The following is a 229487-nucleotide window of genomic DNA, read 5'->3' as shown; positions in this document are numbered from 1 at the left end:
ACCGGCTCTCCCGCCTCCACCGGAAGACCGAGGACCTGGCGGGCGCCCGGCTGCCCCAGGTCCTCGCCCGGATCGAGCGGGGAGAGCGGGTCGAACCCGCCGAACTCCTTCCGAGTGCCGAGCAGCCCACCGACGACCTCGGACGGCTCGAAGCGGCGATCGACCGCCTCGCACGCGTCGCCGTGGAGACCGTCGCCCACCAGTCCCTCGGACGCGAGGGAACGGAAAAGGTATTCGCCCAGCTCATCCGACGCACGCAGATCCTGATCCACCGCCTCATCTCGCTGCTGGACGACCTCGAGCGCAAGCACGAGGACTCGGACCTGCTGAAGGACATCTTCAAGGTCGACCACCTCGCCACCCGTGTGCGGCGGCACTCGGAAAACCTCGTGATCCTCGGCGGATCCCCGCCCACGCGCCGTATGACCGCCCCCGTCTCCATCACCGATGTGATGCGCAGCGCCGTGGCGGAGACGGAGCAGTACACCCGGGTCAGGGTCAAGAACCTGCCTCCCGGCCGGCAGGTGTCCATCGCCGGGCGGGCCGTCGCCGACGTCACCCACCTCCTCGCGGAACTCATCGAGAACGGCACGAGCTTCTCCCCGCCGGACACCCAGGTGTTCGTCAGCGCGACGAAGGTCGCCCGGGGCCTGGCCCTCCATGTCGAGGACCACGGCCTCGGGATGCCGGAGGAGCACCGCGCCCGCGCCAACCACCTTCTCGCGCACCCGCCCAAGCTCGACATGACGACGCTGGGCGAGGACCCCCGCCTCGGACACTTCGTCGTGGCCCGGCTCGCCGAGCGCCACAAGATCAAGGTGGAGCTGCGCGAGTCCGTCTACGGCGGCACCCTCGCCATCGTGCTCGTGCCGACGCCCCTGCTCGAGGAGCACGACTCCCCGCTTCTGGAGCAGCTCAAGACAGCGGCCTCGGCGGTCGAGCCGGCGCAGCGGGCGGAGCCCGCCCGCCCGGCCGCGGCCGACGCGCCGGGCGGCGACACGGTCGTGCTCAACGCGGTCGCGGGCGGCACGCCGGGCCCCGGTGCCGGCGCCGCGTACCAGCCGCCGCGCATCGATCAGCACGGGTATCCCGAGTACGGAGGTGCAGGTCTGTTGCCGCCCACATCGGCTCACTCGCCGGCGCAGTCCCCGATGGCCGCGGAGTGGACGCCTCCCCAGGAGCATCCCGATCCCGAGACACGGCATCAGGAGCCCGCCGGGTACGACCGCGCGCAGGAACCGTCCGGGCCCCTGACGACTCCTCGGATCCTTCCCCAGCGGACCAAAGGAGCCAGCCTCGCACAGCAGTTGCGCAAGGAAGCGGCGCAGGCCGAGGCGCAGGAGCGGGACGACGAGGAGGAGACCGGCGGTCTCTCGCCAGGTGACTCGGCCCGCGCCATGATGGCCATCCAGCAGGGGATGAAGCGGGCGCGGATCGCCGATTCGGACAAGTCGGCTGGTGCGGATGGTCAGGCGGAGTCGCCGGGCCATGGCGCCAACTAACTGTGAGGGAACATTCAGCAATGACTGAGCAGGTACAAGCCGCTCCCCAGCTGGACTGGCTACTGGACAGCCTCGTGGACCAGATTCCGGAGATCCGCTGCGCCATCGTGCTGTCCGGGGACGGCCTCCTTATCGGCAAGTCCAAGGACCTCGGCAGGGACGACGCGGAGCACCTGTCCGCCGTCGGATCGGGCATGCACAGTCTCGCCCGCGGTGCCGCCCGTCACTTCCACGGCGGCGAGGTCCAGCAGACGGTCATCCAGATGGACAAGGCGTTCCTCTTCGTCACCGCCGCGGGCCGCGGAGCACGGCTGGCGGCCATCGCCTCCGAGGAAGTGGACGTCGGCATGATGGCGTTCGAGATGGGCACGCTCGTCAAGAAGGTCGGCAAGTACCTCAGTGCCGCGCCCCGCGTGCAGAGCTCCTTCCACGGTCATATTCAGGATGCCTGACGCGCGGTGGTCCGAAGAAGGGCAGGCCGGACGTCACGTCCGGCCGTACGCCATCACCGGCGGACGCACCCGCCACAGTCAGCACAGCTTCGCGCTGATCACGCTCGTCGTCACGCGGTCCCTGGACGACTCAGGTCATGAGCCGCTGGAGCCGGAGGCGGCCGAGATCCTGTCACTCTGCCGGGATCGCGCCGTGGCCGTCGCCGAGATCGCTGCCCATCTCGACCTGCCGGTGAGCGTGGTGAAGGTCCTGTGCGGTGACCTGCTCAACGACTCGCTGATCCTGGTCCAGGCCCCGCCGTCGGAGACGGACAAACCGAGCGTGGAACTCATCGAAAGGGTGATGGATGCTATCCGCCAGCTCTGAGCCGATCATGCCGACGGCACTGAAGATCCTGATCGCGGGCGGCTTCGGCGTGGGCAAGACCACCATGGTGGGCTCCGTGAGCGAGGTTCCCCCGCTGGAGACCGAGGAACGCATCACCGAGGTCAGTCGGGGCATCGACGATCTCGCAGGCGTGGAAGGCAAGTACGCGACCACGGTGGCCATGGACTTCGGGCGGATCACCGTCTCCCCGGAGCTGGTGCTCTACCTGTTCGGCACTCCCGGCCAGGACCGCTTCTGGTTCATGTGGGACGACCTGGCACTCGGCGCGCTGGGTGCCGTGGTACTCGCCGACACCCGGCGGCTCGACGCCTCCTTCGCCTCGGTCGACTTCTTCGAGGAGCGCAACATCCCCTTCGCGGTCGGAGTCAACTGCTTCGACGGCAGGCGGGACTGCACGAGCCGGCAGGTGCGCGAGGCGCTCGCCCTCGAACCGACCACACCGGTCATCCTGTGCGACGTCCGCGACCGCGAGTCCAGCAAGTCGGTGCTCCTCGCCCTGCTGGAAGCGGCGAAGGCCCAGGCGTCGGCACGTCTGGTGCCGATGGCCGGCCGCTGAGGTCCGGGGGCCGGCTGTGCGGCCGGCCCCCACCGGCTCAGCCCTCCCCAGCCGCCGCGGTAGTCGGCTCGTCGTCGAACTCCCAGGAGTGGCGCTTGAACTCGCGGAGGAAGTCGGGGTGGTCCTCCCAGTTCCTGGCGATGCGCTGCAGCACCTCCCAGTGGTGGGCGAGGGCCTGGTCGGCGATGTGCCGGATCTCCGCGTCCGCCGTCCGGCGCTGCTCGATGATCCCCTCCACCGCCGAGGCGGCGAGCACGGTGGCGCGCAGGGCACGCAGCGCGCGGGAGGTGTCGTCCATCCCGAAGCCGTGCGTGCTGCCCGTCGCGGCGTCGAAGAGCGGGGTGAGCCGCGCCTCGACGAAGGCCGTGATCCGCTGGAAGTGCTGATGGTCCATCAAGGCTCCGTCTCCTGCCGCGCCGGTCACCGGGCCCGGCGTCAAGGGTGAATGCGTGGTGCTGGGCGAGCCGTCCCGCGGGCCGGCCCTGGCGCAGGATAGCCGCAGTCGTCCCTCCTGCTTCGCCCACCGAAATGGGGGTACTCAGGCTGCCTCCGGACGCCCGCCGCAGAAGAATCGGCAGGGTTGGGCACCGGGCGGCCGGTACCCGCCCGGGGCGGCGGTGAAGGTTCCGGCGTCCGGTCACCACAACCGTGGAGGACACATTGAACCGGAACACGTCCGGCACCGCCGACGAGATCCCGGGCAGGCCCGCCCCGCAGCCCCCGACGTTCGAGGAACCGACGGAGCCCCGCGACCCGCTCCCGCCCAAACCGGACCAGAGCGGCCCCGCGACGGTCGGCCCCACCGGGCAGGCGACCGGAGCGGATCCCGCGGCCCTCGCGCAGGGCGGCGCGTTTGTGACCACGGCCCAGGGCACGCGGCTGTACGACACCGACCACTCCCTCAAGGCGGGGAGCCGAGGGCCGGTACTCCTCCAGGACCACCACCTGCGCGAGAAGATCACCCACTTCGACCACGAGCGCATCCCCGAGCGGGTCGTACACGCGCGCGGTGCCGCCGCCCACGGCGTCTTCAAGGGCTACGGCACCGCCGTCCGGGTCACCAAGGCGGCCTTCCTCGGCAAGGACGTCGAGACGCCCGTCTTCGTCCGCTTCTCGACCGTGCTCGGCTCGCGCGGCTCGGCCGACACCGTGCGGGACACCCGTGGTTTCGCGACCAAGTTCTACACGACCGAGGGCACCTTCGACCTGGTCGGGAACAACATCCCGGTGTTCTTCATCCAGGACGCGATCAAGTTCCCCGACATCATCCACGCCGGCAAGCCGCACCCGGACCGGGAGATCCCGCAGGCGCAGAGCGCCCACGACACGTTCTGGGACTTCGTCACCCTGCACACCGAAGCCACCCACCACACGCTGTGGAACATGTCCGACCGCGGCATCCCCCGTTCCTTCCGCATGATGGAGGGCTTCGGCGTGCACACCTTCCGGCTGGTCGACGCCGAGGGCGCGACGACACTGGTCAAGTTCCACTGGAAGCCGAAGCTGGGCGTGCACTCCATGGTCTGGGAGGAAGCACAGATCACCGGCGGCATGGACCCCGACTTCCACCGCCGAGACCTGGCCGACGCCATCGAGGCGGGCGCCTACCCGCAGTGGGAACTCGGCATCCAGACCTTCCCCGACAACGCCGAGCAGACCTTCGAGGGCATCGACCTCCTCGACCCCACGAACATCGTCCCCGAGGAACTGGCGCCGGTGCAGCCGATCGGCCTGCTCACCTTGAACGCCAACCCGTCCAACTTCTTCGCCGAGACCGAACAGGTGGCGTTCCACCCGGGCCACCTCGTCCCCGGTATCGACATCACCGACGACCCGCTGCTGTCCGGCAGGCTCTTCTCCTACCTCGACACCCAGATCAGCCGCCTCGGCGGGCCCAACTTCGCCCAGATTCCGGTCAACCGGACCCACGCGCCCGTCAACGACATGCTGCGCGACGGCATGCACCAGACGGCCGTGCACCGGGGGGTCGCTCCCTACCGGCCCAATTCCCTCGACGGGGGCTGCCCCTTCCAGGCCGGCGCGGACACCGCCGCCTACATCGAGGTGCCGCGCGACGTGCCGGCGGCGCAGAAGGTCCGCGATGCGCCCGCTTCGTTCGACGACCACTTCAGCCAGCCCCGGCGTTTCTGGCTGAGCATGTCCCCGCCGGAGCGCCAGCACATCATCGCCGCCTACTCGTTCGAACTCGGCAAGTGCTACGAGCAGGCCATCAAGGAGCGGGGCCTTCAGGTCCTCGCCAATATCGACCCGGAGCTGTGCGAGGGCGTCGCCGCCGCTCTCGGGCTGCCCGCGCCCAAGGCGACCGAGCCCCTGGCATCCGTCGAACCGAGCCCGGCCCTGTCGCAGATCGGCCGGAGCTGGCCGGTGGACGGCCGCGTCATCGGCATCGTCGCGGACGCGGGCTGCGACCTCGACGGTGTCCGGACGGTGCGCCGGTCCGTGCTCGACGCCGGCATGGTCCCGCTGGTCATCGCGCCCAGCGGCGGCGAACTGGGCACGGACGGCGACCCGGTCGCGGTCCAGCGCACCTTCGCGACGGCCCGGTCGATCGAGTTCGACGCGCTCGTCCTCGCCGGCGCCCCCGTCCCGGCCGACGACGCCTTCGGCGCCCGGGACGCCAAGGCGGGCGACGCCGTCGCCCGGCAGAACGCCTCATCCGACCCGCGCGTCCTGCTGATGGTCTCGGAGGCCTACCGGCACGGCAAGGCAATCGGTGGCTGGGCCGGAGCCGACAGGGTCCTGCAGGCAGCCGGCGTTCCCGCTGATGCGCCCGGCGTGGTGAGCGGGGACGGCGGCGACACCACGCTCGGGCAGATCACCGAGCTCCTCGGCCGCCACCGGGTCTGGGAACGCTTCGACACCGCCTGACACGGTCCGCTCGTCCCGTCGGCCTGGCCCCGGAAAGGGGAGCGGCCGACGGCGTCCTCCCGGCCGGACCACTGCTTCCGTCGGCCGCGACCCCTGACGGTGTCCTCGGGGCGGTGGGCCGTGCGCCGCAGCGGATCAGACCAGGAGCGCGGCGGCCTGCCGGCGCGCCTCCCGCAGCCAGGACGTGCGGGAGGCGGCGGTCGAATCGGTCACCGTGCGGAAGACGACCCGGCGCACGTCCTCGACACCCACGTACGGCAGGACGCACGCCGACCAGATCCGGTCCAGCGGGTCCCCGAACTCGCCCTCCTCGCGGTCCGCGGGAGTGTCCGAGGTGTTCAGTACGAGGGCACGGCCGGCCGTCAGCAGCCCGGCGGGCTCGCCCTCGGCCGACGCGAGCTTGTACGCGACGCCCGGCGCGAGGACGCGCTGCACCCAGCCCGTGAGAACGGCCGGCGGCATGCCCCACCAGTTCGGGTGCACGAAGACCAGGGCATCGAGCCTGGCCACCTCCGCCCGGTGCAGGGCCACCTGCGCATCGACGGGCGCGGCGGCCGGTCCCACCGTCCGAGTCTCGTCCGCGCCGAGCACGGGCGGGAACCCCTCGGCGCACAGGTCGTGCGCGAGCACCTCGCACCCGCGGCCGCGCAGCTCCTCCACCACGGCGTCGAACACGGCGCGGTTGAAACTGCCGGGCCGCGGGTGAGCGAGATACACCCCTGCGCGCATGGTTCCCCCATCACAGACTTCGTCGTTGTCGTCACGGCCGGTCGGGCGCGGACGTCCGGAGCGAGCGACGTCGTGCTCCCCGCGCACGGACGGGCCTGCCCGGTGCCGACGATACGTCAACTGCCTGACACCACGTGTTCGGCTGCGCAGATATCCGCTGGACGCCGTTGTCCCTCCGCCGGAATGCGGGACCTCAGGACGGACGGGCCATCACATACACGCGGTCGGTCGCCGCTTCCTCGGGGTAGTGGCTCCGCTCCAGCGTCGCCCGGACGGCGAAACCGGCACCTCGCAGTGCTTCCGCGACCGTCTCGGTCGTGAAGAAGTGGAAATCCACGTCCACGTCGTGCCCCCACCATTCGGCGAGGTGGCGGACCTCGGTACCGCGATGGAAGGCGACGAGGAGGAGACCGGAGGGCTTCAGTACGCGGCGCATCTCCTCGAAGGCGGGGCGCAGTTCGCCGGGCTGGAGGTGGATGACGGAGTACAGCGCGACGACCGCGCCGAACTCTCCGTCCGCCGCGGGAAGGCGCAGGATGTCGCCCTCCCGGAACTCCGTCCCCGGGTGTTCGCGGCGGGCGATCGTGACCATCGCGGGGGAGAGGTCGATCCCCACCGGCCGGACGCCGTGGTCCGCGAGCCATGCCGCCACATGTCCGGGCCCGCAGCCCAGATCCGCGACCGGCGCACCGGGGCCGGCCTCCTCGGCGAGCGCTGCCAGGAGCGCCCTGTCCAACGGTTTGCGGTCGAGCTCGTCCGCGATCCGCGCAAGGTACTCATCGGCCACCGTGTCGTAACTCAGGCGCACCCGCTCGTGATTGCTCTCGCCGACCATGTGCTAAGGATCGCACGGCACCGTCCGGAGCCATGGGGCCGCGTCCGAGTACCACAGGCACGACGCCGGTAGCGGGAGAACGAGGCCACGACGACCGGATCGCATGCCAGGGGAGCGGATTTCGGCCAACGATCCGCCGCACACGCATCCGCAGACAACCGCCTGCCCCTCACACCCCTCTCACCGCACAGACACACCTTCGCGACCTCGTCACCACGCCCGGACCGGTATGCGGCCCCGGCCGCCCGACCGGTCCGCGCGAGGGATCGTCCACCGTCCCTCACCCACGTCAGAGAACGAGAACGAGGAATGATGACCCGAACCCCCCATGCCCGCCTCAGGCGTCCGGTGATCGCCGGTGCCGCGGCGATCGCCGTCGTCGCCGGCGTCGTCGCCGCCGCGCCCGACGGGAAGCGGGCGCAGCCCGCACCGAAGCTCAGCCTCATCGCCGCGTCGACGTCCGTGACCCTCGACTCGTGGAAGGAGGAACCGGGCGTCTACCTCGACCTCGGCACCTACGTCACCGCCGAGAACGGCCCCCTCGAACTCAAGGTGACCCGCAAGTCCTACAAGGACCCCGTCGTCGCCACGCAGATCATCCGCGACGGCAGGACGACCCGGACCAAGACGCTTCCCGCGGGACTGGTGAAGGACTTCTCGGGACTGCCGGGATTCGCTGAGATCACCGTCACCGACACGGCGGGCCGGACGGTGCTGAAGAAGGCGGAGGCCTTCTGCCCGAACAACGCCTCCGGCCGGGTACGCCCCGACGCGCCGTCCACGTCGCACTATCCCGAGGGCTGCCCGGTCAACCCGTTCACGCTCGGCTCGGTGTGGGGGGTCGAGAACGGCTGGGCCTCCAACACGTACTCCGGCTACTACTCCGACAAGGCCGACCTGCCCGCCGGCCAGTACACCGCCAAGGTGTCCATCGCGAAGCGCTACCGCGACCACTTCGGCATCGCGGACAAGCCCCAGACGATCAAGGTCACGGTGCGCGAACGCAGTTGGGACGAGGGCGGCGGTGCGGCGGGCGCCGCGGAGCACCGGTCGCACGGCGCCGGGCACGCGCATCACCAGGGACAGCGCACCGCCCCGCCGGCGGCCGCGACGAGCGGCGCCGGCCCCTCGTACAACGTGGGTCACGGCCCCTACCCGCCGGCCCCTCCGGCGCTTCCCTGGGCGCTGAAGAAGGCCGGGCTCGCCGCCGCGAGGGTGGGCGACGGCGCGGGCCGGACCGACGGTTCACGCCGCGCCCCGGCGGCGAAGGCCGCCGCGAAGCGGCCCACGGGACGCGCCACCGTCCCCGACGTGCCCAAGCCCGACCTGCGGTCGCTGCCCGCCTACGGCATCACCATCAGCGACGGGGGAGACGACGTTCCCAGCAAGGACTACCTCGCCTTCAGCGCCAACGTCTGGAACGCCGGCCCCGCCCAGCTCGTCGTGGACGGCTTCCGCGCCCCCGGCAAGAAGCTGATGGACGCCTACCAGTACTTCTACGACGCCAAGGGGAAGCAGGTCGGTTACACCCCGACCGGCACCATGGAGTGGGACCCGCGCCCCGGACACGAGCACTGGCACTTCACCGACTTCGCCAGCTACCGGCTCCTCAAGGCGGACAAGAAGGAGGCGGTGCGCAGCGGCAAGGAGGCGTTCTGCCTGGCCAACACGGACGCCGTGGACTACACGGTGAAGAACGCCAACTGGCACCCACAGAACACCGACCTGTCCACCGCCTGCGGGCAGGAGAACTCCATCTCCGTCCGCGAGGTCCTCGACGTCGGCTCCGGTGACACCTACACCCAGGATCTGCCCGGTCAGTCCTTCGACATCACCGGCCTCCCGAACGGCACGTACTACATCCAGGTGCTGGCCAATCCGGAGAAGCGGCTGAAGGAGACCGACCTGCGCAACAACAGCGCGCTCCGCAAGGTCGTGCTGGGCGGTGTGCCGGGGGCCCGTACGGTCAAGGTGCCGCCGCACGACCTCGTCGACGGCAACTGACCGTTCCTCACCTCAGCCTGCCCCGGCCGCCACCCGGCGGCCGGGGCTCTCGTCGCGCAGCGGCACTCGGTGGGCCCGTCCGTGACCGGACGGGCCCACCGGCCTCACTGCTCCTGGAGCACGGAGAGGACGTTCCCGGCGGGGTCCTTGAACCAGGCGATGGTCGGGCCGCCGCCCGCCCGCACGATGCCCTTCTCGTCCGCATCGAAGGCGGGATACCTCTCGAAGGTCACCCCGCGACGTCCCAGCTCGTCGACAGCGGCGTCGATGTCGTCGACCTCGAAGTTGAGGACCGTGAAGTCGGCCGGCTTGTGGTCGTCCTTGGGGTAGACGAGCACCCGCGCCCCGCTGCCGAGGGTGAGGAACAGCATCCTCATGTCCCCGGCACCGGATTCCTCGACCTGCAGGCCGAGTGTGTCGCCGTAGAACTGCCTTGCACTGCTGAGGTCGTTCGCCGAGAAACTGCTGAACGCCTTGCTTTTCCCGAACATCGCCGCGTTACCTTCCGCCGTGACTGGTACCTGTCCCGGGCCAGGTCACACCACGCACGCCGCCCACCGCCCGGTACGCCACGCGCGAGCGTCCGGATGGTCGCCACGGATCACTCTCCCGTGCAACCGGCCGCCGGGCGGTGCCGACGGGTCGCATGGCGCGACCACCGCACCCGAATGGACGCATGTCCTGCGGGTCGGCGACGTGACGAGGCACGAGGTGGACCTGTCCGAGGACAACGTCTTCTTCGGCGTCCGCGCGGTGAATCGCACCGGGCAGCGCAGCCCGGTGGCCTTCCCCGCCCCGCAGCGGTAGGAGCCGGGGACCGGAGGGGCCGTACACTCGGCGGATGGCGAAGTACTTCGATGTGCACCCCGAGAATCCGCAGCGACGTGTCATCAGCGGTGTGGCCGACAGCATCCGTTCCGGCGCGCTCGTCGCGTATCCGACGGACTCCTGCTACGCCCTCGGGTGCCAGCTGGGCAGCCGCGACGGCATCAACAGGATCCGGTCGATCCGGAACCTCGACGACCGTCACCACTTCACCCTCGTCTGCGAGAACTTCGCGCAGCTGGGCCAGTTCGTGCAGATCGACAACGACGTGTTCCGTGCGATCAAGGCGGCGACGCCCGGCAGCTACACCTTCATCCTGCCCGCGACGAAGGAGGTGCCCCGCCAGCTGCTGCACCCGAAGAAGAAGACGGTCGGAGTCCGCATCCCCGACCACGCCGTGACCCAGGCCCTTCTCGCCGAACTCGGCGAACCGCTGCTGTCCAGCACCCTGCTCCTGCCCGACGAGGAGGAGCCGCTGACGCAGGGCTGGGAGATCAAGGAACGGCTCGACCACGTCGTGGACGCCGTGGTCGACTCGGGCGACTGCGGCACCGAGCCGACCACGGTCATCGACTTCTCCGGCGGCGAGGCGGAGATCGTCCGCAGGGGAGCGGGCGACACCGCGCGGTTCGAGTAGCCGGACGGCGCCGGCCGCTCGGTCAGGCGCCGACGTAGGCCGCGAGGTGCTCGCCGGTGAGGGTGGAGCGGGCGGCGACGAGGTCGGCGGGGGTGCCCTCGAAGACGATCCGGCCGCCGTCGTGGCCGGCGCCGGGACCGAGGTCGATGATCCAGTCGGCGTGTGCCATGACCGCCTGGTGGTGCTCGATGACGACGACCGACTTGCCGGAGTCGACGAGCCGGTCGAGCAGGCCGAGCAACTGCTGGACGTCGGCGAGGTGGAGGCCGGTGGTCGGCTCGTCGAGGACGTACACGCCGCCCTTCTCAGCCATGTGCGTCGCCAGCTTGAGCCGCTGCCGCTCGCCGCCTGACAGCGTGGTGAGCGGCTGGCCGAGTGTGAGATAGCCGAGCCCGACGTCCGCCAGCCGCGTCAGGATCTTGTGGGCGGCCGGCGTACGCGCCTCGCCGGCGCCGAAGAACTCCTCGGCCTCGGTCACCGGCATCGCCAGCACCTCGCTGATGTCGCGGCCGCCGAGGTGGTACTCCAGCACCGACGCGTCGAACCGCCTCCCCTCGCACTCCTCACAGGTGGTGGCGACGCCGGCCATCATCGCCAGGTCGGTGTAGACGACGCCGGCGCCGTTGCAGGTGGGGCAGGCGCCCTCGGAGTTGGCGCTGAACAGTGCCGGCTTCACGCCGTTGGCCTTCGCGAACGCCTTGCGGATCGGGTCGAGCAGTCCGGTGTACGTCGCCGGGTTGCTCCGCCGCGAGCCGCGGATCGGGGCCTGGTCGACCGCCACCACGCCCTCGTCGGCGGGGATCGAGCCGTGCACGAGCGAGCTCTTGCCGGAGCCGGCGACGCCGGTGATGACGGTGAGCACGCCGAGCGGGATGTCGACGTCGACGTGTCGCAGGTTGTTCGCCGTCGCACCGCGGATCTCCAGCGTGCCGCTCGGCTTGCGCACCGACTCCTTCACCGCGGCCCGGTCGTCGAGGTGGCGGCCGGTGACGGTGTCGCTCGCCCGCAGCCCGTCGAGGGTGCCCTCGAAGCAGACGGTGCCGCCCGCCGTGCCGGCGCCGGGGCCGAGGTCGACGACATGGTCGGCGATGGCGATCGTCTCGGGCTTGTGCTCCACCACGAGCACGGTGTTGCCCTTGTCCCGCAGCCGCAGAAGCAGGTTGTTCATCCGCTGGATGTCATGGGGGTGCAGGCCGATGGTCGGCTCGTCGAAGACGTAGGTGACGTCGGTGAGCGAGGAGCCGAGGTGGCGGATCATCTTGGTGCGCTGCGCCTCGCCACCGGAGAGCGTGCCCGAGGCCCGGTCGAGCGAGAGGTAGCCCAGGCCGATCTCCACGAACGAGTCGAGCGTGTGCTGCAGCTTGGTGAGCAGCGGGGCCACCGACGGCTCCTTGAGTCCGCGGACCCATTCGGCCAGGTCGCGGATCTCCATCGCGCAGGCGTCGGCGATGTTGACCGTGCCGATCCGCGACGACCGGGCCAGCTCACTGAGACGGGTGCCGTCGCACTCGGGACACTCGGTGAAGGTGACCGCCCGGTCCACGAACGCCCGGATGTGCGGCTGCATCGACTCGCGGTCCTTGGCGAGGAAGGTCTTCTGGATCTTCGGGATCAACCCCTCGTAGGTGAGGTTGACGCCGTTGATCTTCACCTTGGTCGGCTCGCGATAGAGGAAGTCGTGACGCTCCTTCTTCGTGTACTCGCGGATCGGCTTTTCCTTGTCGAACAAGCCCGACTCGGTGATGACCCGCACCACCCAGCCGTCGCCGGTGTAGGTGGGAATGGTGAACGGGTCCTCGGAGAGCGACTTGGAGTCGTCGAACAGCTGGGTGAGGTCGATGTCGGAGACCGTGCCCCGGCCTTCGCAGTGTGTGCACATGCCGCCGGTGCGGCTGAAGGTCACCTTCTCCGTCTTGGTCTTGTCGGCACCTCGGTCGACCGTGAGCCCACCGCTCGCCGAGACCGAGGCGACATTGAACGAGTACGCGCCGGGCGGGCCGATGTGCGGCTTCCCGAGCCGGCTGAAGAGGATGCGCAGCATCGCGTTGGCGTCGGTCGCGGTGCCGACCGTGGAGCGGGGGTCGGAGCCCATCCGCTGCTGGTCGACGGTGATCGCGGTGGTCAGCCCGTCCAGTACGTCGACCTCCGGCCGCGCCAGCGTCGGCATGAAGCCCTGGACAAAGGCGCTGTACGTCTCGTTGATCATCCGCTGCGACTCCGCGGCGATCGTGTCGAACACGAGCGAGCTCTTGCCCGAGCCGGAGACGCCGGTGAACACCGTCAGACGGCGCTTCGGGATCTCGATGCTGACGTCCTTGAGGTTGTTCTCGCGCGCGCCGTGCACGCGGATCAGGTCGTGGCTGTCGGCAACGTGCAGTGCAGGCGACTGCGTGTCCCTCGCGGCCATGCTCATCGTCTCTCCATCTGTGAAACGGGGCCGCCTTGGCGGTCTCCCTCGTTCGCCCGGCCCGATCCGATCGGCTTCGAGCGTAGCGTCTGGTTCTCTTTCGTCGGGGCGGTCGCGCCGACGGTCCGCTGCCCCCGGTCCACGGCGTCGGCCGGCGTCTCGCCGGGCGCGAGAGCCGCGCCTCGCTGTGGCGCGAGGGCATGCGGAATCAGCTGTGCGGCATGGCCGGCGCACGCGGGCCGAAGCCGGTGTGCGCGACGAACCGGTCGGAGTGGCCGTCAGCAGCGCCTGGCCGCCCTTGTCTCAGGACAGCGGCACCGGGTACGGCGCACCGTCCGCCGCGGCACTGGCCACCCGGACTGTCCGAGGGCCATGGCGGAATCGGTGACTCGGACGGGTCAGCGCAGCTCCTGGATGCGGACCAGGTTTCCCGCGGGGTCGCGGAAGGCGCAGTCGCGGATGCCGTACGGCTGCTCGGTCGGCTCCTGGACGACCTCGGCGTCGGCGGCCTGCACCTTCTCGAAGGTGCCGTCGAGGTCGCGGGTGGCCAGCAGGATCCAGCCGTAGGTGCCCTTGGCCATCATCTCGGTGATGGTGCGGCGCTCGTCCTCGGTGATGCCGGGGTCGGCGGCCGGCGGCGCCAGGAGGATCGACGTGCCCGGCTGGCCGACGGGTCCGACCATGATCCAGCGCATTTTGCCCTGCCCGACGTCGCTGCGGACCTCGAAACCGAGGACGTCGCGGTAGAAGGCCAGGGACGCGTCCGGGTCGTCGTGCGGGAGGAAGCTCGCGTGAATCGTGATGTCCATGACGGTCACGCTAGCCGGGGCCGGGGGACCGCGCTTCTCGATTCCTGATCGGTCTGGTGACCTGTTTCGCCACGCACGACGGCATCCCCGCGGTCGCCTGCGCCGCACGCTCCCTGTAGGCGCTGGGCGGCATGCCGACCAGCTCGGTGAAGCGGGTGCTGAAGGTGCCCAGCGACGAGCAACCGACCGCGAAACAGACCTCGGTGACGCTGAGATCGCCACGACGCAGCAGCGCCATCGCGCGCTCGATGCGCCGTGTCATCAGGTAGCTGTACGGCGACTCCCCGTAGGCGAGCCGGAACTGGCGGCTGAGGTGCCCGGCCGACATGTTCGCGCCGCGGGCGAGCGCCTCGACGTCCAGCGGCTGTGCGTACTCCCGGTCGATCCGGTCGCGGACACGGCGCAGCCGCGCGAGGTCGCGCAGGTGCTGCGCTGCGGCGGGTGTGCTGGTCACGTGCGAAATCGTGCCACATCGCAAGGTCCGGCGCCCGATGCTTGGGGGGAACACTGCGGGCCTGACCGGGCGTCGTCCCGCCACTCGTCCGCGCACGCGCCCTCGCGTCTTCTGCGGGCCGGGTCCCTCGGGACCTCCGACTCCGTGGTGACGGCCATCGCCGGGTGCCGGCCCGCGTACACCGTCGTCGCGATGATCCCCGTGCGTGTGGCCGGAAAGACCGGCACGCTCCTGGTCTGCCTGTCAGCCTCGCCACCCTGGCGACGACGTCGCTCCAGGCGCCTCGCACCCTGTTCGCCATGGGCCGCTGACCGGCCCCCCGCCGGTCCCCGGACACGCTCAGCGCGGTCCCGCCCCCCGTGACAGGAAGTCCGACAGCGGCAGCGTCGCCGCCCCCACCGTCACGGCGTCCGGGCCCAGCCGGCCCAGCTCGATCTTCGTGCGCGAGGACGCGAAGCGCAGGGCGTACCCGGCCGCGTGGCGCCGCACGTCGGGCAGCAGGTGCGGACCGAGCAGGAGGCCCGCCCAGCCGCCGAGCAGGATGCGTTCGGGGCGGAACAGGTTGATCAGGTCCGCGACGGCGGCGCCCAGGTACTCGGCCGTGTCGTCGAGGAGGGAGAGCGCGACGGGGTCGGGGGCGGAGCCCTCGCCCGGGTACGCCGCGGCCAGCAGCGCGGCCAGCGCCGTCTCGTCGTCCGCGCCGGCCGGCAGGGGGCCGCCCGCCTCGTGCCAGCGTTCCCGCAGGGCCTCTGCCCCGGCGTACGCCTCCAGGCAGCCGGGAGAGCCGCAGCGGCAGCGCCTGCCCCGGACGCGTACCGTCGTGTGGCCCCACTCCAGCGCGCTGGTGCGGGCGTTCTCCCCGGGTGTGGCGGCGTGCACGACGCACGCGCCGACCCCCGAGCCGATGAGTGCGATCGCCGCCGTGGCCGCTCCGCGCCCGCCGCCGAACCACATCTCCGCCTGGCCGAGGGTCTTCGCGCCGTTGTCGATGAAAAGCGGGACGCCGTCGGGGACACCGGAGGCGTCCCGCAGCAGCCGCTCCAACGGCACCGCGCTCCAGCCGATGGTCTGGCCGTGCACGACCGCGCCGTCGGCGCACTGTTCGATGAGGCCGGGCACGCCGATGCCGATGCCGAGCAGGGGGCCGGTGCCGGCACCGGCCTTGTCCAGGACGTCGGCGACGCCGGAACGGACGTGGGCGACGACACGGTCGACGTCGTAGCCGTGCTGGGCCAGCGGCCGTTCCGCACGGGCCAGTTCGGTCAGCGCGAGGTCGAACAGCTCGACGCGCACGCGGGTTTCCCCGATGTCGATGCCGATGAGGAGCCCGCTCGCGGGAGCGACGCGCAGCAGCGTGCGCGGCCGGCCGCCGTCCGAGTCGACGCTGCCGGCCTCCTCCAGCACGCCCTCGGAGACGAGTTCGGAGACGACGTTGCTGATGGAACCCGAACTCAGCCCGGTGACGGGTCCCAGCTCCTGGCGGCTCAACGGGCCCTCGAAATACAACCGTTGCAGAACTCGCGCGCGGTTGGCCCGCCGCAGGTCACGCACTGTCCGTCTGTCGCGCTCCGCCATCGTGCTCCCTTCCCCGCCGCAACATACCCCGGTCCAAGCCCTTGACGCACCCTTCCCTCACCTCTTAAATCACGGCATAAATTAAGTCCTGGAGGTCCGTTCGTTTCCTGAACGCGGCCACCCCCGGGGAGGGGCCACCACTCATGCGCCGTACCAGAGCCGCCGCCATCGCCCTCGTCATCGCCCTCGCCGCCGTCAGCGGCTGCGGCGGCGGCACCACCGCCGATGGCGCGGGCAGCAACGCCTCGCCGAAGACCCTCACCTACTGGGCCTCCAACCAGGGCCCCAGCATCGAGGCCGACAAGAAGATCCTGGGCGCCGAGCTGAAGAAGTTCGAGGCGCGGACCGGCATCGAGGTCGAACTCGAGGTCGTCCCCTGGTCCGACCTGCTCAACCGGATCCTGGCCGCCACCACCTCCGGCCAGGGCCCCGACGTCCTGAACATCGGCAACACCTGGTCGGCATCGCTCCAGGCGACCGACGCACTCCTGCCGTGGGACGAGAAGAACTTCGCGGCGATCGGCGGACGGGACCGCTTCGTCGCCTCGGCGGTGGCCTCCACCGGCGCGGAGGGCAAGGACCCGGCCGCCGTACCGCTGTACTCCCTGGCGTACGCGCTCTACTACAACAAGAAGATGTTCGCCGACGCGGGCATCACCGAACCGCCCGCCACCTGGGACGAACTGGTCGCCGTCGGGAAGCGGATCTCCAAGGACGGCACGTGGGCGCTGGGCGCCGAGGGCGCCAACCCGGCCAACAACATCCACCAGGCGTTCGTCCTCGGCAAGCAGCACGGCGCCGACTTCTTCGACGCGTCGGGCGAGCCGGCGTTCACGTCCGACGGCGCCGTCGCGGCGGTCAAGCAGTACGTCGACTTCATGGCCAAGGACAAGATCATCGCGCCGGGCAACGCCGAGTACGCCCAGAACCAGTCGCTGAACGACTTCGCCAAGGGCAGGACGGCCATGGTGCTGTGGCAGGCCGCCGCCTCCACCTTCGCGGCCCAGGGCATGAAGCCCGAGGACTGGGGCGTCGCCCCCGTACCCGTCCCGGCAGGCAGCCCGGGCGCCGGAAAGAACGTCAACTCCATGGTCGCCGGCATCAACATCGCGATCTTCAAGAACAGCAGGAACATCGACGGCGCGAAGAAATTCGTCGAATTCATGACCAGCGACGAGGAGCAGAAGATCCTCAACGCCACCTACGGCTCCATCCCGCCGGTCAAAGCCGCGCAGGACGACCCCGCGTTCGCCGCGCCCGATCTGAAGGTGCTGCGCGACACGCTCGCCACCAGCGCCGCGCCGCTCCCGCAGGAGTCCCAGTTCGAGACCGCCGTCGGCACCGCGATCAAGGACCTGTGGGCCGACGCCGCCGCCGGCCGCCCGGTGACCACCCAGTCCGTCAAGGCGCGCCTGGAAAAGGCGCAGCAGCTGATGCAGCAGTGAGGCCCTCCCGATGACCGCCACCATGACACCCGGCCGCGTGGACCGGGCGGGCAACGGCAGCCGCGCGCCCGGGGAAGCGGCGCGCCGAAAGCTGCCGCGCCTCCCCGGCCGGCTCCGCCGCGGCGGCCTGCCCTACCTCCTGCTCCTGCCGGCCGTCCTGCTCGAACTGCTCGTCCATCTCGTCCCCATGGCGATCGGGATCGTGATGAGCTTCCGCCGGCTCACCCAGTTCTACATCCGCAACTGGGACGCGGCCCCCTGGGCAGGGCTCGACAACTACCGGCTGGCCGTCGACCTCGACGCACCGATCGGCCGCGCCCTGCTCCACTCGTTCACCGTCACCTGCGCCTTCACGGTGCTCGCCGTCGGCCTGTCCTGGCTGCTGGGCACCGGCGCCGCCGTCCTGATGCAGGACACGTTCCGCGGTCGCGGCCTGCTGCGGGCCGTGTTCCTCACCCCGTACGCCCTGCCGGTGTACGCCGCCGTCATCACGTGGGCGTTCATGTTCCAGCGCGACAACGGCCTGGTCAACCACGTCCTGCACGACCAACTGGGCCTCATGGACGAGCCGTCGTTCTGGCTCATCGGCGACAACAGCTTCCTCGCACTCGTCGTGGTCGCGGTCTGGAAGTCCTGGCCGTTCGCCTTCCTCGTCGTCATGGCAGGACTGCAGAACATCCCGCGCGAACTGTACGAGGCCGCCGCCATCGACGGCGCCGGCATAGGGCAGCAGATCCGCAGGATCACCCTGCCGTCGCTGCGCCCGGTCAACCAGGTGCTCGTGCTGGTGCTGTTCCTGTGGACCTTCAACGACTTCAACACGCCGTTCGTGCTGTTCGGCAAGTCGGCACCGGAGGCCGCGGACCTCGTCTCCGTGCACATCTACCAGTCGTCGTTCGTCACCTGGAACTTCGGCACCGGCTCCGCCATGTCCGTGCTCCTGCTGCTCTTCCTGCTGCTGGTGACGGCCGTGTACCTGCTGCTGACCTCCCGCGGAAGGAAGGACGGACATGCCTAGGACACCCAGGTCGCCCAGCGCGCCGCCGCGGTCCTTCCTCTGGACGCGCCGCGCCGTGCTCACCTTCCTCACGGCGTTCGCCCTGCTGCCGGTCTTCGTGATGGTCACGACCTCGCTGAAGCCACTGCAGGACGTGACGGGCGCCTTCCGGTGGATGCCGTCCGGGCTCACCGTCCGCCCCTACATCGACATCTGGGACACCGTTCCGCTCGGCCGCTACTTCGTCAACTCGCTGATCGTGGCCGGCTCCGCGACCGTCCTGTCCGTGGTCATCGCGGTCTTCGCCGCGTACGCCGTGAGCCGCTACCGCTTCCGCGGCAAACGCGTCTTCACCGTCACCGTGCTGTCCACGCAGATGTTCCCGGGCATCCTCTTCCTCCTGCCGCTGTTCCTGATCTTCGTCAACATCGGCAACACCACCGGCATCGCCTTCTACGGTTCACGCGGCGGCCTGATCCTCACCTACCTGACCTTCTCGCTGCCCTTCTCCATCTGGATGCTGATCGGCTACTTCGACTCCATCCCCCGCGATCTCGACGAGGCCGCGACGGTCGACGGCTGCGGGCCGCTGCGCGCCCTGTTCACCGTCGTCGTCCCGGCCGCCGTACCGGGCATCGTCGCGGTCGCCGTCTACGCCTTCATGACGGCGTGGGGCGAGGTGCTGTTCGCGTCCGTGATGACCAACGACACCACCCGCACCCTCGCCGTCGGCCTCCAGGGCTACGCCACCCAGAACGACGTCTACTGGAACCAGGTCATGGCCGCCTCGCTCGTCGTCAGCGTGCCCGTCGTCGCCGGGTTCCTCCTCCTCCAGCGCTACCTCGTCGCCGGCCTCACCGCGGGCGCCGTCAAATGACCACAGCAGAAGGGCAGTCCGTGAACGACCTCAACGCCTTCCCGGCCGACTTCACCTGGGGGGTGGCCACCGCCGCGTACCAGATCGAGGGCGCCGTCGCCGAGGACGGCCGCTCCCCGTCGATCTGGGACACCTTCTCCCACACCCCCGGCAAGGTCGCGAACGGCGACACCGGCGACGAGGCATGCGACCACTACCACCGCTGGCCCGAGGACATCGCTCTGATGCGGCGGCTCGGCGTCGGCGCGTACCGCTTCTCGATCGCCTGGCCCAGGGTCGTGCCCGGCGGCGCCGGCCCCGTGAACCGGGCCGGACTCGCCTTCTACGACCGGCTGACGGACGGACTGCTGGAGGCGGGCATCACCCCGTTCGCCACGCTGTACCACTGGGACCTGCCGCAGGTGCTCCAGGACCGCGGCGGCTGGACCTCCCGCGAGACGGCCGAGCACTTCGCCGCGTACGCCGGTGCCGTCGCCGAGCGGCTCGGCGACCGGATCAAGGACTGGGCGACCCTCAACGAACCGCTGTGCTCGGCATGGATCGGCCACCTGGAGGGCCGGATGGCCCCCGGCCTGACCGACCTCGCATCGGCCGTGCGGGCCTCCTACCACCTGCACCTCGGCCACGGTCTGGCCGTGCAGGCCGTCCGGGCCGCGTCGGCGGACGCCCGCGTCGGCATCGTCAACAACCTGAGCCCCATCGAGCCCGCGACCGAACGCGCCGAGGACATCGCCGCCGCCCGCCGCGCCGACGGCCACACCAACCGCTGGTGGCTCGACCCCGTGCTCGGCCGGGGCTACCCCGAGGACATGCTCGACCTGTACGGGGTGAAGCTGCCCGAGCGGCCCGGCGACCTGGACACCATCGCCGCGCCGCTGGACTGGCTGGGGCTGAACTACTACTTCCGCCAGATCGTCACGGCCGACCCCCACGGCTCCGTCCCGTACGCGAAGCAGGTCCTCCCGCCCGGCGCACGGCTGACCGCCATGGACTGGGAAGTGCACGCCGACGGCCTGGAGCAGTTGCTGATGCGCCTGACCGACGAGTACGGCGTCGCGCGCATCCACATCACCGAGAACGGCTCCGCCTACCGCGACACGGTCCGCGCGGACGGCGCCGTCGACGACAGGGAGCGCACCCGGTACCTCGAGGAACATCTCGCGGCGTGCGCCCGCGCCCTGCGCAGGGGCGCACCGCTCGCCGGGTACTTCGCCTGGTCGCTCATGGACAACTTCGAGTGGGCGTACGGCTACGACAAGCGGTTCGGCCTCGTCCACGTCGACTACGCGACCCAGAAACGGACCGTCAAGGGCAGCGGCCACCGGTACGCGGACATCATCCGCGCCGCGGCCGGGCACCGGAGCCGCCGGGCGGCCTGACGGCCGGGATCACCGCACGGACCCCGCACAGTCCTCACCCCCCACAGGAGCAGATGTGTTCACAACGAAGAGAACACCCCCCGGCAGTACCCCCTTCCGGCGCCGCCGCCGGATACGGCCGCTCACCGCGGCACTGGCCGCGGCAGCGGCCGTCTGCTCGGCCGCCGTCGCCCTTCCCGCGTCCCAGGCCGCACCGCCGCCGTCCGCGACAGGCCCGGCCGCGGTACCGCCGACCGGCTGGACCACCGTCGTGAACACCGGCAGCGGCAAATGCCTCGACGCGCGCGCCGCCGCGACCGTGAACGGCACCGCGGCGCAGCAGTACGCGTGCAACAACTCCACAGCCCAGCAGTGGAGTTTCACCCCCACCTCCGACGGCTATCTGCGCATCGGCAACCGCAACGACGCCCAGCAGGTCGTCGACGTCAGCGACGTCTCCACGGCGGACAACGCCAAGGTGCACCTGTGGACGTACGGAGGCGGTGCCAACCAGCAGTGGCAGGCCGTGGACGAGGGCGGCGGCGCCTACCGCTTCGTCAACCGGCACAGCGGCAAGTGCCTCGACGTACCGTCGGCTTCGGCCGCCGACAGCGTGCAGCTCGTGCAGTACACCTGCAACGGCACAGCGGCCCAGCGCTTCCAGGTGGCGCCCGTGAGCACGTCGCCCACCGACGTGGACCTCGGACCCAACGTGGTCGTCTTCGACCCCTCGATGCCCTCGTCGACCGTCCAGAGCCGACTGAACTCCATCTTCCAGCAGCAGGAGACCAACCAGTTCGGCTCCCAGCGCTACGCGGTGATGTTCAAGCCCGGCACCTACAACAACGACGTCAACGTCGGCTTCTACACCCAGGTCCTCGGTCTCGGCCAGTCGCCCGACGCGGTGACGATCAACGGCGCCGTGCACGTGGAGGCCGACTGGTTCCCGCCGCAGAACGCCACCCAGAACTTCTGGCGCGGCGCCGAGAACCTGTCGGTGAACCCGAACGGCGGCACGGACCGCTGGGCTGTCTCGCAGGCGTCCGGTTACCGGCGCATGCACGTGCGCGGGAACCTGGAGCTGAGCGACGGCGGCTGGTCCAGCGGCGGCTTCATGGCGGACACGAAGATCGACGGCCAGGTGCGCTCGGGAACGCAGCAGCAGTGGCTGACCCGCAACTCCCAGCTCGGCAGCTGGACCGGCTCGAACTGGAACATGGTCTTCGTCGGCAGCCAGGGCGTCCCGGGCACCACGTTCCCCAACCCGCCGTACACGACGGTGGACCGGACCCCGACGGTCCGTGAGAAGCCGTTCCTGTACGTCGACTCCGCAGGCGCCTACCGGGTGTTCGTCCCGGCCCTGAGGGCGGACTCCTCGGCCACGACGTGGGCGAACGGGAACGCGTCCGGCACCTCTCTGCCCATCGACCAGTTCCATGTCGTGAAGCCGGGAGCGACCGCGGCGCAGATCAACACGGCACTGGCCGGCGGGAAGAACCTGCTGGTCACGCCCGGCGTCTACCACCTCGACCAGACGCTGCGCGTGACACGTCCCGACACCGTCGTACTCGGCCTCGGGCTCGCCACCTTCATCCCCGACAACGGCATCACGGCCATGACGGTCGCCGACGTCGACGGAGTGAAGATCGCGGGCGTCCTCTTCGACGCCGGCACGACCAACTCGCGGACACTGATGGAGGTCGGCCCGGCGGGCTCCTCGGCCTCGCACGCCGCCAACCCGACCTCGCTGCACGACGTGTACTTCCGCGTCGGCGGCGCCGCGGTCGGCAAGGCCACCACGAGCCTCGTCGTCAACAGCGACCACGTCATCGGCGACCACATGTGGATCTGGCGCGGCGACCACGGCACCGGCATCGGCTGGAACACCAACACAGCGGACACGGGACTGATCGTCAACGGCGACAACGTGACCATGTACGGCCTGTTCGTCGAGCACTACCAGAAGCACCAGACGATCTGGAACGGCAACGGCGGACGCACGTACTTCTACCAGAACGAGATGCCCTACGACCCGCCGAACCAGGCGGCCTGGATGAACGGATCGACGCAGGGCTACGCCGCCTACAAGGTCGCCGACTCGGTGACCAGCCACCAGGCGTACGGGCTCGGCAGCTACTGCTTCTTCAACGTCGACCGCAGTGTGACCGCGGAACGCGCCTTCGAGGTCCCGAACAAGCCCGATGTCCGGTTCCGCAACATGGTGACGGTCTCCCTCGGCGGCAACGGCACGATCCGGCACGTGATCAACGACCGCGGCGGGCCGTCCAACTCGTCCACCAATGTGGCCAACCTGGTGAGCTACCCATGACGCAGCGGCGCCCCAGCGTGAGAGGAGACCGGGGATGGGTCACCACAACAAGCACCGGCAGCGCACACCGCGTACGGCTGCCGAGGAGGTCCTGAGGGAGTTCGAGGACGCCGAGACCCGGCTGCGCGACGACGACAGCGGGGACCGCGAGGCGGCGGACGCACTGCGGCCGGCGGAGCGGCCCCAGAAGTCCGTCCAGAGGCCCGGCGAGAGGCGCCGCTGAGCGGCTCGGCGGTTCCGCCCAATGGAACCTTACGTACCATTTGCGCGTATTCCTGGCGGGTCGGAGGGTAGGCGGGGTGACGCACCCGACGCAGCCGACCAGAAGGAGACCTCCGTGCGCGAGGAGAACGGTGCCGGCCGGGACCCCGGATCCGTACACCCCCGGCCCGACTTCCCCCGGCAGGACCAGGAGCATCCGGGGTGGACCGGGCCGATGGACCCGCCGCCCGATCACGGCGAGGAGACCTACCGGGGCAGCGGCCTGCTGCGGGACCTGAAGGCGGTCCTCACCGGAGGGGACTCCGGCATCGGCCGCGCCGTCGCCCTCGCGTTCGCGCGCGAGGGCGCGGACGTGCTGTTCACCCATCTGCCCGAGGAGGAGGGCGAGGCCCGGCAGACGCGGGCCCTGGTCGAGGACGCGGGGCGCAAGGCGGTGCCGGTGGCGTGCGACATCCGCGAGGAGGAGCAGTGTCGCCGGCTGGTCGAGCGGGCCGTGGAGGAGTTCGGCCGCATCGACATCCTGGTGAACAACGCCGCGTACCAGATGTCGCAGCCGGACGGTATCAGTGCCATCACCACGGAGCAGTTCGACCGCGTGATGCGGACCAACCTGTACGGCATGTTCTGGCTGTCGAAGATGGCCCTGCCGCATATGCCGAGGGGCGGCTGCATCATCAACTCCACGTCCGTCCAGGCGTACAAGCCCAGTCCGCACCTGCTGGACTACGCCATGACGAAGGGCGCGATCGTCACGTTCACGCAGGGGCTGGCGCAGATGGTGGCGTCGGACGGCATCCGGGTCAACGCGGTGGCGCCCGGGCCGGTGTGGACGCCGCTGATCCCGGCGACGATGCCGGACACCGTCGAGTTCGGGAAGCAGTCCCCGCTGGGCAGGCCCGCGCAGCCGTCCGAGATGGCGCCCGCCTACGTGTTCCTCGCCTCTCCACAGGCGACGTACATCACGGCGGAGATCGTGAACGCGACAGGCGGCACACCACTGCCGTGACGGCGTTCGTCAGGCGTCCGGTTTTGCCGGAACGGCAACCCGGCTTGCGGCAGCGGCCCACGGGCTCGCATGGTGGCCGTGGAGGTGGTCACGGTGACCGATCGGCTGAGGGACGGCTATGACGTGGTGGTGTCCGGCGGCGGCGCCGCCGGACTGAGCGGAGCACTGATGCTGGCCCGGGCCCGCCGGTCGGTGGCGGTGATCGACGCGGGCGCCCCGCGCAACGCCCCCGCGGAAGGCGTGCACGGGCTGCTGGCGCGGGACGGGATCCCGCCGGCCGAGCTGCTGGAGCGCGGGCGGGCCGAGGTGCGCGCTTATGGCGGTCACGTGGTGTCCGGCGAAGTCGGTGCGGTCGCGCGTGACGACGGGCGGCCCGCCCGGACGGGATTCGAGGTGACGCTGGCCGACGGCCGGTCCGTGCGGGCGCGGCGCCTGCTCGTGGCCAGCGGACTGGTCGACGAGCTGCCGGACGTGCCCGGACTGCGCGACCGGTGGGGCCGGGACGTCGTGCACTGCCCGTACTGCCACGGCTGGGAGATCCGCGACCGGGCCATCGGTGTGCTGGCCACCGGGCCGCTGTCGGTGCACCAGGCGTTGCTGTTCCGGCAATGGAGCGACAATGTCACGTTCTTCTCCCACACCATGCCGCCGCCGGCCGGGGAGGACGCCGAACAGCTGGCCGCCCGTGGCATCCGCGTCGTGGACGGCGAGGTGGCGTCCCTCGAGATCGCCGACGACCGCCTCGTGGGAGTACGGCTCGGCGACGGCACGATGGTCGGCCGCGAGGCGCTCGTGGTCTCGCCACGCATGGTGGCGCGCGCAGGCTTCCTCGCCGCGCTCGGACTGCGGCCCGCGGCGCACCCCTCGGGGGCCGGCGAGCACATCCCCTCCGACGCGGCCGGCCGTACCGACGTGCCCGGCGTGTGGGTCGCGGGCAACGTCACCGATCTCGCCGCCCAGGTCGGCGGCGCCGCGGCGGCGGGCGCTGCCGCGGCGGCCCAGATCAACGCCGATCTCGTCGCCGAGGAGATCCGGCAGGCGGTCGCCGCCCGCCGGGACCCGTTCTCACCCGAATCCGAGGCACGCGTGTGCGAACTGGTGACGGGCACCCGTCGCCACGGCCTGTGAAACACCGAAGGGAACCGTTGTGTCCGAGGAATTCGGCAAGGAGTTCTGGGAAGAGCGCTACCGGGGCCACACCACGGCCCACGGCAGGCGGCCCAACGTGCAGCTGGTGACGGAGGCCGGCGACCTCGCACCCGGTACGGCACTGGACGCGGGCTGCGGGGAGGGAGCCGACGCCGTCTGGCTCGCCTCGCGCGGCTGGCGGGTCACCGCGGTGGACATCGCCGGCACCGCCCTGCGCCGCGCGCGCGAGCACGCCGAAACCCTCGGCCCCGCCGTCGCGAGCCGGATCGAGTGGGTCGAGGCTGATCTGACGAGCTGGACGCCCACCGGGGACCACTTCGATCTGGTCTCCACCCACTACGTGCACCCGGCGGCATCGCGCGACGCGTTGTTCCGCCGACTGGCCGCGGCGGTCGCGCCGGGCGGCACGCTGCTCGTCGTCGGCCACCACCCGTCGGCCCCTCAGCCGCATGTCTCACATGCCGCGGCGCCGGAGGTGCACTTCACCGCCGAGGACGTCGCGGCCGGCCTCGACCCGGACCGGTGGGACATCGCCGTCGCCGATGCCAGGACCCGGTCCGTCACCGCCCACGACGGTCACGAGATCACCCTCCGCGATGCGGTCCTGCGGGCCCGGAGGCGTCTCGACGGCAACTCCTAGGGTCTTTCGTTTGGATCAGGCCGGATCAGTGAGCGGGGTCTGGTGCGTGCGATCGCAAGGCGGAGGAGGGAGACAATGGCGGAGCCATGGCGACCGACGACAACGCGGCGAGCGTGCGTGCCAGGGCCCGCGAGCCCGGCATGATCCAAACGAGAGGCCCTAGGTGCCGTCGGACTCTTCGGCGCCCCTGGCACTCGTGCGGCGCGGGCACCGGCCTCGGCCCCGCGTGTGACGGTCAGGGCGCGATGCCCACGCCCGGGACCCGACTCCACTGCCTTTCCTGGTCCGCCGTCATGGCCGGCCAGGAGAGGCCGCCGGGGCGCGGGTTCACGCGCGAGGCGTACGCGGCCGGGCGGAAGCCGGCTTCGTAGAAGCAACCGGTCCCGTACACGGCGTCGAAGGAAGGGCATGAGGCCGCGAGGGACGACGGCGTGGGCCGCGTGCCGTGTCGCACCCAGATGTCCAGCGCCGCAAGGGAGTTGGCGTACTCGGAAGGGCTCAGCCCGCTGTGCTCGCTCTCACGTGTGAAGGTCTGCACGAGGTGCCGGTCCCGGCCCGCACCGTGCAGGGCGGCGCGATAGGCCGCTTCGTGCTCGACGAAGGCCGTCGGGTCGTCGATCGCGTGCAGCGTCAGGACGGGAATCGAGACCCTGCCGGTGAGGTCGCTGTCGTAGGACAGGTCCCGGAGGGCCGAAGGATCGGCGGCGAAGCGCTGCACGCCGGCGTTGAGGGCGTCGTCGTCGTGGGAACCGGTATAGCGCACACCCTCGTTGGAGAAGGGGTTACGGCCGCCCAGCCGGCCGTGGACGATGTCCCGGAAGGTGAACGTCGCGAACCGCAGGTGCGACTCCAGTGTCCGCTCCGGGATCCGGGTGACAGCGAGGATGTCGTCGAGATTGCGCTGCTGCAGCGCCGTGCGGTCCTGGGGCGCCGAGGCGAGACCGGTGCACTCCTGCAACCGGGCGCGCAGCCCGCTGCTCGTCATCGTCGAGTCCTCGCGCAGCCCGCTCCACAACGGATACTGCGGCTCGGACGGCCGCGGGTGGTTGCCGCAGTAGTACTGGTAGACCACGCGCAGATCCACGCGGTAGTCGTAGCCGCGCGACCCGCCCGCGAGAACGCCGTTGGTCAGCAGCGCGCCGTCGTACGGTCCGCCGTCGGAGGCGAACATCTCCACGGCCTTGGCAGCGACGTTCCCGCCCCAGGACTGTCCGTGGAGATACGTGCGCTTCGGTGTGCGGAATTCCCTGGCGAACAGCCGCCGGAGGTTCTCGGTGTCCGTCGCCGCCATCCGCGTCCCGTAGCCGCCCCGACGGTAGGAGGAACCGGCCCAGGCGTATCCCTGGTCGACCATGACCGACCAGCGGGCGAGATCCTCGACACTGCGCTGCGGATCCGACGCCGCCCCCAGGTCCGGGCCGCCGTGCGCGTGCAGGACCAGGGAGCCGTTCCACTCCTTGGGCAGAGCGATCGCGTAGTACGCGCCGTTGGCGTCCTGGCCGGTGTAGCACGTGGCCTTCGCCGTGAGCTCCGTCGGACAGGCGACAGGGTCGGACCCCCGCGCATCGGCCCCGCCGGCAGGTGCGGCGGCCGTCGCCGCGACGACGACGGCGAAGCCGCCCGCGACCGCGGCGAGCCGGCGCCCGCCGGACGCCGACCGGAATCGTCGCGTCCGTCGCGCTTTCGGTGTCCCGTCCATACCCGTCCTCCTTCAACCCTCCGGACGCGCCCCTCGCGCGGAGGGCTAGAGACTAGGTGCGGGCGAAGTGGCCTTCGAGAGGTGCGGAACTTGCGTTCTTATTGGTCGTGCAGGCCGTCGGAGCGGGCAGCTTCCCCTGCCCGCTCCGGAGTTCACTTGACGTCCGGGCGGTCCGCGTCACTGGGGGCCGGCTCCACGGGAAGCGTCAGTTCCGATCCGGTGTGCAGGGTGATGCGGAGTGGTGTGAGGGCGGTGGCATCGACTGCCGGCTCGCCGGTGCCGGGATGGCGGGCGTAGCGGGGATGGGCGCCGCCGCTGATCTGGAGACGGACCCGGTGACCGGCGGCGAAGCGGTGGGCGGTGGCGCTCATCGGCACGGTGACCTCCGACGGTGTCTCACCGGAGGTCCGCAGCCGCGTCAGCCCGTCGCAGACATTGACGGAACGGCCTCGTGCGTCCACGTCGCACAGGCGGGCGAAGACGTCGGCGCGGCCCGTGTCCGTGGAGATCCGCAGGCGGGCGGAGACCGGGCCGAGGACGTCCATCGGTTCGGTCAGCGGCGGGCCGGTGAACGTCAGCACGTCCTCCCGCGCCTCCAGGACACGGTTGTCGCGGGGCCCGGCGCCGCGCGAGAGCAGAGGCCCGCCCACGGAAGGGGTGGGGTCCGCCGGGTCGTAGCGGAAGGACACCGGAGGCGCGGAGGGTAGTGGTGCCGGCTCGGTGAGCGTCCCGTTCGCGGCGGGGAACCAGGTGGTCGTGACAGGGTTCGCCGGCCAGTCGTCGAGGTCCCGCCATCCGCCGTCGCCGCCGACGTGCACGCGCACGGGGGAGGGGCGCAGGCCGGCGGGTTCGTCGCACAGGTGCGCGCGCAGCCAGGCCAGGCTCTCGGCGAACACGGCGGGCCAGCCCTGCTGGAGCGCGGAGGTGTGCGTCCAGGGGCCGACGAGCAGCGCGCTCTCGCATCCGGCCCGGCGCAGCCGGGCGAACTGCTGGAACGTCTGGTCGACCAGCCCGTCGTACCACCCGGTGGTCAGGCTCGTGGGCACGGTGAGCCGTTCCGCCGCCTCCCCGAGGAACGCGCCGTGCCAGTACGGGTCGTCGGCGTCGGGATGCGTCATCACGTCGTCCAGCCAGGGCACTTCGCCGAGGGCGGACACGTACGCCCGGCGCAGCGGCCGCGCGGTGGTGATCCCCCGCAGACGGCGGTGCAGGCGCAGTGTCGCCTTGAGGAAGGGGGCCGGTCCCCGGTGCTGGTACGTCATGCCGAGGCCGACGGCGAGGGCGTTCTCCAGACGGAGAGCACCGCCCTCGTGGAAGAGGGCATAGGGATCGTGCAGGCCGACCTGTACCGCCATCGCCTTGAGCTCCGGTGGCGGGTCCAGGGCGAGCGCCCACTGCACATAGCCCAGATAGCTGGGGCCGACCGTGCCCAGTGTGCCGGTGAACCAGGGCTGTTCCCGCAGCCAGGACACCGCGGCCCGGCCGTCCGCCGGCTCGTTGCGCCACAGGTCGAACCGGCCCCCTGAGCCGCCGGTGCCGCGGCAGCTCTGCAGGACCACGTGGAAGCCCTGTTCGGCGAAGAGCATGCCGTACATGGGTGACCACGGCAGACCCCTGCCGTACGGAGAGCGCACGAGAAGGGTGGGGAAGTCGCCCTCCGCGCGGGGGAAGTAGTGATCGGTCACCAAGGGGCTGCCGTCCGCGGCCGGGACCACGAGCCCCGGCTCCCACCCGACGTCATGCCGCTTGGTGGGAAGGCCGCGCCATGTCGCCCTCATCATCCGTGACGCGAGCGGCGGCTTCCCGGGCGGTGCGGCCCAGGCGGGCCTTGATGCGGCGTCGTGCGGGTGCGGTGTCATCGTGTCCTCTCCGGATTATTCTCGTACGTTGTACGAGAATAAGGGATGCTTGGATGGTCGTCCCAACGTCCCCGGCGGCAAGGAGGGCAGAAGAACGTGACCCGCGGTGACGGGACCGGCGCCACAGGCGTCGACCCCCAACAGCTCTGGCTGAACCCCGGCCGGTCCGGCCGAGGGCGCAAGCCCGCCTTCAGCCGCGAGGCGATCACCACGGCCGCCGTCGCCCTCGCGGACGCCGAAGGGCTGGAAGCGGTCACCATGCGGCGCGTCGCCTCCCGGGTCGGAGCCGGCGTCATGTCGCTCTACAGCTACGCTCCCGACAAGGAGACACTGCTGGAACTGATGGTCGACCACGTCAGCGGAGAACTCCCGACGGACGACCCCCTCACCGGCGACTGGCGCACCGACCTGAAGGCCATCGGCCACTTCCAGCGCGCCCTGATGCTCCGTCACCCCTGGCTTCCCGCCACGCTGACCACCCGCCCGACCCTCGGCCCGAACACGCTGGCCTTCCTGGAACGCGCACTCGCCGCCCTGCGGCCCACCGGCCTGGACGGCGCCGCGCGACTGGAGGTCTTCAGTCTGCTCACCGGCTTCGTCGCCGGGCACGTCGGCTACGAGCTCTCCCGGTCGGCAGCCGCTCACTCGTCCGACCGGGCCGCGGCCGAAGCCCCCTACCTCGCGGCCGTCGCCGCCGACGGCCACCACCCGGAACTTGCCGAAGCGCTCTCCGCACCCGGACGCCCCCTGGGCCCCGACGCCACGTTCGCCCGGTTCCTGGACCGCATGGTCGACGGACTCGACACCGACTGACCAGGTACGCGACCACCGCTCCACCCTTGCCGACGATCAGCCGGCGCTGGTAGAAAGCGATCACTCAACCCCACCACGGGACAACGGCGTTCGTGGACCGTCCGCCCGCAGACGCCGCGTGCTCCCGCCGCGCTGCCGGCTCGTGCACAGATCGTGAGAACCGATGCCCGTCGACGCAGACGACCGCCCCGCCTTCCTGCTGCTGCACGGCTGGCAGCACCACCGCCCGGAAGGCCACTGGCTGCGCTGGCTGGACGGAAAGCTGAGAGAGGCCGGTCACGACTCCTCCTACCCCCAGTTGCCCGACCCGGACCGGCCGGACCTCCAGACGTGGCTGGACGCCCTGGACGAGCGGCTCACGGCTGTGCGGGGCCGGGAACTCGTCGTCGTATGCCACAGCCTCGGCTGTCTGCTGTGGCTGCACGCGGCCGCGCGCCGGCCCGGCCGGGTCCTGGCCGACCGCGTGCTGCTGGTGGGGCCTCCGGCGCCGGAGACGGCAGCCGGGTATCCGGAGATCGCCGCGTTCGCCCACCCCGGGGCGACGGCGCAGCACATCGCCGCAGCCGCGCCTGCGGGCACCCGGCTGGTCGCATCGGACAATGATCCTTACTGCCCGCAAGGCGCCGCGGCCGCCTTCGCGGCGCCGCTGGACCTGGACAGCGACCTCCTGCCCGGCTGCGCGCATCTGGACCTCGACGCCGGCTACGGGCCCTGGCCCGCCGTACTGGACTGGTGCCTGGACCCGGCCGTACGCATCGTTCCGGCGACGACCTCGTCCGGGGCGGACGAGGTCGTCGCCGACTGAGCGCGTACGCACGCGTCATGAGCTTTGCAGTGCTGTGCTGAAGGCGTCCATACAGGAGGAGCAGTAGCGTTCGACGGCTGCTTCGTGTTCCGGTGCCGCGGCAGTGGACAACTCCAGGGGGACTCCGCACAGGGGGCTGGCAGGCGTTCCCTTGGTGATGACATGCCATATCAGTTCGCCTCGGTCGGCTGTGGCCTCGGCGCGCATCTCGTACATCGGCGTGCCTTTCTGTCGCGGGGCCGGCAAGCGGCCCGTTCCCCATGGGAGCCCGTTTCGGCCGAACGGACCAACGGTGATGGGCCGAACGGTGGAAAAGAAGCGGGAGCGGTTTACCGGGCGGACGAGCGGATGTGCAGGACCGCCCGGTAGGCCGGTCCACGGGGACCCACCTCCACGGTGCCACGCGGCGCCGCACCCCGCTGAGGACGGGACCGCGCGGAGCGCGGGGCCGCGCTCGGCGGCGGCCACGGGCCGGGGCCGTGTCCGGGGGGCGCGCTGGGCCGCCCCTGATCGCGTTGTGGTCACGGACGTGTCCGGGGCAGGCGCTCGTCCGGTGGTGTCGCCGTCACCGCTGGGTCTTCGCGGCACGCGTGGTGGGCCGCGAGCGTGTTGCGGGCCACGGGCCGTGTTGGAGCGCGCGGGGCGGCTGCCATTGTGTCGCCGTCACCGGCCGGGGCTTCCGGGCGCCGCTCGGCAGGCCGCGATTGTGGTCACAGGTCGTGTTCGGGGCGCGCGCTGGGCCGGCCGCGACCGTTTCCGCGGTCGCCGACCGGGCCTTGCGGGGCAGGCGCTGGACGGCCGTGATCGTGTTGAGGTCACGGGCCGTGTGCGGGGCAGGCGCTCGCCCGGGATGGTGTCGCCGTCGCCCCTGGGTCTGGGTAAGGCGCTCGCCCGCGATGGTGTCGCCGTCACCGGGCGGGTTCGTGGCGCGGGCTGGGGCGGCCGGAACGTGCGGCGGGGCTCCCGCTTGGCCGGGCCGCCGTCACCGGCCGGGTCCGGGCAGACGTTGGTTGCGCAGTATGGGGCCGGTCTGCCGGCCGGCACGCATTCGCCGCGGCGTTGCCGGGGCCGGCAGTCGACGGCACGTCCCGCCGGTGTGTGGTGAAGACGGTCGCCGCCCGCACGGCCGGCCTTGCCGCGGGCAGGCGACCGGGACTAAGGTCGGCCGCGTGACTGCCGGGTCGGCCATGGGCCATACACACGTGAGGCGCCCGGCCCCGGCGTGAGCCCGAGGCGGGCCAGAGCCCCGCCTTCTCCCTCCGCGTCCTCGCCTCCGGCGCCCGCGCGTGGCGCCGTGTCCCAGTGCAGTCCACGACCCGGAGACACCTCACCGATGCCACACGATCAGCACGACCGTCACGATTCGCCGGTCACTGCCGTCCAGCTGAACCACACCGCCGTCTACGCCCGCGACCCGCAGCTGTCGGCCCAATTCATCGCCGCCGTCCTGGGCCTGGAGGTCGGTGCCCGATTCGGGCCGTTCCTCCCCGTCGACCTCGGCAACGGCGTGACACTCGACTACTACGGCAAGAGCGACGAGCCGATCCAGTCGCAGCACTACGCGTTCCTCGTCCCCGACGAGCAGTTCGACGGCATGATCGCCCGCCTGGAAACGCTCGGCGTCACCTACTACGCCGACCCCAGCCACACCGAACCCGGCCGGACCAACGACCTCTTCGGCGGTCGCGGCGCCTACTTCGACGACCCGGACGGCCACAACATGGAGATCATGACCACGCCTTACGTGCGGCCCTGACGGGCTGCCGGGGGCGCCGGACGGACACGGGCCGCCCGTCGCCCGGGTTCTGCGGGCGGGACCGGTGGTGGGCCTAGCCTGCCCCCATGGCCCTGGAGGTGTGATGTCCCCCGTCGATCCCGTCCGCGAGCCGGTGGCGGTGACCCGCGCGCAGGTACTGAACCACCGTGCGGCGGTCCACCATCTCGAACACCCGGCCGCCGACCCGCTGCGCGACGGCGTGGTGGTGGCCGGGGTGCAGGACTCCCCGCCCGGCCGCACCGCGGCCGTCGCGCTGCGGGCCCGCGGTGAGCGTGCCGATCCCGGACACCTCGCCCTGGTCCACTCCATGCGCGCCGCCGCACACCTGCACCGGGCCGAGGACCTGGCGCTGCTCGCCGCAGCACTTCGTCCTGACGACGCCCGCGAACTGGCCAGGGACCACCTCGGCCCGTTCGGCGAGGACCTGACGGCCGAACACATCGGCTTCGCCGCCGCGGTCGACCAGGTCGCCGAGGCGATGCGGGCGGTGACCGCGGACCGGCGCGCACGCACCAAGGGCGAACTGAGCACCGCGCTGAACGAGGTGGTCGACGCACAGCTGCGCCCGTGGTGCCAGGGCTGCGGCGTACATCATGTGCAGGACACCCTGTTCCGCTACGCCACCTTGCAGGCGGGCCTGTGCATCGCGGTGCACACGTCGGGGCCGTTCCACTACGTCCGTTGGCCCGCCGGCCGCCGGCGCGGGCCCGGTCCGCAGGAGAGCCGGCGCCTGCTCGTCCGGCGGTTCCTGCGGTGGTGCGGCCCGGCCCGGCCCGTGGACCTGGCAAGGTGGCTGGCTCTCACACCGGCGGCGGCCCGACAGCTGTGGGACCCGCTCGGCGACCGGCTCGACGAGGTCTCCGTCGACGGGCGGCGCGGCTGGATGCACCACGAGGATCTCGACGAACTGCGAACCGCGCCCGCCGCCACAGGAGTACGGCTGCTGCCGCCCCACGACCCGCTGACCGAGCTCGCCGACCGCGAACTTCTTCTGCCCGACCGGGCCCGCCGCGGCGCTGTCTGGCGTGCCACGGCCCGCCCGGGTGTCCTGGTCGTGCGCGGCGAGATCGCCGGCACGTGGCGGCAGCGCGCCGCGGCAGGCCGTGTGACCGTCACGATCGAGCCGTTCGGCACCCTCACCGCCACCGAACGCCGCGCCGCCCGCGATCACGCCGAGGCGCTGAACGAGAGCGCGGGACAACACGTGGAGACCCGGTTCACCCCGTGAACCGGTGGCCGGCTCGCCTGCTCCGCGTCCCGTGCCGCCGCTGCCCCCGAGCTCGGGCCTCCTGCTGTTCCGCTACGACAGGGTATCGGTGACCACGGTCGCCGCTTCCGCGATGAGCTTGTTGTCGAACTCCTCGTCCTTCTCATCGCGGTTCGACATGATCGCCACGACGATGGGGGAGGAGTCGGGGGGCCACACCACGGCGATGTCGTTGCGGGCGCCGTAGCCGCTGCCGCTTCCGGTCTTGTCGCCGACCACCCAGCCCTCGGGCACTCCGGCCCTGATGAGTTCGGTGCCGGTGACGTTGGTCCGCAGCCACGTCGTGAGCTGCGCGCGTTCGGCCTCGCCGAGGACGCCTCCGAGAACGAACGCGCGCAGGTTCCCGGCCATCGCCCGCGGCGTACTCGTGTCCCGCGTCTCGCCGGGGGCCCATCGGCTCAGTTCGGGCTCGCGGCGCTCCATCCGCGTGACGTCGTCCCCGAGTTCCGCGAGTAGTGCGTCGAGGCCCCGGGGCCCGCCCAGTTGGTCGAAGAGCAGGTTGGCCGCCGCGTTGTCGCTGTAGCGGACAGCGGCCTCGCACAGCGCCCGCAGGGTCATTCCGGTCTCGACGTGCTTCTCGGTCACGGGGGAGTGGTGGATCAGGTCGTTCCGTGAGTACGTGATCACGCGGTCCATCCCGCCCGGTGAGTGCTTGCGCAGCACCGCACCGGCGGCCAGTGCCTTGAAGGTGGAGGCGTAGGCGAACCGTTCGCCGTCCCGGTAGGTGACCTCGCGCCCGGTGCCGGTGTCGACGGCATAGACACCCAGCCGCGCGTCGAACCTGCGCTCGAGCTCCTGGAATGTGCCGACGAACGGCTTCGCGGCCGCGCTCGGCCTCGTCGTCCCCGCGGACGGAGACGACCGAGTCGACGCGGCCTGCGATGTGCCGCCTTGGCCGCAGGCGGCGAGCGGCATGAGAGTGAGCAGGGCGAGCGCGCCGACAAGGGTGCGCCGGACACGGTTGTGATGCATGGTCCGAACCTCCGAAGGGGCCCCGTACGCAGGGCGGACGAGGGAGGGAACGACGGTGCGCCCCGTCCCGGTGCGGTCGTTGGTGCCGGGACCACCTTCACCTCCTGGTGGCCATGCGGTCCAATACCGCCCTGCGCTGTTTCATGCCGAACTCGCATAGATGCCGGCTGTGGATCTGGTGGGAGCATGTCGGGCGTTCGTCAGCGTCAGCGAGCGCGGCACCGTCGAACTGCTCCAGGCCCTGTGGACGCCGTCGGCGACCCAGGTCGCCCGCCGGCTGCGGGACCACCTGCGGCAGCTCTAGGCCGGGCGGGCACCGGGGGCACGGTCGCCGCCGGAGCGGCGGCGCACCACGACGTCGAGCGGTGCGCGGAAGGAGAGCAGCCCGAGCATGGTCGGCGGTGAGCCGGGTTCCGCGAGCGTCGCGTCCGGAAGGGCCCGGGCGGCCGCCCGCAGAGCGACCGCGGCTTCGGTGCGTGCCAGCGACGCGCCCAGGCAGCGGTGGCGTCCCGCACCGAACGACAGGTGGTGCCGGATGTTCTCCCGATGCGGGCACAGACGGCCGGGGTCCTCGAACACCTCGGGGTCCGATCCGGTGCCCATCAGCATCAGCAGGAGCTGCGCACCGGCCGGCAGGCGCACACCGGACAGCTCGGTCTCGCGTGCGGTCACCCGGCGCCAGGTGGTGACCGGCGGCTCCCGGCGCAGTATCTCCTCCACCCATGCCTCCGCGAAGCCGTCATCGGCCGCCACCCGTGCCCAGACCTGCGGGTCCTCCACGGCGCGCAGCAGCGCCGTGGAGATCAGTTGCCCGGTGGTGGACTGCCCGGCGATGAACACGAAGAAGCACACAGCCACGGCGGTCGCGGCGTCCAGTGGCGTCCCGTCCGGCCTGCGGTACCGGCGCAGGCCCCCGATGAGCCCGTCCGTCATGGTGGCCGCGGAGACCTGGGCCGTCAGCCATTGGTGGAACGCGCCGACCTGCTCGGCCAGCTGCAACTGCCGTTCGGCCGGAGGGCGACCGTAGAACAGTTCCAGTGAAGCGTCGCTCCACGCCGCGAGTGTGTCAGCGGATATGCCCTCGATGCCCAGGAGCCGCATCATCACCCGGCACGGCAGAAGTCGCGCGTATTCGGCGGCCAGGTCGCAGGAGTCGCCGACGGCGTACCGGGGCCGCAGAGCGTCCAGCATCTCCGAAGCGGTCCGCTCGACCATCGGCACGGCCGCTGCCACCCGCTCGGCGTTGAAGAAGCGCATGACCAGGCGCCGAAGGTCCGCGTGGTCGGCTCCCCGGTTGTTGGCGAGGGCGGGCGGCAGGGAGAAACCGGCCCTGGCGAGCGTGCGCAGTACGGACACGGGCAGGCGTGTCACGGAGTGCTGGGCGTTGTCGGGCAGGTACGTGGCCGGATCCAGCAGCACGCTGCGCACATCGGCGTAGCGGCTGACCAGCCACAGGCCGTTCGCGGGATCGAAGTGCACGGGTGAGGTGCGCCGCAGCGCCGCGAGCGTGGGGTACGGGTCGGCGACGAACAGCGGGTCGAAAAGGCCGGGAAGGCCGGTCGGCAGGGGTGCCGGACGTGTCTCCGTGCTTGCCACGCGCGTGTTCTCCGTCAAGGCGTGCGGACCATCACCCGACGGGGGACAGTTGATCAACGCTGCCCGCTCGGGGCCGAGGCCACACGATAACCGACGGGGTCCGCCGGCCACGGTGCGGGGCCCCGCCCCGGAGCAAGGCCGGCTCAGACGGTCACGCGCGATGCCGTTGCGTGCGGCATCGGCGGCGCGCCGTCTGATGCCCGCGTCTCATGCCAGGACAACCGCCGGAAGGGGTTGTTCGGAACATGCTCTGACCTGCGCTGATAGCATCCGTCGGCAGCAGGCTGCGGCTTTTGTCGGGCGTCCCGGCCGCCTAAGGTCACTGGAGGAAGCTGACGTTCTGGGCGAGGGCGAGGCGGCCGGAGTAGTTGATGGTGTTGGTGGCCGGACGCATGTAGGCGCGCCAGGCGTCGGAGCCGGACTCGCGGCCGCCGCCGGTCTCCTTCTCGCCGCCGAAGGCGCCGCCGATCTCCGCGCCGGACGTGCCGATGTTGACGTTGGCGATGCCGCAGTCGGAGCCTTCCGAGGACAGGAAGAGCTCGGCCTCCTGCTGGTCGCGGGTGAAGATGCTCGAGGACAGGCCCTGCGGGACGTCGTTGTGCAGGGCGATGGCCTCCTCCAACGTGTCGTAGGTCAGCACGTACAGGATCGGGGCGAACGTCTCCTCCCGGACGATGTCGGTCTGCTCGTCGACACGGACGACGGCCGGCTCGGCGTACGCGGCCCGGGGTGCGGCCTCGGCCAGGCGCCGGTTGCCGCCCGCGAGGACCTTCCCGCCCTGCGCCTGCACGCGGGCGAGGGCGTCCTGCATGGCGTCGAGAGCCGTGCCCGTGATGAGCGGACCCACGAGGGTCGACTCGTCGAACGGGTCGCCGATGGGCAGCTTCCGGTACGCCGCGGTCAGCCGTGCGACCAGGGTGTCGGCGATGTCCCGGTGGACGATGAGCCGGCGCAGGGTGGTGCAGCGCTGTCCGGCGGTGCCGGCGGCGGCGAACACGATGCCCTGGACGGCGAGATCGAGGTCGGCGGACGGCGCGACGACGGCGGCGTTGTTGCCCCCGAGCTCCAGCAGGCTCCGTCCGAAGCGGGCCGCGACACGGGGGCCGACCTGGCGTCCCATGCGGGTGGAACCGGTGGCACTGACGAGCGCGACGCGGGGGTCGTCGACGAGCTTCTCGCCGATCCTGCGGTCGCCGAGCAGCAGACGGTGCACGTCGCGGGGGGCGCCGACGTCCTCGGCGGCCTGGGCCAGCAGCCGGTCGCAGGCCAGGGAGATGAGCGGGGTGAGTTCGGACGGCTTCCAGACCACGGTGTCGCCGCAGGCCAGGGCCACAGCGGTGTTCCACGACCACACGGCCGCGGGGAAGTTGAACGCGGAGATGACACCGACGACACCGAGCGGGTGCCACGTCTCGGCGAGGCGGTGGCCGGGCCGCTCGGAGGCGATGGTGCGGCCGTAGAGCTGCCGGGACAGGCCGACCGCGAAGTCGCAGATGTCGATCATTTCCTGGACCTCGCCGAGCGCCTCGGAGCGGATCTTGCCCGCTTCGACGGTGATGAGGTCGGCCAGGTCGCTCTTGTGGTCGCGCAGCAGCTCGCCCAGCCGGCGCACGAGTTCGCCGCGTCGGGGAGCCGGTGTGGTGCGCCAGGTGAGGAAGGCCTCGCGGGTGGCGGCGACGGCTTCTTCGGTGTCGGCAGGGGTGGCGGCCGTCAGACCGAAGAGGTCCTCGCCAGTGATGGGGGTGCGGGCGTGGAAGTCGGTGCCCTCGGGGACGGCGACGCCGATGCGCTCCAGGCTCGTGCGGGCGCGGGTGCGCAGGTCCTCGGTGGTGGGCAGGGTGGTGACGGTCATGATGCTCCTTCGGAGGTGGATGTCAGTCGAGTGCGCCGTCGAGTCCCAGGTCCCGGGCGACCTGGGCGACGGAGCGGTTCTGCTGCTGCTCGTAGAGGGCGAAGGGGTCCAGGACGTCGCGGCCCATGGCGCCGGACAGCCATGCGCTGTCGTAGGCGGTGCCTGCCAGGTCGTTGTTCCTGGAGCCCTCGCCGCTGAGGTTGGACTGGAAGATGCCGGCCGCCGAGCGGGGCAGGAAGTCCTCGTAGACGATGGGCTCGGCGCGTGCCCAGCCCTGCTCCACGAGGTCGGCGACGCGGGTGGGCGGGCGGCTTCCGTCCCGCGGGCGGTCGGGTGCCGCACGGTAGGTGAAGTAGGCCAGGCCCTGGGCGGCCAGCTCGTGTTCGCTGCCGGGCATGTGCTGTTCCCAGACGGTCCGGGCGAGTTCGCCGCGGTCCGTTCCGGGGTGGCCGGCCGCCTGCTGGTCGATCAGTCCGAGCAGCCGGTCGTAGAGCGCCCGGCCGGTGCGGGTGAGGGCGATGCCGCGGGCCTCGACCTCGCCGAAGCGCACCCGCAGGGCGCCGTTGATGACGCTGCCGTCCGGGGTGCGCAGTGCGCGGGGCTCGGCAAGGGCCCGGAAGGACGTCTGGCGCAGCAGGACGTCGGGGCCCTTCCAGCTCGGCGGTCCCTGGATGGTGTCGATCATCTCGATGCCGCGCTCGGTCATGCGCCGGTACAGCTCGTCGATGTCCAGGACGCGCGGGGTGAGGTGGTTGATGTGGGTGCTGCGCACTCCGCCGATGTCCGCGGCGACGGCGGACACCTGCTCCAGGGTCTCGTACCAGGCCTTGTCGATGGGCTCGGTGGACAACTCGAAGGCAGCCACAGCGAGTTCGAGGAACCGCTCGGCATCCGCGTCGGGCAGCTCCTGCTCGGCCTCGGCACGATCGGCCAGGACGAGCAGCTCCGGCGGGAACAGCTCGCGGCCTGCCAGGAACGCCTCCAGGCGGGAGCGCAGATCGGCGTCGAAGAACCGGGGGTCCGCGGGGGTGAGCATGGAGGTGAAGACGCGGAAGGGATTGCGCGCCAGTTCCTCGCCGTCGACGGGACGGAAGGCGGTGGAGATGACGGGGACCGCGCTCGCGGCGGCCTCCCGCAGATCGTAGAAGCCGACCGGGTGCATGCCCAGGGCGCCGAAGACACGGGCGACCTGCCGCAGCTCCTGCGGTGTGCCGACCCGGATGGCACCGTGCCGTTCGGCGGTCACCCGGCCGATGGAGCCCAGGCGTTCGGCGTCGGCACCCCGGGCGCGCAGAACGTCCTCGTTGACCTCGCGGGACACGTCCACGAGCGTGGTGTAGGCGGGGACCTCCCGCCCGTACATGTCCGAGAGCCGCGCGGCGAACGCGGCGCGCAGCTGCCATTGACTGATCATCGACGGTTTCCGCCTTTCGATGGGGAGTTCACACCACGTGGGCTTCGGGACGGATCTCCGCTCCGGTCCGGAAGCGGTCTGCGTGGAGGGGGGAGATGTCGACGCACGGCGTGCGGTCCAGGTACAGGTCGCGCACGATCTCGCCGACGGCGGGCGCCTGGAGGAAGCCGTGGCCGGAGAACCCGGTGGCGTACAGGAAGTTGTCCAGTTCGCCGGAGCGTCCGATCAGCGCGTTGTGGTCGGGCGTGACCTCGTACAGTCCGGCCCAGCCGCCATCCGTCCTCATGTCGGCCAGGGCGGGGGCGTGGCGCCGCGCGGCGGCTCGGAAGAGGTCGAGCCACTCCGCGGTCCAGGTGGTGTCGAAGCCCACCGGCTGGCCCGGGTCGGCCAGGCCGAACAGCAGTCCGTCGTCACTGTTGTGGAAGTACGCCGACGACGAGAAGTCGATGGTGAAGGGGATGCGGGGCGCCGGGGGTGTCAGCGGCTCGGTGAAGGCGAGCTGGCGTCGCACCGGACGTACGGGGAGGTCGATGCCGACCATGTCGCCGATCTGTCCCGACCATGCGCCCGCCGCACACACGACCGTGGAGCAGGAGATCACGCCGTGGTCGGTGTGAACGGCCGTGACACGGTCGCCGGATGTGTCCATACCGGTCACCGCCGTGTTCGTGGCGAACGTGACGCCGGCCCGGGACGCGGAGTCGGCGTACCCCCTCACGACCAGGCCGGGCCGGGCGTGGCCGTCGGTGGGTGAGTAGGCGGCCGCCACCAGGTGCTCGGGACTGATGTACGGACACAGGCGGCGGGCCTCGTGCGGAGTGATCATGCGGCTGGGGACGTCCAGGCTGTTCTGGATCCCGACGGCGATCTCGAAGTCGGTGGCCTGCCGGGCGTCGGTCAGCAGGAAGAGGTACCCGACCGTCTCCAGGCCGATGTCGGCACCGGGACGGTGCGGGAAGTCCCGGAAGGCCCGCAGACTGCGGCTCCCCAGCTCGATGTTGAGCGGGTCGGAGAACTGGGCCCGCACGCCGCCGATCGGCTTGCCCGAACTGCCGCTGCCCAGGTCGCCGCGTTCGACGACGACGATGTCGTCGACCCCGGCCTCGGCCAGGTGGAACGCGATACTCGCACCCATCACGCCACCGCCGATGATCACGACATCGGCGGCGGGCGGAACGGTACGGAAGGTGGATGAGGTGGACAAGAGGCCGATCCCTTCCAGAGGCCGCGCCGGAGACGAATCCTGTTCGGGGCGCGGCTGTCAATGTGCGGGAGAGAACTGCTGATCAGCTGTCTGTGCGCCATCGTGACGTACCCCAACCGTTGACGTCTATGAACAGTTACTGCGGCTGACCTATTAGGATCTCTATATGGACTGGACGAGTTCCCAGTTGCGCTCCCTGGTGGAACTGACCCGGCGCGGAACCATCACCGCGGTGGCCCAGGCTCTGGGATACACGCCCGGCGGCGTGTCCCAGCAGATCGCCGCGCTGGAGAAGGCCACGGGCATGGAGCTGCTGCGCCGGGTGGGGCGGCGGGTGGAGCTGACGGACGCCGGAAGGACGCTGGCCCGCCACGCCGAGCGGATCCTGTCCACGGAGGCCGAGGCGGTCGAGGCCCTGGAGCGCAGCCGCAACGAGATCTCCGGAGTACTCCAGGTCGGGCTGTTCGCGACAGCCGCCGCCGAGATCCTGCCGCTGGCCCTGCGCCGGGTGCGCGAGACGCATCCGGGGTTGGCGGTGCACAGCCGCGACATGGACGTGGACGAGGTGTACAGCGCCGTCGCCTCCGGCGGCGTGGACCTGGCGCTCGGTCTGGACTACCCGGATGTGCCCATCCCGCGCGATCCGGCCCTGCGGGTGACGCAGCTCTACCGGGAGCGCTTCTCCCTCGCGGTGCCCGCCGGGTCGATGGCCGGCCGTGACGAGATCGCCCTCACCGACACGCAGCACCTGGGCTGGATCCTGCCGTCGGCCGACAGCTACTACGGCCGCGCCGTACGCACCGCCTGCCGGCGGGCCGGCATCGAACCGGACGTGCAGCACGAGGTGACCGACACCGCGGCCACCCTGGCACTGGTCGAGGCGGGCATCGGAGTGAGCACCGTGACGGATCTGATGCTCCGGCTGCGCGCCTCACGCTTCGACGTGGTGAGGCTGCGCGAGACGATCGAACGCCACATCGTCGTGGTGTTCCGTTCCGCCGCGGAGCACCGGCCCACCGTGGCGGCGCTGGTCGACGTCCTGCGGGCGGTGGCCGGGACCCGGCGCGGCGAGCCGTAGTCCGCTCAACGCGGCTGCGGAAGGCCGGGGTTGGGACCCGGCCGCCGGAGCGGAAGGCCCCTGTCCCGGGCATGGCTCCCTCGGCCCCTGGCATCCGGCACCAGCTCTGCTTGCCCTCAGGGACGCAAGGTGTCGCGCTGAACTCTCTGTTGCCGGGACCGGGTCGTGCGTGAGGGTTTCAGGCCAGTGGTGACCCACGCCACGACGGTGGCCCGTCGTGCCGCCGTTGCCTGACAGGGAGCGAGCGATGTCCCCCGATCACACCCCCGAATCCCCTCTTTCCGCGTTGCTGGGAAGAGGACCGCGTGGAATCTTCCGGCGAACACTTCCCTCGGAGCAGCCCACCGGCGCCCGCATGGTGCGCACCCTCGGCCTCACCCAGCTGACGATGATCGGCATCGGTGCCATCATCGGGGCCGGCATCTTCTCTCTCGCCGCGGCCGTCGCCCGGGACGTCGCCGGGCCCGCCGTGCTGATCTCGTTCCTCGTCGCCGGGGCCGCCTCGCTCTGTGCGGCCTTCGCCTACGCCGAATTCGCCGGCATGGTCCCCAAGGCCGGCTCGTCCTACACCTACTGCGCCGCGGTCCTCGGGGAGGTCGTCGGCTGGATCGTGGGATGGGACCTGCTGCTGGAGTACACCGCCATCGTCGCCGTCGTCGCGATCGGCATGTCGGGCTATCTCGGGTTCCTGCTGGAGGCCGTCGGCATCCATCTGCCGGTCTGGGCGCTGGGCGCCCCCGGCACAGGGCCCGGTCACCGGATCGACCTGCTCGCCGTCGTGATCTGTCTCGGCGTGGCCTGGCTCCTCACCCGCGGCACCCGCACCTCGGCGCGCGTCGAGACCGTGCTGACCATCATCAAGATCGCCATCGTCCTGCTGGTGATCGTGGTGGGCTTCACCAAGGTCGACACCGGCAACCTCACGCCCTTCGCACCCTTCGGTCTCGGCGGGGCGTTCACCGGGGCGGCCACGGTCTTCTTCGCCGTGTTCGGCTACGACGCCCTGAGCACGGCCGCGGAGGAGTCGGTGGAGGCCCGGCGCAAGCTGCCCAAGGCGATGATGCTGTCGCTGGCGATCTCCATGGGCCTGTACGTCCTGGCCTGCATCGTGCTCACCGGCATGCAGCACTACACGGAACTCAACCCCAGCAGCGGCATCTCCAGCGCCTTCGCGAGCGTCGGACTCGGCGGCCTGGCGAACGTGATCGCGGTCGGCGCGGTCATCGGCATCGTCACCGTGACCTTCTCCTTCATGATGGGCGCCTCCCGCCTGTGGTACGCCCTCAGCCGTGACGGTCTGATGCCCGCCTGGTTCGGCGCCCTCCACCCCAAGCGCAAGGTTCCCCACCGCGCGACCTGGGTCATCGGCGTCGTGTCCGCGGTGCTGGCGGGTGTGCTGCCCATCAACGCCGTGGCCGAACTCACCAACATCGGGGTCCTGCTGGCCTTCGTGATCGTCTCCGCGGCCGTACTGATCCTGCGCTACCGCAAGCCCCACCTCAAGCGCGGCTTCCGCTGCCCGGGCATGCCGTTCGTGCCCGTCCTCGGCATGGTCTTCTCCGTCTGGCTGATGTCGTTCCTGACGTGGGAGACCTGGATCCGGCTGGGCTGCTGGCTGCTCGCGGGCCTGCTCTTCTACGCCTTCTACGGGTACCGCCGCACCCGCAGGGTCATGCCGGGCGGCTCGGTCGACCTCGACGCCCTCGACGAGATGACCGACACCGACGAACCCGAGCAGCGGCCCGAACACGCACAGGTCCCGTAGGCACCGCGCCGCTCACCCCGGTACGGCGGCGGCTCCCACGCCCGCACCAGCGGGGAGACGCCGCCGCGCCGGTCACTCCGGCCCGGCCGGATGCAGAAACGGCTCACCGGCGGGCACCGCCCGCCGCAAGGCGGCGAGCATGGCGGCGAGCAAGGGATTGCTGTTCTCGCTCCGGTGCAGGGCCATCACCTCCCGGTGCGCCGCGCGCTGGGTGAGCCGCGTCGCCTCGATGCCCTCGCTCGGCGCGTGCCCGAGCGCCGGCACCACCGCCACCCCGAGACCCGCCGACACCAACTCCCGCACCACGTCGTAGTTGTTGCTGCGGAAGGCGATCTCGGCGTCGAACCCCGCCGCCGCGCACAGCCGCACGAGGGACAGGGCACCGGCCGTGCCCTCCCGGCTGGTGATCCAGCGGGCCCGGGAGAGGTGGGGGAGCTGTGCGCTCAGCCCGCTGTCGCGGGCGCGGAGCAGGACGAGGTCCTCGCGCAGCAGATGGTGGCGCGTCAGGCCGTCGGGCCACTGGCGGGGGCTCAGCCCGTACTCGTACACCAGGGCCACGTCCAGTTCGCCGGTGCCGAGCGCCGCGACGAGCTCCTCGGGCTCGCCCTCCTCCAGCTGGATCTGCGCCCGGGGACGGGTCTCGGCCGCCGCCGACAGGGCGGAGGGCACCAGCTTCACACCGGCCGTGGGAAAGCTGCCCAGCCGGAGCCGGCCGGTGGCGCCGGTCGCCAGTTCCCGCACCTGCTGGTCCAGGTCGTCCAACGCCGCCAGTACCCGCGCGCCGAGGTCCACCAGTCGGTGGGCGGCGGCCGTGGCGCGGATCCCGTGGGCCTCCCGCTCGAACAGCACGAGCCCGGTCTCCTTCTCCAGAGCCGAGATCTGCTGGGAGATCGCGGACGCGGTGTAACCGAGGTCGCGTGCCGCGACGGCGAACGAGCCGCTGCGGACGACGGCCTTCAGCGTGAGCAGGTGCAGGGGCTTCAGCAACATGACTCCCGAGGTACGCAGGGGAGCCGAGCATAAGCATTTGTTGCCCTTGACCGTCAATTCTTTCGTCCTGCTGGCCCTTGTGAGTCGCCTCGTCCGAGCCACAGGGTGAGGTGGACCAGGTCGGACGAGACCGGTGAGCACGAAGGAGCGAGCACAGTGAGCACCACAGCGCGGGACCTCGGCAGCCCTGATGCGGCGGCCGTGGCCGAAGCCCTCGGCCGAGTCGACTGCGGCGAGGTCGCCGGCGACGCCGGCCGCCGGGCCCAGTACGCGGCAGACGCCTCCAACTACCGCCGGATACCGCTCGCCGTCGTCTTCCCCCGGGAGCGCCGGCACGTGCTCAACGCGCTCTCCGTCTGCCGCCGTCTCGGGGTGCCGGTCACCTCGCGCGGAGCCGGCACCAGCACGTCCGGTCAGGCGGTCGGGTCGGGCGTGGTCCTCGACTTCTCCCGGTACTTCAACCGGCTGCTCGCCCTGGACCCGCAGGCCCGGACGGCGACGGTGCAGCCGGGCATCGTTCTCGACGACCTGCAGGAAGCCGCTGCCGGCCACGGCCTGTTGTTCGGTGCCGATCCGTCCACCCACAGCCGCTGCACGCTCGGCGGCATGATCGGCAACAACGCCTGCGGATCGCACTCCGTGGCCTGGGGGCGTACCGCCGACAACGTCCTGGAACTCGAAGTGGTCACCTACCGGGGCACGGTGGTCCGGCTCGGCGAGATGACCCAGCAGGAGATCGACGAGGCCGTCGCGGCGGGGGACGACCGCGGACGGCTGATCGCGTCCCTGTACCGGCTCGCCCAGGACAACCTCGCACCCCTGCGCACCAAGCTGGGTCAGTTCCCGCGTCAGGTGTCCGGCTACGCGCTGGAACACCTGCTGCCCGAGCACCGCTTCAACCTCGCCCGGGCCCTGGTCGGCAGCGAGGGCACCCTGGCCGTCGTCCTCTCGGCCACCCTTCGCCTCATCACCCCGCCGCCGGCGCGGGCGCTGGTCGTGCTCGGTTTCCAGGACGCCTGCGCCGCGGCCGACGCCGTGCCCGCCCTTCTCGGGCACCGGCTGCTGGCACTGGAGGGACTGGACCACGCGCTGACCGACATCGTGACCCGGCCCGAGACCCGGGACACGATCGACACCCTGCCGACGGCACAGGCATGGCTGTTCACCGAACTCGGCGGAGAATCGGATGAGTTGAAGGAGGCCGCTGCCGAACTCGCGGAGACCGCCCGGCAGTCCGCCGGCTTCACCGGCAGCGAAGTCGTCACCGATCCCGCACGCGCCCGGCGGCTGTGGCGGATCCGCGAGGACGGAGCCGGCCTGGCCACGCGCCTGCCCGACGGCAGCGAAGCATGGCCCGGCTGGGAGGACGCGGCCGTCCCGCCGGACCGGTTGGGCTCCTACCTGCGGCGGTTCGCCCGCCTGCTCCAGCGGTACGACCTGCGGGGCGCGGTGTACGGCCACTTCGGCGAAGGCTGCCTCCACGTCCGGATCGACTTCGACTTCACCACCGAACAGGGCACCGCCGTCTTCCGCGCCTTCGTCACCGACGCCGCGAAGCTGATCGCCGAGCACGGCGGCTCCCTGTCCGGGGAACACGGCGACGGCCAGGCCCGCTCCGAACTCCTGCCGCTCATGTACGGCCCGGACGTCATCGCCCTGTTCGAAGAGTTCAAGAACATCTGGGATCCCGACAACGGCCTCAACCCCGGCATGATCGTGCGCCCGCTGCCCGTCGACGGCAACCTCCGGGTCAGCCCGAACCGCACCCCGCTGCCCCTCGCTCCCGTGTCCAAGGGCTTTCCCTTCCACGCCGACGACGGCGACTTCGCCAAGGCCACCCGCCGCTGCGTCGGCGTCGGCAAATGCCGCACCACGAGCCATCGCGGCGACGTCATGTGCCCCAGCTACCGCGTCACGCGCGACGAGAAGGACTCCACCCGCGGCCGCGCCCGCCTGCTGTACGAGATGACCCAGGGCGAGGTGATCACCGACGGCTGGCGCTCCACCGAAGTCCGCGACGCCCTCGACCTGTGCCTGTCCTGCAAGGGATGCAGCGCCGACTGCCCCGTCGGCGTGGACGTCGCCACCTACAAGTCGGAGTTCCTGTACCACCACTACAAGCGGCGCCTTCGGCCTGTCTCGCACTACACCATGGGCTGGCTGCCCCTGCTGTCACGGCCTGCCGCCCGCGTGCCGCGCCTGGTCAACGCCCTCACGTCCTCCTGGTCGGCCCCGTTCGTCAAACGGCTCGGCGGCATCGCCGCCCAGCGCGATATCCCTCGCTTCGCTGACGAGACGTTCCTGGCCTGGTTCCGCCGCCGCACCCAACGCGGCGACGGCCGACGCGGCCCGGTGATGCTGTGGGCCGACTCCTTCAACAACCACTTCACCCCCGAGGTCCTCAAGGCCGGGGTCACCGTCCTGGAGAACGCCGGCTTCCGCGTACAGGTCCCCGACGGCACCCAGTGCTGCGGACTGACCTGGATCACCACAGGGCAACTCGGCACCGCCCGGCGCGTCCTCCGGCGCACCGTCGCCGCCCTGACACCAGCCGTGGAGGCCGGCATGCCGGTCGTCGGCCTGGAGCCCAGCTGCACGGCGGCCCTCAGGACGGACCTGCCGGAACTCCTCGACGGCAACGGCCACGCTCGCGCCCTCGCCCGAGCCACCGTCACCCTGGCCGAACTTCTCGTCCACCGGGCGCCGGACTGGCAGCCGCCGCGGATCGACGCCCCGTCCCTCAGCCAGACGCACTGCCACCAGCACGCCACGTCCGGCTTCGGCGCCGACAGCGCCCTGCTGCGCCGCATGGGCGTCGACAACACCGCGCTCGCTTCCGGCTGTTGCGGCCTCGCGGGCAACTTCGGATTCGAACGCGGCCACTACGACGTCTCCGTCGCCGCGGGCGAACAGGTCCTGCTGCCCGCAGTGCGGTCGGCCGCGCAGGACACACACATCCTCGCCGACGGCTTCAGCTGCCGCACCCAGATCGCCCAGCAGACCGACCGCACCGGTACCCACCTCGCGCAGCTCATCGCCGGCGCGCTGCCCCCGACCGACACCCCGGCCTGAACACCCCACCTCTACGGACAAGGAACACACCCGTGACCGACGCACTCTCCCTGGTCGACGACTGGGGTCCCGAGAAGATCGTGGTCGTCTCCCACCGGCGCACCGGCATGAAGGGGGTCCTCGTCATCGACAACACCGCCCGTGGCACGGGCAAGGGCGGCACCCGCATGAGCCCCACCGTGACCGTCGGCGAGGTCGCCCGGCTCGCCCGCGTCATGACGTGGAAGTGGGCCGCCGTGGACCTCTTCTACGGCGGGGCCAAGGCCGGCATCGTCGCCGACCCCGCCTCCCGCGACAAGGAGGCGATCCTGCGCGCGTTCGCCCGGGCCCTGTCCAACGAGGTGCCCCGCGAGTACGTGATGGGACTCGACATGGGGCTGACCGAGAACGACGCCGCCGTCATCCAGGACGAACTGGGCGACCGCGGGGCCGCCGTCGGCACCCCCGACCACCTCGGCGGCGTGGCCTACGACAAGCTCGGCGTCACCGGCTACGGGGTCGCCGAGGCGACCGACGCCGCGGCCGAGCGCCAAGGGCTGCCCCTGGCCGGCTCGCGCGTCGCCATCCAGGGCTTCGGTGCCGTCGGCAGCGCCGCCGCCCGCCGTTTCACCGAGCTCGGCGCCACCGTCGTGGCGGTCTCCACGGCCCACGGGGCGCTGTACGACCCCAGCGGACTGGATGTCGAGGACCTCCTGACCGCCCGCGCCGAGCACGGCGACCACTTCGTCACCCGCCACGGCCGGGGCACCGCGCTCGCCTCCGGCGCGGAACTCACCGTGGACTGCGACGTCCTGGTGCCCGCCGCGCTCCAGGACGTGATCGACCACACCACCGCGCACGCGATCAAGGCCAAGCTGGTCGTGGAGGGCGCCAACCTGCCCACCTCCGCGGAGGCCCAGGGCATCCTCGCCGGGCGGGGCATCACGGTGATCCCGGACTTCGTCGCCAACGCCGGGGGCGTCGTCGCCGCCGCGTTCGCCATGGACGCCCGCTATTCCGGTTTCCGGCCGGACCCTGCCGGCATCTTCGAAACGATCTCGGACAGGCTGCGTGCCAACACGGTCTCCGTCCTCGACGAAGCCGAACGGCAGGACGTCACCCCGCACACGGCCGGCCGCGGCCTCGCCGAACGGCGCGTCCGCACCGCGATGCACAGCAAGGGGCGCATCCCGCGCAGCTGATCACCGGTCACCCTGCCGTCCGTGACCTCACCAGGCCGCTCGTCACGTGGACCGTGCGGCGCGAGCGGGCGCCATCGCCCACCTGATGCTCCGTGTGAGGGCGTGCCCGGTGAGGTGGACGGCGGATTCAGCGGCGGGGGACAGGCGCGGCAGACCGAGGGGCCCGCGTGCCCATGGAGGCAGGGAGGCGACCGCGTTGGCGGCCAGCACGGCGTAGGGGCCTCTGGCGACGAGCGGCAGGGGCGGGTGGAGCAGGATGAATCGCGCAGCCTCGCGGGCTGCCGCGGTGCCGTCCAGTTCGGGGCGGTAGGCGTTGATCCGGTCCGCCAGTTCGCGCCGGTCGCGCGGGGGATCGAGTACGCCGAGGGCCGTTGCCACGCGCGCCATGTCGGCGACGTACGCGTCGCAGCCGGCGTCGTCGAGGGGGTGGGCTCCGAAGCGCTGGTGGGCCCGCAGGAAGCTGTCGACCTCGGCCACGTGGACCCAGCCCAGAAGATGCGGGTCGGCCGCGTGATAGGAGCGGCCGTCGGCCGTCGTTCCCCGTGTCCGTGCGTGGACCGCGCGGACACGGTCCACGGCCGCCTGCGCGTCGTCCGCGGTGCCGAAGGTCGTCACGGCGAGGAAGGTGCTCGTGCGCTGCAGGCGTCCCCAGGGGTCCGCCCGGTATCCGGAGTGCGCGGCCACGGCCGCCATCGCGAGGGGGTGCAGGGACTGCAGGAGGAGGGCGCGCAGGCCCCCGATGAACATGGACGCGTCGCCGTGCACGGTACGGATGGGCCGCTCGGGCCCGAACCACCGCGGTCCCGGCGTGTGGTGGATGCGCCGCCTGTTGGCAGGACCGGCCGGGCCCGCGACGCGGCGGAGGATCCCTGCTCCCACTCGCTTCCGCAGGTCCCTGACGACAGGCGCGGACCCGTTCATGGGGCAAGTATCGGCCGCGGCCGCCGGAGTGTCACCACCCGCGCAGACGAGCGAAGACGAACAGTCCCCGGGCGCGTGTGCCGGGGAGGACGCGCGCCTCAGTCGGCACAGGACAGCACGTGCAGGAGGAGGGCCTGTTCGGGATGGAGGACCGGGAGCTGGAGGCCCGCTTCGAGCAGGACCGAGCCCGGGAGCGTGAGGGCGTCGTGCTTGGTCCAGGCGGCGGGGCCGCGCTCGCCGGTGCGGGCGGGGCCGGCCGGATCGACGAGGGTGACGCGGTAGCGGCGCCGCGGATCGAGTCCGGGGAGCCGCACGGGTGCGGGCACGACGGCTGTGCCGGCGGCCAGCTGGGCGTAGCAGTACAGGGCACTGCCGGCGCCGGGTGCGACGACTCCGTGCAGGTAGGCGGCCGGGTCGGGGTGGTCGGCGCGTACGACGGTTCCGGTATGCAGGAGTGCGCGGTGCCGCTTGTAGAAGGCGATGGCGTTCCTCAGCGTTTCCTGTTCCTCGGGGCCCGCCCGGGTGATGTCCCACTCGATGCCGAAGTGGCCGAAGAGGGCTGTGACCACGCGGAACGACAGGTCGTGCACACGGCTGGTGGTGTGGGCACGGGTGGGGCCGATGTGGGTGCCCATGAGCTCGGGAGGCAGGAACGTGCCGGTCCAGCGCTGGATGGCCTGGCGCTCCAGCGCGTCGTTGCAGTCGCTGGTCCACACCCGGTCGGTGTGTTCGAGGACGCCGAGGTCGATGCGTGCGCCGCCGGACGAGCAGCTCTCGATCTCCACGGCGGGGTGCCGTGCCCGCACAGCGGCGAGGAGGCGGTAGAACGCCTCGGTCTGTGCGTGCACGCGGGCACGGCCTGAACGGCCCGCGGCGATCAGGTCGCGGTTGTGGTCCCACTTGACGTACGCGATGTCGTACGCGGTGAGCAGGGCGTCCAGGCGTCCGAGTACGTGGTCGAACGCGTCCGGCTCGGTGAGGTCGAGGACCTGCTGGTGACGCCACGAGGGAGGGAGCCGGCCGTCGGCGGGGGCCAGGACCCAGTCGGGGTGGGCGCGGTACAGATCGGAGTCGGGGTTGATCATCTCGGGTTCGAACCACAGGCCGAAGTCCATGCCGAGGGCCCGGACCCGCTCGATGAGCGGGCCCGGCCCGTCGGGCCAGACGGTGTCGTCGACGTACCAGTCGCCGAGGCCGGCGCTGTCGTCGCGGCGGTGGCGGAACCAGCCGTCGTCGAGGACGAACCGTTCGACTCCGATCCCGGCGGCGGTCTCGGCGAGACCGAGCAGCCGGTCGAGGTCGTGGTCGAAGTACACGGCCTCCCAGGTGTTGAGCACGACCGGGCGGGGCGTGAGCGTGCGCCGGGCGCGCAGGTGACGGTGGAACGCGGACGTGATGCCGTCGATACCCTCGCCCGACCAGGCGGCGTACAGCCACGGCGTGGTGTACTCCTCGCCCGCCTCCAGCACCACCTCACCGGGCAGCAGAAGCTCCCCGCCGCCGAGCACGGGCCTGCCGTCGGGAATCTTCTCGGCGTAGGTGACGTGGTTGCCGCTCCAGGCGACGTGCACGGCCCACACCTGCCCACCGCGGAATCCGAAGCCGGGCGTGCCGGCCAGCAGACCGATGGTGGCGTCATGACCGGTGCGGCCGCGGCGCCCTTCGCGCACCCAGCTCCCGTACCGGAACGCCTGCCGCTGCGGGACGCGTTCGCGGCAGTGGCGGCCGGTGAAGTCGAGGAGCTCGGTGGCGTGCGCGGGCACCGGCAGCGCGGCTTCGAGGGCGTCGACGGTGTACGGGGTGGAGCCGTCGTTGCGGACCCGGTGGCGCAGCCGCAGCAGCCCGGACTCCGTCAGTTCCAGTTCACCGGCAAGGGTGAGCCCGGCGACGGGGTCGGTGGCGGTGTAGCGCAGGGCACCGGGTGCGTGGGTGTCGAGCGTGGTGAGGGCGAGTCCGGGCGAGAAGTCGCCTCCGCCGCGGTGGCCGCGCAGTCCGGGACGGCCCATGTACCCGCCGCCGGCGTCGGGCACCAGCGTCTGCGGGACCGGCACGTCCGGCATGTTGTGCGGCGGCGGCGGCGTGAGCGCGAGCAGCAGCGCGCCCAGTGCCTCCTGATCGAGCGGCCCCAGGGCGGCACCCCAGTAGGCGACCGAAGGCAGCCCCGGCCCGCGCACGTCGACGACGACGCTGGTGCGGCCGTCGCTCAGGTGAAGCACAGCGTCGTGGCTCACGGATGAGAGCTCCCTACGTGACGGCGCCGGTGGTGATCGATGGTGACCGGATGCTTCCGGCCGGCGATGTGTACGGCTACGGCGGCAAGGATGCCCAACGCAGGCACGGCGAAGCCTCCTGCCCGTGAGTACCGCCGGCCGCATCCCCCGTTTTCGGGGTGGCGGCTCCGATTCCGGTGCGTCCGGCTGTGGTCGTGCGCGCGTAGGGGCGGGGCAAGGGGGCACCCGGACGGGGTACCGATCGGACACGCGTGCGGAGAGGCGGGAGGACCGGATGGGGACCTGGCCCATCAGCTGCAAGCGCCGCGCCGGAGAAGGACCCGGACGGCGGACACCAGAGCTGCCGGTGGAGGGAGGCCGGACGACGTGGTCATGAACGAGCGGCAGGGCGAGCAGCGTATCGGCGTCAGGGCGCACAAGGATGTCGTCCTCGCGGTCGAGGGCCTCGCGGCACGGAGACAGCCGCCGCAGTTCGCCTCCGGTGCGGCCGACGCCTACGAATGGGCGACGGGGCACGCGGGACGGTCGCCCGTCACCGGCGCGGATGCCGACGACGTCCCCGGCCTGTGGCTGTTGACCGCCGAAGTGGACGCGACAGTGGTACAGCTGGAGGACCCCACCCTCCAGGCCGGGAAACGCGACTACATCCGCGGGGTTCACGATGCGCTCGCCTGGATCTGCGGATACAGCGACCGGGTGGCGTGACCCGGGCCGTCCATCGGGCGATACAGGCCGCGGCGGCTGTCCGCGGTCGAGCTCAGCGGTCGGAGTAGCTGAAGTCTCCCACCGTCCAGGCGCTCACGTCCTTGATGGCGATGCGGTACATCCCGCCGGTCTCGGGAATCCCCAGACTGCCCTGGAGGATTCTCGCGACATGGAAGTGCAGATGTGACGGGGCCTCACCCCGATTGCGCCGATTACCTCCCGCCCGCGTGAAGACGGGGGCGAATGCTCCCAGTTGATCCGAGTCCTTCAACACCTCGGCCACACGCTCCCGCCAGACGGCCTCCGGAGCCAGCCGTCCGGTGATGACAGCGCCGGGGACCACGACGGTGAGGGACATCTGATTGGTGTGCTCCGACTCGACCATGGCGGCGATGTCGACGAGCAGGTCATCAGGCTTCGACATGAGCGCCGATTCTACGGGGCGGGCGGGGGCGACGTGCCGGCTTTCGAGTGCCGTTCCTCCACGGCGTGGCGGAGACGCGGTCACCAGCTCTCGGCGACGCCGCCGCGGCCGCCTGCCAGGCTGTCCGTGGTCCCGTGGCGCCCGGTGGGGTGACGGCGCGCCGACCGTCACTCCTCGTCCTCGTATCCCTCGTCCTCGTATTCCTCGTCCTCCTCGCCCACGCCTTCCTCCTCTTCCTCGTCCTCCTCTTCCTCGTCGTACGCGTCCTCGGTGTCCTCGTACTCGGCCGCTTCCTCCTCCAGGGCCTCTTCGTGCGTCCGGACCACCTCTCCGTCACGGATCTCGCCGCGCCAGCCCTCGGGCTCCTCGTCCGTGAAGGTGACGTACCGCTGGAAGTTCTTGAAGTCGAGGCGCAGGCGCCTCCCTTGGGCGCGCCAGAGGTTGCCGGTCTTCTCGAAGAACCCGGAGGGGTGGTACTCGACGACGAGGACGATGCGGGTGAGGCTCGGCGCGAGTTCGTGGAACGTCACGCACCCGCGGGTCGTGCCCTTGGCGCCCTCGGATGTCCACATGATCCGCTCGTCCGGCACCTGCTCCTGGACGGTGGCCTTCCAGCCACGGGTCGACGGCCCCACCTTCACCTTCCAGTCGCTCGTCGTCTCGTCGCCCTGGGACACACTGCGCACACCCTTGGTGAAGCTGCTGAACTGCTCGTACTGGGTCCAGTGGTCGTAGGCGGTGCGGACCGGTACGCCGACGTCCAGCGCTTCGACGATGTTCATCACCTTGGTGCTGCCCGCCTTGTGGCTTCCGCCGCCGCCCCCGGTGAGCTCCTGGGCCTTCCCGAGGACGCTGTCCTTGAGGCTCTTGGCCTTCTCGCCGACGACGGCCTTCAGCGGGGAATCCCCCTGGAACACCCGGAGGCCGGCTTTCGGGAGAGGGCCGCCGCTCTCGGCCGCATCCAGAAGCTGGTCCGTCAGGTCCGCCAGTTTGTCGCCCGCCCGGTCCGCCAGGACTTCCACCTGCGCGCTCAGGTGGTCGATCAGCTCGTCACGCAACAGTTCCAGCCCCGAGGCCTCGCCACGGCCGGTGTCGCGATCTTTGGTGGCCATCGCCCTACCTCCGCCGCGTCGCCGTCTTCTTGCCCGCCGCCGTCTTCTTGGCGGGTGTCCTCTTGGCCGTTGTCTTCTTCGCCGCGGTCTTTTTCGCGGGCGCCTTCTTGGCGGCCGTCTTCTTCGAGGCCGTCTTCTTTGCGGGCGCCTTCTTGGCGGCCGTCCTCTGCGGCGCCGTCTTCTTGGCCGCGGCCTTCTTCGCGGGCGGCTTCTTCTGGGCTGCCTTCCTGGCCGGCGCGGCCGCCTTCTTCCTGCCGGCCGGCGCCCTGCGGCTGCGGGCCCGCGCCGGGGGCCGCTCTTCGACGGCGGCGCCCGTAGGGCGACGCCTCCGCGTCCGCGCCTCCGGTTCGCGCTCCTCCTCCTCTTCTTCTTCCTGCTCTTCCTCCTCCTCTTCTTCCTCTTCCGGCTCTTCCTCGGCTTCCGGCTCTTCCTCGGCGCGGCCCTCGTCCTCTTCCTCCTCCTCTGCCTCGTCGCGCTCCTCCTCCCGTTCGACGAGCCGGAGAGTGCGTTCGTGAAGCGAGTCGGCGAGGTCGGCGAGCTTGCGGTCGGCGGACGCCGTCAGGGCCTTGCGGCCGGCGTCGAGGACTTCGCCCCGCACCTGGTCGTTCAACTGCGAGACCTGCGGGATCTCGCCGAGTTGGCGCAGGCCCTGGGTGACGAGCTGCCGAGGGTCGAGCCCGAAGCGGCGGCCGGCGAGATACGTGGCCAGTCCGAAGGCGAGGCGCCCCTTCTTGGCCCGCCCGAGGAGGTATCCGCCCGCGAGGGCGGCCCCCAGGGCCATCTTGCTCGTGTCTTTCATCGGCTGGTCCCTTCGGAGAGACAAGAGACGGCCGGAAGTCCAACAGCCTTTGCCCGGGCCATGATTGACAAGAGGAACCCCGTGCGGGCCTCGCCGGGCGCATTGCGGCACGCCGGACCGAACGCGACCGCCGGATCACCCACTGCTACCGGTTTCCTCTGGGGCAGGAGGCATCCCTATATGATGAAATTGTATGTTTTTGCCAGGTGTATGGCTTCTGCTCCGAGCGTCGGGGAGATCATGGCCGCTGAACAACCTGCCGAACGCCGCTCCGGCGTGGTCCACGCCATGCGAGCCGCAGCCGAACAGCTCCAGGAGTTGCTCGGCCGCACGCCGGAGTCGGTCTCCGCTATCCAGCCCACGGCCGACGGCTGGGAGGCGCACGTCGAGGTCCTGGAGCTGGAGCGGATACCCGAGACCACGAGCGTGATGGCGAGTTACCGCGTCACACTGGACGAGGAGGGCAACCTGGTGGGCTACGAGAAGACCCGGCGCTACACCCGGGGGCACATCGACCGGGACGGCTGAGCGCTCTCATCGGCCCGCGAAGGGCGCTCTCATCGTCCCGCGAAGGGAGGCACCATGACCATGGTGCCGCAAGGCGGCAGCAGTGTTTCCAGAGGCGGCACGGGCAGCCTCTACGACGTTCTCGACCTCATCCTCGATCGCGGCCTAGTGATCGACGTATTCGCCCGTGTCTCTCTGGTCGGCATCGAACTCGTCAAGATCGACGCCCGGGTCGTCGTGGCCAGCGTGGACACCTACCTGCGCTTCGCCGAAGCCTGCAACCGTCTCGATCTGGAGGCGGGCAAGAAGGCACCCGCCCAGCTGACCGACATCGTCGGCGACTCGCTGGAGAGCGGCGCCAAGGGGAAGTCCAGAGGTGCCCTGACCGGTGCGGTCGAAGCGGTCACCGACTCCCTCAAGGGCGCGACCGGGCGTGAGGAGGGCGAGGAGGGGGAGGAAGAGGGCGCAGAGAAGGAGCCCGTCGAGAGGCGGCGGCCCGCCCGGCGCGCCACCGCCCGTCGTACGAGGAGCTCGCCGCGCGAGAAGGAATGAGCCATGCCCGTATACATCTACTCGATCACCGGCAAGCAGCACCCGGTGCGGCTCGACGGTCTCGACGGTGTCGGCGACCCGCCCTCCCGTCTGCGTACCGTGACCGGCGGACCGCTGTGCGCAGTGGTCAGTGACGCACCGGACGACCTGCGGCCCAAACGCCGTGACATTGCCGCCCACCAGCGGGTCCAGGACCGGCTCATGGACGACGGCACGGTGCTGCCGCTGCGGTTCGGCCTGCTGGCCCCGGACGACGAGGCCGTCCGGGCGGCGCTGGAGGAGCGCGCCGAGGAGTACACGGACAGGCTCAAGGCGCTGGAGGGCTGCGGCGAGTACAACCTGAAGGTCTCGCAGGACGAGGAGACACTGCTGCGGCAGATCCTGCACGCCTCGGAGGCGGCGCGGGACCTCAACGACGAGATCCGCAGGGGCACGGCGCCCCCGGACGCGAAGGTGCGCCTCGGCGAGCTGGTCGCCACGGAGGTACAGGCGCGGCAGGAGGCACTGGCCGGGGGCGTGGTGGAGGCGCTCCGCCCGTTCGCCCGGGAACTGCAGACCGCGCAGCCGACCGGCGAGGTCTTCCTCAACATCTCCTTCCTCGTGCCGGGCGACCAGGAAGAGCTCTTCCTCACCACCGAGTTGAGCCTCGCCGCTCAGATGGGCGAGGACGTCCACTTCCGCCTCAACGGCCCCTTGCCGCCCTACAGCTTCGTCTGAAGGAACCGCCATGGGAGTCTTCACCCAGCTCCTCACCCTCCCCCTCGCGCCGGTTCGCGGCGTCGTATGGGTCGTGGAGCGTGTCCTGGAAGTCGCCGAGAACGAGTACTACGACCCCGCACCCGTGCAGCGCGCGCTCGCGGAGCTGGAGCGGCAGCTCCTCGCCGGGGAGATCGACGAGGAAACCTTCGACCGGCGCGAGGACGAACTGCTCGACCGGCTGCAAGAGATCAGGGCCTACCGCGACGGCCTTCAGCCCTGACGGCGCACCACGAGGAACGAGGTCCCCACCGTGACCGACCCCCTGGCCAACCGGCTCGGCTCCTACCCGTCACGAGCCGCACCCCCCTATGGGCAGGGTTCCTCCGCCAATCTCGCCGACATCCTCGAGCGGGTGCTCGACAAGGGCATCGTCATCGCGGGGGACATCCAGATCAATCTCCTCGACATCGAGCTGTTGACCATCAAACTCCGCCTGCTCGTCGCCTCCGTCGACAAGGCGAAGGAAATGGGCATCGACTGGTGGGAGCACGACCCCTCGCTGTCGTCCCGGAGCCGATCCGACACCTCTCTTCCCGCCCGCGGCAGGAGCGAGCGGTCCCTCGCCGAGGAGAACCGGCGCCTGCGGGCGGAGATCGACGCCCTCCGCGAGGACGCGGCGCTTCCCGACGCCGGAAGGGAACCCCGGGAAGGGCACCGCCGGGGGAGCGGCCGCGATGAGTGACCTGGTGCTGTACGCCTACGCCGTGGCCCATGACGCGGAGGGACTGGCGGATTCCGCGGCCACGCTCATCGGTGTCGCCGGCGCTCCCGTCCACCTGATGACCGCCACCCGCGACGGCAGGCTCCTGCTCGTCGTGAGTCCCGTGCGCGCCGACGACTTCCAGGAAGCGGCCCTGAAGCGGCACCTGGAGGATCTGCGATGGCTGGAGGCGGTCGCGCGCGCCCACCACGCCGTCGTCGACGCACTGGCCGCCCGCACCACCGTCCTGCCCCTGCGCCTGGCGACCGTGTACCTGGACGACGACAGCGCGCGCAACGCCCTGGACCGCGGGGCCCCCGCTTTCGGCGAGCGCCTGACACGACTGGCCGGGCATCACGAGTGGGGCGTGAAGATCTACGCCGACCCCTCCGCGGGCTCCTCCGACCCGGCCCCCGCACCCGCGGAGGCGGCGGACCTCAGCCCTGGGCGTGCGTATCTGCGTCGGCGCAAGGCGCAGCAGAGTGTCCGGGACGACGTCTACCGCGCCGCCGGTGTGGCGGCCGAACGTGTCGAAGCGGCAGGGCGCCGGCACGCGGCCGGCCGCGCACGCCACCGGGTCCAGCAGGGTGCGCTGGCCGCCTCTGCCGATGAGAACGTCGTCAACGACGCCTACCTCGTGCACCGGAACCGTACGGAGGCGTTCCGCGCCGAGGTGGCGCTGGCGGCCGACGGGCTCCTGGGGGTCCGTGTCGAAGTCACCGGACCGTGGGCGCCGTACTCGTTCGCCGCGCCCGCCGCCGGCTCCGACGACTCACCGGACGACGCGACCCCATGAGCGCGCCCCACGACGCCCCGGCGGCCGACCCTCTGCACGGCCGGCAGGTCGCACTCATCGACCTGCTCGACCGGCTGCTCAGCGGCGGGGCCGTCATCACCGGTGACGTGGTCCTGTCCATCGCCGATGTCGATCTCGTCCGTGTCTCGCTGCGGGCGCTGATCGTGTCCATCGGCCCGGACAATCCCTCTCCCTGGTCGTCCCCCGCCCTCCCGCGAGACAGCCATGACCGCTGAGGACCGGAGCTCTTCCCGTCACCGCCTCGACGAGGTCGCGGACGCCGCGGCACGCGCCTTCCAGCTGCTGCCGGCCACGCCGCGTGACCTGCCGCCGCCCGGAGAAGGCCCACCGGCGCGGACCCCGTCACGCCGGATCACCGCCGATCCCGACACCGTGGAACGGGACCTGGTCAGACTGGTCCTCACTCTTGTCGAACTGCTGCGTCAGCTCATGGAACGCCAGGCACTGCACCGGGTGGACCAGGGGGACCTCACCGAGGAACAGGAAGAGCGGCTCGGGGCCACGCTCATGATCCTGCACGACCGCATGACCGATCTGTGCGCGCAGTACGGGCTGACCATGGACGATCTCAACCTGGACCTCGGGCCGCTCGGACCCCTGCTCCCGCCCTCCGACTGACGCCCGCCCGATGCCGGTGGCGTGTGCGGTCCGCGTGGCGGGGCGTGTGGGTGGTGGCCTGCATGTAGTCCTCGTAGCGGTCGAGCAGGAGCAGCAGCCCGAGGAGCAGAAGCGGCAGAAGCAGAGCGACGACTATCACAGCGGCCTCCCCGTTGAGGCGAGAAAGCGTCTTATCTCCCCGGTTGCCCTGATCGGGCGGATCGAGCGTCACCGGCTGGTGAGGATCGTGTGGACGATGCGCGCACCGGTGTGAAGGATCGGGTACTGCCGGCGGCGGCCCGAATCGACCTGCGCTTCGGCCCCGCGCCTGCCGGTGGGCGGGTGCGGGGCCGAAGGGGATGCGGTGTGTCGGGTCAGCTGTGGTCGGCTGTCCGGCGGCGCTTCCACCACATCAGTGAGCCGCCCGCCGCGAGGAGGGCCACGGCGCAGCCGGCGATCAGGCCGACCTGGGTGCCGGTGTCGGCGAGGCCGCCGTCGTCCTTGGGCGGGGTGGTGTGGCCGCCCGTCGGTGCCGGGGTGGACGGTGCCGGGCTGGACGGGTCCGTCGGCGAGGGCGTCGGGTCCGGCCTGCCCGTTCCGGTCGGTGTCGGCGTCGGGTCCGGCTTGGGCTCGCCGGACGGCCTCACGTCGGTGTTGCCGCCCAGATACTGCGTCCCGGTGTCGCGGTAGTCACGCGGGGCGATCTTCGAACGGTCGGTGATCTGCGGCAGTTGCGGGTTCTCGGCGTCGAAGCGGGCCTTGGTGATGTTCCGCTTGGGCGACTTGGAGAAGTCCACGCCGCCGACGGTGTAGGTGTAGACCACACCGCCGTACTCGCGCTCGAAGCTGTAGTCGCCGTCCCTGAAGGATTTCACGTACCGCTGGTAGACGTCACGCTTGTCCCACTTCTCACCACGGATCGGCCAGCTTTTCACGTCGTTGCTGCCAATGATCTTGTGATAGTCGCCGGCCTTCTTCGCGTCCTGCTGCTTGACCCACTCCGCCGCCACACGGGAGGTGTAGACGCGGCGCAGGTCGGCGTAGATCGGTTCGTCGCTCTCGTTGATCTTCTTCTCGATCTTGGGGATGACGATCTGCTCCACCAGGCGCTGGTTGTGCCGGATCTGCACCTCGGACAGGTCGCACGTCCCGCCGGGACCGGGAGCGTTGAACTCCTGCGGCACGGAGTTGACCTTCAGCGGCGCGTCCAGGATGTAGACGCCGCCGTCCTGTTCCCGCACCTTCGCCGGCTCAGGGACGATCCAGTTCCGCACGCTGTGCAGGCACGGCGCGCCGTCCACGCGGCTGATGGAGTCCCAGAACCGCGCGGCGTCCTCCTCCTTGGGGTTCAGGAACGCGGCGTAGTCGTGCTTCATCTGGAGGTCGGCCTCCAGCAGGACACGTCCGGCATCGGTCGTGCCGAACTTCTCGTCCATCACCCGGTCCGGCTCGTCGGGGTTGAGGTTCACCCAGAACTTCTCCGGGGTGAGCGCCATCCACGTGAAGAACGAGTCCGAGACGAGCTGGGCCTTCTCCTGGCCGCCGAAGGACGGATTGTTGTCCGGGTCGGGGTTGATCCCGGCCTTGAAGGAGTAGTCCAGACCCTTGCCCTTGACCGGGTTGCCGACGTAACGCAGCTCCAGGGTGGAGAAGTCGACGCCGCCGGGTCCCCGCACGCGCTGGGAGCCGTTCGCGCCGCCGCGCTCGGCCTGGGCGATGCGCCGGGCCTGCTCCTGGTTCTTGGGAGAGCCGTTGACCATGCGGTCCGCGGCGCCGTTGCTGGAGCAGAGGGTGCCCGCACGGACCGCGAGGGTGCGCGTGCCGGCGGTCTGGCAGCCGGCGTTCATGTGGCCGACGGGCTTGTTGTAGCCGGTGTTGTTGTTGTACTTCGGCTGGGGCGTCGCGGCGTGCTTGTAGCGGTTGATCCTGCCCTTGCCGTCGGCGTCGACCTCGGCGAGCTTGCGCTTGGTGTTGTCGTCCGGCTCCTCACCGAAGATGTAGACGACCTTCCAGCCCCGGCGGGCGAGGGCCTTGTCCACATGGATCTCCTTGTAGTCGAACCTCCCTCCCGCCTTGAACTCGTAGATCGTCTTGGTCTTGCGGTTGATCGCGTCGAACCGGCGGTCCTTGTTCGGGAAGTCCTTTCCGAGCTCCTTCTTCAGCTCGTCGTACAGCTTCTTGTCGAGCTTCTTCAGCGAGCCCTGGCACAGCCAGTCCGGGCCGCCGAGCTTGTAGTGCCGGGCGACCTGGCGCTCGAAGCCGGCGCCGCGCCGGCCGTTGCCCTCCAGGCGGATGACCGACTTCAGCCACCCGTCGAAGTCGGCCTTCGGCCAGCGCTTGGAAGCGTCGGTGTTGGCCTGGTTGCGGTTCCAGCGGGCGTAGATCTGCTTGTGCCGGTCATTGGGCCACCGCTTGGGGTCCTTGCCGTAGCTGTCCAGCTCCTCCTGGCTGGCGGGCAGTTTGAGCCCGTCGTAGCCCAGGGAGGGGTTGTCGTAGTCGTAGACGTACCGCTCGGCGTTCGGCGTGGCGTCGCGGTTGTTGCCGCCGGGCAGGCTGGTGTCCGGCGGCGCGGTGTCCGGCGTGCCGTACTTCTGGTCGCAGCGGTTCCGCGGCGCGGCGGTGGCGTCCTGGGGTGCCAGGACGGGCAGTCCGGCGGCGAGGAGTCCGGCGCTGACGGCGACGATCGCCGCACGCAGGCCGAAGCGCTTCCGTAAGTGTGTGAGGTAACTCAAAAGGGGTCCCCTGGGGGCAGGGACGATTGCGGGCAGCGCGCATAGCCCCCGTCATGACGCTGCCATGACACACCCTAGGGCAGGCGCCGGGGTGTGACGCAGGAGGACGAACGAAGTGTGGGCTGCGCAACTGACGTGTGGGGCCGACCGTTTCACGCGCAACCGGGGCCCTAGAGTCGGGGGCATGACCCGAGGTGAGAGTGTGCGCACCGGCGGAGTGCCGGACCTTGTCGTGTGGATCGACCATGTCCCGGACGCGATCGACCGGCTGCGGGAACAGCATCTTCCGGACGATGTGCGGCTGGATTTCGACGTGGCGTCCCTGGCGCACCTGGAGGCGGCCCTGCTGGACCACTACACCGACCAGGAGCCGGTGGAGCCCGGCAGCGGCTTCGTGGGCGACGCCATGGCGTATCTCGGCGAGGTACTGCTCACGGTCGGGGGCGGCGGCTGGGGATGGGACACGGCGCCGGCCGGTGAGGGGGAAGGGCATCCGGTGGTCGTGCCCGATCCGGCGCTCGGACTCCCTCCGCTGGCACCCCTGCTGCTGATCGGTCAGGCGCTGGAGCGCCGGACCGGCCACGAGTTCACCACCGCCGCCGGGCGCCTGGCGGAAGCCGTGACCGCACTGCGCAAGGAGCGGCCCGACTGGGAGCCGGTGAAGGAGCACACACCCGGGGTGGACCCGGAGCCGGAGGTGGCGGGACACCCCTGGCTGGCCGGCTGGCTCGCCGAACGCGAGCGGACGTTCCCCGCCTGGGCCCAGGAGACCGGCCGGCCCGCAGGGACATGGGACTTCTCGGCGTCCTCGCTCGACGCACTGGAGCGCCTGGCCAAGGAACGCGTCTCCTCCGCGGAGCAGTTCGAGACGGCGAAGCCGGGACTGTTCCTTCAGGGCGCCGCCTGGTACGTGGGCGAGGTCGCGCGCCGGGAGCGGGGGGCCGCGTGGGCCTACATGGACCCCGAGGAGCACGACAGCACGTGGGCCGGCAAGCCCTACATGACCCAGCCCGGGGTACGCGACGGCAACATCGCCTCTCCCATGGCGGAGCTGTACGCGGCCGCGGTGATGGCCGAGGAGGGGGAGAGCGGGGTGCTGCGGGAGCGGCTGGGCTGGTACAAGCAGCGTTGACGCACGAGTTGAACGGGTACAGGCAGCGCTGATGCACCGGTTGAACCGGTCCAGGCAGCGCCGGCGCACCCGTTGAACCAGTACAGGCAGCGCCGGCGCACCGGCCACGCCTCTCCGGAACGGCCCGTCCCGTCGCCCGCCGCGCAGCCCGCCGAGACCGGCTGCGAGACTGGTCGGCTGTGAACGGCACCAGAAGGAGGCGCGAGAGCGTGCGAAGGAAACCGGGGATCATGGGCTTGGCGGCGTGGGGCGTGGCGGTGGCCCTGATGGCATCCGCCTGCTCCTCTCCCTTCCAGGACCTCGGCCCGCTTCCCTCGCGTTCCCCCGCCGCTCCTCTGCCCGCTGACACCGTGGTGCGCGAGCTGACCACGGCATTGGCGGCGGAAGGCATCACGGTGCAGCGGACACCGCAGGACCTCGCTCCGCTCGACTGCCACGAGACCCTGACGGGTCAGCACAACGCGGCAGCGGCGTCCGCGGACCTGAAGGCCGGCTTCGCCCGCGCCCGTTCCGACCACGGCTGGCAGCCCGGTCCGGACCTCGGCGCCGGATCACTCGCCCTCCGCAGGGGAAACTGGACGGCGGCGACCACCCTCCCGGCCACAGCCGACACCGGTTCTCCCACGACTCTGGTCGTGATCACCCTGCTGTGCGACGACGCCGGCGGGAAGTCCTCCGCCGGCTCCCCGGCCCCCGGCCCGACCGCGTCCTGAGGCGGCTCCGCGCAGCCGCCGCCCGGTGCCGCGGCTGCGCCGGCCGCTCAGCTCCCGGCCGACGACTGCCCCTCGGCCGCGGCCCGGTACAGCCTGCGCAGCCGCACCACACCGAGGTCGTGCTGGTAGAGGTTCTCCTGCTGGTCGGCGTCCGCCGGCATGGCCTCCAGCATGACGCGGTCCTGCTCCAGGACCTCCCAGTGCCGCTTCTCGATCAGCGTCTTGTAGAGAAAGCGCCACGAGTCGCGCTGCCAGCCCTGCACCGTGCGGTAGCGCCAGAAGAAGACGCCGCTGCGCCGCTCGTCCACCGGGCACACCATGCCGACGATCCCGAACGGGCCGCCCGGGCCCGCGGACGGCGGGTACGGGATGGACAGGTCCACCCAGTCCACTCCGGTGCGGCACAGCTCCACCCAGTCGAAGTTGACGCCACGCTGGTCGGTCTTCTCGAAGAAGTAGCCGCGGTCCGTCTCGCGGATGCGGAACCGGGCCGTGGTGTCGCCGTCGAACATCGTGTGCGACTCGTGGTGCAGGAAGGCGCCGTGCATGGGATCGAGAAGGTTCTCCACCGCGTACCGCCACGGCACGTCCCACTCGGCGTAGCACAGGAAAGCGTCCGTCCGCGGATCGGTGAGCGGGTCCGGGAGGGTCAGCGGCGGCGGCTCGGGGTGTTCCTCGTCGCCGAAGTACGCGAGCACCGCGCCCGCGACCTCGCGCACGGGCAGCGAGGTGACCAGCTTCTTCCCCTCCAGGTTGCACCCGGGCAGGCCCGGCACGGACGACACTGTGCCGTCCGTCTCCACCTCGACGCCGTGGTACCAGCAGGCGACACGGTCGCCGAGGTGCTTGCCCAGGGACAGCGGCGCACCGCGGTGCGGGCAGCGGTCGGCCAGCATCGAGAGGGTGCCGTCGGAGCGGCGGAAGAGGAGCCACTGCTCGCCGAGTGCGGTAACCCTGCGCATCGCGCCGGCGGTGACGAAATGCGAGGGGACGACGGCGTGCCACTGGTTGCGCAGGCCGTTGGCGTAGATGTGGTCCGCGGATGCGGTCGTCGACAGCGTCATGTCAGGCTCCCAGGCGGTGCATCTCGGCGACGAAGGACGTCTCGGTCCACGGCTGCCCGTCGGGTGCGTGGACCTTGCGGGCGTTGAGGCCGCGCACGACGTCGGCCAGTTCATGGCCTTCGTGCGTGTAGACCTCCTCGAGCGTGGCGGCCAGCTTGTACTCGTACGGGCCCGGTTCGTGCGTACGGCTCTGGTGGATCTCCAGGTACGGCCAGGTGTCGGTCACGGTGTCTCCGGTGTGGGAGGGAAGAGGAACAACGGGTGGAGGACGTCAGAGGTCGAGGACGAGACGTCCGGAGGCGCACCGCGAGACACAGATCATCATCGTGGCGCCCGCGGACTGCTCCGCCTCGCTGAGCAGGAAGTCGCGGTGGTCGGGGGTGCCGTCGATGACCCGGGTCTCGCACGACCCGCAGATGCCGTCCCGGCAGGAGCTGTCCACGCTGAGCCCGGCGGCCTCGGCGGCCTCCAGGATCGAGGAGTCCGCGCCGACGGTGAGCGTCACCCCCGACGTACGGCACTCGACCTCGAAGCCCTGGTCGTCCTCCGTGCGCTGCACGGCCGGCGCGGCGAAGCGCTCGAGCCGCAGCGTCCCCTCCGGGCAGCGCTTCTCGACGGCGTTCAGCAGCGGCTCGGGGCCGCACGCGTAGACGAGCGTGCCCTCGGGCAGCCCGGCCAGAGCGGCGTCCAGGTCGATGTGCCCGTGCTCGTCCTGGGGCACGAGTGTGATGTCCCCGCCCAGCGCGGCGAGTTCCCCGGTGAACGCCATCGACGCGCGGGTGCGGCCGCCGTACACCAGCCGCCATGCGACGCCACTGCGGGCCGCCTCCCTCGCCATCGCCAGCAACGGCGTGATGCCGATGCCGCCCGCGACGAACACATAGCCCGTCGCGTCCTCCAGGGCGAAGTGGTTGCGCGGCTCCGAGACGGTGACCTGCTGACCGGGCCGGAGCGCGGTGTGCACATGGCGCGAACCACCGCGTGACGCGGCCTCGTTGAGCACACCGATCCGGTAGCGGTCGACGGACTGCGGGTCACCGCACAGGCTGTACTGCCTGATGTGGCCGCCCACATGGACGTCGACATGGGCTCCGGGCGTCCACGCGGGCAGCGGCTTGCCGTCCGGGTGGACCAGCTCCACGGAGAGGACGCCGTCCGCCTCCCACGTCATGCGGTGGACGACCAGCCGCAGCGAGTTCTCGCTCATGACCTGCTGCCTCCTGACTGTCTTGAGGAAAGGGCCTGTCGGCCGGGAATCCGCACGGGCGGGGTGAACGGGTTCTTCATCGGGCCGAGCGCCGCGAGGTCGACCTCGACGAGCGTCGGCCCGTCGGATGCGACCGCCCGGCCGATGACCGGCCCCGCCTGCTCCGCCGCGCCGATCCGCAGATACGGCAGCCCGCAGGCACCGGCGAGCCGTTCGAAGTCGGGCGTGGTGAGGTCCACGCCGGAGCGCCGCTCGCTGTACCGGTCCTGCATGTTGCGCAGCACGCCGTAGCCGCCGTCGTTGAAGACGATCAGCGTGAGCCGGGGCCGTTCCTGCGCGAGGGTGAGCAGCTCGCCGAGGTGGACGGCGAGTCCGCCGTCACCGGCGATCACGACCGTCGGCGCGCCGGGCCGGGCGAGCGCCGCGCCGATGCCCATGCCGAGCCCCTGCCCGATGCCGCCACCGCGCGGGAAGACGTTGTCCCGGGGGTCGTACAGCTCCAGCAGGCGGTTGCCCCAGCTGCTGGACGGGATCGTGACATCGCGCGCGACGACCGCCTCGCGGGGCAGCGCGGCCCGGATCGCGTCGCAGATCGCGGCCTGCGGGCCGATGCCGTCGCGGAGGTCCGCCCGCACCTCGGTGCGGACGGCGTTGACGCGATTCCCCCAGGCGGGCTCGGCGGGACGGGCGTGCGGCAGCAGGCGGGCCAGCGTGGCGGCGGCGTCGCCGTGCAGGGCGTGGGCGGCGGGGTACACACGGCCGAGCGCCGCCGCGTCGACGTCGATCTGAATGTGCGCAGAGGGAAGCTCCAGCGCGTAGTCGGCGGTCTCGTTGGAGCGGAAGTGCGTGCCGACGGTGAGCAGCAGGTCGGCGTCCGCGAGCAGGGTGCGCACGGCCGGGGCGGTGGCGAAGTTGCCGACGACCTGGCCGTGGTCCTCGGGCACCGAGCCGCGCCCCGCGTTCGACGTGATCAGTCCCGCTCCGGTGGCCTTCAGCAGCCGGGACAGCTCGTCGCGGGCGCCCGTCGCGCCGCCGCCGGCCCAGATCAGGGGGCGCCGGGCGGATGCCATGAGGGCAGCGGCGGCGGCCAGTTCACCGTCCGCCGGCACCGGCACGGTGTTCCCGGCCAGGGTGACGGGTGGGTCGGACTGCGCCGCGTACTGGAGGTCGACCGGCCACTCGACGCTCGCCGGACCACCCGGCGCGGCGAGCGCCGCCCGGGCCGCCTCGCGCAGGATCCGGCCCGCCCGTGCGGTGTCCGGCACGCTCGCCGCGTAGGCCGACACGGCGGTCAGCATGCCGAGCTGGTCCTTGGTCTCGTGGATGAACCCGCGGCCGCTGCCCAGGTACGCGCTCTCCACCTGTCCGGTGACATGCAGCACGGAGCTGCCCGCGCTCAGCGACTCGATCAGCGAGCCGGCCGCGTTGCCCGCGCCCGTGCCGGTCGAGGTCAGTGCGCAGCCGAGGGTGCCGCGGGCCCGCCCGTAGGCGTCGGCGGCGTTCACGGCGGACGCCTCGTGCCGCACGGGCACGAAGCGCAGATCGCGGTCGACGCTCTCGACGAGCGGCAGGTTGTGCACGCTGACGATGCCGAAGACGGTGTCGATGCCGAGCTCGCGCAGGACGGCGACGAGGAGATCGCCTCCGTTGTCGTAACGCATGGGGTCTCCTCAGAGGATGGAGCGGCCGATGCCGCCGCAGACGTCGATGCTCGTGCCGGTGATGTACGAGGCGCGGGGGGAGAGCAGGGCGACGACCGCGTACGCGACCTCCTCGGCCCGGCCGATGCGGCCGAGCGCGACCCCCCGGTCGGCGGCCAGTTCCGCCTGCCAGTCCCCGTACGTCATGCCGGAGTCGGCGGCCGCGTGGCGGCGGGTCCACTGGCCGGTGTCGATGAGGCCGAGGCAGACGGAGTTGACGCGGATGCCGTCGGCCGCGAGTTCCGCCGACAGGGACTTGGAGAGGTTGAGGATGCCGGCGCGGGCGGCGCTGGTGGTGATCAGCCGGGTCTCCGGCTGCTTGGCGAGGACCGCGTTGATGTTGACGACGCTCGCCGCGCCGGACGCGGCGAGGTACGGGCGGGCGGCGTGCAGCGGGTTGAGCACCCCGGCGAACTTCAGCTCCAGCTCGTCGCGCCAGTCGTCGGCCGTCGAGTCGTCGAGTCCCTTCATCCGCGACTGGCCTGCGTTGTTGACGAGGCCGTCGACGCCGCCGAACTCCTCGGCGGCGCGCCGGACGAAGCGGCCCACGGCAGCGGCGTCCCGTACGTCGCACACCCCGGTCAGCAGCCGGTTGCGCCCGGCGCCGAGCCGGGCGGCGGCCTTGTCCAGCCGTTCGGCGTCACGGCCGCACGTGGCGACGCGGGCGCCCTCGTCGAGCAGGGCGCGGACCGTGGCCAGGCCGACGCCCGAGCTGCCGCCGGTGACCACGATCGTGCGGTCGGCGAGGCCCAGATCCATAAGTCGGTACTCCTGCACTTCAGTTCATGGTGAAGCCGCCGTTGACGGCGATCACCTGTCCGGTCAGATAGCGGGACTCCTCGCCGAGCAGGAAGGAGACGATCCCGGTGAGGTCGTCGGGCTGCTGCGGCCGGGAGACGGCCCGGTTCAGGCGGTAGAGGTCGTGCCGCTCGGGCGGCACGGTCTCGGTCGCCTCGCACTCGGTGAGCCCGGGGGCGACCGCGTTCACGGTGATGCCCCTGTCGCCCAGTTCACGGGCCATGGCCCGCGTGAGCGCGATGACGGCGCCCTTGGAGGCGATGTAGTGGGCGAGGCGGGGAGAGCCGTACAGTGCGGCGTCCGAGGCGATGTTGACGATCCGGCCCGGGGTCGCGAAGAGCGGGTACAGGGCCTTCGACACCAGCCAGGTGCCACGGGCGTTGACCGTCATCAGCCGGTCCCACACCTCGATGTCGATGTCCTGGAACTCCTTGCCGCCCACACCGTTGGCCAGCGCCGCATTGTTGACCAGCCCGTACAGCGGGCCCACTTCGCGTACCGCATCGGCCAGTTCGCCGACCGAGACGGGGTCGGCGACGTCGCAGCGCACGAAGCGGGCGTCGACGCCCTCCGCGCACAGCTCGGCGGCGGCGCGCTCGCCCCGCTCCCGTTCCAGCTCGGCGACGACGACCCGGAAGCCGTCGGCGCCGGCCCGGCGGGCCATGGCCAGTCCCAGGCCACGGCCCGCCCCGGTGACGACGACGGTGCGTCCGTCGCCCGCGGGCTCGTCAGCCACGGGTGACACCGTGCATCGGCGAGTACGCGGGGTACGTCGGCACCTGCGGCTTCTGCGTGCCGATGACGACGCAGAACAGGGCGTCGGTGTCGCCCTCGTTCTTCAGCGAGCGCGTCACACCGGCCGGGACGACGATCATGTCGCGGTAGCCGAGCGTGCGGTACTCGACCTCGTCGGGGCCGCGGTGGATCCCGACCCTGACCTCGCCCTCCAGGACGAAGAAGGCTTCCTCGACGTCGTGGTGGGTGTGGGCCGGGCCCTCGGCGCCGGGCGGCAGCAGCATGTTGGAGAAGGTGAAGCCGCCGGACGGGAGGATGCGGCTGTCGTCCTCGTGGTTGCCGGTGGCTCCCGAGCCGACGTAACGGATCTGGCCGCGCCGGTACTGCGGGCCGGCCTTCTCCTGGAAGGAGAGCGTGTCGAAGTCCGCCACACGGGAGTCCTTGGTGGCGATGAGGGAGTCGGTGTACGCGGCGAGGTCGCCGCCGTTGTCGTACGCGGTGGTGGTCAGAGGCATGGTGATTACTCCTGATTACTCGGGGATGCGTGCGGTGATACGGAGGTGGGAGAGCAGCCAGGCGTTGAAGCGGCCCGGCTGTTCCTGGTTGGCCAGGTGACCGGCGTCCTTGACGATCACGTAGGCGGTTCTGGGGACGGCTCCGGCGATGGCCTGACCGGCCCCGGGGCCGGTGACCGTGTCCTGGTCGCCGCAGAGCACGAGCGTGGGCGCGGCGACGGAGGGCAGTTCGGCGCGCAGATCGGCCGAGGCCATGGACTCGGCGGCGTACGCGTAGCCCGGCAGCCGCACCGCGTCCGCCATGGTGTCGACGACCCGCCGCACCAGGTCCTCCGGTGCGCCGGGCGACACCAGCCGCGGGCCGCGTGCCTCGGCGAAGGCGCGGGGGCCGAGCTCGGCGAGTTCGGTGGCCCGCGCCCGCATGGCCGCGGCCCTGGTCTCGTCCGTACCCGAACCGGGGCTGGAGTCGGCGACGATCAGGGAGGCGACGAGGCCGGGGTGGCGGGTGGCCAGCCGCAGCGCGATCACGCCTCCCCAGGAGACGCCGAGGACATGGGCGCTCGTGCCGCGCTCCCGGATGACGGCGGCCGCCGCGTCCGCGTAGTCGTCGAGGGTGAGGGCGGCCGCGGGGTCGGGGGACTTCCCGTAGCCCGGGGCGTCCCAGGCCACGACCCGCAGCCGGGAGGAGAGTGCGGCGAGCTGAGGGGCGAAGGCCGCCGAGGACGAGCCGATGCCGTGCAGGCACAGCAGCAGCGGGCCCCGGTCGCCGGCCTCCTCGACGTGGACGCCGGCGCTCACAGGATCTGTCCCGTCCGTCCGGCGAGCGCCGCGAGGCTGCGCAGCACCGCGTGGGGCACGACCTGGCTGGTCGCCGGGTTGCCGGGGTCGGGCCGGTGCGCGACCTCGAAGCGGTAGCTGCCGTGCGGACCCGACGCCTCGACCACGTGCCGGGTCCGGTGCGCCGACGGGTCGGCGACGACCCGGACGCGCACGGCGTCCAGGTCCCCGACGGCCAGCGCGACCGACGCGGCCACGTTCGTCGACCTGGGGAACCTCACGGGCACCTCCCGTGCCGTGCCCGACATGACCTCGACGGGCCCGGTCGCCGTCCGCATCCGGTGCAGCAACTCCTCGTCCATCCACGGCTGTTCGAGCGTCGCCGGCAACTTGGTGGTGGTCAGGGCGACCTCGTCCAGCGGGCCCATCGAGCGAGCGGCCTGGAGCAGGTCGAGTCCGCCGACCGCGCCGCCGGTGAAGTACACCCGGCCGGGCCCTGCCGCGAGCAGCCGCTTGGCGAGCTCGTCGTCCGTCAGCGCCCCGGTGGAGGCGACGAGCAGGTCGGTGCCGGATGCCAGCACCCGCTCGCCCCACGCGCGGACGACGCCCTGGCCGGCCGCCTCCACGATCAGGTCGCAGAGCTCCAGCGCCTCCTCGAAAGCCACCTGCCGCACGGGTGAGGCCTCGCCCAGCGGACGGTTGTCGACGACGCACACCAGCTCGGCGCCGCCCACCTGCCCGTCGGCGAGCGCGGTGCCGACGACCCGGCCGATCGCTCCCCAGCCGACGATGCCGACCCTGCGTACGGTGCTCATGCGGCGTTCTCCTCGGTGTCCTTGGATGCGGGGGCGTCGACGGGGGCGAGCGGACCGGGGTCCGGTGTGCCCGCCATGCGGCAGCGGATCTCCTGCGACGGCGGGCCGGCCGTCCCCCACAGGTCGGACAGTTCCGGGACCCGCCGCCACACCCGGGCGATCCAGGCGTCCTCGACGATCTGGGCGACCTCGGAGGTGTACTCGCAGACCAGCCCGGACGGATCGGTGAAGTAGGAGAAGGTGTTGTTGCCCGGGCCGTGGCGGCCGGGACCCCACTGGGGGGTGATGCCGTGATGGCGCAGCCGGCCGAGGCCCCGCATGAAGTGGTCGACCGACGGCATCTCGTACGCCACGTGGTTGAGCGAGGTCCACTCGGCCTGGTTGAAGGCGATGCAGTGGTGATCGGCATTGCAGCGCAGGAACGCCATCTGGTGCTCGGACCAGTCGGACACACGCAGTCCCAGCACCTCGCAGTAGAAGGCGACCGCGGCGTCGATGTCGGTGGTGTTGAGCACGGCGTGTGTGACGCCGACGGGTACCGCGTTCTCCCGGCCACGCGGGACGACCGCCTCGACCTGGGCGCTGATCTCGATCAGGCGCCGCTCGGGGTCGGTGAACCGCAGCCCGTAGCCGCCGCCCGCCTGCTCCAGCGGGCCGGGCCCGTGGACGGGGACGATGCCGCGGGCCGCGAGGCGCCGGGCGGCCTCGTCGACCTCGGCGGGGGTGCCGACGGCGAACGCGATCCTGCCGAGTCCGACGCGCTCCCGCTCGGTCAGGTGCAGGACGTGGTGCTCGTCGCCCGTGCCCCGCAGCCACCGGGCGCCGGAGTCGGACTCGACGGTCGTCAGGCCCCAGACCTCCTCGTAGAAGTCGGCGGCCTCGGTGAAGGCGGGGGTGTGCAGCTCGACGTAGCGCAGGGAGCGGAGCCGGGCGATCGGACCGGGCGGTGGGTGATGCATGAGTGACTCCAGGAGGCAGGCGTGCCGGGTCAGTTGGCCCAGGGGAGGGGCGTCTCGGAGGTGCCCCAGTACAGGGACTTCTGGCGCTGGTATGCGCGGATGGCGTCGCGGCCCTTCTCCGTGCCGAGGCCGCTGTCCTTCCAGCCGCTGAACGGGGTGGACGCGCTGAACTGCTTGTACGTGTTGATCCAGACAGTGCCCGCCTCGATCCGGCAGGCGAGCCGCCACGCGGCCCGCGCGTCGCGGGTCCAGATGCCGCAGGCCAGTCCGTACACGGAGTCGTTGGCCTGGCGGACCAGGTCGTCCTCGTCCTCGTAGGGCAGGGCCACGAGGACCGGGCCGAAGATCTCCTCCTGGCAGGTGCGGGAGGTGTTGGGCAGGCCGTCGAGGACGGTCGGCAGATAGTACGCGCCGTCCCGGTAGCGCGCGCCCTCGGGCACGGCCCCGCCGCACAGCACCCGCGCGCCCTCGGAACGGGCGAGGTCGACGTAGGCCGCGACGGCGTCGCGGTGGCGGTGGTGCACGAGCGGGCCGACCTGGGTGGCGGGGTCGGTGCCGGGGCCGACGCGCAGCTTCCGGACCCGCTCGACGAGTTCGCCGACGAAGGAGTCGTAGATCTCGCGGGCGACGAACAGCCGCGAACCGGCGATGCAGGACTGTCCGCTGGACGAGAAGATCCCGAACAGCACTCCCGCCAGGGCCTGTTCGATGTCGGCGTCGGCGCGCACGACGGTCGGCGACTTGCCGCCCAGTTCCAGCGATGCGGGGATGAGCTTGTGTGCCGCGACCGCGGCGATCTGCCGGCCGGTCTCCGTGCCGCCGGTGAATCCGATGCGGGCGACGAGCGGGTGGCGCACGAGGGCGTCGCCGACCACCCGGCCGCTGCCCGGCAGCACCGACAGCAGCGCCGCGGGCAGCCCGAACTCGTCGAGGGCCCGCGTGATCAGCCGGCCCAGTGCGAGGGAGACGAGCGGCGTCCAGGCAGCCGGCTTGAGGAGGACGGCGTTCCCGGCGGCGAGGGCGGGGGCGATCTTCTGCGCGTCGCTGGCCACGGGTGAGTTCCACGGGTTGATCGCGCCGACGACACCGATCGGTTCGTGGACGCTCATCGTGAGGTACGCGCCGCGGGACGGGGTGACGCGGTCCTCGGCGGTCTCCAGGGCCGCCGCCGTGTAGCGGAAGGTGCCTGCCGCGCTGAGCGCGAGGGCCCTGGTCTCGGCGAGGGTCTTGCCGGTGTCGGCTGTCTGCAGCGCGGAGAGCTCGTCGGCGGCCTCTTCGGTCAGCTCGGCGATCCGGTGCAGGAGCCGGGCGCGCTCGTGGGGCAGCAGGTCGTGCCAGGCGGGGTTCGCCATGGCCTCGGCCGCGGCCTCGGCCGCTTCGGCGACCTCGTCGGCGGTTGCGGAGTGGACGGTGGCGAGGACGCGGCCGGTCGCGGGATCGACGGTGTCGACGGGCTCTCCTGCGCCGCGCCGCCACTGGCCCGCGATCAGGATGTCGGTGGGGAAGCGGGGCACGGCTGGACCTCCGGGCGAGGCGGTGGGAAAGGGCGGGGCTCCGGCGCGGACACGTCCCGACAGAGGGGCTGTTGCTTCGGTGTCCGTCGCTTTCGAAGTGCTAGAAATCTAAGGGCTTAACTTTTTTCGGCGCAAGGCCCCGAGGTGAAATCGTTGCCGGACATCCCTTGAGCGTGGCGACTCCAGGGCTCAGGGGGGAGGGCGATCGGACGACTCAAGGATTCCTAAGCTCTTAACCATTGACCGCTTAGATACAGCCACCTACTGTCTCCGCAACTCCTCTGTTGGCGGAAGGACCCCCTCCATGACGACTGTGGCCGGCAAACCAGCCCTTGGCTCCATAGCCGCGAGACTCGAACGGCTGCCGCACTCGCGCTGGCACGTCAAGGTCCGCTTCCTGATCGGCGCCGTCACCTTCTTCGAGGCGTTCGACCAGCTGCTGGCCGCCTCCGCACTGCCCGTCCTGATGAAGGAATGGAACCTGACCACTGGGCAGGCCACCTTCGCCGTCACCGCCGCCTCCATCGGCATGCTGCTCGGCGCCCTGGCCGCAGGCTGGATGGGTGACCGGATCGGCCGGGTCCGCACGGTCGCCCTCGGAGTCGCCGTCACCGGTCTCGCGAGCCTCGCCGTAGCGTTCTCCGGCGGCATCGAGACGTTCTCGCTCTTCCGGTTCGTCCAGGGACTCGGCATCGGCGGTGTCGTCCCGGTCGCCGCGACCTACATCAACGAGATCGCCCGCTCCGACAAGCGCGGTCGCTTCGTCCTGCTCTACGAGATGATCTTCCCGGCCGGTCTGGCGGCGGCCACCCTGGTCGCCGTATGGGTGGTCCCCAACCTCGGCTGGCGCGCCATGTTCGTCATCGGCACCCTTCCGGTGCTGATCGCCGTCGCGCTTCCCCGCCAGGTCGAGGAGTCCCCGCGCTGGCTGCTGGCCCGCGGACGTACGCAGGAGGCCGAAGCGGCCATCGCGCGCATCGAGGACGCGGTCGCCCGCGCCACCGCCGAACCGCTGCCCCGGCCCGCGGCGTCCGTTCCCGAGGACACCTCCGGCGGCCGGCTCCGCGACCTGTTCCGGGGACGGTACCTGCGGCGCACGGCGGTGCTGTCGGGGCTGTGGTTCGTCGCCTACTACGTCAACCACGGCATCTCCACCTGGCTGCCGTCGCTCTACACCAAGCACTTCGGCCTGGATCTGACCACGGCCCTCGTCTACACCCTGCTCAGCAACGTCACCGGCCTGCTGGGCACACTCGTCGTCGCCCTGCTGATCGACCGGATCGGCCGCCGCCCCGCGCTGGTGACCGCACTGGTCGGCACCATGCTGTCGCTGGGTGTGCTCGGGCTGGCCGGCGCGACCTCGGGCGGCCAGGTCGCCGTCTTCGCCTCCTGCACCACCTTCTTCCTGTACGCGGTCAACGCAGGGCTCTACCTCTACTCGCCCGAGCTCTACCCCACGGACAACCGGGCCAGGGGAGCGGCCTTCGGCGGCCTGTGGAACCGGCTCGGCGTCATCGTCGGCCCCGTCGCCGTCGGCGCGGTCATCGGCGCGGGCGGCAGCCTCTCCCTGGTCTTCGCCCAGCTCGCGGCCGTCGCCGCGGTGGGTGCCGTGATCGCCTGGTTCGCGGTCGAGACCAAGGGCAGGACGCTGGAGGAACTCAACTCCTGACGCGTCGGCGGGTTCCGGCGGCGGGGGCGGCCGGGCGTGGTGATCACCGCGCCCGGTGCGACCCGTTCCCGCCGGGTCGCCGGCACCCGGCGTCTCACGTGGTCCCGGCGGCATCCACGGGCCGTCGCCTCAGCGGTAAGATTCTCAGCGCCGTGAGAATTCGGACGGGCGCCGGCGGGGGCCGTACGAGGGGATGAGGATGGCTGCATCGAGGCCGGCGGACCGGGACGCCGTGGCGAAGGTGATCGAGGACTGGGCGCGCGAGCGGCCGGAGCTGGACACCAGCCCACTGGAGGTCCTCGCCCGGCTCCACCGCTCCTTCCTGCGCTACAGCACCAGGCTCACCGCCTCGATCGAGCGCCACGGCCTGTCGGTGGCGGGCTTCGACGTGCTGACCGCCCTGCGGCGGTCGGGCAAGCCGTACCGGCTGACCGCGGGGCAGCTCGCCGACTCCGGCCTGGTGTCGTCGGCGGGTGTGACGCTGCGGATCGACCGCCTGGAGAAGGACGGCCTCATCGTCCGGGAAAGGGACGCGGACGACCGCCGGGTCGTCTACTCGCGCCTCACCGACAAGGGGCTCGCCACGGTGGACACCGTGTTCTCGGAACACCTCGACAACGAGAGCCGGATGCTCGGCGGACTCTCACCGAGCGAACGCCGCCAGCTCGCGCGGCTGCTGCGCAAGCTGGAGAACTCCATTCTCGCGTCCGACGAGGAAGCGCCCGACGCGGCGGTCTGAAGCGGGAGCCACGCACGCTGCTCGGCGACGGCGCCAGGTCTCGGCGGCACGAAGCCGACGCGCTGCTCGGCGCCGGCGCGCCGGCTCGGCGGTGTGATGCGCGGCCGCGGGGCGGGTCCGCCCCAGTGGTGGCCGCGGCGTCGTCTCGGCGGTGTGAAGTCCCGCTGCGGGGTGGTGGTTCCGCGCTGAGAGGTTGTCTCAACTGGTGGGGCATTGGGTGCTCTCGGGGGCGGCACGGAGCCGCCCCGAGCGGGTCAGGATTGCTGCGCCGGAGGCAGGGAGAGGTAGAGGCGAATGCCTTGCGGTCGGTAGCCAACGCGCTCGTAGACGCGGCGGGATCCTTCTCCGGAGTACTCCAGCCAGACTGATCCGGTTCCCTGGGCGAACATGGCTTCGGTCAGCGCGCCAGTTACTGCAGCGGCGATGCCGCGGCCACGGTAGGCGGGGCGGGTGCCCACGCCGAACAACTCGGCGGTGTCCTCGGCCGACGGGGAACAAGACGCCCCGCCGGCCATGCCGCCCTGCGGGTCGCGGACAAAACGCACTGCTCCGCCACTCTGCTGGGTACGCCGCAGTCGGGCCGCGCCCTGTGCTGAGGGGGCAAATACGCCACCGAACGCCTCGGCAAGCGTGGCATCGAGCTCGGCGTACTCTTCGTCGGTGGACGGGCGCTCCACACGCGAGGAGTCGGCGGACTCGGGCAGTATCAGCGTGCCGGGTGTGCAGACAAGATATTCGTGCACCGCCTCGGTACCGAAGCCGGCCGCCCGCAGGACCGGTGTGACGCCGGGGGCAGCCTGCGGTGAGAACTCGAGCCGCGGTCGCAGGCCACGCTCCCGGAAGATTCCGATCAACGCCGCCACGTCCTGCTCGGTCGGCTCGGTGCCGGGTAGCGGGGTCGCGTAGTTGAGGTAAGGGTTGTCGGTGTCCGGGGTGAAGCCTGCGACGAAGCCGCCGGTCTCGACGACTACAGGACGGCGGCGGAGGTTGCTTACGGCAAAGCTCTGGACCTGGATGTCCATGGTGGGTGTTGACCTCACGAGATCTCTAGGAGAGCCCCTGGCGAACTCAGGGAGTTCGGGGCGCGGGAAGAGCGGCGGTGTGTCAGGCACCGCGTCGTGGGGCCGCCGTAGGGAACAGCGTGGCAGTCTGAGGCTGCTGCAGAGCAGGCGCTCAGTGCCGACGGCGGCCGCTGGGGGACGCCGGGAACATTGGCTTCGTTCCTCACTGTGAGCGTGTCTGCACAGTCGCAGAGCGCGGCACACTGTTCCACGACCGACCGAAGCGGGCAAGTCGTTTTCCCTCGGCCGGCCAGGAAGCGCATCGTGTCACCGGGACAGACGCCTGTAGCAGATAAGGGTGGCGGCGATGCCCGCGAAGGCGAGGAAGTGTTCGGCCTTGCGCTCGTAACGGCGGTGCAGCCGACGGCACGCGAACAGCCAGGCGTTCCGGGAAGCTGCCCCACCTGCACAGGCGGTGCCACCGCCCCCGCACCCGCGCCGCGGCCCACCGCACGGACGGAGCCGCCATGCCGCCGCATCCAGGCCGCGGCCCACCGCCTACCGCACCCGCGGTGCCGCCGTGCTCTGGCGCACTACGAGCCGCGTCGGCACGAGTGTCGTGCCGATCTCCGTCTCGTTCTGCCGCACCTGCCGCAGCACTCCCTCCACGCAGCGCCGCCCCACCTCGGCGAAGTCCTGGTGCACGGTGGTCAGGGGCGGCAGGAAGGAGCCCGACTCGGGGATGTCGTCGAAGCCGATGACGGAGACGTCGTCCGGCACTGCGCGGCCGCGCTCGTGGAGGGCGCGCAGCAGGCCGAGAGCCATCTGGTCGTTGGCGGCGAACACCGCCGTGCAGTCGTCCTGTTCGGCGAGGTGCAGCCCGGCGCGGTACCCGGACTCGGCCGACCAGTCGCCCCGTACCGGCTCGGGCGCTTCGCACCCCGCCTCGGCCAGGGCCGCTCGCCAGGCGTCGGCCCTGCGCTGTGCCGCGTAGGACTCCTCGGGCCCCGCCAGGTGCCACACCGTGCGGTGGCCCAGGTCGAGCAAGTGCCGTACGGCGGCCCGCGTTCCGCCGGCCTGGTCGGTGTCGACGACGGTGTAGCGGTCACCGGCGTCCGAGTCGGCCACGACGACCTTCACGTGCGGCGGCAGGGAGAGGCGGGTCGCGTCGAGGAGGTGGACCTCCATGATGACGATGACCGCGTCGACAGCGAGCTCGCCCAGCCGTGAGAAGGCGCCGCGTACTTCGTCGTGGCTGGGGACGGCGACGGGGAGCAGGGTGACCGCGTAGCCCTCCTGTGCCGCCGAGGTGGCGATCGCCTCCAGAGTGCGGACGTTACCCGTGGTGGAGAGGGTGAAGGTGATGACACCGATCGTGCGGAAGTCGCCGCGTTTGAGGGCGCGGGCCGCGCTGTTGGGGCGGTAGCCGAGCTCCCGCATGGCGGCGAGGACCCGCTGCCGCGTCTCGTGGTTGACGCCGGGGAAGCCGTTGGAGACGCGCGAGACGGTCTGCGAGGAGACGCCCGCCACGCGGGCGACGTCCGCCATCGACGCGTTCTGTGTACGGCTCCTGGTGCCGGCCCTGCCGTGCGCCCGGGCGCTGTCCGTTGCTCCCACCGTCTCCCTCACCAGGTGCGCCGTCGGTCTCCCGAGCGGTCTGCCGTGCAGTGTGCCGAGCGACTCTTGACCGCCGTCATCGGGGCAGTGTAGACATGCCGCCACCGAATGTTTACGTAAACATAACACCCCGCGGCCTCTCGCACGCCGCGATGTTTACGCAAACATCAAGAGGTGTCAGCGCGAGGCACGTACGAGCGAGGGACGCGAGATGACGACGCTTCAACCGCCGGCGGCCGCAGGGCCCCGCCCGGCGAGGCCGGCGGTGCGCCGCACCCGCCGCTCCTGGGCCGGATGGGGGTTCATCGGCCCCTTCGTGATCGTCTTCGCCCTGGTGTTCCTCGCACCGCTCGCGTACTCGGTCTGTCTCAGCCTCTTCCGGACCCGGCTCATCGGCGGCACCACCTTCGTGGGCCTCGACAACTACCAACAGGCCCTCCAGGACGGCCGGTTCTGGGACGGCGTCGCCCGCGTCGGACTCTTCCTCGCCGTCCAGGTGCCGATCATGCTGGGCATCGCCCTGCTCGTCGCGCTCGCCCTCGACAGCGGGCGGCTGTACGGCAAGGACTTCTTCCGGATATCCGTCTTCCTGCCGTACGCGGTGCCCGCCGTCGTCGCCTCCCTCATGTGGGGCTTCATGTACGGCACCCGCTTCGGCCTGCTCGGCGACATCAACGACGCGTTCGGCGTGCACCTGCCCGACCCGCTCTCGCCCGATCTGGTCCTGGCGTCGATCGGCAACATCGTCACCTGGGAGTTCGCCGGCTACAACATGCTGATCTTCTACTCCGCGCTGCGCGTCGTCCCGCACTCGCTCTACGAGGCCGCCGAGATCGACGGCGCGGGCCAGTGGCGCGTCATCTCGGCGATCAAGCTCCCGGCCATCCGCGGCGCCCTCGTCATCGCCACGATCTTCTCGATCATCGGCAGCTTCCAGCTCTTCAACGAGCCGAGCATCCTGCAGAACCTGGCGCCCAACGCGATCACCACTGACTACACCCCGAACTACTACACGTACGCCCTGTCCTTCAACGGCCAGCAGCACAACTACTCGGCGACGGTCGCCATCGTCATGGGCGTCATCACCATGATCGTCGCCTATGTCGTCCAGCTGCGCGGCATGCGCAAGGGAGCGTGAACCGATGAGTGGACTGAGCGGAACCGCCACCACCGCCTCCCGGCCCGCGCCGAAGCCGGCCGCCGCCCCCGCCGCCCCGCGCCTGCGCACACCACGCCGCCACACCCCGGGGCGCCCGCGGCGCAGCGTCCTGCTGACCGTCCTCACCGGTGTCGTCCTTCTCTACAGCCTCCTGCCGCTGGTGTGGCTGCTGATCAGCGCCACCAAGACGCAGCGGGGACTGGCGAACTCGTTCGGCCTGTGGTTCGACGCGGACTTCGCCCTGTGGGACAACATCGGCGAGACGTTCACCTACCAGGACGGCGTGTTCGTCCGCTGGCTCCTCAACACCCTGCTGTACGTGGTGGTGGGCGCGGGCGGCGCGACCTTCCTGGCGGTCCTCGGCGGGTACGCGCTCGCCAAGTTCGACTTCCCCGGCAGGCGCGCGGTGTTCGCGGTCGTCATCGGCGCGGTCGCCGTGCCGGGCACGGCTCTCGCGGTCCCGACGTTCCTGATGTTCAGCACGATGGGACTGACCGACACTCCCTGGGCCGTCATCGTGCCGTCGCTGATCTCGCCGTTCGGCCTGTACCTGATGTGGGTGTTCGCCACCGAGGCGATTCCCGCCGAACTGATGGAGGCCGCCCGCATCGACGGCGCGAGCGAGCTGCGCACCTTCTTCCAGGTCGCCCTGCCGCTGCTCGCCCCCGGCACCGTCACGGTCCTGCTCTTCACCACGGTCGCGACGTGGAACAACTACTTCCTGCCGCTGATCATGCTGAAGGACCCCGACTGGTACCCCCTGACCCTCGGCCTCAAGAGCTGGAACGCCCAGGCGGCAACGGCCGGCGGCGAGGCCGTCTTCCACCTGGTCGTCACCGGATCGCTGCTCACCATCGTGCCGCTGATCGCCGCCTTCCTGCTGCTCCAGAAGTACTGGCAGTCCGGGCTCGCCGCCGGAAGCGTCAAGGAGTAGTCGCCGCGGCCGCCCCCGTCCCCCGCCCCCGCTCGCACGTCCCCCAGTGGAACCACGACGAAGTGGAAGCATCGCCATGCCCAAGCACTTCCGCCGCCTGCTGCGCGGCACAGGTCTCGTCTGCGCCCTCGCCCTCGCGGCGACCGCATGCGGCGGCTCCGACAACGGCAACTCCGACCAGAAGCAGGTCTCTTCGGCCGACATCGACGCGGCTCTGAAGAAGGGCGGCACCATCACGGTGTGGGCGTGGGAGCCCACCCTGAAGCAGGTCGCGGCCGACTTCGAGAAGGAGCACCCAGGCGTCCGGGTGAAGCTGGTCAACTCCGGTACGAACAACGACGCCTACACCGCCCTGCAGAACGCCGTCTCGGCGAAGAAGGGCGTCCCCGACGTCGCCCAGATCGAGTACTACGCGCTCAGCCAGTACGCGCTGACCAAGTCCGTCACGGACCTCAAGGCGTACGGCGCCGACAAGCTCGCCGACTCCTACTCGCCCGGCCCGTGGAACTCCGTGAGGTCCGGCGACGGCATCTACGCGCTGCCCATGGACTCCGGCCCGATGGCGCTCTTCTACAACAAGAAGGTCTTCGACACGTACAAGATCGCCGTGCCGACCACCTGGGACGAGTACGTCGAGGCCGCCCGCACGCTGCACAAGGCGAACCCCAAGGCGTACATCACCAGCGACATCGGTGACGCGGGCATGACCACCAGCCTTCTGTGGCAGGCGGGTTCGCGCCCCTACAAGGTCGACGGCACCAACGTCGGCATCGACTTCTCCGACGCCGGCGCGAAGCAGTACACCGACACCTGGCAGAAGCTCATCGACGAGAAGCTCGTCGCACCGGTCAAGGGCTGGACCGACGACTGGTACAAGGGGCTCGGCGACGGCACCATCGCCACCCTGCCCACCGGCGCCTGGATGCCCGCCAACTTCGCCTCCGGCGTGCAGGACGCCTCCGGCGACTGGCGCGTCGCCCCACTGCCCCAGTGGACGAAGGGCGCCACCGCCAGTGCCGAGAACGGCGGCAGCTCGCTCGCGCTGCCCACGCTCGGCAAGAACAAGGAACTCGCCTACGCCTTCGTCGAGTACGCCAACTCCGGCAAGGGAGTGCAGACCCGCGTCAAGGGCGGCGCGTTCCCCGCGACGACCGCGGACCTGAACTCCGAGGCGTTCCAGAACACCGAGTTCCCGTACTTCGGCGGCCAGAAGGCCAACAAGGTGTTCGCCGAATCGGCGAAGAACGTCCCCACCGACTGGACCTACCTGCCGTTCCAGGTGTACGCCAACTCGATCTTCAACGACACCGTCGGCAAGGCCTACGTCTCCGGCACGAAGCTGACGCAGGGCCTGAAGGCGTGGCAGGACGCCTCCGCCACGTACGGCACGGAGCAGGGCTTCACCGTCCAGAAGTAGCAGCCCGTCAGGCCCCCACTCGAACCCGGAAGGACCTGCATGACCCCGCCCTCGTCCCCCCTCCCGTCCCGTTTCCCGTACGCACCGGGCGACGACGGCGCCCGGCGCCTCGCGTACGGCGCCGACTACAACCCCGAGCAGTGGCCGCGCGAGGTGTGGGAGGAGGACGTCCGGCTGATGCGCCGGGCCGGCGTGACCATCGTGTCCCTGGGGATCTTCTCCTGGGCGCGCATCCAGCCGGCCGAGGACACCTGGGACTTCGGCTGGCTGGACGAGGTCATGGACCTGCTGCACGCGGGCGGCATCGGCGTCGACCTGGCCACCGCCACCGCATCCCCGCCGCCCTGGCTCACCACCGCGCACCCGGAGATCCTGCCGGTGACCGCGACCGGCGAGACAGTGTGGCCGGGGGCGCGGCAGCACTGGCGGCCGACCTCGCCCGTCTTCCGCACGCACGCGCTGCGCCTGGTACGGAAGCTGGCGACGCGCTACGTCGGCCACCCGGCCCTCGTGGCCTGGCACGTCAATAACGAGCTGGGCTGCCACAACGTCTACGACTACTCCGACGACGCGGCCCGCGCCTTCCGCACCTGGCTGCGCCACCGCTACACCACCGTCGACGCCCTCAACCACGCCTGGGGCACCGCCTTCTGGTCCCAGCAGTACACCGAATGGGAGCAGGTCCTGCCGCCGCGCCTGGCCGCCTCGCACCCCAACCCCACGCAGCAGCTGGACTTCAAGCGCTTCTCCTCCCACGCCCTCAAGGACCATCTGCGGGCCGAGCGCGACGTGCTGCGCGAGCTCACCCCCGGCGTGCCCGTCACCACGAACTTCATGGTCATGGGCGGCACCAAGGGCATGGACTACGCCGACTGGGCGGACGAGATCGACTTCGTGTCGAACGACCACTACGTCGTGCCCGGGCCGCAGGACCGCGACGAGCTGTCCTTCTCGGCCAACCTGACCAGCGGCGTCGCGGGCCACCGCCCGTGGTTCCTGATGGAGCACTCCACCAGCGCCGTCAACTGGCAGCCCGTCAACCTGCCCAAGAAGCCGGGGGAGCTGGTCCGCGACTCGCTGCTGCACGTCGCGCACGGCGCCGACGCCGTCTGCTTCTTCCAGTGGCGGCAGTCGGCGGCCGGCGCCGAGAAGTACCACTCGGCGATGGTGCCGCACGCGGGAGCCGACAGCGAGGTCTTCCGCTCCGTCACCGAGCTCGGACAGACGCTGCGGGCGCTCGCGCCCGTCGCCGGGGCCGAGCGCGAACCGGCCCGCGTCGCCGTCCTGTTCGACTGGGACTCGTGGTGGACGAGCGAACAGGACTCCCACCCCACCTCGCGGCTCGACTACCACCAGGAAGCCCTCGACTGGTACTCCGCCCTCCTCGCCCTCGGCATCCGGGCCGACGTCGTGCCCGCGCACGGCACCGACCTCACCCCGTACGACGTCGTGATCGCCCCCGTCCTGCACGTGGTGCCCGCGACGCTCGCCAAGGAGCTCACACGCTACGTCGAAGGCGGCGGCCACCTCGTCACCACCTACTTCTCCGGCGTCGTCGACGAGAACGACCACATCTGGCTCGGCGGATACCCCGGAGCCCTGCGCGACCTGCTCGGCATCCGCATCGAGGAGTTCGGGCCGCTGCCCGACGGCGACACCGTCGACCTCGACACCTCCACCACCGGACGTCTGTGGACCGACCGGATCACCGTCACCGGGCCCGGCGTCGAGGTCCTCGCCCGGTACCGCACCGGCACCTACGCGTCCCGCCCGGCCGTCACGCGCCGTACGGCGGGCCACGGCACGGCGGCGTACGTCTCCACGCGACTCGGCGTCGGGGGACTCGCGGATCTGCTGCCCGAGCTGTTGGCCCCGGCCGGGGTGACCAGTGAACTCCCCGAAGCCGCACGGGGGCTGGTGGAGCTGGCTGTCCGCCGCGACGCGGACAACCGCTACCTCTTCCTCGTCAACCGGAGCGACGAGCCGGTGGCGCTGCCCGGTCCGACCGGCGACGTGCTCGTCGGTCCCGACGGTCACGCGGCCGGCGACGGGCTCGTCCTGCCGCCCCGCGGGGTCGCCGTCCTGCGGCAGCCCACCTCCTGATCGGCACCACCGCAGTACCGCAGTACCACCTGTCCGCCCGAACGAAGAAGCAGGGAGCACACGTTGGCACGCCGTACCCGCACAAGACGACTCATCGGTCTCGTCGGCACCGCCGCCCTGGTCTGCGGAGCCGCCCTGGCCACCGCCCCGCCCGTGACGGCGGCGAGCGCCGTCACGGTCACCCCGGATCCCTCGTACCGGCAGGAGAGGTTCGAGGGCTGGGGCACCAGCCTCGTCTGGTTCGCGAACGCCACCGGCGACTACCCGCCGGAGATCCGCGAGAAGCTCGCCGATCTCCTCTTCGGGGACGACGGACTCGCCCTGAACATCGCCCGCTACAACATCGGCGGCGGCAATGCCCCTGACGTGAAGGACTACCTGAGGGCCGGTGGAGCGGTCGAGGGGTGGTGGAAGGCGCCCGAGGGCACCACCCGCGAGGACACCGACTGGTGGAGCGCCGACGATCCGGCGGACTGGAAAGAGGACGCCGACGCCAGTCAGCGCTGGTGGGTGAACCGGATCAAGGCAGACATCGACCACTGGGAGACCTTCAGCAACTCCCCGCCCTGGTTCATGACGGAGAGCGGCTACGTCTCGGGTGGCTTCGACGCGAGCAAGGACCAGCTCAAGACGGAGTCCGTCGACGACTTCGCCGCGTACCTGGCCGGCGCCACGAAGCGCCTGGAGAAGGCCGAGGGCATCCGGGTCGACACCGTCGACCCGTTCAACGAGCCCAACACCAGCTACTGGAGGACCACGCTGGGAGCCGACGGCGAGCCGGTCGGCGGACGCCAGGAAGGCGCGCACATCGGCCCCGAGCTCCAGCAGAAGGTCCTGCGCGCCCTCGCCCCCGCCCTGAAGGAGGCACGGACGGGCGCGAAGATCTCGGCGATGGACGAGACAAACCCGACCACCTTCGCCACGAACTGGAACAGCTACCCGGCCGACGTGAAGCGTCTCGTCGACCAGATGAACGTCCACACCTACGGCACCGGCGGCCGGACGACCGTACGCGACCTCGCCAAGGCGGCCGGCAAACCGCTGTGGATGAGCGAGGTCGAGGGCGACTGGGGCGACGGGCAGTCCTTCACCGACATGCGGCCCGGCCTCGGCCTCGCCCGGCACATCGTCGACGACCTGCGCGAACTCGAACCGCGCGCCTGGGTGTTCTGGCAGCCCGTCGAGGACTACGACAGCATGAAGCCCGGCGGCGAGTCCGCCAAGGGCGGCAACTGGGGAAGCATCCAGGTGCCGTTCAGCTGCACGGCGGGGGACACGCTGGAGACCTGCCCCGTCCGGACGAACACGAAGTTCGACACGGCCCGCAACTTCACCCACTTCATCAAGCCCGGCGACCGGCTCGTCAAGGTCGGCGACACCTCCAGCGCGGCCGCCGTCTCCCGGTCAGGTGACGCCGCCACCGTCGTCCACGTGAACAGCACCGGCGAGGCCCGCACCGTGACGATCGACCTGTCGAAGTTCGGCCAGGTCACCGCGGATGCCACCGTCACCCCGGTGGTGACCAGCGCGGACAGCAAGCTTGAGCGGCACGACGCCGTCCCGGTCACCGGCCGGAAGGCGACCTTCACGGTGCCCGCGCAGTCGGTGACGTCGTTCGTCGTCGACGGTGTCTCCGGCGTCGCCAAGGACGCGGCGCTGCTGCGGAAGGGCCACACCTACGAACTGACCGGCGTCCAGAGCGGCAAGGCGCTCACCGTCGCCGACGACGGCACCCACCTGCTGATCAGGACCGCGGGCAACGGCCCGTCCGGCGCCGCACAGCAGTGGCGGCTGCACCCGATCAGCGGCGACGACACCAGCAGCCGGCAGCGGTACGTCGTCACCGACGCGGCGGGCGCCAAGCGCCTGGCCGTCCGGGACGACGTCCCGGTCCTCGAACCCGACACGGGCCGGCGTGACGCAGCCGCCCGGTGGATCGGGTCGACCACCGGAGACGGCTCCTGGACGCTCGTCAACGCCGCCACCGGAAAGCTTCTCGAAGTCGGCGGACAGGCCACGCACGAGGGGGCCGCCGTCACGGCCTGGCAGCCCAATTCCGGCCCCAACCAGCGCTGGAAGGTGACCGACGTGACCCCGACCGACAGGCGGTGACCGGCGCTCGACACAACGGCGCGCAGTGGTCCTGGGTGTGCCCGTCTGCCCAGGCCACCGCCCGCCGGACAGCGGCCGCGGACGCATCGCCGGCCTGTGCCACGGGGGGACAGGTCAGTGGTGTCCGCGGCCGGTCAGGATGTCCCGCAGCTGGTCGACCATGCTGGCCCCGGGCGCCAGGATCTTGTTCGCCGGCGCGCTGTCGGCACCGGACGGGTGCGGCCTCGTCGGGGCCGCACTCTTCGCGGAGCGGATTTTGCCGCCGAGCTCGTCGAGTGCGTTCGCGGAGCAGGAGTCGGCCAGCAGAGGAAAGAGGCGGTTCTCCTCCTCCTGCACGTGGGAGGTGACCGATGTCCTCAGCCCGGCGAGGAGCGCGTCGAACCGGTCGTCGACGGGCCGGCAGGCCTCCAGCTCTTTGAGCATGTGCTCGATCTCCGCGTGGTCGGCGAGCTCCTGGTCGGCCAGGTCGTCACCGCCGTCGACGTACCGGCGCACCGCCGGGTAGAGGTACTGCTCCTCGGCGACAGAATGCCGCACCAGCTCCAGGGTGAGCTGGTCGGCCAGCTCGCGTCGCTTCGGGTCGGCGGCCGGCAGCCCGTCGATCCTCTCGAACAGCGCATCGACCTCGCGGTGGTCCGTGGTCAGTTCCCCGATGACGTTTCCGCCGTGTCCCATGACGCCCTCCTTCTCCTCGGTGGCGGGCACCGGCCGCACCGGTTCGGGACGAACCGGTGACGTGGACCGCCGTGACACAGCGTCGCGGCGGACGAGCCCACACAACCGTTACCCCGCCGCCCACGGTCGCCGGAGAGCCCAATCGGGTCACATTCCGTACCCGTGCCGGGTGAAGACCTCCCGGATCGCGGCCAGTGCGCCGTCCGCGGCGTCGTCGTACCCGTTGGCCTTCCGGTGCTCGACGAGCGCCTCGCAGGTGAACTCCCGGCCGAACAGGTAGCCGTCGAGGCAGTAGTCGAATCCGGACTCGCCCATGGGGTCCAGACCCTCCTGCTCGCAGTGGTCCAGGAATCCTTGGGCGGCCCGCCACTGGTCGCCGTCGAACCAGAACACGCCGCCGGCGCAGTGGATCGTCGCACCCGTCCCCGGATCCGTGAGGTTCACGGACTCGTAGTTCTCGGGACGGTTGCGCACCAGCCGGACGAGGTCTTCGGGGACCTCGCCGTACAGCGACTCCTGCTGGGCGTAGGTGCCTTCGGCGTACAGGTTCAGATCCGTCTCGTGGTCGAAGGTCAGCAGCAGCGCACGACCGTCCGGCACGAAGTACCACACGGTCGACTGTCCACCGCGATCGTTCCAGGCGAAGCGTTCCGCTCCGTCCACCGCCGTCGGCGTGACGCCGGTGATCTCGCCGATGACGGCCGCGCGTCGGCGGACCTCCGCGACCGCCGTCGCCTTGAGGGCGTCCCAGGTGTGGTCACTCATGGCCACAGGTTACGTCGCGGTGACCGATGCCGATCTCCCGTGGCCGTCCTAGCGTCGACGACATCACCTCGCCGGCACCACGGCGAGGAGAGCGGCGGCGGGAATCCTCCGGCCGTCGTTTCCTCGGCATCGATCGAAAGCGTCTTCCGCATGCGCAAGCTCACCTACTACGCAGCCTCCAGCATCGACGGCTTCATCGCCGGCCCTGACGGGCAGTTCGACTTCTTCGCTTTCGAGGGCGACCTCGCGGCCGCGGTCCTGGCCGAGTACCCCGAGACCATGCCGGCCCAGGCGCGCGAACCGATGGGCATCGCCGACCGGGCCAACAAGAAGTTCGACACGGTCCTGATGGGCCGCGGAACCTACGCGCCCGGACTCGCGATCGGCATCACCAGTCCCTACCCCCACCTCAAGCAGTACGTGTTCTCCCGCACGCTGACCCGGCAGGATCCCGAGGTGGAGATCGTCTCCGGTGATCCCGTCGAGTTCGTCCGTGACCTCAAGCGACAGGACGGGATGGACATCTGGCTGTGCGGCGGAGCCGCTCTGGCCGGCCAACTGACAGGTGAGATCGACGAGCTGGTCATCAAGCGCTACCCGGTGGTCATCGGCTCCGGTGTCCCCCTGTTCCAGACCTCCTTCGACGTGACCGGGTTCGCACTGACCGACTCCCGCGTCTTCACCACCGGTGCGTCGATCACGACGTACGTCAAGCTCTAGGAAAGGCGCCGCACATGATGTTCCGTCCGATGACCGAGGCCGACCTCGACCGCGTGACCGCAGTGACGGTCGACGAACCCATCAGCTGGATCACCACCGACCGGTACCTCGACGAACTGGGCCAGGGAATGTACCGGCCGGAGTGGACCTGGATCGCCGAGGACGACGGCCGGGTCGTGGCCCGGGCCCTGTGGTGGGGACAGCCCCTCAGTGAGCACCCCGTGGCCCTGGACTGCCTGCACGTCGATGCCTCCGTCACCGACCGCGTGGCGGTCGCGGCCGAGCTGCTCACCACCGGTCTGAGAGCGTTCGCCGAGCAGGGCGCCCGCAAACCGCCCCTCTACAACCTGACGCTGCCGTACGGCTGGCGCGAGGACCCGGCCGTCGCGGCCGCCCTGGCCTGGCGGCGCGACGCCGCGCTGGCGGCAGGACTCACCGACGAGGTGGAGCGCCTGCGCCTGGAGTGGACGCCCGAGGCCGGCGTCCCGGCCACCGGCGGCCGGCTCACCTTCGCCCCTGCCTCGGACGAGGAGTTCCTGGAGGTGTTCCGGCGGATAGCCGTGGGCAGCCTCGACGGCGAGACCCGCAGGAACCTGGCCACCAAGGGCGCCGAGGCCACCGCACGGGAGGAGATGGACTTCTATCTCGGCTGCCCGGGCAAGCGCGAGTGGTGGCGCCTGGCCCGCACTCCGGACGGAGAGGCCGCCGGGCTGGCGATCCCGTCGGCGACCCCGTACAACCGCAACGTCGGCTACCTGGGCGTCGTCCCCGAGTTGCGCGGCCGGGGCCTCGTCGACGACATCCTCGCCGAGATCACCCGTGTCCACGCGGAGTCGGGAGCCGAGCTGATCACGGCCACCACCGACACGGGCAACGCACCTATGGCCGCCGCCTTCGCGCGAGCCGGCTACCGGACCGCGCAGATCCGGATGATCTACTCGGCGCCGGAGTCATGAGACCGGCAGCAGTCATGAGGCCAGCAGCGCGGCCAGCTCGCTGCGCGACGTGATGCCCAGTTTGGGGAATGCCCGGTAGAGGTGGTGGCCGACCGTGCGGTGGCTCAGGAACAACTGCGTGGCGATCTCACGGTTGGTCGCGCCCGTTGCGGCCAGCCGTACGACCTCGCGTTCCTGCGGGCTCAACTGGCTGATCCGTCCGTCCGCGAGCCCGGTCGGAGCCGCGGTCCCGCCCGCGGCCCGCAGTTCCGCCCGAGCCCGGGCGGCCCAGGGACGGGCGTCGAGCGTCTCGAAGAGGCGCAGCGCCTCCCGGAGATGGCCGCGGGCGTCGATCTTGCGGCGCAGGCGGCGCAGCCACTCCCCGTACAGCAGCTCGGTGCGGGCGCGCTGGAAGCCGCTGCCGCCCTCGTGGAGGCGCACGGCCGTCGCGAAATGCAGCTCGGCCTCGTCGTCCGGACCGGTCAGGGCCGAACAGCGGTGGGCCAGGGCGGTGAGGGCCGGCTGGTGTGCGGCTTCGGCCCAGTGCGTGAGCAGACGCACCGGTTCCTTCGCCCGCTCCGGACGGCCGGCACGCACCGCCGCCTCGACGAGGTCGGGCAGCACGGAGAGGGCCAGCAGCGGGTGGCTCACCTCCCGCTGCGCCGACTCCAGCAGGTCCAGAGCCGCCTCCGCCCGCCCCAGGCCGAGTTCGAGCAGTCCCAGCGCCCCCAGAGCGTCCGCCGTACCCCGCCCGACATCGCGCGGACGGGTGTAGTCCAGGGCCGCCTCCGCCAGGTCGCGGGTTCGTTCCTCCTCGCCCTGGACGGCAGCGGGCATCGCCAGGACGGCCCGCAGGTGGGCGGCCCGGTGGGCCAGGTCGTAGTACTCGGCGAGCCGCAGTGCCTCGGTGGCGTGGGCGGTCGCGTCATCGTGCCGGCCGAGCGCCAGCTCGGTCTGGGCGAGCAGGTGCAGCGTCGTCGGCAGCCATCCGCCGATCCCCTGTTCGCGGCAGTGGGCGACCGACGCGGCGGTGATCTCGTGGGCCGTGGCGTGGTCGGCGGCCAGGTGACAGTAGATCCCGGTCATCAGCCGCTCCATGAACCCGGTCCCGGGACGGCGGCTGATGCGCACGAGGTCGTGCAGGGCCTCCAGCGCGCCGGACACGTCCCCGGTGAACAGCCGGGCGGGCACGGCGAGTACGGGCAGGTCCGGGGCGCGGGCGCCGACCTCGGCGATCAGTTCGGCTTTCCCCGACGAGAAGGCCGCGTGCATCGCGTCGACCAGGAGGGTGGGAAGTTCGTCGGGGCTGCCGGGGCCGATCAGGTCCGCGCACTCGACCAGGATCCGGGCGGCGGTCTCCGGCCTGCCGTATCCCAGCTCGACGACGGCCCGTACCCGGGCGAAGTCCGCCGCCGAGCCCGGATCCGGGAGAGGCAGCGCCACCTGGTCGGCCAGGGCGCCGCACCGCTCGTCCTGACCGGCCTCACTGGCCTTCTGCGCCGCGCGGACGAGCCGGCGCGCCTTCCTCTGCGGATCGGCCGTGAGCTGGGCCGCACGCTCGTACGCCGCCGACGCGGACGCCATCGCCTGCCTGCTGCCGGCCCACTCGGCGACCCGCTCCAGTTCGTCGGCGACGCCTTCGTCCGGGCCCGTCGACGCGGCGGCCAGATGCCACGCGCGACGATGCGCGTCCCCGGCCTCGTCCAGCGCCTCCGCCAGCGCCTTGTGGGCGGCGATGCGCCGGGCGAGCGGGGCCCCTCGATAGGCGGCGTATCTGACCAGCGGGTGCCGGAAGCGCACCGCCGTCCCCGACAGGAAGAGCAGCCCGGAGCGTTCGGCGGGGTCGAGGTCGTCCATCGCGGCGCCCAACCGGTCGACGGCCCTGAGCAGCAAGGGGAGTTCGCCGGTGTCGTCCGCCGCGGCCACGAGCAGTACCGTGCGAGTGGCGTCGGGCAGACGGTGTATCTGCTCCGAGAAGGCGTCCTGGATTCTGCTCTGCATCGGGGACGTCGCCCCGGGCAGTGCCAGCGGGCTCAACTGCCCGGCACGCTGCGCCGGGGTGAGCGCGGCCGACAGCTCGATGAGGGCCAGTGGGTTGCCCTGGGCCTCCTCGACGACCCGGTCCGCGACATAGGGCGGCAGGTCCCCGACGAGCGCCGCGGCCGAGGCCCGGTCGAGGCCCGCGACGAGCAGCCGGGGCAGTCCGTTCACGACCGCCCCTCGGGCCCCGTCGCGGACAGCGAAGATCATCACGATGCCCTCGGCCCTCAGCCTGCGGGCCGCGAAGGCCAACGCGTCCACCGACGGCTGGTCCAGCCACTGGGCGTCGTCGACCAGGCAGAGGAGCGGGCCGTCGCCGGCGACTTCCGACAGGGTGGTGAGCACGGCGAGGCCGACGGTGAAGCGGTCACGGACCACGTCGTCGGTGAGCCCGAAGGCGGCCCGCATGGCGGTGGCCTGCGGCCCCGGCAGCGCGTCGAGGCTGTCCATCACGGGCAGGAACAGCTGGTGCAGCCCGGCGAAGGCGAGCTCCATCTCCGACTCGATGCCCTCGACGCGCAACACCCGCATGCCGCCCGCCCGCTCCACGGCGTAGTCGAGCAGCGCGGTCTTGCCGATCCCCGCCTCGCCGTGGATCAGCAGGGCACTGCTGGCTTCCCGACGGGCACCGGCGAGCATCTGGTCGATCCGTTCCCGCTCCGCGGTGCGCCCTTGCAGCATGTGCCCCCCTGCTTTCACGTGTCGGTCACCCCTCCGAGGGCAAGCGGGACCGCGCCCGGTGCCTGGGGAGGAGTTCCATGATCTCCTTTTCGGGTCCTGGGCGTGCCACTGGGGTGTCGGCCGACGCCCGGTGCCAGGCCTCGGTGACCGAGGTCTCTCGACGTGCGGCGCGCCCGTCGTCGTTCACGCGCGTCACGTCACGGCGCCGGAGGCGGCGGGACACAACTCAGGTACGGACGCTGCCGCCCATGAACACCCCGGCCGGTCGCGAAGGCCGGCTGCGCGAGGCGTTTTCGCCGTCCGGTCAGTCGGGGCCCACCCAGTCGAAGGTGATGTGCTTGCTGGACTGGCCCTCCCGGCTCCACTGGAATCCGTAGGCGTCGGCCCGGTCAGCCGTCGCTCGGCCCCATGTGGCCACCTGGCCCGGTCCCGTCTCCGAGCCCGGCAGGTTGGTGCTCTGGACGCGGGCGCCGTCCGGGGTCGTCGGGCCGGTGAGAGCCTCGGCGCGTGACTCGATGCGGCCGGGGATGACGGCGCTCCAGGAGGCCAGGTCGGGATCGACCTCGACGGTGATGGGGGCGAATTCCATCCCCCGCATCTCCATGTCGGCGATCTCGATGAATTCCCTGGGCCAACTGCCCGCCTGACCACTGAAGATCATCTGGATGGCTTCGCGCTGAGCGTCGTCGGCCCGTTCGTCGACGAAGAAGGCGGCGTACGTGTCGGAGTGCTCGGCCCAGACGTTGCCGGTGAAGGAGGCGAGCATCATCACGTTCAGGTCGTCCAGGACGACGTCTCCGTAGCTGCCCTCACGGATGTGCCAGGCCAGCACTCCGTCGCATTCGCCGAAGGTCGGCAGCTGCGCGAAGGTGCAGGGGCAGGGAACATTGCATTTACAGGTGTCGAACCAGTCGCCGGCGATGTGCCACCTGGGTACAGCCGGTGCCGTCGGTGCGGTGTCGGTCATGGCCGGACCTCCTCGGGATCCCAGCGCCACTCACTTCCAGCGTGCACCTGCCCCTCCGACCGTGGCCAGTGCCTGCCACACGTGCGGGCGGCGCTGGGGCGTGCTGTCCTGAAGGTGTCTGCTGCCCCGGCCCGACCCGGCCCGCGGAGATGAGGCCCGTGAACCGTTCCCGGATCACCACCGCGACGCACCGCCGGATGACCACTGAGCCCCCGCTGCGGCGGGGAAATCTCCTTCCGGCCAGGGCGCTCGTGACCGCATGGTCTCTGCTGGCGCTGATCGCCCTGCTCGCGTGGGTGCTGACCGCCGGGCAGGCGGGGGACATGGGGATCGAGCCGGGGACGATGGGGATGGGCGTCCCCCTCTTCGTACTGCTGTGGCTGCTGATGAAGATCGCCATGATGCTGCCGTCGGTGGCTCCGGTGGCGATCACCTGGGCCCGGGGGATCAGCCGCGGGTCGACGGGGACGGTCCGAGTGGTGCGGATGACCGAGTTCACCGGCGGCTACCTTCTCGTCTGGACGGCGTTCGGGCTCCTGGCGTACGGCGGCTTCGCCGTCACCGGGGACCTCGTCCAGGAGCACCCCGGTGCGGGGCGCTGGATCGGCTTCGTGGCCTTCCTGCTGGCCGGACTCCAGCAGCTCGGGCCGCTGAAGAACGTCTGCCTGCGCCACTGCCGCAGCCCGATGGGTCAGCTGGTGCACTACGCGGGGTACCGGCGCGGCTGGGCACGGGACCTGCGCGTGGGGGCGCACCACGGGCTGTACTGCGTCGGCTGCTGCTGGGGTCTGATGGTGGTTCTGATCCCGTTGGGCGTGATGAACGTCGCGGCGATGGCCGGGGTGGCGGCGGTGATCTTCGTCGAGAAGCTGTGGCGGCTGGGACCGTTGTTCTCCACCGTGGTCGGGGTCGTCCTGCTGGTGTGCGCCGGGCTGGCGCCGTCCCAGGACTGGCTGACGCCGGGCCTGCAGAGCTCGGACTCGCCGATGCACATGAACTGACCGGGCCCGATCGGCCTACGCGCCCATCGCTCGGGCTACGCGGCCCATCGCTCGGCCTACGCGGGTGCGGCGGACTTCGCGCTACGCCCGGCGGCAGGGCGGCCCAGACCGTCGAACCTGAGGAACGGCGGGTCCGCCGGTCGGGGCGTGGCTCACCAGCCGCCCTCCTGCCCTTGCGGATGACGGCCGCCCGGCAGCGGAGCAGGACCGTCACCCGTGGGTCGGTCAGAGCAGGAGCACCTCGTGTTCAAGCCGCCGCCTCAGGCCGCCGCCTCGCTTCCGAAACTCGGACGAGCCTGATCCTGTGGACGCGGCGGGCCGGCGAGCACGCCTTCGCCGCGGCGCAGGACGGCGTACCCGACGCCGATGCCGATGGCCACGGGCCATTCGATGACGTCCGCGGCTCCCAGGACGCCAAGGCCGACATACAGGGGAAGTCCCCGTTTGGCGGGCAGCACCTGGCGGGCGACGGCCACGGGCAGCAGGGCCGCGTTGAGGGCACCGCTCGCCACGCGGTCGAGCGAGGGAAGCGAGGGAACAGTGAGGGTGATGGAGCGCCGGCCCTGGCCGGTCTGCTGCTGATCGGGTGACGACTCCTGCCCGCCGGGTGCCGTGACTCCGCCGGGTGGGGAGGAGCGTTCGCTGGGGTTCGTCATGGCGGTCACGACTCTCACCTCGCTAGAGCTTTCGGTCCGCCGGAGACATATAGGCATGTATTCCCCGAATGCCGCGCCTCATGGTCTGGATGAGACTGGGATTCGTCGGGTTCACCGAACGGAAGCGCTCCGGTGGAGGGAGGTACGGCCCATGTCGCCCCAGCCGTCCTCACCGATGTGGGGCACCTCCCTCCTGGGGCCGCTCGCGTCCGGAGTGGTGTCGGGGGTGACGGCAGGCCTGCGGGGCGCGGCGGGCCTGGTCGGGCATCTGCTGGCGCCGCCGGGCCGCGAGGTGTCCTGGTGCCCCGGACGCTGCTACATCCAGGTGCACGGGGTGCACGGGGCGGAGGGCGCGAGGATCACACGGCGTGTGGAGCGGTCCCTTGAGGAGCATCCGGCCGTTCTGTGGGCGCGCGTGAACGCTCCGTCGGAGCGCGTGGTGGTGGCCGTCGCGTCGCCCCCTCCGGCCGAGAGCGAACTGGTCGAGCGCGTGGAACGCGCGGAGGGCGACCACGCCGCGGAGGCGGACGCCGAGGTGTTCGACGAATGGCGGCCGGAGCCGCACCATCCGGCCGAGGGCACGCCGTCCGCGTCGGTGTCCGCTCTGGCCGCCGATGCCGTGGGTCTGGGCATCGCGACCGCTCGCCGGCTCGCCCCGTGGTTCTCGCTGCCGCCGGAGGCGGCGGCCGTGGCCGCCGCGGTGCAGCGCCACCCGCGGCTGCGCCATCTGGTGCAGGGGCTGGACGGCGCGGCAGAGCGGGCGGATTCGGTCATCCCGGTGGTCAGCGCCCTCGTACAGGGTGTGGCCACCCGCGGTGGCGGCATCGCGCTCGACGTCCTCGAGCGCCTCGCGGGCTGGCGCGAGGCCGGCGCCGAACGCGCCGCCTGGCTGGAGGCCGAGCCGCGACTCGTACGCAGCCCCGAGGAGGCGTCGGCCGAGGCGGTCGGGCGAGAGCGGGCAGGCCCACTGCCGCAGGACGGGGCGGACCGGTATGCGGAGACGTCCATGGCCGCCGGTGCCCTGGCCGGCCTCGCCGTGCTGCCCTTCGCCGGCCCCCGACGCGCCCTGGCCGTCGCCCTGGCCTCGGTGCCGAAGGCACCGAGCGCCGGCCGGGAGGGCTTCGCCACCACTCTCGGCCGGCATCTGGCGCTGCGCGGCGTCGTCACCATGGACCGCACCGCGCTGCGGCGGCTGGGCCAGGTCAACACCATCGTTCTCGACGAGGACGCCCTGCGCGGCAACCGGTACGAACCGGTCGACCTGGAGCTGCTGGGCGGCGCCGACCCGCGGCAGGTGTCCGAGCGGCTGTTCACGCTCTTCGACCCGGACCGGCCTCTGCACGTGAGCAGAGCGGACGGCTGGGTGCTGGGCCCGCTGCCCGAACTCGACCTGGCCGGCAGCAGCGGGCGGCAGGCCGAGGACCGGTTGCGGCGCCGCGCCAGCGAGAAGGTGCTCGGCCTGGCGAAGGGCAGACACCTGCTCGCGGTCGCCGGCCTGGCCACCCCGTCCGCGCCGGGCGCCGAGGCGGTCGCGGCAGCCGCACGACGCGCCGGTGCCCGCGTGGTGGTGGCCTCCGACCGTGACCGCCCGGGCTTCCCGTTCGCCGACACCGTTGTCCCGTCGGGCAGCCGCTTGCCCGCATCCGTACGCGCCCTGCAGGCCGACGGGGCCGTGGTGCTGCTCATCTCCGGCAACCGGCGGGCGCTGGGCACGGCCGACTGCGCGGTCGGCGTCCACGACGGCGACGAGCACACCCCCTGGGGAGCGCATTTCCTGGTCGGGACGGACCTCGAAGCGGCAGGCATGATCGTGGACGCGGTCGGCACAGCAGCCGTGGTGGACCGTGACAGCCACCATCTGGCCGCCGGCGGCAGCGGCGTCGGCGCGGTCGCCGCGCTGCAGTCCGCGGGCCCACGGGCGGTCGCCCGGGCGATGGCCGTGAGCAACACCGCGGGCAGCGTGGCCTTCTGTCTGGGCGTCTGGCGCGCCCGGCAACTCCTGGCCCGTCCCATGACCCCGCCCGTGGCCACCACCCCCTGGTACCTCATGCCGGCCGACCGCGTACTGGAACGTCTGCGCACCCGCCCCGAGGGACTGTCCGCGGACGAGGCCGGCGCACGCCGCAGCGACTCCCCGACGGGCGAGCCGCCGAAGCTGAGCCTGCCGCACGCCTTCGTCGAAGAGCTGGCCAACCCACTGACCCCCATCCTGGCCGCCGGCGCCGCGCTGGCCACAGCGGTGGGATCCCGCACCGACGCCGCGCTGGTCGCCGCGATCACCGGCACCTCCGCCCTGGTGGGCGGCGTCCAGCGGGTACGGACGGAACGCGCGCTCGCGGAGCTCTTCGCCCGATCCGCCATCGGCGCCCGGGTCCGCCGGGGCGGCCGCGAACGGCTCGTCACCGCAGGAGACCTCGTCCCCGGCGACATCGTCGTGCTGGTGCCCGAGGACGTCGTGCCCGCGGACTGCCGTCTGCTGGAAGCCGAAGGCCTCGAAGTGGACGAGTCCTCGCTCACCGGAGAGTCCCTCGCGGTGGGGAAGGACCCCGCCCCCGTGGTCGCCGCCGACATCACCGGCCGCCGCTCCATGCTGTACGAGGGCACCACGGTGTCGGCGGGCCGGGCGGTCGCCGTCGTGGTCGCCGTCGGCGCCGCGACCGAGGTCGGCCGCAGCCTCGCCACCGCCCGGCAGGCCGCACCGGAAACCGGTGTGGAGGCCCGCCTGACGTCCCTCACACGCGCCAGCCTGCCCACCGCGCTCGGCTCCGCGGCGGCGGTGACCCTGTCCGGCGTTCTGCACGGACGGCCGCTGACCGAGAACCTCGCATCGGCGGTCAACCTCGCCGTCGCCTCCGTTCCCGAAGGTCTGCCCTTCCTCGTCAACGCCGCCCAACTGGCGGCAGCCCGCCGCCTGGCCGACATCGGCGCCCTGGTCCGCAACCCCCGCACCATCGAGGCACTCGGCCGCGCCCAGGTGCTCTGCTTCGACAAGACCGGCACCCTCACCGAGGGAAAGCTGCAACTCGCCGATGTCAGCGACGGCGACCGCGCCCTCCCCGTCGACGAGCTGGACACCCGGCGCAAGGAGGTGCTGGCCGCCGCCCTGCGCGCCACCCCGCCCGCCCGTCAGGCCGAACCCATGGCCCACCAGACCGACCGGGCCGTGACCGCCGGCGCCCATCGGGCACGAGTCCCGGCACACCTCGGCGCGCCCCGCTGGCGGCGCAGCGACACCCTCCCGTTCGAACCGGCCCGCGCCTACCACGCAACCACCGGGCACACGTCCCACGGCATCCTGCTCAGCGTGAAGGGCGCGCCGGAGAACGTCCTGACCCGCTGCGACCGCCGCCGGCAGCCGCACGGCGACGTCGTCCCCCTCGACGACGCGGCCGGCCGGGAGCTGACCGGCGCGGCCGAGAGGCTCGCCGGCGCGGGCCGCCGCGTCCTCGCGGTGGCGGAACGCCGCATGGACGCCGGCGAGGACCTCACCGACGAAACCGTGCGCGACCTCGTCTTCCTCGGTTTCGTCACCCTCGCCGACCCCGTACGCACCAGCGCGGCCCCCGCCACGGCCCGGCTGCACGAGGCAGGCGTCCAGACGGTCATGCTCACCGGCGACCACCCGGCCACCGCCGACGCCATCGCCTCCGCCATCAGCGACGTCACCGAACCCAGGGTCTGCACCGGCCCGGACATCGACGAACTCGACGACGACGCCCTGGACGAACTCCTGCCCCACGTGGACGTCATCGCCCGCTGCAGCCCCCACCACAAGGTCCGTATCGTCCAGGCCTATCAACGCCTCGGCCGGGTCGTCGCCATGACCGGCGACGGAGCCAACGACGCCCCCGCCATCCGGCTCGCCGACATCGGCATCGCACTCGGCCGCCGCGGCACCCCTGCCGCGACCGCCGCCGCCGACCTCGTCGTCAGCGACGACCGCCTGGAGACCATCGTCGCCGCCCTCATGGAGGGCCGCGCCATGTGGGCCTCCGTCCGCGCGGCGCTCGGCATCCTCATCGGAGGAAACCTCGGGGAGGTCACCTTCAGCGTCCTCATCTCCGCGCTGACCGGCACCACCCCGCTCAACGCCCGCCAGATCATGCTGGTCAACCTCCTCACCGATCTCGCGCCCTCCCTCGCCATCGCCGTACGCGAACCCGCCGGCCAAACCGGCGAACGGCTCCTCAAGGAGGGCCCGCACCGCTCCCTCGGCACCGCGCTGACCCACGAGATGCTGCTGCGCGGCGCCATCACCGCCACCGGCGCGGCCCTGGCCTGGGGCGCGGCGCGCCTGACCGGCCGGGCACGGCGAGCCGGCACCGTGGCCCTCGCCGCCGTCGTCGGCACGCAGCTCGCCCAGACCCTCGTCACCGGCGGCACCGACCGCAACGTCCTCGCGGCGGGACTCGGTTCCGCGGCCGTTCTCGTCGCCATCATCCAGACCCCCGGCATCAGCCAGTTCTTCGGCTGCACGCCTCTCGGCCCGGTGGCCTGGGGCATCACCCTCGGCGCGATCACCGCGGCATCCCTCCTGGGCCTCGTCCTGTCCCCGCTCATCGCCTCGATGACCGCGCAGGCCGCGGACGGCCAGGAGAAGGACGGCCAGGAGACGGAGACCGACCGACCGGACTCTCCGGCCCAGGAGGCACCCGGCGGCCCCGCGGCCGGCCGGGAGGGGCGGCTACGTGTCCGGCCCCCGAAGCCGGCGCCACGGCCGGGGGCCTGACGCCGGCGACGGAGCAATTCCGCTACGTCCGAGGCTGCCTCGACGCGTCCTTGAAGCGCCCCAGAGCCTTGGTCAGAGCGCTCCTCGGGGAGCTTTCCGGCTTGGCGGCGGTGTCCGCGGGCGGACGCGGCATGCTGTCCGATCCGGTCGCCTCGGCCAGTGCGGCCTGGGCGAGTTCGGCTGCTTCCCGGTACAGGTCACGGGACGCGGTCATGGCGTCGAGCGCCTCCGCGTACTTGGCGACGAGTTCGCGGGCGTGGGCCAACTCCTCCTCCACGGTGAGCAGATGCCAGCGGCGGCGCAGGTTGTCGAGGGCCTGCTCCGCGTCGGGGGTCAGGGCCGGCGGCAGTTGGGCAAAGGCCGTGACCTTCTCGACGAGTTCCGTCGGCTCCGAACCGTCCAGGAAGACGCTGCGGACGGCGAAGCGTTCCGCGTCGTACTCCGGGCTCGCCGTCGCCGTCGGCAGGACCACCGCCCCGCCCCGCGGCACCCGTACATGCAGGTCCCTCATCGCCCAGTTGACGATCTGGAACTGGTCCGGCGCCGCTCGGTGCTCCACCACCCGATGGCGCAGGCTCGGCGGCAGAAAGGGGGTCAGGGGAAGGCGGCCGCGCGCGTCGGGGGTCATCGCCTCGTGGACGACGACGTGGATGTTCCAGCTGGCGTGGGCACAGTCCTTGAGGAGGCGGCGCATCTCCTTGTCGTCGTTCGGCAGCGGATTGGTGGTACGCAGACGCAGGCCCGGTACGGCGTCGTGGTCCCAGGCGATGCGGTCGTCGTCGGGCCAGAACACGGTGGCGGGGGAGGGCCACCGCTGGTCCCAGGTCCGTTCCGCCTTCGCCGCCAGCGCCCACGCGACTGCCTCGCCGTCCCGCTGCCTCCCGGGGGTGTCGTAGGTCGTCAGCTGGGCTCGCACGGTGACGTCGCCGTCCACGCGCCAGCGGGCCTCGAAGAGGCGGCGTGCGGAGGAGTCGGGCGCGGCGGCACTGTCGTGGGCGTCGAGTTGCCGGGGCAGGCCGCCCGCACCGGCGGTGACGGCGTCGGAGGGAGCGAGGTCGAGAAAGTCGTCGATGACCCCAGCGGCCTTGAGCGCGATGAGGTTGCGCCGGACGTCCTGTTCGGGCGAGGGCCCGAGGTGGCGTCCGTGTCCCAGCCATGTGCTGTCGGGGGCGGCGGTCGAGGAAGTACGGGTCTTTGGCATGGATGCGTTCTGTGGGATCGTCGCGGGCGGGCACCAGTATGGTCCCGGATGCCCGGCGGACGATACGGCGCGGGGGAGGGGCCCTCGATTCACCCGCAAGGTCACCGGGCCGGTGTCCCCGCGCCGCTCCTGACGCTCCCGCACATCACGCGAGACCCCGCCCCCTGCCGGGCGAACCTCAGTGGCTTTCCGCGGCGCTTCGTCCGCGCGCCCCCTCGGCTCGCCCGGATGTTGTCATTCCGGGATACCGCCCATCTCGTCGGTTCCGAAGTCCTCCCGGGTGGGCAGTCCGGTCGGCGGCGGCGGGTTCTGGCCGGGCTGCTGCGCGGTCTGGGTCGGCTGCGCAGTGCGGCCGGGCCGGGGTGCCTCGTCGGCGAGGCGGCGGTGGCCTATCTCGATCTTCCGCCGCTGTTCCTGCTGTGTCCGGGGAATGCGGACGGTGAGGACGCCGTCGGTGAGGTCGGCGTCGATGTTGTCGCTGTCGGCCCCGGCGGGCAGGGTCGTGCGGTAGGAGAACTTTCCGGTGCGGCGGCTCAGTACCTTGCCGCGGGTCTCCTCGCTGAGCTCGCCGGTGATGGACAGCTCGTCGCCCTCGACCTCGATGTCGACGTTCTCGGCCGGAATGCCGGGCAGCTCCGCCCGCACGATGTACGTGTCTTCCGCTTCCTCTTCCTCGGCCGTCGGCATCCAGGCGCCGCCACCGGCGGCGGTGGGTGCTGCGGCCTGTTCCAGGAGCCGTCCCATCCGGCTCCACATGTCCTCGAAGTCACCGAACGGATCTCTCCAGGCCGGCCGGCGCTCCTGAGCGCCGCCTCCTCGTCGTATGGGCAGGGTCATGGCCGCCTCCCACGTGGGATGTGCACTCGTGCGCCGGGCGGGTAACCGGCGGCCGGGCTGCTAAACGGCCCCGACCGTGGCATATGGACACCCTGCGCCGGGGTGATCACGGGGCAGGGGCGGGGCAGCCGTGCGTGCGCCGGTCGTGCCCGGTACCGGCGGCTTGCCTGTCAGTGCGCCATGCGCACCTACTCGGGATCGCCAGTCCCTGCCCGGTACGTCTTGGTCCAGGTGGCTCCGCATCGGCAGCCCTGCTGCTCGACGAGTTCGCCCTCTTCGGAGACGGCGATGCCTCGGTTGAGGCGGACGTGCACGTGTTGGCTCATGGGGACCGCTCTTGTCTGGGTGCCGCGACGCGGCGGCTCGTGGGGGTTCCTCATGGTTGCATACGTCGTCGAACGGCCCGTTCCGTCGGATATCACCCGGCGGGCCCTGCGGTCAGCACGTCCTGCTCGACGTTGAGCTCCACGGATTCCGGATCGACACCTGGAAGATCGAACTCGACCAGGACTGCCCGCGGGAATCGTTTGATATTGAACTTGGGTGGGGGCGCGATGTATGTAGATGTGTGGGCACGTATGCCCTTTGCCGTCCCGGGAGGTGAGGGCAGTGGCGACGCGGGGCCAGGACAGTCATTACGCGGTGCTGGGCGTCTCGCCCTCGGCATCGGCGGCACAGATCACGACCGCCTTCCGGAAGCTGGTCCGGACACTGCACCCCGATGTCCGTCCCGATGGCGACCCGGACCGTCGCGACCGGCTGGATCTCGTACTGGCGGCCTACGACGTGCTGCGTGACCCGCAGCGGCGCGCGGAGTACGACGCCCGGCGCAAGGCGACAGCGGCTCGCCCTCCCCGTACGGAGCCCCGGCGCTTCGAGCGCGAGGAGCCACCTGCATACGGCCGCCCGGCCGTGGTCGTCCTCGGCGCTGGGCTGCGACCTCCGCTGCGGGGCGCCTTTGTGCGGGCGGGACCCGTCCGGGTGCGGCCGTACACCGAGTAGATGACGTTCCGCCAGGGGCGTGCGTTCGGGCGAATGGCACACCGAATACGTGGCGTGCGGTGCGTCCGGTGGTACGCGCATGTGCATGCCCCCCAGCTCGCCGGACCCGCAGAAGCGCGCTTCCGGCGCGCTGTCCACCCCGGACACGCCGCGTGTGCCGGACGCGCTGCGGACGGCCGCCGCGTACGCCTGGCGGATCCTCGTGGTGGCCGCCGCCGTCTACGGCGTCTTCGCGCTGCTGGGGCGGTTCCACGAGATCGCGGTGGCCGTGTTCCTGGGCATGGTCGTCACGGCGGTACTCCGGCCCGTGGCCGATCTGGCCGCGCGCTTCCTGCCGCGTCCGCTCGCCGTCGCCGGCTCGCTGCTGGGCAGCATCGCGCTCGTGCTCGGCGTGTTCGCCCTGGTCGGCGAGGCGGTCGCGGGCGAGCGGACCACGCTGGTACGCGAGTTCCGCACCGGCATCGAGAGGATCGAGAACTGGCTGGAGCGGCCACCGTTCCGCGTCGATCCGGAGGCCCTCACCGACATCCAGTCCCGCGTCGGCCGGCTGCTGTCCAGCCACCGGTCGACCGTGGTCAGCGAGGCCTTGAGCGGCGCCGGGCGGCTGGTCGAGGTGCTGACCGTGCTGGCCCTCGCGCTGTTCTGCTCGGTCTTCTTCATCCACTCCGGCGACCGGCAGTGGGGGTGGTTCTGCGGTCAGCTGCCGCCCGCCGCCCGCGAGCGCGCGACTGTCGCCGGCCGGGCCGCCTGGCGGACGTTCACCGGCTACACCCACGGCATTCTCCTGGTCGCGGCCACCAACGCGATCCTGGTGGGCATCGCCCTCTACGCCCTCGGGGTCCCGCTCGCCCTGCCACTGGCCCTGCTGGAGTTCTTCGCCGCGTTCATCCCCCTCGTCGGTTCGCCCATCGCCCTCGCCGTGGCCGCGGTGGTCGCGCTCGCGGCCGAGGGACCGCTGATCGCGGCCGTGGTCGTGGCCCTGATCGTCGTCATCGGGCAGATCGAGGGGCATCTGCTGCACCCGATCGTGATGAGCTGGGCCGTCCGGCTGCATCCCTTGGTCGTCGCGCTGTCGGTCGTGGGCGGGGCGGTCGCCGCGGGCGTGGTGGGTGCCGTCGCCGCGGTGCCCCTGGTGGCCGTGCTCTGGTCGGTGTGTCAGGCGCTCCGTGCGGCGCGCCCGTCCGGCGGGGACGGCTGACAGGGCTCAGGGCACCGCGGCCCCGGGCGCTTCGGATGCGGCCAGGGAGCGGGCCGACGGCATCCTCGCCAGCGCCACAACACCTGCCACCACCAGCGCCACCCCTGCCGCCTGCGGGAGCAGCCACCAGCCGGTGCGGACGTGCTCCTCGAAGAGGAGGATGCCGAGCGCGAGGCTCACCGCCGCGTCGCCGAGCGTGAGCGCGGGCTGGGAGGCGACCAGCGGGCCTGCCTGCATCGCGTGGCCCAGCAGGAACAGCGCGGTGGCACCGGCCGCCGCGAAGGCGTAGGTCTGCCAGGCCGTGAAAAAGGCGCCGATGCCGTGGTCGTCCAGGATGTGCACCGCCTCCTTCATCAGGGCCGCGGTGACGGCGTAACTGATCGCGGTGGCCGTGCCGAGGAAGGCCGCGCGGGCCCGCCCCTCCGGGCGGCGCAGGGCCGCGGCGGCGAGGACGAGGACGACCGCGGCGCACACGGGGAGTGCGACGATCCAGCGGTCCGCCGGCACATCGGTGCGGTTGCCCGACGGCGACGCGGAGGCGAGAGCGATGCCGAGGCCCACCACGACACCGGCCACCGCCACCCAGCCGACGCGGTGCAGGCTCCGGTGCAGCAGCAGCGCCGCAAGGATCAGGGCGAGCGGCAGTTCGAGGACGAAGAGCGGCTGAACGATGGTCAGCGGCCCCGTCCCCAGGGCCACCGCCTGGCAGACGCCCGCGACAACGACGGCGAGCATGCCGGCCAGCCAGACGGGTTGGTGCAGCAGATCGAGCACGAGCCCGGCGCGGAAGCCCTCCGAGCGCGGGACGACGAGAGCTGCTTTGCGCTGCAGCACGGTGGCGAACGCGTTGCTGAGCGCCGCGCAGAGCGCGAAGAGCACCGGCAGCAGGGTGTCCACGGGGTCGGCCTCCGGCAGTCGGGCGTGAGCTGGTGGGCGAGTCGCGGGTGGGAGTGGTCCGCGGTCGGCGCCACGTCCCGGACCCGGCCCGCCTCCCGCCATGGTGCTCACGAGCACGCCGAGCCCGCGATCCGAGCCGGGCTGCAGCATGATCAGGGACGGGGTACGCGACCGGGGCGGGCTGCGGACCTCATGGCTGGGGACGGCGTGCGCCGGGAGGGGTGGGCGGCGGGTGTTCCCCGGCCTGACGGACCCGTGGCGGCGGCCGGCCCGCCGGGCCGGTGGTGTCCAGCCTCGGGCCACCGCCCGAGGGCGTCGGTCCATTCCCATACCGACCCGCACAGCCGGCGGGCCTGTGCTTGCCACTGCCATGGCAAGCTGCTGCAGCCCCGGTCGGCCCCAGGCCCCATATGCCGCCGGCTACGGCCGAGACCGGCTCAGGTACTCGGCGATGCGGTTCCCCCACGTGAGGATGTCGGTGCGCGTCTCGGACACGTGGAGTTCGGCACGCGGCAGCAGACGCGCCAGCGTTTCAGCGGTCGACAGCGGGTGTCCCGGGTCGCCCGCCCAGCCGAGGACCAAGGTCGGCTGACCCAGCGTGGCGACCGCGGTGGGGGAGGGCAGGTCGGACCGGGCAAGGCCCCGCAGGATGGCGGGAAGCAGCCCCGCAGCAGGCGTCGGCGGGAGCTGCGGAACGTCGGCCACGACGGCCGGACGCGGTTGCTGCGCCCTGGTGGCGAGCCAGGCGTCCAGTCCCTCCCGTTCGACGGTGTCAGCGGACTCCCAGTTGGCCCGCGCATGGGCCTCGCGTGTCGTCCAGGCCGTCGGCGGGATGAGCAGAACCAGCCGTGAGAACCGGTCGGGCGTGAGCGCAGCGGCGTGCAGCACGGTGCCGCAGCCCATCGACGCCCCCATGGCGGCGACAGGCTCCGTGGCGTGCAGGTGATCGAGCAGGGCGAGTAGATCCCAGGCAAGCGACGGATAGGTGTAGTCCGTGTCCACGGGGTCTCCGGTCGACCGGCCGTGCCCCCGGGCGTCATAGCGGACCAGGCGCTGCCCCGCCGCGACGACCGGTGCCCAGGGGAACAGCCCCATCCGGTCCTCGGCGGCCTGACTCACGAACCCGCCGTGCGCGTAGACGGCAAGAGGGCCCTCACCGGCATCGTCGTAGACCAGCTCGGCCCCGCGATGCCTGAAGCGGCCCTCCCTGATCATGCGTCCGCCCACCGCCCTCACGGCCGCGCGACCCGACGCGCACAGGCCATCGCCCGACGAGCGGACAATGGCATCGACGCCGTCGGCCCGACGACGGGTAGGTGTTCGCTCATGGCACCAGCCTGACCGGGCGCACGGGCGCCCGCCACCGAGTGGCCGTCGACGGCGCCTGTGCTCCGGCGCGCTCCGGCCCGTCGTGGTCCACGGACACGAGACACCACACCGTGCGTTGCCGCACCCACGCCGCACCACGGCGGTGACCCCAACTGCCCATGAAGTACGACCCCCGAAGGCTGAACGGCCGGGCGTGACCTCGTCGGCTGCTCCGGGCACGTCGCAGCGGCCCGGGCGACTCGCGGGGTTACCGTCGGCGGCATGGACGGTGACAGCCGAGGGTGGCGCCGGTGTCTGCTCGGCGGGGCGGTGTTCGTCGTATGCATGGCGGGCACGACGCTGCCGACCCCCCTCTACACCCTCTACCAGGAGAAGTTCGGGTTCTCCGAGCTGATCGTGACCGTCGTGTACGCCGTGTACGCCTTCGGGGTCATCGGTGCGCTGCTGCTCGCCGGCAACGCATCCGACGCCGTGGGCAGGCGGCCGGTGCTTCTCTGCGGCCTCGGATGCGCGGCAGCGAGCGCCGTCTGCTTCCTGAGTGCCACCGGGCTGGACTGGCTGTACGCGGGGCGGCTGTTGTCGGGGCTGTCCGCCGGCCTGTTCACCGGGGCCGCCACGGTGTACGTACTGGAGTTGGCGCCGTACGGTGGCGCCTCCCGGGCCACGTTCGTGGCCACCGCCGCCAACATGGGCGGGCTGGGCTGCGGTCCGCTGCTCGCCGGAGTGCTCGGACAGTACGCCGCCTGGCCGCTCCATCTGCCGTTCGCCGTACACCTCGCACTGGTGGCCGGCTCGGCCGTCGTCCTGCTGTGGCTGCCGGAGACCGTGCGCGAACGCCGACGGCTGAACACGGTGCGGCCGCAGCGACCCGGCCTGCCCCCGCAGGTGCGGGCGGTGTTCGGGCCTGCGGCGACCGCCTCGTTCGTGGGGTTCGCGCTGTTCGGGGTGTTCACGTCGGTCAGCCCGGCGTTCCTCGCGCAGTCCCTGGACGTGCACAACCACGCCGTGAGCGGGCTGGTCGTCGCCCTGGCCTTCTTCGCGTCGACCGCAGGACAGCTCGCGGTCGGCCGGGTGGGCGTGGAGCGATCGCTGCCGCTGGGCTGCGCCGGTCTCCTCGCCGGGCTGGCGCTCCTCGCGGGCGCGCTGCACTGGGACCTGCTCCCGCTGGTGGTGCTGAGCGCGCTCGTCGGCGGGGCCGGGCAGGGGCTGGCCTTTCGCGGGGCGCTCTCCGCGGTGGCCGAGGCGTCTCCCGCCGACCGTCGCGCATCGGTGATCTCGACGCTGTTCGTGGTGGCGTACGCGGGCATCTCGGTGCCGGTGATCGGTGTGGGGGTCCTCGTGGGTCCGATCGGCCTCGAAGGTGCGGGGCTGGCGTTCATCGCGTGCATGGCCGTCCTGGTCTCGACCGCAGCCGCCTACCTGCTCCGGCGGCCGGTACGGGCGAGGACGTGAACGCGTGAGGGACCTCGGATCCGTACGTCGCCCCCTCGACGGATCGCCGCGTTCCTCAGGAACGAACCAGTGCGTTGACAGCGCTGCTCGGGGCTCCAGATACTGACTGATGGTTCAGTCAGTATCTGCCGCTTGCCGCACCTGGAGGCACCATGTCCGACCTCCCCACCGAGCTGGTTCCGTTCACCCCCGAGCAGCATGGCATCGTCGAGCTCACCCGTGCCTTCGCCCGCGAGGAGATCCGCCCGCGGGCGCGCTCCGTGGACGAGGCCGACGTCGAGACGCCCTGGGACCTGTGGCGCAAGGCCGCGAAGGTCGGCATCACCGGCTTCATGCTTCCCGAGGAGTACGGAGGCGGCGGCTTCACCGACGTCTTCACCCAGTGCCTGGTGCAGGAGGAGCTGTGCGTCGGCGACCTGGGCATCGGCAATCTGCTCTGCTCGAACGGCTTCTTCGCCGACCCGCTGCTCGCACTCGGCACTGAGGAGCAGAAGCGGACCTGGCTCACCCCGCTGACCGGCCCCGACACCCCGATGACCGCCCTGGCCACCACAGAGCCCGGCGCGGGCTCCGACGCCGCGTCGATCGTGACGACGGCGACCCGCACGGACGGGGGATACCTGCTGAGCGGGCAGAAGGCATGGATCTCCAACGCGGGGGAGGCCGAGCAGTACGTCGTCTTCGCCAAGACGGACCCGGCGCAGCGCTCCCGGGGCGTGACCGCCTTCCTCCTCCGCAAGGACACCCCCGGAGTCACCTTCGGAGAACCGATGCGGAAGATGGGCCAGCGCGCCATTGTCTGTCGCGAGATCTTCTTCGCCGACGCCTTCGTGCCCGAGGAGAACCGGCTCGGCGAGGAGGGACAGGGCTTCCGCGGCCTCATGCGGACCTTCGACATCTCGCGCGCCGTGCTGGGCGCGGCGGCCACCGGCGTGGCGAGGGCCGCGTACGAGTACGCCCGCGACTACGCCCGTACCCGGCAGCAGTTCGGGAAGCCGATCGTCGAGCACCAGGCCGTCGCCTTCCGGCTCGCCGACATGCGCACACGCATCGAGCAGGCGCGGCTGATGACCTGGCGCGCGGCCAAGCGCCTTGACGCGGGCCTCACCGCGACGACCGAGGCCGCCATGGCCAAGCTGACCGCCTCGGAGACGGCCGCGTACTGCACCTGGGCCGCGGTGCAGACACTCGGAGGCTGGGGCTACTCGCGCGAGTACCCCGTGGAGCAGTGGATGCGGGACGCCAGACTGGAGGAGATCGAGGAGGGAACCTCGGACATCATGCGGCTCGTGATCTCGCGGGGCCTGTGATGACCTCGGCCCTCACCGGCGGCCAGGCCCTCGCCCGCGCGCTGGCCGCACACGGCGTCACCCATGCCTTCGGCATCCCCGGCACCCACAACCTGGAGCTCTACCGGCATCTCCGGCCCTACGGCATTCGGCATGTGACGCCACGTCACGAACAGGGTGCCGGATACGCGGCCGACGCGTACGCCCGCGTGAGCGGCCGGCCCGCTGCCGCGATCACCACCACCGGACCCGCACTGCTGAACATCGCGGCAGCGGTGGGCCAGGCCTACTCCGACAGCGTGCCGCTGCTCGTCGTCTCGCCCGGCATGCCGCTGCGGCATCCGCGGCAGTACACCGGGCTCCTGCACGAGATGCGCAGCCAGACCGAGGCGCTGCGCGGCGTCGCGGCCTTCAGCCACCGGGTCGCGTCGGTCGACGAGATCGGCGCGGCGGTGGCACGGGCCTTCACCCTCTTCCGCAGGGAGCGGCCACGGCCGGTTCACATCGAAGTGCCGCTGGACCTCCTGGAGACCGCGGAACCGGTGGCCGCGCCACGCCACGCGCCGCCCGTCGGGCCCCCGGCGCCGGACCAGGCGGCAGTGGGGGCGGCGGCGGACGCGCTGCGCGGGGCGCACAGCCCCGTGCTGGTCCTCGGCGGAGGAGCACGGGCGGCGGCAGCCACCTGCCTGGCGCTCGCCGAGGAGTTGGGGGCGCCGGTGGTCACCACTGCCAACGGCAAAGGCGTCGTGGACGAACGCCACCCGCTGTCGCTGGGCGTGTCGCTGCACAGCCCGGCCGTGCAGAAGTGGCTGGCGGACCGCGACGTGGTCCTCGCCGTCGGCACCGAACTGGCCGAGTCCGATGTCTGGGGCCCGCTGCCGGCCCTGACGGGCACCCTGATCCGCGTCGACGTGGACCCCGCCCAGATGTACGCGGGCATCCCGGCGGACGTGGCCCTGGTGGGCGACGCGCACCCCCTGCTGGACGCGCTGCTCGCCGCGTACCGCGAGGCCCCACAACGCGCCGCACGACAGCGCGCCGATCCCGCCCACGTCGCGGCCCTGCGCGCCGCGCGCGACGACGAGACCCGCACCCGGGACGCGCGCTGGGTCCCCCACCTGACGGCGATGCGCCGCGTCCTCGCCGACGACGCCGTCATCACCTCCGACAGCGCCCAGTGCTGCTACTACGGCGCCCTGCCCCACCTGCCCCTCGGCCCGAAGGGCCGCTACCTGCACCCCACCGGCTTCGGCACCCTCGGCTACGCCCTGCCCGCGGCGATCGGCGCGAAGACCGCGTGCCCCGAGCGGCAGGTCGTCGCGCTGAGCGGCGACGGCGGACTGCAGTTCTCCGTGCAGGAGCTCGCCACCGCCGCCCACCTGGGCGCGCCGCTCCCCGTCGTGGTCTTCGACAACGGCGGATACGGCGAGATCCGCGCAGAGATGGCGGCCCGCGGGGACAGCCCCACGGCCGTCGACCTGCCGCCCGTCGACCTGCCCGCCCTCGCCCGCGCCTACGGCGGGCACGGCGCCGCGGTCCGCTCACCCGGGGAACTCGCCGACGCCCTGGCCTGCGCACTGGACACGCCCGGACCCACCATCGTCACCGTTCCCGAGGAGACCCCCCGATGACGACCACCCCCCTCATCTCCCTCACCTGGACGGACCATGTCACCGGCCGCCAGGGCCATCTGGTGATCGACCGGCTCGTGCGCGGCGTCTCCAGCGGCGGCCTGCGGATGCGCGAGGGCTGCACCCTCGCCGAGGTCGCCGGGCTCGCCCGGGGCATGACGATGAAGGAGGCCCTGCACTACGACCCCGAGATGCGGTACATCCCGCTCGGCGGGGCCAAGGGCGGAATCGACTGCGACCCGCGCGACCCGGAGGCGTACGGGATCCTGGTGCGCTATCTGCGGGCGATGCGCCCGTACATCGAGCGCTTCTGGACCACCGGCGAGGACCTCGGTCTCACCCAGGACGTCGTCGACAGGGCGGCGGCCGACGCCGGTCTCGTCTCCTCGATCCAGGCCGTCTACCCGCTGCTCGACGACGAGACCGCGGCCCGGCGCCGACTTGCGGACGCGTTCGCCGTGGAGGTGGACGGCATCGGGCTCGACGAACTGGCGGGCGGCTGCGGGGTCGCCGAGTCGGTGCTGACGGCGCTGGACCGGGCCGGCGTCCCCCACGAGGGGACCCGCGTCAGCATCCAGGGCTTCGGGACGATGGGCGGGGCAACGGCCCGATTCCTGGCACGAGCCGGGCTGAGCATCGTCGCCGTGGCGGACGTCAAGGGAACGATCGCCAACCCGCAGGGCCTGGACGTGGAGGCGCTGCTCTCCGCGCGCGACCCTTACGGGACCGTCGACCGCGCCGCCCTGCGGGCGGCCGACACCGAACTGCCCGGCGACGCCTGGCTGTCCGCGGACGCCGATGTGCTGGTCCCGGCCGCCGTCTCGTACGCGATCGACACGGCCGGCCAGGCCCGCGTCACGGCCCGCTGGATCGTCGAGGCGGCCAACATGCCGGTGCTTCCGGACGCCGAGGATCTGCTGTCCGCGCGCGGGATCACCGTCCTGCCGGACGTGGTCGTCAACTCCGCCACCAACGCCTGGTGGTGGTGGACGCTCTTCGGCGACATCGGCGCCGACCCGGACCAGGCGTTCGCCCACATCCGGCGCTCCATGCGCGCCCTGGTCGAGCAGGTGCTGACGCGGGCCGAGCGCGACGGGACCACCCCGCGCGTCGCGGCTCACGGGGTCGTGGCGGACCGGCTGCCGCTGATCGCCGAACGCTTCGGCTGGTACGCATGAGCCTGGACGCCCTCTTCGACCCGCGCTCCGTCGCCGTCGTCGGAGCCTCCGCCAATCCCGCCAAATGGGGCTACTGGCTCGCCTCCGGCGCCCTCGCCGGACGTTCCCGGCGCACCGTCCACCTGGTCAACCAGCGCGGCGGCGGCCTCGACGGCGTGCCCTTCCTGCCCGGCCTCGGCTGCCTGCCGACCGTCCCCGAACAGGTCGTCGTGGCGGTGCCGCCGCAGCAGGTACGGCCCGTGGTCGTCGAGGGACTCGGGGCGGGCGCGCGCTGCTTCACCGTGATCACATCCGGCGGGGCCGGCCCCGAGGAGGAACAGGAACTCGCCGCACTCGTCACCGCGCACGGCGGACGGCTGCTCGGCCCCAACTGCATGGGCGTCGTCGACACCACCACCGAACTCAGGCTCAGCTGGGGCGACTTCCCCGCAGGTCCTGTGGGGCTCGTGTCGCAGAGCGGCAACCTCGCACTCGAGATCGGCCGACTCCTGGCACGGGCCGGGCAGGGCTTCTCCCGCTTCGTCTCGCTCGGCAACCAGCGGGACATCGACGCGACGGACGCGCTCGACGCGCTCATCGCGCACGACGCGACACGGGTCGTCGCCGCGTATGTGGAGGACTTCCGGGACGGGCGGCGCCTGGCCCGCACCCTGGCCGCCGCCCACACGGCGGGCAAACCCGTCCTGCTGCTGTCTCTCGGCCGCAGCGAGGCCTCCGGCCGCGCGGCCGCCTCCCACACGGGCGCGCTGGTGAGCGCCCGGGCAGTGGTGGAAGCCGTGTGCCGCGACACGGGAGCGCTGCTGCTGGAGTCGGCGGGCGAACTGGTCGACACGGCGGTGCTCCTGGCCGCGGCGGGCCGCCGCCGGCGCACCCTGACGGAGCCCGTCCGGGACGCGGGGTCCCCTGCCCCAGCCGGCGCAGCCCCCTCGCAGACCCGCACCCCAAGTCCCCTGCGCGTCGCCGTCGTCGGCGACAGCGGAGGCCAGGGCGCGCTGGCCGCCGACGCGCTGACCGCCCGCGGCCTCGACGTCCCCGAACTCGCCGAGGCCACCCGGACAGCCGTCGCCCGCCACCTGACCGGCGTGACCGGCTGCGGCAACCCCGTCGACCTCGCCGGCGCGGGGGAGGCCGACCTCCGCAACTACGCCCGCATCACACGGGCGCTGCTCGACGGAGGGGACACCGATGCCACCCTCCTCACCGGCTACTTCGGCGACTACGCCACCGCCAACCCCGACCAGGCCCGCCAGGAGTGCGACATCGCCCGGGACCTGGGGGAGGCCGCACGGCACTCCGGCCGACTGCTCGTCGTCCACACCATGGCCCGGGACACCCCGGCCCTGACGGTGCTCCGCGAGCACGGCGTACCCGTCTACGAGCGCATCGAGCAGGCCGCGACCGCCCTGGCACAAGCGGCGCGGCAGGACCGGACGACACCCGAGGCACCACCCCGGCTGCCGCCCCCCGCGCCCAGCCCCGTCCCGAACGGGGACTACGAGACCGTCCGCGCACTCCTCCGATCCCACGGACTCGCCTTCCCCGCCGCCCACTTCGTCACCACCGCCGACGAGGCGGCCACCGCGGCCCGCCGCACCGGATACCCGCTCGTCCTCAAGGCGATGGGCCTGGCCCACAAGACCGAGGCGGGCGGGGTGGCCCTGGGCATCGCGGACGAGACCGCGCTGCGCACCGCCTTCGCCCGAATGCGTCGCTCCACCGGTGCCACCCGGTACGCGGTGGAGGAAATGGTCGCCCACCCACACTCCGTCGAGCTCATCGCCGGGGTCCGGCGCGACCCGGCATTCGGCCCCGTCGCCATGGTCGGCCTCGGCGGCGTCACCGCCGAACTGCTCGCCGACACCGCGCTCGCCCTCGCCCCCCTCACCCGGCGGCGCGCCCGCGACCTGCTGCTCTCACTGCGGCACGCACCGCTGCTCACCGGCTGGCGGGGCGCCGCCGCCCTCGATCTGGACGCCGCCGCCGACGCCCTGTGCGCCCTGGCCGAGGCCGCGGCCGAACACCCCGAGCTCACCGAGCTCGAAGTCAATCCGCTGCTCGTCCACCCGGGCGGCGCGGTCGCCCTCGACGCCCATGGAGTGCTCACATGACCAGGCAATCCGGTCGTTTCACGGACCGCACCTACATCGTGACCGGCGGCGGCAGCGGTATCGGCCGCGCGATCGCGCTCGCGCTGAGCGGGGAGGGCGCGCGGGTCGCCGTCGCCGGCCGTACCCCGGAACGGCTGGACGAGACGGTCGCCCTGATCGAGAAGGCAGGAGGCGAGGCCCTCGCGGTGCCGACGGACATACGGGACCCGGAGGCCGTGGACGCACTGGTGACCGCGACGGCGGAGCGCTTCGGCCGGCTGGACGGGCTCGTCAACAACGCGGCCGGCAACTTCGTCGTGCCGGGCATCGACCTGTCCCCGGGCGGCTGGCGCGCGGTCGTCGACATCGTCCTCAACGGCTCGTACTACTGCACCCGGGCCGTCGCCCGCAGGCTGCGTGAGCAGGGCACGGGCGGCTCGGTCCTCTCCGTGATCGCCACCTACGCCTGGCACGGCCACCCGGGGACCGTCCACTCGGCCGCCGCGAAGGCCGGTGTCCTCGCCATGACCCGGACATTGGCGGTGGAACTCGCCCCGCTGGGCATCCGGCTGAACTGCATCGCCCCCGGCCCGACGGAGACGGAGGGCGCCGGCGCGGCCCTGTGGGCCACCCCGCAGGCACGCGAGGACGTCCTCGCCACGGTTCCCGCGGGCCGGTTCGCCGACCCCGCGGAGATCGCGGACGCGTCGCTGTTCCTCCTGAGCGACGGCGCGTCGTACGTGACGGGCGAGTGCCTGACGGTGGACGGCGGGCAGTGGCTCGGCCAGCAGGTGTACGGACGCACGGGCGCGTAGTCGTCCACGCCAAGGGGGCGGCGGCGCCTACGGGCCCGCCGCCCCTTCGCCGTTGGTCGCCGCCGGACAACCGTTTGCCGTGATCCACCGCTCTGCCTGGCGTCACGCCCCATGACCACCGCGACGCTGCACACCGCACGCCTGCTCCTGGAGCCCTACCGCCCCGAGGACGAGGAGCACTTCGTCGCGCTGTTCGCGGACGATCGCGTCGTGCGCTGGCTGGGGAACGGTCCGCAGAGCGAGGACGAGCAACTGGCCCTGTTCGGGCGATCTTCAGCAAGGTCTACGCGCAGCACCTCTTCGACGTCCGGGCGGTGCGCCGGGACGGCCGCTTCGTCGGGCACGCGGAGCTCAAGCGCACGGACGACGTCGACGGCGGCCACGAACTCATCTACGCGCTCACCCCCGACAGCTGGGGCGCCGGCCTCGGCACGGAGATCGCCCGGGCGCTGGCGGACTACGGCTTCGACGACCTCGGTCTGCCGGCCGTGCGCGCGACGGTGGCCGAGGAGAACCAGGCTTTTCTGGTGCTCCTCGGCCGTCTCGGCTTCCGCCATGTGCGGGACATCCACGAGGACGACGGCACGGTCACCCGCGTCCTGACCCTCGGCCGCCCCGTCCGAGCCTCAGCTCTTCGTGCGGCGAGTCTTCGCCCCAAGGGCGTAGAAGACGAGCCCGATCCCCGCGATGACCAGCAGGGGCACGACCTGGCTCAGCGTGTACGCGAGGCGCTGGCCGGCGAAGGCCTCGGGCAGCGAGTCGGCGGCGGAGCCCTCCGTGCCGAACCAGCCAACCCCGAAGCCCGGCCAGATCAGCACGACCACCGTGAAGGCGACCAGGCCGGTCGCGAGGACGGTGACCGTCCAGGCCCCGACGCGTCCCCCCGGCACGACGTACGGGCGCGGGCTGTCGGGGTACTTGCGACGCAGCACCACCAGGCTGGGGAAGGTGATGACGTACGAGATGAAGGTGGTGCAGATCGTCAGGCCGAGCCCCGCTGCGAAGTACTTCTCGCCGTCGCCCTCGGTGAGGTTGAGCGCGACCACGAGCAGTACGGACGCCAGGACCGCGGAGAGCAGGTTCACCCGCACCGGGGTGCCGTGCTTCTCGGAGATCGTGCCGAGCCAGGCCGGCCCCGCGCCGTCGGCGCAGGCGACGGCCTGGGCGCGGTGCGCGCCCATCGCCCATGTGACGCCGGAGGTGAGGAGGCCGATGATGAGGCCCGCGGCCGCTATGCCGCCGAAGACCGCGCCGGCACCGGTGAGAGTGACCGTGCCGTCGGCGGCGATGGAGCCTCCGTAGACGGTGAAGACGGCCTTGCAGGCGTCGATGAAGCCGCCGAGGCTGCCGATCCTGTCGCTGGGCAGAACAAAGAGGATGCCGAGGATCGGGCCGCCGTAGAGCAGCAGCGCGGCGAAGCCGGAGCGGAGAATGGCGAGCGGAATGTCACGGCGCGGGTTGCGCATCTCCTCGGCGGCGGAGCTGGGCAGCTCGAAGCCGACGTAGTTGAAGATCAGGACGGGGACGAGCGCCACGAAGCCGGCGTAGGTCGGGGCGAACTCGCCCGCCGGCAGGGCGTGCACACCGTTCTGGAAGGCGAAGACGACGACCGAGACGAGGAAGAAGCCGAGCAGCACGATACGTGCGAGGGCTCCGGCGATCGGCACCCACTTGCCGACCCGCACGGACTGCACGACGGCGAGCGCGCCACCCCAGATGAACACCAGCCCGGCGGCGTACTTCCACAGACCCGGCAGCGGCGTGAAGAACTCCTCCCAGGTCGTGAGGGCGATGATGCACAGACTGCCGCCCACCCACACCGGGTTGGAGATCCAGTAGAGGATCTGGTTGAGGCCCGCGGTGAGCCGCCCGAAGGCGAGCCGGGTCCAGACGTACGGGCCGCCCTGCACGGGAAAGGCGGAGCCGAGCTCGGCCACGAGCAGCCCGTAGGGGAGGAAGAAGAGCAGGGCGAGAATGGCCATCCAGGTCAGGCCCTGAGGACCCTGCGCCGCGACCGACCCGATCGTGTCGAGTCCGACGAGGGTGCATATGAGGAACAGGAGGACGTCGAAGCGGCGCAGCTCCTTGCGCAGCCGGCTGCGTTGTTCGCCCCAGCCCTCGGAGAGGTCGGGGGTCTCGGGAGCGGGCTCTTCGGCCCTGCTGGAGGCGGTGGGTGCTTGGGTCACTGGGCGGACTCCTACGGCGGCACGGGGGGTCTCGTACAGGCGCGGCACATCTACTGACTGAACAGACAGTCAGTAGCCTGCACTGTGAGCCCGGCCACACGGGGCTGTCAAGAGCTGTGAAGGGACCGCAATCATTGACGTGAGCGTTGCCCCGTCCTCGCGGTGCATGGATCACAGGGCGATGACGTCGACTCAGCGGCCAGGGGGCGCCCGGGCCGTGGCGGAGCGGCCATGCTCGAAGGGGGCGAGGTGTCGTACTGGCGCAGGGCCGTGCCCCGGTCGCCCTCGGCGTCCTGGACGAACGCGTCTTCGCCGTAGGCGACTGCGTCACCCCGCGGACCGCCGAGGAAGCGGTCCTCGAGGCCCTGGCCGTGGCGTCCAAGGTCTGGGCGAACGCGCGGTGAGGTGTGCCGGGTTACTGCCCGCTCGCCGATGGCGATGCGGCGTGCAGCCGGCGCTCACCGTCACGGCCGCAGGAGGTGTTCTCCGGCAAGCTGGACGGCTTCGCGTGTGGTGTACCCGGGGTGGTCCGCGACGATGAAGTGGCGGCCGATCGCGAGCCCGAACGCCAGGATGCTGCGTGCCTCGATCTCGTCGGGGTCGGTGAGGAAGGTGCCGAACATCGTGCGCAGGAAGTCCATGCGTTCGTTGTCGATACGCCGCAGGCGCGCCGCGACGGCCTCGTCGTGCCGGGCCCACGCCCGGACCGCGAGATCGATCCGGTGGAAGTCCTCCGAGAAGGTCAGTTCGCCGACGCGCCGGATCATCTCGGCGGCGTCGCCGCCTTCGGCGCCGACCTGGGCGAGGACCTCTCTGGTGCAGCGGCGTTCCCACTCGTCGAGCATCTCCGCGAGCAGCGCGGGACGGCCGTCGAAGTAGCCGTAGAACCCGCCCTTCGTCACGCCGAGTCGGGCGGCGAGCGTCTCGACGCGGACCGCGTCGGGCCCTCCTTGGGCGAGGGCTTCGAGGCCCGCCTCGATCCAGCGCGCTCGTGGTGTGCGAGCCACGGCAGGCATCCGGCCACCTCCATTGATCACGTCGCGTTTGTACGTTACCGTACACATGAACTGTACGGTGCCGTATAAACGAGAGGCCGAACCGTGCCACGACTCGCCAAGACCGCCTACACCGAGCAGCCGTGGCGCATCCACGAACTCACTAGTGATTTCTCCGTCGAGGACGTGTGGTCGTTCCGCACCCCGGGAGCCGGACCCGACGACTTCCCGGCGATGCTCGCGGCGCTGCGGGCCGCCGGCGGCCCCGCGAAGCAGCCCTTGCCGGTGAGGTTCCTGTTCGCCGTTCGGTGGAAGCTCGGCGCGGTCTTCGGCTGGGACAAGCCGTCAGCGGGCGTCGGCGAGCGGGTGACCTCGCTGCGTGACCGCCTGCCCGGCGACCTCCACGACGCCCCCCGCGGCCCCGACGACGAGGGCATGCCCCTCACAGCGGTCTACGAGCTCGACCGGGAGTCCGCGCGCGAGCTGGCGAACAAGACCGTGCACACCGTGATGCATCTCGGCTGGGTCCAGGGCACCGACGGCGACCACGAGCTGCGGATGGCGGTCCTCGTCAAGCCCAACGGACGGTTCGGGCGGCTCTACATGGCGGCCATCGCGCCTTTCCGGCACCTCGTCGTCTACCCGGCCCTGACCCGGCAATGGGAGCGCGCCTGGCGCGAGCGCCACAACGCGGAGACTGAGTACGAAGAAGGGGGATCGCGATGAACTCCGGTAAGCGGCTGCTCCGCTGGGCGAGCGGGATCATGTTCGTGCTGGGAACAGGGCACCTGCTCCTGCTGGCGCTTGTCGCCTGGCAGGACCTCACCGGCTGGGTGGACCGGGGCATATGGGCGGCCGTCCCACTCGAGCTCACGGACGGGGGAGCCGCTGAGACGGTGGAGTCCCTTCGGAACGAGGTCACCTTCTGGGCGGGTACGGGAAGCTTCGCCGTGCCCCTGATTCTCCTCGGCTGCCTCACCTGGCACCTCGCCGGCCGGGGCGTTGCCGTCCCCTCCTGGATCGGCTGGAGCCTCGTGCTGTGGTGTGCGGTGGGCGGCGTCCTCCTTGTCCCGTCCCCCTTCTTCGCCGGGACCGTCGCCGGGGCACTCGTCATCCGGGCGGCACGCAAGGAAGACCGGGAACCGAGGCCATCTCTCCCGGACCGCTGTCCGGCCACCCGACAGACCGAGAGCTGAGACGGTCCGCTTCGCCCGTGACGCTCAAGGCTGTGCGTGCGGGCGGATGTGCCCTGGCGCACGACGCGGCTTGCCACGAGTGGCCAGTCCACAGATCATCGGCGCATGAGACCCGAAGTCCAGGCCTTCGTGGCCGACGGCCCCCTCCCCGACTGGGATGCGAACGAAGAGGAGATCGACAGGCGCGACCGGCAGCTCGCGTCGATTCCCCGTCCCGTCACACCCGAAGAGGCAAGGGCGCTGGCCACCTGCTTCGGGCCCGACGACTGCTACGGCGTCGCCTGGACGCTGGTACACCTGATCGAGACGGCACCCGGCCCCGTGCCACAGCCAGTGCTGCACGGCCTCGAACCGAGCGACTGGCAACTGACCCTGTCGGCGCGGTGGGCCACGGGAGAAGACGACGACGCGACGGACGGCCGCCGTCCGAAGCGTGCGCACGGCCCCCTGTGAAGTGGACGGGACTGGTGGCACCATAGCCGGACAGACCGGTCTACGGTCGGGTCCACCTCTCCTGGGGCACCTATGAACATCTCGCTCCCGTTCCGACTCTTCGCCGCAGCGACCGTGACCGGCCTGTTGCTCACTGCGTGCAGCGGTTCGGGCGGGTCCCCGACCGCATCGGGATCGCCGCCCGCCGCACCGGGGACGTCCGCGCCCCCGCGCACGACACCCCCGGCACCGTCGGCCGCCACCCCGTCGGCCACGACAGGTCCGACGACGCCCACACAGACCCCCACCGGCACACCGCCGCTCGGCTCCTGGAGCCTCCAGCCGGTGTGGCCGTTCGCCACCCTCGCCCAGGCCCAGGCGTGGGAGCGTGCCTACCGCTCCAGCGGCCACCAGCCCTGGCACCGCGACCCCGATCAGACCGCGCTGGCCTTCACCCGTGGCTACTTGGGGTTCGAGGAGATCGACCGGGTCTCCTCGCGCACGGTCAGCGGCCGGCACGCCCGCATCGGAGTCGCACCGACGGGGCCCGAGACCGGCACCGCAGCGGTGATCCACCTCGTGCGGTTCGGCACCGGCCCCGACGCCCCCTGGGAGGTCGTCGGTACCGACGACACGACGTTCTCCCTGACCACACCCGCCTACGGGTCGCTCGTGCACTCCCCGCTCATGACCGGCGGGCGGATCTCCGGAGTGGACGAGAGCATCCGTGTCCAGGTGCGCCAACCCTCGTCGGAGGCGCCGCTGGGCACTTCCCCGTGCTGCACTCCCGCGGGCGGCAACAACCAGCCCTGGAACGTGAAGGTCTCCTTCTCCGAGGCCCGCGATCCGGTGCTCACGGTTGTCGCCTCCACGGGCGGTCACGTCGCCGACGTCGAACGCTTCACCGTCACGGCGGTACGCACCGGCTGACCGCCTGACGAATCCGCGGCTCTGCCTGCTGATCCGGCGGACACCCAAGGCCACCGGCGGCCGTGCCATGATCTCTCCCGGGTGCGGCAGGCCGACTTGGGAGGAACAGCAGCATGACCGAACAGCGGGTGGCCCTGGTCACCGGGTCGTCCTCGGGCATCGGCGCGGCCGTTGCACGCCGCCTGGCCGCCGACGGCATCAAGGTCGTCGTCAACTCCGCGCACTCCGTCGAGGCGGGCGAGGCCCTCGCCGCCGAACTGCCGGACGCCGTCTACATTCGGTCGAACGTCGCCGAGGACGGCGAGGCAGCCCGTCTCGTCGAGGGCGCCGTCGACGCGTACGGGCGTCTGGACATCCTGGTCAACAGCGCCGGGATCACCAGGTTCATCCCCCACGACGACCTGGACGCGGCCACGCCCGACATCTGGCGCGACATCTTCGACGTCAACGTCCTGGGCGTCTGGCAGACCGTCACCGCGGCCGCACCCCACCTGAAGGCGAGCGGCGGCTGCGTCGTCAACGTCTCGTCCCAGGCGGGTGTCCGGCCGGGCGGCAGCTCGATCCCGTACGCCGTCTCCAAGGCCGCGGTCAACCACATGACCCGGCTCCTCGCCAAGACCCTGGGCCCCGCCGTCCGCGTCAACGCTGTCGCGCCCGGCATGATCGACACGCCCTGGTTCGACGGCCTCGACGGCGCGGACGAGGCCAAGGCCCATGTCGCCGCGGCCGTACCGCTGCGCCGCGTCGGCCGCCCCGAGGACATCGCCCAGGCCGTCTACGACCTGGCCAACGCCTCGTACATCACGGGCGAGGTGCTCCTCGTCGACGGCGGCGGTCACCTGCTCGGCTGACGGAGGAGTGGCCTGCGGCCGGCCGGGTCGGCCGGCCGCAGGCCACTACCGCGAGAGCCCGGCGGTCGCGTGTGTCGCCGCCCCCGACGCGTACGCGTGGCGGTGACCGCCGCTCTCCCGTCGTCTCATGCGGAGCGTCGTGCCAGATCCTCCAGCAAGGACACTGCCTGTTCAGCGTGCTCGTACGGCACGAAGAGGTGGTCGTGGTGGAAGCCGGCGATCACATTGCAGCTCAGGCCGGCCTCGGCAAGTTCCCGGGAGACCGCGGCGGTCAGTCCGACCGCCGCGAGCGCGGAGTGGACGCGCAGGGTGATCCAGCCGGCCACGTAGTCGTACGCCATTCCCGCCGCATCCGCCTCTTCCCGTCGCACCACCAGGGTCAGGCCCTCGGACTCGGCGACGGTGACGACCGGGGTGAGGCCGGACGGCACGCCGCCCTCGGCCGTGGTGAACACATAGCGGCCCGGATTCAGCTCCGGACGCATTCCGCTCAGCAGTTTCCGCAGATCACTCTCACCAGTCACGAGCACCACCCTACGCAACCGAGCCCGCCGGGGTCGTATCCGTCGGCGCTGAGCGCTTCATGTGGCGAACTCCGCCACATGAAGCGCTCGGTCACAGCTGGTGTCCCCTGACAGCGGTGTCCCGCATCAGGACGTTCCGTGGACCACCATGGCCGAACCTCCGCCGCGGCGTTTCGGCTCGGCCACCGCCGTGACCTCTCCGCGCGGCCCGAACTCCAGCGCCGCCACCGCGCCGATCTCGGGCGACGGGGTGAAGGTCTGCGGCGCCTGCACGAACCGGTGGCCGAGGGCTTCGAGCGCCGTGCGCTCCGGCGACGTGAGGAAGGCGGGCTCGGCCTCGGTCGTGGTGCGGTTGCGCTGCGAGATACGCGGCGCGGCGACCGCCTGCGGCAGCGACATCCCCAGGTCGAGGCGGTTGACGAGCGTCTGGAGCACCGTGGTGATGATGGTGGCGCCGCCCGGCGAGCCCACCGCGATCAGCGGCCTGCCGTCGTGCAGCACGATCGTCGGGGACATGCTGCTGCGCGGGCGCTTGCCCGGACCCGGCAGGTTCGGATCGGGCACACCCTCCTGCAACGGCGTGAAGTCGAAGTCCGAGAGCTCGTTGTTGAGCAGGAACCCACGACCCGGAACGGTGATCGCCGAACCGCCGGTCTGCTCGATGGTCAGCGTGTACGAGACGACGTTGCCCCAACGGTCGGAGGCCACGAGATGCGTGGTCGACGGCCCCTCGTACGGCTCCTGACTGCCCGTGCCCCGCGCGCAGCCCTGGCCGGGACCGCGCGGGTCGCCCGGGGCGAGCGGGCTGGTGAGCGCCGCGTCGGGCCGGATGAGGCAGGCCCGCTCCTTGGCGAACTCCTTGGACAGCAGCTCCTTCGTCGGCACGTCCGAGAACGCCGGGTCGCCCACCCAGCGATTGCGGTCCGCGAACGCGATCCGGCCGGCCTCCACGTAGTGATGCAGCGCGTGTGTCGTGTCGGCCGACGACAGGTCGTAGTTGTCCAGGATGTTGAGCGCCTCGCCGACCGTCGTACCACCGGAGGAGGACGGAGCCATGGAGTACACGTCCACACCGCGGTACGTCGTGTGAGTCGGCGCCTGACGGAGCGTCCGGTAGTTCGCGAGATCCGCGGCCTCCATCAGCCCGGGGCGCACCTTCCGCGTGGAGCCCTCGGCCACGGGCGGATTCTGGACGGTGCGCACCACGTCGCGTCCGACGGAGCCGTGGTACATGGCGTCCACGCCCTCGCGGGCGAGCTGCCGGTACGTGTGCGCCAGGCCCGGGTTGCGGAACCGGGAGCCGACGACGGGCAGCTCGCCGTTCGGCAGGAACAGCTCGGCCGTCGAGGTGAAGTCACGGAACCGCGCCTCGTTCAGCTTGGTCTGGGCGCGGAACTCGTCGTTGACGACGAACCCCTCGTCCGCGATCCGCGTCGCCGGACGCAGGGCCTGCGCCAGCGGGACGGTTCCCCACTCGTCCAACGCCTTCTGCCAGGTCGCCGGGGTGCCCGGAACGCCCACGGAAAGCCCGGAGTTGACGGCCTCGTCGAACGGAATCGCCTTGCCCGTCGACGGGTCGGTGAACGAGTCCTGCCGCATACGGGACGGTGCCGTCTCGCGGCCATCGACGGTGTGCACCTTCTTCGTGCGGGCGTCGTAGTACACGAAGTAGCCGCCGCCCCCGATGCCGGCCGAGTACGGTTCGACGACACCGAGCGCGGCGGCCGTGGCGACGGCCGCGTCCACGGCGTTGCCTCCGCGCCGCAGCACGTCGATACCGGCCTGCGAGGCGTACGGGTTCACACTCGCGACGGCACCTCCGCTGCCGGTGGCGACGGCCTCCTTCGCGGGTGGCCTCAGCCCGGACGACGCCTCCGGGGGCGCGGCGGCGACGGCATGCGGGAGCAGCAGGGGGACGGTGACCAGCGCGGCGGACGCGGCGACCAGCACAACACGGCGGGTGGGCATCAAACCTCCGATTCGCCCCTGAGAAGGAGGGATCACCGACGAGGGCGTTCCCAGGGGTGGCCGAAATCCTCATAGCCGCACCGGCCCCCGGCAATGGCTTCCGGCAAGGTTTGCGGAAGATCTGAGGTTTCCTGCGAGTAGGCGGGCCGACCGGTGGACAGGCGGCAGTTGGAGCCTGCGGTCGCTCCGATCGGCAGTCGATGCGGGTGCTTACGCCTTCTCCTCGTACCACTCGATGTCAGAGGGCATGCGATCGAGTAGTGGTTCAAGGCGAGCTCCCACCGCATCGGACCACCGGTCGAGGTCCACGTCGGTGTCGTGGAACCTGAAGCGGTTCGGCAAGCGGGCCCCACGTCTTTCGTTAGCCCGCGGCCGTCTCAGCACTTGCCGCGGCTGGTTGATGCCTCGTCAGATACTCCGTTCAGGCACCGAGACCGGTGTTGCGGGATGGGCGGAAGGGCTTGTCACGTCGTCCTCGTCCGCCCCGACGGCCTGACCGGACAGAACACAAGCCAGGCGAAGGCGAAAGAATGTCCCGGCCGGCCGATGAACGGCCGACCGGGACACTGGGACACCGGGCTCAGGCGAGGTCGAACCGATCGAGGTTCATCACCTTGTTCCACGCTGCCACGAAGTCACGCACGAACTTCTCGCCCGCGTCCGCGGCCCCGTAGACCTCCGAGACGGCTCGGAGCTGGGAGTGCGAACCGAAGACGAGGTCGACGGCGGTGGCCGTCCACTTGACCTCGCCCGTGGCGCGATCCCGGCCTTCGAAGACGTTCTCGGCCGACGTCGACGCCTTCCACTCCGTGCCCATGTCGAGCAGGTTGACGAAGAAGTCGTTGGTCAGCGTCTCCGGCCGGTGGGTGAAGACACCGTGCGGGGATCCCTTGAAGCCCGTGTTCAGGGCCCGCATGCCGCCGATCAGAACCGTCATCTCGGGAGCGGTCAGTGCCAACAGGTTGGCGCGGTCCAGGAGGAGCGTCTCCGGCGACAACTTCTCTCCCGCCCGGAGGTAGTTCCGGAACGCATCCGCCCTCGGTTCGAGCACGCCGAACGACTCCACGTCGGTCTGCTCCTGCGAGGCATCCGTGCGCCCCGGTGCGAACGGGACGGTGATGTCGTGCCCGCCGTTCTTCGCGGCTTGCTCGACGGCCGCGCACCCGCCCAGCACGATCAGGTCGGCGAGGGACACCTTCTTTCCGCCGGCCTGCGAGAGGTTGAAGTCCTCCCGGATCCGGTCGAGCGTCTGCACCACCTCGGCGACCTCGGGCAGGTCGTTGACCTCCCAGTCCTTCTGCGGCGCGAGTCGAATCCGCGCCCCGTTGGCCCCGCCGCGCTTGTCGGTGCCGCGGAAGCTCGCCGCCGACGCCCAAGCGGTGGTGACCAGCTGCGGGACGGACAGCCCCGAGGAGAGGATGCGGGCCTTGAGAGCGGCGATGTCCTCGTCGCCGACCAGTTCGTGGTCGACCTCGGGGACGGGGTCCTGCCAGAGCTGCGGCTCGGGAACCCATGGGCCCAGGTAACGCGAGATGGGTCCCATGTCGCGGTGCAACAGCTTGTACCACGCCTTGGCGAACGCCACCGCGAGCTCGTCCGGGTTCTCGTGGAACCTCTTCGAGATCGGCCCGTAGATCGGATCGAGCTTCAGCGAGAGGTCCGTCGTCAGCATCATGGGAGCGTGCCGCTTCGACGGATCATGGGCATCGGGCACCATGTCCTTGGCCGACGGATCCGTGGGAGTCCACTGCTTCGCGCCGGCGGGGCTCGTCGTCAGCTCCCAGTCGTACTTGTACAGGGTGTCCAGGTACCCGTTGTCCCACGTCGTCGGCTGGGGAGTCCATGCGCCTTCGAGCCCACTGGTGAGAGCGTCGGCGCCCTTGCCGCTGCCGTACGTGTTCCTCCAGCCGAGGCCTTGCTGCTCGATGGGGCTGGCCTCGGGTTCCGGGCCGATGTATCCGGGATCGACCGCACCATGACACTTGCCGAACGTGTGGCCGCCGACGATGAGCGCAACCGTCTCCTCGTCGTTCATCGCCATACGCCCGAATGTCTCGCGGATGTCCCTGGCGGCGGCCATCGGATCCGGGTTGCCGTTGGGCCCCTCCGGATTGACGTAGATGAGTCCCATCTGCACGGCGCCGAATGGACCGGTGAGTTCCCGGTCGCCGCTGTAGCGCTCGTCTCCGAGCCATGTGTCCTCGGGCCCCCAGAAGATTTCCTCGGGTTCCCAGATGTCTTCTCGCCCGAAGCCGAACCCGAACGTCTTGAACCCCATCGATTCCATGGCACAGTTGCCGGCGAAGACCAGAAGATCGGCCCAGGAGATTTTCCGGCCGTATTTCTGCTTGACCGGCCAGAGCAGACGGCGCGCCTTGTCGAGGCTCGCGTTGTCCGGCCAACTGTTGAGGGGGGCGAAACGCTGAGCGCCGCTGCCGCCACCGCCCCGGCCGTCGGCAATGCGGTACGTTCCCGCGGCATGCCAGCTCATGCGAATGAAGAGCGGACCGTAGTGGCCGTAGTCGGCAGGCCACCAGTCCTGCGACGTCGTCATCACCTCGAAGACGTCCTGTTTCAGCGCGTCGAGGTCGAGGGTCGCGAACTCTTCCGCGTAGTCGAAATCCTCACCCATGGGATTGGACACGGGGGAGTGCTGGTGGAGAACCTGAAGGTCCAGCTGATTCGGCCACCAGTCCCGGTTCGTCTTGGGCGGAGTCGGCGTGGGGGTCGGGGAGGAGATTACCGGGTTCTCGCTTTCGCTGCCGGACACGTCCGTCCTTCTTCCTGTCTCGGTTTTCCTTCTGCTGGCTGCTACTGCTCGCTCTTGATGTTGGTTGCCTTGCCGGTGTCGAGCACTGCGACCCGCGCTCGTGGCGCGCCATGGAGCCCGCCGGTCGAAAACGCTTGCCGGACCCGCGGCGATCAACGCGGGGCCGGCGGCCGGCGAGAACCTTTTCTCACGCACGACGCCGATGCTTGCGCCTGTGTCGGCGTCCGTATGGTCGCGCACCGCAGACCGCGCGGCTACGAGAACACGCAGAGCAACCCCGCGTAACAAGCGCTCAAAGGCCGAAGCCGCTGGGGACCCGGCCTACGAGAAGAGTGATCTCTTCCTGATCATCATGACCACCCGCTCACGTGATAATCGGAAACAAACAATTATATGCAAGCCTGGTGCTCGATGGGGTGGCGAAGCCGTGGCCCGGAATTCCTCTTCGCAGCCTTGGCGAAGCGCGCGCGTGCACCACCGAAAGGTCACGTCATCCATTTCCCATGGGAATCATGACCGCCCGGTAAACTCCGGTGTCCCGCCGAGCCTGAATAGGTGAACCGATATGAGTGACCTGCTGGAACGACTGCGAGGGCGTGGCTGGCGGGTGACCTCCCAGCGGCGTGTCGTTGCGGAGGTCCTCGACGGTGATCATGTGCATCTCACGGCCGACGAGGTGCATGCCCGGGCGGCGCAGCGGCTGCCGGAGATCTCCCGGGCGACCGTCTACAACACGCTGGGCGAGCTGGTCTCGCTCGGCGAGGTGATGGAGGTCGCCACCGACGGCCGCGCCAAGCGCTACGACCCCAACGCACACCATCCGCACCAGCATTTGGTGTGCTCCCGGTGCGGGACCATCCGCGACGTCCACCCGACCGGTGATCCCCTCGCCGCCCTCCCGGCGGAGGAGCGGTTCGGTTTCACGGTGTCCGAGGCCGAGGTCACCTACCGCGGGCTGTGCCCGTCCTGCGCCCCCGGGCTGCCACACGTGTGATCTTGACTCATACGAAGGCCCCCGGCCGGACCGGCGGGGGGCCTTCCGCGAAGTGACGAGTGAGTGACCCTGTCAGTTCATGACGGGCGTCCGCCGAACTGCCAGTTGTGGACCTCGATGTCGGCATACGGGCCCGAGGTCAGCACGGCGCGTGCCGCGTCCGGGCCCGGCGCCCGGACCAGCGCCGCCGTCCCCAGCCAGGCGGTGCCGTCGTCGGACAGCAGTGGCCCGTACGCGATCAGTTCGTCCCGGTCGGGTGGCACGGCGAGGTCGGCGCCCTGCCCCGTGCCGAGGCCGATCACCAGGTACCGGCTGCCACCGGTCCGGCCCCCTGGGAAATCCCACATGGTGCGCCCCAGCATGTTGTGCCACCGGCGCAGCAGGACGTCCCGGTAGACGCCGGCCTGGTAGCCGGGCTCGTCAAAGGCGAACGCGCGGGCGGCGGCGGGATCGGGCAGGTCGACCATGTGCACGCTGCCGGTGGGCATCTCACCGTCACTGGTGAGGGTCGGGCCGCGGGCGATCATCTCCTTCCCGTACCGGTCCATGTAGGACCAGTGGTCTTCCAGCAGCTCGTCGCGCAGCGGCAGGGAGCCGGGCCGATCGCGGTGGTAGCAGAAGAATTCCATGGTCACAGTCTCGCCCATCGTGCGCCGAGGCACCTCGTATGTGCGCTCGGCCCGACAACGAGCGGAACTACCCGTGCAGTTGACTTGTCACCGACTGCTCCTGAGGACTTCCCTCTGAGCCTCCGAGCTGGTCGCGGCCCGGAGGGGCGGTCACTCGCTGCCGGGAGTACGCGGATTTTCCATGCGGGCGAGCCAGGTGGTGAGCAGCGTTTCGAGTGACTCGGCCTCGGCGGGCGTCAGTAGATCCAGCAGGTGGCGTTCATTGCGCATGTGGTCGGTGAACGCTCGGTCGATCAGCTCGCGTCCGGGTCTGGTGAGGGCGACGATCCGGCCGCGCTGGTCGTCCTCGGAACGGCGGCGGGTGACGAGTCCGGCTCGCTCCAGGCGGTCGATTCTCTTCGTCATCGCGCCGGTGGTGACCATGGTGTGTGCGGCGAGCTCGCCGGGTGCCCGTTCGTAGGGCTCACCGGCGCGGCGCAGTGCGCACAGGACGTCGAACTCTCCCTCGCTGAGACCGTAGCGGCCGTAAACGAGACACAGTTCCTCGGTGAGCCGGTCGGCCAGGCGGTGCAGTCGGCCGATCACTCCTTGCGGGGTGACGTCGACGTCGGGGCGTTCGCGGCGCCATTCGGCCTGAATGTCGGCTACGCGGTCCAGCGGCTGATGCTGCTCCATGCACACCATGATAGCTTCCCAGGAAGCTATATTGGCTTCCATGGAAGCCAAATTTCGTTGGGTGGCACTGACCGCAGTCGCTCCGGTGGCATGGGGGACCAACTACTTCGTCACCCACGAGTTCCTGCCGGCTGACCGCCCGCTCTACGGGGCCGCCCTGCGGGCCCTGCCCGCCGGCCTGGTCCTGCTGGCCTTGAGCAGGCGGCGGCCGCGCGGGGCGTGGTGGTGGCGGTCCGCGGTGCTCGGGTTGCTCAACATGAGCGTGTTCTTCGTCCTCGTCTATGCCGCCTCCCAACTGCTTCCGACGAGCGTCGCCTCGACCGTCATGGCGGTGTCCCCGCTGACGATGATGCTCATCGCCCGGCCCCTGGTGTCCGAGCGGCTCCGGACCGCCCACCTGGCCGGTGCCGCGGTCGGGCTCGGCGGGGTCTGTCTCATGCTGCTCACGGGGGTGGAAGGGCTGAGCGTGCCGGGCGTCCTCGCCTCGGCCGCCGCCATGCTGGTGTCGTCCTTCGGCCACATCCTGGCCAAACGGTGGAGCGCCGGTACCGACGTGCTCGCCTCGACCGCCTGGCAACTCACCGCGGGAGGCCTGTTCCTGCTCCCCGTCGCCGCAGCCGTGGAGGGCCCGCCGCCCGCGCTCTCCACACCGACGCTCCTCGCGTTCGGCTACGTCGCCCTGGTTGCCACCGCCCTGGCCTTCGCCGCCTGGTTCACCGGGCTGCGGCACCTGCCCGCGGGGACAGTCGGACTGATCGGACTGCTCAACCCCGTGACCGGTGTGCTGCTCGGCACAGCGGTCGCCGGAGAGGTGCTGACTGTCCAGCAACTGTGCGGCCTGATCCTGGTCCTGGCCGGCGTCGTCCTCGGCCGACCCAAGCGCGCGGGCCGACGCGCCGGCAACCAGGCACCTCCCCGTCCGGGCCGAGGCGGTGCGGCCGAGGTGATCCCTGGAGAATCACAGCGCCGATAGGATTCCTTGCTCCGAGCCTGGCCCTGCCGCGACGTGCCCGTGCCCGCCGGATAGCGGGCTGCACTGCAGTCGCGCTCTGCGGTGCCATGCTGCTGTCGCGTCCTGCTGCAGCGGACCCGGTACCGCTGCCCACCGAACGAGCGCTGCCCCGAGCCGACTTCACCGGCGACGGCCAGGGCGACATCTCCTTCCGCAAGTCCAACGGCAGTTTCCATGTCGCCGACCCGGCCGGCACCTTCGGCCCCTATGGCTGTGCAACAACGGCCAACTCGCCGCGCGTCGGCAGGCATCGTCTCCCTGCCGCTGCGGCACCGGCCCGGACATCATGATCCGCAGGCTGGAACACCTGCCGCAGCCTGTACTGACCCCTTGCTGCGGGCACCGGCGCCGACGTCCGGGTATTCCAGCAGGCCGGTAGGCCGCCCCGCATTGTCGGGAGACGGCCTACGACGTGCATGAGTTGCCCGGACGCGGTGGACGGTGAGCCGACACCAGGGGCGGCGGGACTCACACCGCCGGCGCGGCGAGTCGGTCGAGCGCGAGCGTCGCGAGGAGCGACGCACCCTGGGAGAGCACGGACTCGTCGAAGACGGCGAACGGGGAGTGGTTGTTGGGGGCCGTCGTGGGATCCGTGCCGGCGGGGGCGGCGCCCAGGGCGAGGAACGCGCCCGGTACTTCGGCGAGGACACGGGAGAAGTCCTCGGAACCGGAGATCGGCCGTTCCATCCACAAGTACCTTTCCTCGCCGTGCAGTTCGGCCACGACACCGGCCGCGAACTCCGCCTCCGCCGCGTCGTTCACGGTCACCGGATACGTCTCCTGGTAATCGACCTCCGCCTCCAGGCCGTGCGCCCCGGCGATGCCCCGGACCACGTTCACCACACCGTCCCTGACACGGGCGTGTGCGGCGGGGGAGTAGGAGCGCACGGTCGCCTCGAAGCGGACCTCGCCGGGGATGACGTTGTGCTGCGTGCCCGCGTGGAAGGAGCCGACCGTCACGACCACCGGATCGTGGACATCGAACCCGCGCGTCACCAAGGTCTGCAGCGCCAGCACCATCTCGCACGCCGCCGGGATCGGATCCTTCGCCAGGTGCGGCATCGAGCCGTGTCCCCCGGCCCCGCGCACGGTGACGTACACCGTGTCGCTTGCCGCGAGGACCGGACCGCGGCGCGTGGCGAAGACACCGGCCGGCAGCCCGGAGCTCATCACATGCAGCCCGTACGCGGCCACCGGCGCGGTCCCGGAGGCGGTCAGGACGCCCTCGGCGATCATGTGCCCTGCGCCGTCGTGGCCCTCCTCGCCCGGCTGGAACATGAACACGACGTCCCCGGCGAGCCGTTCCCTGTGGGCCGACAACAGGCGGGCGGCGCCCACCAGCATGGTCGTGTGGAGGTCGTGACCGCAGGCGTGCATGCGGTCGGTGTCCGCCGCGAAGCCGAGGCCGGTGCGCTCGGTGACCGGCAGGGCGTCCATGTCGCCCCGCAGCAGCACCGTGGGACCGGGCCGGGTCCCGCGCAGGACACCCGTGACGGAACTCAGCCCGTCCCCGAGCGAGGTCTCCAGCGGCAGCCCCTCGAGCGAACGCAGCACGTGGTCCTGGGTGCGCGGCAGATGCAGCCCCAGTTCCGGTTCACGGTGCAGCGTCCGGCGCAGTTCGACCAGGTCGCCCTGGAGCGCGAGGGCGTCGTCACGAAGGGACATCGGTTGTCTCCTGACGGGAGGTACGGGAGGTACGGGTGGAACGCATGGCGCGGGCGAAGTCGGGGACACGGGTCGCCGTGAAGGTGGCCGCCACCGGGCCGAGCGCGCAGAGCGTCACGTAGAAGGGAACCGCTCCGCCCCAGCCGCGGCCCTGCAGCCACTCGGCGAGCATCGGGAAGGTGCCGCCGAAGACGGCGATCGTCAGCGCCGTGCCGACCCCGAGCCCGACGGCACGCACGGCGGTGGGGAAGAGCAGTCCGAGTACGACGTTGTTGCCCATCAGGACGGGGGCGAGGAGGACCCCGAAGGCGAGGGCGACGAACTCGAACGGCAGCGCACCGCTGCGCAGGCCGAGCATGAGCGGCAGCGTGCAGCCGGCCAGGGCCAGACAAGCGGCCCGCATCGTGCGCAGCCCGCCGAACCGGTCCGCCGCCACCCCCGCCATCAGCATCGCCGCGAACGTGACCACGAAGACGACCGGCATGAAGGCGGAGGCGGCCTCCTTGCCGAGGGCACCCACGCCGTCCGCGTAGACCGGCAGGTACACGAGCCCGCAGTAGAAGGCCACGGTCCCGCCCACGCAGAAGAGGAACAGCGACAGCATCGACCACGGGTGACCGAGCAGCGCCTCGCGCACGGGGGAACCGCTGTCCTGCCGCGCTGTCGTCCGCCGCAGCCGGCGCTCCTCCTCGAAGTCCTCGCTCTCCGGTGCCGAGCGGCGCACCCACAGGGCGGCGAGGCCGAGAACGGCGGCGATCACGAAGCCCCAGCGCCAGCCGCCCTCGTCCAGCCCCTGCCGGCCCAGTACGGCGTGGAGCACGGCCAGAGCGCCGAAGGACAGCAGCGAACCGAGCACGATCCCGCCGTAGGAGACCGCGCTGTAGAGGAAGCGGCTGCGGGGCGGCGCCGTCTCGGTCACGTACGCCGCGACGGTCGGTGTCTCGCCGCCGTACGCCAGTCCCTGCACGAGACGGGCGGCCACGGCCAGCAGGGCGGCACCGACACCGATGACCGCGGCGGACGGGATCAGGGCGAGGCCCAGGCTCGCCAGCGCGATGACGGACATGCTCAGCGTCAGCCCGGCGCGGCGGCCGTGCCGGTCACTGAACCGGCCGATGAGCAGGCCGCCGAGCGGACGGGCGAAGAAGCCGACGGCGAAGCCTCCGTATGCCTGGACGAGCCCGCCGTCCTCGCCGAACAACTCGGCCGCCAGATACGGGGCGAGGATGGCATACATGTTCCAGTCGAACGACTCGACGACGGAACCCACGGTCGCCGCCGTCAGTTCGCGACGTCTGGCGGGGGACGTGCGGACGGCGATCGGCGACGCTGCCGTATCCGTCATACGGACACCTCCTGCTCGGTGAGGCCGGGCGGACGGACAGGCCGCGCCTGCCGCCGCCATGAGGCCGGGGACTGCCTGGAGATGATGGAGGTCTGAGCACGCGGGCCCGTAGAATCGCGGGAAATCGCCATAGGAGTGGGTTGGATGCAGGTTCTTGCCGAATTCGACGAAGCAGAGCTGGAATTGCTCAACGCGCTCCAGATCCACCCCCGCGCCTCCTGGTCCCTGCTGGGCGAGGTCCTCCAGGCCGACCCGGCGACCGTGGCCCGCCGCTGGGCGCGCCTGGAGAACAGCGGCCGCGCATGGATCGCCGTGGTGCCCGGCTTCGTCGAACCGGCCGAGGCGCTGTGCGCCTTCATCGAGGTGGAGTGCGAGGCCGGCGCCGCGCACGGCGTGGCAGAGCGGCTGGTCACGGACCCCCGCGTCGGCTCGGTGGAGCACATGACCGGCAGCTTCGACCTGCTGCTCACGGTGATCGTCCGGGATCTGGCGGCGCTGTCGGCGTACGTCCTGACGGTGCTCGGCCGGATCGACGGCGTACGCAGCACCAGCGCCCACGTCGCCACCGCCCTGCACACCGAGGGAAGCCAGTGGCAGGTGCGCGCCCTCGGCGCCGCCCAGTGCCGGCGGATTGCGACGGCCCTGCCCGGCACGAGCGTTCCCGCCCGGCCCCTGGACGAGAGGGACCGGTCCCTGCTGACGGCGCTCACCGAGGACGGCAGGGCTTCCTACAGCACCCTCTCCGCCCGCACGGGAATGAGCATCAGCACGGTCCGCCGCCGCCTGGACGCGCTGCTCACCCACCGGCGGGCCGTCCTGCGCTGCGAAGTCGCCCGGCCTCTGTCCGGCTGGCCGTTCAGCGTCTCCCTCTGGTGCCGCGTCCCGTACGCCCAGTTGGACACGGTCGCGGCGCAGCTCGCGGCCCTCCCGGAGACGCGCCTGTGCGCCGCGATCACCGGCGGACGCCCCAACCTCCTCGTCACCACCTGGCTCCGTTCCCTGGGCGACATCCAGGCCCTCCAGGCCACGCTGTCCGCCCGGATCGACGGCTTCGAGGTCGAGGGCTGCTCGCTCGCCCTGAGCCAGTCCAAGCGCGTGGGCCATGTCCTCGACGCGCGGGGCGCAGCGGTGGGCCGTGTCCCGGTCACCGCCTGGCCGGCACCGGGCGTCTGAGGGGCCGGGCGCGTCTGCTGCTCGAGAGCCGGCGCATGGCCCGTGAGAACGGCCACTGGGCCCGATCCCTACGGGACCGGGCCCAGTCGGCCGGGACGAGGAAAGACCCCCGGGGCCAGTGGTCTGGCTACCGCTCCTCGTCCTGCGGCTTCTCTCCGGCCGTCAGCAGCCGGGTCGGTCGGAGTCCGGCAGTGGGCGCCGGCGGGTGGGCCTCGGCAGGGCGGTGCTGTCGAGAGCCGGGCCTCCGCCGGTGCGTTCGTCGGGTGAGCGGGTGGGATCAGGCGTAGCCGGTTTCCCACTGCCCGTCAGCGTCGTCGGTGCAGTCGTCCCACCCGTACGTGTTCTGAACGCACAGACGGAAGACGACTTTTCGGCCCTCACCGAAGTTGTGGTCGAACTTCATGGTGTAGCCGATGTCGCTGACACCCCAGTGGGTGCCCTCCTGAAGGGTTCCGTCCTTGCGGATGTACTTGTACTCCAGGTAAGAGCGGCCGCCGTAGGACGACCTCTTTGTCACCTCGAACCGGTCCCCGAGACTGATGAACGAGGCGGAGGCGACGGTCTTGCCGTCGACGTACAGATTGACGTGTGCATCGTGTCCGGCGGCGGCGGCCTGAGCGGGTGCTATGGGAACGCCGAGGATGAGAGCTGTACCGAGCCCCGCGGTTGCGAGGGCATGACGAAGACGCATGTTGTCTCCCTGATGGGGTGTTGGGACACAGAGAGACTGCAAGTCGCCAAGGCGGTCGGCAACGTTCTCCAGCTGTCCCGGACAGTCCCATCCTGTCCCGGCAGCTGACAGCCCTGGTCCGGGGCCGGTGCCCGTCAACTCGGGACGCAGGGAGCCGGTGTGACATCTGATCGACTTCGTGGTGAGCATCGTCGAGGACATGCGCGGGGAAACGCGCCGACGTCATCTCGGGGCTGCGGCGCACCCAGCCGGCCGCGGCAGGCCGGACGTGACAAGACGCGTCTCGAGCATTTATGGGCGCGCCGTGCCGGCTGGCGGAGGGCCGATCGGGACGGCTCCTTCGCGGAGGGCGCCCGGTGGATGATCTCGCGGGCCGCGGCGACCACCGGTCGGGTCGCGTGGTGGGCCCGAAGCGCGTCGGCTGGCTCGCCGTAAGTGGGTTGTTGGTGGGTTCAGCCGAGGTGGCCCATGCGGTGGCTGATTTCTTGGGCGCCTTTGAGGAGTGTGGGGGCGATTTCGTGGAGGCGGTGTTCGGTGAAGCGGTAGGCGGGTCCGGATGCGCTGAGGGCGGCGATGACGTCGCCGTCGCGGTTGTGGATGGGGGCGGCTATGGCGTGGAGTCCGAGTTCGAATTCTTCGAGGGTGATGGCGTAGCCGCGTGTCCGTGCTTGGGTGAGGTTTTTTTCGAGTGCGGTTTTGGTGGTGATGGTGTGGGGGGTGAGTTTTTGCATGGCGGAGGCGGCGAGGGCTGTGGTGCGTTGTTTCGGGGGGAGGTGGGCGAGGAGGATTTTGCCGCTGGAGGTGGCGTGGAGGGGGGTGAGTTGTCCGACCCAGTTGTGTGAGGCGACGGCGCCGGGTCCGCGGACCTGGTAGAGGTTGACGGCGTAGTGTTCTTGGAGGACGGCGATGTTGACGGTTTCGCCGATTTCTTCGGCGAGGCGTTCGCAGACGGGCCGGCCTTGCTGGGTGATGTCGAGGCGGCCGGTGACGGCGCCGGCGAGGCGGACGATGCCGAAGCCGAGCCGGTATCTGCCCCGTTCGCCGGCCTGTTCGACCAGGCCGCGTGTTTCCAGGGCCACGAGGAGGCGGAACGCGGTCGACTTGTGGACGTCGATCTCGGCGGCGACTTCGCTGACGCCGGCTTCGCCGCGCTGGGCGAGGATCTCCATGACGCTGATGGCACGGTCGACGGACTGCACCCCGTTCACCGCGGGACCTGCCGGTTCGCCGGTGTAGTTGCTCATGGCGCAACTATACGCACGGGTAGGTGGGGCTCCGGGGGTGGAAATGGGGGCGGTGGTGAACGGTCGTTTGCAGTGATACCGGCCCGTCCGGGGCGGGCGTACCGGTACATACCGGTGCATCACGGGCCCGCGGGCGGGCGCGGTGTCCTGCCGTATCCCCTCGTGGGGGCGGGTGCGGGCGGATGGGCGCGACCTGCTGGTCACGGAGGGTGAGCGGGGCGGTGGGCGGTGCGGGTGACCGGTGTGTCCCGAGGGGTGCGGTCGCGGCCGGTGAGAAAGGACACGGTGCACGGCCCCGCCGCCGGCACGGCCCGCGTTGCGGGCCGCCTTGTTGCCTGGTCTCGGCCCCGGCCACGGATGGCCGCATCGTCGGCCAGACGCTCTGGGCGGATGCCGGGGGCCGGGCCGCCCTCGGGGGCAGGTGTCGGCACTGCGCCTCTTGGCGGATGTCGTGGTCGTGCCGGTGAGCCGGGTGTTGTCGGCCCGCTCGTGCCGGAGGTGGCCTGGGCCGGCTGGGGGGACCGGGGCTGCACGTGTTGCGCGGGCCGGGGGCTGGGCCCGGGGTGCGAACGCTGAGACCGTCGCTCCTGGCGGATGTCGTGGTCGTGCCGGTGAGTCCGGTGTCGTCGGCGCCTCCGCTGGAGCGTCACCACGTCCGCCAGGCCGGACTCCAACGGGACCGAGTCAGCTGGCGCAGCAGGTGCTGGTGGCACGTGCGCCTGCTCGGCGGTTTCGGTGGCGTGCACACGGCCGCCATCGGCAAGGAGACGCAGCGCCTGCCCACGGCCACCGGCCTGCCAGACCTCCAGAGCCGCCCGCTCCACGGCGTCGCTCTGGCGACGCCTGGTGTGCAGCACCGCCGGACGAGACCTCCCTCCGCGAGGGCGTGCTCTTCGAACGCCGCCTCTTCCACGCCCGGTTCGCCCGCCGTGAACAGTCCAAAGGCATGGGCGCCTTCCTGAAAAGCTCCTCCGTCCTGCAACCTGAGATGGACGACGACGGAGTGGAGCCAGGATCATCCTGGCTCCACTCCATGGTGCGGGCGTGTCACTGGAACTGTGCCAAGAACCGCCAGATCTCTCCTTCGGTCCAGGTGGCGACGCCGCTCTCTCGTTGGGGGAGCCGTCGACCGGACGGGGTATGTGGCCTCCGTCGAACGCGGCCCATTGGACCGGGTACCCAGCACGGCAGCCCGAGTAGGTGGTGGTGATGTGCGCCCGGCTGCCCGGCGCGGGTTCGCGCGGGCTCTGGGGAGTGCAGCCGTTCAGGTGCGGGTCCAGCGTTGGTTGCTGCCGTTCGAGCAGGAGTAGAGCTGGATCAGGGTGCCGTTGGCGGTGCCGCCTGCGACGGCGTCGAGGCAGAGGCCGGACTGGACACCGACGATGGATCCGTCGGAGTTGAGGCGCCATTTCTGGTTGTCGCCGCCCCAGCAGCTGTAGATCTGGACTTTGGCGCCATTGCCGGTGCCGGCGGCGTCCAGGCACTTGTTGCCGTAGACCCTGAGCTCGCCGGCGGCGGTGTGCGTCCACTGCTGGTTGGTGCCGTTGTGGCAGTCCCACAGCTGGAGCTGGGTGCCGTCGGTGGTACTGGTGCCGGGCACGTCCAGGCAGCGGCCCGAACCGACGCCCTTGATCGGTCCGGAATCCGAAGGGGGCGTAGAGGAGCCGCCGTTGAGTGCGTTGAGGACGGCGGTGTAGGCGGGCTTTTTGCTGCCGTCGCCGTTGAACAGCAGCGGCGAGTGCTCCGGTCGCCAGGAGTCGGTGTCGCGCACACCCCAGACGGTGATGCCGAGGCAGCGCGGGACGGCCAAGCAGTCGTTGGTCACATTGGCGTAGGTCGTGGCCGAGGCACCTTGGATGTCGAGTTCGGTGATGGTAACATCGACGCCGAGGGCGGCGAAGCTCTGCAGGGTGGTGCGGAAGTTGCTGTTGTAGGGGCTGTCGCTGTTGAAGTGCGACTGGAAGCCGACGCAGTCGATCGGCACCCCGCGCTGCTTGAAGTCTCGGACCATGGCGTACATGGCCTGAGTCTTGGCCCAGGTCCAGTTCTCGACGTTGTAGTCGTTGTAGCAGAGCTTGGCGGCCGGGTCGGCGGCGCGCGCCGTGCGGAAGGCGACCTCGATCCAGTCGTTGCCGGTGCGCTGCAGGTTGGAGTCGCGTCGGGCTCCCGAGCTGCCGTCGGCGAAGGCCTCGTTGACGACGTCCCACTGGGTGATCTTGCCCTTGTAGTGGGCCATCACGCCGTTGATGTGGTTGGTCATCGCCTGGCGCAGCGCGCTGCCGCTGAGGCTCTGCATCCAGCCGGGCTGTTGGGAGTGCCAGGCCAGGGTGTGGCCGCGCACCTGCTTGCCGTTCTGCACCGCCCAGTTGTAGACGCGGTCACCGGCGGTGAAGTTGAACTGGCCCTGCTGAGGTTCGGTGGCGTCGATCTTCATCTCGTTCTCGGCCGTCACCGAGTTGAACTCGCGGCCCGCGATCGTCGTGTACGCCGAGTCGCCCAGCCTGCCCGAGGCGATGGCGGTGCCGAAGTAACGGCCGCTCTGCGCCGCCGCGCGGCCGAGCGTGCTCTCGGCGGCGTGCGAGGTCGGCGGTGCCACCAGCACGGCGGCCGAACCGAGGACGCCGACGACCAGGGCCGTACACAGGCCGCCGATTTTCCGGCGGAGGGTGGCTGGGGGAATGGCATTTAAGCGCATGGCTGAGCCTCCAGGGCAGAAATCACGGAAGGATGGGAGCGCGGCGGAATGAATCCGACGTGAGCGGCGCCCGCGTCCATTGACAAAGGACGCTCACCAACAGGGCGTAACGATCCAAGGCTGACACCGGCACTGGGACAGACGGGCGACGCCGCCTCGGGACTCAGTGTGGAAACTCGACTGAAACATGTCAAGAGTTTCGAAATGCTTTCGAGGATCCTTCCCTCAAAGATTGCCGAGTAGCGGCTTGCGGCTGCACAAGGGTCTCCGAAAGAATTTCGATGGCGATCGCCCGAGCTGGGCTGTCATTGACGGCTCAGGCGAGATCAGTTGATCAGGTGACGTCCCCTGCACGTCTCGTGTTGGCTCCTGGACATCCATCACATTCACTTTCGGACAAACAGAGAGGAACCCGGGCCGGGCAGGGATGTCAGCGCCAACAGGCGGGCGCTGAATTTGAACGGCGGCTCCTGAGGAGAGATCCCGCCATAAACGAGCATTTCCTTCAGCTTGCATCTCTCGGGACGCCGAATTCCGTCGCCCCGGAGCGGCCACCCCGTTGAAGCTGGGAGCGTGACTTCACGCGCAATCCGTACGGGGACCGACCGCGGGCATCATCGACGCTGGTGTCCAGGCGGTTCCTGCCGGCTTGGGTACGTGATGTCGAACCAGGCGAAGTGGGCTCGGTTGGTGGAGGGGTGGCCGTTGGAGGTCGCGTAGAGGCCGAGCTGGATGCTGGTGAACAGCGGGGTGAGGAAGGTGGCTTCGACGGTGGTCAGGTCCTGCCAGGCGCCGTCGGGTGCCGCGTGGGTGAAGGTGTGGCTGAAGCCGCGGATGCGGACCCCCAGGCGAACGGGGCCTGGGGGGACGGGAATGCCGGCCAGAACCTCGGGGCCGTGGAGGAGGCTGAGTCCTTCCGTGGTGCGGAGGAAGAGGAGGTGGTTGTCGTCGTCGAGGACGACGGCGAGGCCTGCCTGTTCGTCCGGTGCGGCGGGGGTGAAGTGCAGTTCGGTGGAGACGTCGCATTCGGGCTGTTCCTGGGGGCGGGCCAGGAGGGACGGGGCGGTGCGTTCGCCGAGGCGTTCGGGGCGGAGCTGGAGACGGAGCCCGTCGCCGGTGGTCCAGAACCGCGCGGGTGGGGTGCGCAGGGTGTTCCAGTCGGCGGAGAGGGTGGCGAAGCCGTCGTGGAGGGGGCGGCGAAAACCGGTGTGGACGACAGGGGTGAAGACCGGCCAGCCGTCGTCCCAGGTGATCCGGCTGAGGAAGGTCTCGCGGCCGAGGGCGGAGCCCGGGCGGACGCCCAGGAGGACGGCCCGCCAATCGCCGTACGGGGTTTGGACGAGGTCGGCGTGCCCGGTGCAGGTGACCGGGCCCTTGGCAGGTGGTAGCACCGGGTTGCCGGGGGCACCCTTGTAGGGGCCGGTCACGCGGTCGGCGCGGGCGGCCACGACGCTGTGGTCCACATCGGTGCCGCCCTCGGCGGTGAGCAGAAGATAGGTGCCGTCGATCTTGTAGAGGTGCGGGGCTTCCGACCATCGGGCGCCCGGGTGGCTTCCCGACCACAGGACGTGCTCGGGTCCCGTGAGCCGTCGTTCGCGGGGAAGGTACTCGCGCATCCAGATCTCGGTGCGACCGGCGGCCTCGTCCAGCACGCGGGCGGCGGTGAACCAGGCCCGGCCGTCGCTGTCGTCCGGCCCGTCGTCGAAGAACAACGACGGGTCGAAGCCCTCGCCGTCCAGCCAGTACGGTTCCGACCACGGCCCCGCCGGGTCGGTCGCCGTGACGACGAAATGGCCGGGGCCGTCCATCAGCGTGCAGACGAGATGGAAGACCCCGTCATGGTGCCGGATCGTCGGTGCGAACAGGCCCCGAGAGGGCTCGCACCCGTCGAGGTCGAGCTGAGACGCCCGGTCGAGCGCCGAGCCGAGGCGCCGCCAGTTCATGAGGTCGCGGCTGTGGAACACGGGAAGGCCCGGGAACCATTCGAAGCTGGACGTCACCAGGTAGTAGTCCGGTCCCACTCGGCAGACGGACGGGTCGGGCCGGAACCCCGGCAGCACGGGATCACCGAACGACGTGGTCATGGAACGGGGACGATCTCGACCGGCACGGACAGCACCCGGTCGGCCGCCGGGTGGCGTACGGGGCCATGCAGAGTGAAGGAGCCCTGGAGCGGAAGATCGCCGCTGGACCGTCCGACGGCCACGCCGATCTCACCGGGCTCCACTCTTCTGCGCAGGTCGAGCCCGGTGAAAGAGGTCCGGTCGGCATGGACGGAGAAGGTGATCCGGGCGGCCGCGCCCGGTTGCAGCTCGACCCTGCCGAATCCGGCGAGCCACCTCTGCGGCCGGACGACGGACGCCACAGGGTCGGAGAGGTACAGCTGGACGACCTCGGTCCCGGCCACCTCGCCGACGTTGCGTACGGTGACCGAAACGGAGACGGCACCGTCCGTCGTGGCGACGGGATCCACCGAGAGCTCCGAGCAGGTGAAGCTGGTCCAGCTCAGCCCGTGTCCGAAAGGGAACAGCGGGGTCGGGTCCACCGAGCTCCAGTCGGTGTGCCCGCCGAGCCTGGAGTGCAGGTAGGTGCCGGGCTGGCCGCCGACCTGGCGGGGAATGGAGACGGGCAGCCGCCCGGACGGTTCCGCGGCCCCGCTGATGATCCGGGCGAGCGCCGTCCCGCCCTCCTCGCCGGGGAAGAAGGCCTGCACCACGGCCGATGCCCGCTCGGCCAGCGTGCCGAGCGCGTACGGCCGTCCGGAGACGAGGACCAGGATGGTCGGCACCCCGGAGTCCAGAACGGCGGAGGCGAGTGCGACCTGGTCGCCGGGCAGGGCGAGGGTCTCGGCGTCGCAGCCCTCTCCGGAGGTGCCCCGGCCGAACATGCCGGCCCGGTCCCCGAGCACCAGCACGTTCACGTCCGGATCGTCCGTAGTGACCGTGAAGCCGGCAGCGGTGAGCGCCTCTCCGAGCGTCGGGATCTCAAGGCCGAGGTCGCCGGGCAGCGCGACGTGGTTGGGGAAGGAATAGCAGCCGAGGAAGGACTGAGGGTCGTCGGCGTACGGCCCGCTGATCGCGACCCGGCACGGCCGCAGCGGCAGAGTTCCGTCGTTGGCGAGCAGCACGGTGGACCGTTCGGCCAGGAGCCTGGCCAGTGCCCGGTTCTCCGGCGGGTCGAGGTCGACCGGCTCGGGCTTGACGGGTTCCCAGTCGGGGTCGAGCAGGCCGAGCTCGGCCTTCTGCAGCAGGACCCGTTCCGCGGCCCGGTCGATGAGCTCCTCCGGTACGCTTCCTGACCGCACGAGCTCGGTCAGCGGCTCGCCGTAGCAGCGGGCTGTGGGCAGCTCGACGTCGATTCCGGCGGTCAGCGCCAGCGCGCCGGCCGCGCCGCGCGATCCGGCGACGCCGTGCCGGGTCTCCAGGAAAGAGACGGCGTAGTAGTCGGCGACGACCACACCGCTGAAACCGAGCTCACCCCTGAGCAGTTCGGTCAGCAGCCGTTCGTCGGCGGCCACCGGGACGCCGTCCACGTCGGTGTAGCTGTTCATCACCGACCGGGCGCCCCCCTCGCGCAGGGCCCGTACGAAAGGCTCGACCAGCACGTCGGCGAACTCGCGCGGCCCCGAGGCGACGGGGGCCATGTTCCGGCCGCCGCGCGAGGCCGAGTACCCGGCGAAGTGCTTGAGCGTCGCCACGATCCCGGCGCCTTCCAAGCCCTGCACATAGGCGGTGCCGATCGCTCCGACGAGATAGGGATCCTCGCCGATGCACTCCTCGGTCCTGCCCCACCGGTAGTCGCGGACCACGTCGAGCACCGGAGCCAGCCCTTGGTGGACACCGACCCGCCGCATCCCCGCGCCGATGGCGGCGGCCATCCGGCGCACGAGCCCGGGATCGAAGGATGCACCCCAGGCCAGCGGCCCGGGGAAGACCGTGGCCCCGAACGTCATGAACCCGGTCAGGCACTCCTCGTGAGCGACCGCCGGGATCCCGAACCGGCCGGATCCGGTCACCTGCTGCTGGAGCGAGGCGAGCCGCTCCATCCCGGCTTCCGCGGTGATCGGCGCGGTGCCGTACACCCGGGTGAGCTGGCCGAGCCCGTGGGCGACGATGTCGTCGAGGCTGGGCGCGGATTCGCCGGAATCGTCCTCCATCGGCGCGACAGGTGCTCCCGGATTCGAGGGCAACGCCCAGAAGCCGGCGAGTTGCCCCGCCTTCTCCTCCATCGTCATCCGTTTCAGGAGATCGGCGACTCGCACGGACGCGGGCAGGAGGGGGTCACGCCAGAGCTCGGTCAAGGGGTTCTCCTAGGGGGTGTCTCGTCGGTCAGGGCGGATCAGGGAGCGGCGTCTGGTGCCGTGCATCGCAAGGCGGAGGAGGGAGTCGACGCGGAGCGTCGGCGACTGACGACAACGCTGGGGGCACCTCCCGTGCCCGAAGGGCTACGGGGGAGAGGTGCGGGTGCCAGGCGTCGCGAGCCCGGCCTGATCGGCGAGACACCCCCTAGGGACGAGGCGGGGCGGTGGAGAGCCGGACCTTGAGCTCGGTCGAGAGCTCCATCCGGGGGCTGACCAGAGGCTGGTCCTCCAGAAGCTGGAACAGTGTGCGGGCGGCGAGCCGGCCCATCTCCTCCAGTGGCTGGCGCACCGTCGTCAGCGGAGGTGACAGCCAGTCGCACATCGGCAGGTCGTCGAAGCCGACCACGCTGAGGTCCTGCGGGATGCTCAACCCGCCCTGCCGGGCGGCTTCGTAGACTCCCATCGCCTGCTGGTCGCTACCGGCGAAGATGGCGGTCGGCGGCTCGGGGAGGGCGAGCAGTTCCTGGGCGCGCTGGAATCCGCCCTCGTGCTGGAAGTCGCCGAACCGGATCAGGTCGCGGTCCACCTCGACCCCGGCCCGCTCAAGCGCGGCCCGGTACCCGTCGATGCGGGCCTGGCTGCAGAGCATCTCCCTGCGCCCGCCGATCGCGGCGATCCGGCGGTGCCCCAGCTCCAGCAAGTGCTCGGTGGCGGCGAGGCCGCCCGCCCAGTTGGTCGCGCCGATGCTCGGCACACCGTTGCCCGGAAGGTCGATCGGGTCGATGACGACCAGCGCCACCCCGGCCCGTTCGACCTGGGCGCGCTGGGCCTGGGTGACCGAGGCGGTGACGAGGATGACGCCGTCGCTGTGGTGCAGGACCGGCAGTGCGGCCCAGCTCGACGGCGTGGCCTCGCCCGGCGGGACGAGCGACACGACGGTGCCGACGCTCCGCTGGGCGCACTCGGCCTCGACGCCGCGCAGTATCTCCACCGCCCACGCGCTGTCCAGACCGCCGATGATCAAGTCGACCAGCCCCGACCTGCGGGCCCTGCCCTGGCGGCCGGGGGGCAGGTAGTTGTGAGATCGCAGCAGGCTCTCGATCCGTTCGCGTGTCGAGGGTGCGACATCGGAGCGGCCGTTGATCACCTTGGACACGGTGGCCTGGGAGACCCCTGCCTCCGCGGCGATGACGGCCAGGGTCGGACGCTGCTCGCTCAACTTCTCTCCTCTGCGCGGACGCCTTGGGCCGGCGACCAGGTACCGCAAACTTTTCGAAGAGTTTCCGGTCGGTGTGACCTACTTGTCAAGCCCCAAAAGAGCTGCTGAATTTGGATAGTTCGGTGACAGGTCTTGACCGAGAAGCCCCACGTTCCTAGTTTGTGGCAGCGCAGAATTCGAGAGTGTTGCGAAATGTTTTCGAGAACGAACCGACATTCCCCACCCCGGAGGTCCCATGGCCAGCACCCTCCCGAGCCGACGACGCTTCCTGGCGCTCTCGGCCCTGACCGCACTGTCCGTCCCGCTGGCCGCGGCCTGCGGCGGTGACGACTCCGGCGACAGGACGGCAGCCGACGGCAAGGTGACCTTCGCGTGGTGGAACATCGCCACGACGGAACCGGGCAAATCCCTCTTCCCGCAGATCTCCTCGGCGTTCACGGCCGCTCACCCGAACATCACGATCAAGACGACCTCGTTGGAGAACGAGGCGTTCAAGTCCAAGCTGACCGCCACCACTTCTTCCGGCAAGCTCCCCGATGTCTTCCAGACCTGGGGCGGCGGCGTGCTGCAACAGCAGGTCGACGCAGGGCTGGTCGAGGACCTCACCGACGCGTTCGGCTGGTCGTCCGACCTCACCCCGGTGTCGCTTGAGGCCTATCAGTTCGGGGGCCGGACCTACGGGGTGCCCTACGACATCGGCATGGTCGGCTTCTGGTACAACAAGAAGCTCTTCGCCAAGGCCGGGATCACCGCGCCGCCGGCCACCTGGGCCGAGCTCCTCGAAGACGTCCAGAAGCTCAAGGCGGCGGGCGTCACTCCGATCGCCCTCGCGGGCAAGGAGAAATGGCCAGGCCACTACTACTGGGCCTACCTCGCGATGCGCGTCGCGGGCCTCCCCGCCCTGCAACAGGCCGCGACCACCAAGGACTTCACCGGCGCCGGCTTCGTCCAGGCCGGTACCCACCTCAAGGAGCTGGTCGACCTCCAGCCGTTCCAGACGGCCTTCCTCGGCGCCGGCTACTCCACCCCCGGCGGCCAGGCCGCGACCATGGGCAACGGCAAGGCCGCCATGGAGCTGATGGGGCAGTGGGGACCCTCGGTGCAGAAGGACGCGGGCGCCGACCTCGGAGCGGACCTGGGCTTCTTCCCCTTCCCGACGGTCGACGGCGGAGTCGGCCGGGCCACCGAGGTGTTCGGCGGCGGCGGCGGCTTCGCGCTGCGCAAGGGCGCCCCGAAGGAGGCGCTGGACTTCCTGAAGTTCTTCGTTCTGGAGAACCAGTCCAAGCTGCTGGCCTCCAACGGCTACCTCCCGGTGGTCAAGGGCGCGGAGAGCCAGCTCACCGACGCCAACAAGAAGGTGGTGGCCGACAGCCTGGTCAAGGCGACGGGCTTCCAGCTCTTCCTCGACCAGGCCTACCCGCCGGCGGTCGGCCAGGAGGTCAACGACAGCGTCGCCGACCTCATCGCGGGCAAGAAGACGCCCGAGCAGGTCACCGAGTCGATCACCGAGGCTGCGAAGGGTGCCTAGGTCCGTGGCTACCCCGACCAAGGACCCGGCCGAGGATCCGGCCAAAGACCCGGCCAACCCGACCAAAGACCCGACCAAGGGCCCGACCAAGGACCCGGCCGAGGAGCGGACGCAGGACGCCGTGCCCGTGCGCCCGCCCGCCCCGGCCCGGTCGCTCCTGCGCGGGCTGGGAGGCTGGGCGTCGGTCGCCTGGTTCCTCGTCCCCGCTCTGGTCCTCTTCCTCGTCTTCGTCCTCGCCCCGATCGCCGTCGCCGTCCACACCAGCTTCTTCAAGTGGGGCGGGATCGGCTCCATGGACGACTTTGTCGGCTTCGAGAACTACGCCAAGCTGTTCGACGATCAGGTCTTCCTCGGCGATCTGGGGCGCGGACTGTACCTGATCGTCCTGTCGATCACGGTGCAGTTGCCGTTCGCGCTGTTCACCGCGGTCCTGCTCAACCAGAGGCTGCGCGGCCGGGCCGTCTACCGGATGCTGTTCTTCGCGCCGTACATCCTGTCAGAGGTGGTCACGGCGGTCCTCTTCACCATGATCTTCCTCCCCGGCGGCGGCATGGCCGACCATCTCGCCGGCGCCCTCGGCCTGGAGGGGCTGCAGGGCAAGTGGCTCGCCGATCCCTCGACGGCCATGCCGACCCTGTTCGTGGTCATGACCTGGAAGTACTTCGGCTTCCACATGATGCTCTTCCTCGCCGGGCTGCAGAGCATCCCGGGCGAGATCCTCGATGCCGCCTCCATCGACGGCGCCGGCGCCTGGCAGCGCTTCCGGTACGTGACGCTGCCGCTGCTCGGCCCGACCGTCCGGATCAGCGTCTTCCTTTCGATCATCGGGGCCATCCAGCTCTTCGACCTCGTCTGGGTCATGACCGCGGGCGGGCCCAACCACTCCTCCGAGACGATGGCGATCTCGATGTTCCAGTTCGGGTTCAAGCGCTACCAGGTCGGCTACGCCAGTGCGATCAGCGTGGTGTTGTTCCTGATCAGCCTGGTCTTCTCCCTCTTCTACCAGCGTTACGTGCTCCGCCGTGACCTGAGCGGGGCCATCACCACGGGAGGTGGCCGATGAACGCCCGCAGGACGGCACGTGGCCTGTCGCTGCACGCCGTGGTCTGGCTGATCGGCGCGTTCGTCGTCGTGCCGCTGATCTACGCGGTGATCTCCGGGTTCAAGAGCACCGGCGAGCTGACGACCAATCCGTTCGGACTGCCGGAGCACTGGAAGACCGGCAACTACACCGGCATTCTCGGCGACGGAATGTTCTGGCGGCAGATCGCCAACAGCGCGGGTATCGCGATCGGCACGACATGCTGCACGGTGGCGGCCTCCGCAATGGCGGCGTTCGTGCTGGCCCGCTACGCGTTCCGGGGCAGGGAGCTGTTCTACACGCTGTTCACGATCGGGCTGATGTTCCCGTTCGCGGTGGCCGTCCTGCCGCTGTTCCTGCTGCTGCGCAACTTCGACCTGCTCGACAACCCGCTCGGAGTGATCCTCCCGCAGGCCGCCTTCGGGCTCCCTATGACGATCATCATTCTGCGCGGCTTCTTCCGGACCATCCCGGCGGAGGTGGAGGAGGCGGCCATCATGGACGGCTGCGGCAAGTTCCGCTTCTTCTGGAGGGTTCTGCTGCCGATGGCGCGGCCGGCACTCGGCACGGTCTCGGTGCTGGCGATCGTCGCGAGCTGGAACAACTTCTTCCTGCCGCTGCTGGTGTTCAACGACCCGAAATGGCAGACGATCCCCGTCGGCGTCCAGCAGTTCCAGGGCCAGTACTCGACCGACTACGCGCTCGTCCTCGCCTACATCGTGCTCGCGATGGTCCCCGCCCTTGCCTTCTATGCCGTCGCCGAGCGGCAGTTGATCGGCGGCCTCACCGCGGGCGCCACCAAGGGCTGACCGTTCCGCGTGACCTCCACCCCCGAGGAGACGTTGTGAAACGCCTGACCGCACTGACAGTCGCACTGATGTTCGCGTTACCCCCACAGGCCGTGGCCGCGCCCGAGCGCCCCGCCATCGACTTCGGCGCCGAGCTCCAGCCCATCGACGGATTCGGCTTCTCGATGGCCTTCCAGCGGGCCGACCTGTTGCACGGCGCGCGCGGCCTCAGCCCGGCCAAGCAGCGCGAGGTGCTCGACCTGCTGCTCAGCAAGGACAAGGGCGCGGGCCTTTCGATCCTGCGCCTGGGCATCGGATCGTCGACCGACCGGGTCTACGACCATATGCCGACGATCCTGCCGGCCGATCCCGGCGGGCCGGACGCCACGCCGACGTACGTCTGGGACGGCTGGGACGGCGGCCAGGTCTGGCTCGCCAAGGAGGCCAAGGCCTACGGCGTCAAACGGTTCTTCGCCGACGCCTGGAGCGCCCCGGCCTTCATGAAGACCAACGGAAGCGAGAACGACGGCGGCGAGCTCCTGCCCGAATGGCGTCAGGCCTACGCGAACTACCTCGTCCAGTACGCGAAGTTCTACCGGCAGGAAGGCATCAGGATCACCGACCTGGGGTTCACCAACGAACCCGACTGGACGGCGACCTACGCCTCGATGCGGTTCACCCCGCAGCAGGCCGTCGACTTCCTCAAGGTGCTCGGGCCGACCGTTCGCGCGTCCGGATTGAAGACCGGGGTGGTCTGCTGCGACGCCGCGGGCTGGGACCGGCAGGTCGCCTACACCGAGGCCATCGAGGCGGACCCCGCGGCCGACAAGGCCGTACGGACCATCACCGGCCACCGCTACAGCGGTCCGACCGACGTCCCGCAGCCGACCGACAAGCGCGTGTGGATGTCCGAATGGTCGCCGGACGGCACCACCTGGAACGAGAACTGGGACGACGGCAGCGGCTACGACGGTCTCACCGTCGCGGCCGACATCCAGAACACCCTGACCGTCGGCAACGCCAATGCCTATGTCTACTGGACCGGCGCGTCCCTCGGCGCGACCCGAGGGCTCATCCAACTCGCCAACCCCGGTGACGAATACCGGGTGTCCAAGCGGTACTGGGCGCTGGCCGCCTTCAGCCGGTTCATCCGCCCCGGCGCCGTCCGCGTGCCGGCCACGAACGCCGACCCGGCACTGCAGACCACCGCCTTCCGCAACACCGACGGCAGCCGCGTGATCGAAATCCTCAACACCGCGACCACCGAAAAGTCCGCCGAGTTCTCTCTTCGCGGCGGGCAGGACCGGCACCCCGACGGCTACGTCACCGACGAGACCCGCTCGATCACCCCGGCCGACATCGTCTCCACGCACGGCACGACCCTCACGGCGAAGCTCGCCCCGCGCGCGCTCACCACGATCGTCCTCGACTGAACCGCCCACCACCCGAGGAGACCGTCATGCCCCTGCCCCGGATTCTCATCGCATCCCGGATTCTCACCGCCCTGTCCGCCGCCGCCTGCCTCACGGCCGGTCTCGCCGCTGCGCCCGCAGCCGCCGAGCCCCGCCCCAAGACGCTCGGCGAACTGGCCGAGAAGCACCACAAGTACTTCGGCTCCGCCACCGACAACCCCGAGTTCACCGACGCCGCCTATCTGAAGCTCCTCGGCAGCGAATTCGGGCAGACCACCCCCGGCAACGCCATGAAGTGGTACGCCACCGAGCCCGAGCGCGGCGTCTTCGACTTCACCGCCGCCGACGAGGTCGTCGCGTTCGCCAAGGCCCACCACCAGAAGGTCCGCGGCCACACCCTCATCTGGCACAACCAGCTCCCCGCCTGGCTCACCGAGGGCACCTGGACCGCCGACGAGCTGCGCGCCATCCTCAAGAACCACATACAGACGGTGGTCCGGCACTTCAAGGGCCAAGTGATCCACTGGGACGTAGTCAACGAGGCCTTCAACGAGGACGGCACCTACCGCGAGACGCTCTTCTACAAGACGCTCGGCCCCGGCTACATCGCCGACGCCCTGCGCTGGGCCCACGAGGCCGACCGGCACGCCAAGCTGTACCTCAACGACTACAACGTCGACGGGATCGGCCCCAAGAGCGACGCGTACTACACCCTGATCAAGCAGTTGAAGGCCGACGGCGTCCCGGTGGAGGGCTTCGGCATCCAGGGGCATCTGGCGCTCCAGTACGGCTTCCCCGCCGACGTCCAGCAGAACATGCAGCGCTTCGCCGACCTCGGGGTCGAGGTCGCGATCACCGAGCTCGACATCCGGATGATCCTCCCCGCGACCCCTTCGATGCTCGCCACCCAGGCAACCTGGTACGCCGACTACGTCAAGGCCTGCCTGGCGGTCGAGAAATGCGTCGGCATCACCATCTGGGACTACACGGACAAGTACTCGTGGATCCCCTCCGTCTTCCCCGGTGAGGGCGCGGCGCTGCCCTACGACGAGAACCTGCTGCCCAAGCCCGCCTATCACTCGATCAAGGAGGTGCTGGGCGGATGATAAGAACGGCGATCGTCGGAACGGGCGGGATCGCCGGCATCTGCCACGTACCCGCCCTCCGGGCGCAGGCGCACCGGGCCGTGATCGTGGCAGCCGTCGATGTGGACGCCGCGCGCGCCGAGGCGTTCGCGGCCGAACACGGCATTCCCGCGGTCTACACCGACCTGCACACGATGCTCCAGGAGCAGCGTCCGGACCTCGTGCACCTGTGCACGCCGCCGTTCCTGCACGCCGAACAGGCCGTGGCCTGCCTGGAGTCGGAGGCCTGGGTGTGGTGTGAGAAGCCGGTGGTGCTGTCGCTGGCCGAACTTGACCGGATCCGCGCCGCCGAAGGGCCCGCCGTCGCGGGCGCGGTGTTCCAGCACAGGTACGGCACGGGGGCCCGGTACCTGCGCGACCGGATCGCGGCGGGGACGCTGGGCCGTCCGCTGGTCGCGCAGTGCGTCACGGCGTGGTTCCGCGACGACGCCTACTACGACGTGCCCTGGCGCGGCACATGGGAGAGCGAGGGCGGTGGCCCGACGCTGGGCCACGGCATCCACCAGATGGACCTGATGCTCGCGGTGCTCGGCGAATGGGCCGAGGTACGCGCGATGGCCGGCCGCCTGGAGCGCGACGTCCAGACCGAGGACGTGTCCGCGGCCCTGGTCCGGTTCGAGAACGGAGCCATCGCGACGGTCGTCAACAGCGTCCTTTCCCCACGCGAGGAGAGCTACCTGCGGTTCGATCTCACCGACGCCACGGTCGAGCTGCGGCATCTGTACGGCTACTCCAACGCCGACTGGACGTTCACCACCAGGTCGGCCGGCGTGAAGTGGGAGCCGCCAGGCGACCTGCCCAGCTCGCACACTGCCCAGCTCGGGGCCTTCCTGGACGGCTACGAGGCAGGAATCCGGCCCGACCTCGGCAGGTCCACCATGGAACTGGTGACCGCCTTGTACAAGGCCGCGATCACCGGCCTGCCGGTCCGGCGCGGAGAGATCGACGCGGCCGACCCGTTCTACGGCTCGCTCAACGGGGGGCGCCCGGAGGTGTTCCGATGACGTTCGAACTCCTCGAGAACAAGGACTCGCTGATCGTCCGAACGCGCGGCGTCGACCTCTTCCGCTATGTGCACCGGCCGGTCACGGTCCCCTTCGAGGCACCGAAGCCCTACCTGCATCCGGTGCGCACGCTCGCCGGCGACGTGGTCACCGGGTACCGGCCGCACGACCACCGCTGGCACAAGGGCGTCCAGATCACGGCGTCGTGGCTGTCGGGGCAGAACTTCTGGGGCGGCGGCACCTACCTGCGCGGCCAGGGCTACGTGGACCTGCCGAACCTCGGCACGATGCGCAGCCTCACCGTATCCGCCGAAACGGGCCGCGGCCGCGCCGTGATCACCGAGGACCTGGCCTGGCACACGATGGCAGGGGAGCACTGGATCGACGAGCGCCGCACGCTGACCGCCCACGACGTCGAGGCAGACTCCTGGACCCTGGACGTCACCACCGCGCTGACCAACGTCCACGACACCGATCTGATCTTCGGCAGTCCCGGCACTCAGGGCAGGGAACTCGCCGGATACACCGGTCTGTTCTGGCGCGGCCCGCGCGACTTCACCGGCGGCGACGTGATCGGCCCCGCGATGGGCGAGCAGGGCGACTGGCTGGCCTTCATCGGCACGCACGACGAGGTCGACCGCTCCTCCACGCTGCTGTTCCTGGACGATCCGGACGCCCCCTGCCACTGGTTCGTCCGCAGCGAGCCCATCCCCGCCGTCAACCCGTCTCTGGCGTTCGACAAGGAACTGCCGCTGGCCCCGGGCGACACCCTCTCGCGCCGCTACCGGATCGTCGTGGCCGACGGCGCATGGACCCCCGGGCGCCTGTCCCGCCATATCGCGGAACACCCGTGGTGACCCGGCTCCCCGGCGGCGTGGGGATCTCCGGGTTGACCGTGTACGACTGGGAGGCCGCCGACGGCCTGTGCGGCGGCACACCCCACATGCACCTCGTCTGCTCCGAAGCCTACGTCGTCATCGACGGCTCGGGCAGCGTCCAGACCCTCACCACCTGCGGCTTCGCCGACACCCCGCTGCACCCCGGCGACGTCGTCCGGTTCACCCCCGGCACGATCCACCGCCTCGTCAACGACGGCGGCCTGCGCCTCGTGGTGCTCATGCAGAACAGCGGACTCCCCGAGGCCGGCGACGCCGTCTTCACCTTCCCCGCTCCCGTGCTGGCCGATCCCCACGCCTACCAGGCGGCGGCAGCCCTGACCGGCGACCAGGCCGCGGCAGCGCGCCGCCGCCGCGACCTGGCACTCGAGGGTTTCCTGGCCCTGCGCGAAGGCGGGCTGCGGGAGTTCCACATAGCAGCCAGCACCAACTCTTCGGCATGTGCGGCCGCCTTCACTCCTACCCGTCCCTACCCGTCCCCGACCCCGACGCGGCCGCTTCGCGGTTCGTCGAGGTCACCTCACCTCCGACCCCCAAAGGAGCTCTTCTGATGCGGTTTCGCCATCCACCCCTGGTCCTGAGTCTCGTACTCGCGGTCTTATCGTCCTTGCTGCTCGGGGCCACTCTCCTCAGTGCCCCGCCCGCCGCCGCGGCGACCGTCGACCCCAACGCCTCCTATGTGCTGGTCAACCGCAACAGCGGCAAGGCCCTGGACGTCTACAACCTGGCGACCAACGACGGCGCGCGCATCACCCAGTGGACCAGGAACGATCAGAACCAGCAGCTGTGGCAGTTCGTCGACGCCGGCGGCGGTTACTACCGCATCAAGTCCCGCCACTCCGGCAAGGTGCTGGACGTCCAGAACGCGTCCACCGCCAACGGCGGCCCGATCGTCCAGTGGACCGACCTGAACGCCACCAACCAGCAGTGGCGGCTGGCCGACAGCTCGGGTGGCTACGTGAGGCTGATCGCCCGCCACAGCAACAAGGCCCTCGAAGTACAGGGCGGCTCCACCGCCGACAACGCGAACATCGTCCAGTACGACGACTGGGGTGGCAACAACCAGCAGTGGCAACTCGTCCAGGTCGGCGCCGGCAACCCCGGCACGTGCAGTCTTCCGTCGTCCTACCGCTGGACATCGACGGGCGCGCTGGCGCAGCCCAAGTCGGGGTGGGTCTCCCTCAAGGACTTCACCGTCGTCCCCTACAACGGCAGGCAGCTCGTCTACGCGACGACGCACGACACCGGGACGAGTTGGGGTTCGATGAACTTCGGCCTGTTCACCAACTGGTCGGAGATGGCCTCGGCCGGCCAGAACACGATGTCGACATCCACCGTCGCGCCCACGCTCTTCTACTTCGCGCCGAAGAACATCTGGGTGCTCGCCTACCAGTGGGGTAGGACCGCCTTCTCCTACCGGACGTCGAGCGACCCCACCAACCCGAACGGCTGGTCATCGGAGCAGGTGCTCTTCTCCGGAAGCATCGGCGACTCCGGAACAGGACCCATCGACCAGACGCTCATCGCTGACGGGACGAACATGTACCTGTTCTTCGCCGGTGACAACGGCAAGATCTACCGGGCCAGTATGCCGATCGGGAACTTCCCGGGCAGTTTCGGCTCGACCTCGACAGTGATCATGAGCGACACGAGGAACAACCTGTTCGAAGCCCCGCAGGTCTACAAGCTCAAGGGCCAGGACCGCTACCTCATGATCGTCGAGGCGATCGGCTCGCAGGGCCGCTACTTCCGCTCGTTCACGGCCACCAGTCTGAACGGCTCGTGGACGCCCCAGGCCGCGACCGAGAGCAACCCCTTCGCCGGCAAGGCCAACAGCGGCGCCACCTGGACCAACGACATCAGCCACGGCGAACTGATCCGCACCAGCGCCGATCAGACCATGACCGTCGATCCCTGCAATCTGCAGTTGCTCTACCAGGGACGCAGCCCCAACTCCGGTGGCGACTACGGCCTCCTGCCCTACCGGCCGGGTCTGCTGACACTGCAGCGCTGACGGCGCGACACGGGTCCGGCTCCGGTGTGGAGCCGGCGTGGCGGGCTCGGCGGAAGGCCGAGCCCGCCCGGGTCACGCGAAGAAAGCGTTCCGGGGTCACACTGCCGATCACCGCGGACATCACCCCAGGCGGACCCCGGTGCGGCACCCTTTCTGATGCCGTCAGCTCGCCCCGGCAGGCCGTCGCTTCGCACCATCCGACCGGCAACAGGAACCCGCCAGGACGCACGGCCCCGCAGTGAAGCACGATGACAGCCGCCGAATGCGCGGTCTCCCAACCCGGCGTCCCTCGCGCGGCGCCTATCAGGCCGGTTTGTGGCAGCGGGGAGAGCAGTACGTTGCCGAGGCAGGATGCTCAACCCCGGCCGTCCATGACGTTCCGCACTCCGAGCAGATCGACGTGACGTCGGTCCGCGACCACGACCAGCCGTAACCGAAGAACCCCGTCCCTGCCCATACCGCCACCATACGGACAGTCAGCCCTGCTCCGCGTACGGGTCGGTGATCTCTCGCAGCCGCGTGAGGATGTCCCGCAGTTGCTCCATGCGCCGTTTGCCCAGGTGGGCGGTCCATTCGGCTTCGACTTCAGCCACAGCCCGGTTGCCGATGGGAATCAGGGAGCGGCCGTACTCGGTCAGGCGGATCAGGCGGGCGCGGGCGTCAGTGGGGTCGGGGGTGCGTTCCACGTACCCGGCCCCTTCGAGCTGGTCGACAAGGTAGCCGGCGGTCTGCTTGGTCACCTGGGCGGATTCGGCGAGTTCGCTGAGCCGGGAGCCGTCCTCGTCGATCCGCTGCAGGAGTTTCGCCTGGGCCAGGGTGATGTCGTGGTGGCCGGCGGCGGCCACAGCGTCGAAGGCTCGGTTCTCCATGGCTCGGTACGAAATGAAGAGCAAGACTCCGATGTTGAGGTCTGCCACGTGACTCTCACTCCCCTCTCGCTTCCCGTTCTCACGGCTTGACGATAGTCAGAGACTCTGAGTAATTTAGACAGAGAGCCTGACTAATGCCTGTTCGGGCCACCGTACCAAGCCGAGGGGAAACGGCCATGGATGGGGCGGAGATGTGGCAGGTCATCGATGACGAGCGGGCCTCTCTGGCCGACGTGTTCGCTTCACTGACCGACGAACAGTGGGCCCACCCGTCGCTCTGTGCGGGGTGGACGGTCCGCGACGTGGCGGCCCACTTGAGCATCGGGCCACGTACGGGGCTCGGCACGGTCCTCGTCGAAATGGTCCGGGCACGCGGGGGCTTCGACCGCATGGTCGACAACACCGCCCGGCGCAAGGCAGCGCGCCCGAGGACCGAACTCGTCGCGGAACTGCGCGCGGCGTGCGGTTCGCGGCACTTGGCGCCGGGTCAGCAGCTGGCCGACGCGATGATGGATGTGCTGGTGCACGGTCAGGACATCGCCCTGCCGCTCGGCCTCAACCGTCCGATGCCGCTCGAGGCCGCCCGGGCCTCCACCGAGCACACCTGGCGGCGAGGCTTTCCTTTCCATGCCCAGAAGCGGCTGCGTGGGCTGCGGCTGGCCGCCACCGACGTCGACTGGTCGGCCGGGGCGGGCTTGGAGGTCAAGGGGCCGATCGCCGCGCTGCTCCTCCTGGTCTCCGGTCGCCACGCCGCCGCGATGCCTCGGCTCGCCGGGCCGGGGGTGGCCGTGCTCAGCCCCGCCGCTCCGGCCGGACCGGGGGCAGCGGGCGGACAGCCACCGGGCGGGTCGCAGCACTGAGGAACACAACGGGGAACAGGCGGGGGTGAGCATGCCGTGGCGAGGAATCGGTACGTAGGTGAGATCCGCATCAGCAAGCGGACCGTGCAGATCGGATATGAGGTCTATCCGCTGGCGAACATCTCCCGAGTGCGGTCCGTGGAGTTGATCCCGGGCGGCAAGCGGGCCACGTACTACCCACTGCGGGAGATCGCGATTCTGGCGCTGCTGGCTATCCCGGTCGCCGCTGCTTTCAACGCGGTGCTGCCGGAGGCGGCTCTCACGCCGGACGACGAGGAGCGGGTGCGTCAGATCGCCACTGGCGTCGCTGTGGTGGCCGGGGGACGGCTGGCCTATCTGTTCTGCCTGCTGTTTTACCGCATAGTGCTCAGGCCGCGCCGTTACATGCTGGTCATCGAGACGGCGGGCACCCAGTACACGGCGATGTCCGGCACAGCGTACGACGAGATCGAGCGGATCAAGGGCGAGATCGTCGACGCCATCGAGAACCCGCCGCAGCAGGAGCGGATCGTGCAAGTCCGGGGCGACCTGGTGATGGGCGACAAGATCGGCCGGGACAAGTACCAGCAGTCCGGCAGCGGTAACCACATCAACGCCGGGCGATAGGCCCCGGCACGGCAGAAAGGACGGTCCGATGTCGGACCTCGTATCCGGAGACAAGGTCGGCGGCAGCAAGTACGTCCAGAGCGGCGACCGCAACACTTTCACGGTGAACAACTCAGCCGGCGTCGACCGAGCCGAGCTGGACGCCGCGGTCGCCGAGCTGCGTGCGTTCATCGCTCAGCTGAGCCGGGACGGGGCGATCGCCGCCGACGGCAGCGTCACCGACCCCGGCGCCGTGGTTGCCGCTGTTGAATCCCAGCCGGGCCGGCTGCGGGCGCTGAGCAGCGCGATCGCGGGCGGCGCAACAGCTTCCGTCCTGGCGGCGGTCCAGGGCGGCGTGGCCACCCTGATCACCGCTCTCGTCGGGCAGGCATGAGCCGGGCGCAGCACTCGATGTGGTGTGCCCGGCACCGAGATCCTTTCGCTGCTGCCCGTGGTGGTGCCGCCCACCGCCGTGCCCGTGCCCGTGGCCGAACGCCGGCGGACTGGATGACGAGATCGTCGACCGAGCACCGAGCCGGTGCCGGCGAGACCCGCCCCCGAGTCACCCGAGCCGATTCCACGCGGCGAATCATGCGTGCTGCCGCCGTCTTCGGCGCCACGCCGGCGAGTGCCTTCTGTGGGTTGACGGTCCCAGCGCACGCAGAGCCGGTTCCCGACAACGCCTTCTACACGATCAGGCCTGAGCACAGCGACAAGTGTCTCGACGTCGCGTACCTCAGCAAGGCCCACGGCGGGGACGTGGTCCGGGGCGGCTGCTGGAACGGCCCCAACCAGCGATGGTGCTTCGCATCGGCCACGCAATAGCAGGAGCGTGGGGCTGGCCTGGGCGCCCAGCCGTCCAGCCGAGCCCTCATCCGCAGCGCCGAGCGCTGTACGCGGCACGCTGCCCAGGCCGGCAATGTGCGGCTCACCGAGCCTTGTCCGCTGCCGCCTGCAGGTCTGGGGCACAGGCGGAAGCTCGGCCCCTCGAAACGGCCAAGGTCGGCGCCTGCCTTTGTCATGCATGGCGGCAGCGGTGTGACGGCCTGGCGGAGATTGAAGTTCGTTGTGGGCATGGCAGTCGGATGTTGTGTCGCCAGGATCTGTTGGGTGTCTGCTGATCTTGTGCCTGATGACCTGTGGGGAACGTGTGGCCCCGCTGTTGCCTGCCCGTCCGCCTCGGCGGCATCGGTATCCCGGGCGGTTGCCGGCGGATGACCGGGCTGCGTTGCGGGGCATCGTCTACGTGCTGTGCAAGAGCGTGAGCTGGCGGGACGTTCCGGCTGAACAGGTTGGCTGCAGCGGTGCGATGGCCTGGCGGCCTCTGCGGGACTGGACCGAGGCCGGTGTCCGGCCACAGCTGCACGAGGTATTGCTGACCGAGCTGAGGGCCGCGGGTTTGCTGGACATGAACGACGTGGCAGTCGACGGCTCCCATGTCAGGGCCCTCAAGGGGGGCTCACACCGGACCTTCGCCGGTCGACCGCGCGCGTCCGGGCAGCAAGCACCACCTGATCACCGATCGGCACGGCAACCCTTGGCCGTCTCGCTGACCAGCGGAACCGTCACGACGTCACTCAGCTGATGCCGCTGCTGGACGCGATACCAGTGGACCCGGAGCCCTCGCTTCCCCCTTCTGGCCTGGGCTTTTTCGGCAGAGTGCAAAGCTCTCGTCAGCAATGCTCACGTCAGCGATGCTCGTTCTCAAAGCGGCGCACGTGGTGTGCCCCGGACGCACCGTCGTCCGCTACGGGAAGGAATCTCATGTTGGGACCCTTGAAGCTCAAGCTCCTGGGTGCTGCTACGGCAGCCAGCACCCTGGCCATCGGAATCGCGGCCTCACCCGCGCAGGCTGTCGAGACGACCTGGTGCGAGAATCTGACGATCGGCGGCGAGACGGCTGCACGTGGTTGCTTCAAGGACTACGGGGACCACGTATATGCCGGCGACTACCGGGCTGACGGCTGGCGAGCGGTCACCGAGTGGAAGACCAACTACGGTCGCACCGGCGAGTGTCACGACGACAGGGGCGCCACCGACACCCTGGTCGACTGCAACTACGACATGGCCGAGTCCGGGTCCATCACCTTCCGAATCGTGGTGCGTAACGGTGCGGACGGCACCAACCAGTACCAAACCGGTTGGCACAGGTGGGTGCCGATCGGCTAGGACTTTCCGGTGCGGGTGCCGGCTCTCCTGCCAGTTCGGCTTCACGCTTCGTCCGATGATTGTGCTTAATCGCCTGGGCCGAACTGTCGGCCACCTCCTGCAGTTTCGGCACGTTCAGCAGGCGGCGGGCCAGGGCCCACACCCAGCTCCTGCCGCTGCTGGATGCCGTCCCGCAGATTCGGGGACTGCGGGGCCGCCCCCGCCGCAGGCCCTGGCGCCTGTATGCCGACCGGGGCTACGACTTCGACAGGTACCGCCGCCTGCTGTTGAGGCGTGGCATCAAGCCGTTGATAGCACGACGCGGCGTCGCCCACGGTTCCGGACTGGGCAAGGTGCGCTGGGTGGTCGAGCGTGCCTTCGCCTGGCTGCACCAGTTCAAACGGCTCCGCACCCGATACGAACGACGCGCCGATCTCCACCAGGGCCTGCTCGAACTGGCCTGCAGCCTCATATGCCTGCGCCGCCTAGTGCCTCATCCTGAAATGATCAGTTGGCTGTCCGTGCTGATTCCGGCGGCACCGGAACTCACGAATGTCGAGATCAGCACGCGCTCGCTGGTCCCGAACGCACCGACATCTGGCCCCGGAACTCCGGAAATGAGCATGTGTTTCACGTACGGCGGGCATTGAGAACGGCCAGCGCGGCTGCGGCGCAGATGGTCATGGTGGTGCCCATGGCGACTGCGGTGACCTGGCCGGGCAGGCTCATGGCGGAGGCGGCGAGGCCGCCGACGAGGAATTGGAGCAGTCCTTGCAGGGAGGAGGCGGCTCCGGCGGCGGAGCCGTGGCCGCTCAGTGCCAGGGATGTGGCGTTGGCCAGCACGATGCCGAGCATGGACACCACCAGGAAAAGGCAGGTCAGCAGCAGCGGTAGCGGGAGGCCTAGCACGGCGCAGGTCAGGACGCCGGCGGAGCCGAGGGTTGCCACGGTCAGACTGACGCGCAGCAGGGTGTGCTCGTCGGCGGCGCGGCCGACGAGCCAGCCGCTGACCTGCCCGAGCAGCACGATGCCCAGACCGTTGAGGCCGAAGACGAGGCTGAACTGCTGGGCCGTGAGCCCGTAGGCGTCTTGCAGGACGAACGACGATCCGGAGATGTAAGCGAACACGGCGGCGAACATCAGTGCCGCGGCGAGCACGTACCGCAGGTAATGGAGGTCGGTGACCAGTGTCCGGAAGGTCCGCAGCGTCGCGCGCAGGTGGGCCGGCGCCCGCTTGGCGTCCGGCAGCGACTCGGGCAGCGCGAAGACGACCGCAAGCAGCAGGACGGCGCCGACGGCGGCGAGCACCAGGAACACCGCGCGCCAGGTGGTGAGCGCCAGCAGTTGGCCGCCGATGACGGGCGCCACGACCGGGGCGACGCCGTTGACGACCATGAGGGTGGAGAAGAACCGGGTCATGGCGGTGCCAGAGAACAGGTCCCGCACGATGGCCCGCGCCAGGACCGTGCCCGCGGCCGCACCCAGCGACTGCAGTATCCGGCCGGCGATCAGGTAGCCGACGGTGGGCGCCAGCGCGCACCACAGCGACCCCGCCAGGTACAGCGCCATACCGGCAAGCAGCGGGCGGCGCCGGCCCCATGCGTCCGACAGTGGACCGACGATTACTTGGAAGAGGGCCAGGCCGACGACGAACGCCGTGAGGGTCATCTGAACCAGCGGCGCGCTGGTGTGCAGCTGGTGGGCCATGCTCGGCATGGCGGGTAGGTACATGTCGATCGTGAGCGCACCGAAGGCGCTCAGTGAGCCGAGCAGCAGGGCCAGCCGCGCCCGGCGCCCCAGGTTCACCGGCTTCGGGACGTCGGTGCTCTCCGCCGTGGCGACCGTCTGCCGATCTTGCGCATCACCATGAGTTATGGACATATAATTATGGTGACATAACTCGGTAGGGTGGTGCCATGCCCCGCGACACAAAAGACGCCGTCGGCACGGACGCCGGTGGCCCGCTCGCCGACCTCGCCGACCTGATCCTCAACGTCGGCCGGCTGGTGCGTGCCCGGACTCCGGAAGGTCCGCAGGTGGTGACGCTGACCGAAACCGAGCGGCAGGTGATGCGGGTCGTCGACCTGTACCCCGGGGCCGCGCCGAGCGAGATCGCCCGTCGCACCCGGCTGCAGCGCACCAACGTCAGCACGGCGCTGCGCAGCCTCGAGGCCAAGGGGATGGTTTCCCGCGCCGCCACCAACGGCCGCGGCATCGCCGTGCGCCCGACCGAGCGCGCGGCGGCCAACCTCCGGGTGCTGCGCGCGGCCTGGGCACAGGAGCTCGCCGTTATTCTGGGCGACGACCTCGACACGGTCCGGAAATGCACCCACCTGCTCAGCCACCTGGAACAGCGGCTCACCGCCGACGACCAAGGCGGTCCATGACCACACGAGACCCACTGGGTCGTCGAGCGGGCCTGGCTCCACCAGTTCAGACGACTGTGGCTCATTCTGAAACCATCAGTTAGTCGGGTGTCGCCAGGGTTTTCCGGTCTGGTTGGGGGACGATTGCTACGGGGCAGTGGCTGTGGTGGAGCAGGGTGTGTGTGATCAGGCCGGGGTGGGGTCCGGGGTGGCTGTGCCGTCGATGGGTTCCGATGATCAGGAGGTCGGCTGCTGTCGATCGGGTGATCAGCGTGTGGCGTGCTGAGCCTTCGATGAGTGTGTGGTGCACGGTCAGGTCCGGGTACTGGTCCGTGATGCTGTTGAGTGTGTGGTGGAGGAGGGCTGTTGCTTGTTCCTGTGGGGTCTGGGCGGGTTTGCGGGTGAGTAGTGGGTGCGCTGTGGGTCGGTGTGCGGGGGGATGCCAGGCCTGTATGGCCTCCAGCTCGCACCCGCGTGCTGCGGCTTCGCGGAAGGCGAAGCGGACTGCTGCTGGGGCCGTGTCGCTTCCGATGCCCAGGACGATGCGGTTGTTGCGGGTTTCCCTGTTCTGGGGCCGGCCGCGTATGACGGCGACGGGACACGGCGCCCGGGCGGCGAGGGAGAGACTGACCGATCCCAGAAGGAGTTCGCGGATCGGGCCCTTGCCGCGGGCGCCGGTTACCAGGACGGTGGCGTGGTGTGCCTCGCGCAGCAGCGCCGAGACGGGGTCTTCCGGCACGACGCCGGTGCTGATCTCCAGTGGCGCCCGTCGCCGGGCATGCTGGGCTGCGGCCGCCACGACGCCCTCGGCGAGTGCGTGTTCGGTCACCAGGTCCGGGTCGATTCGTGGTGTGTCCGTGAGGGCTGCGCCCTCGTACCGCTCCCACAGTGAGGCGTGGACGATCCGCAGCGGCAGTCCGTGGCGGACCGCCTCGTCCACGGCCCAGTCGACGGCGTGGAGGCTGGGCTCCGAGCCGTCGACCCCCACGACCACAGGCAGAACCATGATTCCCACCGCCTTCGACCCGTTGGGTGCTCCCTCATTCTCCCGCCGGTTCGGCGTGTCGCCGGCATCGGCCGGGGCGGCGTCGCGGGCCGTCTGCGGGCGGTTCGGCGCAATGGCGCGGCCGCGCCGGGCAGCGGGCAGCCGGCGGACGACACGGCCCCGGCGCGGTGGGGGCGTCGCGGTGCAGCGTCGCCCTGCCCTGTCGCCCTGCCACCGGAGGCCGGTTCCGGGATGCGGCCTGCGGTTCCGTCCGGGGGGAAGGCGGTCAGGGCGGCGGTGTCCTGCGGGTCCACGACCCGCAGGGCGTCCCGGGACGTGGCAGGCGCGGTGATGTCGGTCTTCTGCGGGTGCGGCGCTTCGTGGCGCAGCAGGACGGGGCAGCGGGGTGATGTTCCGATGCCCGCCGCTCCGTCCACCGACGGCTGCTCCGTGCCCGCCTCTCCCGCGGCCACGGGCCGGGGGAGGGGCTCCGCCCGGTGACGGGGCTGTCGAAGGACATCGCGGCCGCTGTTGCCGCCGACCGCATCCTGGCGCCGACACCGCGCACCGAATGGAAGAGCACTGCCGCAGCGGCCGGTACGAGCAGCGACCCCGCCGGGGGCGTCGCGGCCCGGCCGGCTGCATTCCGCCCCCACGGTGCAGGGCCTGCGCTTCGCCGCGGTCGTGCCGGGAAGGCGGCCATGACCGACGACCCGGGTCCTGCGGGCAGGCCCGTCCTGGCACCCTGCACCGGCTCATCGCGGCTCATCGCGGCTCACCGTAGGACACTGCCGTCCCGCCTGGCCGCTGCCGGACCCGGCTGGTGTCCGAGAGGGGACTGCGGGCCGTTTTCGGTGCGGTTTGCGTGGGCCGTGTGTGGGGTGGGCGCGCTCCGGGCCGATCAGGGCCTGGTTCCCGACGCTCAAGGGACGAAGGAGCGCAGAATGGGTGCAGGTACGTGTTGCCTGGAGGGCCTGTGCTGTGGAACTCACCGACTGGCTGCTGACCCCGAGCGAACGCGGCAACAGCGCGACCCGTCTGGACAGCCGCCGACCGGACCGAGCGGCGTGGTCGCAGGGAAACCTGGTGCGGCCCCTGATCCACGGTGCGACGTATTTCCGAGAACTCCTCAGCGCGATCCGCGCGCAGCGGGCCGGGGACCTGCTCCTGTTCACCGACTGGCGGGGCGACCCCGACGAGCGCCTCGCCGGTCCCGGCAGCGAGATCGGTACCGTCCTGTGCGAGGCGGCCGAGCGCGGTGTGATCGTCAAAGGGCTGGTCTGGCGCTCCCATCTGGACCGCTTCCAGTTCAGTGAGGCCGAGAACCGCCACCTCGGCGAGGAGATCGAAGCAGCGGGCGGCGAGTGCCTGCTCGACATGCGGGTGCGCCCCGGCGGCTCGCACCACCAGAAGTTCGTCGTGCTCCGGCACGGTGACCGCCCCGAGCTCGACATCGCGTTCGCCGGCTGCACCGATCTGTGCCACAACCGCCACGACGACGCAGCGCACCGTGGCGACCCGCAGTCACAGCCCATCGCCGCCGCGTACGGACAGCACCCACCGTGGCACGACATCCAGCTCGCGATACGAGGACCGGCTGTCGGCGACATCGAGGCCGGGTTCCGCGAACGCTGGGACGACCCGGCGCCGCTCAGCCGCAGCCCGCTCGTGCGCCTGCGAGAGCTCGCACACCACGAGGACACGCGCGCGGACCCGCTGCCGCCCCAGGCGCCCGACCCGAAGCCCTGCGGTACACACACCGTCCAGGTCCTGCGCACCTACCCCAACCGGCTGCTGCGCGGCTACGACTTCGCCCCCGACGGCGAGCGCAGTATCGCGCACGGCTACCGCAAGGCGCTGCGGCGGGCCCGGGCGCTGATCTACCTGGAAGACCAGTACTTGTGGTCTGCGCACGTGATGGAATGCTTCGCCGAGGCGCTGACCGCCAACCCCGGCCTGCGTCTGATCGCGGTCATCCCTTCCGTCCCCGAACAGGACGGCCGCCTCACGCTGCCGATGAACCTGATCGGCCGGATCACGGCCCTGGACAGGCTGCGCCGCGCCGGTGGTGGGCGCGTCGCGGTGTACGGGCTGGAGAACCACGCCGGGACACCGGTGTACGTGCACGCCAAGGCATGCGTGATCGACGACGTGTGGGCCTCGGTCGGATCCGACAACATCAACCTCCGCTCCTGGACCCACGACTCCGAACTCGACTGTGCCGTCCTGGACGAGAGCAGAGACCCGCGCGAGCCGCGCGACCCCGGCGGTCTCGGGGACGGCGCGCGCAGCTACGCCAGGAACCTGCGCCTGGAGCTTTCGCGTGAGCACCTGGACATGGGAGAACCCGAAACCCCGCACGCGCTGGACACCCTCTGCGATCCCGTGAGCGCCTTCGACGCCTTCGCCGCGAGCGCCGCCGCACTGGACTCCTGGCACGAGACCGGTCGCCGCGGCCCCAGGCCACCCGGGCGCCTGCGCACCTGTCGCCCGCCGAGCCTCTCGCCTGCGGCCAGGGCGCTCTGCACGCCTGTGCATCGTCTTCTCGTCGACCCGGATGGCCGGCCCCTCGGGCTGCGGCGCCACAACGCCTACTGACGACCGAACGCAGTGACCCGCGCCGACGGGGTCCGGCCGGCTCGTGGTGGTGCGCCTGCCCGCCCGTCACGGGGTGGGCCTGCACGAGTCCTGTCCGGTCGCATCGGCGGTGGCCATCGGCCGGCATCGAGACCACACCTCCGCGGGAGACGGGGGCACCCATGACCCGCACTTCCAGGACCACCACGGCCCCGTCGTGCTGAGTCGGTGGCGCGGACGCCGACGGCGAGACGCGGCCGCTCAGCAAGGACAAGATCCTCCCGCTGCCCGCTGCCCGCTGCCCGCTGCCCGCTGCCCGCTGCCCGCTGCCGGCCGGCCCCGAAGAGCTCCGACGGCTCCGTCCGGAGCAGCCGCCCGGCTGCTCCGGCCCCCCGGCAGCGGGGGAGTGGCACCCCCGCCGGACCGCCCCCCCGCGGGCCGGATCGGTGACGTGCCGTACTGCGGATTCTCCGTCCACCACCGCATGTCCGCTCACTCGCAGTACTGCCGACTTCGTGGCCTGGGCGGGAAATTGCGGCTGTTGGGCAGCAGACTCATCCACCTGCTGACACGTCGTCGAGCGCTCCCTCGGCCGAGGGAGCCCGGCTGCTCCGGCCTGCCATCCCGTTGATTGATGGAGAATCCCGCTTGTGCCGCGAGAACCCCTTGGGGAACCAACCAGTCGGCAAGGCCTGCTCAGGGGCGAGTTCTTGCAGCTCAGGCTACGTCGAGAAAGGGCGCACGTGCCCGGACCGGCACGACTGGTCTCTTGGTCCGGGCCGTTTCTCAGCTCCCGCTGCCGGACCGCGGGCCCGGCCGGAGCGTGCGGTCACCGCCCGCACGATCACGGCCCGGCGTACTGCTGCACGGCCGTCACCCCGTGGCACGGGACCGGGTCACCGCCGGGTGAACCACCGGCCGTCCGGCTCGACCCTGGCGGCGAACTGCCGTTGCACGAGGGCGTATTGATCCGGCTGTGGGGGGCACCGTATCGAGCCCCGGTCGGCCTTCCGCCGGGCAGGCGGCCTCGGAGGGCGTGGTGCTGATCGTGGACGGCGGCCTGGCGCCCACCGGCGGCCGCAGGGGCGCCGAGCAGGCGACGAACTCCTGCTGCTGCGCCTGCCACCGGGTGGTCACCGGCGCCGGGCCTGTCTGATCGCGGGTCGCCGGCCGCCGGGCCCGTCTGATCGCGGGTCGCCGGCTGCCGGCGATGCCGTGAGCGGCCCGGGGGGCGTGTGCGGGGCAGCGACGGGGGCGGGGCCCGGCCGCGGCACGCCTGCCTGGAGGGGGACGCCCCGTTTCGTCCTGTGGCGGCGCGAGAATCCGGCGCAAATTACCTTTCGATGCGGCGCCTGTCAAGCCCCGAATCTCCGTCGCTTTCTCCGGGGTCTTCCCGCCCGCAGTCTGGATTCAGGCAAAGCGCCGAGGCCACCGGAAACCGGGCGGCACGACACAATTCCCAAAGGATGAGAAATCATGATTGCTAAGAAGCGTATTCCCCACATCGTCGGTCTGACCTGCGTCGCTGCGATATTTGCGGGGACGGCGGGTGTGGCGAGTGCCGAGGCCGCCCCGAAGGCGGCTCAGTCCGTCGTGGAGATGCAGCACGGCAAGGACCACAAGAAGCCGAAGCCGAAGCCGGGCAAGCACAAGAACAAGGAAAGGAACACCCCGAACACGCCGAACACCCCCAACACCCCGAACACCCCGGGTGGTGGCGTCAATACCCCGAACACGCCGAACACCCCCAACACCCCCAACACCCCGGGTGGTGGCGTCAATACCCCGAACACGCCGAACACCCCCAACACCCCCAACACCCCGGGTGGTGGCGGCAACACCCCGAACACGCCGAACACCCCCAACACCCCCAACACCCCGGGCGGTGGCGGCAACACCCCGAACACCCCCAACACGCCGAACACCCCCAACACCCCGGGTGGTGGCGTCAGCACTCCGAACACGCCGAACACCCCCAACACCCCTAACACCCCGGGGTGATCCAACCGGACACGAGACGCCGCCGCGCAGAGAATACTGCGCGGCGGCGCCCTGTGACGTCGGCCCTCAGGCGGCCCGCAGGAGCGACTTCAGCACGCTCAGCGGCGTGTTCGGAGTGTTGGGCGTGTTGGGCGTATTCGGGGTATTGGGGGTGTTCGGTGTGTTGCCGCCACCGCCCGGCGTGTTCGGCGTGTTCGGGGTGTTGGGCGTGTTCGGGGTGTTCGGAGTGTTCGGTGTGAGGACGCCCGTCAGTGCATCCAGCAAGCCGCCCTCGGCGGACTGCTCCTGCTGCGTGCCGCTGCCCGCGTCAGCCGTGGTCACAGGCTGCGCCGGCTGCGCCGGCTGCGCCGGGGTCTGCTGCGGTGTGGCCTGAGGCTGCCCCTGGGCGGCGGCCTGCCCAGCCGGAATGATCACGGTCTGGGGAGTCTGCGGGGTCTGCGGGGTCTGCGGTGTCTGGGGGGTCTGCGGGGTCTGGGGAGTCTGTCCGCCGAACAGGCTGATGCCCGTGAAGTTGAATGTGCGACCGCCGCTGTCCGGTTCGTCGGCGGCGTGGGAGGTTCCCGTGCCGAGAACGGCCAGACTGCCGACCGTCGCAGCGGTGAGCACGATTCGCTGGATCTTGTTCACTGGATCTTGGCCTCCGTGCCTGTGCAGGGCGTGTGTGGGCAATCGCTCAGCGCGACTACAGTGACGGTGGTCAAAAGTACACACAGGCTGACGAATGTCGCGGTAGGCGCTTGGGTCGACGCTTCCGGCCACCCATTCACCGGACGGCAGGCCCGGTGAGGAACGCGGACGCACCCCGGGGAGATCCGAGCGGAGCGCGCGGCGGCGCCGCATCGTCTGAATGAGGCGCCCAGACCCGGCTGGTGCTGATCGTGTAAGAGCGGCGAGCCCGCCGGGCCGCAGCCGACGTGAGCCGGGAATCCCGTTCCTTCAGGAGGGGGAGGTTTCCACGCGAGGTGTTCGTGACGGGGCGGCGGCCGGTTCCACTGCCGGTACCTCCGCCGAAGCCCGCCGCCTTGCCCCTCGTGCTGGCCGGGCCGCCGCGGCGGCCCGGCCGGGACGGGCACATGGTGGACGCCGCCGTCGCCGCGCGCTGCCTGGACACCAGCGAGGCGAAGGCGCTCCGCGGCCGTGGGCCGGCCTACCGCTGCTGCACCGCCCGGTGGGCCCGGCCGGCCCGCCCGGCGGCCACCGGATGCCCTCGGGGACCGGCATCCCCGGGCCGGCCGGCCCGGGCGCACCGGGGCTGATGGCGATGTCTGAATCCGGCTCTGGCCGCGCCCCGGTGAATGCCCGGGTGAGCGTCCTGCATGCTGGATCGTGTCCCTGCGGCGTTTCCTATGGGTGGGCCTCTGCGAAATCGAGGATGTGCTGTTCCCCGGCCTCGACGTCGAGTTGGAGCGGCTGATCGTGGAACCGGAGCTCGTAGTGCTGGAGGCGGCGGCATGCGCTCGGCCGCTGTGTGCTCCTCGATGCCCGACCCGCCCCGTACGCTTCACCTTGCGACGAACGGAGGCGAAGAGCACCGCTGGTCGTTTTCACGATTCGCCGTCACGGTCCCGTCACCCATGCCGGCCGTGCAGGGGCGCTGTGCAGGATGATCCGGTCGAAGAGGCCTGCCGCCGGCGGGGCGACAGAAGGGCGCGGGTTCTGCAGCCGCCGGCCGACTCGCCGAAGAGCGTGACGCTGTCCGGGTCACCTGCGAAGGCGGTGGCGTTGCGCTGCACCGCAGAGCCGCCTGCTGGTCGAGGAAGCCGTTGTTGCCGCGCCCGCCGCGATTTGCCAGGGCCGGATGGCGGGGCAGCTCAGGGCGGTGAGCCGGTAGTTGACCCTCACCACGGTCACATCGCCCCCGGCAGCGAGCCGCTGGGCATTCTGCATGGCGCCCGCGCCGTCCGGGTGGTCGCCGCCGATGCGTCATCACCGGCCAGGGCTCGGTGGAGATGCAGCGCGGGACGGTGACAGCCGGCGGGCGTGAGGTTTGTGAGGGCGGGCGATGCCCGGCATGGCGTGCTGGACGCCGTCGCCCCTGGTGGGGGCCAGGTCGGCGTGCAGCAGATGGTGGTCCGAGTACCGAGTGGGATGCACACGGTGCTCGAGCGGGGCGATGCCTCGCAGAAAGATGTAATCGAACGTGCTGTGCCAGTCGGTGGTCGGTTGGCACGTGCCGGCGGGCACGGGGTGACACTGCGGGTCCGTATCCGTGGCCAGAGCCCACATCGCGGAGAGTTCCGGAGCATACGGCACGGCGTTGAAGTCGCCGAGAACGATGGCGCGTTCGTACCGGGCGACGTCTGCGGCAAGTACGCCGACCTGGTCTGCTCGGACTGCTTCCTGACGTCGTTGGGCGAGGTGTGTGTTGAAAATCCGGACGGGCCGGCCGCCCACCATGGTGGTGACCGCGACGTACCCGCGGTCCTCGGATCCTCCGTCGGGGTATTCCACGTTGACGCGGTCTGTCATCGGTGCCGCCGAGAGGACCGCCTGGCCGAAGGCGCCCGGGCTCCACGGCGCTCCGCCGCAGCGGCCCCAATCCCGCAGAACCATCCCGTATGCGACGTGGTAGACCAGCCCGTACATGCTTTCCAGATGGTCCCGGATCCTCTCGACGTCACGGACGCACGCTTCCTGCAGGCCGACGACCTGGGGCGCGTACGCAGCGATCTCCGCGGCCCGGTCGACGTTGCTTTCATCGCAGGGGTTGCAGATGTTCCAGGTCATGACCCGGTTCGCTGCGGCATCCCTGACGGCTTCGACGGGCAGTGACCTGGCGAAGAGGTCACCGCTTGGTGCACTGGGGCCGACGAGCATCATGCACGCCACGACCATGGCGCCCGCGAGCAACCGCGTGCCTCTCCCGAGCACCATCGCCTCCTCGCAGCGGATGAAGACGGCGTCCGCCGTCTTGCTGCACGAGGTTATGGGACGCCAGTGGCGTGGACAGGTGTGCCGGGACTTTGTCAGCGGCGAGGCGCTGCGGTCAGGCCGGCGTACTGTGCGGCCGTGTCCGGCAGGCGGGGAACACCGGTCTCGAGTGAGGGCCCGAAGACCGTGTCGTTCGGGCGTTCACCACGCCGCCGGCGGGTGCAGATGGCCTCGCAGAAGATCGCTGCCTTCCACAGCGCGAGGGCCTGGTACCAGGGGAGCGGAGCGAGGCCGAGGCCTGTGCGGACCGGTAGCGCTCGGTCGGCTGCTGCCTGGTGAGGCAGCCGGGCTCCCGCGTCACCGGGGTGAGTTCGAGCGGGGTGCTCGTGATGTCCGCCTCGGAGTAGGTGGCGGTGACGTAGCCGAGGTCCGCCGGCGGGTCACCGAGTGTCGCCATCTCCCCGTCGAGGATCGCGAGGATCGGTCCGGCTGGGTGGCGTGGGGAGCCCGCCCATGCGGCCGCGGCCTCGTCAGCGCGGTTCGGGGAAGCCGGCAAGGCTCAGCGGCACGGGGGAGGGTTCGGTGCCGGGCGCGGTGGATTGCAGCAGCAGCCGGAAGTGCTCGCGTCAGCGGGCCGCAGGACCAGGTGCATGCCGGTGGCCTGTCCGGCATCGAGCGCGGCCGCCGGCCGTACGCGGTTTCGTGGTGTCGGGCTGTTGATGGGTGCGGCTCGCCGATGAGGGGTTCCGGGTTTCCTCTTGTGCTCGTGGCCGCCCCCCGCTAACTTGATGAACATGTTCAGTGAACGCGTTCAGTCCCGGGCGGCGAAGCGGGAGGCGACACGGCTCAAGGTGCTGGCATCGGCCGAACGGCTGTTCCGTGAGCGGGGGTTCGGTCCCACCACGATCCGTCAGATCGCCGCCGACGCCGAAGTGAGCACGGGCACTGTCATGTCGGTCGGCGACAAGGACGCTCTGCTCGTCGCCATCTTCGACACCTGGATTGCCGCAGTGCACCACAGCCGGGTCGGCCGGCACGGGCAGAGCGATGCGACGCCGCTGACTCCCGCCGCGGCGGCCGGGCAGGTCATGAGCCTCGTCGAGCCTTTCATCACCTATTTCGCCCTGGATCTCGAATTGTCCCGGGAGTACGCCGCGGTCATCGTCCGCGGTGCTCATGAGTCAGAGGTCTTCCGGGCCCTGGCCGGGGTGTTGATCGCCGAGTTGGAGGCGCTCTTGGCCCGTGCGCCGCTCACCGCCGCCGAGGCGCGCGCCGGCGCGCGCACCCTCTACTTCGCTTACCTGGGCATCCTCATGACCGCCGGTCACGGGGCGCTCGATCAGCAGGCCGCGATCGCCCAGTTCGAGGAAACAGTCCGTTTCGTTGTCCGCCACGAAGGAGCTCAACCGTGATCAGCACCCCCGACCCCTGGTGGCCCACCGCACTGCTTGCCGTGGCGCTGTTCTCCGACGCGGTCGTGTCGGTGCGGCCCCCGGCGTTCATTCAGCAATGCCTGCACGGGGTGGGCTTCCCCCGGGAGTGGTGGTGGACGCTCATCGTGGTCAAGCTTCTGGCTGCGGCAGGGCTTGTCGCCGGACTCAGGTATGCGGGTGTCGGCGTCACGGCCAATGCCGCGGTGATCGCCTACTTCGTCTGCGCCGCCTACGCCCACTACCGGGCGGGGTTCTTGAAGCAGGAGTTCTGGCTGAACTGCCTGGGCATGCTCGCGCTGTCGACAGCCGTCCTGTTGCTGTCGTACACATCCACGCTCTGACGGCACCACCCCTCAAAGCCCGGACTTCCTGGGCACGGTGCCGGTCTGCTCGGGTCGTCCGGGCAAGATCCTCGCGTTGTCACGGCTTTCTCGTTCAAGAGCGCGTTCGCAGGACGTCGAGTGCTGTCAGCGCCAGGTGGAGTTCGGTGCGCTGTTCGCCGGATTCGAGGTCGCGGTCGAGCAGGCGCTCGAGGGTGCGCAGGCGTTGGTAGACGGTTTCCCGGGACAGGCCGCCCCGGCGTGCCGCGGTGGTTTTGTTGCCGGCCGCGTCGAGGTAGTGGCGCAGGGTGGTCAGCAGGTCGGTGCCGTGCCGGGTGTCGTGGTCGATGAGGCGGCCGAGCTGTCGTTCGGTGTAGTCCTGGATCCGGGTGTCTTCACGGAGTTCGTACAGCAGGCGGCGCAGGCCGATGTCGGACAGCTCGTGGAAGGAGCGGCCGGGGGGCAGGGGCTGGCCGGGCGGGGTGGCGTCGGTGACGCGGGATGCCTCGCGGAAGGAACGGGCGGTGCTGCACAGGTCTGTGACCTCGGAGCCCACGCTCACGACTGCCTGCGGGGCCATGTCCCGCGCGGTGCTGCCCAGCTGTTCGGCGACAGGTCGCCAGGGCTGGGACGGGCGCAGGGCGAGCAGGATGCCGAGACGGCCGGGAGCCAGCTCGCCGACGAGCGCCGGGATCCCTGCCGTGCGGACCTCCTGGGACAGGCGGGCCTCGAGCACCGCGTCCTCGTGGGCTGTGCGCAGGTCCACGAGTATCGCGAGGAACCGGCTGTTCTCGGTGGGCAGGCCGAGTGCGGCGAAGCGCGTGTGGGTGTCATCGGGGGAGTGGTGGCGCTGTTCGGCGAGATCGCGCAGAGCGTTGCGGTGTGCGGTGCGTTCCCAGGGCGTGGGGTGGATGAGGCGGGCAACGGTCAGGGCCATCGCCGTTCTCTCCAGGACGGTGATGTGCTCCGGGCCGAAGGCCGATCCGTCGGCCGGGGCCGGGAGCATGGCCACACGCCCCCAGCGTTCACCCTGGTACTCCACGGGGGCCACGAGCAAGTCGTCCGCACCGCGTGCGTCGGTGTGTTCGTCGTCGGGCCTCGCGCGTGAACGCTGCTCCCAGCCGGCGAGCGCTTGTGCCACCGTGCTGCCCGAGGGCTCGCAGATCAGTGCCTGGTGCACCAGGTTCTCCAGGACGACCGTGTGGCCGCTCATCTCCGCCGCCGCGCGCACCACCTCCTCGGGTCCCGCGCCGCGCAGCGTGAGGGCGGTGAACGCCTCGTGGATGCGCTGGGTTCTGCGCATCGCGTCGGCCTGGTTGCCGAGGATGAGCGTGTGGACGACCTGGGTGACCTCCAGGAAGTTGACGTCCTTGGCCAGAGTGATGAGCGGAAGGCCGCGGGCGCGGCAGGCGTGCACGAGTGCGTCGGGCGGGCGGTGATAACGCCGTACGAGTTCGATGACCAGGGCTGCGGCGTCGATGTCGGCGAGTTCGTCGACGTACCGGCGCACGCCTGCCGTGTCGTCCGGCAGGGGCATGCCGGTGGTCAGAACGAGTTCGCCGCCTTTGAGGAAGGAGGCCGGGTCGGTCAGTTCCGTGATGTGGACCCAGCGGACCGGCCGGTCGAGGTGGGTGGTGCCGGTGACGACCTGCGGTTGTCCGGCGGCCAGGACGGGCAGGGCCAGGATGTCGGCGACGGTCGGTTGGCGGCCGGCCGGGACAGTGCCGCGGTGGTCCGTTCCCGGCGGGCGGGCTGTCGGGTGGTTCTCGTTCACGGTGCTTCTCCCTGCGTGCCCGGTCACTGTGACAAGCAGCGCTGACCTGCGCAAGGGGCGGACCGGGGTGGCCGGAGCGGCGTGAGCGGCGCCTTGCGGCACCACGGGTTGACACAACGTCCGAACAGCGTGCCCCGGCTGGACAGATCACGCGTTGTGGCCCTGCGCGGCGCCCGGGATGCTCGGGAGGCCGGAACAGGACACGCAGAGCACACACCATGTACACACCACGTACGGCCGGGAGACGAACATGACTGCACTGTCGCCGCACCTTCGCCAGGCCACGCCCGTCGTGGCGGCCCGGGGCGAGGGTGTCCACCTCTACGGCGAGGACGGCCGCCGCTATCTCGACTTCACCGCCGGTATCGGTGTCACCAGCACCGGGCACTGCCACCCCAGGGTCGTGGCCGCGGCGCAGGAGCAGGTGGGCACGCTGGTCCACGGCCAGTACACGACCGTGATGCACCAGCCGCTGCGGCGACTCGTGGACAAGCTCGGCGAGGTGCTGCCGGCCGGTCTGGACAGCCTGTTCTTCACCAACTCCGGCAGTGAGGCGGTGGAGGCCGCACTGCGGCTGGCCCGCCAGGCCACCGGCCGCCCGAACGTCATCGTCTGCCACGGCGGCTTCCACGGCCGAACCGTGGCCGCCGCCGCGATGACCACCTCCGGCACCCGCTTCCGGTCCGGGTTCTCCCCGCTGATGAGCGGCGTGGTCGTCACCCCGTTCCCGACGGCCTTCCGCTACGGCTGGGACGAGGAGACCGCCACCCGCTTCGCGCTGAGGGAGCTGGACTACACGCTCCAGACGATCTCCTCGCCCGCCGACACGGCCGCGATCATCGTCGAGCCGGTACTCGGCGAGGGCGGCTACGTGCCGGCGAACCGGGCCTTCCTTGAGGGCCTGCGGGAGCGGGCGGACCGGCACGGCTTCCTGCTGATCCTGGACGAGGTGCAGACCGGCGTGGGCCGCACCGGCCGCTTCTGGGGCCACGACCACTTCGGCGTCACCCCGGACATCCTGGTCACCGCCAAGGGCCTGGCCAGCGGCTTCCCGCTGTCCGGCATCGCCGCCTCCGAAGCGCTGATGGCCAAGGCCTGGCCCGGCTCGCAGGGCGGCACCTACGGCGCCAACGCCGTCGCCTGCGCCGCCGCCTGCGCGACCCTCGACGTCGTCCGCGACGAGAAGCTCGTCGAGAACGCCGAGGCGATGGGCAACCGGCTGCGCCAGGGCCTGCAGGCGGTGGCCGACCGGACGCCGGCCATCGGCGATGTGCGGGGCCTGGGACTGATGCTGGCCAACGAGTTCGTCACCGAGGACGGCAGCCCCGACCCGCAGACCGCCGCCCGGGTGCAGCAGGCCGCCGTCGACGAAGGCCTGCTCCTGCTGCTGTGCGGCGCCTGGAACCAGATCGTACGGATGATCCCGGCGCTCGTCATCGACGAGACGGCCGTGGACGAGGGCCTTTCGGCGTGGGCGACCGCGGTCGAGGCCGGGACGGCGGGAGCGGCACGGCGATGACGGACACCACCACGGCCCTGGAGCCGCTGGTCGCGCGGCTCGCCGAGACCGCTCCCGGCCTGCGGGTGGAGACCGGCCCGGGTGCCACGGGCATCTATGCCTACGACGCCTCCAACTACCGGGTACCGCCGAGGGCCGTGGTGTTCCCCCGCAGTGCCGACGACGTGGTCGCGGTGCTGCAGGCCTGCCGACAGGCGGCAGTTCCGGTCACCGCGCGCGGCGCCGGCACCAGCATGGCCGGCAACGCGGTCGGACCGGGCGTCGTCCTGGACTTCTCCCGGTACATGAACCGGATCCTGGACATCGATGTTCAGGCGCGCACCGCGCGTGTCGAGGCCGGAGTCGTCCTCGACGCGCTGCACGGCGCGACCGCCCTGCACGGGCTGACCTTCGGCCCCGACCCGTCCTCGCACAGCCGCTGCACCCTCGGCGGCATGATCGGCAACGACGCGTGCGGCAACCGGTCGGTGCGGCACGGGCGCACCAGCAGCCACATCGAGGCCCTGGAGATCGTGACGGCCGACGGCGTGCGGGCCGTCGCCGACCGCACCGGCCTGCACGCCGCCGACCCCTCCGACGCGGACGCCGTCCAGCGTGTCGCCCGCCTCGAGGCGGACGTACGCCGTCTGATCGACACCAACCTGGGCCCGATCCGCACCGAACTGGGACGCATCCCCCGCCAGGTCTCCGGCTACCAGCTGCACCACCTGCTGCCCGAGCACGGCTTCGACATGGCCCGCGCCCTGGTGGGCACCGAAGGCACCTGTGCGGTCGTCACCGCAGCGACGGTCCGCCTGGTGGCGACCGCACAGGCCTCCACCCTGCTGACCCTGGGCTACGACGACGTCGTCGACGCCGCCGAGGACGTGCCGGAGATCCTGCGCTGGTCGCCGACCGCCGTGGAGGGCATGGACGAGGCCATCGTCGCCACCATGCGCGCCCGCCGCGGCCCCGACTCGGTGACCGGGCTGCCCGAGGGGCAGGCCTGGCTGTACGTCGAGCTCGACGGCGACGACCAGGCGGCGGTCGACGCCCGCGCCGCCGAACTGCTGGACGTGCTCAAGGCCCGGGGCCGGATGACCGGCGGACGGGTCGTGCACAGCCCCCAAGAGCGGCGCTCGCTGTGGCGGGTCCGCGAGGACGGCGCCGGCCTCGCCGCCCGCCTGGTGGACGGCGGGGAGTCCTGGCCCGGCTGGGAGGACGCCGCCGTCGCCCCCCAGAACCTCGCCGCCTACCTGCGCGACTTCCGCAACCTGCTGGCCACCCACGACCTGACCGGCGTGCTCTACGGGCACTTCGGCGCCGGCTGCGTCCACGTACGCATCGACTTCGACCTCGCCACGGACACCGGCCGCACCGCCGCACGCCGCTTCCTCTCCGAGGCAGCCACCCTCGTGGTCCTGCACGGCGGCACGCTGTCCGGTGAGCACGGCGACGGACGCGCCCGCAGCGAACTGCTGGAGGTCATGTACAGCCACCACATGATCCGGACGTTCGCCGCCTTCAAGGACGCCTTCGACCCCGAGGGACTGCTCAACCCCCAGATCATCGTCGCCCCCGCCGCGCTCGACGCCGATCTCGCCCTGCACACCCCTGAACTGCTGCCCGTCGACACCCTCTTCTCCTTCCCGCACGACGAGGACGGCTTCGCCGGCGCCGTGCGCCGCTGCGTCGGCGTCGGCCGCTGCCGCAGCGACGCGGGCGGCGTGATGTGCCCCAGCTACCGGGCCACCGGCGAGGAGAACGCCTCCACCCGCGGCCGGGCCCGCCTCCTGCAGGAGATGGTCCGCGGCGAGACGGTCCAGGACGGCTGGCGCTCGAGTGAGGTCAAGGACGCCCTCGACCTGTGCCTGTCCTGCAAGGCCTGCTCCAGCGACTGCCCGGTCGGCGTCGACATGGCCACCTACAAGGCCGAGTTCCTCCACCAGCACTACAAGGGCCGGCTCCGGCCCCGCTCCCACTACTCACTGGGCTGGCTGCCGCTGACCTCCGCCCTCGCCGGATACGCCGCCCGCCCCCTCAACGCGCTGCTGCGCGGACCGGTCGGCACACTGCTCGCCCGCCTCGGCGGCGTGACCACCAAGCGCCGGATCCCGGCCTTCGCCCCCCGCCATGCCCTGCGCAAGGCGCTGCGCACGGCCAAGACGGATGAACCGTCCAGGGCCCTGCTCTTCGTCGACAGCTTCACCCGCGCCTTCCGCCCCCAGGTGGCCGGAGCCGCGAGCCGTGTCCTCGCCGACGCCGGCATCCCCTGCACCACCCAGGACGGCCTGTGCTGCGGCCTGACCTGGGTCAGCACCGGCCAGCTGACCCTCGCCCGCAAGATCATGGCCCGCACGGTCGCCCGCCTCGACAACGGCGACGACCGGCCCATCGTCGTGGCCGAACCCAGCTGCGCCGCCGCCCTCAAACGCGACGTGCCCGAACTCCTTGACACCGATGCCGCCCGCCGGGTCGCGGACCGCGTCCACACCCTCACCGGCGCCCTGACCGACCTCGCCGAACCGGGCTGGACCCCACCGGAACTGCCCGACAACGTCGTGCTGCAGACCCACTGCCACGAGTACGCCACCTTCAAGGGCCGCCACCCCCGCGACCTGCTCAACCGCCTCGGCGTCGGCAAGATCGACGAGGCCGAGGGCTGCTGCGGACTCGCCGGCAACTTCGGCTTCGAGGAACAGCACTACGACACCTCGATGGCCGTCGCCGACCTCGCCCTCAAACCCCGCCTCGACGCCCTCGACACCGATGCACCGGCCGTCGTCGTGGCCGACGGCTTCAGCTGCGCCACCCAGATCGACCACCTCGCCGCAGACCGGGGCATCCGCGCCCTGCACCTGGCAGAACTCCTCGACCCCGCCGCCGACCGACCAGGAGAGACCTCATGACCGACACACCCACGCAGTTGTTCATCGGCGGCGCCTGGGTGGACGCCGCGGACGGCGCCACCCTTCCCGTGGACGACCCCTCGACCGGCGAGATCCTCTGCCACGTCGCCGACGCCGGCCCCAAGGACGCCCGCCTCGCGCAGGACGCGGCCGTCCGGGCGCAGGAGGAATGGGCCCGCACGGCACCCCGCGCGCGCAGCGAGATCCTGCGCCGCGCCTACGAGATCATCCTCGAGCGCACCGACGAACTCGCGCACCTGATGACGGCCGAGATGGGCAAGCCGCTGGCCGAGGCCCGCGGAGAGGTCGCGTACGCCGCCGAGTTCTTCCGCTGGTTCTCCGAGGAGGCCGTGCGCATCGACGGCGGCTTCGCCACCCTGCCCGACGGCCGCAACCGGATGCTGCTCTCCCGCCGCCCGGTGGGCCCCTGCCTGCTGATCACCCCGTGGAACTTCCCGCTGGCCATGGGCACCCGCAAGATCGGCCCGGCGATCGCCGCCGGCTGCACGATGATCCTCAAGCCGGCCCCCCAGACCCCGCTCTCGAGCCTGGCTCTCGCCGCGATCCTGAAGGAGGCCGGCCTGCCCGACGGCGTCCTCAACGTCGTCACCACCTCCCGTGCGGCCGAGGTGTGCGAACCGCTCCTGCGCGGCGGGCACATCCGCAAGCTGTCCTTCACCGGCTCCACGCAGGTCGGACGGCTGCTGCTCGCCCAGAGCGCCGAGGCGGTCGTACGCACCTCGATGGAGCTGGGCGGCAACGCGCCGTTCATCGTCTTCGAGGACGCAGACCTGGACAAGGCCGTGGACGGTGCCATGGTCGCCAAGATGCGCAACATGGGCGAGGCGTGCACGGCAGCCAACCGCTTCTTCGTGCACCGCTCGGTGGCCGACGAGTTCGGCCGGCGCCTCGCCGAGCGCATGGGCGCGCTCGTCGTCGGCCCCGGCACCCGCGACGGCGTCGACGTCGGCCCGCTGATCGACAGGACCGGACGGGCCAAGGTCGAGGACCTGGTCGCCGACGCGGTGCAGCGCGGTGCCCGGGTACTCGTCGGCGGCCGCACACCCGAAGGCCCGGGCTGCTTCTACCCGCCGACCGTACTCACCGACGTGGACCCCGGCAGCCGCCTGATGGACACCGAGATCTTCGGCCCCGTGGCCGCGATCCTCACCTTCGACGACGAGGACGAGGTCGTACGCCAGGCCAACGACACCCCCTGGGGCCTGGTCGGCTACGTCTTCACCGAAGGCCTCGACCGCGCCCTGCGGGTCAGCGAACGCCTGGAGACGGGCATGGTCGGCCTCAACACCGGCCTCGTCTCCAACCCGGCCGCGCCCTTCGGCGGCGTCAAGCAGTCCGGGCTCGGCCGCGAGGGCGGCCGGGTCGGAATCGACGAGTTCCTCGACTACCAGTACCTCGCGGTGCCCGTGCAATGACGGCGGTCATGCCCTGACAACGCCCCATCGCGCACCGTGACGGGCCGCCCCCGTGCCCGGTCCTCCACCGACCGGGCACGGGGACGACGGTCCGTGACCTCGCCGCACCGGCGGGTCTGTACGGAGCCCCGCGGGCACGGGCCCCGGCCCGCGGCGACGGCCGGGTCCCCGGCTTCGGCCGGCCCGCCGCTGCCCGCACCGGTTTGCCGGACGCCCGCCGGCGCACGCAGACACGCCCCTGCCTCGACGGCGAAGCCCCCGGGACACCGCCCCACCACAAGCGGCACGCCCCGGCGCCCACCCTTCCTGCGGCGGGCAGCCGGGCCGGTCGTGTGCGCAGGACTGACGCCTCGGCCGGTCCCGGACTCACCCGAGGATCCGGCGGGCGCCGGGCTCGTCGACCGCGCCCGCGGCTCCCGACCTCTCCACTCCAGAAGAAGGAAGAACATGTCGCTCCTGAAGGCCATCGACACCCATCCCTCCTTCGCCCCGCGCGAGTCCGGCCCGCTCCCGGAACGCCTGATCTCCGGCAACCCCGCCTTCAGGACCTGGGCCCAGGACGCCGCCCGCGGGGAGACCATCCACACGGGCGTCTGGGAAGCGACGCCCGGCGAGACGCGCTCGGTCAAGGACGAGACCTTCGAGTTCTGCCACATCCTCTCCGGCATCGTCGAACTCACGCCGGAAGGCGGCGAGCCGGTGATCTACAAGGCAGGCGACAGCTTCGTCATGAAGCCGGGCTTCGTCGGTGTCTGGAAGACCATCGAAACCGTGCGCAAGATCTACGTGATCGTGACGTGAGGTCAGCCGAGCCGGCGGGCGGTGATCTCCGCCGCCGTCTCGGCCACCAGCCGCCCCAGCTCGGGCAGCCGGCCCGGCTCGAAGCGGGAGCCGGGCAGGGAGACGGCCACGGCGGCCAGCGGGATGCCGTCACCGTCCAGTACCGGTGCCGCGATGGCACAGACACCCTGAAGGTACTGGTTGTGGTTGACGGCGTAGCCACGCTCACCGACCCGGCGCAGCTCCGCCCGGAGCTCCGCCGGGTCGGTGATGGTCTCCTCGCCGTAGCCCTCGAGCGTGTCTGCTGCGACCTCGTCCACCTCGGACGCCGGCAGGTGGGCGAGGACCGCGTGCCCGGCGGCGGTGGCGTGCAGGGGGGAGGTGTCGCCGATGGCGTGGAAGGTGCGTACGGCGTGATCGCAGTCGACGCGGTCGACGACGACCATGCAGTGCAGGGCGTCGGGCACCGACAGGTGGATGGTCTCGTTCACCGCGTCCCGCAGGCGCACCATGGGCTCGCGGGCGGCGGCGAACAGGCTGGAGCCCTGCAGGGCCGCGGGCCGTACGGCCAGCACTCTGGCGCCGATCTCCCAGCGGGTCGTGTCCTTGCGGCTGGCCCGCAGCCAGCCCGCCTCGGACAGGGTCACCAGGGTGCGCTGCACGGTGGACTTGGGGAGTTCGAAGATCTTCGTCAACTCCCCGACGGTGACCGGCTGATGCTGGGCGACCGCCTCCAGGACACGCAGCGATCTGGTGACGCTCTTCATTTCCATCCCAGGTCCCCTCGGCTCTGTGGACTTCTCCTGCTCACCTCTTGACTCCCCCCTGGAGCCCAGGCAATGATCGTGCCGGATTCTAGCACAGCGTTCCACAATGTGGAACGAATCCTCGTACCCGCCCGGTGGTCGGACCGGCCTCGAGGAGCGGCGGGAATCCGGACCCTCGCGGCGACGGACAGCGGTGGCGCCCCGGGCGATGGACAGCGATATGCCCTGGCCGCGCCTCCCGCGCCGCGTGGTGCCACCGTCCTGTGCCCGGCCGGGCACAGGACGGTGGCTGCCGGGCGACGCACCAGGGCCGGCCCCACGTCGGAACGCGGGGCCGGCCCTGGCGGTGCGGGGGCGTCGGCCGCCGCGTCTCGTTCAGGCGCCCTGCCGGCGCCCCGTGATCTCCGCCGCCGTGGCGGCGACGAGGCGGCCCCACTCGGGCACCCGGTCCGCGTCGTACCGGGAATCGGGCATCGAGACGGCCACGGCGGCCAGCGGTGCTCCGCCCTCGTCGAGCACGGGCGCGGCGAGCGCGCAGACGCCCGGCCGGTACTGGTTGAGGTTGACCGCATAGCCGTCGGCACGGATCCGGTCCAGCTCGGCGCGCAGCCCGTCGGCGTCGGCAGGGGTCGTGTCGCTGTAGCGCTCCAGTCCCCGCGTGATGAGTTCCTCGACGTCCTGCTTCGGCAGGTGGGCGAGGACGGCACGCCCGACGGCGGTGGCGTGCAGGGGGGAGGTGTCGCCGATGGCGTGGAAGGTGCGTACGGTGTGGTCACAGTCGACGCGGTCGACGACGACCATGCAGTGCAGGGCGTCGGGCACCGACAGGTGGATGGTCTCGTTCACCGCGTCCCGCAGGCGCACCATGGGCTCGCGGGCGGCGGCGAACAGGCTGGAGCCCTGCAGGGCCGCGGGCCGTACGGCCAGCACCCTGGCGCCGATCTCCCAGCGGGTCGTGTCCTTGCGGCTGGCCCGCAGCCAGCCCGCCTCGGACAGCGTGACCAGGGTGCGCTGCACGGTGGACTTCGGGAGTTCGAAGATCTTCGTCAACTCCCCGACGGTGACCGGCTGATGCTGGGCGACCGCCTCCAGGATGCGCAGCGATCTGGTGACGCTCTTCATTTCCATCCGTTTTCCCCCTGTTTGTTCTCGGAATTCCGGGCCGACACCCTCTTGACTTCTCTCTCGAGCCGCTGTCATTCTCTGTGCCAGATTCTAGCACAGCGTTCCACAATGTGGCACGGCTTCGGGAGTTCCACCGAGTGAGCCGGAAACCCCGAGCCCCGGACGGATGAGAGCTGGCAGGCCCTGACGACCAGCCCCCGCCCGAATCACCCCTCGAATCGAACAGCCTCGCGCCGGGGCCCAGCATGCGCCCCGGTGACACGAAAGGAAACCCTGTGTCAGCTGCCAGGAAGCGTGTCGCCGTCGTCGGCGTCGGAACGATGGGCAGCCAGGCCGCCTGGCGGCTGGCGGCCCGCGGCGCCGAGGTCGTCGGCTACGACCGGTTCGCCCCCGGCCACGACCGCAGTGCCGCCGGCGGTGAGACCAGGATCTTCCGCAGCGCCCACTTCGAGGACTCCCGGTACGTCCCGCTGCTCAAGCACGCCGACGCCCTGTGGGAGCGGCTCCAGCAGGAGACCGGCCGTGAGCTGCGCCGACTGACCGGGTGCCTGCTGATGGGGCCGACCGAGCACCACCAGATGGCCACCGTCCTTGAGTCCATCGCCGAGCACGACCTCGACCACGAGGTGCTCGACGCCCAGGCCCTGGCCAAGCGTCTGCCGCAGTACCGGCTCGAGGACGGCGACGCGGCCGTCCTCGACCGTCGGGCCGGCCTCATCCGGCCCGAGCTGACGGTCCAGACCGCCGCCCGCCGCGCCGAGGAACTGGGCGCGGTGATCCACCGCTACACCACGGTCCGCGAGATCGTGCCCGTCGCGAACGGCGTGGAGATCCGCACCGACGCCGGCAGCGAGCGCTTCGACACCGTCGTCGTCACCCCCGGACCGTGGGTCAACGACCTGCTGCCCGACCTGCCGTGGCAGGTGGACGTCCGCCGCCTCGTCAGCGCCTGGTACGTGCCCACCACCGACGCCTGGTTCGGCGAGGAGCGCCCGGCCTTCATCCGCACCGCGCCCACCCACTGCTACGGCCTGCCCTCCCCGGACGGCGTGTCGGTCAAGCTCGGCCTGTCCCGTGCCCTGCACCGGCTCGCGGGCGACCCGAACCAGCTGGACCGCACGGTGCAGCCGCAGGAGCTGGAGATCTTCACCGAGCTGATCGGGCGGTACATGCCGGACCTGAACCCCGACCCGATCCGCCTCTCCGTCTTCATGGAGGGCTACACCGAAAGCAGCCGCCCGCTGGTCGGCCCGCTGCCCGGCGCCGAGAACGTCATCCTGCTCGCCGGGTTCTCCGGCCACGGCTTCAAGCTCTCGCCCGCCTTCGGCGACATCGCCGCCGACCTGGCGCTGGACGGCACCTCGCCCCAGCCCATCGACTTCCTCTCCACCGTCGGCCGCACGGAGGCGTGACCATGAGCGACACCACCCTCTGCGTCGGCTCCCTTCAGGCCGAGCCCGGTACCACGGCGCGCGGCACCGTCCGGGCCGACCTCGCCACCCTTACCGTCGACATCCCGCTGATCCTGGTCAACGGCTCCCGCCCCGGCCCCCGAGTGGTCATCACCGCGGGTGTGCACGGCGGCGAGTTCCCGCCCATCGACGCCGTCGTACGACTGGCGGACGCCCTGGAACCCGGAAAGGTGAACGGACAGGTCATCATCTGTCCGGTCGCCAACCCCCCTGCCGTGTACCAGGGACGGCTCAACATCTCCCCGGTCGACGGCGTGAACCTCAACCGCGTCTTCCCCGGCGACCCGTCCGGCGGCCCCACCGAGCGGCTGGCCGCCTGGCTCTTCGCCCACCTGGTCGACGGCGCCGACGTCTACATCGACCTGCACTGCGGCGGCATCGACCAGGTCCTGCGGGACTTCGTCGGCTACCGCCTCACCGGTGACGAGGACCTCGACAAGGCCACGGCCGAGCTAGCGGGCTCCTTCGGCATCGAGGACGTCATCCTCGGGCTGACGCCCGAGGGCGGCAACAGCCACGCGGCCGCCGCCCGCCGGGGCATCTCGGCCGTCCTCGTCGAGGTCGGCCAGCTCGGCCAGCGGGACGAGGCCACGGCCCTGCGCCGCGTCGACGGCCTGCTGAAGGCACTTGGCCATCTGGGCGTCCTCGACCAGGACGGCGCCGCCCCGGCGCCGATCCGCCCATGGGTCTGGTCCGCCGGCGTCACCGCCGAGGCCACCGGCCTGTGGTACCCGGAGTTCTCCTTCGACGCCGACGTCATCGGCGACGTCGCCGAAGGCGATCTCCTCGGCCGCATCGTCGACCCGGCCGACGGCCGCGAGCACACCGTCCACGCCCCGGCCGCCGGACGGATCTTCTACGGCATGCACGGCCTCACCGTCGCCCCCGGCAAGGAACTGGCCGCCCTGGCCGTCCCGTGGGACCCCGACACGGCCGCGCGCGCCGACACCCTCCGAGCCCCCGGTCTGGGTGCCGGATCCGACGAGACGCGTCCCCGCCCCTGACCCCCGGTTACAGCCCCCTTCCACGTCCCCAGCCGCTCCCCTTCTCGCGGCCAGCACCACCAGGAGGCACACGATGAAAGATGCCCGAATAGACCGCAGACTGTTCCTGCGAGGAATAGGCGGGGTCACTGCGGGCGTCGCCGCCGCGACCGCCCTCAGCGCCTGTGGCACCGGCACCAGCCGGTCCGGCGCCGGCAAGAGCGGCAAAACGGTGGTCGTCCGCGACAGCGGCGGTTCCTACGGCGCTGCCCTGCAGAAGGCGATCTACACGCCGTTCACCCAGGAATCCGGCATCGGCGTCAAGGTGCTCAACACGGACGACGCCCCGCTGCTCGCCCAGATCAAGCAGGGCCGCCCGCAGTGCGACCTCATCAACAACTCGATGATGTCGCACACCAAGTACGTCAAGCAGGACGCCCTGGAGACGCTGGACCGCGACCGGCTCAAGAGCCTCAAGAGCGCGAAGATCCCCGACAACCAGATCACCGACCACGCCATCGGCAGCGCCTTCTACGGCGCCTGTATGGCGTACCGCACCGACGCCTTCGGCGGCAGGAAGCCCGAGTCGTGGGCGGACTTCTGGGACACCAAGGCGTTCAAGGGCGGCCGCTCGATGTGCCACCCGGACGGCGACCTGCCCGAGCTGGAGTTCGCGCTGCTGGCCGACGGCGTCCCCATGGACAAGCTGTACCCGCTCGATGTGGACCGTGCCTTCAAGGTGCTGACCCGGCTGCGGGCCGACATCAAGAAGTTCTGGGACAGCGGCCCGCTCCCCGGTGTGCTGCTCAGCCGCCAGGAAGTGACGATGTCCACCGTCTGGGACGGCCGGATCGCCGACCTGCAGAAGCAGGGCGTCCCGGTGGAGAGGCAGCTCAACGGCATGCGCCGCCAGTTCCAGGGCTACGCCATCGCCAAGGGCGCGGCCAACGCGGACGCCGCCTACCAGCTGATGGACTTCGCGCTGCGTCCCGAGAGCCAGGCCGCGCTGGCCAAGGCCTTCCCGTCGAACCCGGCCTCCCCGGTGGCCTACGCCAAGCTCACCGAGGACGAGCGCAACGCGCTCGCCGGTGCGCCGCAGTACTACGACAAGGGCTTCGACACGGACATCGACTGGTGGCTGAAGAACGAAGCGGCCGTCACCAAGCGCTGGATGGAGTGGGCTCGTGGCTGAATTCGGTGTCGCCGCACCGTCGGTGAAGGTGTCCGGCAACAAGTCGGCCACCGCGACCGGCAAGTCGCTGTCGGTGGTGGCCCTGCGCAAGACGTACGGGGACGTCGTCGCCGTCGACGAGGCGTCCATGGAGATCGCCGCGGGGGAGTTCGTCACCTTCCTCGGCTCCTCCGGGTCGGGCAAGACCACGACGCTGATGATGATCGCCGGGTTCTGCGAACCCGACTCCGGCACCATCACCGTCGGGGACCGCGACGTCACCAGGCTCGCCCCGCAGAAGCGGAACCTCGGCTTCGTCTTCCAGCAGTACCTGCTCTTCCCGCACATGAGCGTGCAGGAGAACGTCGCCTTCCCGCTCACCCTGCGCGGCGTGGGCAAGGACGAGATCCGCCGCCGGGTCGGGGAGACGCTGGAGATCGCCGGCCTGTCCGGCTTCGCGGGCCGCAAGCCGCGCGAGCTGTCCGGCGGTCAGCAGCAGCGGGTCGCCCTGTGCCGGGCGCTGGTCTACCGCCCGCCGGTCATCCTCATGGACGAGCCGCTCGGCGCCCTGGACAAGAAGCTCCGCGACCAGCTCCAGGTCGAGATCAAAACCATCCAGCAGGAACTCGGCCTGACCGTCATCTATGTGACGCACGATCAGGAAGAAGCGCTGGTCATGTCGGACCGCATCGCGGTGATGCGCAACGGCCTGATCGAGCAGTTCGACACCCCCCGCGAGCTGTTCGAACGCCCCAGGACGCCCTTCGTCGCGGACTTCCTCGGCGCGGCCAACTTCCTGCCCGGCCGCGTGGAGCAGCACACCGACGAGCACACCCTGGTCCGCCTCGACCAAAGCGGCGGCCTGATGAAGGCACGCCGCCACGACCTCGCCTCCGGCACCCGGGTGAAGGTCGCCGTCCAGCCGGGCCGGCTGCGGGCCTGCGCCGCCGACGACGGTTTTTGTACCGGCACGGTGGAGACCGCCACCTACGTGGGCACCCTGGTCCGCGCGGGTGTGCGGATCGACGGCGCTGCTGCGCCGCTGCTGCGCCTGGAAGTACCGGCCGGCCGCGGCCCCGTCACCGGCGAGCAGATCGGGATCACCGCCACCCCGGACGACGTCAACCTCTTCCCCACCGAACAGGGAGGGTGAGCCATGGCCGCCACCCTCACCGCGGGGGCCCCCGCCCGTCCGCGCAAGCTCCTGGCCTCGCGCAAGACCCGCATCGGCATCCTCTACGCGCTGCCCGTCGTCGTCTACCTGCTGGTGCTGTTCGTCTACCCGATCTTCTCCACGCTGTTCCTCAGCCTGCAGAACGCCGACGGATCGCTCACCCTGCACTGGTACGCCGAGGCGCTGACCGGCGTCAACCTCTCCGTCCTGCTCACCACGCTGCGGATCTCCGCGGAGACGGCGCTGTGCAGCCTCGTCTTCGGGTTCCTCCTGGCCAACGCGATCACCCGGCTCAAGCCCATCCTGGCCGGCCTGGCGATGCTGATCGTCGTCGTCCCGCACTTCATCAGCGCCCTGGTGCGCACCTACGGCTGGATCATCATGCTCGGCGACAAGGGCCTGGTGAACGTGTGGGCACCGGGCGGGCCGTACCAACTGCTCTACAACGAACTCGGCGTGGTCATCGGTACCACCTCGATGATGCTGCCCTACACGGTGCTGCTGCTGTACGGCGTGATGCGCGGTGTGGACCGCCGCCTGCTGGCGGCCGCGTCCAGCATGGGCGCAGGCCGGGTGACGATCTTCCGCCGGGTCTATCTGCCGCTGGTCGCCCCGGGACTTGCCAGTGCCGGACTGCTCAGCTTCATCCTGTCGCTGGGCTACTACATCACCCCCGCGCTGATGGGCGGACCCAACCAGTCGATGATCGCCACCCTCATCAACCAGCAGGTGACGAAGGAGAACCAGTGGAACGGGGCGGCCGCCCAGGGCGTCATCCTGCTGCTGCTCACCTTCGCCGGACTGCTGCTGGTCAAGCTCGTCAGCTCGCTGGGCGCCAGCCGTAAGAAGAGGAGTGCGTCATGATGGAACTGCGCAGCAGCCTCGTCGGACGGATCGTCCTGACCGCCATCGCCACTGTGATCCTGCTGTTTTTGGCGCTGCCGATCGTCGTCATCCTCGTCACGTCCTTCAGCGGCAACGCCTTCGCGTCGTTCCCGCCCGACGAGTGGACGCTGAACTGGTACAAGGCGCTGTTCGCCGACGGCAGCAAGTGGCCGGCCGCGCTGTCCCTGTCCGCCCTGGTCGCCGCCTTGAGCACCGTGTTCTCGCTGATCATCGCGGTGACCGCGGCGACCGCCCTGGTCCGCAGCGAACTGCCGCTGCGCTCGGCGGTCTTCGCCCTGGTGCTGGGGCCGCTGGTCATTCCGCAGATCGTCACCGCACTCGGGCTGTTCCTGCTCTTCGAGCCCGCCGCGATGCTGGGCAGCCCGCTCGCCATCGCCCTGGGGCACACGGTGCTGGCCGCGCCGATCGCGGTGCTGATCCTGATCGCGACCCTGCGCGGGATCGACGAACGCCTGGAGGACGCCGCGGCCAGCATGGGCGCCGGCCGCCTCACGATCGCCCGGCGGATCACCTTCCCCCTCGCCGCGCCGGGAATGATCGCGGCAGCGATCTTCTCCTTCATCACCAGCTTCGACGAGTTCTACATCTCCCAGTTCCTGTCCTCGGTCGAGACCGTCACCCTGCCGGTGCAGGTCTACAACTCCCTCACCTTCGAGATAGACCCCAGCGTGACCGCGGTCAGCGCGATCCTCATCGCCTTCGCGGTCCTCGCCCTCGGCCTGGTGGCCCTGGTGCGCTGGCTCGGCTCCGGACGGCAGGACTCCTTGATCTCCGTCGAGAACACGACGGCAATCGCCGCCCCCGGAGGCGAGGCCGTATGACCACCGCCACCGCTCAGCTGACCGCCAACACCGCTCAGCGGCACCTCCTGCTGAACATGACCGCCAACGGATCGCTCGCGATGCCGGGACAGGAACTGTTCGTCGTCAGCCGCGGTGAGGGCCCGTACGTCGACGACGCGCACGGCAGGCGCTACATCGACGGCCTGTCGGGGCTGTACTGCTGCCAGCTCGGCTACTCCTACGGCCCCGAGTTCGCCGAGGCCGCGGAGAAGCAGCTGCGCGAGCTGTGCTACAGCCCGCTGTGGACCGGCTCCGCGCACCCCGCGGCCATCGAACTCGCCGAGCGGCTGTCGCGGATCGCCCCCGTCGACATCGAGCACACCTTCTTCTCGAGCGGCGGCGCCGAAGCCGTCGAGACCGCCTGGAAGATCGCCCGCCGGTACCACGCCCTGCGCGGGGAGCCGGGCCGGGTGAAGGCGATCGCCCGGCGCGGTGCCTACCACGGGCTGACCGTCGCCACCCTGTCGCTCACCGACGACCCCGGGCTGACACAGCCGTACGGTCCGCCGGCGATCGACACCCGGTTCGTGTCGAACACCAACCGCTCCGGCCTCGCACCACAGTTCGCGGACGACGAGGTGTACACGTCCTGGCTGCTCGCCGAGCTGGAGACCGCGATCCTGACCGAGGGCCCGGAGACCGTCGCGATGCTCATCGCCGAACCCGTGCAGAACCGGGGCGGCTGCATCACGCCGCCCAAGGGTTACTGGCAGGGGTTGCGGGCGCTGGCCGACCGGTACGGCTTCCTGCTCGTCGCCGACGAGGTGATCACCGCCTTCGGCCGGATCGGCGAGTGGTTCGGCGGTGACCGCTACGGCGCACGCCCGGACATCGTCACCGTCGCCAAGGGCATCACGGCCGGATACGCGCCCATGGGCGCGACCCTGGTCAGCACCAAGGTCACCGAGGTCATCAACCGGCCCGGTGCAGTCCTCAACCACGGCTACACCTTCGCCGGGCACCCGCTGAGCGCGGCCATCGCCCTGCGCAACCTGGAGATCATGGAGCGGGACCGGATCCTGGACAACGTCCGCGGTCTCCAGGACGACTTCGCAAGGCGCATGGCGGCCCTCAAGGACCTGCCGATCGTCGGCGACGTCCGCGGCACCGGGTTCTTCTACTCCTGCGAACTCGTCGGCGACCTCGACGACGGCGGCTTCAGCGACACCGCCCGAGCCGACCTGATCGCCGACCTGATCCCGCGCCGGCTCCGCGAGGCGGGCCTGCTGGCCCGCGTCTACGACCGGTCCGCGCCGCTGGTGCAGATCGCGCCCCCGCTGATCAGCGACCGCGCTCTGCTCGACCGTATCGCCGCCATCGTCGCGGGCACCCTCGCCGAGGCGTCCGCCCGCATCTGATCCACGTCGTGGAAAGGAACCACATGTACTCCATCGGTTCACTGACCGTCGCCCCCGGCGAGCGCGCCCAGGGCCTCATCCCGGTCGGCACCAGCAGCTACGGCGTGGAGCTCGGCATTCCGCTGATCGTCGTCAACGGCGCCCAGGACGGCCCCGTCCTGTGCGTGGACGCCGGCGTGCACGGCGACGAGTACGACGGCCAGGAGGCCATCCGCCGGGTGCTCGCCGAGATCGACCCGGCCACCCTGCGCGGCACCGTCGTCGGCATCCCCTGCCTGAACACCCCCGCCTTCGAGGCCGCCGCCCGCGCCAGCGGCATCGACCACCTCAACCTCAACCGCATCTTCCCCGGCGACGCGGAGGGCTCCTACTCCCAGCGTCTGGCCGCCACCTTCGTCGAAAAGGTCGTCCCCGCCGTCGACGCCGTGGTCGACCTCCACACCGGCGGCGCCTACGGCGAGATCGCCCCCCTCGTCATCCTCCAGGGCGGCTACGAGGACCTGGCCACCGACCTCGCCCTCGCCGCCGGTCACGAACTGGTCTGGAAGGGCGGCAAGTGGGGCGGCACCGTCCGCCACCCCGTCCTCGCGGCCGGCAAGCCCGCCATCACCATCGAGTGCGGCGGCGCCACCTACCGCGAGACCAACGTCGAGCACCACATGAACTCGATCCGCAACATCCTGCGCAGCCTCGGCATGACCGACGGCGCAGCGGAGCTGCGGGACACCTACACCACCGTCTCCGGCACCTTCGCCCGCTCCGCCTCCGGCGGCTTCTTCGTCGCCCGCGCCGAGCCGGGGGAGACCTGCAAGGAAGGCGACCTGATCGCCACCATCACCGACCACTACGGCAACACGCTGGAGGAGGTCGTCGCCCCGCAGGACGGCATCGTGCTCTGGGTGCGCCGGATCCGCACGGTCCGCCCCGGCGACGAGGTCGTCATCTTCGGCGAGGTGCTGGGGGAGATCCGGCCATGAGCATCGAACTCCCTCTCACCGAGCTGCTGATCGACGGAAAGCAGCTCCCGGCTGCCGACGGCAGGTCGTTCACCGTCCTCGACCCGTCGGTCGGGTCGCCCATCGCCCAGGTGGCCCTGGCCGGCAAGGCGGACGTGGACCAGGCGGTGGCCGCGGCGCGGGCGGCGTTCACCGCCCCCGCATGGGCCGGGATGCGCGCTGCCGACCGCGGCCGCATCCTCTACCGCATCGCGGAGGCGATCCGCCACCAGGGCGAGCGGCTGGCCCGACTGGAGAGCGAGGACGTCGGCAAGCCGCTCAGCCAGGCGAAGGCCGACGTCGAAGCGGCGGCCCGCTACTTCGAGTTCTACGCCGGCGCGGCCGACAAGCTCGGCGGTTCCACCATCCCGCTCGGCCCCGGCCTGATCGACTACACCGTCCGTGAGCCGATCGGCGTCTCCGGCCAGATCATCCCGTTCAACTACCCGCTGCAGAACACCGCGAGGGGCTCCGCCCCGGCACTGGCGGCGGGCTGCACGGTGGTGCTCAAGCCCTCCCCGGAGGCGCCGCTCACCCCGCTGGAGATCAGCAGGATCGCCCTGGAGTGCGGTCTCCCGCCGGGCGTGCTGAACGTGGTCCCCGGCGACGGCGAGACCGGCGCGGCCCTCGCCGGCCACCCGGACATCGACCAGGTCACCTTCACCGGCTCGGTGCCGACCGGCATCAAGGTCGCCCAGGCCGCCGCGGCCAACGTGGTGCCCTCCGTCACCGAGCTGGGCGGCAAGTCCCCGGTCGTCGTCTTCGCCGACGCCGACTTCGACCTGGCGCTGACCGCCATCACGGCCTCGGCGTTCGGCAACGCGGGCCAGACCTGCTCGGCCGGCACCCGGCTGCTGCTCCAGCGCGGCGCCGAGGAGTTCCTCGACAAGCTCGTCGCACACGTGGCATCCCTGCGCGTCGGCCCGGGCCTCACCGACCCGGACGTCGGCCCGCTCGTCGCCGCCCGGCAGCGCGACCGGGTGCTGGACTACCTGCAACTGGCCCGCGAGGAGGGAGCCGTGGCACGGGCCGGCGGCCGAGCACCGTCCGACCCCGAGCTGGCCGACGGCTACTACGTCGAGCCGACCGTCCTCACCGGCCTGACCAACGACGCCCGCTGCGCCCGCGAGGAGATCTTCGGCCCCGTCGTCACCGTCATCGAATTCGACGACACCGACGAGGCCCTGGACATCGCCAACGACAGCCCGTACGGCCTCGCCTCCTACGTCTGGACCCGCGACATCGACAAGGCCATGCGCCTGGCCGAGGGCATCCGGGCCGGACAGGTCTACGTCAACGCCACCGGCGTCGGCACCGGCGTCGAACTCCCCTTCGGCGGCTACAAGCACAGCGGCTGGGGCCGGGAGAAGGGACTGGCGGGCCTCGACAGCTACCTGCAGACCAAGAACGTCTGCATCGGATTCGGGAGCCGGTCATGAGATACCGCGCGCTCGGTGCACGCGGCCCGATCGTCTCCGTGGTGGGCGTCGGCGGCAACAACTTCGGTTCCCGCCTCGACGAGGACGGAACGAAGGCTGTCGTCCACGCGGCCCTCGACGCCGGGATCACCCTGTTCGACACCGCCGACATGTACGGCGGGTCCGGGGAGAGCAGCACCGGGCGCGGTGACGGCGAACGGCTCCTCGGCGCCGCCCTCAAGGGGCACCGCGACGAGGTCGTGCTGGCCACCAAGTTCGGCATGGAGATGGGCCCCGGCGCCGACCTGTACGGCCGGCGCGGCGCCCGCGCCTACATCCGGTACGCCGTCGAGGCATCGCTGCGCCGGCTCGGCACCGACCGGATCGACCTGTACCAGTACCACGAGCCGGACGGCGTCACCCCGCTGGAGGAGACGACCGCCGCGCTCCGAGAGCTGGTGGACGAGGGCAAGATCGGCCACATCGGCTGCTCCAACCTCCCGGCCGAGGACCTCACCGACGCCTTCGTCTCCACCCAGGCCCGCTACCACCTGCTCGACCGAGCTGTGGAGCGGGACCTGATCCCGGCCTGCCTGCGCCACGGCGTCGGTCTGCTGCCGTACTACCCGCTGGCCAACGGCCTGCTCAGCGGCAAGTACCGGCGCGGCGAGCAGCCCCCGCCCGGCAGCCGCCTGTCCTGGCGCCAGGGCTGGCTCACCGACGCGGCCCTGGACAGGGCCGAGGCGCTCACCGCGTACGGCGCCGAACGCGGCCTGACCCTCCTCCAGGTCGCGGTCGGCGCACTGGCCGCGCTGCCCGCCGTCGGCTCCGTCATCTGCGGAGCCATGACCCCCGAACAGGTCACCGCCAACGCGGCGGCGGCCGACTGGATCCCCGACCCGGCCGACCTGGCCGCACTCGACGCGATCGCCACCCCCGGCGAACGCGTCGTCTGAAGCCCCCACCCCCTGGAAAATCCGGAAACCGCGAGACCGAGGCAGAAAACCATGCGAGAGATCGTCACCTTCGACGCCTATGCGACCCTGATCAACTTCGAGCTCGGCCCCACCACCCTGAAGGTCCTGGAGGACCGGCTGGACCTGGACAACCTGGACGTCGACGAGTTCCTCGACGACTTCCGCGTCATGCGCTTCCAGGCCGTCCTGGAGGCCTACCGCCCCTACCACGAGGTCCTGCACTCCAGCCTGCGCAACGCGATGCGCCTGCACGGCCTGGAGTACCGCGAGTCCGACGGCGAGGCCCTTGTGGACGCCGTCCCCACGTTCGGTCCCTTCCCGGAGGTCCCGGAGGCCCTGCGGAAGCTGAAGACCAAGTACGAGATCGCCATCATCTCCAACTCCGATGACAACCTGATCGCGCGGAACGTGGAGAACATCGGCGTCGAGTTCGACTACGTCATCACCGCCCAGCAGGCCGGCGCCTACAAGCCCGACCGCCAGACCTTCAAGCACGCCTTCCGGACCATGGGTGTCGAATCGTCACAGGTCATCCACGTCGCCCAGGGCTGGGAGTACGACCACATCCCGACCCGCGACCTCGGCCTGAAGCGCCGCGTGTGGATCAACCGCTACGGCCGCAAGGGCAGCGCCGACTACCAGCCCTACGACGAGCTGCCCGACCTGTCGGGCCTGCCGAAGCTGCTCGGCTGCTGACCGACGGCCAAACCGGCGTAACAGACCGAGAACACAGAGGACGCACGCCATGAAGCAGATCCCCTACTGGCTGGACACAGCCCCCGCCCTGCCCGACCGTTCCGGAAAGGACCTGCCCGACGAGGCGGACGTGGTGGTGATCGGCGGCGGCCTCACCGGGCTGTCCACCGCCTACCATGCCGCCCGCAAGGGCGCCCGGGTCGTCCTGGTCGAGAAGGACAAGGTCGGTTCGGGCGCCTCCGGGCGCAACGGCAGCATGTGCACCCAGGGCATCACCATCAGCCCCGCCGAGGCGCGCAAGCGCTACGGGCAGGAGCGGGCCCGTGAGCTGTACGACGCCTTCCGGGATGCGGTCGACGTCGTCGAGGAGCTCACCCACACCGAGAACATCGACTGCGACTTCAACCGCTCCGGGCGCCTCGGAGCGGTCTGCAAGCCCGGGCACTTCGACGGCCTGCGGGCCAAGCAGCGCGACCTGGCCGACAACTTCGGCCACGAGACGGTCGTGCTGAGCAAGAGCGAACTGCGGGCCGAGCTCGGCACGGACTACTACCACGGCGCCCTGCTCGACCCGGACAGCGCGGGCCTGCACGTGGGCAAGTTCGTCGGCGGCCTGGCCGGGGCCGCCGAGCGTGCCGGCGCCGATATCCACGAGCGCAACGCCGCCACCGGCCTCACCCGCCTGCCCGGCGGCGGCTTCGTGGTGGAGACCCTGCACGGCACCATCCGTGCCAAGCAGGTCATGGCGGCGACGGACGCCTACACCGACAAGTCGATGCCGTGGTTCCGCAAGCGGCTGATCAACGTCGGCAGCTTCATCATCGTCACCGAGCCGCTGGGGGAGGAGCGCGCCAAGGAACTCATCCCGAACGGCCGCCTGCTCGTCGCCCACAAGAACATCGGCCACTACGTCCGCCTCACCCCGGACAACCGCCTCGCCTTCGGCGGCCGGGCCCGCTTCGCCCCCTCCAACCCGGCCTCCGACATCAAGAGCGGAGACATCCTGAAACGGGAGATGACCGAGATCTTCCCGCAGCTGGCCGGGGTGCGGATCGACTACGTGTGGGGCGGCATGGTCGGCTTCTCCTGGGACCGCATCCCGCACGCCGGTGAAGTCAACGGCCTGTACTACTCCATGGGTTACTGCGGCCACGGCGTCCAGATGGCCACCTACATGGGCCGTGCGGTCGCCGAGATGATGGACGGCAAGCCGGACGCCAACCCCATGCGCGGATTCGGCTTCCCGAAGGTTCCCGTCCCCTTCTACAACGGCACCCCCTGGTTCCTGCCGTTCGGCGGCGCCTACTACAAGGCGAAGGACAAGCTGCTCTGAGCCGGCGCCGACGGCGCTGAAGCCGCGGGGACTTCCCACCCACTGCTCCTGGGACGTCCCCGCGGCTTTCCGCTCTCGCGGCCTGCTGCCGCACCTCACGCACGTCCACGCCGAACCGCATCGAAAGAGGGCCCGCTCCGCCATGACCGCCGCCACCCGCAGCGAGCACGACCTGCTCGGCGACCGGGACGTTCCCGCCGACGCCTACTGGGGTGTCCACACCCTGCGCGCCACGGAGAACTTCCCCATCACCGGCACGCCGATCTCCGCCTACCCGCACCTCATCGACGCCCTCGCCGCCGTCAAGGAGGCCGCCGCCCTCGCCAACGAGGAACTCGGGCTGCTGGAGCCGCACAAGGCCGCCGCGATCGTTGCCGCCTGCCGCGAGATCCGTTCCGGCACGCTGCACGAGCAGTTCGTCGTCGACGTGATCCAGGGCGGCGCCGGCACCTCGACCAACATGAACGCCAACGAGGTCATCGCCAACCGGGCACTGGAGCTGCTGGGGCATGCCAAGGGCCACTACGGGTTCCTGCACCCCAACGAGGACGTCAACCTCGGCCAGTCCACCAACGACGTCTACCCGACCGCCGTCAAGATCGCGACGGTGTTCGCGGTGCACGGGCTGCTCAAGGCGATGTCCGTCCTCCAGGACGCCTTCGCCCGCAAGGCCGTCGAGTTCCGTGACGTGCTCAAGATGGGCCGCACCCAGCTGCAGGACGCCGTGCCGATGACGCTCGGCCAGGAGTTCTCCGCGTACGCCGTCATGATCGACGAGGACCGCAACCGTCTTGCCGAGGCCGTCGAGCTGATCCATGAGATCAACCTCGGCGCCACGGCCATCGGCACCGGCCTCAACGCTCCCGCCGGATACGCCGAGTCGGCCCGCCGCCACCTCGCCGAGATCACCGGGCTGCCGCTGGTCACCGCCGCCAACCTGGTCGAGGCGACCCAGGACTGCGGCGCGTTCGTCCAGATGTCCGGCGTCCTCAAGCGGATCGCCGTGAAGCTGTCCAAGAGCTGCAACGACCTGCGGCTGCTGTCGTCCGGGCCGCGCGCAGGTCTCGGCGAGATCAACCTGCCGCCGGTGCAGGCCGGTTCGTCCATCATGCCGGGCAAGGTCAATCCGGTGATCCCCGAGGTCGTCAACCAGGTCGCCTTCGAGGTGATCGGCAACGACGTCGCCATCACCATGGCCGCGGAGGCCGGACAGCTCCAGCTCAACGCCTTCGAGCCGGTCATCCTGCACTCCCTCTCGCAGAGCATCACGCACCTGAGGAACGCGTGCGTGACGCTGGCCGAACGGTGCGTGGACGGCATCACCGCCAACACCGAGGCCCTGCGCCGGAGCGTGGAGAACTCGATCGGCCTGGTCACCGCTCTGAACCCGCACATCGGATACACGGCCGCCACCGACATCGCCCAGGAGGCCCTCGTCAGCGGCCGGGGCGTGGCCGAACTCGTCCTGGCCAAGGGCCTGTTGCCCGCGGAAACCCTCGCCGACCTGCTGCGGCCCGAGGTCGTCGCGGGCGTCGGCCGGCCCGCGGTCTGACGCACGGGCACGTCGCTGCAGCGGTGGCCGGTCGACGCCCGCGGATTCCTCAGCTGACCGGCCCCGGGACGAGACCCCCTCGTACCCGGGCCCGCAACCCTTTCGACCCACAGGAGTGCCTGACATGAGACTCGAGAACGTCGCGGCCCTGGTGACCGGCGCGAGCAGCGGCATCGGGGAGGCAGTGAGTTCCCACTTCCGCCGCGAGGGCGCGCGACTGCTGCTCACCGGCCGCAGGGAGCGGCTCGACACCGCCCAGCCCGACGACCTGTACGTTCCGGGGGACCTCAACGACGAGGCGTTCGTCGAGGCCCTGGCCAAGCAGGCCGCCGAGTCCCTCGGCACCGTCGACGTCGTCGTCCTCAACCACGGCCTGCAGGCCGGCGGCCCGCTCACCGAGATGTCCTGCGACGACGCGAAGAACGTGCTGGAGAGCAACCTGCTCAGCGCGTTCCTGGTGATCAAGCACTTCGCGCCGCTGATGCCCGCCGAAGGAGGCTCGTTCGTCTGTGTCGGTTCACGGCTCGGCATGGTCGGCAAGGCCGGGGAGGTCCTGTATTCCGCCGCCAAGGGGGGCCTCATCATGCTCGCCAAGGGCGCGGCGATCGAATGGGCCCCGCGCAACATCCGCGTCAACGTCGTCGCTCCGGGACTGACCGCCACCCCGGTCATCGAAGCGGCGTTCCAGCGCAGGCCCGATCCCGAGGCCTACCGCCGCGAGCGCGAGAGCCAGATCCCGCTCCAGCGCCTCGCCGCCCCGGAAGAGGTCGCCGACGCGGTGCTCTTCCTCGCATCGTCGGAGTCGTCGTACATCACCGGAGCGGTCCTCCCCGTCGACGGCGGGTACACCGCCTTCTGAGCACCCCTGCTGAGCATCACGACCAGCAGGGGGCCGAACGACGTGTCCTCCGTCTCGCCTTCCGGCTCGGACGGCCGCCGACCGCAACACGACCGACCGGCCACGGGATCGAGCACATGCCGCTGGAGACGGACGCAGGGACGTCGCGCTGTGCGCGGTGGTGCGGGCCGGCGCGCGTAGGTCTCCAGCGGCTCCAAGCCCCTGGGCTGCGCCCGATGCGGCGACCCACTCCGGACAGGGGAGTGGCGAGGCCCGTAAGACCGCGACCGCGAGCAGGGGCGTCACCAGTCCGCGTCGCCCCATTGGTCCAGCAGGGCCTCGGCCGTGTCTCCGTCAGGTCCGGCCGCCGTGCCGTGGACCGACTGCTCGGTCCAGATCACCTTGCCGCGGGACATGTAGCGGGTGCCCCACCGCTGCGTGAACTGGGCGACCAGGAACAACCCCCGCCCGCCCTCGTCGGTGTCGGCCGCCCGGCGCAGGTGCGGTGAGGTGCTGCTGCCGTCGGCGACCTCGCAGATCAGGCTGTTGCGGTCGTGCAGCAGCCGCAGCCGGATCGGGGTGGCGCCGTACCGGATGGCATTGGTGACCAGTTCGCTGATCACGAGCTCGGTGGAGAAGGCCAGCTCCTCCAGCCCCCACTCCTGCAGCCGGCGGGTGACGTCGGCACGGATCCCGGCGACGACGGCCGGGTCGCTGGGGACGTCCCATTCGGCGACCTGGGAAGGAGCCAGCAGGCGGGTGCGGGCGACGAGCAGGGCGATGTCGTCGCTCGGGCGGGCCGGCAGCAGGGCGTCGAGTACGGCCTTGCAGGTCTCCTCCGGGGTGCGGTCCGGGTGCGCCAGGGCCTCGCGCAGCATCTCCAGGCCGATGTCGATGTCCCGGTGTTCGCCCTCGATCAGTCCGTCGGTGTACAGGACCAGCCGGGAGCCCTCGGACAGGGTGTGTTCGGCGGTCTCGAAGGGCAGGCCGCCCCCCAGCCCCAGCGGCGGGGAACCCGGCACCTGCAGGTGCTCCACAGTGCCGTCCGGGTGCACCAGGGCCGGTCCCGGATGCCCGGACCTGGCCAGTGAGCACATCCCGGCGACCGGGTCGTAGATTGCGTACAGGCAGGTGGCTCCCGTGATTCCCTCGCCGTCGCTCTCCTCGCTGTCGATCCGGGTGACCAGCTCGTCCAGGTGCCTGATCAGCTCGTCCGGGGACAGGTCGAGGGCGGAGAAGGTGTGCACCGCGGTGCGCAGCCGGCCCATGGTGGCCGCGGCGTGCAGGCCGTGGCCGACCACGTCGCCGACCACCAGCCCGACCCGGGCGCCGGGCAGCGGGATGACGTCGAACCAGTCGCCGCCCACCCCGGCACGGGCGGGCAGGTAGCGGTGGGCGACCTCGACGGCGGACTGGTCGGGCAGGGAACGAGGCAGAAGGCTGCGCTGCAGGGTGACGGCCAGGGCATGCTCGCGGGTGTAACGGCGGGCGTTGTCGATGGCCACCGCGGCCCGGGCGGTCAGCTCCTCGGCGAAGGCCAGGTCCTCTTCCTCGAAGGCGTTCTGCTGCGCGCGCCAGAAGCTGACCGCACCCAGCACCACGCCGCGGGCCCGGAGCGGCACGGTGATCAGGGAGTGGAGGCCGCAGTCCAGGATGCGCCGGGCGCGTTCGGGGTCCTGGGCCCGCCAGCCGTGGGAGACGGCCAGGTCGGCCTCGAGGACGGCGTGGCCGCGCTCGACGCCGACGGCCACGGGGGTGCCCGGGACGAAGCGGATCAGCTCGCCCGCCGGGTGGAGGGGCTTCGCGGCCCCCTTGGCGCCGCGAACCGCCGCACGGCGCATCTCGGGCCCGGCCCGGGCCGGCTCCTCACCCTGCAGAACCGGATCCAGCAGGTCGACCGTGGCGACGTCGGCGAACCGGGGGACCGCCACCTCGGCCAGTTCCTCGGCTGTGCGCGCCACATCCAGCGTGGTGCCGATGCGTACCCCCGCCTCGTACAGCAGGCGCAGCCGCTCCCGGGCCACCTCCGCCCGGCCCGTCAGCGCTTGCAGTTCCGTGGTGTCGCGCAGCGTGGCCACGCTGCCCGCCGGGCCGCCGTCGTGGCCGACCGGCCGCATGTTGACCGCCAGCAGGCGGTCGCCGGCCAGGTGGACCTCGTCCGTGGCTGTCCGGCCGGAGACCAGGAGCTCCGCGGTGCCCGCCTCCAGGCCCAGGTCGGTGACACGGCGCTGCTCCGCGTCAGCAGGCAGATCCAGCAGTCGCCGGGCCTCATCGTTGGCCAGGAGCAGCCGCCCGTCACCGCTGATGATCAGTACCCCCTCCCGCACCGAGTGCAGCACCGCGTCGTGGTGCTCGTACATCCGGGTCATCTCGGCCGGATCCAGACCGTGGGTCTGGCGTCGCAGCCGCCGCGACACCAAGGCCGTACCGGCTGTGACCAGTGCCAGCGCGCCGCCGACGGAACCGAGCATGAGCGGCATCTGGCGCTCGACCACCGCGTCCACGTTCCTGACCGTGACCCCGACCGACACCAGGCCGACGATCGTCTTGCCCCCGGTGTCGAAGACAGGGACCGTCGTCTCCACGGCGAGGCCCAGGCTGCCCTCGAAGTCCTGGGTGAAGGGCCGGCCGGCAGCCGCCTCCTTGCGCAGGGCGAAGACATGCTCCCCGATCAGACTCGGGTCCGGGTGGGTCCAGCGGAAGCCCTGCGGGTCGATCGCGACGACGAAGTCCACGCCGGTCAGCTTTCGCGTCTCCTCCGCGCGAGGCTGCAGCAGGGCGGTCGGGTCGGCGGATTTCATGGCATCCGCCGTCCCCGGGGCGCGCGCGAAGGCCTGGGCGACCCCCATCGACAGCTGACGTGCCTCCTGCATGCTCGAATTCCGGGCCTGCAGGACGACTGCCAACCCCGCGGCGGCGGCGAACAGCACCACCAGCATCAGCTGCCACAGGAACACCTGGCCCGCGAGACTGCGCGGGCTCAGAAGGGAACGCACGCGGCGCCCTCGCGACCGGCCGTCGGGCGTTCGGGACCGATCCTGCCCCTGGAGCCGGGGCGAGGCTGATGCCGCACGCCGACGCCGACCGTTGAGCAGATCGGACAATCGACCAAAATGGCTGGTCATAATTTTTTGTACCATAACCGGCATTCATGGTTTCTGCTGCCGCCCGGCCCGGCCCGGCCCCGTCCCTTCCCGGCGTCGTCTCGTCGGCTCGCAGGCGCAGTGGGGGAGGGGTCTTCACCTGCTGGCCCTCACAGTCGAGTAAGTGAGCGTAACCATGTGTGAGTGAGTGTCGTTGTCAGAGTGTGAATCTGACGGAGTGGGCGAAGGCACAGGGTGTGCATCCGCAGACCGCGTATCGCTGGTTCCGTGAGGGGACGTTGCCGGTACCGGCTCAGCGGGTCGGGCCGCGCACGATCCTGGTGAACATCGAAACCAACACCGCTCCGGAAGCGGTGGGCGGGCTGGGTCTGTATGCCCGCGTCTCCTCGCACGACCAGAAGGATGATCTGGAGCGGCAGTTGGCCCGGTTATCCGCGTGGGCGGCCAAGGCTGGCGGCAAGGTCGTCCGGGCCGAGTCGGAGATCGCGTCCGGTATGAACGGCGCACGCTCCAAGGCGAAGCGACTGCTGGCCGATCCGGCGGTGACCACGGTCGTGGTGGAGCACAAGGACCGCCTCGGGCGCATGAACGTCGAACTCGTCGAAGCAGCGTTGTCAGCATCGGGTCGGCGTCTGCTGGTCCTCGATGAGGGCGAAGTCGAAGACGACCTGGTGCGCGACATGGTGGAGGTGCTGACGTCATTCTGCGCCCGCCTGTACGGTCGCAGGTCGGCGAAGAACCGCGCGCGCAAGGCGCTGGAGGCCGCCGAGCATGGCTGACCACCTGCGTCCGATCGATGCGCCGTTCGTCGCGCTCGGCCCGTCCGGGGTGGCGATACGTACCAGGATCAAGCAGTTCACGCCCGAGGACGAGAAGGTGTTGCGGCTGGTCGGCGCGCATCTCGGCTCGCTCGCCTCGAAGGATCTCAAGGCCCGGTGCCGGGATGGGCTGGAGCACTCCACGGACACGTGGGCGGCCCGCAAGCGGGACCTGACCTCGTTGTCGTCGTCGAGATGGGCCGGTGCGATCACGAAAGCGTCGCATGACCAGTGGGCGCTGGCCCGTCGCTGCCAGCTCGCCCACATCCAGAACCTCGAAGCCGGTATCAACACGATCGCCCACCGCCTCTCGCTGCCGGTCGGTGAGAAGGGGACGAAGAAGGCACCGGGTGGCTACCGCAGTCGGCAGGAGTGGCACGCGAAGACCCGTCGCCTGCACGTGCTTCACGACCGTCTGGAGCAGGCCTGCGCTGACCGTGAGGCCGGTGTCGTACACGTGGTGCGAGGCGGCAAGCGCCTGGCCCGCAACCGTCACCATCTTACTGACGCGCAGCTCACCGAGACCGAGTGGCGGCAGTGGTGGGAAGCCGAACGCTGGTTCCTTCAGGCCGACGGCGAGTCCGGCAAGCGATACGGCAACGAGACCATCCGCGTCAGCCCCGAGGGCGAGGTGTCGATCAAGCTCCCGGCCCCGCTCACAGACCTGGCGAACGCCAGGCATGGCCGGTACGTGCTCGCCTCGAAGGTGCGCTTCTGGCACCGCGGGCAGGAGTGGGCCGACCGCGTGGAGGCCAACCGGGCCATGGCCTACCGCATCCACTACGACGTGGCCCGCGGACGCTGGTACCTGACCGCGTCGTGGCAGATCCCGCCATCGAAGACCACCCCGGTTCAGGCCGCGCTTGCCGATGGTGTGATCGGCGTGGACACGAACGCCGATCACCTGGCCGTGTGGCGGCTCGATGTGCACGGCAACCCGATCGGGAAACCACGGCGGTTCTTCTACGGCCTGTCCGGCACCGCGCAGCATCGCGACGCCCAGATCCGCCACACCCTCTCCCGACTGCTCAACTGGGCCAAGACCTGCGGCGTCAAGGCGATCGCGGTCGAAGACCTCGACTTCGCGGCGGAGAAGACACGGGAGAAGCACGGACGCCGGCGCCGCTTCCGGCGGTTGATCTCCGGCATGCCCACCGGCAAGCTCCGCGCCCGGCTCACCTCGATGGCCGACGCCACCGGCATCGTAATCATCGCGGTCGATCCGGCCTACACCTCCAAGTGGGGCGCCCAGCACTGGCAGAAGCCCCTCACCTCGAAGACTCGTAAGACGACCCGGCACGATGCGGCGAGCATCGCGATCGGGCGACGCGCCCAGGGGCACCCGATCCGGCGACGGACGGCACCGCCCCCGCACGACCAGAGCGATCGTGCGGGGCATCGGACCGTCCAGGCCCGACCGGAGGCTCTTGGGCGTGAGGGAACCCGCCCCCGCATTCCCGGACCACGCACAGGATGCGCGCAACCGGATACGGCGAGTACGCGGGTGACCAGGACATCCAAAACCGTTCGGGATGTCCGCAGTGATCAGGTATGGGTCCAAGACTCACTCCTGCTCACTGACTAGGAACGGTCAGGCCCGCGCCCACTCCCGCCAGCGCTTTGACACGGCGTCCTGGTTCCGCACCCACCAGTCGACGTCCAGGTCGAAACCGGTGTACAGGTGCGCCGGGGAGCTGGGCAGGTCCGCGGCGGCCCTGGGCAGATGCCTGTAGGCGGCCGGCACGACCGGGCCCATGGGATAGACCTCGGCGAAGCCGGCCTGCACCTCGGGGCGCAGGGCGAAGTCGATGAGCTGGTAGGCGGCGTCGACGTTCGCGGCGCCGTTGGGGATGCCGAAGCCGCTGCTCCGGCGGCGGGCGCCGTTCCACTGGTAGGCGAGCGGGGCGCCCTGCCTGATGAGCTCATTGAGGCGGCCGTGCCAGACGCTGGAGGCTGCCACCTGTCCCCGTTCCAGCAGCAGCCCCGGCGAAGCGCCGTTGACCCAGAACTCCCGCACGGCCCCCTTGATCTCGTCGAGGACTCTGAAGGCGCGGTCGATGTCGAGGGGGTAGAGCCGGTCCGGCGGTACACCGTCGGCGAGGAGGGCGAACTCCAGCTCCGGCGGTCCCGCGTCCGGGCCCTGCAGGGCACGGCTGCCCGGGAACGCCCCGGTGTCCCAGAAGTCCGCCCACGACTCGGGCGTCCTCCCGCCGAAGGCGTCGGTGCGGTACGCCATGAGGCTGGCCCAGTAGTTCTTGCCGACGGAATGGGAGGTGAGCAGGGACTCGGCGATGCCGACGTTCCTCGTGTTCTTCAGACGGTCGTAGTCCAGTGCCTGCGTGGCGTTGTCCCGCTCGAAGCGTGCCAGTGCGCTCATCTCGATGTCCATGACGTCGAACTGCGGGCGGCCTTCCCTGATCTGGGCAAGCATCTGCGCGTACCGCGGGATGTTCACCACTGTGACCTGGATGCCGGTCTCCTGGCTGAACGGCTCGTAGACGGCCTTGCGGTTCGCCTCGCCGTAGGCGCCGCCGATATCGCGGACGACGAGCGTCTTGGTGCTCCCGGTCCCGGTGGTGTCCCGGTCGTTGCGGGTCTCGCATCCGGTGAACGAAGCTGCGACGACGCCTGCCGCGACCCCGCCGGCCCCGCGGAGGAACGCCCTGCGGCCGATCCTGACGTCCTTCACCGTATGCCTCCTGCGAAGCCGGGCGCGGTGCCCTTGGGCGGGGCTGTTTCCGGTGGCGCCGCCGCCGCTCGCTGCCGAGGCGGCAGCCGGATCGGCCGGCCGGGTGACGGTGAACCCGGTCATGCCATGGTAGACGCGTCCGGTCGCAGATGCGGGGACCCGGCACCTCCTGCCTCGATCCTCGAACACCTGCCGGTCCCGACGCGCGTGCGGCTTGCGCACCGAACCGCCGGCCCGCGCGCGGCGACCCGGTCGGCGCTTCAGGCTTAACGGTGAATCGATCTCATCAGTCGAGATCCCACTCGCTCAGGTGAGCTTAAGTAAGGCTGCCCTTATATGCTGACCCGGGCTCCTCCCCATCGGGTGTGTAGGGGCCGATCCCTCTTCTCCCGCGTGACAGGACTCCCATGCGTACGACCTCCCGTGGTCTCTTCGCTGTGCTTGCTCTCACCCCGCTGCTCGCCGGCTGTTTCGTCTCCGGCGAAGGAAGCCCGGGTGCAAACGCCGCAGGCGGATCGGCAGGGCGGCTGAGGGTCGCCCTCGCGATTCCGCCGGTGCAGGCACTGTCCCCGTACAGCAACGACGCCACCCTGCTGAGCAAGCTGTCCGTGGCCGAAGGGCTCACCGCCCTGGACGAGGACGGCGCCGCTGCGCCCGCGCTGGCGACGTCGTGGAAGCAGAAGAACGGCACCACCTGGACGTTCGAGCTGCGCAAGGCCGCCTTCCAGGACGGCACTCAGGTCACTGCCGAGGCCGTGGTCAACGCGCTCGACCACGCGGGGGCCGCGAAGCCCAAGCCGCGCGTCCTCAGTGACGTGACCCTCACCGCGAAGGCCGAGGACGCCGACACCGTCACCATCAGCACCGCGGCCGCCGACCCGGTGCTCCCGCTGCGGCTCGCCAGCCCGGCGCTGGGCATCCTCGCCCCGAAGGCGTACGGAAAGGACGGCACGGTCAGCCCGGTCGGCACCGGCACGGGCCCCTTCGAGATCACGAAGCTCACCGGCAAGTCCAAGGCCGCACTCGACCGTTACGACGGCTACTGGGGCGGCAGGGCCAAGGTGCCCGGTGTCGATGTGACCTGGATAGCCGACGGCACCGCCCGTGCCAATGCCCTGCGCGGCGGCGACGTCGACATCGCCGAGTGGATCCCCACCGCCCAGGCGAAGCTGCTGGACGAGAAGATGCGTCGCGAAGTTGCGTCCGTACGGACCGACAGCCTCGTCCTCAACACCGGCAGCGGACTGTTCACCGATCCGGCGCTGCGGGCGGCAGCCCGCGAGGCCGTGGACGGCTCCGCGCTCGTCGACTCGGTCTTCGGCGGGTACGCCGACCCTGCGCAGGGCCTGTTCGGGCCCGCGGTGTCCTGGGCGGCCGGCAAGCGCGTCGACGTCACCGGCCGCGCCCAGGCCGCGACCACCGCACAGGTGAAGTCCAAGGCGAAGGGCAGGACCCTGCGGCTGGCCGCCATCACCAACCGCGCGGAACTGCCCGAGGCCGCCACCGTCCTGCAGCAGCAGCTGGAGAAGGCCGGGTTCACCGTGAAGCAGGACGTACGCGAGTACACCCAGATGGAGGCCGATCTCCTCGCCGGCAAGTACGACGCGCTCGTCTTCTCCCGGGTGACGCTCCTCGACACCGGCGACGCCGTCGCGTACCTCGCGAGCGACTTCACGAGCAACGGGGTCTACAACATCGCCCGTCTGAAGGACCTCCGGGTGGACCAGGCCATCAAGGCCGCCGCCGGGGAAAGCGACATGACGAAGCGACAGCAGAGGATCATGTCGGCCGAGGCGCAGATCCTGCGCACCGACGCCGTCGTGCCGCTGGTGCACGAGAGGGTCGTGCAGGGCGTCAGCGCCGATGTCGAGGGCGTGCTGCTCGACCCGCGCGAGCGCTCCCTGATCGACGTCGACACCCGTCTGAAGTAGATGAGTGCGACATCGGCCGGGGCGGACGCCCGCCCGGCCCAGTGGCGCGCGGGCCTCGGCCGCCTCGCCGCCGGGGCCGCGCTGCTGACGGCCGTGGCCCTGCTGCCCTGGCTGTCCGGGAACGATCCCGCGCTGACGGTTCTGCGGGCCCGTTCCGCCGACCAGGACCCCACTGCCGCGCAACTGGCCGCCGTACGGGAACAACTGCACCTGGACGAGGGCCCGTTCACTCACCTCGCGCACTGGCTCGGCGGGCTGCCGCAGGGCGACGCGGGCACCTCATGGGTATCGGGCGAGCCCGTCCTGCCCCAGGTGACGGCCGCCTTCGCGGTCTCCTTCACACTGATGCTGGCCGCGCTCGTGGTCACCATCGCGACGGCCGCGCTGGTCAGCGCCCGCACCCTGTATCTCGGCTCCCGACGACGGCTGCGCCAGGGGAGGGCGGCCACCGGGGCCGCCGTTCTCGCCGCGCTGCCCAAGTTCCTGCTCGCCTCCCTCCTCGCCACCGTGTGCGGGGTGTGGCTCGGCTGGTTCCCCTCCAGCGGGTGGGAGGGACCGCCGTCGATGGTGCTGCCCGCGCTCGCCCTCGGCGTCCCGTCCGGGGCGATGATCGGCGGCCTGCTCGACCAGTCGCTGCCCGCCGCCTTCCACGAGCCGTGGGCCCGGACCTGGCACGCTCATGGGTTCCCGCCCGGCCTCATCGCCCGGCACGCGCTGCGCCGCACCCTGGCCGGGGTGCTCCCGCAACTCCTGCCGACCGTGGTGGCGCTGGTCGGCGGTGCCGTCGCGGTGGAGAAGATCTTCAACATTCCAGGGCTCGGCCGGCTCGCCCTGGACGCCGCCATCGCTCAGGATCTGCCGCCCCTGCAGACCGCGACACTGTCCCTGATCCTGCTCGGCATCGCCGCCGGCCTCCTCATCCAGGCCCTGCGCCGCGCCCTGCTCGGCCCGGCCCTGCGGGAGAGGGCCCTGCCCACCCTGCACGCGCCGGCCCTCCCGCCCGCGCGATCCATCCGCTGGATCGCCGGAGCCTGTGCCGTCGCCCTGCTCACGCTGGTCGTCGCCGGACTGCTGCGCGATCCTCTGCACGTGGACACGGCGGCCCGGCTGCTCCCGCCCTCAGCCGCGCACCCGTTGGGTACGGACGCGCTCGGCCGTGATCTGCTGGCGAGGCTGGGGCACGGGGCGCTGCGCACAGTGGGTGTGGCCCTCGCCGTGACCGCGGTCTGCGCCGTCGCCGGGCTGTTGCTCGGCATGGCGGCACAGGTGGGAGCGGGCCTGACGGAAGTGGTGTCGACGCTGCCGGCGGTTCTCGCCGGTCTGCTGACGACCGCGGTGACCGGCCCGTCGGCGTGGGGTGCCGCGTGTGCGGTCTGCCTGGTCGGCTGGACCCCTTACGCCGCCCAGGCCGCGGCCCTGCTCGAACAGGAACGGGCCGGCGGCCACATGCTCGCGTCCCTCTCCCTGGGCGCCGGCCCGGGATATCTGCTCCGCCGTCACCTGCTGCCCGCCGTACTGCCCGCGGTAGGGCGCAACGCCCTGCTGCGCCTGCCGACCACGGTCCTCGTGCTGGCCTCCCTCGGCTTCCTCGGGCTGGGGGAGCAGCCGCCCACCGCGGAGTGGGGCCGCCTTCTGTCGGAGAACCAGCCGTACACGGAACTGGCGCCCTGGACCGTACTCGGCCCGGCCTGCGCACTCGTCCTGCTCTCCGTTCTCGCCGTGTCCGGCACGCCTTCGGGACCAGGAAGGCCCCGGCGGGCGGCCGGCCGGTGACGGCTGGACGGTCGATTCTCCGGCAGGCAGGGTCCGTTGTGCCCGGGGCGACCGTCTCGGCCGGCCGTGGTGAGCCTGGGTCTCGTGGGTGTGAGCGGGATCCGGTGGGACGTACGGCCAGGGGTGTGAGGCGGGCCGTCGTCGGCCCCCGGCTGTTCAGTCCCTGTCTCACGCCTACTTGATGAGGTCCTGGAACTTGTAGCAGCCGCCTGCGAAGGGCAGGAACCACGGCGGGCCGAAGTGTCCGGGGACAGCGAGCCCGGGTCACGGCATGACGGTCCAGGTCCGCATGCGGCATCGGTTCCCCGTGGCTGCGTGTCCGCACGGTCCGGACTGAAAGGGCGTCAAGTCCCTTCTGGCCTGGCGGCGGTGTTCTGCACAGCCGGGCCCGACGCAAGATCATGAAGCCGGACTGGAGTACCAGCGGCTTGATCAACTCGGCCCTGCACAGTGCCGATCGCCCGGTCGGGTCGGCGTGCGCGCCGGCGGCGCCGGGCAGGTACAGCGGGCAGCGTCGTGTGAGCCCGTCTCCGCGGACCACGACGGGGCGGTGTGTCAGGCCGGTTGCCAGATCCGGGCGAGCGTCGAGGCGGTGAGAAGCTGTTCGGGGCTGCCCTGTCCTGCCAGGTGACCGTTGCGCAGCAGGAGGCAGGCGTCCGCCGAGTGCGCGGCTTCCAGGTCGTGCGTGGCCTGGACGACGGTCACCCCGTCGGCGACCAGTTCCGTCAGCAGTGCCGAGATCCGCTCCCTTGCCTCGGGGTCGAGTCCCGTGGTCGGTTCGTCCAGCAGCAGCAGGTCCGACTCCTGGGCGAGGCCCTGGGCGATCAGGGCGCGCTGCCTCTGTCCGCCGGACAGTTCCCCGAGTTGGCGGGTGGCGAGGTCGGTGATGCCCAGTCGCTCCATGGCCGTGTCCACGGTGGCGCGGTCCTGCCGGGTCAGCCGGCGCCACGGTCCGCGTTCGGCCCAGCGCCCCATCTCCACCGTCTGCCTGACCGTCAGCGGCAGTGCGTCCCCGACGGCGCCGCGCTGCGGGACGAATGCCGGCGGCCGGTTGCCGGCGCGGCGGAGTTCGCCTGCTGTGGGCTGGATCACGCCGGCCAGGACTCCGAGCAGGGTCGACTTCCCGCTTCCGTTCGGGCCGACGAGCGCGGTGATGGCCAACGCCGGTATGTCCGCGTCGAGTTGGTGCAGGACGGGGCGGCCGGGGTAACCGGCGGACAGTCCGGTGAAGCGAACGTGAGGCTTCGCGTCCCGTGCGGTCGCGCAAGGGGACCCCTGTGTATTGGACATGATTTTCATTGTAGTGTGCTCGTTGTGGAATGGTTGACAGGCCCCTTCGAGGTGACCTTCGTGCAACGGGCCCTGTGGGGCGGAATGCTGGTGTCGGCGATCTGCGCCCTGGCCGGCACCTGGGTGGTGCTCAGGGGGATGGCCTTCCTCGGTGACGCCATGTCCCACGGGTTGCTGCCCGGCGTCGCGCTCGCGGCGCTGCTCGGCGGCAACCTGCTGCTGGGGGCGCTGCTGAGCGCGGCCGTCATGACGGCCGGCGTCACCGCCCTGGGCCGCGCCCCGAGACTGTCCCAGGACACCGGCATCGGCCTGCTCTTCGTGGGAATGCTGTCCCTCGGCGTCATCGTCGTGTCGCGCTCGCAGTCCTTCGCGGTCGACCTGACCGGCTTCCTCTTCGGTGACGTCCTCGCCGTCCGTGAACAGGACCTGGCGCTGCTGGGTGTGGCGCTGCTGCTGGCCCTGGCCGTCTCGGTCCTCGGTCACCGGTCCTTCCTCGCCCTGACGTTCGACCCGCGCAAGGCACGGACGCTCGGCCTGCGCCCCCGCCTCGCTCACGCCGTGCTGCTCGGCCTGCTGGCCCTGGCCATCGTCGCCTCCTTCCACATCGTGGGGACACTGCTGGTCCTGGGCCTGCTCATCGCTCCGCCCGCGGCCGCGCTGCCCTGGGCGCGCAGTGTGCGGGGCGTCATGGCGCTTGCGGCGCTGCTCGGCATCACCGCCACCTTCGGCGGCCTGCTGCTGTCCTGGCACCTGAGCACCGCGGCCGGCGCGACCGTCTCGGCCCTCGCGGTGGCCCTGTTCTTCCTCTCCCACCTGGCATCCGGTCTCCGCCACCACCGCCGTGCGCGCCTCGCCGGCGCCCACGCCGCGGCAACCGACTGAAAGAAACCTGAGGCGATCCCCTTGTTCGTCCGAAGAAACGTCACTGCCTGGGCGCCGGCCGCGCTCGCGGCCATCACACTGCTCACCACCAGTTGCGCGGGCCATGGCGACAACGCACCGGCCCCCACGGCGACTTCCTCGCCCTCCGCCCCCCACGGGTACGTCGAAGGGGCCCAGGAGAAGGCCGAGCAGCAGTCCCGGCTGCTGCTCAACGACCCGAGGACCGGAGACACCCGGGTACTCGATCTGATCACCGGAAAGCTGCACGAGGTGCCCCGGACGACGGGCACCACGCGCCTCACCACGGACGGCCGGTTCGGCTACCTCCACACCACGAGCGGCACGCACGTCCTCGACGGCGGCGCCTGGATGGTGGACCACGGCGACCACGTGCACTACTACCGCGCGCAGATACGCGACGCAGGCCGGCTGCCCCAGGGCCCGGGTGCACACGTCCGCAGCGACGCCGCCGTGACCGCGGTGACCGACGCCGATGGCCGGGCCAGTGTCTACCGCCGGACCGAACTGGAGAACGGCACGGCCGGCTCCCCCCGCACCCTTCCCGGGACACACGCGGGACCTGTCGTGCCGTACGCCGAGCACCTGCTCGCCCTGACGGACAACGGACAGGGCTCCACCAAGGTCGCGGTGTACGACCGCGAGGGCAAGCACGCCGCGTCGCCGGACGCGCAGTGCAAGGACCCGCGGGGCGACGCCGTCACCCGGCGCGGAGTCGTCCTCGGATGCGCCGACGGCGCCCTGCTCGTCCGCGAGGTTGACGGCACGTTCACGGCCGAGAAGATCCCCTACAGCAGCGGCACACCCGGGAAGGAACGGGCCACGGCCTTCCGGCACCGGCCCGGCAGCGACACGCTCACGGCGCCGGCCGGGGAGCGGGCCGTGTGGGTCCTGGACGTCACCGAGCGCACGTGGACACGGGTGGAGACCGGTCCCGTCGTCTGCGCCAACACCGCGGGCGAGGGCTCCGTCCTGATCGTCCTCGAGACCGACGGAGCGCTCCACGGCTACGACATCGCCACCGGCAAGCAGGTCTCCCGGACGAAGCCGCTGCTGGCAGACGCCCCGGAGGCCGGCCCCGACAAGAACGCGGGGCCGGTCATCGAGGTCGACCGCAGCCGCGCCTACCTCAACGACCCCAAGGGCAAACGCGTCTACGAGATCGACTACAACGACAACCTCCGCATCGCGCGCACCTTCGACCTGGACATCGAGCCGGCCCTGATGGCGGAGACCGGACGATGACGGGAAAGACGCGAGGGACGCGGCGGCTGCGCACCGTTCTCCCGGCCCTGCTCATCCTCGTCACGGCCGGTACGGCCACCGCCTGCACGAGCGGCGACGACCGGCCCCAGGTCGTGGTGACGACCAACATCCTGGGCGACATCACCCAGGAGATCGTCGGCGACGAAGCCGACGTCACCGTGCTGATGAAACCCAACGCCGACCCGCACTCCTTCGGCCTGTCGGCCGTGCAGGCCGCCGAACTGGAGCGCGCCGACCTCGTCGTCTTCAACGGGCTGGGCCTGGAGGAGAACGTCCTGCGGCACGTGGACGCCGCCCGCGAGTCCGGGGTGGCCACCTTCGAGGCCGGCAAAGCAGCGGACCCCCTCACCTTCCAAGCGCACGACGACGGAGGCCCCGAGGAGCAGGCCGGGCAGCCCGACCCGCACTTCTGGACCGACCCCGACCGCGTCCGCAAGGCCGCCGGCCTGATCGCCGACCAGGTGATCGAGCACGTGGACGGCGTCGACGAGAAAGCGATCCGCGCCAACGCCGACCGCTACGACGCACAACTCGCCGACCTCACCACCTGGATGGACAAGTCCTTCGACCGCATACCCGAACAGCGGCGCGCGTTGGTGACCAACCACCACGTCTTCGGCTACCTCGCCGAACGCTTCGGCTTCCGGGTGATCGGCGCGGTGATCCCGAGCGGCACGACGCTGGCCTCGCCCAGCTCCTCCGACCTGCGCTCGCTCACCCAGGCCATGCGCCGGGCCGGGGTGCAAACCGTCTTCGCGGACTCCTCCCAGCCCACGCGCCTGGCCGAGGTCCTGCGCACCGAACTGGGCGGCCAGGTACGCGTCGTCGAGCTCTACTCCGAATCGCTGACCGAGCAGGGCAAGGGCGCCGGCACCTACCTGCAGATGATGCGCGCCAACACCACCGCCATGACCGACGGCCTGACCGGCGCCTGAACCAGCGGCCCCTGATCTGGACACCGGCCGACCACGGCCCTCACACACACTTCTCACCCGACGCCGCGCTCGCGCGGCACAGAAAGGAACACCCCGGTGAACAAGCCGATACTCAACAGGGCTTTCGCGGGCACAGCCCTCGCCCTGGCGGCTTCCGCGGTCCTGACCGCCTGCGGAGGACAGGACGCCTCCTCATCCGGCGCGAAGGCCGAGGCTGCGCCGAGCACCAAGGCCGTGGCGGTCAAGGACCCGCTGGTCGCCACGTTCGACGGCGGCCTGTACGTCCTGGACGGTGAGAGCCTGAAGCTGGCCGACACGATCGAGCTGCCCGGCTTCAACCGTCTCAACCCCGCCGGCGACGACTCCCACGTCATCGTCTCCACCGACGCCGGATTCCGCGTCCTGAACGCCGCCGAGCAGACCTTCACCGGCATCGAGTACCAGGGCGCCAAGCCCGGCCACGTGGTACGGCACGCCGGCAAGACGGTCCTGTTCACCGACGGCACCGGCGAGGTCAACGTCTTCGACCCCGACGACCTCGACGGCGGCAAGAAGCCGCAAGGCCGCACCTACACCTCCGCCGAGCCCCACCACGGCGTCGCCATCGAACTGAGCAACGGCGAACTCCTCAGCACCCTCGGCACCGAGGAGAAGCGCACCGGCGCCCTCGTCCTGGACAAGAACAACAAGGAGATCAAGCGCAACGAGAACTGCCCCGGCGTCCACGGCGAGGCCGCCGCCAAGGGCGAGGCCGTCGGCATCGGCTGCCAGGACGGTCTGCTGATCTACAAGGACGGCGAGTTCACCAAGGTCGACGCGCCCGACGACTACGGCCGCATCGGCAACCAGAGCGGCAGCGACGCCTCGCCCATCCTCCTGGGCGACTACAAGACCGACCCGGAGGCCGAACTGGAGCGGCCCACCCGCATCTCCCTCATCAACACCGACACCGGGAAACTGCGCCTGGTCGACCTGGGCACCAGCTACTCCTTCCGCTCGCTCGGCCGCGGACCCCACGGCGAGGCCCTCCTCCTCGGCACGAACGGCACCCTCCACGTCATCGACCCGGAAACGGGCAAGGTGGAAAGGAAGATCCCCGTCGTGGACGAGTGGCAGGAGCCGCTGGACTGGCAGCAGGCCCGACCCACCCTCTTCGTCCGCGGCCACACCGCGTACGTCTCCGAACCGGGCAAGCGCAAGCTGCACGCCGTCGACATCGCATCGGGCGAGAAGCTCGCGTCGGTGACCCTGCCCAAGAGCACGAACGAACTGTCCGGCACCATCGCGGGCCACTGATCTGCGACCTCGGCGAGGGCCGTCCCGCCCCGGGCCCCGCGGTGGAAGTGCCGGCGCATGGCGGCCGCAGCGCGGAGGCCGTGGCACCCCGCCCGTCCCGGGCCCCTGGCAGCTTGATCGTGGTCGACCGATCTGTGCCGACCGCCGGCCCACAGCCGAGGAACCGGCCGCAGCGGCACGTCCCGTCCACGAGGGCGTGCCGCGTCCCTCGGCCTGGTGATGGACGCGTTCCTGGCCGAGGTGCTGCTCGGACTGCTCCTCCAGGACCGGAAGCCGACTTTCAAGGGCAGGCTCCCGCCACCGTCTCCTGAGGGACCGGGATGCATCGGCTGCTGCCGGTGCATCCCGACACGGTGCCGCGCCGGCACCGCGAACTGCTCGCACGCCGCCTGCCCCGCCTCAGCCGGTCGGGCACTTCAGCCGCGCCCCCGTCCTGCGACCCGTGACGAGGAACGCGGGCCGGCCCTGCAGGCGCGTCCATCGGTGAGCCGCCGATCCTTCGGTAGGAAGGCAGGGAGCGCCCGTCACAGGCCGGGCCCCAGCGTCCCGCGCGAGTCCAGGATGAGCAGCGCGACATGCAGGCTTGTGCGTTGCAGGCCCGATTCCAGGTCACAGCCCAGCAGACGTTCGATGGTGTGAAAACGCTGGTAGAACGCCTGCCGGGACATTCCGGCCCGTTTCGCCGCGACCGACTTGTTGCCGGGCGCTGTCACATAGGCGCGCAGCGCGGCGAGCAGGTCGCCGCCGTTGCGGTCGTCATGCTCGATGAGGCGCGTCAGCTGGCGTTCCGCGTACCGCTGGAGACGGGTGTCGTCACGCAGCACACCCAGAAGTTCCGGCAGCCCGATGTCGGAGGAGACGTAGAACCACCGGCCCGTGGATCCCGGCACGATGGCCTCGGCGGTCTGCTCGGCCTCCTGCCATGACCGGGCGATCCCGGAGAGATCGGTCACGCCGGGCCCGACAGCGACGACGGAGCCCTGGCCGAGTTCCTCGCGTGCAAGACGGCCGATCCGCTCGGCGACCGGCTGCCAGGCGCTGGCCCGCGCCAGCGCAAGAAGTACGCCGATCCGGCCCGGAGCCGTCTCACCGACCAGGGCGCGTACGCCGGTCCGCTCCAGTTCCTTGGCGATCCGTTCGTCGAGATGCTCACTCTCGCCGCCGGTCCTGGTGTGGCGGATCACTACGGCGAAGAGCCGGTGCCCGAAGGAAGGCAGCCCCAGTGCCTCGGCGCGGGCGCGGGCATCCGCCGCAGAACGGAAGCGCTGTTCGCGCAGATCCTGCAGCAGGGAGCGGTGGGCCCGGCGCTCCCACCACGCCTGTCCGGCCAAGCGGGCCATGGTCAGAGCGACCGCCGCACGTTCAAGTACCAGGACGTGTTCCGGGTCTGCATCCGGGCTGAGCCGGCCGTCCAGCAGGATCAGCCGCCCCCACAGACCGTCGTGGTCCTCCACCGGGGCTATCAGCCAGCCCTCCGGGCCGCTCGGCGTGACCTTCTCCAAGGTCGGCGCGGCTCGGGAACGCCGCGACCAGGCCGACACCACCGGCTCGTAGGGCCGACCGAGCAGTTCACACATCATCACCCGGTGCGTCAGATCCTCCAGCACCACGGGGGCCCCGGTGAGCTCCGCGGCGGTATGCACCACTTCCTCGGGAGTCGCGCCGCGCAGGGTCAGGGCGGTGAAGACGTCCTGGATGTCCCTGCCACGGCGCAGCAGTTCGCCCTGGGCGTCGAGGATGAGAGCGTGCACCGACTGGGTGACGTCGATGAACCGGACACCGCGGGCAAGCTCGACCAGCGGCACCTCGCGTGCGTGGCAGGCCGCGACCAGTTCGTCGGGCACCTTCCGATAGCGGTGGCCGAGCTCCACGACCAAGCCGGCTGCGCCGACGTCAGCGAGTTGGTCGACGTAGTCACGCAGCTTCGAGGTGTCCTCGGGATACGGCATGCCGGTCGTCAGTACCAGCTCGCCACCCTCGAGGAAGTCCGCCGGATTGAGCAGCTCGGTGACATGCACCCACCGCACCGCACGGTCCAGCCGTGACTCACCGGCCAGGACGCGTGGCAGCCCTTCGACGAGCACGGGCAGGCGCAGGACATCCCTGATCGTGACGAAGCGCCTCGCTGAGAGGCGCTTCGGGGGCACATGCGGCACTGCTCTGCGTGACATCGAGGGCAACCTTCACACCGAGTCGTATCCGTGGCAGGGGGTCGATGGTAATGCTCGGAAGCGGTCCGCCGCTGCGACAGACTGTCCCGAGGAGGCCCTGTGGTGGAACACAGTGTCTGTTGACCTGCGATGCCGGCCGCGGCGAGAGTGATCCTCACACCAACAGGGCCCGGATCTCCACCTCTGCCTTCCCCTTGCACGCCGTCTTCCGGTCCCGGACCCCGAACGTCTCGACCGCACGAGTCCACCTGGCAGAACTCGACACGCTCCGCGCCTCATCCGTGTGATGCCCGATCTGAACCCCGACCCCACAAGCCTGTCGGTCTGTTCGCAGGGCTGCACCGAGTCCGCAATCCCGCTTGCCGGTCATCTCCCCGCCCATGACGACATCGTCGCCATGGCCCCATCCTCCGGCAGCGGCTTCACACTCTCGCCCCCATGGGCGAGACCGCCGCCGATCCGGCGTTCAACGGCACCACGGATCACCCCGTGGGCTTCCCCCGCCGGCCGCTGCCGCCGCGGCCCGAAACACGCGGTTCCCGATCCGCTCCAGGCCCGCCTGCCCGCGCGCCGCCGTCCCTGACGCCCCGTCCGCGGACACATGCCGCAGAACATCCCTGTCCCCGGACCTGCACATCCCTGCACCTCGATTCCCCGCATCCACACCGATCCACGGAGGCCGCATGGAAACCAACCGGATACGACGCAGGACCATGCTGCGCACCACGGGCGCGCTGGCCGCTGCCACGGCAGTGGCCGGCTGCGGCAGCCTCACCGGTACAGGCGCAAGCAGCGACCCATCGGGCGGCAAGAAGTCGCTCGTCGTCAGAAACAGCGGTGGCAGCTACCACAAAGCCCTCGCGAAGGCGATCTACGAACCGTTCACCAAGGAGACCGGCATCACGATCTCCACGGTCAACTACGATTCCGCGCAGCTCATAGCCCAGGTCAAACAGGGCCGACCCCAGTTCGACCTGATCGACAACTCCATGTTGGTCTTCCCGAAGATGGTCCGCGCGGACACGCTTCAGCCCCTTGACTACGACCGGCTGCCGAACGCCAAGGGCGCCGGCATAGCCGAGCACCTGCTCACCGAACACGCCGTCGGCAAGAACGTGTGGGCCAGCCTGATGGCCTACCGCACCGACAGCCTGCAGCGCAGGCCGAAAGGCTGGGCGGACTTCTGGAACACAGAGTCCTTCAGCGGCCCGCGCGCACTGCAAGGCCTGGACGCCGACATCCCCGAGCTCGAATTCGCCCTGCTCGCCGACGGTGTGGCACTCGACGACCTGTATCCCATCGACGTGGACAGGGCCTTCGCCTCACTGTCCCGGCTGCGCGGCCAGATCAAGAAGCTGTGGAACACCGGCGCTCTGCCGGCCGTCCTCCTCGGCCGCAAGGAGGTCGTCATGTCCAGTTTGTGGACCGGCCGCGCCGATGATCTGATCCGGACGGGCCAACCGATCGCGTATGAGTGGAACGGCGCCCGTCGGCACACCAACGGGTGGGCCATCCCCAAGGGCACGGACAAGACCGATGCCGCACACCGGCTGATCGACTTCTCCCTCCGGCCCGACGTCCAGGCCGCGTTCGCCAGGATCTACCCGAACGGCCCCGTCGTTCCGGCCGCCGTCAAGGGCCTCCCGGACGACGTCAGGGCCGGGCTGCCCACGTCGCCCGAGCGACTCAAGACCGGCTTCGACCTCGATGTCGAGTGGTGGGACAAGAACCAGGACTCCGTCGCCAAGCGCTGGCAGGAATGGGCGCGTGACTGAGCACACAGGACTTCTCACCCCTGCTGCGCCCACCGGGACGCCGCAGACCCGGCGCACCGGGCAGTCCCTGCCCACCGCCGCACTGCGCAAGCCCCACAACGGCACGACTGCCGTCGACGGCGTCGACATGGACATCGCGGCAGCCCACCTGCATCCGCCGTGGGACGGCGCGCAACTGCTGTGGTCCCCTTACCGCGAGGCCGCCGAGCAGGTCGCACACCTGGCGATCGCGGACCTCGACGCCTTCCTGGAAGGCTACGTGGAGGGTGGATCCCGGATGGGTGGATCACGCTCGGATGAGCCCCGCCCGGTCCGGTGGACCGCCACCCGCCCCAGGACGGCGACGCCGTCGACGCAGAGGGCAGGCCTCCAAGGTGTCGAAGTACGGGCCGTCGGTCTGGGAGATCACGGTGTCGGGCCAGGCCGCGTCCGGGCCTTGACCCCGAATCCTGGACACGGGTTATGCGGCTGGTGCCGGCGTAGTTGATGTTGTTTCGGACGCTGTCTCGTAAGCGATCGGGCTGAGGTGTCCGAGGCGGGAGAGACGGCGTCGGGTGTTGTAGCGGTGCAGCCGGCGGAACGCGTCGAGGCGGGCTTCGCGCTCGCTGGACCAGCGCTTGCGATCCTGGAGCGTCTCGCGTGTGAACGTTGCGTTGAAGGACTCGGCGAGCGCGTTGTCCGCTGAGCTGCCGATCGCGCGCCCTGGACGCCGGGCGCGGCTGACGGTCCGGGCTCAGCTGACGGAGGCGAAGGCCCGGGAGCGCATGCCGGCGGGGCATGGCTCGGCGGCCCGCTCCGGATGGTTCGAGTGCGCCGACTCCGGTCGGGTGTCCGCGTCCGCGGAGCGTGGTCGTCTCGTCCGTGATACGACGGCGACCGAGCCGCTGGTCAGGCCGACCACGAACTGCTCCAGGACGGAGTGCACCGCGTCCCGTCACTGCCGGGACCTTCCGCGAATGGGGAGGCGAAAGGGCCCCGCAGTGTCGCCGTTGTCGGCATCGGCTCAGCGCAGCTTGTCCTTGGCCTGGTAGTAGGCGCCGCCGAACGGCAGGAACCAGGCGGTGCCGTTGTAGAAGGGGACGGGACCTTGGGGAAGCCGAGGCCACGCAGGGGGTTGGCCTCCGGGCGGCCGTCCATCATCTCGGCGACCGCACGGCCCATGTAGGTGGCCATCTGGACGCCGTGGCCGCAGTGACCCATGGAGTTTGGCCCGCAGGCCGTCGAAGTGCCCGGGCTTGCAGACCGCGCCGAGGCGCCCGGAGCGGTTGAAGTCGCAGTCGATGTTCTCGGTGTGGGTGAGCTCCTCGACGACGTCGACCGCATCCCGGAAGGCGTCGCACAGCTCACGGGCCCGCTCCTGCCCGTAGCGCTTGCGGGCTTCGGCGGGGCTGATGGTGATGCCCTGGGTGCACATGCTGCCGTTGCGTCCGGAGGCGCCCGAGCCGACCTTGTCCTTCTCGACGAGGACGACCCGGGCGCCCTTGCGGGCGGTGTGGTAAGCGGTGGACAGGCCGGTGAGGCCGCCGCCGATCACCACCACGTCCGCCTCGTCGGGCAGGTCCTTTCCGGAACGGTCGGGCAGGGCGGGAGCTGCCGGGCTGTGCCGTGTGGATGGCGTGCGGCGGCCCGACGTCCCCTGCCTTGCGGTGTGTTCGAAGGTCACGGAGAGGTGGGGCCCCGGTCTGGCCGGCGCAGAGCATCGGCAGGATACGAGCAGGTCCGTTCTTGCGGCTGGCGGATGCTGCCGAAACCGAAACGCAGGACGCTTCCGTCCGGCTCGCTCAGGTGTGAAAGCCGGGCAGGGACAAGTACTTGAGCTGCTGGTACTCGTGGAGGCCCTCGGGCCCGCCCTCGCGGCCCAGGCCGGACTGCTTGATCCCGCCGAAGGGTGCCGCGACCTCGGAGACCAAGCCGCGGTTGATGCCGACCATTCCGGCCTGCAGACGGGCGGCGACCCGGCGGGCGCGGTCGATGTGGGACGTCATCAGGTACGACGCGAGGCCGTGCTCGGTGCTGTTGGCCACCGCTATGGCCTCGGCCTCGGTGGAGAACCGGTGGATGGCGGCGACGGGGCCGAAGACTTCCTCGTGCATGATCGCGGCGTCGGCGGGGACGTGGTCCAGCACGGTCGGGGCGGCGTAGTGGCCCGGCCCGTCGGGGATGTCCGCCTCGGCGATGACAACGGCACCGCGGGCCACGGCGTCCTCGACGAGGTGGCGGACCTTGTTCACCGCACGGTGGTCGGCCAGCGGGCCGAGGTCGGTGTCCTCCAGGTCCGGGGGACCCACCCGAATGGCGGCCATCCGTTCGGCCAGCGCAGCGGCGAACGCGTCGGCGATTCCCTCCTGGACCAGGAACCGGTTGGCGCCGACGCAGGACTGGCCGCCCAGCCGCATCTTCGCGATCACCGCTTCGCGGACCGCGAGGTCGAGGTCGGCGTCGTCGAAGACCAGGAACGGCGCGTTGCCGCCCAGCTCCATCGAGGTGCGCAGTACCCGGGCACCGCTCTGCTGCAGCAGCAGCCGGCCGACTGGGGTGGATCCGGTGAAGGACAGCTTGCGCAGCCGGGGGTCGGCCAGCAGAGCCGTGGTGACCGCTGCCGCGTCGCTGCTGGTGATCACGGTCAGGACACCCGCGGGCGCGCCGGCCTCACGCGCCAGCTCGCCCAGTACCAGGGAGGACAGCGGGGTGAGCGCGGCCGGCTTGAGCACGGCGGTGCAGCCTGCGGCCAGGGCGGCTGCGGCCTTGCGGGCGGCCATGGCCAGCGGAACGTTCCACGGGGTGATCAGCAGGCAGGGGCCGACCGGTTCGGCGACGGTGACGATGTGGCTCCTGCCGTCCGGAGAGGGGGTGCTGCGCGCGTGCGGGCGGACCGCTTCCTCGGCGTACCAGCGGAAATAGGCCGCGGCGTAGTCGACCTCGCCCCGGGCTTCGGTGATCGTCTTGCCGATCTCCAGGGTGATGATCCGGGCCAGACGCTCACGGTGCTCGGTCAGGGCGTCGGTGATCCGGTGCAGGACGTTCGCCCGGTCCCGCGGGCTGGTGAGGGCCCACTGGTCGGCGGCCGCGGCCGCCGCGTCCAGTGCTTTGAGCGCGTCTTGCGCGCTGCAGTCGGCGACGGTGGCGATGACTTCCTCGGTTGCGGGGTTGCGCACCTCGAAGGTGCGACCGCCGGTGGCGGGTTGCCAGTCGTGGGCGAGGAAGCCACGGGGGACGGATTCGAGGACTGCCGACTCCCCTGGGGGAGCGGTGAGCGTGTCAGTCATGCGCGTGGCTCTTTCGCTGGTCGCAGGATGGTGTGTTGAGAGAGCACGATCGGCGGTGGTCATACGGCCTCGCCTCCGGGGTTGGCGACTCCGACCGTGTTCTCGACGGAGATCAGGGAGTCCTGTCGTCCGGAGCCGAGCCAGCGCACCAGGGCCACCAGGCCGAGGGCGAGGATCGCGAAGGCGATGAGGATCGCGCTGACCGCGGTCACGCTGGGGTCGATCTCGAAGGTGAGGGAGTTGTAGACCTGCACCGGCAGGGTGACGGTGTCGACCGAGGACAGGAACTGGGAGATGTAGAACTCGTCGAAGCTGGTGATGAAGGAGAAGATCGCTGCCGCGATCATTCCCGGCGCGGCGAGGGGGAAGGTGATCCGCCGGGCGATGGTGAGGCGGCCGGCGCCCATGCTGGCCGCGGCGTCCTCCAGGCGTTCGTCGATCCCGCGCAGGGTCGCGATCAGGATCAGCACCGCGATCGGCGCGGCCAGCACGGTGTGCCCCAGGGCGATGGCGAGCGGGCTGCCCAGCATCGCGGCGGGCTCGAAGAGCAGGAACAGCCCGAGTGCGGTGACGATCTGCGGAATGACCAGCGGCCCCAGCACCAGGGCGAAGACCGCCGAGCGCAGCGGCAGTTCGCTGCGGACCAGGGCGGTCGCCGCGGTCACCGCGATGATCAGCGAGAACACGGTGCTCAGGGCGGCGACCAGGGCGGACAGGGACAGCGCGGCCGGCCACTTGCTGCCGTCGGCGAACAGCGCCTTGTACCAGTTCAGCGTCCACTCGTCCGGCGGGAACGACGCGAAGGCGTTGCCGCTGAAGGACGTGACGAGGATGACGACGATCGGCAGCGCCAAAAACAGCAGGATCACAGTGGCGATGGCGGTCAGGACGATCCGTCCGACGAGGCTGCTGCGCAATTCCATCATGACGCACTCCTCTTCTTACGGCTGGCGCCCAGCGAGCTGACGAGCTTGACCAGCAGGAGTCCGGCGAAGGTGAGCAGCAGCAGGATGACGCCCTGAGCGGCCGCCCCGTTCCACTGGTTCTCCTTGGTCACCTGCTGGTTGATGAGGGTGGCGATCATCGACTGGTTGGGTCCGCCCATCAGCGCGGGGGTGATGTAGTAGCCCAGCGACAGGATGAAGCTGAGCAGTCCGGCACTGGCAAGTCCCGGGGCGACCAGCGGCAGATAGACCCGGCGGAAGATCGTCACGCGTCCCGCGCCCATGCTGGACGCGGCCGCCAGCAGGCGGCGGTCCACACCGCGCATCACGCCGTACAGCAGCAGCACCGTGTAGGGCAGCATCATCGAGGTGGTACCGATGACCACGCCGAGTTCGTTGTAGAGCAGTTGGAACGGGGCACCGGGAACCGACATGGCGGTGAGGGACTCGTTCACCAGGCCCTTGTCACCGAGCATGATGATCCAGCCATAGGTGCGCACCAGGGCGCTGACGAAGTGCGGGACGACCACGACCAGCATCGCCAGACCGGCCAGGATGGGCTTGAGCCGGGTGATCGCCTGGGCCAGGACGAACCCGAAGACCAGGCTCAGCACCGCCGTCTCGGCGGAGATCCGCAGCGTGGTGAACAGCACCGACAGGTTCACGCCGGTCAGCGCGTCGGCGTACCAGTGCAGCGTGAACGATCCGTCGGCGTCCTTCAGACTCAGCAGCAGCGTGGAGAAGATCGGGTAGACGAACAGCGCCAGCAGATACACGACGACGGGGAGCGCGTACAGGATCCCGACCCGAGTCCGCCGCGAAGCCAGCAGCTTGCGCGGACGAGCCGGAGCGCCCGCGGTGAGGGTGGCTGCCATGACTCACCCCGCCTGTTCGTCGGTGGGGAAGAGGTTGACGTCCTCGGGGTCCGCACTGATCCCGACCCGCTCGCCGGCCACGGGGCCCCGGCCGGCGGGGACCTCCAGGCGCAGCAGCGGCCCGTCACCACCGTCGATCCGGACCCCGGCGCGCACCAGGGTGCCGACGTAGGTGGCGTTCTCGACCGTGCCGGTACAGAACCCGTCGCCGACGGCACAGGCCCGCAGCCGGCCGGGCTGGACGGCGACCTTGACCCGGGTGCCCGGGGCGAGGTCGTGACGACGGGCCTTGATCAGGCCACCACTGATGGCGAGGCGGACCAGGGTGTGCTCGCCGTCGTGCTGCTCGATACGCCCGGGCAGGAAGTTGGCCGCGCCGAGGAAGTCCGCCACGAACGGCGTCCTCGGCCGCTCGAACAGCTCCCGCGGGGTGTCGAACTGCTCGATCAGGCCGTTGCGCATCACCGCGATACGGTCCGACATGACCAGCGCCTCTTCCTGATCGTGCGTCACATAGATGACGGTCAGGCCGAGTTCCTGCTGGATGGTCTTGATCTCCACCTGGAGCTGGTCACGCAGCTTCTTGTCCAGGGCGCCCAGCGGCTCGTCCATGAGGATGACCGGCGGCCGGTAGACCAGCGCCCGGCACAGGGCGACACGCTGCTGCTGACCACCGGACAGCTCACGCGGCTTACGGCCGCCGAACCCGGCCAGGCCCGCGATCTCCAGCGTCTCCCCGACCCGCCGACGGATCTCGTCCTTCGGCACCCCGCGCAGCGTCAGCGGGAAAGCGACGTTCTCCGCGACCGTCATGTGCGGGAACAGCAGGTACTGCTGGAAGACGAAACCAAGGCCCCGTTTCTGCGGCGCCAGGCGGGTGACGTCACGGCCGCCGACCGTGATGGTGCCGGAGTCGGGTTCGCAGAACCCGGCGATCATCATCAGCGTCGTGGTCTTGCCCGACCCGGACGAGCCGAGGAAGGTGACGAACTCCCCGGCCGCGATCTCCATGGACGCCTCGTCGACAGCGACCACATCGCCGTAGGTCTTGCGCAGGGCCACCACCGACAGCGTCTTGCCGGTCGCGGTGGCCGACTTGTTGCCGGCCACCTTCACCGACGGTGCCGCGATACCGAATTCAGCCACGAGCCCACTCCAACCAGCGCTTGGTGACGGCCGATTCGTTCTTCAGCCACCAGTCGACATCCGCGTCGAAACCCTTGTCGTAGTACTGCGGCGCACCGGCGAGCGCGTTGCGCTCGTCCTCGGTGAGCTTGGCGTAAGCCAGCGGGGACGACGGGTTCGACGGGAACGCCTTGGCCAGGTTGGCCTGGCTCTCGGGACGCAGCGCGAAGTCCATCAGCTGGTAGGCGTTGTCCGCGTTGGCCGCGCCCTTGGCGATGGCGTAGCCCTGGAACTGGCGGCGCATGCCGTTGAGCTGCCTCTCCACCGGGACGCCTTGCTTCTGCAGGTCGGCGATTCGGCCGTCCCAGACGGTGGACATCGTCACTTCCTGGCGGCTGAGCAGCACACCGGGGAGCGGGCCGCTGTCCCAGTACTTCTTGATGTCGCCCCGCAGCCGGGTCAGCGCCTTGAACGCACGGTCCAGGTCGAGCGGGTACAGCTTGTCCATGGGGACGCCGTCGGCCAGCAGCGCGAACTCCAGCTCCGGCAGGTCGCCGTCCGGGTGGACCATCGCCCGGGCGCCCTTGAACGCCTTGGTGTCCCAGAAGTCCGCCCATGACTCCGGCTTCTTACCCCCGAACGCGTCCGTGCGGTACGCGATGCACTGACCGTAGAAGGCGCTGCCGATGGCGTGGTCGGTGATCTGGGCCTCGGGGATCTTCGCGCTCTTCACGCTCTTGATCCGGTCGCGGTCCAGCGCCTCCAGCGCGTCCTGCTTGACGTACTTGGTGTGCGACATCATCGAGTTGTTGATGAGGTCGCACTGCGGCCGGCCCTGCTTGATCTGGGCCAGCAGCGGGGCGTCGTCCAGGTTCAGCACCTTGACGCTGATGCCGGTCTCCTGCGTGAACGGCGTGTAGATCGCCTTCTGCAGAGCCGCACCATAGGAACCGCCGCTGTCACGGACGACCACCGTCTTGCCGCCCTTGCCACCACTCCCACCGGCTGTCCGGCTGGAGCCGGTGCCGCAGGCGGCGAGGGAGGGAAGAGCGGCGAGGGCGGCCAGGCCGCCTGCTCCGCGCAGGAGCGCTCTACGACCGATCTGGGCATCACTCATGGCAATACTCCTCATCTGGGGACGCGTGGGACCAGCTGTGCGGGGGCTTTACCTCGCATGCGGGGGGATCGTTCGGGGCGGCGAACGCGGACAGAACATCGCCCGCTTGCCTTGCCGATCGCCGTTTGGGGCGCGTGTTCGCCGTGGATCGAAGTTCCCGACGAGCTTGTCGCGGGAGCGACGTCGGCTGGGTGACCGGGTGGGTGGCGGCGGGGAAACCGGAGCCGGGACAGGGGGTGACCAGCGGAGTGGGTGGTCCTCAGCAGAGCCGGAGCATGAGGGCTCTGGTGAGGGATGAAGCAGATCCTGGCCTGCGGCTGAGGGACGGGCCGAGCGGACCATCGGCCCCGGCGACGTTGCTCAGCAGGCAGCTTCGCGTAAACCCTGAAGGCGATCGGGGCCGGGCATCGGCATCACGTCACGGTCACGTAGATCTTGCGCACGGTTTCGATGGTCTTCCAGACGCCGACGTAGCCCGGCTTCATGACGAAGCTGTCGCCGGCCTTGTAGATCACCGGCTCGCCGCCTTCGGGTGTGAGTTCGACGATGCCGGAGAGTATGTGGCAGAACTCGAAGGTCTCGCCCTTGATCGAGCGCATCTCGCCGGGCGTCGCTTCCCAGACGCCCGTATGGATCGACTCCCCACGGGCGACGTCCTGGGCCCAGGTCCGAAAAGCAGGGTCGCCGGAGATCAGGCGTTCCGGGAGCGGGCCGGACTCTCGCGGCGTGAAGGAGGGATTGGTGTCGATGGCCTTCAGGAGCGACATGTCTTTCCTTTTGGAGCTTGAGAAGTTGGTGGCCGCGGCCACGGTCGACGAGCTGCTGCCAAGCGGCATCTGACACACGCTCGTGGGCATGGCCCGTTCCCGATGTGCGGAGGCCGATACGAGGCATCGTGGCTGGTGCCGAGGTGGCCGGGTGGCTCGGATACGGTTGTCGGCACGGGCGCACTGAGGGTGACGCCGTTCGAGTGGAGCAGGCGAATGGGGCACGCGCTCGACGCTTGTTCGACAGTTCATGCCGCAATCGGCGGACGCCCGAGGCAGAAGGAGCGACGGAGAACAGGTCGTTCAGCTCCTTGCTGATGGTGATGCCCAGCAGGGTGCTCAGCCGGCGGTGTACCCGCCGTCGACGGTCAGGACCGATCCGGTCACGTACGACGACTCCCGCGAGGCGAAGAAGAGCACCGCGTCGGCGACCTCTTCAGGGGTGGCGAGGCGTTGGAGCGGGATCTGGCTCTCGCGCTGACGGCGGTAGCCCTCGGGGTCGGGCCTGCGCTGGAACGCCGCTTCGATGACCGGGGTGGCGGTCAGACCCGGAGCGACGACGTTGACCCGGATGTTGCGCGGGGCCCATTCGATCGCGGCGCCCTTGGCGAGCATGATGAGGCCCCCCTTGGCGGCGGAATACAGGACCTGCCCGGACATGCCGACCATGCCCAGCCGTGAACTGACGCAGACGAACGAGCCGCCGGTCTCGGGCATCAGCGGGGCGAAGTGCTTCATCACCAGGAACGCGCTGAGCAGGTTGCTCTCCAGCACGTTCCTCGCGTCGTCGCAGGCCATCTCGGTGAGCGGACCGTCCGCCTGCAGGCCGTGGTTGAGGACGACGACGTCGACGGTGCCGAAGGACTCTGCGGCCTGCTTGGCCAGGTGCTCGACGAACGCCTCGTCGTTGAGGTCTCCCGGAACGTACAGATCGTCGGGCTCAGCACTGTCGAGCCGCTCCCTGCGGCCGGTGAGCAGCAGCCGCCCGCCCTCACGGCGGAAGTGGGAACTCACCGCCTGCCCTATGCCGCTGCTGGCGCCTGTCACCAGGGCCGTGACGTTCTTGAGTCTCATGTCAGGCATTCCTTTGCGGGGGAGGTCGGTCGGGTTGTGAGCGGCTTCGGGGGCCGGTCAGTTGAGGAATCCGCGGGCGTCGACCGGCCACCGCTGCAGCGACACACCGCTGCTGTCGGTGACGATCAGCTCCTCGAAACCGAGGACGACCGGGCATACATGGTTGGGCACCACCGGTACGACGCTGCCGACGCGGGGCCGGAAGTCGCCGTCCGGCAGCGGGAGGAACCCGTGGTACTCGTTGACCTTGGACAGGACCGCGTTCGTGCCGGCGATGCCGCCGTAGCCGATCTCGGGGCTGCCTTCTTTACTGAGGGCCTTGTTGCCCACATCGACGATGACCTGGTCGGGGACCCAGTCGCTGACCACGGTCCCGGCGACGAACAGCGCGATCTGGTCCTCCGTGCAGGAGCCCAGCCGGGCGTTGTTCAGATCGCCGAAGACGTACTCGCCGGGACGGATCTCGGTGATCACGCTGCTGCTGGTGGAGAACTCGACGGTGGGCGTGGAGCCGGCGCTGACCACCTCTGCGGTGACCCCGACGCCTTCGAGGCTGCGTACTGCGGTGGTGAGCGCGGCTTCCTGGTCCTGCGCGGCACGCCGGCGAGCGTCGCGACCGGCGCAGCCGTGACCGGGATAGGTGAAGACGCCTGCCGGCACCAGACCGCGCTTGCGGGCGGCGAGCGCGAGGTCGCCCGCGAGCTCGGGCGGCGCCCCGGAACGACGGGCGCCGCAGTCGACCTCGATCACGACCTGCAGGCGGTCCGGTTCGTCTCCCATCGCGTCGGCGAGGGCCTCGATCGCTGCGACGTTGTCGACGCCGACCCGCAGCCGGGCGGACTCGGCGAGCCGGCGGATCCGGGGCTTCTTCGATCCCGCGGCCCAGATCGGGTAGGCGAGGAAGATGTCGTCGAAGCCGGCCGCGGCGAAGACCTCTGCCTCACCGACGTTTCCCGCGGTGATCCCGACCGCGCCGGCCTCGATCTGGCGCCGACCGATCTCCACGCACTTGTGTGTCTTGACGTGCGGCCTGACCTTGATGTTGTGCTGGTCGGCAAAGCCCTGCATGCGGTCGATGTTGCCCTGCATGACGTCGACCAGCACGATCGGCGCGGGGGTGTCGATCCGCTCGACCAGAGCGTCGAGTGCTCGTTGCAGCTGATTCACGCTGCCCTCCTTGTGGTTCTGCCTGGAACGATCGAGGGGAAATGATCGAGGGGCGCGGGTGCTGACTCCCCTCGATGCCGAACGTGCGTGCCCCGCGATATCGCGCGCACTCGGGTACACCGCCGTCGGGGCCGCCCTACGCAGCGGTGCAGATCATCTGGATCTCGACAGGGGTGTTGAGGGGGAGCCCGGCGACACCGATCGCGGTGCGGGCGTGCCGTCCGTTCTCGCCCAGTACCTCGATGAGCAGTTCACTGGCCGCGTTGGCGACCTGCGACTGCTCACCGAAGTCCGGCGTACTGGCCACGAAGACCAGCATCTGCACGATCCGGACCCGGTCCAGATCGCCCACCGCCTGAACGGCGGCTGCAAGGCAGTTCAGCACGGCATCGCGCGCGAGTGACCGCGCCGTCTCGAGGTCGATGTCCCTGCCGACAGTGCCCTGACCCAGCAGCCAACCGTCCCGGTAAGGGAGTTGGCCCGAAATGTAGATGCTGGAGCCCACCGTCCGGTGGTGCACGTAGTACGGGTTCTCCCGGAGCTCGGGAAGGGCCAGCCCCAGGGCCTGAAGCCGATCGGAAGCCGAGTCGGTGTTCGCTGCCGAAGTCTCATGATTCTTGATCATCTGTACTCGGCTCTCCTCTCGAGTAACGGCGGCGACAAAACACCTTATGGCGGCTTAAAATCGTCAACCTATTGTCGTTTGTCGACCATATGGCTGTCCGTCGAGCACTGTCAATACGAACTTCGACCTCGAGCGCGGCCGCGGAATCAGTTGGAGAGTGCGACGTGGCGGTTCAGGGCAAGTGCGTAGCGGCCGTTCAGGGAAGCGCCTGTAGCGTGAGACGCCAGGCGGGTTCGGGACTGACCGAGTGCCTACGGGCACTCGCGGGCCGGGAGGAACGCCGACCCCATCACCGTGCCGGGACGACCGCCGGCGAGGACATCATGGATACTCTGCCGTCCGCGGTCGCGCCTCCAGCGCGGCGCACCCACCGTGGCCGCGACTGAGGCCCGGACGCCGCACCAGTGTGCGGGACGGCATCCGGGCGGGCCAAGAACGGGGTGCTTGGACGGGCAGCGCGCGTTCGGCGACCGATGTCGCGGTGCGACAAGCGCACCATGCGGGTCAGTGCGCCGTCTCGGCCATGTCGCAGGTGTGGCACACCACCCTGCGTGCCGGGATGCGGCCGTACGATCGCATGGCCAGTGCGCGATGAGTGAAGCCGCTTGACCCTCTTGCCCCTTGACCCGCTGACCCGCCACCCGCTTGATCCGCCCGACCTGACTACCAGTCAGCGCTTGCCGTTCCACGGCACAGCGAACGCGGTCCGCGTCCCCGAGCCTCGCGACACCGGGCTCCAGGGGGAGTCGCCCGCAGATACGTCGACTACGTCGACTACGTCGACTACGTCGGCAACCTCGGCACGGCGCGGACGGCGCCGTCGGAATGCATGCCGATCAACGGTTACGCATGCGCCTCACCAGCCGCGACCGGCCGCGGCTGCCCCACCCCGAACGGAGTCGGCGACATCGGCGCATTGCCTGGTCGCCGTGCGCGGGCGGGTCCGGCACCGTGCGCGCGGCAGTTGCCGGACGGAAGCCGACCGATCGCGGCCACGACAGGAGTCACCCAGGACTAGGGCCTCTCGTTTGGATCAGGCCGGGCTCGCGGGGTCTGGCACGCTCCCCCGCAGCCTCCGGCGCGGGAGGTACCCCCACCCCCGTAGCCCTTCGGGCACGGGAGGTGCCCCCACGCCGCGTTGTCGTCGG

195 protein-coding genes and 6 pseudogenes (1 of these 201 running past the window's edge) are annotated in these 229487 nt (G+C 70.9%); 115 read left to right on the top strand and 86 right to left on the bottom strand.

The features are described 5' to 3' along the window. The 4 genes in view from ACF08N_RS27400 to ACF08N_RS27385 are tightly spaced (at most 20 nt apart) and all read left to right on the top strand, a layout consistent with a single transcriptional unit that may run on beyond the window. Nucleotides 1–1502: the 3' portion of a nitrate- and nitrite sensing domain-containing protein gene (locus ACF08N_RS27400; RefSeq protein ID WP_392327352.1), read on the top strand. 1033 nt of this gene lie to the left of the window's left edge; only the last 1502 of its 2535 coding nucleotides appear in the window; its start codon lies beyond the left edge, outside the window; it ends in the stop codon at nt 1500–1502. 20 nt (nt 1503–1522) lie between these two features. Further along, nucleotides 1523–1954: a roadblock/LC7 domain-containing protein gene (locus tag ACF08N_RS27395; RefSeq protein ID WP_392327351.1), complete on the top strand. Its 432-nt coding sequence runs from the start codon at nt 1523–1525 to the stop codon at nt 1952–1954. Further along, nucleotides 1947–2321 (top strand): DUF742 domain-containing protein, encoded by a 375-nt coding sequence (locus tag ACF08N_RS27390; protein WP_392327350.1) that lies wholly within the window; start codon nt 1947–1949, stop codon nt 2319–2321. The genes ACF08N_RS27395 and ACF08N_RS27390 overlap by 8 nt, the downstream gene beginning before the upstream one ends. Next, on the top strand, nt 2302–2898 hold the full coding sequence (locus ACF08N_RS27385; protein ID WP_392327349.1) for an ATP/GTP-binding protein: 597 nt from the start codon (nt 2302–2304) through the stop codon (nt 2896–2898). Before ACF08N_RS27390 ends, ACF08N_RS27385 begins: the two co-directional genes overlap by 20 nt. A gap of 37 nt (nt 2899–2935) precedes the next feature. On the opposite strand, the gene ACF08N_RS27380 is transcribed toward ACF08N_RS27385, so the two are convergent. Next, nucleotides 2936–3292, bottom strand: coding sequence for a hypothetical protein (locus ACF08N_RS27380; protein ID WP_392327348.1), 357 nt, complete (start codon nt 3290–3292; stop codon nt 2936–2938). A 266-nt stretch (nt 3293–3558) separates the two neighbouring features. Between ACF08N_RS27380 and ACF08N_RS27375 the strand changes: the two genes are divergently transcribed. Further along, nucleotides 3559–5787 (top strand): catalase, encoded by a 2229-nt coding sequence (locus ACF08N_RS27375; protein WP_392327347.1) that lies wholly within the window; start codon nt 3559–3561, stop codon nt 5785–5787. A gap of 135 nt (nt 5788–5922) precedes the next feature. On the opposite strand, the gene ACF08N_RS27370 is transcribed toward ACF08N_RS27375, so the two are convergent. Together ACF08N_RS27370 and ACF08N_RS27365 are read right to left on the bottom strand one after the other, a co-directional pair. Continuing rightward, nucleotides 5923–6516, bottom strand: a complete 594-nt coding sequence (locus ACF08N_RS27370) for an NAD(P)H-dependent oxidoreductase (protein ID WP_392327346.1) — start codon at nt 6514–6516, stop codon at nt 5923–5925. A gap of 193 nt (nt 6517–6709) precedes the next feature. Further along, nucleotides 6710–7351: a class I SAM-dependent methyltransferase gene (locus ACF08N_RS27365; RefSeq protein ID WP_392327345.1), complete on the bottom strand. Its 642-nt coding sequence runs from the start codon at nt 7349–7351 to the stop codon at nt 6710–6712. Nucleotides 7352–7660: 309 nt separating this feature from the next. On the opposite strand from ACF08N_RS27365, the gene ACF08N_RS27360 reads away from it, so the two are divergent. After that, nucleotides 7661–9355, top strand: coding sequence for a lysyl oxidase family protein (locus ACF08N_RS27360; protein WP_392327344.1), 1695 nt, complete (start codon nt 7661–7663; stop codon nt 9353–9355). 104 nt (nt 9356–9459) lie between these two features. Here the strand turns inward: ACF08N_RS27360 and ACF08N_RS27355 are convergent, their stop codons facing one another. Next, nucleotides 9460–9846, bottom strand: coding sequence for a VOC family protein (locus tag ACF08N_RS27355; protein WP_392327343.1), 387 nt, complete (start codon nt 9844–9846; stop codon nt 9460–9462). A 350-nt stretch (nt 9847–10196) separates the two neighbouring features. Here ACF08N_RS27355 and ACF08N_RS27350 point away from each other — a divergent pair, with 350 nt between their 5' ends. Beyond that, nucleotides 10197–10817, top strand: coding sequence for an L-threonylcarbamoyladenylate synthase (locus ACF08N_RS27350; protein WP_392327342.1), 621 nt, complete (start codon nt 10197–10199; stop codon nt 10815–10817). A 22-nt stretch (nt 10818–10839) separates the two neighbouring features. Here the strand turns inward: ACF08N_RS27350 and ACF08N_RS27345 are convergent, their stop codons facing one another. The 4 genes from ACF08N_RS27345 to ACF08N_RS27330 form a co-directional block, all read right to left on the bottom strand. Continuing rightward, nucleotides 10840–13230 (bottom strand): ATP-binding cassette domain-containing protein, encoded by a 2391-nt coding sequence (locus ACF08N_RS27345; RefSeq protein ID WP_392327341.1) that lies wholly within the window; start codon nt 13228–13230, stop codon nt 10840–10842. A 392-nt stretch (nt 13231–13622) separates the two neighbouring features. After that, on the bottom strand, nt 13623–14033 hold the full coding sequence (locus ACF08N_RS27340; RefSeq protein WP_392327340.1) for a VOC family protein: 411 nt from the start codon (nt 14031–14033) through the stop codon (nt 13623–13625). Between the two features lie 10 nt (nt 14034–14043). Next, the gene (locus ACF08N_RS27335; protein ID WP_392327339.1) at nt 14044–14487 is read right to left on the bottom strand and encodes a helix-turn-helix transcriptional regulator; all 444 of its coding nucleotides are present in this window, start codon (nt 14485–14487) and stop codon (nt 14044–14046) included. A 339-nt stretch (nt 14488–14826) separates the two neighbouring features. Continuing rightward, a complete protein-coding gene (locus tag ACF08N_RS27330; protein WP_392327338.1) occupies nt 14827–16062 on the bottom strand; it encodes an ROK family protein in 1236 nt (411 codons plus the stop codon). A 143-nt stretch (nt 16063–16205) separates the two neighbouring features. Between ACF08N_RS27330 and ACF08N_RS27325 the strand changes: the two genes are divergently transcribed. The 9 genes from ACF08N_RS27325 (at nt 16206) to ACF08N_RS27285 (ending at nt 26085) form a co-directional block, all read left to right on the top strand. Continuing rightward, entirely contained in the window at nt 16206–17507 is a 1302-nt protein-coding gene (locus tag ACF08N_RS27325) for an ABC transporter substrate-binding protein (protein WP_392327337.1), read from the top strand. Nucleotides 17508–17517: 10 nt separating this feature from the next. Then, on the top strand, nt 17518–18525 hold the full coding sequence (locus ACF08N_RS27320) for a carbohydrate ABC transporter permease (RefSeq protein WP_392327336.1): 1008 nt from the start codon (nt 17518–17520) through the stop codon (nt 18523–18525). Beyond that, the gene (locus tag ACF08N_RS27315; RefSeq protein WP_392327335.1) at nt 18518–19381 is read left to right on the top strand and encodes a carbohydrate ABC transporter permease; all 864 of its coding nucleotides are present in this window, start codon (nt 18518–18520) and stop codon (nt 19379–19381) included. Before ACF08N_RS27320 ends, ACF08N_RS27315 begins: the two co-directional genes overlap by 8 nt. 20 nt (nt 19382–19401) lie before the next feature. After that, the gene (locus tag ACF08N_RS27310) at nt 19402–20760 is read left to right on the top strand and encodes a GH1 family beta-glucosidase (RefSeq protein ID WP_392327394.1); all 1359 of its coding nucleotides are present in this window, start codon (nt 19402–19404) and stop codon (nt 20758–20760) included. A gap of 133 nt (nt 20761–20893) precedes the next feature. Beyond that, nucleotides 20894–23068: an RICIN domain-containing protein gene (locus tag ACF08N_RS27305; RefSeq protein WP_392327393.1), complete on the top strand. Its 2175-nt coding sequence runs from the start codon at nt 20894–20896 to the stop codon at nt 23066–23068. 34 nt (nt 23069–23102) lie between these two features. Then, nucleotides 23103–23291, top strand: coding sequence for a hypothetical protein (locus ACF08N_RS27300; protein ID WP_392327334.1), 189 nt, complete (start codon nt 23103–23105; stop codon nt 23289–23291). 114 nt (nt 23292–23405) lie between these two features. Then, nucleotides 23406–24296, top strand: a complete 891-nt coding sequence (locus ACF08N_RS27295) for an SDR family oxidoreductase (protein WP_392327333.1) — start codon at nt 23406–23408, stop codon at nt 24294–24296. A 69-nt stretch (nt 24297–24365) separates the two neighbouring features. Next, nucleotides 24366–25424: an NAD(P)/FAD-dependent oxidoreductase gene (locus ACF08N_RS27290; protein ID WP_392327332.1), complete on the top strand. Its 1059-nt coding sequence runs from the start codon at nt 24366–24368 to the stop codon at nt 25422–25424. Nucleotides 25425–25443: 19 nt separating this feature from the next. Continuing rightward, nucleotides 25444–26085, top strand: a complete 642-nt coding sequence (locus ACF08N_RS27285) for a class I SAM-dependent methyltransferase (protein WP_392327331.1) — start codon at nt 25444–25446, stop codon at nt 26083–26085. Nucleotides 26086–26320: 235 nt separating this feature from the next. On the opposite strand, the gene ACF08N_RS27280 is transcribed toward ACF08N_RS27285, so the two are convergent. Both ACF08N_RS27280 and ACF08N_RS27275 read right to left on the bottom strand, forming a co-directional pair. Then, entirely contained in the window at nt 26321–27784 is a 1464-nt protein-coding gene (locus ACF08N_RS27280) for a hypothetical protein (protein ID WP_392327330.1), read from the bottom strand. 152 nt (nt 27785–27936) lie between these two features. Next, on the bottom strand, nt 27937–29643 hold the full coding sequence (locus tag ACF08N_RS27275) for a CocE/NonD family hydrolase (RefSeq protein WP_392327329.1): 1707 nt from the start codon (nt 29641–29643) through the stop codon (nt 27937–27939). 96 nt (nt 29644–29739) lie between these two features. Here ACF08N_RS27275 and ACF08N_RS27270 point away from each other — a divergent pair, with 96 nt between their 5' ends. The 4 genes from ACF08N_RS27270 to ACF08N_RS27255 all read left to right on the top strand — a co-directional run bounded on the left by ACF08N_RS27270 (nt 29740) and on the right by ACF08N_RS27255 (nt 34266). Further along, a complete protein-coding gene (locus ACF08N_RS27270; protein WP_392327328.1) occupies nt 29740–30456 on the top strand; it encodes a TetR/AcrR family transcriptional regulator in 717 nt (238 codons plus the stop codon). A 163-nt stretch (nt 30457–30619) separates the two neighbouring features. Continuing rightward, nucleotides 30620–31261: an RBBP9/YdeN family alpha/beta hydrolase gene (locus tag ACF08N_RS27265; protein ID WP_392327327.1), complete on the top strand. Its 642-nt coding sequence runs from the start codon at nt 30620–30622 to the stop codon at nt 31259–31261. Between the two features lie 1333 nt (nt 31262–32594). After that, on the top strand, nt 32595–33017 hold the full coding sequence (locus ACF08N_RS27260; protein ID WP_392327326.1) for a VOC family protein: 423 nt from the start codon (nt 32595–32597) through the stop codon (nt 33015–33017). Between the two features lie 103 nt (nt 33018–33120). After that, complete coding sequence (locus ACF08N_RS27255; protein WP_392327325.1) at nt 33121–34266, top strand: DNA glycosylase AlkZ-like family protein; 1146 nt, start codon at nt 33121–33123, stop codon at nt 34264–34266. Nucleotides 34267–34338: 72 nt separating this feature from the next. Here ACF08N_RS27255 and bla read toward each other — a convergent pair whose 3' ends face one another. After that, nucleotides 34339–35277, bottom strand: coding sequence for a class A beta-lactamase (bla, locus tag ACF08N_RS27250; RefSeq protein WP_392327324.1), 939 nt, complete (start codon nt 35275–35277; stop codon nt 34339–34341). A gap of 160 nt (nt 35278–35437) precedes the next feature. Between bla and ACF08N_RS27245 the strand changes: the two genes are divergently transcribed. Continuing rightward, nucleotides 35438–35581 carry a hypothetical protein gene (locus ACF08N_RS27245; RefSeq protein WP_392327323.1) on the top strand — a complete coding sequence of 48 codons (144 nt, stop codon included), beginning with the start codon at nt 35438–35440 and terminating at the stop codon, nt 35579–35581. Here ACF08N_RS27245 and ACF08N_RS27240 read toward each other — a convergent pair. The 4 genes from ACF08N_RS27240 to ACF08N_RS27225 form a co-directional block, all read right to left on the bottom strand. Next, the gene (locus ACF08N_RS27240) at nt 35578–36873 is read right to left on the bottom strand and encodes a cytochrome P450 (protein WP_392327322.1); all 1296 of its coding nucleotides are present in this window, start codon (nt 36871–36873) and stop codon (nt 35578–35580) included. The two genes, ACF08N_RS27245 and ACF08N_RS27240, sit on opposite strands and share 4 nt — an antisense overlap. A 319-nt stretch (nt 36874–37192) precedes the next feature. After that, nucleotides 37193–38725: an aldehyde dehydrogenase family protein gene (locus tag ACF08N_RS27235; protein ID WP_392327321.1), complete on the bottom strand. Its 1533-nt coding sequence runs from the start codon at nt 38723–38725 to the stop codon at nt 37193–37195. A 22-nt stretch (nt 38726–38747) separates the two neighbouring features. Further along, nucleotides 38748–40139 (bottom strand): 2-oxoadipate dioxygenase/decarboxylase family protein, encoded by a 1392-nt coding sequence (locus ACF08N_RS27230; RefSeq protein WP_392327320.1) that lies wholly within the window; start codon nt 40137–40139, stop codon nt 38748–38750. A 28-nt stretch (nt 40140–40167) separates the two neighbouring features. After that, the gene (locus tag ACF08N_RS27225) at nt 40168–41343 is read right to left on the bottom strand and encodes an NAD(P)/FAD-dependent oxidoreductase (RefSeq protein ID WP_392327319.1); all 1176 of its coding nucleotides are present in this window, start codon (nt 41341–41343) and stop codon (nt 40168–40170) included. A 166-nt stretch (nt 41344–41509) separates the two neighbouring features. Between ACF08N_RS27225 and ACF08N_RS27220 the strand changes: the two genes are divergently transcribed. Both ACF08N_RS27220 and ACF08N_RS27215 read left to right on the top strand, forming a co-directional pair. Further along, nucleotides 41510–42421 (top strand): LysR family transcriptional regulator, encoded by a 912-nt coding sequence (locus ACF08N_RS27220; protein ID WP_392327318.1) that lies wholly within the window; start codon nt 41510–41512, stop codon nt 42419–42421. Between the two features lie 355 nt (nt 42422–42776). Further along, nucleotides 42777–44186, top strand: a complete 1410-nt coding sequence (locus ACF08N_RS27215) for an amino acid permease (RefSeq protein ID WP_392327317.1) — start codon at nt 42777–42779, stop codon at nt 44184–44186. A 72-nt stretch (nt 44187–44258) separates the two neighbouring features. Here ACF08N_RS27215 and ACF08N_RS27210 read toward each other — a convergent pair whose 3' ends face one another. Then, on the bottom strand, nt 44259–45176 hold the full coding sequence (locus ACF08N_RS27210) for a LysR substrate-binding domain-containing protein (RefSeq protein ID WP_392327316.1): 918 nt from the start codon (nt 45174–45176) through the stop codon (nt 44259–44261). A gap of 156 nt (nt 45177–45332) precedes the next feature. Here ACF08N_RS27210 and ACF08N_RS27205 point away from each other — a divergent pair, with 156 nt between their 5' ends. Both ACF08N_RS27205 and ACF08N_RS27200 read left to right on the top strand, forming a co-directional pair. Beyond that, complete coding sequence (locus tag ACF08N_RS27205) at nt 45333–48248, top strand: FAD-binding and (Fe-S)-binding domain-containing protein (protein ID WP_392327315.1); 2916 nt, start codon at nt 45333–45335, stop codon at nt 48246–48248. A 32-nt stretch (nt 48249–48280) separates the two neighbouring features. Further along, on the top strand, nt 48281–49429 hold the full coding sequence (locus ACF08N_RS27200) for a Glu/Leu/Phe/Val dehydrogenase (protein ID WP_392327314.1): 1149 nt from the start codon (nt 48281–48283) through the stop codon (nt 49427–49429). 42 nt (nt 49430–49471) lie between these two features. On the opposite strand, the gene ACF08N_RS27195 is transcribed toward ACF08N_RS27200, so the two are convergent. Together ACF08N_RS27195 and ACF08N_RS27190 are read right to left on the bottom strand one after the other, a co-directional pair. Then, a complete protein-coding gene (locus ACF08N_RS27195) occupies nt 49472–50350 on the bottom strand; it encodes an oxygenase MpaB family protein (protein WP_392327313.1) in 879 nt (292 codons plus the stop codon). 98 nt (nt 50351–50448) lie between these two features. Next, a complete protein-coding gene (locus ACF08N_RS27190) occupies nt 50449–52581 on the bottom strand; it encodes an alpha-galactosidase (protein WP_392327312.1) in 2133 nt (710 codons plus the stop codon). A 372-nt stretch (nt 52582–52953) separates the two neighbouring features. Between ACF08N_RS27190 and ACF08N_RS27185 the strand changes: the two genes are divergently transcribed. Then, the gene (locus ACF08N_RS27185; protein ID WP_392327311.1) at nt 52954–53286 is read left to right on the top strand and encodes a hypothetical protein; all 333 of its coding nucleotides are present in this window, start codon (nt 52954–52956) and stop codon (nt 53284–53286) included. 52 nt (nt 53287–53338) lie between these two features. Here the strand turns inward: ACF08N_RS27185 and ACF08N_RS27180 are convergent, their stop codons facing one another. The 3 genes from ACF08N_RS27180 to ACF08N_RS27170 all read right to left on the bottom strand — a co-directional run bounded on the left by ACF08N_RS27180 (nt 53339) and on the right by ACF08N_RS27170 (nt 55621). After that, a complete protein-coding gene (locus ACF08N_RS27180) occupies nt 53339–53710 on the bottom strand; it encodes a hypothetical protein (RefSeq protein WP_392327310.1) in 372 nt (123 codons plus the stop codon). 167 nt (nt 53711–53877) lie between these two features. Next, nucleotides 53878–54822, bottom strand: coding sequence for an SRPBCC family protein (locus ACF08N_RS27175; protein WP_392327309.1), 945 nt, complete (start codon nt 54820–54822; stop codon nt 53878–53880). A 4-nt stretch (nt 54823–54826) separates the two neighbouring features. Beyond that, on the bottom strand, nt 54827–55621 hold the full coding sequence (locus ACF08N_RS27170; protein ID WP_392327308.1) for a histone protein: 795 nt from the start codon (nt 55619–55621) through the stop codon (nt 54827–54829). Between the two features lie 240 nt (nt 55622–55861). Here ACF08N_RS27170 and ACF08N_RS27165 point away from each other — a divergent pair, with 240 nt between their 5' ends. The 9 genes from ACF08N_RS27165 to ACF08N_RS27125 are packed head-to-tail and all read left to right on the top strand — an operon-like array spanning nt 55862 to nt 59827. Next, nucleotides 55862–56149 carry a gas vesicle protein gene (locus ACF08N_RS27165; protein ID WP_392327307.1) on the top strand — a complete coding sequence of 96 codons (288 nt, stop codon included), beginning with the start codon at nt 55862–55864 and terminating at the stop codon, nt 56147–56149. A gap of 54 nt (nt 56150–56203) precedes the next feature. Further along, nucleotides 56204–56680: a gas vesicle protein GvpJ gene (gvpJ, locus tag ACF08N_RS27160; RefSeq protein WP_392327306.1), complete on the top strand. Its 477-nt coding sequence runs from the start codon at nt 56204–56206 to the stop codon at nt 56678–56680. A gap of 3 nt (nt 56681–56683) precedes the next feature. Continuing rightward, nucleotides 56684–57397 carry a GvpL/GvpF family gas vesicle protein gene (locus ACF08N_RS27155; RefSeq protein WP_392327305.1) on the top strand — a complete coding sequence of 238 codons (714 nt, stop codon included), beginning with the start codon at nt 56684–56686 and terminating at the stop codon, nt 57395–57397. A 10-nt stretch (nt 57398–57407) separates the two neighbouring features. Next, the gene (locus ACF08N_RS27150) at nt 57408–57659 is read left to right on the top strand and encodes a gas vesicle protein GvpG (protein ID WP_392327304.1); all 252 of its coding nucleotides are present in this window, start codon (nt 57408–57410) and stop codon (nt 57657–57659) included. A gap of 30 nt (nt 57660–57689) precedes the next feature. Then, complete coding sequence (locus ACF08N_RS27145) at nt 57690–58121, top strand: gas vesicle protein (RefSeq protein WP_392327303.1); 432 nt, start codon at nt 57690–57692, stop codon at nt 58119–58121. Next, a complete protein-coding gene (locus tag ACF08N_RS27140) occupies nt 58114–58935 on the top strand; it encodes a GvpL/GvpF family gas vesicle protein (protein WP_392327302.1) in 822 nt (273 codons plus the stop codon). The genes ACF08N_RS27145 and ACF08N_RS27140 overlap by 8 nt, the downstream gene beginning before the upstream one ends. Continuing rightward, nucleotides 58932–59171 (top strand): gas vesicle protein, encoded by a 240-nt coding sequence (locus ACF08N_RS27135; protein WP_392327301.1) that lies wholly within the window; start codon nt 58932–58934, stop codon nt 59169–59171. The genes ACF08N_RS27140 and ACF08N_RS27135 overlap by 4 nt, the downstream gene beginning before the upstream one ends. After that, nucleotides 59161–59574 (top strand): gas vesicle protein K, encoded by a 414-nt coding sequence (locus ACF08N_RS27130; protein ID WP_392327300.1) that lies wholly within the window; start codon nt 59161–59163, stop codon nt 59572–59574. The genes ACF08N_RS27135 and ACF08N_RS27130 overlap by 11 nt, the downstream gene beginning before the upstream one ends. A gap of 46 nt (nt 59575–59620) precedes the next feature. Next, nucleotides 59621–59827, top strand: a complete 207-nt coding sequence (locus ACF08N_RS27125) for a hypothetical protein (RefSeq protein WP_392327299.1) — start codon at nt 59621–59623, stop codon at nt 59825–59827. A 100-nt stretch (nt 59828–59927) separates the two neighbouring features. On the opposite strand, the gene ACF08N_RS27120 is transcribed toward ACF08N_RS27125, so the two are convergent. Then, nucleotides 59928–62285, bottom strand: coding sequence for a hypothetical protein (locus ACF08N_RS27120; protein ID WP_392327298.1), 2358 nt, complete (start codon nt 62283–62285; stop codon nt 59928–59930). A 184-nt stretch (nt 62286–62469) separates the two neighbouring features. Here ACF08N_RS27120 and ACF08N_RS27115 point away from each other — a divergent pair, with 184 nt between their 5' ends. Beyond that, entirely contained in the window at nt 62470–63417 is a 948-nt protein-coding gene (locus ACF08N_RS27115) for a hypothetical protein (protein ID WP_392327297.1), read from the top strand. 230 nt (nt 63418–63647) lie between these two features. After that, entirely contained in the window at nt 63648–64130 is a 483-nt protein-coding gene (locus ACF08N_RS27110; RefSeq protein WP_392327296.1) for a hypothetical protein, read from the top strand. A 47-nt stretch (nt 64131–64177) separates the two neighbouring features. Here the strand turns inward: ACF08N_RS27110 and ACF08N_RS27105 are convergent, their stop codons facing one another. Genes ACF08N_RS27105 through ACF08N_RS27055 form a run of 11 tightly spaced genes read right to left on the bottom strand, consistent with a single transcriptional unit; the run spans nt 64178 to nt 74214 of the window. Next, a complete protein-coding gene (locus ACF08N_RS27105) occupies nt 64178–65194 on the bottom strand; it encodes a Rieske 2Fe-2S domain-containing protein (RefSeq protein WP_392327295.1) in 1017 nt (338 codons plus the stop codon). Between the two features lies 1 nt (nt 65195). Continuing rightward, nucleotides 65196–65420 carry a recombinase-like helix-turn-helix domain-containing protein gene (locus ACF08N_RS27100; protein WP_392327294.1) on the bottom strand — a complete coding sequence of 75 codons (225 nt, stop codon included), beginning with the start codon at nt 65418–65420 and terminating at the stop codon, nt 65196–65198. Nucleotides 65421–65465: 45 nt separating this feature from the next. Continuing rightward, nucleotides 65466–66401: a PDR/VanB family oxidoreductase gene (locus ACF08N_RS27095; RefSeq protein ID WP_392327293.1), complete on the bottom strand. Its 936-nt coding sequence runs from the start codon at nt 66399–66401 to the stop codon at nt 65466–65468. Further along, nucleotides 66398–68062 (bottom strand): thiamine pyrophosphate-binding protein, encoded by a 1665-nt coding sequence (locus ACF08N_RS27090; protein ID WP_392327292.1) that lies wholly within the window; start codon nt 68060–68062, stop codon nt 66398–66400. The genes ACF08N_RS27095 and ACF08N_RS27090 overlap by 4 nt, the downstream gene beginning before the upstream one ends. Nucleotides 68063–68071: 9 nt before the next feature. Beyond that, on the bottom strand, nt 68072–68860 hold the full coding sequence (locus ACF08N_RS27085; protein ID WP_392327291.1) for an SDR family oxidoreductase: 789 nt from the start codon (nt 68858–68860) through the stop codon (nt 68072–68074). Nucleotides 68861–68879: 19 nt separating this feature from the next. Then, nucleotides 68880–69635: an SDR family oxidoreductase gene (locus ACF08N_RS27080; protein ID WP_392327290.1), complete on the bottom strand. Its 756-nt coding sequence runs from the start codon at nt 69633–69635 to the stop codon at nt 68880–68882. Next, nucleotides 69628–70149 (bottom strand): cupin domain-containing protein, encoded by a 522-nt coding sequence (locus ACF08N_RS27075; protein WP_392327289.1) that lies wholly within the window; start codon nt 70147–70149, stop codon nt 69628–69630. The genes ACF08N_RS27080 and ACF08N_RS27075 overlap by 8 nt, the downstream gene beginning before the upstream one ends. A 15-nt stretch (nt 70150–70164) precedes the next feature. Then, nucleotides 70165–70947 (bottom strand): alpha/beta fold hydrolase, encoded by a 783-nt coding sequence (locus ACF08N_RS27070; RefSeq protein ID WP_392327288.1) that lies wholly within the window; start codon nt 70945–70947, stop codon nt 70165–70167. Further along, entirely contained in the window at nt 70944–71741 is a 798-nt protein-coding gene (locus ACF08N_RS27065; RefSeq protein WP_392327287.1) for an aspartate dehydrogenase domain-containing protein, read from the bottom strand. The genes ACF08N_RS27070 and ACF08N_RS27065 overlap by 4 nt, the downstream gene beginning before the upstream one ends. Continuing rightward, complete coding sequence (locus ACF08N_RS27060; RefSeq protein WP_392327286.1) at nt 71738–72700, bottom strand: VOC family protein; 963 nt, start codon at nt 72698–72700, stop codon at nt 71738–71740. Before ACF08N_RS27060 ends, ACF08N_RS27065 begins: the two co-directional genes overlap by 4 nt. A gap of 29 nt (nt 72701–72729) precedes the next feature. Further along, entirely contained in the window at nt 72730–74214 is a 1485-nt protein-coding gene (locus tag ACF08N_RS27055) for an aldehyde dehydrogenase (protein WP_392327285.1), read from the bottom strand. Nucleotides 74215–74518: 304 nt separating this feature from the next. Here ACF08N_RS27055 and ACF08N_RS27050 point away from each other — a divergent pair, with 304 nt between their 5' ends. Continuing rightward, nucleotides 74519–75883 carry an MFS transporter gene (locus ACF08N_RS27050; RefSeq protein ID WP_392327284.1) on the top strand — a complete coding sequence of 455 codons (1365 nt, stop codon included), beginning with the start codon at nt 74519–74521 and terminating at the stop codon, nt 75881–75883. Between the two features lie 199 nt (nt 75884–76082). Then, entirely contained in the window at nt 76083–76622 is a 540-nt protein-coding gene (locus ACF08N_RS27045) for a MarR family winged helix-turn-helix transcriptional regulator (RefSeq protein ID WP_392327283.1), read from the top strand. Nucleotides 76623–76876: 254 nt separating this feature from the next. Here ACF08N_RS27045 and ACF08N_RS27040 read toward each other — a convergent pair whose 3' ends face one another. The 3 genes and pseudogenes from ACF08N_RS27040 to ACF08N_RS27030 all read right to left on the bottom strand — a co-directional run bounded on the left by ACF08N_RS27040 (nt 76877) and on the right by ACF08N_RS27030 (nt 79171). After that, nucleotides 76877–77644 carry a GNAT family N-acetyltransferase gene (locus ACF08N_RS27040; protein WP_392327282.1) on the bottom strand — a complete coding sequence of 256 codons (768 nt, stop codon included), beginning with the start codon at nt 77642–77644 and terminating at the stop codon, nt 76877–76879. Between the two features lie 306 nt (nt 77645–77950). Continuing rightward, a pseudogene (locus ACF08N_RS27035) lies at nt 77951–78067 on the bottom strand (IS5/IS1182 family transposase); the annotation flags it as partial. A 114-nt stretch (nt 78068–78181) separates the two neighbouring features. Continuing rightward, nucleotides 78182–79171 (bottom strand): LacI family DNA-binding transcriptional regulator, encoded by a 990-nt coding sequence (locus tag ACF08N_RS27030; RefSeq protein WP_392327392.1) that lies wholly within the window; start codon nt 79169–79171, stop codon nt 78182–78184. A gap of 280 nt (nt 79172–79451) precedes the next feature. On the opposite strand from ACF08N_RS27030, the gene ACF08N_RS27025 reads away from it, so the two are divergent. The 5 genes from ACF08N_RS27025 (at nt 79452) to ACF08N_RS27005 (ending at nt 86965) form a co-directional block, all read left to right on the top strand. Further along, nucleotides 79452–80378 carry a carbohydrate ABC transporter permease gene (locus tag ACF08N_RS27025; protein ID WP_392327281.1) on the top strand — a complete coding sequence of 309 codons (927 nt, stop codon included), beginning with the start codon at nt 79452–79454 and terminating at the stop codon, nt 80376–80378. A gap of 13 nt (nt 80379–80391) precedes the next feature. Beyond that, entirely contained in the window at nt 80392–81333 is a 942-nt protein-coding gene (locus tag ACF08N_RS27020; RefSeq protein WP_392327391.1) for a carbohydrate ABC transporter permease, read from the top strand. Between the two features lie 76 nt (nt 81334–81409). Continuing rightward, a complete protein-coding gene (locus tag ACF08N_RS27015) occupies nt 81410–82750 on the top strand; it encodes an ABC transporter substrate-binding protein (protein ID WP_392327280.1) in 1341 nt (446 codons plus the stop codon). Between the two features lie 39 nt (nt 82751–82789). Further along, nucleotides 82790–84853 carry a beta-galactosidase gene (locus ACF08N_RS27010; protein WP_392327279.1) on the top strand — a complete coding sequence of 688 codons (2064 nt, stop codon included), beginning with the start codon at nt 82790–82792 and terminating at the stop codon, nt 84851–84853. 63 nt (nt 84854–84916) lie between these two features. Next, on the top strand, nt 84917–86965 hold the full coding sequence (locus ACF08N_RS27005; RefSeq protein ID WP_392327278.1) for a glycoside hydrolase: 2049 nt from the start codon (nt 84917–84919) through the stop codon (nt 86963–86965). A gap of 114 nt (nt 86966–87079) precedes the next feature. Here the strand turns inward: ACF08N_RS27005 and ACF08N_RS27000 are convergent, their stop codons facing one another. Beyond that, the gene (locus tag ACF08N_RS27000; protein WP_392327277.1) at nt 87080–87640 is read right to left on the bottom strand and encodes a hemerythrin domain-containing protein; all 561 of its coding nucleotides are present in this window, start codon (nt 87638–87640) and stop codon (nt 87080–87082) included. 147 nt (nt 87641–87787) lie between these two features. Next, nucleotides 87788–88405 carry a hypothetical protein gene (locus tag ACF08N_RS26995; protein ID WP_392327276.1) on the bottom strand — a complete coding sequence of 206 codons (618 nt, stop codon included), beginning with the start codon at nt 88403–88405 and terminating at the stop codon, nt 87788–87790. Nucleotides 88406–88555: 150 nt separating this feature from the next. On the opposite strand from ACF08N_RS26995, the gene ACF08N_RS26990 reads away from it, so the two are divergent. Together ACF08N_RS26990 and ACF08N_RS26985 are read left to right on the top strand one after the other, a co-directional pair. Continuing rightward, a complete protein-coding gene (locus tag ACF08N_RS26990) occupies nt 88556–89125 on the top strand; it encodes a dihydrofolate reductase family protein (protein WP_392327275.1) in 570 nt (189 codons plus the stop codon). A gap of 29 nt (nt 89126–89154) precedes the next feature. Then, complete coding sequence (locus ACF08N_RS26985) at nt 89155–90081, top strand: GNAT family N-acetyltransferase (RefSeq protein WP_392327274.1); 927 nt, start codon at nt 89155–89157, stop codon at nt 90079–90081. 12 nt (nt 90082–90093) lie between these two features. Here ACF08N_RS26985 and ACF08N_RS26980 read toward each other — a convergent pair whose 3' ends face one another. Together ACF08N_RS26980 and ACF08N_RS26975 are read right to left on the bottom strand one after the other, a co-directional pair. Next, nucleotides 90094–92781, bottom strand: coding sequence for an ATP-binding protein (locus ACF08N_RS26980; protein ID WP_392327273.1), 2688 nt, complete (start codon nt 92779–92781; stop codon nt 90094–90096). 304 nt (nt 92782–93085) lie between these two features. Next, nucleotides 93086–93748 (bottom strand): DUF1326 domain-containing protein, encoded by a 663-nt coding sequence (locus ACF08N_RS26975; protein ID WP_392327272.1) that lies wholly within the window; start codon nt 93746–93748, stop codon nt 93086–93088. Between the two features lie 197 nt (nt 93749–93945). Between ACF08N_RS26975 and ACF08N_RS26970 the strand changes: the two genes are divergently transcribed. Then, nucleotides 93946–94749, top strand: a complete 804-nt coding sequence (locus ACF08N_RS26970) for a DUF2182 domain-containing protein (protein WP_392327390.1) — start codon at nt 93946–93948, stop codon at nt 94747–94749. 260 nt (nt 94750–95009) lie between these two features. Here the strand turns inward: ACF08N_RS26970 and ACF08N_RS26965 are convergent, their stop codons facing one another. Beyond that, a complete protein-coding gene (locus ACF08N_RS26965; RefSeq protein ID WP_392327271.1) occupies nt 95010–95414 on the bottom strand; it encodes a hypothetical protein in 405 nt (134 codons plus the stop codon). A 142-nt stretch (nt 95415–95556) separates the two neighbouring features. Here ACF08N_RS26965 and ACF08N_RS26960 point away from each other — a divergent pair, with 142 nt between their 5' ends. Further along, nucleotides 95557–100134: an HAD-IC family P-type ATPase gene (locus ACF08N_RS26960; protein WP_392327270.1), complete on the top strand. Its 4578-nt coding sequence runs from the start codon at nt 95557–95559 to the stop codon at nt 100132–100134. A gap of 22 nt (nt 100135–100156) precedes the next feature. On the opposite strand, the gene ACF08N_RS26955 is transcribed toward ACF08N_RS26960, so the two are convergent. From ACF08N_RS26955 to ACF08N_RS26945, 3 genes are all read right to left on the bottom strand, one after another. Continuing rightward, nucleotides 100157–101335 (bottom strand): hypothetical protein, encoded by a 1179-nt coding sequence (locus ACF08N_RS26955; protein ID WP_392327269.1) that lies wholly within the window; start codon nt 101333–101335, stop codon nt 100157–100159. A gap of 234 nt (nt 101336–101569) precedes the next feature. After that, nucleotides 101570–102172, bottom strand: coding sequence for an Hsp20/alpha crystallin family protein (locus tag ACF08N_RS26950; protein WP_392327268.1), 603 nt, complete (start codon nt 102170–102172; stop codon nt 101570–101572). Nucleotides 102173–102360: 188 nt separating this feature from the next. Next, entirely contained in the window at nt 102361–102498 is a 138-nt protein-coding gene (locus ACF08N_RS26945) for a hypothetical protein (RefSeq protein WP_392327267.1), read from the bottom strand. A 283-nt stretch (nt 102499–102781) separates the two neighbouring features. On the opposite strand from ACF08N_RS26945, the gene ACF08N_RS26940 reads away from it, so the two are divergent. Together ACF08N_RS26940 and ACF08N_RS26935 are read left to right on the top strand one after the other, a co-directional pair. Further along, entirely contained in the window at nt 102782–103174 is a 393-nt protein-coding gene (locus tag ACF08N_RS26940; protein ID WP_392327266.1) for a J domain-containing protein, read from the top strand. A gap of 85 nt (nt 103175–103259) precedes the next feature. Continuing rightward, complete coding sequence (locus tag ACF08N_RS26935) at nt 103260–104372, top strand: AI-2E family transporter (protein WP_392327265.1); 1113 nt, start codon at nt 103260–103262, stop codon at nt 104370–104372. A 6-nt stretch (nt 104373–104378) separates the two neighbouring features. On the opposite strand, the gene ACF08N_RS26930 is transcribed toward ACF08N_RS26935, so the two are convergent. After that, on the bottom strand, nt 104379–105269 hold the full coding sequence (locus tag ACF08N_RS26930) for a DMT family transporter (protein ID WP_392327264.1): 891 nt from the start codon (nt 105267–105269) through the stop codon (nt 104379–104381). Between the two features lie 420 nt (nt 105270–105689). Further along, nucleotides 105690–106484: an alpha/beta fold hydrolase gene (locus tag ACF08N_RS26925; protein ID WP_392327263.1), complete on the bottom strand. Its 795-nt coding sequence runs from the start codon at nt 106482–106484 to the stop codon at nt 105690–105692. Between the two features lie 375 nt (nt 106485–106859). Between ACF08N_RS26925 and ACF08N_RS26920 the strand changes: the two genes are divergently transcribed. From ACF08N_RS26920 to ACF08N_RS26890, 7 genes and pseudogenes are all read left to right on the top strand, one after another. Then, nucleotides 106860–108050 carry an MFS transporter gene (locus ACF08N_RS26920; protein ID WP_392327262.1) on the top strand — a complete coding sequence of 397 codons (1191 nt, stop codon included), beginning with the start codon at nt 106860–106862 and terminating at the stop codon, nt 108048–108050. Nucleotides 108051–108202: 152 nt separating this feature from the next. Continuing rightward, entirely contained in the window at nt 108203–109360 is a 1158-nt protein-coding gene (locus tag ACF08N_RS26915) for an acyl-CoA dehydrogenase family protein (RefSeq protein ID WP_392327261.1), read from the top strand. Further along, a complete protein-coding gene (locus ACF08N_RS26910) occupies nt 109360–110970 on the top strand; it encodes a 5-guanidino-2-oxopentanoate decarboxylase (RefSeq protein WP_392327260.1) in 1611 nt (536 codons plus the stop codon). Before ACF08N_RS26915 ends, ACF08N_RS26910 begins: the two co-directional genes overlap by 1 nt. Further along, nucleotides 110967–112148: a Glu/Leu/Phe/Val dehydrogenase dimerization domain-containing protein gene (locus ACF08N_RS26905; RefSeq protein WP_392327259.1), complete on the top strand. Its 1182-nt coding sequence runs from the start codon at nt 110967–110969 to the stop codon at nt 112146–112148. Before ACF08N_RS26910 ends, ACF08N_RS26905 begins: the two co-directional genes overlap by 4 nt. Beyond that, complete coding sequence (locus ACF08N_RS26900; RefSeq protein ID WP_392327258.1) at nt 112145–114256, top strand: acetate--CoA ligase family protein; 2112 nt, start codon at nt 112145–112147, stop codon at nt 114254–114256. The genes ACF08N_RS26905 and ACF08N_RS26900 overlap by 4 nt, the downstream gene beginning before the upstream one ends. Continuing rightward, a complete protein-coding gene (locus ACF08N_RS26895; protein ID WP_392327257.1) occupies nt 114253–115050 on the top strand; it encodes an SDR family oxidoreductase in 798 nt (265 codons plus the stop codon). Before ACF08N_RS26900 ends, ACF08N_RS26895 begins: the two co-directional genes overlap by 4 nt. A gap of 111 nt (nt 115051–115161) precedes the next feature. Continuing rightward, nucleotides 115162–115664, top strand: a pseudogene (locus tag ACF08N_RS26890) (GNAT family N-acetyltransferase); the annotation flags it as partial. A gap of 12 nt (nt 115665–115676) precedes the next feature. Here ACF08N_RS26890 and ACF08N_RS26885 read toward each other — a convergent pair. After that, a complete protein-coding gene (locus ACF08N_RS26885) occupies nt 115677–117236 on the bottom strand; it encodes an APC family permease (protein ID WP_392327256.1) in 1560 nt (519 codons plus the stop codon). A gap of 464 nt (nt 117237–117700) precedes the next feature. After that, the gene (locus tag ACF08N_RS26880) at nt 117701–118252 is read right to left on the bottom strand and encodes a TetR/AcrR family transcriptional regulator (protein ID WP_392327255.1); all 552 of its coding nucleotides are present in this window, start codon (nt 118250–118252) and stop codon (nt 117701–117703) included. An 84-nt stretch (nt 118253–118336) separates the two neighbouring features. Between ACF08N_RS26880 and ACF08N_RS26875 the strand changes: the two genes are divergently transcribed. From ACF08N_RS26875 to ACF08N_RS26855, 5 genes are all read left to right on the top strand, one after another. Beyond that, a complete protein-coding gene (locus tag ACF08N_RS26875) occupies nt 118337–118957 on the top strand; it encodes a DUF2867 domain-containing protein (RefSeq protein WP_392327254.1) in 621 nt (206 codons plus the stop codon). Beyond that, on the top strand, nt 118954–119427 hold the full coding sequence (locus ACF08N_RS26870; protein ID WP_392327253.1) for a DUF6463 family protein: 474 nt from the start codon (nt 118954–118956) through the stop codon (nt 119425–119427). Before ACF08N_RS26875 ends, ACF08N_RS26870 begins: the two co-directional genes overlap by 4 nt. 105 nt (nt 119428–119532) lie before the next feature. Next, on the top strand, nt 119533–119880 hold the full coding sequence (locus ACF08N_RS26865; protein ID WP_392327252.1) for a hypothetical protein: 348 nt from the start codon (nt 119533–119535) through the stop codon (nt 119878–119880). Between the two features lie 72 nt (nt 119881–119952). Then, nucleotides 119953–120789, top strand: coding sequence for a hypothetical protein (locus ACF08N_RS26860; protein ID WP_392327251.1), 837 nt, complete (start codon nt 119953–119955; stop codon nt 120787–120789). A 113-nt stretch (nt 120790–120902) separates the two neighbouring features. Then, nucleotides 120903–121640 (top strand): SDR family NAD(P)-dependent oxidoreductase, encoded by a 738-nt coding sequence (locus tag ACF08N_RS26855; RefSeq protein ID WP_392327250.1) that lies wholly within the window; start codon nt 120903–120905, stop codon nt 121638–121640. A 125-nt stretch (nt 121641–121765) separates the two neighbouring features. Here ACF08N_RS26855 and ACF08N_RS26850 read toward each other — a convergent pair whose 3' ends face one another. The 3 genes from ACF08N_RS26850 to katG all read right to left on the bottom strand — a co-directional run bounded on the left by ACF08N_RS26850 (nt 121766) and on the right by katG (nt 126902). Beyond that, nucleotides 121766–122164, bottom strand: coding sequence for an ACT domain-containing protein (locus tag ACF08N_RS26850; protein WP_392327249.1), 399 nt, complete (start codon nt 122162–122164; stop codon nt 121766–121768). 126 nt (nt 122165–122290) lie between these two features. Next, nucleotides 122291–124132, bottom strand: coding sequence for a gamma-glutamyltransferase (ggt, locus tag ACF08N_RS26845; RefSeq protein ID WP_392327248.1), 1842 nt, complete (start codon nt 124130–124132; stop codon nt 122291–122293). Between the two features lie 580 nt (nt 124133–124712). Continuing rightward, nucleotides 124713–126902: a catalase/peroxidase HPI gene (katG, locus tag ACF08N_RS26840; RefSeq protein WP_392327247.1), complete on the bottom strand. Its 2190-nt coding sequence runs from the start codon at nt 126900–126902 to the stop codon at nt 124713–124715. A gap of 565 nt (nt 126903–127467) precedes the next feature. On the opposite strand from katG, the gene ACF08N_RS26835 reads away from it, so the two are divergent. Then, nucleotides 127468–127896, top strand: a complete 429-nt coding sequence (locus tag ACF08N_RS26835; protein WP_392327246.1) for a Fur family transcriptional regulator — start codon at nt 127468–127470, stop codon at nt 127894–127896. Between the two features lie 77 nt (nt 127897–127973). Here ACF08N_RS26835 and ACF08N_RS26830 read toward each other — a convergent pair whose 3' ends face one another. Both ACF08N_RS26830 and ACF08N_RS26825 read right to left on the bottom strand, forming a co-directional pair. Then, entirely contained in the window at nt 127974–128525 is a 552-nt protein-coding gene (locus ACF08N_RS26830) for a YciI family protein (protein ID WP_392327389.1), read from the bottom strand. 150 nt (nt 128526–128675) lie between these two features. Beyond that, nucleotides 128676–129200: a MarR family winged helix-turn-helix transcriptional regulator gene (locus ACF08N_RS26825; RefSeq protein ID WP_392327245.1), complete on the bottom strand. Its 525-nt coding sequence runs from the start codon at nt 129198–129200 to the stop codon at nt 128676–128678. 40 nt (nt 129201–129240) lie between these two features. Here ACF08N_RS26825 and ACF08N_RS26820 point away from each other — a divergent pair, with 40 nt between their 5' ends. Together ACF08N_RS26820 and ACF08N_RS26815 are read left to right on the top strand one after the other, a co-directional pair. Next, nucleotides 129241–130173, top strand: a complete 933-nt coding sequence (locus tag ACF08N_RS26820; RefSeq protein ID WP_392327244.1) for an EamA family transporter — start codon at nt 129241–129243, stop codon at nt 130171–130173. An 86-nt stretch (nt 130174–130259) separates the two neighbouring features. Further along, nucleotides 130260–130502, top strand: a complete 243-nt coding sequence (locus tag ACF08N_RS26815) for a hypothetical protein (protein WP_392327243.1) — start codon at nt 130260–130262, stop codon at nt 130500–130502. Nucleotides 130503–130680: 178 nt separating this feature from the next. Here ACF08N_RS26815 and ACF08N_RS26810 read toward each other — a convergent pair whose 3' ends face one another. Together ACF08N_RS26810 and ACF08N_RS26805 are read right to left on the bottom strand one after the other, a co-directional pair. Beyond that, nucleotides 130681–131877 carry a M20 family metallopeptidase gene (locus ACF08N_RS26810; RefSeq protein WP_392327242.1) on the bottom strand — a complete coding sequence of 399 codons (1197 nt, stop codon included), beginning with the start codon at nt 131875–131877 and terminating at the stop codon, nt 130681–130683. Beyond that, nucleotides 131864–133222, bottom strand: a complete 1359-nt coding sequence (locus ACF08N_RS26805) for an MFS transporter (RefSeq protein WP_392327241.1) — start codon at nt 133220–133222, stop codon at nt 131864–131866. Before ACF08N_RS26805 ends, ACF08N_RS26810 begins: the two co-directional genes overlap by 14 nt. Before the next feature lie 144 nt (nt 133223–133366). Here ACF08N_RS26805 and ACF08N_RS26800 point away from each other — a divergent pair, with 144 nt between their 5' ends. Beyond that, on the top strand, nt 133367–134395 hold the full coding sequence (locus ACF08N_RS26800) for an Lrp/AsnC family transcriptional regulator (protein WP_392327240.1): 1029 nt from the start codon (nt 133367–133369) through the stop codon (nt 134393–134395). A 277-nt stretch (nt 134396–134672) separates the two neighbouring features. On the opposite strand, the gene ACF08N_RS26795 is transcribed toward ACF08N_RS26800, so the two are convergent. The 7 genes and pseudogenes from ACF08N_RS26795 to ACF08N_RS26765 all read right to left on the bottom strand — a co-directional run bounded on the left by ACF08N_RS26795 (nt 134673) and on the right by ACF08N_RS26765 (nt 144544). Beyond that, complete coding sequence (locus ACF08N_RS26795; RefSeq protein ID WP_392327239.1) at nt 134673–135086, bottom strand: hypothetical protein; 414 nt, start codon at nt 135084–135086, stop codon at nt 134673–134675. A gap of 452 nt (nt 135087–135538) precedes the next feature. After that, complete coding sequence (locus ACF08N_RS26790; RefSeq protein WP_392327238.1) at nt 135539–136330, bottom strand: IclR family transcriptional regulator; 792 nt, start codon at nt 136328–136330, stop codon at nt 135539–135541. 1047 nt (nt 136331–137377) lie between these two features. Next, nucleotides 137378–137595: pseudogene (locus ACF08N_RS26785) on the bottom strand (glycosyl hydrolase); the annotation flags it as partial. Beyond that, the gene (locus tag ACF08N_RS26780) at nt 137595–139025 is read right to left on the bottom strand and encodes an endo-1,4-beta-xylanase (RefSeq protein ID WP_392327237.1); all 1431 of its coding nucleotides are present in this window, start codon (nt 139023–139025) and stop codon (nt 137595–137597) included. The gene ACF08N_RS26780 and the pseudogene ACF08N_RS26785, both read right to left, overlap by 1 nt. A 614-nt stretch (nt 139026–139639) precedes the next feature. Next, complete coding sequence (locus tag ACF08N_RS26775) at nt 139640–141109, bottom strand: glycoside hydrolase family 43 protein (protein ID WP_392327236.1); 1470 nt, start codon at nt 141107–141109, stop codon at nt 139640–139642. Further along, the gene (locus ACF08N_RS26770; RefSeq protein ID WP_392327235.1) at nt 141106–143325 is read right to left on the bottom strand and encodes a glycoside hydrolase family 3 N-terminal domain-containing protein; all 2220 of its coding nucleotides are present in this window, start codon (nt 143323–143325) and stop codon (nt 141106–141108) included. The genes ACF08N_RS26775 and ACF08N_RS26770 overlap by 4 nt, the downstream gene beginning before the upstream one ends. Before the next feature lie 205 nt (nt 143326–143530). Then, on the bottom strand, nt 143531–144544 hold the full coding sequence (locus ACF08N_RS26765) for a LacI family DNA-binding transcriptional regulator (protein WP_392327234.1): 1014 nt from the start codon (nt 144542–144544) through the stop codon (nt 143531–143533). Nucleotides 144545–144779: 235 nt separating this feature from the next. Here ACF08N_RS26765 and ACF08N_RS26760 point away from each other — a divergent pair, with 235 nt between their 5' ends. The 9 genes from ACF08N_RS26760 (at nt 144780) to ACF08N_RS26720 (ending at nt 154412) form a co-directional block, all read left to right on the top strand. Further along, a complete protein-coding gene (locus tag ACF08N_RS26760; protein ID WP_392327233.1) occupies nt 144780–146072 on the top strand; it encodes an extracellular solute-binding protein in 1293 nt (430 codons plus the stop codon). Nucleotides 146073–146193: 121 nt separating this feature from the next. Next, a complete protein-coding gene (locus tag ACF08N_RS26755) occupies nt 146194–147135 on the top strand; it encodes a carbohydrate ABC transporter permease (RefSeq protein WP_392327388.1) in 942 nt (313 codons plus the stop codon). Continuing rightward, nucleotides 147132–147962, top strand: coding sequence for a carbohydrate ABC transporter permease (locus ACF08N_RS26750; RefSeq protein WP_392327232.1), 831 nt, complete (start codon nt 147132–147134; stop codon nt 147960–147962). The genes ACF08N_RS26755 and ACF08N_RS26750 overlap by 4 nt, the downstream gene beginning before the upstream one ends. Before the next feature lie 68 nt (nt 147963–148030). After that, nucleotides 148031–149374, top strand: a complete 1344-nt coding sequence (locus ACF08N_RS26745) for a glycoside hydrolase (protein WP_392327231.1) — start codon at nt 148031–148033, stop codon at nt 149372–149374. Nucleotides 149375–149400: 26 nt separating this feature from the next. Continuing rightward, entirely contained in the window at nt 149401–150459 is a 1059-nt protein-coding gene (locus ACF08N_RS26740; RefSeq protein ID WP_392327230.1) for an endo-1,4-beta-xylanase, read from the top strand. After that, complete coding sequence (locus ACF08N_RS26735) at nt 150456–151502, top strand: Gfo/Idh/MocA family protein (RefSeq protein WP_392327229.1); 1047 nt, start codon at nt 150456–150458, stop codon at nt 151500–151502. Before ACF08N_RS26740 ends, ACF08N_RS26735 begins: the two co-directional genes overlap by 4 nt. After that, nucleotides 151499–152359 (top strand): PmoA family protein, encoded by an 861-nt coding sequence (locus ACF08N_RS26730; RefSeq protein WP_392327228.1) that lies wholly within the window; start codon nt 151499–151501, stop codon nt 152357–152359. Before ACF08N_RS26735 ends, ACF08N_RS26730 begins: the two co-directional genes overlap by 4 nt. After that, nucleotides 152311–152949, top strand: coding sequence for a cupin domain-containing protein (locus tag ACF08N_RS26725; protein WP_392327227.1), 639 nt, complete (start codon nt 152311–152313; stop codon nt 152947–152949). The genes ACF08N_RS26730 and ACF08N_RS26725 overlap by 49 nt, the downstream gene beginning before the upstream one ends. Next, nucleotides 152949–154412, top strand: coding sequence for a non-reducing end alpha-L-arabinofuranosidase family hydrolase (locus ACF08N_RS26720; protein WP_392327226.1), 1464 nt, complete (start codon nt 152949–152951; stop codon nt 154410–154412). Before ACF08N_RS26725 ends, ACF08N_RS26720 begins: the two co-directional genes overlap by 1 nt. 476 nt (nt 154413–154888) lie before the next feature. Here ACF08N_RS26720 and ACF08N_RS26715 read toward each other — a convergent pair whose 3' ends face one another. Continuing rightward, nucleotides 154889–155281, bottom strand: coding sequence for a MarR family winged helix-turn-helix transcriptional regulator (locus tag ACF08N_RS26715; protein ID WP_392327225.1), 393 nt, complete (start codon nt 155279–155281; stop codon nt 154889–154891). Between the two features lie 176 nt (nt 155282–155457). Between ACF08N_RS26715 and ACF08N_RS26710 the strand changes: the two genes are divergently transcribed. The 7 genes and pseudogenes from ACF08N_RS26710 to ACF08N_RS26680 all read left to right on the top strand — a co-directional run. Beyond that, a complete protein-coding gene (locus ACF08N_RS26710; RefSeq protein WP_392327224.1) occupies nt 155458–156141 on the top strand; it encodes a maleylpyruvate isomerase family mycothiol-dependent enzyme in 684 nt (227 codons plus the stop codon). Nucleotides 156142–156177: 36 nt separating this feature from the next. After that, nucleotides 156178–156747, top strand: coding sequence for a DUF6232 family protein (locus ACF08N_RS26705; RefSeq protein WP_392327223.1), 570 nt, complete (start codon nt 156178–156180; stop codon nt 156745–156747). A gap of 28 nt (nt 156748–156775) precedes the next feature. Continuing rightward, nucleotides 156776–157120: a hypothetical protein gene (locus ACF08N_RS26700; RefSeq protein WP_392327222.1), complete on the top strand. Its 345-nt coding sequence runs from the start codon at nt 156776–156778 to the stop codon at nt 157118–157120. Then, nucleotides 157117–157551, top strand: a complete 435-nt coding sequence (locus tag ACF08N_RS26695) for an RICIN domain-containing protein (RefSeq protein WP_392327221.1) — start codon at nt 157117–157119, stop codon at nt 157549–157551. The genes ACF08N_RS26700 and ACF08N_RS26695 overlap by 4 nt, the downstream gene beginning before the upstream one ends. A gap of 285 nt (nt 157552–157836) precedes the next feature. Further along, nucleotides 157837–158334: pseudogene (locus ACF08N_RS26690) on the top strand (IS5 family transposase); the annotation flags it as partial. A gap of 168 nt (nt 158335–158502) precedes the next feature. Next, on the top strand, nt 158503–158895 hold the full coding sequence (locus tag ACF08N_RS26685) for a hypothetical protein (RefSeq protein WP_392327395.1): 393 nt from the start codon (nt 158503–158505) through the stop codon (nt 158893–158895). 140 nt (nt 158896–159035) lie between these two features. Continuing rightward, nucleotides 159036–159359: pseudogene (locus ACF08N_RS26680) on the top strand (transposase); the annotation flags it as partial. A gap of 145 nt (nt 159360–159504) precedes the next feature. On the opposite strand, the gene ACF08N_RS26675 reads toward ACF08N_RS26680, so the two are convergent. Beyond that, a complete protein-coding gene (locus ACF08N_RS26675) occupies nt 159505–160755 on the bottom strand; it encodes a multidrug effflux MFS transporter (RefSeq protein WP_392327220.1) in 1251 nt (416 codons plus the stop codon). Nucleotides 160756–160790: 35 nt separating this feature from the next. Here ACF08N_RS26675 and ACF08N_RS26670 point away from each other — a divergent pair, with 35 nt between their 5' ends. Then, nucleotides 160791–161261 carry a MarR family winged helix-turn-helix transcriptional regulator gene (locus ACF08N_RS26670; protein ID WP_392327219.1) on the top strand — a complete coding sequence of 157 codons (471 nt, stop codon included), beginning with the start codon at nt 160791–160793 and terminating at the stop codon, nt 161259–161261. A gap of 79 nt (nt 161262–161340) precedes the next feature. Here ACF08N_RS26670 and ACF08N_RS26665 read toward each other — a convergent pair whose 3' ends face one another. Next, a complete protein-coding gene (locus tag ACF08N_RS26665) occupies nt 161341–162246 on the bottom strand; it encodes a universal stress protein (protein WP_392327218.1) in 906 nt (301 codons plus the stop codon). 927 nt (nt 162247–163173) lie between these two features. Here ACF08N_RS26665 and ACF08N_RS26660 point away from each other — a divergent pair. The 3 genes from ACF08N_RS26660 (at nt 163174) to ACF08N_RS26650 (ending at nt 166803) form a co-directional block, all read left to right on the top strand. Continuing rightward, nucleotides 163174–164823 (top strand): phospholipase D family protein, encoded by a 1650-nt coding sequence (locus tag ACF08N_RS26660; RefSeq protein WP_392327217.1) that lies wholly within the window; start codon nt 163174–163176, stop codon nt 164821–164823. A 955-nt stretch (nt 164824–165778) separates the two neighbouring features. Further along, entirely contained in the window at nt 165779–165958 is a 180-nt protein-coding gene (locus ACF08N_RS26655) for a hypothetical protein (protein WP_392327216.1), read from the top strand. 320 nt (nt 165959–166278) lie between these two features. Next, nucleotides 166279–166803, top strand: coding sequence for a hypothetical protein (locus ACF08N_RS26650; protein WP_392327215.1), 525 nt, complete (start codon nt 166279–166281; stop codon nt 166801–166803). A gap of 66 nt (nt 166804–166869) precedes the next feature. Here ACF08N_RS26650 and ACF08N_RS26645 read toward each other — a convergent pair whose 3' ends face one another. From ACF08N_RS26645 to ACF08N_RS26635, 3 genes are all read right to left on the bottom strand, one after another. Continuing rightward, the gene (locus ACF08N_RS26645; protein ID WP_392327214.1) at nt 166870–167430 is read right to left on the bottom strand and encodes a hypothetical protein; all 561 of its coding nucleotides are present in this window, start codon (nt 167428–167430) and stop codon (nt 166870–166872) included. A gap of 941 nt (nt 167431–168371) precedes the next feature. Then, nucleotides 168372–168536, bottom strand: coding sequence for a carboxylesterase family protein (locus ACF08N_RS26640; RefSeq protein WP_392327213.1), 165 nt, complete (start codon nt 168534–168536; stop codon nt 168372–168374). A gap of 193 nt (nt 168537–168729) precedes the next feature. Then, nucleotides 168730–169677, bottom strand: coding sequence for an endonuclease/exonuclease/phosphatase family protein (locus ACF08N_RS26635; RefSeq protein ID WP_392327212.1), 948 nt, complete (start codon nt 169675–169677; stop codon nt 168730–168732). Nucleotides 169678–170468: 791 nt separating this feature from the next. Here ACF08N_RS26635 and ACF08N_RS26630 point away from each other — a divergent pair. Both ACF08N_RS26630 and ACF08N_RS26625 read left to right on the top strand, forming a co-directional pair. Then, nucleotides 170469–171086, top strand: a complete 618-nt coding sequence (locus ACF08N_RS26630; protein WP_392327211.1) for a TetR/AcrR family transcriptional regulator — start codon at nt 170469–170471, stop codon at nt 171084–171086. Further along, nucleotides 171083–171448: a DoxX family protein gene (locus ACF08N_RS26625; RefSeq protein ID WP_392327210.1), complete on the top strand. Its 366-nt coding sequence runs from the start codon at nt 171083–171085 to the stop codon at nt 171446–171448. The genes ACF08N_RS26630 and ACF08N_RS26625 overlap by 4 nt, the downstream gene beginning before the upstream one ends. Before the next feature lie 94 nt (nt 171449–171542). Here the strand turns inward: ACF08N_RS26625 and ACF08N_RS26620 are convergent, their stop codons facing one another. After that, nucleotides 171543–173201, bottom strand: a complete 1659-nt coding sequence (locus tag ACF08N_RS26620) for a PucR family transcriptional regulator (RefSeq protein WP_392327209.1) — start codon at nt 173199–173201, stop codon at nt 171543–171545. 250 nt (nt 173202–173451) lie between these two features. Here ACF08N_RS26620 and ACF08N_RS26615 point away from each other — a divergent pair, with 250 nt between their 5' ends. From ACF08N_RS26615 to ACF08N_RS26600, 4 genes are all read left to right on the top strand, one after another. Then, entirely contained in the window at nt 173452–174720 is a 1269-nt protein-coding gene (locus tag ACF08N_RS26615; protein WP_392327208.1) for an aspartate aminotransferase family protein, read from the top strand. Continuing rightward, nucleotides 174717–177608: an FAD-binding and (Fe-S)-binding domain-containing protein gene (locus tag ACF08N_RS26610; protein WP_392327207.1), complete on the top strand. Its 2892-nt coding sequence runs from the start codon at nt 174717–174719 to the stop codon at nt 177606–177608. Before ACF08N_RS26615 ends, ACF08N_RS26610 begins: the two co-directional genes overlap by 4 nt. Then, nucleotides 177605–179044: an NAD-dependent succinate-semialdehyde dehydrogenase gene (locus ACF08N_RS26605; protein WP_392327206.1), complete on the top strand. Its 1440-nt coding sequence runs from the start codon at nt 177605–177607 to the stop codon at nt 179042–179044. The genes ACF08N_RS26610 and ACF08N_RS26605 overlap by 4 nt, the downstream gene beginning before the upstream one ends. A gap of 447 nt (nt 179045–179491) precedes the next feature. Further along, the gene (locus tag ACF08N_RS26600; protein ID WP_392327205.1) at nt 179492–179845 is read left to right on the top strand and encodes a cupin domain-containing protein; all 354 of its coding nucleotides are present in this window, start codon (nt 179492–179494) and stop codon (nt 179843–179845) included. Nucleotides 179846–179847: 2 nt separating this feature from the next. On the opposite strand, the gene ACF08N_RS26595 is transcribed toward ACF08N_RS26600, so the two are convergent. Continuing rightward, entirely contained in the window at nt 179848–180591 is a 744-nt protein-coding gene (locus ACF08N_RS26595) for an IclR family transcriptional regulator (RefSeq protein ID WP_392327387.1), read from the bottom strand. 375 nt (nt 180592–180966) lie between these two features. Then, complete coding sequence (locus ACF08N_RS26590) at nt 180967–181713, bottom strand: IclR family transcriptional regulator (RefSeq protein ID WP_392327386.1); 747 nt, start codon at nt 181711–181713, stop codon at nt 180967–180969. A 278-nt stretch (nt 181714–181991) separates the two neighbouring features. Here ACF08N_RS26590 and solA point away from each other — a divergent pair, with 278 nt between their 5' ends. The 14 genes from solA (at nt 181992) to ACF08N_RS26520 (ending at nt 197452) form a co-directional block, all read left to right on the top strand. Next, on the top strand, nt 181992–183128 hold the full coding sequence (gene solA, locus ACF08N_RS26585; RefSeq protein ID WP_392327204.1) for an N-methyl-L-tryptophan oxidase: 1137 nt from the start codon (nt 181992–181994) through the stop codon (nt 183126–183128). Nucleotides 183129–183130: 2 nt separating this feature from the next. Next, nucleotides 183131–184192 (top strand): succinylglutamate desuccinylase/aspartoacylase family protein, encoded by a 1062-nt coding sequence (locus ACF08N_RS26580; RefSeq protein WP_392327203.1) that lies wholly within the window; start codon nt 183131–183133, stop codon nt 184190–184192. Nucleotides 184193–184265: 73 nt separating this feature from the next. After that, nucleotides 184266–185363, top strand: a complete 1098-nt coding sequence (locus ACF08N_RS26575; RefSeq protein ID WP_392327202.1) for an extracellular solute-binding protein — start codon at nt 184266–184268, stop codon at nt 185361–185363. After that, nucleotides 185356–186495, top strand: a complete 1140-nt coding sequence (locus ACF08N_RS26570; protein WP_392327201.1) for an ABC transporter ATP-binding protein — start codon at nt 185356–185358, stop codon at nt 186493–186495. Before ACF08N_RS26575 ends, ACF08N_RS26570 begins: the two co-directional genes overlap by 8 nt. A gap of 3 nt (nt 186496–186498) precedes the next feature. Continuing rightward, complete coding sequence (locus tag ACF08N_RS26565; RefSeq protein WP_392327200.1) at nt 186499–187380, top strand: ABC transporter permease; 882 nt, start codon at nt 186499–186501, stop codon at nt 187378–187380. Then, nucleotides 187377–188243 carry an ABC transporter permease gene (locus ACF08N_RS26560; RefSeq protein ID WP_392327199.1) on the top strand — a complete coding sequence of 289 codons (867 nt, stop codon included), beginning with the start codon at nt 187377–187379 and terminating at the stop codon, nt 188241–188243. Before ACF08N_RS26565 ends, ACF08N_RS26560 begins: the two co-directional genes overlap by 4 nt. Further along, nucleotides 188240–189622, top strand: coding sequence for an aminotransferase class III-fold pyridoxal phosphate-dependent enzyme (locus tag ACF08N_RS26555; protein ID WP_392327198.1), 1383 nt, complete (start codon nt 188240–188242; stop codon nt 189620–189622). The genes ACF08N_RS26560 and ACF08N_RS26555 overlap by 4 nt, the downstream gene beginning before the upstream one ends. Nucleotides 189623–189630: 8 nt before the next feature. Beyond that, a complete protein-coding gene (locus ACF08N_RS26550; RefSeq protein ID WP_392327197.1) occupies nt 189631–190599 on the top strand; it encodes a succinylglutamate desuccinylase/aspartoacylase family protein in 969 nt (322 codons plus the stop codon). Beyond that, nucleotides 190596–192056 carry an aldehyde dehydrogenase family protein gene (locus tag ACF08N_RS26545; protein WP_392327196.1) on the top strand — a complete coding sequence of 487 codons (1461 nt, stop codon included), beginning with the start codon at nt 190596–190598 and terminating at the stop codon, nt 192054–192056. The genes ACF08N_RS26550 and ACF08N_RS26545 overlap by 4 nt, the downstream gene beginning before the upstream one ends. Further along, on the top strand, nt 192053–192991 hold the full coding sequence (locus ACF08N_RS26540) for an aldo/keto reductase (protein WP_392327195.1): 939 nt from the start codon (nt 192053–192055) through the stop codon (nt 192989–192991). The genes ACF08N_RS26545 and ACF08N_RS26540 overlap by 4 nt, the downstream gene beginning before the upstream one ends. A gap of 51 nt (nt 192992–193042) precedes the next feature. Further along, nucleotides 193043–193708, top strand: coding sequence for a haloacid dehalogenase type II (locus ACF08N_RS26535; RefSeq protein WP_392327194.1), 666 nt, complete (start codon nt 193043–193045; stop codon nt 193706–193708). Nucleotides 193709–193757: 49 nt separating this feature from the next. Then, nucleotides 193758–195041, top strand: coding sequence for an NAD(P)/FAD-dependent oxidoreductase (locus tag ACF08N_RS26530; RefSeq protein ID WP_392327193.1), 1284 nt, complete (start codon nt 193758–193760; stop codon nt 195039–195041). Nucleotides 195042–195183: 142 nt separating this feature from the next. Continuing rightward, nucleotides 195184–196593: an aspartate ammonia-lyase gene (aspA, locus tag ACF08N_RS26525; RefSeq protein ID WP_392327192.1), complete on the top strand. Its 1410-nt coding sequence runs from the start codon at nt 195184–195186 to the stop codon at nt 196591–196593. Nucleotides 196594–196717: 124 nt separating this feature from the next. Next, nucleotides 196718–197452, top strand: coding sequence for an SDR family NAD(P)-dependent oxidoreductase (locus tag ACF08N_RS26520; RefSeq protein WP_392327191.1), 735 nt, complete (start codon nt 196718–196720; stop codon nt 197450–197452). Between the two features lie 281 nt (nt 197453–197733). On the opposite strand, the gene ACF08N_RS26515 is transcribed toward ACF08N_RS26520, so the two are convergent. Continuing rightward, the gene (locus ACF08N_RS26515; protein ID WP_392327385.1) at nt 197734–200370 is read right to left on the bottom strand and encodes a SpoIIE family protein phosphatase; all 2637 of its coding nucleotides are present in this window, start codon (nt 200368–200370) and stop codon (nt 197734–197736) included. Between the two features lie 368 nt (nt 200371–200738). Between ACF08N_RS26515 and ACF08N_RS26510 the strand changes: the two genes are divergently transcribed. Together ACF08N_RS26510 and ACF08N_RS26505 are read left to right on the top strand one after the other, a co-directional pair. After that, the gene (locus ACF08N_RS26510; RefSeq protein WP_392327190.1) at nt 200739–201314 is read left to right on the top strand and encodes an IS607 family transposase; all 576 of its coding nucleotides are present in this window, start codon (nt 200739–200741) and stop codon (nt 201312–201314) included. Beyond that, nucleotides 201307–202938, top strand: coding sequence for an IS200/IS605 family accessory protein TnpB-related protein (locus ACF08N_RS26505; protein WP_392327189.1), 1632 nt, complete (start codon nt 201307–201309; stop codon nt 202936–202938). Before ACF08N_RS26510 ends, ACF08N_RS26505 begins: the two co-directional genes overlap by 8 nt. Nucleotides 202939–202944: 6 nt before the next feature. Here ACF08N_RS26505 and ACF08N_RS26500 read toward each other — a convergent pair whose 3' ends face one another. Continuing rightward, nucleotides 202945–204042, bottom strand: coding sequence for an extracellular solute-binding protein (locus ACF08N_RS26500; protein ID WP_392327188.1), 1098 nt, complete (start codon nt 204040–204042; stop codon nt 202945–202947). 407 nt (nt 204043–204449) lie between these two features. Between ACF08N_RS26500 and ACF08N_RS26495 the strand changes: the two genes are divergently transcribed. After that, a complete protein-coding gene (locus ACF08N_RS26495; RefSeq protein ID WP_392327187.1) occupies nt 204450–205973 on the top strand; it encodes an ABC transporter substrate-binding protein in 1524 nt (507 codons plus the stop codon). After that, complete coding sequence (locus ACF08N_RS26490) at nt 205974–207746, top strand: ABC transporter permease subunit (RefSeq protein ID WP_392327186.1); 1773 nt, start codon at nt 205974–205976, stop codon at nt 207744–207746. 555 nt (nt 207747–208301) lie between these two features. Here the strand turns inward: ACF08N_RS26490 and aztA are convergent. Next, on the bottom strand, nt 208302–209045 hold the full coding sequence (aztA, locus tag ACF08N_RS26485; RefSeq protein ID WP_392327185.1) for a zinc ABC transporter ATP-binding protein AztA: 744 nt from the start codon (nt 209043–209045) through the stop codon (nt 208302–208304). Nucleotides 209046–209060: 15 nt separating this feature from the next. Here aztA and aztB point away from each other — a divergent pair, with 15 nt between their 5' ends. From aztB to aztD, 4 genes are all read left to right on the top strand, one after another. Beyond that, entirely contained in the window at nt 209061–209918 is an 858-nt protein-coding gene (aztB, locus tag ACF08N_RS26480) for a zinc ABC transporter permease AztB (RefSeq protein ID WP_392327184.1), read from the top strand. Between the two features lie 21 nt (nt 209919–209939). Beyond that, on the top strand, nt 209940–211181 hold the full coding sequence (locus ACF08N_RS26475) for a hypothetical protein (RefSeq protein WP_392327183.1): 1242 nt from the start codon (nt 209940–209942) through the stop codon (nt 211179–211181). After that, nucleotides 211178–212137, top strand: coding sequence for a zinc ABC transporter substrate-binding protein AztC (aztC, locus tag ACF08N_RS26470; RefSeq protein ID WP_392327182.1), 960 nt, complete (start codon nt 211178–211180; stop codon nt 212135–212137). Before ACF08N_RS26475 ends, aztC begins: the two co-directional genes overlap by 4 nt. Before the next feature lie 96 nt (nt 212138–212233). Next, entirely contained in the window at nt 212234–213433 is a 1200-nt protein-coding gene (gene aztD, locus ACF08N_RS26465; RefSeq protein ID WP_392327181.1) for a zinc metallochaperone AztD, read from the top strand. Nucleotides 213434–213957: 524 nt separating this feature from the next. Here aztD and ACF08N_RS26460 read toward each other — a convergent pair. Further along, nucleotides 213958–215604: a PucR family transcriptional regulator gene (locus tag ACF08N_RS26460; protein ID WP_392327180.1), complete on the bottom strand. Its 1647-nt coding sequence runs from the start codon at nt 215602–215604 to the stop codon at nt 213958–213960. A gap of 683 nt (nt 215605–216287) precedes the next feature. Between ACF08N_RS26460 and ACF08N_RS26455 the strand changes: the two genes are divergently transcribed. Continuing rightward, a complete protein-coding gene (locus ACF08N_RS26455) occupies nt 216288–217379 on the top strand; it encodes a polyamine ABC transporter substrate-binding protein (protein WP_392327179.1) in 1092 nt (363 codons plus the stop codon). 460 nt (nt 217380–217839) lie between these two features. Here the strand turns inward: ACF08N_RS26455 and ACF08N_RS26450 are convergent. The 11 genes and pseudogenes from ACF08N_RS26450 to ACF08N_RS26400 form a co-directional block, all read right to left on the bottom strand. After that, a pseudogene (locus ACF08N_RS26450) lies at nt 217840–218076 on the bottom strand (integrase core domain-containing protein); the annotation flags it as partial. 306 nt (nt 218077–218382) lie between these two features. Continuing rightward, nucleotides 218383–219042, bottom strand: a complete 660-nt coding sequence (locus ACF08N_RS26445) for an NAD(P)/FAD-dependent oxidoreductase (protein WP_392327178.1) — start codon at nt 219040–219042, stop codon at nt 218383–218385. Between the two features lie 118 nt (nt 219043–219160). Next, nucleotides 219161–220645: an NAD-dependent succinate-semialdehyde dehydrogenase gene (locus ACF08N_RS26440; RefSeq protein WP_392327177.1), complete on the bottom strand. Its 1485-nt coding sequence runs from the start codon at nt 220643–220645 to the stop codon at nt 219161–219163. A 59-nt stretch (nt 220646–220704) separates the two neighbouring features. Further along, complete coding sequence (locus ACF08N_RS26435; protein WP_392327176.1) at nt 220705–221571, bottom strand: ABC transporter permease; 867 nt, start codon at nt 221569–221571, stop codon at nt 220705–220707. Beyond that, on the bottom strand, nt 221568–222464 hold the full coding sequence (locus ACF08N_RS26430; protein ID WP_392327175.1) for an ABC transporter permease: 897 nt from the start codon (nt 222462–222464) through the stop codon (nt 221568–221570). Before ACF08N_RS26430 ends, ACF08N_RS26435 begins: the two co-directional genes overlap by 4 nt. Nucleotides 222465–222467: 3 nt before the next feature. Further along, nucleotides 222468–223610, bottom strand: coding sequence for an ABC transporter ATP-binding protein (locus ACF08N_RS26425; protein ID WP_392327174.1), 1143 nt, complete (start codon nt 223608–223610; stop codon nt 222468–222470). Continuing rightward, nucleotides 223603–224706 carry an ABC transporter substrate-binding protein gene (locus ACF08N_RS26420; protein WP_392327173.1) on the bottom strand — a complete coding sequence of 368 codons (1104 nt, stop codon included), beginning with the start codon at nt 224704–224706 and terminating at the stop codon, nt 223603–223605. Before ACF08N_RS26420 ends, ACF08N_RS26425 begins: the two co-directional genes overlap by 8 nt. Before the next feature lie 413 nt (nt 224707–225119). Beyond that, entirely contained in the window at nt 225120–225563 is a 444-nt protein-coding gene (locus ACF08N_RS26415; protein WP_392327172.1) for a cupin domain-containing protein, read from the bottom strand. A gap of 249 nt (nt 225564–225812) precedes the next feature. Next, the gene (locus tag ACF08N_RS26410) at nt 225813–226547 is read right to left on the bottom strand and encodes an SDR family NAD(P)-dependent oxidoreductase (RefSeq protein WP_392327171.1); all 735 of its coding nucleotides are present in this window, start codon (nt 226545–226547) and stop codon (nt 225813–225815) included. Nucleotides 226548–226604: 57 nt separating this feature from the next. Further along, nucleotides 226605–227714 (bottom strand): alanine racemase, encoded by a 1110-nt coding sequence (locus ACF08N_RS26405; RefSeq protein ID WP_392327170.1) that lies wholly within the window; start codon nt 227712–227714, stop codon nt 226605–226607. Between the two features lie 136 nt (nt 227715–227850). Next, entirely contained in the window at nt 227851–228339 is a 489-nt protein-coding gene (locus tag ACF08N_RS26400; RefSeq protein WP_392327169.1) for a RidA family protein, read from the bottom strand. Nucleotides 228340–229487 lie beyond the last annotated feature (1148 nt).

It is taken from the genome of Streptomyces sp. NPDC015127, from assembly GCF_043080095.1.
Classification (GTDB): Bacteria; Actinomycetota; Actinomycetes; order Streptomycetales; family Streptomycetaceae; genus Streptomyces.
The sequence above is the reverse complement of the archived record's forward strand: the minus strand, read 5'-3'. Positions and strand labels throughout refer to the sequence as shown.

What these genes read in the sequence shown, in the direction of transcription:
- ACF08N_RS27025 (WP_392327281.1), top strand. Translation starts at nt 79,452, where the DNA reads ATGACGACGCTTCAACCGCCGGCGGCCGCAGGGCCCCGCCCGGCGAGG.
- ACF08N_RS26545 (WP_392327196.1), top strand. Translation starts at nt 190,596, where the DNA reads ATGAGCATCGAACTCCCTCTCACCGAGCTGCTGATCGACGGAAAGCAG.
- ACF08N_RS27010 (WP_392327279.1), top strand. Translation starts at nt 82,790, where the DNA reads ATGACCCCGCCCTCGTCCCCCCTCCCGTCCCGTTTCCCGTACGCACCG.
- ACF08N_RS26870 (WP_392327253.1), top strand. Translation starts at nt 118,954, where the DNA reads ATGAACTCCGGTAAGCGGCTGCTCCGCTGGGCGAGCGGGATCATGTTC.
- ACF08N_RS27075 (WP_392327289.1), bottom strand. Translation starts at nt 70,149, where the DNA reads ATGCCTCTGACCACCACCGCGTACGACAACGGCGGCGACCTCGCCGCG.
- ACF08N_RS27290 (WP_392327332.1), top strand. Translation starts at nt 24,366, where the DNA reads ATGGTGGCCGTGGAGGTGGTCACGGTGACCGATCGGCTGAGGGACGGC.
- ACF08N_RS26835 (WP_392327246.1), top strand. Translation starts at nt 127,468, where the DNA reads ATGAGTGACCTGCTGGAACGACTGCGAGGGCGTGGCTGGCGGGTGACC.
- ACF08N_RS27230 (WP_392327320.1), bottom strand. Translation starts at nt 40,139, where the DNA reads ATGATCAGTCAATGGCAGCTGCGCGCCGCGTTCGCCGCGCGGCTCTCG.
- ACF08N_RS26720 (WP_392327226.1), top strand. Translation starts at nt 152,949, where the DNA reads ATGCGGTTTCGCCATCCACCCCTGGTCCTGAGTCTCGTACTCGCGGTC.
- ACF08N_RS26960 (WP_392327270.1), top strand. Translation starts at nt 95,557, where the DNA reads ATGTCGCCCCAGCCGTCCTCACCGATGTGGGGCACCTCCCTCCTGGGG.
- bla (WP_392327324.1), bottom strand. Translation starts at nt 35,277, where the DNA reads ATGCATCACAACCGTGTCCGGCGCACCCTTGTCGGCGCGCTCGCCCTG.
- ACF08N_RS27380 (WP_392327348.1), bottom strand. Translation starts at nt 3,292, where the DNA reads ATGGACCATCAGCACTTCCAGCGGATCACGGCCTTCGTCGAGGCGCGG.
- ACF08N_RS27355 (WP_392327343.1), bottom strand. Translation starts at nt 9,846, where the DNA reads ATGTTCGGGAAAAGCAAGGCGTTCAGCAGTTTCTCGGCGAACGACCTC.
- ACF08N_RS27360 (WP_392327344.1), top strand. Translation starts at nt 7,661, where the DNA reads ATGATGACCCGAACCCCCCATGCCCGCCTCAGGCGTCCGGTGATCGCC.
- ACF08N_RS26910 (WP_392327260.1), top strand. Translation starts at nt 109,360, where the DNA reads ATGACCTCGGCCCTCACCGGCGGCCAGGCCCTCGCCCGCGCGCTGGCC.
- ACF08N_RS26670 (WP_392327219.1), top strand. Translation starts at nt 160,791, where the DNA reads ATGCCCCGCGACACAAAAGACGCCGTCGGCACGGACGCCGGTGGCCCG.
- ACF08N_RS26790 (WP_392327238.1), bottom strand. Translation starts at nt 136,330, where the DNA reads ATGAGCAACTACACCGGCGAACCGGCAGGTCCCGCGGTGAACGGGGTG.
- aztC (WP_392327182.1), top strand. Translation starts at nt 211,178, where the DNA reads ATGACGGGAAAGACGCGAGGGACGCGGCGGCTGCGCACCGTTCTCCCG.
- ACF08N_RS27395 (WP_392327351.1), top strand. Translation starts at nt 1,523, where the DNA reads ATGACTGAGCAGGTACAAGCCGCTCCCCAGCTGGACTGGCTACTGGAC.
- ACF08N_RS27340 (WP_392327340.1), bottom strand. Translation starts at nt 14,033, where the DNA reads ATGGACATCACGATTCACGCGAGCTTCCTCCCGCACGACGACCCGGAC.
- ACF08N_RS27350 (WP_392327342.1), top strand. Translation starts at nt 10,197, where the DNA reads ATGGCGAAGTACTTCGATGTGCACCCCGAGAATCCGCAGCGACGTGTC.
- ACF08N_RS26700 (WP_392327222.1), top strand. Translation starts at nt 156,776, where the DNA reads ATGTCGGACCTCGTATCCGGAGACAAGGTCGGCGGCAGCAAGTACGTC.
- ACF08N_RS26460 (WP_392327180.1), bottom strand. Translation starts at nt 215,604, where the DNA reads ATGTCACGCAGAGCAGTGCCGCATGTGCCCCCGAAGCGCCTCTCAGCG.
- ACF08N_RS27220 (WP_392327318.1), top strand. Translation starts at nt 41,510, where the DNA reads ATGGACTGGACGAGTTCCCAGTTGCGCTCCCTGGTGGAACTGACCCGG.
- ACF08N_RS27235 (WP_392327321.1), bottom strand. Translation starts at nt 38,725, where the DNA reads ATGACCGTCACCACCCTGCCCACCACCGAGGACCTGCGCACCCGCGCC.
- ACF08N_RS27195 (WP_392327313.1), bottom strand. Translation starts at nt 50,350, where the DNA reads ATGAACGGGTCCGCGCCTGTCGTCAGGGACCTGCGGAAGCGAGTGGGA.
- ACF08N_RS26715 (WP_392327225.1), bottom strand. Translation starts at nt 155,281, where the DNA reads ATGGAGAACCGAGCCTTCGACGCTGTGGCCGCCGCCGGCCACCACGAC.
- ACF08N_RS26800 (WP_392327240.1), top strand. Translation starts at nt 133,367, where the DNA reads ATGCAGGTTCTTGCCGAATTCGACGAAGCAGAGCTGGAATTGCTCAAC.
- aspA (WP_392327192.1), top strand. Translation starts at nt 195,184, where the DNA reads ATGACCGCCGCCACCCGCAGCGAGCACGACCTGCTCGGCGACCGGGAC.
- ACF08N_RS26710 (WP_392327224.1), top strand. Translation starts at nt 155,458, where the DNA reads ATGGATGGGGCGGAGATGTGGCAGGTCATCGATGACGAGCGGGCCTCT.
- ACF08N_RS26775 (WP_392327236.1), bottom strand. Translation starts at nt 141,109, where the DNA reads ATGACCACGTCGTTCGGTGATCCCGTGCTGCCGGGGTTCCGGCCCGAC.
- ACF08N_RS26795 (WP_392327239.1), bottom strand. Translation starts at nt 135,086, where the DNA reads ATGCGTCTTCGTCATGCCCTCGCAACCGCGGGGCTCGGTACAGCTCTC.
- ACF08N_RS27300 (WP_392327334.1), top strand. Translation starts at nt 23,103, where the DNA reads ATGGGTCACCACAACAAGCACCGGCAGCGCACACCGCGTACGGCTGCC.
- ACF08N_RS27060 (WP_392327286.1), bottom strand. Translation starts at nt 72,700, where the DNA reads ATGCATCACCCACCGCCCGGTCCGATCGCCCGGCTCCGCTCCCTGCGC.
- ACF08N_RS27000 (WP_392327277.1), bottom strand. Translation starts at nt 87,640, where the DNA reads ATGGGACACGGCGGAAACGTCATCGGGGAACTGACCACGGACCACCGC.
- ACF08N_RS26730 (WP_392327228.1), top strand. Translation starts at nt 151,499, where the DNA reads ATGACGTTCGAACTCCTCGAGAACAAGGACTCGCTGATCGTCCGAACG.
- ACF08N_RS26505 (WP_392327189.1), top strand. Translation starts at nt 201,307, where the DNA reads ATGGCTGACCACCTGCGTCCGATCGATGCGCCGTTCGTCGCGCTCGGC.
- ACF08N_RS26740 (WP_392327230.1), top strand. Translation starts at nt 149,401, where the DNA reads ATGCCCCTGCCCCGGATTCTCATCGCATCCCGGATTCTCACCGCCCTG.
- ACF08N_RS26975 (WP_392327272.1), bottom strand. Translation starts at nt 93,748, where the DNA reads ATGACCGACACCGCACCGACGGCACCGGCTGTACCCAGGTGGCACATC.
- ACF08N_RS27315 (WP_392327335.1), top strand. Translation starts at nt 18,518, where the DNA reads ATGCCTAGGACACCCAGGTCGCCCAGCGCGCCGCCGCGGTCCTTCCTC.
- ACF08N_RS26905 (WP_392327259.1), top strand. Translation starts at nt 110,967, where the DNA reads ATGACGACCACCCCCCTCATCTCCCTCACCTGGACGGACCATGTCACC.
- ACF08N_RS26495 (WP_392327187.1), top strand. Translation starts at nt 204,450, where the DNA reads ATGCGTACGACCTCCCGTGGTCTCTTCGCTGTGCTTGCTCTCACCCCG.
- ACF08N_RS26815 (WP_392327243.1), top strand. Translation starts at nt 130,260, where the DNA reads ATGCTGCTGTCGCGTCCTGCTGCAGCGGACCCGGTACCGCTGCCCACC.
- ACF08N_RS26440 (WP_392327177.1), bottom strand. Translation starts at nt 220,645, where the DNA reads ATGACTGACACGCTCACCGCTCCCCCAGGGGAGTCGGCAGTCCTCGAA.
- ACF08N_RS26535 (WP_392327194.1), top strand. Translation starts at nt 193,043, where the DNA reads ATGCGAGAGATCGTCACCTTCGACGCCTATGCGACCCTGATCAACTTC.
- ACF08N_RS26895 (WP_392327257.1), top strand. Translation starts at nt 114,253, where the DNA reads ATGACCAGGCAATCCGGTCGTTTCACGGACCGCACCTACATCGTGACC.
- ACF08N_RS26990 (WP_392327275.1), top strand. Translation starts at nt 88,556, where the DNA reads ATGCGCAAGCTCACCTACTACGCAGCCTCCAGCATCGACGGCTTCATC.
- ACF08N_RS26980 (WP_392327273.1), bottom strand. Translation starts at nt 92,781, where the DNA reads ATGCTGCAAGGGCGCACCGCGGAGCGGGAACGGATCGACCAGATGCTC.
- ACF08N_RS27210 (WP_392327316.1), bottom strand. Translation starts at nt 45,176, where the DNA reads ATGTTGCTGAAGCCCCTGCACCTGCTCACGCTGAAGGCCGTCGTCCGC.
- ACF08N_RS27325 (WP_392327337.1), top strand. Translation starts at nt 16,206, where the DNA reads ATGCGCCGTACCAGAGCCGCCGCCATCGCCCTCGTCATCGCCCTCGCC.
- gvpJ (WP_392327306.1), top strand. Translation starts at nt 56,204, where the DNA reads ATGACCATGGTGCCGCAAGGCGGCAGCAGTGTTTCCAGAGGCGGCACG.
- ACF08N_RS27275 (WP_392327329.1), bottom strand. Translation starts at nt 29,643, where the DNA reads ATGACACCGCACCCGCACGACGCCGCATCAAGGCCCGCCTGGGCCGCA.
- ACF08N_RS26515 (WP_392327385.1), bottom strand. Translation starts at nt 200,370, where the DNA reads ATGCTGGTGGTGCTGTTCGCCGCCGCCGCGGGGTTGGCAGTCGTCCTG.
- ACF08N_RS26455 (WP_392327179.1), top strand. Translation starts at nt 216,288, where the DNA reads ATGGAAACCAACCGGATACGACGCAGGACCATGCTGCGCACCACGGGC.
- ACF08N_RS26805 (WP_392327241.1), bottom strand. Translation starts at nt 133,222, where the DNA reads ATGACGGATACGGCAGCGTCGCCGATCGCCGTCCGCACGTCCCCCGCC.
- ACF08N_RS26410 (WP_392327171.1), bottom strand. Translation starts at nt 226,547, where the DNA reads ATGAGACTCAAGAACGTCACGGCCCTGGTGACAGGCGCCAGCAGCGGC.
- ACF08N_RS27320 (WP_392327336.1), top strand. Translation starts at nt 17,518, where the DNA reads ATGACCGCCACCATGACACCCGGCCGCGTGGACCGGGCGGGCAACGGC.
- ACF08N_RS27345 (WP_392327341.1), bottom strand. Translation starts at nt 13,230, where the DNA reads ATGAGCATGGCCGCGAGGGACACGCAGTCGCCTGCACTGCACGTTGCC.
- ACF08N_RS26695 (WP_392327221.1), top strand. Translation starts at nt 157,117, where the DNA reads ATGAGCCGGGCGCAGCACTCGATGTGGTGTGCCCGGCACCGAGATCCT.
- ACF08N_RS26520 (WP_392327191.1), top strand. Translation starts at nt 196,718, where the DNA reads ATGAGACTCGAGAACGTCGCGGCCCTGGTGACCGGCGCGAGCAGCGGC.
- ACF08N_RS26760 (WP_392327233.1), top strand. Translation starts at nt 144,780, where the DNA reads ATGGCCAGCACCCTCCCGAGCCGACGACGCTTCCTGGCGCTCTCGGCC.
- ACF08N_RS26855 (WP_392327250.1), top strand. Translation starts at nt 120,903, where the DNA reads ATGACCGAACAGCGGGTGGCCCTGGTCACCGGGTCGTCCTCGGGCATC.
- ACF08N_RS27045 (WP_392327283.1), top strand. Translation starts at nt 76,083, where the DNA reads ATGGCTGCATCGAGGCCGGCGGACCGGGACGCCGTGGCGAAGGTGATC.
- ACF08N_RS26650 (WP_392327215.1), top strand. Translation starts at nt 166,279, where the DNA reads ATGATTGCTAAGAAGCGTATTCCCCACATCGTCGGTCTGACCTGCGTC.
- ACF08N_RS26605 (WP_392327206.1), top strand. Translation starts at nt 177,605, where the DNA reads ATGACCGACACACCCACGCAGTTGTTCATCGGCGGCGCCTGGGTGGAC.
- ACF08N_RS26860 (WP_392327251.1), top strand. Translation starts at nt 119,953, where the DNA reads ATGAACATCTCGCTCCCGTTCCGACTCTTCGCCGCAGCGACCGTGACC.
- ACF08N_RS26955 (WP_392327269.1), bottom strand. Translation starts at nt 101,335, where the DNA reads ATGCCAAAGACCCGTACTTCCTCGACCGCCGCCCCCGACAGCACATGG.
- ACF08N_RS27180 (WP_392327310.1), bottom strand. Translation starts at nt 53,710, where the DNA reads ATGTCGAAGCCTGATGACCTGCTCGTCGACATCGCCGCCATGGTCGAG.
- ACF08N_RS26560 (WP_392327199.1), top strand. Translation starts at nt 187,377, where the DNA reads ATGATGGAACTGCGCAGCAGCCTCGTCGGACGGATCGTCCTGACCGCC.
- ACF08N_RS26950 (WP_392327268.1), bottom strand. Translation starts at nt 102,172, where the DNA reads ATGACCCTGCCCATACGACGAGGAGGCGGCGCTCAGGAGCGCCGGCCG.
- ACF08N_RS26725 (WP_392327227.1), top strand. Translation starts at nt 152,311, where the DNA reads ATGGACCCCCGGGCGCCTGTCCCGCCATATCGCGGAACACCCGTGGTG.
- ACF08N_RS26820 (WP_392327244.1), top strand. Translation starts at nt 129,241, where the DNA reads ATGGAAGCCAAATTTCGTTGGGTGGCACTGACCGCAGTCGCTCCGGTG.
- aztA (WP_392327185.1), bottom strand. Translation starts at nt 209,045, where the DNA reads ATGAAAATCATGTCCAATACACAGGGGTCCCCTTGCGCGACCGCACGG.
- ACF08N_RS26750 (WP_392327232.1), top strand. Translation starts at nt 147,132, where the DNA reads ATGAACGCCCGCAGGACGGCACGTGGCCTGTCGCTGCACGCCGTGGTC.
- ACF08N_RS26610 (WP_392327207.1), top strand. Translation starts at nt 174,717, where the DNA reads ATGACGGACACCACCACGGCCCTGGAGCCGCTGGTCGCGCGGCTCGCC.
- ACF08N_RS26435 (WP_392327176.1), bottom strand. Translation starts at nt 221,571, where the DNA reads ATGATGGAATTGCGCAGCAGCCTCGTCGGACGGATCGTCCTGACCGCC.
- ACF08N_RS26540 (WP_392327195.1), top strand. Translation starts at nt 192,053, where the DNA reads ATGAGATACCGCGCGCTCGGTGCACGCGGCCCGATCGTCTCCGTGGTG.
- ACF08N_RS27170 (WP_392327308.1), bottom strand. Translation starts at nt 55,621, where the DNA reads ATGAAAGACACGAGCAAGATGGCCCTGGGGGCCGCCCTCGCGGGCGGA.
- ACF08N_RS26915 (WP_392327261.1), top strand. Translation starts at nt 108,203, where the DNA reads ATGTCCGACCTCCCCACCGAGCTGGTTCCGTTCACCCCCGAGCAGCAT.
- ACF08N_RS26970 (WP_392327390.1), top strand. Translation starts at nt 93,946, where the DNA reads ATGACCACTGAGCCCCCGCTGCGGCGGGGAAATCTCCTTCCGGCCAGG.
- ACF08N_RS27135 (WP_392327301.1), top strand. Translation starts at nt 58,932, where the DNA reads ATGAGCGCGCCCCACGACGCCCCGGCGGCCGACCCTCTGCACGGCCGG.
- ACF08N_RS26745 (WP_392327231.1), top strand. Translation starts at nt 148,031, where the DNA reads ATGTTCGCGTTACCCCCACAGGCCGTGGCCGCGCCCGAGCGCCCCGCC.
- ACF08N_RS26830 (WP_392327389.1), bottom strand. Translation starts at nt 128,525, where the DNA reads ATGGAATTCTTCTGCTACCACCGCGATCGGCCCGGCTCCCTGCCGCTG.
- ACF08N_RS27150 (WP_392327304.1), top strand. Translation starts at nt 57,408, where the DNA reads ATGGGAGTCTTCACCCAGCTCCTCACCCTCCCCCTCGCGCCGGTTCGC.
- ACF08N_RS27040 (WP_392327282.1), bottom strand. Translation starts at nt 77,644, where the DNA reads ATGGACATCCAGGTCCAGAGCTTTGCCGTAAGCAACCTCCGCCGCCGT.
- ACF08N_RS27015 (WP_392327280.1), top strand. Translation starts at nt 81,410, where the DNA reads ATGCCCAAGCACTTCCGCCGCCTGCTGCGCGGCACAGGTCTCGTCTGC.
- ACF08N_RS26880 (WP_392327255.1), bottom strand. Translation starts at nt 118,252, where the DNA reads ATGCCTGCCGTGGCTCGCACACCACGAGCGCGCTGGATCGAGGCGGGC.
- ACF08N_RS26565 (WP_392327200.1), top strand. Translation starts at nt 186,499, where the DNA reads ATGGCCGCCACCCTCACCGCGGGGGCCCCCGCCCGTCCGCGCAAGCTC.
- ACF08N_RS26675 (WP_392327220.1), bottom strand. Translation starts at nt 160,755, where the DNA reads ATGTCCATAACTCATGGTGATGCGCAAGATCGGCAGACGGTCGCCACG.
- ACF08N_RS26400 (WP_392327169.1), bottom strand. Translation starts at nt 228,339, where the DNA reads ATGATCAAGAATCATGAGACTTCGGCAGCGAACACCGACTCGGCTTCC.
- ACF08N_RS26825 (WP_392327245.1), bottom strand. Translation starts at nt 129,200, where the DNA reads ATGGAGCAGCATCAGCCGCTGGACCGCGTAGCCGACATTCAGGCCGAA.
- ACF08N_RS26810 (WP_392327242.1), bottom strand. Translation starts at nt 131,877, where the DNA reads ATGTCCCTTCGTGACGACGCCCTCGCGCTCCAGGGCGACCTGGTCGAA.
- ACF08N_RS26430 (WP_392327175.1), bottom strand. Translation starts at nt 222,464, where the DNA reads ATGGCAGCCACCCTCACCGCGGGCGCTCCGGCTCGTCCGCGCAAGCTG.
- ACF08N_RS26635 (WP_392327212.1), bottom strand. Translation starts at nt 169,677, where the DNA reads ATGGTGCTCGGGAGAGGCACGCGGTTGCTCGCGGGCGCCATGGTCGTG.
- ACF08N_RS27115 (WP_392327297.1), top strand. Translation starts at nt 62,470, where the DNA reads ATGACCCGAGGTGAGAGTGTGCGCACCGGCGGAGTGCCGGACCTTGTC.
- ACF08N_RS27095 (WP_392327293.1), bottom strand. Translation starts at nt 66,401, where the DNA reads ATGAGCGAGAACTCGCTGCGGCTGGTCGTCCACCGCATGACGTGGGAG.
- ACF08N_RS26490 (WP_392327186.1), top strand. Translation starts at nt 205,974, where the DNA reads ATGAGTGCGACATCGGCCGGGGCGGACGCCCGCCCGGCCCAGTGGCGC.
- ACF08N_RS27175 (WP_392327309.1), bottom strand. Translation starts at nt 54,822, where the DNA reads ATGGCCACCAAAGATCGCGACACCGGCCGTGGCGAGGCCTCGGGGCTG.
- ACF08N_RS27255 (WP_392327325.1), top strand. Translation starts at nt 33,121, where the DNA reads ATGTCCCCCGTCGATCCCGTCCGCGAGCCGGTGGCGGTGACCCGCGCG.
- ACF08N_RS26420 (WP_392327173.1), bottom strand. Translation starts at nt 224,706, where the DNA reads ATGAGTGATGCCCAGATCGGTCGTAGAGCGCTCCTGCGCGGAGCAGGC.
- ACF08N_RS27330 (WP_392327338.1), bottom strand. Translation starts at nt 16,062, where the DNA reads ATGGCGGAGCGCGACAGACGGACAGTGCGTGACCTGCGGCGGGCCAAC.
- ACF08N_RS27260 (WP_392327326.1), top strand. Translation starts at nt 32,595, where the DNA reads ATGCCACACGATCAGCACGACCGTCACGATTCGCCGGTCACTGCCGTC.
- ACF08N_RS27065 (WP_392327287.1), bottom strand. Translation starts at nt 71,741, where the DNA reads ATGAGCACCGTACGCAGGGTCGGCATCGTCGGCTGGGGAGCGATCGGC.
- ACF08N_RS27105 (WP_392327295.1), bottom strand. Translation starts at nt 65,194, where the DNA reads ATGACGCTGTCGACGACCGCATCCGCGGACCACATCTACGCCAACGGC.
- ACF08N_RS27090 (WP_392327292.1), bottom strand. Translation starts at nt 68,062, where the DNA reads ATGCGTTACGACAACGGAGGCGATCTCCTCGTCGCCGTCCTGCGCGAG.
- ACF08N_RS26580 (WP_392327203.1), top strand. Translation starts at nt 183,131, where the DNA reads ATGAGCGACACCACCCTCTGCGTCGGCTCCCTTCAGGCCGAGCCCGGT.
- ACF08N_RS26945 (WP_392327267.1), bottom strand. Translation starts at nt 102,498, where the DNA reads ATGAGCCAACACGTGCACGTCCGCCTCAACCGAGGCATCGCCGTCTCC.
- ACF08N_RS26615 (WP_392327208.1), top strand. Translation starts at nt 173,452, where the DNA reads ATGACTGCACTGTCGCCGCACCTTCGCCAGGCCACGCCCGTCGTGGCG.
- ACF08N_RS27245 (WP_392327323.1), top strand. Translation starts at nt 35,438, where the DNA reads ATGCCGGCTGTGGATCTGGTGGGAGCATGTCGGGCGTTCGTCAGCGTC.
- ACF08N_RS26925 (WP_392327263.1), bottom strand. Translation starts at nt 106,484, where the DNA reads ATGATCAGGGAGGGCCGCTTCAGGCATCGCGGGGCCGAGCTGGTCTAC.
- ACF08N_RS27280 (WP_392327330.1), bottom strand. Translation starts at nt 27,784, where the DNA reads ATGGACGGGACACCGAAAGCGCGACGGACGCGACGATTCCGGTCGGCG.
- ACF08N_RS26935 (WP_392327265.1), top strand. Translation starts at nt 103,260, where the DNA reads ATGCCCCCCAGCTCGCCGGACCCGCAGAAGCGCGCTTCCGGCGCGCTG.
- ACF08N_RS26920 (WP_392327262.1), top strand. Translation starts at nt 106,860, where the DNA reads ATGGACGGTGACAGCCGAGGGTGGCGCCGGTGTCTGCTCGGCGGGGCG.
- ACF08N_RS27050 (WP_392327284.1), top strand. Translation starts at nt 74,519, where the DNA reads ATGACGACTGTGGCCGGCAAACCAGCCCTTGGCTCCATAGCCGCGAGA.
- ACF08N_RS27155 (WP_392327305.1), top strand. Translation starts at nt 56,684, where the DNA reads ATGCCCGTATACATCTACTCGATCACCGGCAAGCAGCACCCGGTGCGG.
- ACF08N_RS26600 (WP_392327205.1), top strand. Translation starts at nt 179,492, where the DNA reads ATGTCGCTCCTGAAGGCCATCGACACCCATCCCTCCTTCGCCCCGCGC.
- ACF08N_RS26865 (WP_392327252.1), top strand. Translation starts at nt 119,533, where the DNA reads ATGAGACCCGAAGTCCAGGCCTTCGTGGCCGACGGCCCCCTCCCCGAC.
- ACF08N_RS27140 (WP_392327302.1), top strand. Translation starts at nt 58,114, where the DNA reads ATGAGTGACCTGGTGCTGTACGCCTACGCCGTGGCCCATGACGCGGAG.
- ACF08N_RS26595 (WP_392327387.1), bottom strand. Translation starts at nt 180,591, where the DNA reads ATGAAGAGCGTCACCAGATCGCTGCGTGTCCTGGAGGCGGTCGCCCAG.
- ACF08N_RS26780 (WP_392327237.1), bottom strand. Translation starts at nt 139,025, where the DNA reads ATGCGCTTAAATGCCATTCCCCCAGCCACCCTCCGCCGGAAAATCGGC.
- ACF08N_RS26985 (WP_392327274.1), top strand. Translation starts at nt 89,155, where the DNA reads ATGACCGAGGCCGACCTCGACCGCGTGACCGCAGTGACGGTCGACGAA.
- ACF08N_RS27390 (WP_392327350.1), top strand. Translation starts at nt 1,947, where the DNA reads ATGCCTGACGCGCGGTGGTCCGAAGAAGGGCAGGCCGGACGTCACGTC.
- ACF08N_RS27130 (WP_392327300.1), top strand. Translation starts at nt 59,161, where the DNA reads ATGACCGCTGAGGACCGGAGCTCTTCCCGTCACCGCCTCGACGAGGTC.
- ACF08N_RS27370 (WP_392327346.1), bottom strand. Translation starts at nt 6,516, where the DNA reads ATGCGCGCAGGGGTGTATCTCGCTCACCCGCGGCCCGGCAGTTTCAAC.
- ACF08N_RS26630 (WP_392327211.1), top strand. Translation starts at nt 170,469, where the DNA reads ATGTTCAGTGAACGCGTTCAGTCCCGGGCGGCGAAGCGGGAGGCGACA.
- ACF08N_RS26555 (WP_392327198.1), top strand. Translation starts at nt 188,240, where the DNA reads ATGACCACCGCCACCGCTCAGCTGACCGCCAACACCGCTCAGCGGCAC.
- ACF08N_RS26900 (WP_392327258.1), top strand. Translation starts at nt 112,145, where the DNA reads ATGAGCCTGGACGCCCTCTTCGACCCGCGCTCCGTCGCCGTCGTCGGA.
- ggt (WP_392327248.1), bottom strand. Translation starts at nt 124,132, where the DNA reads ATGCCCACCCGCCGTGTTGTGCTGGTCGCCGCGTCCGCCGCGCTGGTC.
- ACF08N_RS27185 (WP_392327311.1), top strand. Translation starts at nt 52,954, where the DNA reads ATGAACGAGCGGCAGGGCGAGCAGCGTATCGGCGTCAGGGCGCACAAG.
- ACF08N_RS26415 (WP_392327172.1), bottom strand. Translation starts at nt 225,563, where the DNA reads ATGCCCACGAGCGTGTGTCAGATGCCGCTTGGCAGCAGCTCGTCGACC.
- ACF08N_RS26665 (WP_392327218.1), bottom strand. Translation starts at nt 162,246, where the DNA reads ATGGTTCTGCCTGTGGTCGTGGGGGTCGACGGCTCGGAGCCCAGCCTC.
- ACF08N_RS27165 (WP_392327307.1), top strand. Translation starts at nt 55,862, where the DNA reads ATGGCCGCTGAACAACCTGCCGAACGCCGCTCCGGCGTGGTCCACGCC.
- ACF08N_RS26735 (WP_392327229.1), top strand. Translation starts at nt 150,456, where the DNA reads ATGATAAGAACGGCGATCGTCGGAACGGGCGGGATCGCCGGCATCTGC.
- ACF08N_RS26995 (WP_392327276.1), bottom strand. Translation starts at nt 88,405, where the DNA reads ATGAGTGACCACACCTGGGACGCCCTCAAGGCGACGGCGGTCGCGGAG.
- ACF08N_RS27110 (WP_392327296.1), top strand. Translation starts at nt 63,648, where the DNA reads ATGGGCTTGGCGGCGTGGGGCGTGGCGGTGGCCCTGATGGCATCCGCC.
- ACF08N_RS26530 (WP_392327193.1), top strand. Translation starts at nt 193,758, where the DNA reads ATGAAGCAGATCCCCTACTGGCTGGACACAGCCCCCGCCCTGCCCGAC.
- ACF08N_RS27085 (WP_392327291.1), bottom strand. Translation starts at nt 68,860, where the DNA reads ATGGATCTGGGCCTCGCCGACCGCACGATCGTGGTCACCGGCGGCAGC.
- ACF08N_RS27215 (WP_392327317.1), top strand. Translation starts at nt 42,777, where the DNA reads ATGGTGCGCACCCTCGGCCTCACCCAGCTGACGATGATCGGCATCGGT.
- ACF08N_RS27365 (WP_392327345.1), bottom strand. Translation starts at nt 7,351, where the DNA reads ATGGTCGGCGAGAGCAATCACGAGCGGGTGCGCCTGAGTTACGACACG.
- ACF08N_RS26575 (WP_392327202.1), top strand. Translation starts at nt 184,266, where the DNA reads ATGAAAGATGCCCGAATAGACCGCAGACTGTTCCTGCGAGGAATAGGC.
- ACF08N_RS27030 (WP_392327392.1), bottom strand. Translation starts at nt 79,171, where the DNA reads ATGGCGGACGTCGCCCGCGTGGCGGGCGTCTCCTCGCAGACCGTCTCG.
- ACF08N_RS27265 (WP_392327327.1), top strand. Translation starts at nt 30,620, where the DNA reads ATGCCCGTCGACGCAGACGACCGCCCCGCCTTCCTGCTGCTGCACGGC.
- ACF08N_RS27385 (WP_392327349.1), top strand. Translation starts at nt 2,302, where the DNA reads ATGCTATCCGCCAGCTCTGAGCCGATCATGCCGACGGCACTGAAGATC.
- ACF08N_RS26590 (WP_392327386.1), bottom strand. Translation starts at nt 181,713, where the DNA reads ATGAAGAGCGTCACCAGATCGCTGCGCATCCTGGAGGCGGTCGCCCAG.